Raw genomic sequence first — 230,686 nt, forward strand, 5'->3', positions numbered from 1 at the left:
CATAGCTTAGCATTCATGTTTACCAGACTAAGCTTTTGGGAAGAATACAGATTTTTAGGAGGAACGAAACTGCATATGTCCAGAACTACCAAGATTGTCATCATGTTCATCGTTGTCATTGCTGTCGGCTGGGGAATCGGGAAGTATACTAGCCCATCCGCTTCCCGGGAAGACGGAACGAATATAAATACAGGTACCGATCTCGGGGCAGGGCCGGGTACGGCGCCGGAGACTTCAGCACTGCCAAACGCAGATCCGGACAGCCAGGAGCAGGGCTCCGGCAATAATACAGGGGCTGAGCCAGAGCCGGCTGTAACTGAAGCCCCGGCGGATTCAACGAGCGGGGAGAATAATGCGGCCGGGGCTCCGGAACCAACGGACAGGCCTGCCCCTACGGACAAGCCTGCCCCTACGGATAAGCCGGCGGCTACGGATTCGGGCAGTAATGGTGACGCAGAGATGGTTGCCGCCGAACCGGAGAGTATCGCGGTCATGGTTAATAAGCAGTACAGATTGCCTGACAAATATAAGCCGGCCGATCTGGTCTATCCTGATGTGCCTTTTATTTTCTCGGAGAAGATCGAGAAGCGGATGCTGCGGCGTGAAGCTGCCACGGCGCTGGAGGAGATGTTTGCCGGAGCGAAGAAGGACGGTATTTATCTGGCCGGCGTATCCGGCTACCGTTCGGAAGCGACCCAGAGAAGGCTGTTCAATAACTATGTAGCCCGGGATGGTGAAGAGAAAGCCCGTACCTACAGTGCGTTGCCCGGACACAGCGAGCATCAGACGGGTCTGGCGATAGACCTGTCCGGCAGTGATGGCAAATGTGCGGCCGAAAGCTGCTTTGCCGGTACGAAGGAAGCTGAATGGCTTGCGGATCATGCCGCTGAATACGGATATATTATACGGTTCCTCGAAGGCAAGCAGGCGATCACCGGATATATTTATGAGCCTTGGCATGTCCGTTATGTAGGGAAGGAGATTGCCGCGTCCGTATCGGAGAGAGGGATTACCCTCGAAGAATATTATGATGCCGTTCCGGTGTCGAATTAATGTGAAATCGATGTACAGCCGACCCCATGGTTCACGGGGTCTTTTTGTGGTTTTATTCTATATTCTATCCTTCACTCTCTGAATAGTTGGACTTCCGGGCGTCTGCTATTGCCGTAATGCCATATTTACGTATTTACGTATTTACCGTGGTTGCTGTAGTTGTCGTTGGAATTCACCGAATCATCAGCTATCTGGGGCAGAAATAGAGTAACTTTATACAAAATCCTGCCCAAAATACAACATTTCCCTCATCCTATCGGCGCAAGTCCAAAATGTTGTATAAAAGGAAGGATTTCACTGTGTTCAAGGGGTTTATCAGGATTATTCTTGTAGTTTATACAACAATCCGCCCGAACGCCCTGCTATCAAGAAATCAAAGTTGCAGAACGTATAGGCGTGTTGATTTCCCAAAAAAAGGGACGAAAAAGGCCGCCATTTCGGGTAATGGTAAGTACGACCAAACCAAACCGAAATGAGGCGACCTCATGAATAAATATACCCCATTTTTAGCCGTTTTCAAACAAGTGTTAACACCGGAAGAAGTCCAAATGGTGACCGGACAAACCGAGGACTACGTGGATAGAGGAACCAAAATGACCGTCGGGTTGCTGCTCGATTACTTTGTCCAAGCCTGCTACCACAAATGGGACGGATTCCGGCAGAGTGCCCGCTTAGGCCCACGCTTTGACTTGCCAGAAATTCATTACTCCACCCTTTCCGGCAAGGCCGGTGAAGTCCCTTACGAAATCTTCAAACGTATCTTTCAACTGCTCGTCACGAAATGTAACCGCCAAACCCGGCGGCATTTGAACCTTCCTAAAGATCTTTTGCTGATTGACTCGACTACGGTCACGGCAGCGAACTCTCGAATGCCTTGGGCCTCGTACAAAAAATTCAGAGGGGGTATTAAGCTGCATGTTGCTCTTTCGCATGGCCAGCGTTCACCCCTGAACGTGAAGGAATCGATCGCGAAGCTAATGACGCTCCGTTTGGAGAAGTCTTGGCAGATACGGACTACATTTTGGTACAGGATCGGGCGTATGGAAAAATCAGCAGATTGGATCAATATGTGCTCCAGGGCCAGTCGTTTGTGATTCGGCTCAAAGACAATCTCCATTTGGTGAAGCCAAGAGAACTCCAGCGACCCGCAGAGGGAGAAACGAAAATTGTTCGTGATATTACTTGTTATATCGGTCAAGGGAAGTGCCAATCTGCTCAGCGCCACCGGGTCGTAGAATTTGAAAATGACCGGGGTGAAGTCGTACGGGTCGTGACCGATTTGAGAAAAGAGTCCGCTCATGTGATCGCTGAAATCTACAAGGCACGCTGGGAAATTGAAGTCTTTTTCCGCTGGATTAAACAGCATCTGAACGTGCCATGTCTATTTGGAACCACCGAAAATGCGGTATACAGCCAATTGTTTGTGGCCCTTGCTGTCTATGTGCTTCTGAAACGCGTTTATGATGAAATCCACCCCAACGTGCCTGCCTTTGCTCAACTGACCCTTTGGGAATTTATGCAGCATTGGCGTATATTTAGTCTTCCGCTGGAGTGGCAGGTTCAACTTAGTCTGCTCAGGAACAAAGGGGTTTTGGGAATTATATCCATCCCATAATATGGGGAATCAACAGGCCTGTAAAACGTACAACATTAATGTCTACAGTGCTTCCTAAAGAGTCTCATTCTGCCGGCAACGAATCAAGCTTATGGAATTGATGTATTCCTCCAGTCCCACACAGCAGCTGAACGGTAGTTGTAGGGTTGTTGCTGCATTGCGGTTTATTCTTGTAAGGTTGTTGCTAAATGGGGTTTATATAGTTGAATAGCTGAACCTGACGCAAGCGGACTGAGAAGCGCTTATTTCTCCATTAATCATCATATTGGCGCCGAAGCGGACTGAGATTCCGTTATCACATGTGTTTTTGCCTGAAATGAGGATCTGCGGACATATAAGGGATTCTGAGTCCGCTTGATCTGCAAATACGGCCGTTCTGCCCGAATAAGCGATTCTCAGTCCGCGTCACTAGCAGCCCGTGCCAGGAGAGTACTGACAAGTTCCAGTCTGCGCAGGAAGGCGGTGTGTCACGGGATGATGATCAATCCTACTATATCCTTCGGCGGGCTTCGTTTGGTTCACCCGCGGGGCCTCTGGTTAATTAGTGGGAAACCGCACACTAATAAATGGGAGGTGTTCTGTATGTCTGAACATAATCATGTGGTGAGCAAGGACGGAAGTGTGACGATGCACCGGGTGAACGATGCGCTGGACCGGATTGAGCCGGGGCAGAAGGAAATGATCCTGAACAATTTCGAGGATTTCAAAAGCTACTTGGGAAAGCGCATCCACCTAGCGCAGAAAATCGGGCTCAGCGATGAGTAGCTGGCTGTGGTCGCCGAGAAAATCGCCGATTATCTGGCGGCGTACGAAGAGCCCCGCAACAGTGAGGAGAAGCTGCTGCTGGAATTGTGGAAGGCCGGAAACAAAGAAGAGCGCCACCGGCTGGCGCATATGCTGGTGAAGATGGTGCAGCATTAAGAGGTAGCCAGTATATTCTTAAATGATGAACACCAGCGGCTTATCAGCTATCCCGCTTCAGCTTAGGCGGTTCCGTGACGGTAACGGGACCGCCTTTTCATCTGCGCGGAAGGCCTTTGACAAGTAAATGGTTAGGGGATACAATTAATTTAATATATGATCAAATATTCATATGTTTGAGGGAGTGAATTTATAATGGGTACTCTTAATATTTTATCCCTGATTGTATTCTGTATTTTCCTGGTTTCTTATGTGTTAAAGCTTGTGATTCTGTACAGAAAGAACAGCATTAAGGCCAATGTGCTGGCCAAAGGCAAGAAAAGCTCCGGAATAAAATTAACAGAACGATTAGTTAAAATAGCTACATTCATTTGGGGGGCTACATGGTTCTCTATGTCATTAGCTGAACCTTATTTTGTCGATTTTATAGGCCGGCATTATAATCTTCCGGTTGTTAACTTCGCCGGTGTGGGTATAGTTAGTTTAGGATGTGCAGTGTTCATTCTCGCTATGACATCAATGCGTACCTCATGGAGAGTCGGGATAGATAAGTCTGCAACGACTAAGCTTATCACCCGGGGGTGTATAGATATAGCCGGAACGTTGCTTTTGTCGGCTTTGATCTTATGTTCTCGGGTTTGTATTTGATGTATCCAAATTTCTTGACCCTGATCATTCTGGTGCTTAACGTTCTAGCTATTCACCTGTTGATACTGCAGGAAGAGAAACATCTAAGACTTGTATTCGGACAGGAATATGATGATTACTGCCGCAAAACTCCAAGATATATTTAAAGCCGAAGACAAAATCCAACCCATTGGAGCTGATCCTATATGAAATTAAGCATTCTGGATCAATCGCCGGTGTCTGAAGGGAGCTCGCCTGCGGAGGCACTGGCCCAGACAGCATTGCTGGCCCGCGAAGCAGAGCGTCTCGGGTATCACCGCTTCTGGGTTGCTGAGCATCACGGCGCCCGGACTGGCCGGCTCCAGTCCGGAGGTGCTGATGGCTCATCTGGCTGCTGTAACTTCGGAGATCCGCATCGGCTCAGGAGCTGTGCTGCTCCCGCATTACAGTGCTTACAAGGTCGCCGAGAACTTCCGCGTCCTTGAGGCATTGTATCCCGGGCGTATTGATCTGGGTGTGGGCAGAGCAGCAGGCGGCAGTGCGCTGTCCGCCAGGGCGCTGCAGGATAACCGTGTGAATCCTGAGGATATAGACCGTTATGAGCAGCAGCTTAAGGAGCTCATTGCTTTTCTGCATGAGTCTGATGAGACAGGGGCTGTGGAACCTCCACACCGCTATGCCGGACTGCAGGCTACACCTGCCGTGAGTACAGCACCGGAAATCTGGCTGCTGGGTTCAAGCAGTGCCAGTGCGGCGCTCTCCGCCCGGCTGGGGACCGGATATGCCTTTGCCCGGTTTATCAACGGGAACGGGGGTGCGGAAGCGGTGCGGGAGTATGCGGATAGCTTCGCTCCATCCCGTGCTGCTGCAACGCCACAATCGCTGGTGGCAGTTTTTGCTGTCTGTGCCAGAACCTCTGAGGAAGCCGACCGCCTGGCCGCCAGCATGGATCTGTCGCTGGTACTGCTGGAGAAAGAGCATCTCTCCACCGCCACTCCTTCTGTAGAAACTGCTATGAATTATACATATACACCTTATGACAGGTTCTCCATTAAGGATAACCGTAAGCGAATGGTCGTAGGGTCGCCGAGGGAAGTCAGGGAGCAATTGCAGGCGCTGGCGGAAGAATATCAATGCGGGGAGCTGATGATTTCATCGCATATTCACAGCTTTGAGGATAAGCTGGCATCCCTCCGGCTTATTGCCGAAGCCTGCGGGCTGACGCGAAGGGTGTAGCTTTCCAGGGCCGCTGGATATGAAGCTGAAGAGCATAAATGTACCCTAAATCCGCCCAAAGTGGGCTGGCTGTGAAGGTAAACGAGAGCCCAATGTATGCGGAAAACCGAGTACAATGTGTCACTGCGGGGTAAACGAGCCCAATGTATGCGGAAAACCGAGTACAATCTGTCACTGCGAAGGTAAACGAGCCCAATGTATGCGGAAAACCGAGTACAATGTGTCACAGCGAAGGTAAATGAGCCCAATGTACTTGAAAAACCGAGTACAATGTGTCACTGCGGGGTAAACGAGCCCAATGTATGCGGAAAACCGAGTACAATGCGTCACTGCAAAGGTAAACGAGCTCAATGCTCCACAGCCCCCTAAAGAAGTTGGAGTCCTCCCCCACAAAAATGTAGACTAGATACAGGAGGAGGATGAACGGAATGGGACACTTAACAGGAACAAGAGAGAAGGCAGCGCAAGAGGTGTTGTCTGGCATTAAGGCGGCGGTGGTTGCCCGAAAGTATGGGGTGACTCCATCAACGGTGAATCAGTGGGTGAGGGATTACCGGGAAGCCCATGGGGAGCAAGATCATCCGTATCCCCAGGACCAGGTGGAGGAACGGAAGCGCCTGCTGGACGTCGAGCAGAAATATGAGAAGGCCGTCAAGATGCTCGGTGAAAAGGAGTTAGAGATTGAGATTCTGCGTGAACTGCTAAAAAAGCCAACCCCTGCTTATCCGAAAAAATCGAGGTAGCCGATATGTTCATTAAGCAGGGGAATACCGCAGCCTTGGTGCTCCGTCTCGTGGGGCTAGCAGAGTCTACGTACTACGACCGTAAGAAACGCAAGAAGCAGGAGGCACAGGCCGTCCCCCAGGGGCGTGGAAGACCCCTACCCGGCTACTCCCTGACCGAGTCGGGAGAGAAGATTAGCGACGAGCAGATCCAGGAAATGCTCCTGGAACTGGTCGCTGGAGAAGAGCACGTGTACGGGTACAAACTGCTGGCCAAGTGCTTGTGGAACCAGCACGGGCTGAGGCTCAACCACAAGAAAAGCTACCGGCTGTGTCAGGCGCTGGAGATCCTGCAGCCCCAGCGTCAGAAGCGCTTTAAGCATCCCCGGAAGCTGCCGGAGAACCGAGTCATTACCGGAGCGGGCCAGCTCTGGCAGATGGACATTAAATACGGGTATGTGGCGGGCCGGGACCGGCATTTCTTCGTCCTGAGCATTATCGATGTGTTTACCCGGGTTATCGTCGGGTATCACCGAGGATCGTCGTGTGAGGCCAAGCACGCCTGCCAGACGCTGGGACGCGCCATGGAGCAACACTGCGCCCCTGGCAGCGCGCGCCCGGTGATCCGCACCGACAACGGCCCCCAGTTCATCAGCCATCTGTTTGGCGACATGTGTGAAAGCTGGGAGATGACCCATGAACGCATTCCGCCTCGAACGCCGGATTTAAATGCTTTTATTGAATCGTTCCACAGCAATATCGATCGGGATTTGTTCCGCAAAGAGGCCTTCGACACGTTCGAAGAGGCCTATGAAGCCGTGGACCGGTACATGGACTTTTACAATAACCGCAGAATGCATACGAGTCTTCGCAACATGCCGCCAGCTACCTTTGCGGAGTGGGTGCTGACCCTAGAAGACCAGTCCTGCTTCTTCTGGCCGAGAGAAAAAGCGAAATAAAGAGCAAGGCTACGACAAGTACCGATTTTATACGGAGGACTCCGGGATAAGGGGGTCGCACCGAATGTATGCGATAAACCGAGTACAATGTGTCACTGCGGGGTGAACCAGCCCACTGTACTCGATAAACCGAGTACAATGCGGCCCAAAGTGGTCTGCTCACTTAACGATTATCCTTGCTGCTGCCATCCGCAACGCAATCGGAGCCTGAAATTTTGTATCACGCTGCCAATAGGATAAAATAAAGAGGAATGCCCTTAGTGATGCATGAGCTGCATAAGCCGCATAAGGGCATGAACTCTATAAGCCGCCAGGGTAAATACGAACATACAGCCGAAAGGAAGCGAAGCAGGATGTCGATCTATAGTTTTGCCGGAGTCACACCTTCGGGTACAGAAGTGCCGTTTAAGGACTATGAGGGCAAGGTGCTGCTGATCGCCAATACGGCCAGCAAGTGCGGGCTTACCCCGCAATACGGAGATTTGCAGAAGCTGTACGAGTAATACGGAGATCAAGGGCTTGTTGTGCTGGGGTTCCCCTGCAACCAGTTTGCCGGACAGGAGCCGGGTACAAGTGAGGAAGCGGAAGCCTTTTGCCAGATCAATTACGGCGTTACTTTCCCGGTGTTTGCCAAGGTAGATGTGAATGGGCCGGAGGCAAGCCTGTTGTTCCAATATTTGAAGGGCCAGCAGCCGGGTGACGGGGAGAGCAGCGATATCCAGTGGAACTTCACGAAGTTTCTGGTAGACCGCAGCGGCAATGTGGTGGCGCGTGTGGAGCCGAAGGAATCACCGGAGAGCATGAAGGACCTTATTGAATCTCTGCTGAAATAAGTATGGCTTGTCACAAAATAGTCCGCTCCCGGATTGGGGTGCACGCGCACCCTGTCCGGGAGTTTTTTTGCTATCTAAGCAAGCCGTTTCTGCTTGGCTGTATAGACGGAAGTATCCCCTGTATGAAAATTATCCTTGAATCTTTTCAGAGACACTGTATCCTTTGAAGAGAAATGTTTCACTCATCTACGGAGATTGCATAAAGAATTATGGGATGCAGGATAATAACGGCAGGAGGGTTTCATAAAGGCATGAGGTTAATAACAGAGGTAGCATCGGCAGCAGGAATCAATGAAGAGCATCTGGAGTTGTATGGTAAGTATAAAAGCAAACTGTCGCCGTCCCTGTGGGCAGAGCTGAAGCATAAACCGGACGGCAAGCTGGTCCTGGTTACGGCAGTTAACCCTACACCGGCGGGTGAAGGCAAAACCTTGACGACCATCGGGTTATCCCAGGCGCTGAATGCGGCGGGAATCAAGACGGTAGCGGCACTACGTGAACCTTCGCTTGGACCCTGCCTGGGCATGAAGGGCGGCGCAACCGGCGGAGGCAAGGCGCAGATTGTTCCGGCAGACGAGATTAATCTGCATTTCACCGGGGATATCCATGCGGTGACCTCCGCGCATAACCTGCTCTCCGCGATGATCGATAATCATATTTTTCAGGGCAACGCCTTGAACCTGGACCCGCAGCGGATGGTATGGAAACGTGTGATGGATATGAATGACCGCAGCCTGCGGAATATTGTGACCGGTCTTGGCGATGGCAACGGGACGGTGCGGGAGAGCGGCTTCCAGATCACGACGGCTTCAGAGATTATGGCTGTGCTGTGTCTCTGCAATGACCTCGCGGATCTCAAAACACGGCTGAGCCGGATGCTGATCGGTTATGATACGCTGGGACAGCCAATAACCGCCAAGGATATAGGAGCTGTAGAGGCGATGACTGCACTGCTCAAGGAAGCGGTCAAGCCTAATCTGGTGCAGACGCTTGAAGGCACGCCCGTGATTGTACATGGCGGACCCTTCGCTAATATTGCCCACGGCTGCAGCAGTGTAATCGGAACCCGCTATGCCCTGAAGCTCGGAGACGTGGTAGTGACTGAAGCGGGCTTTGGCGCAGATCTTGGTGCCGAGAAGTTCATGGATATTAAATGCCGCCAGGCCGGCCTGACCCCTTCTGCCGCAGTGCTGGTAGTTACAGTGAAATCACTGAAATATAACGGAGGCGTCCGCAAGGAAGAGCTGTATGCCGGCAACCGGGCGGCGCTGCTCTCCGGATTGTCCAATATGGAGCGCCATATTGAGAATCTTGGCAAATTCGGTGTGCCTGTTCTCGTTGCCCTCAATCACTTTGAAGGAGATGCCCCGGCGGAGATTAACGATGTGCTGGAGGCCTGCCGCCGGCTGGGTGTGCCTGCGGCTATCTCCAAGGTATGGGCCGAGGGAAGCGCAGGCGGGCAGGAACTGGCGCAGGAGCTGAAGAAGCTGCTGGACCGGGAAGAGGCCGTAAAGTTCGCGCCGCTGTATGAAGACAACCTGGATATCCCGTCCAAAATCAATAAAATCGTCACCGAAATCTACCATGGCGCAGAAGTGGCCTTCTCTCCGGCAGCCAAACGCAGTCTGGCTGTGATTGACAGGCTGGGCCTGCACCAGCTTCAGGTCTGTATGGCCAAAACGCCATATTCCTTCTCTGATCAGCCGAGGCTGCTTGGAGCACCGGAAGGCTTCACCATGGGTGTCCGGGATATTACGCTGTCCCTTGGCGCAGGATTTGCTGTAGTCATCACAGGGAACATTGTCACAATGCCGGGACTTCCCGCCAAACCGGCCGCAGAAGGTCTCCTGGTTGATGAAGATGGTGTGATTTCCGGTTTGGAATAAAAGGTTTTTTGGCCGCAGACAGGCGGCAGCCATCCATTAGATAGAGCCTCACTTGTTCCGCAGAAGGTTGCGGTGAAGTGGGGCTTTTTTTGCTACACAGATTTGAATGTATACAGTTCCGCACCGTAACGCTGCTTCCTGCTGCTTCCTGCTGCTGACAGACATAATGTTCTACTGGCGGGGAAAACTAATGCAAGACGAAAAGAAAACCCGTGCAGATAATTAAAAATTGAAATTGTGAACAATGTGAGAAAATTCACAAAAGTGCTTGTAATGTGATAAATATCACAATATAATCAGTATATAAAGTGAAATTAATCACAAAAACAGAGAAACAGGCTTGTAAATTGGAGGAGGAAGAAATCATGAAAGTAGCAGTCATTGGATGTACACACGCCGGAACCGCCGCAATTGTTAATACCGCACAGCTGTACCCGGATGCCCAGATTACGGTTTATGAGCGCAATGATAACATATCGTTCTTGTCTTGCGGCATTGCGCTTTACGTAGGGGGAGTCGTCAAGGACCCGCAGGGATTGTTCTATTCTTCCCCGGAACAGCTTGCAGCACTGGGTGTGCAAACGAAGATGCGCCATGAAGTGACGAATGTGGATACCGCCCGCAAAACCTTGACGGCCCGCAACCTCGCTACAGGCGAAGAATTTGAAGATACGTACGACAAGCTGATTATGACAACAGGCTCATGGCCGATTGTGCCTAAGCTGGAAGGTATAGAGCTGGAGGGGATTCTGCTCTCGAAGAATTATAATCACTCCAACACCATTATTGAACAAGCACAGAAGGTGAAAAGAATTACTGTAGTCGGAGCCGGTTATATCGGCGTTGAGCTGGTTGAAGCTTTTCAGATGAACGGCAAGGAAGTTACCCTGATCGACGGGGAAGACCGCATTCTGAGCAAATATCTGGATGAGGAATTTACGGCTCCGATTCAACAATCTCTTGAAGAGCACGGCATCAAGCTTGCGCTTGGAGAAAAGGTTGCAGCATTCGCCGGAGAGAACGGCAAAGTGACTAAGGTCATTACAAGCAAGGGAGAGCATGAAACCGATCTGGTCATTCTCTGCATCGGCTTCCGTCCGAATACAGAGCTGCTCAAGGGTCAAGTCGATATGCTTCCGAACGGCGCGATTATGGTCAACGATTACATGCAGACCAGCCTGCCGGATGTATATGCCGCTGGTGACAGCTGTGCGATTCATTACAACCCGACCGGCAAACATGCTTATATTCCGCTCGCCACGAACGCTGTACGCATGGGGACCCTGGTAGCACGCAATCTGGTCTCGAACACGATTCCTTATATGGGCACGCAGGGAACATCAGGCATCAAGATTTATGAAGACAATATTGCCGGTACCGGACTTACCGAGGATGCCGCCAAAGCCGAGGGTATGGATGCTGAAAGTGTAATGCTGATTGACAACTACCGTCCGGAGTTTATGCCGACATTCGAGCAGGTTCAGGTAAAAGTCGTATTCGAACGTGCGACCCGCCGCATTCTTGGGGCACAGATTATGTCCAAGATGGATCTGACGCAGTCGATCAATACCATATCGGTTTGTATTCAGAATAAAATGACCGTGGACCAGCTGGCCTTCATTGATTTCTTCTTCCAGCCGCACTACAACAAGCCTTGGAACTTCCTGAACACTGCAGGACTTCAGGCACTGCCCAAGACAGTTGCCGTTAAAGAACCAGTACACGTCTAAACCCCATGATATTGCGGGGCCCGTTAAGGGCTCCTTTTTTTGTGGTTATAACTATTAATTCCGGGTCCGAACGAGAAAAATATTCCGCCGCCTAAGCTTTTATGGTAAATTTGACATGTCAGTGAAAACTTTCACTTAGGTTTTCCGAGAGTGATTTTTATCACGTTAATGTGATTGTGATCACGTTACAATGGCATAAAGGAACAAATTTTAAGTAAATAGAAGGGGATAGGAATCATGGCTTATAACAAACCGCAGGGGATCGCCGAAGTAACGGTAGAGAACGGAGTCAAGAAAGCGCACAATCCGCTCAGCACTGTACTTATTCTCGGTTTCCTGGGAGGAGCGTTTATCGCGCTCGGATTTTTGCTGGATATTCGTGTCATTGCCGGTGCGCCTGCCGAGTGGGGGTCTATCGCTAACTTCATCGGAGCTGCGGTATTCCCGGTAGGGCTTATACTGGTGCTGCTTGCCGGAGGCGAGCTGCTGACAGGCAACATGATGGCGGTGCCGCTTGCTTTTATTGCGAAGAAGATTTCGTTCTGGGAAGTGATTAAGAACCTGGTGCTGATTACACTCAGCAACCTGGCAGGTGCCTTGTTCGTTGCTTATTTCTTCGGTCATGTCGTTGGCCTTACATCGGACGGGGTGTATCTGGAGAAGCTGGTAAGTATGGCTGAGCATAAGATCGATGCGACCTTCCTGCAGGCCTTTATCTCCGGGATCGGCTGTAACTGGCTCGTGGCGCTGGCCGTGTGGCTCTCCTATGGAGCAGATAATTTCAGCGGCAAAATCCTCGGTATCTGGTTCCCGACAATGGCGTTTGTAGCCATCGGCTTCCAGCACGTTGTAGCTAACATGTTCCTTATCCCTGCTGCCATCTTCGAAGGACATTTCACTTGGGCGCAGTATTTCGCCAACTTTGCCCCGGTATGGCTGGGCAATCTTACGGGCGGCGCAATCTTCGTCGCAGCGGCTTACTGGATGGCTTACCTGCGTAAGGAGCCGGCAGCTGTAACGGCTGTTGAAGGAATCTCCGCTGCAGGTGTGAAGAAACACGCATAATTCATAATCCCCCGGTGATGACCGGCATTTCAATAGTTTGGCCCAAGCACTTCCTGGTTTCTCGGCATCCTGTTTATGGGAATCGCAGAGAGACAGGAAGTGTTTTTTTGTAAATATAAGAATTTATATGTTTCACACGATAACTTATCCTTCTATTTCTCGCTGAAACGGATACCGTCCTCTTAAGGACGGCTTAGCCGTTTCTACTTGTAACCCCGGACTCTGCCCTGGAATAACTTCAGGGCAAAACAAAATTCGCCGTGCATATCCGACTCGGGGGAACGAAATCGGATTCACGGCGAATAAATAGGGAGTGTTTCATATGCACTATTACCCCGGCCTGCGGGGAACGAATCAGGTCATATCCACCTATTTTCTTTACGTGCAGAAGATGAGGTTATAGAATATAAACAGCACTTCAAGCGTGAAGTGATTGGGAATTTCGCGACAGTGAATTCATTGATGCTATGCGATAAAGCATTAACGCAGGAACTTGCCCTTCCTCCTGTTTTCAGATGATACTGGATGGATTAATGACACCTATGTTACAGGGGATGAAAGACAAGTTATGAGATTTTTGCAGGCCTATCCGAAGGAAGTCAAAGTATTCTTGATTGCCAGTCTCATTAATGCAACCGGCAGCGCGCTGATGTGGCCGCTGGTTACGATGTATGTATTTGATGAGCTGGGACGCAGTATGAAAGATGCGGGAATTGTTCTGCTGGTCCAATCCCTCGGGGGGATTGCCGGGCAATTGCTGGGCGGATCTTTGTATCACAAGGTAGGGGTAAACCGCCTGATTGTCGGAGCACTGGCCATGAACGCGCTGACCCTGTTTGCTCTTCCGTGGGCAAGCGGCAGCTGGAGTATATTCATTATAGTTATGGGCCTGATGGGTTTGTTCAACTCCCTGTCTCTCCCGGCTATTCAGGCCTTTATCGGCTTCCGGTTCGCGGAGCAGCGCGGAGAGCTGTTCAATATCGTCTATGTCTCGAACAATATCGGGGTAGCACTGGGTACCGCACTTAGCGGATTCCTGGGCAATTATATGCTGAGCTTTGTGCTGAACGGCGTGACTTCGGCGGTGTTTGCCGGATTCTTCTTTGTCTATCTGCGCAGGGTGGGGGCAGCGCCACCGACGTCTCACGAGAAAATACAGAAGAAACACCCGCAGGGGGAAGCATCAGGCTGGAAGCTGCTGGGGTATACGCGGATTTATCTGTACATGGCTATTGGCTCGATGTTTCTGCTGATCGGCAATTCGATCTGGAATACCGGAGTATCGCCGTTTATTATTTCAGAGGGCTGGTCGAAGCAGTTATACGGCTTCCTCTGGACGCTGAACGGCGTACTTATCTTTGCCGCTCAGCCGCTGGTCAGTTTGATCAAACGCTGGTTCGCAGGGACTTCTACTGCGCAGATGACAGCAAGCGCCGTATTCTATCTGGGCGGGTATGCGGTCATACTGTTCATGCCGAGCTACCCGGGCATGCTGCTGGCGATGGTGCTGGCTACACTGGGTGAAATGCTGATCTCGCCGGCCATGCCATCCTTCATCTCGGAGCATGCCCAGCGCAGTGCGCCCTTCTATCTCGGGCTTAGCGGCGGTATCGGCGCGGTCGGCCGGGTTATCGGCCCGTATCTGATGGGGATTCAATTCGACAGAGGGGGCCTTGCGCCGACAGGCTGGCTGGCCTGCGGGATGGCGGTTCTGTCCGTGGGATTCTTCGCGGTCCATGCCTACGTTAACCGCGGGACCGTGAAGCCCCGGAGCAATACTGCATAAACGGCTGCGCTGTAACTAATCCTTTTATTATCTGCTTAGTAAGGCAAGGGGTGTAAAGGTTATGCAACAACTAAACAGGGATTCGGCTTTCACTATCCGTCCCTCTGAAATCAGGGATGCCCGTGAGCTGATCATTCTCGATAATATGATCTGGACAGAGGAGACAACACCCGGTCCGCTGATGTGGCGCTCCCGGGAGGATTATCTGCTGCATGCACCGCCCGGTTCCCAGCTTGTAGCCTTGCAGGACGGGGAGCTATGCGGGTATGTCGGCTTCGGCTGTCCCAGCGGAATGGAGAGCAACCGCCATGTATGCGAGGTTAATATTGCCGTACATCCGCGCTTCCAGCGCCTGGGTGTAGGCAGCCGGCTGATCGCAGAGATCAAGCACCATGCCGCAGAGAATGGAATCCGTAAGCTGCGCTTGCGTGTGCTCTCCTGCAATACACCGGCACTCTCGTTCTACCGCAAATGCGGATTTGAGGAGGAGGGACGGCTGCGGGAGGAGTTCTATCTGGGCGGAAGATATGTAGATGAGGTATTCATGAGCTGCATGCTGGACGAGGAGGAATGAAGATGGAAGTCGTCTCACTTAATGTAGGCAAGCCGAAGACCGTGGATTACCGCGGCAAACCGCTGGAAACGGGAATCTACAAGCTGCCGGTCCCAGGTCCGCTGGAGCTTCATGCTGAAGGCTTCGACGGGGACGGGCAAGCGGATCTTGTAAACCACGGGGGCCCCGACAAGGCCGTCTGCGTCTATCCGGTTGAGCATTATGCCTTCTGGGAAGAGCTGCTTGGCCGGAAGCTGGACTACTCCGCATTCGGTGAGAATATCACAGTGAGCGGACTTCTGGAGACCGAGGTGTGCATTGGGGATGTCTTTGAGATTGGTACGGCACTGCTGCAGGTAAGCCAGCCGCGCTTCCCCTGCTTCAAGCTCTCGCAGAAGCATGGTCCGGCGGATATGCCTGCGCGGGTGCTGTCTACCGGTTACAGCGGGTTCTATTTCCGTGTGCTGCGTGAAGGCAGGATTGCATCCGGTGACCGGATTATTAAGCGGGAGAGCGGAGCGGGCCATTTCCCTGTGAAGCAGGTGCTGTACTCGATGGAGCATGGGCGCAAGGATAAGACCGGACTAGCCGATCTAGCCCGGCTGGACAGCCTCACAGCCGGCATCCGGGAGAAATTCCGGGGCTGGCTGGATGCTGCGGATATCGCGGAGAGCTAGTGGTGCGGGTGTAGCTGGTGTAGCTGGTGTAGCAGGGAGTAGAGCTGAGCCACCAACCCTGCCCTGCAAGTAAACAAGTGGAAAAACGTATCTTAATTCGCCGACTTCTAGTAAATAACCGGAAACAAGTGGAAAAACAGCAACTAAAATAGTTAGTTTCAGCCTCGTTAGACGAAAGGTGAGAAATTAAGTGTTGTTTATCCAACTGCTGCCCTTATTGCCCATTAGCTGAAACGAAGCCGTCCCTGAACCGGACGGCACCGTTTCCCGCAGAGCGTGAAGCTACAATCTGCTGTCAGCCCAGCAGCTTCCATTCGCTGCGCAGCAGACCGTAGACTGCGTGGTTCACATAACCTGCGGGCAGCTTCTCCGCTTCGCGGATCACGCCTTCGAAGATGAATCCGAGCCGCTCGGGAATGGCCCTGCTTGCCGTGTTACCCGTGGCGCAGCGGATCTCTACACGGTTGAGCTCCAGCTCCAGCAGGGCATAATCCACGAATACCCGGCAGGCGCTGGTCATGTAGCCGTTGCCTTCATAACCTTCACCCAGCCAGTAGCCAATACCGACAGACCGGTTGTGCCAGTCAATCTCGTGATACCCGATGATCCCTGCTAATTCCTCCCGGACCCATAGTCCGGCCGTGAAGCCGCCATTGTCACTGCCCTGCTTCACGGCATTCTTGATGAAAGTAGTCAGGTGGGCCTGCTCGGCTACGCCGTCCACCCAAGGCAGCCACTGCCTGAGCCGGTGGCGTGAGCGCTCCACCAGGGCGTACATATGGCGGGCATGCTCTGGCATAAGCAGCTTCAGCTTCAGCTCTTCATCAATGACATAATTAAACATGCGGCTTCCCCCTCTGCAGCGTAAGGTATAGTCTTCTGCCCTAACGCTTTTTCCACTCCAGAGCGTAGATATCTTCCTCCAGCGCCTGCATGCGCTGTGAGGCCAGTGTCCGGCAGTCACTCAGTGCCCCGTTATAGACAGCCGGCCCAAGCTCGTTCAGGAAGAACTCCAGCAGATTATCTGCTGCAAGATGGCCAATCGTTTCCCCGCGTTCGGCTTCGAAGTATGCGCGGATATTCTCGGTGATCAATTCCCGCTGCTCTTTGGGCAGTTTGATCGGTTTCATGGGTACCCTCCTCTTCTCGGTAATCCTATATGATCCATGCTACTCTATCGCCGGGAGAGAAGTCAAAGATGCAGTTTCATCACTGTTGGATCTTAAAGGCGGCTTAGTTTCACCGGGACAGATACGTTGTACATCAGGGACAGGAGTGCCGTTTCTGGTTAACTTTTATTGAACATTCCCTGCCTAACGGGTATATTAATAGGAAACATGTTTATACAAGGAAGTAGTAATAATACAGAACGAAAGGTTGATCATTGTGGAGAACCAGGGTACACCCTCCAATTTCATTAAGAACGTCATTACCGAAGATCTCCGCTCGGGCAAGGTTAAGGAAGTGGTCACCCGCTTTCCGCCGGAGCCGAACGGTTATTTACATATCGGACATGCCAAGGCGATCTGGATTAACTTTACACTGGCTGATGAATTCGGCGGCAAGACCCATCTGAGATTCGATGACACCAATCCGGTCAAAGAAGACACGGAGTATGTGAACTCCATTCAGGAAGATGTGAAGTGGCTCGGATACGAATGGGAAGAGCTGCGTTTCGCCTCGGATTATTTCGGTGAAATGTACGAGCGGGCCGAACTACTGATCAAGAAGGGCAAAGCTTATGTCGATGATCTCACGGCAGAGCAGATCCGTGAATTCCGCGGAACGCTGACGGAGCCGGGACAGAACAGTCCTTACCGTGAACGCGGTATCGATGAGAACCTGGACTTGTTCCACCGCATGCGGGCAGGCGAATTCAAGGACGGCGAGAAGGTGCTGCGCGCCAAAATCGATATGTCCTCTCCAAATATCAATTTGCGCGATCCGGTCATTTACCGTATCTCTCACTCTCATCACCACAACACCGGCGATGAATGGTGCATCTATCCGATGTATACCTTCGCGCATCCGCTCGAAGATGCCATTGAGCATGTTACCCATTCCCTCTGTTCGCTGGAGTTCGAGGACCAGCGCCCGTTCTATGACTGGGTTGTAGCGGAATGCGAGATGCCGGCTGCGCCGCATCAATATGAATTCGGGCGCCTTAACCTCGCCCAGACCGTTACCAGTAAGCGTAAGCTGAAGCTGCTGGTGGATGAAGGCCATGTCGACGGCTGGGATGATCCCCGCATGCCGACGATATCAGGACTGCGCCGCCGCGGGTATACCCCGGAAGCGATCCGCAGCTTCGTGCATGAGACCGGCATTTCCAAGAGCCAGGGCCTCGTAGACCTGCAGATGCTGGAGCATTTCATCCGTGAAGACCTTAAGCTGACGGTACCCCGGACCATGGCTGTGCTGCGGCCGCTGAAAGTAGTTATTACGAATTATCCTGAGGGCGAAACCGAATACTTCGAGATTGAGAACAATGTGGAGAACCCGGAAATGGGTAACCGCCAAATTCCGTTCTCCCGTGAAATCTATATTGAACGCGATGACTTCATGGAGGTTCCGCCGAATAAGTATTTCCGCCTGTTCCCCGGCAACGAGGTCCGGCTCAAGAATGCTTACTTCATCAAGTGCAACGAGTTCATCAAGGATGAGAACGGAGAAGTTATTGAGCTGCACTGCACCTATGATCCTGAAACGAAGAGCGGCAGCGGATTCACCGGACGCAAGGTCAAGGGAACGCTGCACTGGGTAGATGCGAGCCAGGCGGTACCGGCAGAATTCCGTCTCTATGAGCCGCTGATCTCCGCAGAAGAAGCTGAGACCGAGGCCGAAATCGAAGGTCTGGAAGCTGCTGAAGGCAAGCCGGAGCCTACCTTCCTGGATCAGCTTAACCCGAAATCGATCGAGATCATTCAGGGCTTCGTCGAACCGGGCCTGAAGGACAGTGTGCCGCAGGACAAGTTCCAATTCTTCCGCCATGGTTATTTTAATGTAGACAGTAAGTATTCATCACCGGAGCATCTGGTATTCAATCTGGTGGTTTCCCTGAAGAGCTCTTTCCAGCCCAAACAAGGCTAGACTCTCCATGAATGAATACAGGCTTGGCCTCCCGTACGGGAAGCCAAGCCTGTTTGCTGTGTGCTGTGAATCGAACGGTCCCGCCTACCTGGGGTCCCGCCGCTACTCCTCTGCCGCTCCGTCTTCGGGATCTGCCGGAGGCCGGTAGCCGCCGCGGATGAAGAAGAGCCACATGAGACCAAAGCCGATGGTGCCGAACAGGGCGAGGAGCGCACCGGACTGATACATCGTCTGCACTCCGAGATTCTGATACATCCAGCCGCCGAGTACGCCGCCGAGGATGCCGGATATTCCGCTCCATGTAAGCGTGTAGAGTGCTTGTCCCGAGGACCGGTAAGCCCTTGGAACGAGCAGCATAGTAAGCTGGGTGCCGACATAGAAGAATCCGCCGAAGGTAATACAGTGCAGCACCTGAATGAAGGCAACCTGTAGTGGAGTGGTTGCATCGGCCATCATCCACCAGCGCAGGAAGAACAGGGCGCTGACGAACGTGAGGGAGGCCAGCAGTACAGAGATTTTACGTTTAAGAATATAATTGCACAAGAGCAGCACTCCCATCTCCAGAATGGAAGAGAGGAACACCGCCAGCCCAATCATGGTCTTGCTTCCCCCCAGCTCTGTGATGTACAGTGACACAAAGGTGTTGTTCATCGTATTCGGGATAGAGACCAGAATGCCGAAGAGGATGAAGCACAGGAAGAACGGATTATAGAAGATCTGACGCAGTCCCCTGAATGGCAAGGGAGCGATTCCGATAGAATGATCAAGCTTCGGCATAGCGATCAGAGCAATCATCGCCGCGCACAGCAGTGCTGCAAAGAGATAAGACAGCACAGAAACACCAGCCCATTCAATCACGGGTCCGGCCAGTATGGCAGTAAACGCCCAGCCTAACGATCCCCAGAGCCGGTATGAGCTGAACCGCTGGCTGGTACCGTCGATATAGCTGAGGATCATGGTATTGCTCTGGGCGAACAGCGGCCCCTGGAAGAAGTAGAAGAACAGAATAGAAATATATATCATCTCGTATGTATTCGCCTGAAAGACTAGCTGGGACAAGACCAGCGTGCCGGTCAGCATGACCAGGACAATCCGCCGGATATTCTGATAACGGTCACTCCAGATACCCCAGAAGGGATTGGCAATAATAGAGACGAGCGCACCTACCGACATCAGGCTCCCGATCTCCAGCTTATTCATTCCCATGATCTGAAGATATAGCGGAAAGAAGCTGGTGAACAGGACAATCGTTCCATACACGAAGAAGTTGAACCATTTAAGAGAGGTGAAAGACAGCTGCTTATCGAGGTTCTCCCGCAAACTTTGCACTCCTTTCCCGCCAGATGCCTTGAATCCTTAGAACGGCAGAAGTTGCCGCTTCTATCACTGTAACATTTGTTGAAAAGGGATACAAACCAACTTATATAGGGAATTACAAATCAATGGAAAATTAACAGTTTAATTTCAGTTTACAAAGCACAGTTATTCTAGGTTGGAAGGCGGAAGCGGGACATCAGCTGTTCCTGACATCTATCCGCCGGAAAAGGGGATTAACCATGAAGAACACTCAAGCACCGCAGAAGCAGGGAGCAGCGATGAAGCCGTTCCTGAAGCTGCTGCATGAAACCAAACCCTCCTACATGCTGCTGGCACTGGCTCTGGGCCTCAGTATGATTTCGACCCTGGTGGGTCTTGTTATTCCAATGTTCACGAAGAACCTGGTCGACGGCTTCTCGCTGGCTTCCGTCAGCAAGCTGCAGATTGCCGGAATTGCCGGAGCTTTCATCGCACAGACCCTTGCCGGCGGTGTCTCGATTTATCTGCTGAATGCGGTCGGGCAGAAGATTGTCGCCGGGCTTAGGGACCGGCTGTGGCGCAAATTCCTTGTGCTGCCTGTGTCCTATTACAATGAGAACCGGACAGGTGAAAGCGTCAGCCGGATGACCAATGATACTGGAATTCTCAAGACACTGATCTCGGAGCATCTGGCCAGCCTCTTTACCGGCGTGATCTCCATTGTCGGTTCAATCTCTGTCCTGCTCTTCCTGAACTGGAAAATGACGCTGGTACTGTTCACCGTCCTCCCGCTGTCGGCGCTGATTCTGGTACCGCTGGGCCGGCAGATGTACAAAATATCAAAAGGCACACAGGATGAGACAGCCTCCTTCACCGCCACACTTAGCGGTGTATTGTCTGAAATCCGGCTGGTTAAATCCTCCGGAGCCGAGCAGAAGGAGTATGAGGCCGGACGAAAAGGAATTATGAACCTGCTGTCCTTCGGCATCCGTGAGGGCAAAATTAGTGCGATGATCAGCCCGTTGGTCTCCTTCGTCTTCATGATGCTGCTTGTGGTGATTATCGGCTATGGCGGAATGCAGGTGTCCTCGGGGGTTCTGACCGCCGGTGAGCTGGTGGCCTTCATTCTGTATCTGATCCAGATTATTATGCCGCTGACCCAGCTGACTCAATTCTTCACGCAGCTTCAGAAGGCCAAAGGTGCCTCGGAGCGGATTATCGAGACGCTTGCGGCAGAGGAAGAAGTGTATGAAGGTGTAGAAGAGGCTGGCAGCGGGGAAGGCCCAATCGATGTGGAAGACCTCAGCTTCGGATACAAAACGGGCGAGAAAGTGCTGAACAAGATAAGCTTCACGATGCTGCCGGGCCAGGTGACAGCGATTGTCGGCCCAAGCGGCGGCGGTAAAACGACGCTGTTCTCACTGCTGGAACGATTCTATGAGCCGCAGAGCGGTGTTATCCGGATGGACGGCAAGCCGGTGTCGATGTTCTCGCTGAAATCCTGGCGTAAGCGGATCGGGTATGTCTCGCAGGAAAGTCCGCTGCTGGCCGGAACGATTGCCGAGAATCTGGGATATGGACTGGACCGCGAGATCAGTAAGGAGGAGCTGCAGCATGCTGCGGCCATGGCATACGCTGACGGCTTTATTGCAGAGCTTCCGGACGGGTACAATACGGACGTCGGCGAACGCGGAGTGAAGCTGTCCGGCGGACAGCGGCAGCGGATCGCCATTGCCAGAGCGCTGCTGCGCGATCCGAAGATTCTCATGCTCGATGAGGCAACGTCCAGTCTGGACAGCCAGTCGGAAGCCGTTGTACAGAAGGCACTGGGCAATCTGATGCAGGGTCGGACCACGATTGTCATTGCCCACAGACTGGCTACAGTCGTCAATGCGGACCAGATTATATTTATGGAAAAGGGCCGGATAACCGGCAAGGGAACACATGAAGAGCTGCTGCGGGATCATGAGCTGTACCGTGAATTTGCCGAGCAGCAGCTGCAGATGAATACGCCGGAGCTTCAGGGCAGTGTGATAGAGGAGGGTTCTACAGGATATGGCCAAAATACTGGTAGTGGACGACGATCCGCACATCCGCGAATTGGTGGGAGTCTTTCTGAGAGCTGAAGGCATGGAAGAAGTGCTGAGTGCCTCCGATGGGCTGGAGGCGCTGCGACTGCTCGAAGAGACACCGGCCGATCTGGCGATTATTGATGTCATGATGCCGAATATGGACGGCTGGGAGCTGTGCCGGGAGCTGCGCAAGCAGTATGACTTCCCGATCCTGATGCTGACAGCCAAAGGTGAAACCTCACAGATTGTCAAAGGCTTCGAGCTCGGTACAGACGACTATCTGGTCAAGCCGTTCGAGCCGCCCGTACTGATCGCCAGAGTGAAAGCGCTGCTGAAGCGGTACCAAATTTCTGCCGCCCAGAGCGTTACCGTAGGGAGCCTGCGGATGAACCGCAGAACATACGAGGTTGTATCCGAGCATGGCGATGTTACGTTGCCGCTTAAGGAATTTGAACTGCTGTTCAAGCTGGCCAGCTATCCGGGTCAGACGCTGACACGCGACCGGCTGATTGAAGAGATTTGGGGTTATGATTTTGAAGGGAATGAGCGGACGCTGGATGTGCATGTGGGCCGTCTGCGCGAGCGGTTTCCCCGGGATAAATTCGGGTTCGCCATCCGCACAATCCGGGGCCTTGGTTACCGGCTGGAGGGATAAGCATGCTGAGCAGGATTAAGAAAGTATGGAAGATAATCAATGTGATTGCGCCTATAGCCGGCATATTGGCGATGCTCTTTATCTCCTGGAACGGAAGCTATTTCGGCTCAAGGCTGCTGGTCCGGCATTTCGGCTGGTCCTTCTCCGAATACGGGTATCATCTGTTTATTATGGGCATGCAGGTGATTATCTTCTTCTGCGTGGCTGGCGCCATCGCTTTCGCTACCCGTGGGCAGGACCAGAGATTCTATGTGCCGATCCTGACGGCGATGCGGCAGATTTCCAAAGGTGATTTCAAAATCGAACTGGAGAACAGCAGACAGTACAGGCAGTTTGGCGGTATTGTGGAGGGGATTAACGAAATGGCTAACGAGCTTAGCCGGATGGAGACGTTGCGCCAGGATTTCATCTCTAACGTATCGCATGAGATCCAGTCGCCGCTGACCTCCATCCGCGGGTTCGCTGCAGCCCTGCAGGATGACAGCCTCAGTACTGAGAGCAGGAAGCATTACCTGGATATCATTGAAGCGGAGAGCCGCCGCTTGTCCGGCCTGAGCGACAATCTGCTGAAGCTGTCGGCACTGGAGGCAGAGAGCTTCCCGTTCGAGCGGAAGCCCTACAGGCTGGATAAGCAGCTGCAGGAGATGATCCTGGCCTCAGAGCCGCAGTGGCTGGGCAAGGATATTGAGGTAGAGGCAGATCTTGCAGAAACCACCGTGGTTGCGGTAAAAGACCTGCTCAGCCAGGTGTGGACCAACCTGCTGCATAACAGCATCAAGTTCACCCCGCAGGGCGGACGGATTACCGTCTCCTTGCGTATCTCAGAGGAGTGGATTGAAGTGGAGGTGAAGGACAGCGGAATCGGCATTGCCGAAGAGGAGCTGCCGCGGATCTTCGAACGCTTCTATAAAGTGGACAAATCCAGAAGCGTCAGCGGGGGCGGCGGAAGCGGGCTGGGACTGCCGCTGGTGAAGAAAATTGTTGAACTTCACGAAGGCAGCATACAGATAACAAGCCGTCCCGGTGAGGGGACGGCTTCAGTCGTACGTATACCTCTGCAAGTCAGATGAATCCGCCATTGACGCGGAGGGTCTGGCCGGTAATCCACCCGGAGTCTTCTCCGGCCAGGAAGCTGACCACGCCGGCAATATCCTCCGGCTGGCCCAGACGTCCGAAGGCATTGCCCTTCTTCAGCCCTTCCAGTACGGCTTCTGATTTGCCCTCCAGGAACAATTCTGTGGCTACTGGTCCTGGTGCCACCGCATTGATGGTGATGCCTTTGCTGCCGAATTCCTTGGCTAGCTGGCGGGTGAATTGCTCAACCGCACCTTTGGTGCCGGCATAAATACTGTAGGCCGGGAACATCTGGCCGTTGACGGAAGTGGAGAAATTAATAATCCGCCCGCCCTGTTCGAGGTGATAGAAGGCCTGCTGGCAGGAGAAGTAGGTGCCCTTGACGTTGATGGCGAACTGCTTGTCGAATTGCTCCTCAGTAGCTTCTCCGATCAGGGAATTCATCATAATTCCCGCATTGTTGACCAATATATCGATCTTTCCATAGAGCGCCTTGGTCTCCTTGAACAGCTGTTCAATCTGGGCAGGCTTGCTGATGTCTGCCTGCAGGGCAGCGGCTGTTCCGCCGCCCGCCCGAATGGCCGTTACTACGTCATCTGCCTGGGCGGGACTGCTCGAATAGTTGATGATGACGGAAGCTCCCTGCTCCGCCAGCCGCTCAGCGACACTCCGCCCGATTCCTCTCGATGAGCCTGTTACAATAGCCACCTTGCCTTGCAATGATTGTGTCATTAGCAGTTCCTCCTTGGATTTAATGTACGGATAATCCTCTTTCCAGCAGTGTCCAGAGCTGGGCGAATTCCTGCATGATGCCTGGGCTGCGCCACTCATAGGCGTGCGCCGGATGGTGAAAGCGTGCGGTGCCATAGAGGACTGAACGTGCCTGTACCGCCGCCGGGATACTCCGTGATATAAGACCTTGTTCCATGCCCTGGGCAATGAGAAGGTCAATGTGATCGAGAAGCTTCCGGATATGGACTTCAACAAGCGCTGCCGATTCTTCAGTGACGGCTGCATACATTTTGAACATCTCGCTGTCCTGTGCGGCATAATGCTGCTTAAGCTCTACGAGCTTAGCGATATAATCTCCAAGCTGCCCCAAGGCATTATCTGCGGGCATCCCGGCAATTTCGCTTAGGGGAGCCACAATCATCTCCTCCAGCCAGCGTTCCGTCACCGCCTCCCGCAATGCAGCTTTGCTGGGGAAATGCCGGTACAGGGTTCCGTGGCTCACGCCCAGCAGCTTGGCTACATCAGTGACAGAAGCCTTGTCCGGCCCGTATTTGCGCAGGGTTTGTTCAGCGGCATTAAGGATTTCTGTTCTGCTCAAAAAAGAGCTTAATTTATTCACGGGTAACTTCCCCTTCCTGTGCAAGAAGCATAACATAGCGCATGACAAATGACAAATATTTATTATTGTCATTTGTCATGCGCTATTTGTTATCCGCTATTCGTGTGATTCATGGAGCTTCCCTAAGTAGATCTGCCAGCAGGGCGATTCCGCGTTCCAATTCTGCCGGAGAAGCATAAGCGTAAGACAGTCGGAGATGCCCGCGGTCACTACGGTCGTACAGATCGCCTGTATTCAGCAGCAATCCGGCGCGCAGGGCTGCAGTGAACAGCTTGCGCGGAGGCACAGGATGCAGGAGGGACAGCCAGATGTAGAATCCGCCTGCCGGTACATTCCAGGTTGCCAGTCCGGCGCAATGAAGCTGCAGCAGCTCCAGTACAAGATCACGGCGCTCCCGGAGTCTGCCGCGCAGCACCTGCAGATGCTCCTCATGATAGCCGTCCTCAAGCCAACTGGCGGCAGCCAGCTGTGACAGGGAGCTTGCGCCGTAATCGCTCTGCATTTTGATGTCGGCCAGCCGCCGGACTACCGGCTCCGGGCCGACAATCCAGCCGATGCGCAGGCCGGGGCTGGCTGCTTTGGACAGGGTACCCAGATGCAGCACCCTTCCCTCACGGTCCAGCGCCTTCAGCGGCAGTGGAGGCGGTGCATCTAGCCACAGCTCCTGATAGGCGCCATCCTCGAGAATAGGCAGCCCAAGGCTGCCTGTGACCTGCATAAGCTCCCGGCGCCGCCCGGCATCCATCAGAACTCCGGTGGGGTTATGAAAGGAAGGGATACAGTAGAGCATCGCCGCCTTGCTACGGACAGCCTCAGCTGTAAGGTGGTCCGGGATTAGCCCGCGTCCGTCCATGGGCAGCCCGCTGAATTTCACCCCGGCAGACTGAAAGGCGTGAATCGAATACAGATAGGACGGCTTCTCCAGCAGGATCGATGAGCCGCGCGGCAGAAGGCCCAGAGCAATAAGCTGGAGTCCCTGAAGTGCCCCGGAGGTGATAAGAATGGAGGCGGGGTCGGCTGCAATGCCGCTTCGGGCCAGCATCCGGCTGACTGCAGCCCGCAGCGCCGGATTGCCGAGCGGTTCCTCATAAGAGAGCGGTGGAAGAATCCGCTGCGAGAGTCCGGCCAGCACCCGGTTCATCGCTGCGCCGGGCAACAGCTCCGGCGCAGGCTCGCCGGTTCCGAGGCGGATCAGACCCGGCTCATATTCGAGCCGGTTGATATCCTGTACGGTAGGCAGGTTGGGATAGTGAATCCCCTCCTCCACATAATCATTCCAGTTGCCCCGGCGCTCCGGTTCTGCCGGAGCTGTGACCATGTTGGATTCACCGTCGGGCCGGATGCCGGAACGTGCATCCGCTACTACTACGGTACCTCCGCCGCGTCTGCCCTCAATCAGGCCCAGTGCTGTGAGCTGGCCCAGCGCCGTGACCACCGTGCTGCGGTTAACACCGAGCATGCGGCAGAGCTCACGCTGCGGAGCCAGCCGCATGCCGGGAGGCCAGGCCCCGCTGCTGATCTTGGCGAGGAAGTAGGCGGATATCTGACTATGAAGCGGCAGCGGGGAAGCCGGGTCCGGCTTCCATGTGCCTTGCAGGACAGAGAGTGAGCCGTCCGGCTCCTTTTCAAGAGCGGCAGGTGCGGGAGCTTCAGGATGACCGGAAGGACCGGCAGCGCTTACCTCTGGATGATCTGGCGGATGCTGATGTGTCAAGGGACCGGCTCCTCTTTTGTGGTTTCTTTTCTTGAGTGTACCATGGTTCATAGTCGTCTATTAAGCTTGGCTGGGTATGAGACGGACAACTTGGATGGTTACGGCAGCCTCTGCACCAGAGTACGATCAGAATGCGTTAACCGGGAAGAAGCAAGAAGCTGTGGAGGCTTGTCCATCCGGCAGCATCACAGTTTATATGAAGGAGGAAGAAGTTGTGACGGAAGCCATTGTACATGGAATCATTCTGGCCTTCGGGCTTATTCTGCCGCTGGGCGTGCAGAATATATTCGTATTCAATCAAGGGGCACAGCACGCGAGATTCCGCAGTGTGCTGCCTGTAGTTCTGACGGCAGCGGCATGCGATACGCTGCTTATAACCGCTGCAGTAGGCGGTATTTCTCTGGTCATTCTATCGCTGCACTGGGTCACACCCCTTATCTATAGTGCGGGAATCCTGTTTCTCTGCTTCATGGGCTGGAGAATCTGGCGCTCTGCTCCGGCGCAGGAAGAGTCGGGGCGCCTCTCTCCGAAGGGTCAGATGCTGTATGCACTGTCCGTTTCCCTCTTGAATCCGCATGCGCTGCTGGATACGGTGGGCGTCATCGGTACGAGCTCGCTGCAGTATGACGGTATGGTGCGCTGGGCTTTCGCGGCGGCTACGGTAGCTGTCTCCTGGATCTGGTTCCTGGGTCTTGCCGCTGCGGGCCGCCTGCTCGGCAGGATGGATGCCTCCGGTAAAGTGATTAAGAGGCTGAATGCCGCTTCAGCATTATTGATCTGGGCGATCGCCGCCTACATGGGAATACAGCTGTGGAGGAGCTTTTAACGCCAATTTAGCCCTGCAGAGCCCGATTTGGTAACCAGATTGCCAAACTGTTTCGAAAACTTCACACATTCATAATTTATCTGAATCTAGTCTATTGACCATTGGATTATAATCGCCTACTATACAGATATAAACATAAAATTCTAAATTATGGGATTTGGAAAGGTGGTGTTTCCTTGGAGCCTGCAGCCACGATTCGAGATCAGCTAGTGGACTATTTATCAAAACATGAGCTGTCCATCAATCATTTTGCCATAAGATCCGGCATTAATTCCGGGACATTAAGCCGGATTATTAATGGTCATCAGCCGATTGCCATGAGCCATCTTGAGTTAATTACTGCAGGGATGGGGGTATGCGAGGACTACTTTTACAGTTTATATGTAGATGAATGCTTCTATCATTCGGCACCAACCTGGCGGCGGCTTCGGCCTTTTATTGTAAAGTGTGCAGAGCTTGGGCGCATGGACTGTATCGAGCTGCTGGTGCATAATCTGCTTGATAATCTGACCTATGTTCCCATGTTGTTTGAAGTAGCGGAAGGATTGTTTCAGCAGGGGCATTGGCCGGGGGCGGCACTGCTTTACGAGAATGTAAGCGCCAGCGAGAAATATCAGTACTCCGAACGGCTGGCTATGTGCCAATACCGCCTGTTCCAGATTGCACTTGGAGATGATCAGAGCACGAACCTGCGGGCTGCTACTCTGTTTGAGAGCTACTTCCCGCGCCTGAATGAGGCGGATCAGCTGGATGCGCTGAAAGATTTGATGCATGTCTACTATACAATGCAATTATGGAATAAAGTAAATGAGCTTGCTCTTGAATTACTACGGATTGCTACAATTCAATATGATCTTTATTGTCGCTCGAAACATAAAGAGACGGTGAAGAGCGGAGAAAGACCTTTTTGCTTTTATATATTGTATGCCCATCTAATGCGTTCAAATGTATACGAGGAATATGGAGACTACAAAATGGCTCTTGAACTTGTACCTTTATATTCGGACGTAAATTGGATACATGAAGAAAGTGAGGAGGCGAAGAGGACTGTAGCGCAATTCCAGGAATGGGGCAAGGCTAATACTTATTTGTACCGCTTACTGGCTGGGCAGCTAGAGGTGTTAGCTGAATATGTTAACTATATTTCCTCGCAACAAGGGGAGATCTTCACAGCTTTATTTTATATCGTAAAATCTGCAAATCTGTATAACTGGAATGTAGATTCTATTTTAGAACGTTTCTCTGATTACATGCCCTATAGGATACATCTCAATGAGTTCGGAATGTACAATCAGCAGATTAAGGCTGACCAACATGCCAGATTTCTTGTTGAACTGGGAGTCTATTATCTGCGAAATAAGCGAAGTGAAGGCATTGGATATATCCTAAAAGGTTTAGAATCATCTTCTAAACTTAAGAATGAGAGCATGATCTTCAAATGTGTTGATCTATTCGAGCAGAACAGGCATATTGCTGGAGAAGATGAGCAGAGGCAATACAAAATCCTAATCAGAGAGGTGCGGGATGCAAATGAAAAGAAAACTCCTATTATTGCTAGCCTCATGTAGTATTGTTGTACTGATTGCTATTCCTGAAGCACAGATAGTTGGCGAACCTGTACAACAACAACTGATTCAAACAATGGGACATGGCACGGGCGCCTAGAATCAGCGTCTGCAGTTATACAGTATCGTCTTCGGCGTCTTCTGCTAATGCAGGGACGTCTTTTTTATGGACAATTCCAATTTCGCCAGAGCTTTGTTAATATATTAACTTTTACAGATAATGCAATCAGTCCAATATTTTGTATTTTTACATAAAAATCTATAATATTTCATAAGGAGGCGGGATTTCCATGTATAGTCCGGCAAGTGTCAGAATTCGTATTGAGAGAGCTAGAAGCAAGCTTCATAAGTTGCAAGTCCAATATGGCGGTTTATGTCATCCTGAGGTACTACGGCAATCTGTAGTGCTGGATGAGCTGCTTAATTCTTATGATCATACCTACCGGATGAAGAAAAGGCCGCCTGCTTAGCAGTAACTTAAGAGATGAATTGAAACAACAGATAAGTTAGATCTAACATTCTATGGATAAGCGTGTGAAAAGGGTGATAAATACTGTGGAGCATACAGTCAAAATCCGGGACGAAATAGCAGCGTATCTCTTCAAGCATAACCTGTCCATTAATCAGTTTGCTATCATCAGCGGGATACATTCCGGTACACTCAGCCGGGTGATGAAGGGTCAGCAGGCTTTGGCGATGAATCATCTGATCCGTGTTACACGCGGGATGGGGCTTCCCGAGGACTACTTTTACAGTAAGTATGTAGATGAATGTCTGTATGATTCGGCACCAACCTGGCGGCGCCTGCGGCCATTCCTGCTGCAATGTGCGGCGCTGTCACGTCTGGACTGTATTGAGCGGATTATACAGAATTTGCTTGATAATCTGCTCTATGTACCGCTGCTCTTTGAAGTGGCCGAGGAGTTATTCGAGCAAAAGAACTGGCAAGCAGCCTCATTAATCTATGAAAATGTGGGCGCCAGCGAGAAATACCAGCATTCCGAGCGTCTGGCGCTCTGCCAATATCGGTTGTTTCTGATTAATCTGGGAGACGATCCGCACAATAATTTGATAGCAGCTACCTTGTGTGAGGGCTATGTGGGCAGGTTGGATGAGGTCAATCAGCTGGATGCGTTGAAACAGCTGGCCGATACGTATGCCTCACTTCATAAGTGGCAGAAGGTGGGCGAGCTGGCGGAGGAAATGCTCAGGATTGCTTCTCATCTGTACGAGCTGCATAGAATATCAGGCCGTATGCCAAATAATGGACAAGAACATAAAAGACCGTTGTACGCATATATTTTATACGCCCAGCTACTTCGTGCCTATGTATTAGAGCAGTACGGGGAATATAAATCTGCGCTGGAGATTATACCCTTATATATGGATGGAAGCTGGATACGGGAAGACACTGAGGAAGCAAGGCGGATAATCGCCCAATACCAGGAATGGGGAACGGCTAATACCTATCTCTACCGCTTGATGGACGGACAAATCGAAGTGCTGGATGAGTACGTGGAATACATTTCTACCCGGGAAAATGAGATCTTTACGGCACTATTCAAAATTATTGAATCGGCCAACCGTTATAATTGGGATGTGGATCATATCCTGCACAGATTCGCCAATTATATCCCTTACCGCAATTATTCCAGCGTCTTTGGTGAACGCAATATATTGATGCTGAAAGACAGCCATGCCCAGTTCCGCCGCGAGCTGGCGAACTATTATCTGGCCCGCAGACGTTATAAAGGCGGTGACGTAATCATGCAGGGCGTGGACCTGTCCGCCAAAATAGACTGTGAACGTAATGTGATCCGGGGAACTATATCCGTGGATTTTGAGATATCGATTTCGGATATCACTAAACTCGGCTGAGGATTCAGGAATGGCATTCCCTTTGTATATTCATGCAAAACGGCTGAGAGCCCCTCCAGGGAATCTCAGCCGTTTATTTGTTCAACCGGTAATGCCGCCTGCGGTTAGCCGCCGATCTGTGACATGCGGCGTGCGGTAGGCGTATGGCTCTGCGCTTTACGCTCTAGGGCCAGCGCCATTTCGTGATTATGCGGCTTGTTGCCGAGCGCCTGGCGGACAAGAGCCTGCACCGCAGCAGGATCACTTATCAGTGGCCGCACATTATATTCATCCTCCCAGTAAAGGCAGGCTTTGATGTTGCCGTCGGCCGTGAGGCGCAGCCGGTTGCAGTTATCGCAGAAGTGCTCGCTTACCGGATGAATCAGTCCGAAGGTTCCTTTCGCCCCGGTGACACGCCGGTTCTGGGAGGGGCCATTTCCGGAAGGCATATCGGCCTCCTCGGTAGTCCAGCCTGCTTCATTGCAGGCTTCTACTACCGTTTCGAGCGGGAGATAGGTCTGCCGCCAGGCATCGCTTGCACTGCCAATTGGCATATATTCGATGAACCGTACATTCAGCGGGCTGTTCAGCGTCAGGGCGATGAAATCCTTGATCTCATCATCATTAATGCCTTTCATCAGCACAACATTCAGCTTGATCGGTGACAGGCCGGCCGCTTCGGCGGCTTCAATCCCCTTCAGCACTTTGGCGACATCGCCGCCGCGGGTGATCATGGAGAACCGGTCCTGGCGGAGGGAGTCCAGGCTGATGTTCACCCGTGACAAGCCTGCCTGCTTCAGGGCAGCGGCTTTGGCGGGAAGCATCAGACCATTCGTAGTCAACGATATATCTTCAATACCGGGTATAGCGGAGATCATGGATACCAGCTTCTCCAGATCCCTACGGACCAGCGGTTCTCCGCCGGTCAGCCGGACCTTCCGCAGGCCCAGCGGCGCAATTGCTTCCACTACAGCGGTAATTTCCTCATAACTCATAATCTCGTCCTGCGGCTGGAATTGCATTCCTTCCGCAGGCATACAATAAATACAGCGCAGGTTGCAGCGGTCTGTAACCGAAATGCGGATGTAATCATGTATCCGTCCAAAAGGATCGGTCAGCGGCTCCATGGCACTACTCCTTCACCTGTTCAGTTTTATTTTAAATTTTAAAGACTTCATTCCTCTGCGTCAATGTCTAACGCTTCAGCTGGCTCAATTCGCAATTATGGAAGAGGAGGGAATGCATACAGCATAAGAAACGGACAACCTAAATAATATGTGACGGAAGAGGAAAGGCGCAGCCTAATTTTGACAAAAGTACGACAATTTCAAGGAATGGTCATAGAATGCTCACCGAAAGCGCTTAACAATTTCGATATAATTTAGGTGCGGAAGATTCAAACTTTATAACCTTTCACTTTTGCGAAGAACACAGCTATGATACCGGAAGGTTCAGGCGGCGACCTCCAGGAAGCCCCGGCGTCCGGCAAACCAATAGGGAGGATTTGCAAAATGACTATACCTACAGTTCCATCACTTGTCGTGCCGGAGGTTTTTAGCCGCTGGCTGGAGAGTCGGGGATTAATATATCAGCTTCTGGTTGATTTCTACGGAAGAAAACCATCGCTCTCACTGGTCGCCCAGTGGAGCCGCAACCGTGAGATGAGCATCGCTGCAGAGATGACCGAAGGCGGACGTGAACTGAAGCGTTACCTGTGCAGCCAGGAGCCAGCAATGCTGCCGGCCATCTGTGAGCAAGAGAAGCTCGAATATAAGCGGCTGATGAATGAGCGTGCTGCCAGTACCCTTGTGGCCCGGGAAGCTGCCCAGTTAGGCCGTGAAGAAGAATTCTGTAACGTACTTTCCGATGTATATGCTTCGGCAGGAATTGTGTTCAAGAAATGCAGCGGGGAAGCTGACGACCATATCGCCATTGAACTGGAATTCATGGCAGTCCTGCATGAACGGATGCTGTACAACAGCTTCTCCATCCGCAGTGCAATGGAGCTTCTGGAGATCCAGGAGAACTTCCTTGAAGATCATCTGCTGAAATGGACACCGCAGTTCTGTGAACGGCTGAACGCAGCGACTGACAGCCCGCTATATCTTGGACTCAGCCACATGCTGGAGGAATTCCTGCCGCAGGATCTGCATATGCTGCGCGCCTGGAAGGCTTCGCTGGAGAGCAGCGCGGCGGAAATGGTCTAAACAGCTGAATAATTAAGGCGTCCTTCCGAAGTGGAAGGGCGCCTTATTTGTTGTTGCTACAGGTTCAGCTTCCTGCCAAGAGGTTACAGTATTGTTGCAATTCAAGTTTCGTATAGGATTCCAGTAGGAAGAAACGGTGTCTTCATGTAATATATAAATGTGTCAGTTTAGTGATGAATGGTAGAACGAGAAGGTAGGTTGCGTATGAGAAGAGGACTGCAGGCTTTAGTCATCATAGGGGCTATGCTGGCTTTTTATTACTTTGGGTTTGGTATTTTTGGAAGTACGGCCGGAACGATCATCAGTATTTTTTCCACATTGACGGTTATCTCTATCGGGCTGGGTATCTTCATGGAGAACCGTAACCCTTCTACCACAATGTCCTGGATTCTGCTGCTGGCCTTAATTCCGGTGCTTGGACTTGTTTTCTATTTTCTGTTCGGACAGAATGTGTTCAAACGGCGCAAATATGATAAGAAGGCCCAGCGCGACCTGATGGCCTATGAACGGATTGAGAATGACGCGCTGCGAATGCACCAGGATTGGTCGGTGTTCAGTCCAGGACGCCAGAAGCTGCTGGGATTGTCGCAGAGACTGGGGCGTACGCCGATTTCCTTCAGTTCGGAGACGCGTATCCTGACCAACGGTGAAGAAACCTTCGGGACCCTGCTGCTCGAGCTGCGTCAGGCCCAGCACCATATCCATATGGAATACTATATTTTCCGGGCGGATCATATTGGGACACGCATACAGCAGATTCTGATCGAGAAAGCCCGGGCGGGCGTAGCTGTCCGGTTTATGTATGATGCTGTCGGAAGCATTCAGCTATCCAAGGCCTTCCTTAAGGAGCTCAGTGACGCCGGCGTTCAGGTAGCTGCCTATGGCAACTCGACCTCCTTTTTCTCCAGCCGGGTGAACTACCGGAATCACCGCAAAATTGTCGTCATCGATGGCGATGTCGGATTCATGGGCGGACTTAATGTTGGCGATGAATATTTGAGCCGCAGCAAGACTTACGGCTTTTGGCGGGATACGCATATGCTGCTGAGAGGTGAAGCGGTGCGGACAATGCAGATTATCTTCCTGCAGGACTGGATGCACACCACCGGTGAGAAAATATTGGAGCAGGATTATCTCTCTCCGCAGCTGCGCTTCACGACTGGCGACGGAGCGGTCCAGATTATTGCCAGCGGACCGGATAATGAACGGCGTGCACTCAAGAATATCTTCTTCTCCATGATTGCCTCGGCCGAAAAGTCGGTCTGGATCGCCAGCCCCTACTTCATCCCCGATGAGGATATTCTGACCGCGCTGCGTGTGGCGGCGATGTCGGGCCTGGATGTCCGTCTGCTGTTCCCGGCCAAGCCGGATAAGTGGATTCCATTCCTGGCTTCGCATTCCTACTTCCCGGCACTGCTGGAATCCGGGGTGAAGATCTATGAATATGAGAAGGGCTTCATCCACTCGAAGCTGCTGATTGCGGATGGGGAGATTGCTACCATCGGCACAGCCAACATGGATATGCGCAGCTTCCACTTGAACTTCGAGGTGAATGCGCTGCTGCTGCAGACCGAGAGTGTCTCGCGCATTGTCGCAGACTTCGAGCGTGACCTGCTGTCCACACGGCAGATTGTCCATGAGACCTTCATGGATAAAAGGCTGGTGGAGCGGCTGCTGGAATCGGCAGCCCGCCTGATGTCTCCGCTGCTGTAGCCAGGAGAATAGCTAAAAAGACCGCCGGAGGGAGCTGCTGCTCTCTCCGGCGGTCTTTTGTCTGGCATCATCAGAAGGTAGTGAGCCCGAGGCGGGTCTGCATCCGGTAGAGGAGATACTTAATCCACGTAATCTCACTCTGATATTCCTCCAGCGGCAGGCTGTACTCGGCTCCGTCGTTATTCCACAAACGGTTGAAGTAGCTCTCCATTTCAGCATAGAGCGGCTGCCCCTGCGGCACGGATACCCAAAGGTTATTCTCCAGATTATAGTCATCCAGATTACGGGCCGTGAAATTCGTTGATCCGCCCAGAACGATGGAGTTGCCGGTCGCCTTGGCGATGAACAACAGCTTGCTGTGATACTGCTCCTTGCCCGTATTGTACCAGCGGATTGCGATATTCCCTTTAGACTTCCGGTTCAGCTCCATCGCAACCGGGCGGTTCGGGATACCGATTTTGTCCCGTCCGAAGGCATTCTGATTGGGATCCAGCAGCAGCCTTACTTCTGCGCCGCGTGCATCAGCTGCCAGCAGGGCATCAATAATTCCGTCGTCCGCCAGATAGAACATACCCATCCAGATGACATCCCCCTGCCCTGCTGCTTGGATATCATCCAGAGCGTACTTGTACACCTTGCCTTCGGTCAAATAGCGGACTTCGAGCTGCGGCTCCCCGGCGGGGAGGGCTTGCTGTTTGAAGTCCGGTGTCCTGCTCAGCAAAGGGCCCGCTCCCGAGAGGTTCGCGGCAGCCTGCTCACTCTGCAGAATGTCAGCCAGAATGGGACCCTGCACCTCCAAGGCAATGTTAGAGTGATAGGCGCTGGCGTCATGCACATTCCCCGAAGAGATCAGCGCGGTGTTCTCACTGAGCACCACTTTACGGTGATTGGCTTTGACATTGAGTAGCTTCAGATACGAACGCGCGGTAATATCGGGTCCTCCGCTGGCCATAAGATTCGGAATCCAGCCCTTGCCGGATTGTCCGAACCACTGAATGAAGGTCCGCCATACAGCGGAGTAGGCCGGGGTCGAGTCACGCAGCGTATCCACATCCGTCATAATAACCTTGATTCCGGCGGCTTTCATCTCTTCCAGCAGATGATTGGGCGCAGAGCTGTAATTCGTATTCACCTCATCGGTAATGAAGGCGATCTCCATCCCGGGATAGGCCGCTTTCTGGGCGATAAGCTTATCAGTAAGCTCCTGGCTGACTGCAGGGAACTGCTGGTCGGTGTGGGTATAGTCATTGAACAGGAACAGGTCGATTACGAGGAATTCTCTGGCTTCTCCAATAATCTGCAGAATTCTCGGGAGAATCTGTTCTTCCCTTGCTTCGGCCCCGTTGCTGTCCTGATAGGTCAAGTCGTGCCAGAAGGCCACATTCTCCACCTTATACGCAGGACTCTCCGCGGAAATCCCGGGGGGCAGCGGTTTATGGGTCTGGTAGATCATTACCCCGGCAAGCCATACCAAAAGAAGGATGAAGGCAATCAGTATCTTGGAGCGGCGCAGCATAAACTGCGGTTTGCGCTTGCGGGGTGACGTAATCGCACCGGAAGCTATAATTAGCTGCGACTGTTCGGGCGTAATGGAGCGGCTGCCTTGATTCATGGGATGATCCTCCTGGGTGCTGCGGAGCCAGAGTCCGTAGGTCTTGGCGCCGGCATTGTAACTACCTATTAACGCCCGCTGAGGAGAAGTGAAGCAGTTGACTGCAAAATCATCTGAAAGATTTATTTTTGCTAAAGTCGCCGGATTTATACCGTATCGTTCCTGTAAAGCAGGGTTATACAAGTTCTAATGACATACAGCAGAAGCAAATGTATAATGAGTGTAAATAATTTGTATAAGGTTTGAATCTTCAGAAGTATTCAGTGTAAATAGGAAAAGAGCGTGAGATACATCGTGTATTCCATCAAACAGGTCGTCGAAATGCTCGATATTCCTTCTGTCACTCTGCGGGCATGGGAGAACAGGTACCAGGCTGTTGTTCCGGAACGTACCGAATCGGGCTACAGGCTGTACAGCCAGGAGAATATCGCGGACCTTCGCTGGTTGAAGGAACAGACGGACAAGCAGGGCATCAGTATTTCCCATGCCGTGCGGATGCTGAAGATGCGTAAGCAGAAACATCTGGATGAACGTTTGAACGCGGCGGGCGGCGATCCCAGAGATGCTATTGACAAAATGAAGCAGCAGATCTATACAGCCTTGCATGAAATCCAGGGCGAGCGGGCGGATGCATTAATTGATTTCGGGTTCTCACTGTACGGCTATGAGACTATGGTATATCAGGTGCTTGTGCCGGTGCTGGTCAAGGTTGGCGACGCCTGGGAAGAAGGAACGGCAACGGTAGCCCAGGAGCATTATATGACGCATATGATCTCTAACCGGCTGTCCCAGTTCTTTCATGTATTCCCCGTTTATGCGCATTTGCCGAAGGTGCTCGCCTTTTGTCCCGCGGGAGAACATCATCAGATAGGGCTGCTGCTGTTCTCGCTTTTCCTGCGTAAGAACGGGGTTGAGGTCATTTATCTGGGGGCCAATACGCCGGAGGAAGGTGTTATGGATATGCTGGAGAAGCAAGGCCGGATCGGGGTGGTCTGCTTGTCCGTTACGGATGAAGAGCTTGTGCCGTACTGTGAAGATTTGCTTGGACGGCTCGGCAGCATGCACCCGGAGCTGCAATTTATTGTCGGCGGCAAAGGATATGGAACGGCCGGTCCAGAGGCCACCAGGGCGACCTATAAGATGGATGAGCCCCCTGAGCAGTGGCAAGCCTGGTTTGACCGGGAGTTTGCCCGAATGAAGCATAGAATATAGCTATTAGAACCGATCGGTCCCCTTTGGGAGCCGGCCGGTTTTTTTTGCTTTTACAGGCTGCGCACTCTAATTATTGGAAGTCGGATTGCAGATATTTACATGACGCCGCAAAGTATGTATGATATTTGTATCATGATTGTATAGTTTTTGTATAATGTTTGAAAAGAGTTATCTGTCTCAAGACAGACAGGTATAAGGAGGAAGGCGCTTGACTGGACCCAAACGTACCGCGAAAGTTGCAATAATAGGCGCTGGACCGGGCGGACTGGCTGCAGCTATGCTGCTGGCCGCCGAAGGCTACGCAGTGGATCTCTATGAGAAGCAGGATACAGTTGGCGGAAGATCGGGAGAGCTCAAGCTGGGCAGCTACCGTTTTGACAGGGGGGCTACCTTTTTGATGATGCCGCATCTGCTGGAGGAGCTGTTCGCCCTGGCAGGACGTTCCGTGCATGATTATGTGTCCTTGAAGCCGCTTGATCCGCTATATTCACTGCATTTCGGAGACACCATATTTACGCCTTCTACGGATCAGGAGCAGACTGCCGGAGAGATTGAGCGGCTGTTTCCCGGCAACGGGAGCGGCTACCGCCAGTTTATGGCCGATGAGGGCGACAAGCTGGAGAGAGTTATTCCCCTGCTGCAGCGTCCGTTTCAATCCCTGGGTGACTATTTGAAAAGAGATGTACTGCACGCGTTGCCTAAGCTGAACGCCGCAGATAACGTATACAACCGGCTGTCCCGGTATTTTGATGATGAACGTCTGCGGTTCTCGTTTACCTTTCAGGCCAAATATTTGGGGATGTCGCCCTGGGAATGTCCCGGTACGTTCACAATCCTGTCCTATATGGAGCACCGTTACGGCTTGTACCATCCGATAGGCGGAATTAACCGTGTCCTTCAGTCGATGTCTGAGGTGATTCAGGAATATGGCGGGCATGTGCACACCTCCAGCGGAGTGAAGCGCATAGTGGTCAAGAACGGGCATGCGGCAGGATTGCTGCTGGAGAACGGGGAGCGGGTGGAGGCGGATTACGTTGTGATCGGGGCCGACTTCGGCTCTGCGATGACGCAGCTGTTCGAGCCCGGCATTCTGAAGAAATACACCCCCCGCAAGGTTGCCCGGAAAAGATACTCCTGTTCAACAGCCATGCTCTATCTGGGTGTCGATGGAGAGGTGGAGCTGGGTCATCATTCGGTTCATTTCTCCGCCGATTACCGGCGTAATGTCGAAGAAATCACTAAGCTTGGGGTATTATCCGAAGACCCCTCCATATACGTCCATAATCCTTCGGTTATCGATAAGACGCTGGCGCCTCCGGGCAAGTCTTCACTCTATGTGCTGATGCCGGTGCCTAATCTGAGTGCAGAGATCAACTGGCAGCAGGAGAGTGCCGGGATCCAGGCCCGGATGATGGAGCGCCTGGAGCAGATTACCCAGCTTGCGGGAATAACCGGGCGGGTGGAAGAGAGCTTATTCTTCTCTCCGCTGGACTGGCAGAACAAGCTGAATGTATACAATGGCGCAACCTTTAATCTGGCCCATAATCTGGGGCAGATGATGCATTTGCGGCCGCACAACACCTTCGAGGAGGTGCGGGGCATCTGGCTGGTCGGAGGCGGAACCCATCCGGGCAGCGGCTTGCCGACGATCTTCGAGTCGGCCAAGATCAGTGCGCGGCTGCTGCGGGAGCATGACCAGGCCCAGCGGGGCAGCATCACCGTGCCAGCCGGCGCTCCCGGTGCGGGCGCAGGGGTTCCGCTATGAGCCGCGTAGCCGTTGTGGGCAGCGGGATCGGCGGGCTGACCGCAGCACTGCTGCTTACCCAGCAGGGGCATGAGGTTGTAATGTACGAGCGCGCAGAGCAGGTGGGCGGGCGCGTTGCCTTTGAAGAACAGGACGGCTACCGGATTGACCGCGGGCCTACCATTGTGCTGCTGCCGGAGATGCTTCTGGATATTCTGGAGGAAGGCGGGCTGCCGCGCGGAAGTCTGGAGCTGCTGCGCTGTGATCCGCTTTACCGGGTTCACTTCAGGAGCGGGCGCGTGCTGACCAAATTCGCGGGGGCCGCAGAGCAGGCAGAGGAGATTGACCGGCTTTATCCCGGAGAAGGGAAGGGCTTCCTGCGGTTTATGGAAGATATGTCACACTTGTATCCAAAGGGCAGGGCTTCGTTTCTGGAGAGAGGCTATAAGAACGGGCGCGAATTTTTCAGCCCGGCCAATGTGTCGCTGATGGTCCGTCTGCGGGCGTACCGAAGTCTGCGCTCTGCTGTCGGGCAATATTTCAGGAATGAGGAGCTAAGGGATGCCTTCTCCCTGCAGAGCCTGTATATCGGCGGAGCCCCCTTCCGCACACCGGGAATCTATACGATGCTTCCCTACGCGGAGCATGCCTTCGGCATCTGGATGCTGAAGGGGGGATATGGCACCCTGCCGCAGATCATTGCCCGGGAGCTGGAGGGCCGCGGAGTACAGATTCATACCAGTACAGAGGTTGATTCCCTGAGGGTAGAAGGCGGAAGATGCTGCGGGGTCGTCGTTCAAGGCAGGCAGATAACCTATGATGCCGTGCTGTACAACGGTGACTTCCCGCATATTGAGAAGCTGCTTCCATCCGGATTGTTCAAGCGGGACAAGAATCTAGCCGGAACTACAAATAAGACAAGCGGCGCTACTGATAAACCGATCCGGCACGGCAGCTTCACACCTTCCTCAGGCTGCCTGCTCATCTATGCAGCTGTATCCAAGCGCTGGCCGCAGTCTCAGGTTCACCAGTTCTTCTTGCCGGATAGTCTGGATAGCAGTCTCCATGAGGTGTTTGACCGCGGACGGATCCCAGCGGATTCCTCTTATTATGTGTTCAACCCGGTAGTGCTGGATGACAGTGCGGCTCCTCCCGGAGAAAGTATGCTGTATTTCCTTGTCCCTGTTCCGGCAGCACCGGATAAAGATTGGAATGATATTGCCGAAGCACTGGCCGTCAAGGTGCTCTGGGATGCCGAGAAGCGCGGATTCCCGGGGCTTACCGCCAGTATAGTCTGGCGCAGGCTAAGAACGCCGGCGGATGCCCGTAAGGAAGGGATGTACGGAGGCGGAAGCTTCGGTATTGCCCCGATGTTAAGCCAATCCGGTGTATTCCGGCCCCAGCCGAAGCCTTATCCGCTCCAGGGCCTGTATGCCGCAGGAGCATCCGTCCATCCCGGCGGCGGTGTGCCGATTGTGATGCAGGGAGCCAAGCTGGCAGTTCAAGAGCTGATAAAGGAGATGAGCGGTCATGAATGAAAGGATATTGCAGCAATGTGAAGAACTGATGAAGAAAGGGTCTACTTCCTTTTATAAGGCTTTTAATTATCTGCCAAGTCCCAGACGTGAAGCTGTGCATGTTATTTATGCCTTCTGCCGGATTATTGATGACAGTGTGGATGAGCCCGACAGCTCGCCGTACAGTATTGATGAACTGAGGGCGCATTTCAGGGATCTGGAGGAAGCGGACGGACATTTCATCTGGCCGGCGCTGCGCTGGCTGTTCAGCTGCTTCCCGCAGCTTCAGCACGAGCCCTTTCACCTGCAGATGGAGGGCCAGGTCAGAGATCTCTCCTTCACCCGGTACGAAACGATGGAGCAGCTGAAGAGTTACTGCTATCTTGTAGCGGGGACCGTAGGGGAAATGCTGCTGCCTGTTCTGCGGGATGATCAGAATGAAGCGGCACGTGACGCAGGGATATCTCTGGGCATTGGCATGCAACTGGTGAATATCATCCGTGATGTAGGCGAGGACCTGCAGAGAGACCGGAGATATCTGCCGCTTGAGGTTATGGAGAGGCATGGTTACAGCCAGCAGGAGCTGGAAGCCGGAGAGGTTAATGAGCCATTTATCGCTGTGCTTCAGGAGCTCAGAGCGGAGGCACTGCACTGGTTTGAAAAGGGCCTGGAGAATGTGCATACGTATCCTTGGGAGAGCGGTATGGCAATTGAACTCGCTGCCGCCTTCTATGCCGCCATTCTTGATGCGGTAGAGGCTGACGGCTATGACGTATTCCACAAGCGGTCTTTTGTCAGCGATGAAGCCAAGCTCAAGCTGTTCCGGCGTACGGTAGTGCGCTATACCGGTATTGAAACCGTGGTGGTGTAATCATGATCAGAACCCTATTTTGGATCTGGTATGGAGTCGGCGCTCTGCTGCTGATCTGGTTGGGGATTCCGGAAAGTCTGAGCTTTTCCAATGGTTTGTTTCTAGTCTTATATGCTGCATATGCTGCGCATGTATTATCTTCCGGGCAGGCTTTGCCTTTCATGTCTGACTGGTCAGTCATAGCTGTGGAACGCCGCCGTAACCTTTCCATGTGGCGTGCTGCAGGCCTGATCTGGATGGGAGGAATGGCTGTCGAATGGGTCGGCGTTCATTCAGGACGGTTGTTCGGCGAATATCACTATTCTACGGTGCTCGGACCTTTGTTGTTTGGCGTGCCTGTTACGCTGGGCTTCGCCTGGATCGCTGTCGTCTGTAATGCCGTACTTATCAGCTATGATTTCGGGCAGCGAGGCTTGCGCCTGCTGCTGCTGCGGGCCGTTCAGGTCGGCTTCTGGACGGTGCTTCTGGATCTGGTGCTTGATCCCGTTGCCCATGCCAGAAACTTCTGGCACTGGGAGGGCGGCGGCGGCTTCTATCATGTGCCTTGGAGCAATTTCGGGGGCTGGCTGATTGCCGGCGCTGCCTTGTCCATGCTGCTGCCGGCTGTGCCGGTTACCTGCCTGACGGCCCGCCGCGGTACCCGTCTGTACCAGGCGATTCTGATTCTGTTCGGTCTTATCAGTCTTACAGAGGGTCTGCCGTTCTGTGCAGTGATAGCCGGAGCTGGCATTGCTCTGGCGGAAGGGAGCTTGCGTTATGCTGGAAGCCGTCAAGTCGGGAAGCTTTGACCGCTTGTTCTACCGCTATAATTCACTTTATCTGCTGCGCAGGCATTTCCATTCCATCGGAATATGCGGGGATTTGCAGCCTGCAGCAGCCGCAGGTAGAGGTATTCTCTATCTCATGAATCACAGTTCCTGGTGGGATGGTCTGCTGGCCTATCATGCGGCAGGGAAACTGGCCGGAAGCAGGCACTACTTCATGATGGAAGAGGAGCAGTTGCGCAAATATGCCTTCTTCCGGAAGCTTGGCGCCTATTCCATTAACTCCGCCGGTACGGGAGACTTGCGGGCTTCATTGCGTTATACAGCAGGGTTGCTGCAGGCGGGAGAGAGCGTCTGGATGTATCCGGAAGGTGAGATCCTGCCACTGGAGCATCGTCCGCTGATTCTGAGAGAGGGGGCAGCGCTTGTTCTGCGTCTCAGTCCGCTGACTGCGGTAGTGCCGGTAACGCTATATCATGGCCTGTTCCGCCATACCAAACCGGAAGCGACACTACTGGCCGGAACCCCGCAGCTGCTGCCTTGGGCCGACATGGACCGCTCAGACATTGCCCGCAGCCTGGAGGCTGCACTCGGTGAACAACTGGAGGCACACCGCAATCAGATTCTTAATCATAAAGGTCACATGCCGGAGGAATTCAGGCCGCTTCTGAAGAGAGGAAGATCCACGAATGAATGGCTTGACATGCTAAGGCCGGGCAGGAGGAAGCGATGATCACGGTCTTACAGATCATATCGGTTGTGCTGCTGCTCCAGCTGCTGTTTGCCGTGTGGAATGCAGCGCAGCTTCCTAAGCTGGGGGGTGGGCCGGGCCAAGGGGATTCAGAATTACATCGGGTGCCGGCAGCATCAGCAGTACGGCGCCTGTCCGTGCTGATCCCCGCACGGAATGAAGCGGATAATATTGCGGACTGCCTTTCCTCTGTGCTGGCTTGCAGCTCCAGCGGAAGGGAAGTGGAAGTAAGAGTGCTGGATGATTCTTCGACAGACGGCACAGGAGCGATTGCCGCTGCCATCCTTGGAGACAGGGCAAGTGTTCTGCAAGGACGGGAGCTGCCGGAAGGCTGGCTGGGCAAATCCCATGCCTGTGCCCAACTGGCGGAGGCGGCAGAGGGTGACTGGCTGCTGTTTCTGGATGCGGATGTCCGGTTGCAGCCGCTGGCTCTGGAGGCGGCCCTCTCTGCCGCCGAAGCTCAAGGCGGCGGCATGGTTACAGGATTTCCCCGCCAGGTTACCGGCTCATGGCTGGAGCGGCTGGTGGTTCCCCTGATGGTCTTCACGATCATCTGCCACCTGCCGGTCCCGCTTGTCCGCGGTTCAAGAGACCCGCGTTTTGTTGCGGCACATGGGGGCTTCATCCTGATCCACCGGGATACTTATACCCGCTGCGGCGGGCATGAATCGATCCGTGGTGAACTGGTCGATGATATGGCTCTGGCCCGTGCGGTGAAGCTGGCGGGAGAACCGGTGACCCTCGCAGATATCACCGGTCATGCTTCAATGCGGATGTATCACAATGCCAGAGAAGTGTGGAACGGCTACCGCAAGAATATCTTTGCCGGTATCGGCCGCAACCCCGTGCTTCTGCTGGCTGTGCTTACGATGTATTTATCACTCTATATGCTGCCGGTTGCGGCAGTCTTATACTATTGCATGACCGGGCAGCCTTCATCAGCAGTTATGCCGGCTGTTGCAGTGCTGGCCGGTATCGCCATTAAGCGGACCAGTGATGCGGCAGGCAGGCAGCCGGTCTGGTTCTGTTTGCTTTTGCCGGCCGGTATACTCTGCTTGTCCTTAATTGCCGTGGCATCCTGGCGCGGAAGCCGGTCCCGCGGGGGATACGAATGGAAAGGTAGGCGTTATTTATGAAACCGAAGGCTGTGATTATAGGTGCCGGATTCGGAGGGCTGTCCTGTGCGGTAACACTAGCCGTCAAAGGCTGGGAAGTAACCGTGCTGGAACGGCAGCAGCAGCCGGGCGGCAAGCTGCAGCGTGTCGAAGCGGGAGGATACATGTTCGACCGTGGCCCGAGCACCATTACGATGCCGCATGTCTTCCGTTCGTTGTATGAGCTTGCCGGGACCCGCATGGAGGAGTATGTCCAGCTGTATGAACTGGAGCCGCGAACCCGCAATGTATTTACTGACGGCTCAATCGTTGATTTCTCCCGCAATATCGGGGCTATGCAGGAGCAAATTGCGTCTTATAGTCCTGAAGATGCTGTGCGTTATCCAGACTTTCTGGCCGAAGCCTCGCGTCTATACGAGCTCAGCGGGCAGCAGTTCCTGAACAGGCTGCTGCTGTCCTGGCGGGACAAATTATCGCCGTCTCTTGTACGGGACCTGCTGCGCGTCAGGCCTTTTCTAAATCTGCACGCCCTGCTGCTCCGTTATTTCAGTCATCCGAACACCCTGGCTATGCTGGGACGCTATGCCACATATGTCGGTTCCTCGCCGTATCGTGCGCCTTCGATATTTGCGATGCTTGGACATCTGGAGATCAGGGAAGGGGTCTACGGTGTCAGGGGGGGGACCTATGAGCTGGTCAAAGGCTTAACTACACTTGCCCGGGAACTTGGCGTACAGCTGATTACAGGCACCGAGGTTACGGGGATTTCGGTAGTTTCCGGCGCTGTGGAAGGTGTGGATACGGCTCAAGGGTTCTATCCGGCCAAGACTGTTATAGCCGGCGGTGATGTGCTGAGCATCAACCGTATGCTGCTGCCCGAAGAGAACCGTCCGGGCATGACAGACCGCAAGATGGAAGCCTACGAGCCGTCCTTGTCCGGGCTGGTGACACTGGCGGGAGTGCCGCGCAGATATGATACCCTGCTGCACCATACGGTTTTTTTTCCTGAGAATTATGAACAGGAATTCAAGGATATCTTTGAGCATAAACGTCCTCCGCAGCAGCCTGCGGTCTATGTATGCCACTCGGGTTATTCCGAGCCTGAGCTGGCGCCGCCGGGCGGCAGCAATCTTTTTATACTGGCCAATGCGCCGTATCTGAGCGCTGTCTGTGAATGGAATGAAGAAACCGCTGCTTACGGGGAACGTGTGCTGTCCGTGCTCGAGGGCCATGGAATTACAGGGTTATCCCAAGCGGATGTCCTGCAGCGTTATACCCCCCGGGATATCGCTGACGATACTCTCGCCCACCGGGGGGCCATTTACGGGATATCCTCCAATTCAGCGCGGCAGACCTTCTCCCGCCCGGGGAACCGCTCCAGAGATGTTAAGGGGCTCTGGTACGTCGGCGGAACTACGCATCCCGGAGGAGGGACGCCGGTTGTATCCTTGTCCGGAAGGCTGGTGGGTGAGTATATTGCCGGCCGTCAATAAAAGACAGAAGGAATCCGCCCGTGTCAACTGCCGGGCGGTGTTGTGCTATAATGAAATGTACTTGTGCTTAAGAAGCCTATAAGTAGCGTCTCACGCTACCGGACATATATGAATACAGGGTAGAACGGAGGAAGACAGCATGAATCATATGCCGCAGGACGGTGTGCCGCGAAGTCCGGAGCAGCAGCCGGGCACAGAGTACGGGTCAGCATCGCGGGCAGCAGGCACTGAGGGACATAAATCTCTGCTGCCTGACTCCAGAACCGGGGAGCGCAAGATTGAACATGTGCGACTCTGCCTGAATGAAGACGTTGCCGGCAGCGGAATTACAACCGGCTTCGAGCAGTACAGGTTCCGCCATAACGCACTGCCGGAGCTGGACTTTGAGGAGATCAGGCTCGGTACGGAATTTCTCGGCCGGGAGCTGCGGACACCGCTGCTGATCAGCTCCATGACCGGGGGGAGCGAGGCGACCGGGCACATTAACGCCCGGCTCGCCGAAGCTGCCGAGCGCAGGGGCTGGGCCCTCGGCGTGGGTTCTGTCCGCGCCGCTGTAGAGCGTGCAGAGCTGGCGGCTTCTTTTCATGTGCGCGATAAGGCTCCCACAATTCCGGTTATAGCCAATGTCGGTGCGGTGCAGCTCTCCTACGGCTTCGGTGTAGAAGAGTGCCGCCGCGCGGTAGAGATTGCCGGGGCAGACTGGCTGGTTCTGCATCTGAACGGGCTGCAGGAGGTATTCCAGCCGGAGGGAGACACCGGGTTCGCTTCCCTGCTGAAGCGGATAGAGGCGTTATGCCGTAACCTTGAGATACCGGTAGGTGTCAAAGAGGTAGGCTGGGGCATTGACGGAGAAACCGCAGCCCTGCTGTATAATGCTGGTGCTGCCTTTATCGACGTTGCAGGTGCGGGCGGCACATCCTGGAGTCAGGTGGAGAAGTTCCGCAGTACGGACCCGGTACGGCGCGCGGCTGCGGAGGCCTTCGCGGACTGGGGGATTCCCACGGCGGAATGTATTACCGAAGTGCGCGCGGTCTCTGCGCACGGCGCGCTGATCGGCAGCGGCGGGCTGAAGCACGGTGTGGATGCCGCCAAGGCGCTGGCGCTTGGGGCCGACTTGGCCGGCTTCGGGCGGAATCTGCTTGGTCCGGCCGTCAGCTCCGAGGAGGCGCTGGACCAGGCGCTGGCACAGGTTGAACTGGAGCTGCGCACGGTCATGTTCGGCATCGGCGCGCCGGATCTTGCTTCCCTGCGCGGTACCCCGCGTCTTATCCGGCGTTAGGGGCAAGCCGATGAATATGGAATTAAAGGAAGGGCTAAAAAACAATGATTAAACTGGTCCAAATGGACGAATCGACTTTTCAATTTTTCTTAAGACAATCCACCCGTGATTACGCAGAGGACAAAATTAAGGCTGGAGCCTGGGATGCGGAGACCGCCATGAAATTATCCCAGGAAGAAATGACACGTTTCCTGCCCAAAGGACTCTACACAGAGGGAGCTTACCTCTATTCAATAGTAGAGACTGAGACTGAGACCCAAGCCGGGTACATCTGGTTTAATGTGAACGAGAACCGGGGAGTCCGGGAGGCGTTCATCTATGACTTTTATATTTTCGAACCTTTCCAGAGCAAAGGGTATGGTAAGCAGTCACTGGCGGCATTAGATGAAGAAGCCCGCAAGATGAATGTGACCAAGATCGGACTGCATGTCTTTGGCCAGAATGACCGTGCTTTTGAGCTGTATAAGAAAATGGGCTTCCTGGTTACGGATATTACGATGTCCAAAACGCTGTAGGTGCAGGACAATTAGCTGCAGTTCTTCAGTCTAGTCAGACAGACAGCAGACAGGCGGATTCTGCTTTGAAATGGAGAGTCCGCTATTATCGTATATGGAGACTCCGCGAGGGGGCTTTTTTGAAATATAAGAATTTTTATGCTTCACGCTATCAATTATCCTTCTATTTTGGAGAAACGGATGCAGCCTCTTTCAGAGGACGACGAAGCCGTTTCTTCATACTGAATGGATAGGCTCCGGGTTCCTGGAAAGTAACGGGATAATTATTCGGGCTAAAGCTTCACTGTATGGAGATTAGACACATCCCCTTGACATCCGCTGTTGCTGGAGGTTTTGTTCTAATATATAATGGTTTAGATCAGTCGGTATTTCATGCGGTGATCAATTCAACCGAAAATAGGAGTTGTCATATAAATGGCTTTGAAAGCTGGAATCGTTGGACTTCCCAATGTTGGGAAATCGACATTATTTAATGCTATAACACAAGCGGGGGCGGAATCCGCCAACTATCCTTTCTGCACCATTGACCCGAACGTGGGTGTCGTGGAAGTACCGGACGAACGTCTGGATAAGCTGGTCGAGCTGGTGCAGCCGAACAAGACGGTTCCTACCGCTTTTGAATTCGTAGATATTGCCGGACTCGTGCGCGGTGCGAGCAAGGGCGAAGGTCTGGGCAACAAGTTCCTGGCTCATATCCGGGAAGTGGATGCTATTGTTCATGTGGTACGCTGCTTCGTCGATGAGAACGTAACGCATGTGGACGGCAAGGTGAATCCGATCAGCGACATCCAGACGATCAACCTGGAGCTGATTCTGGCCGACCTCGAAAGCGTCGAGAAGAAGATCGAGCGTTCCCGCAAAAATATCAAGGGCGGCGATAAGAAATTCGCTCAGGAGGTAGAAGTACTCGAGCGCGTTAAGGAAGCTCTTTATCTGGATCAGCCTGCACGCAGCCTGGAATTATCCGATGACGAGCGTCTGATCGTGCGCGATCTTCACCTGCTGACCCTGAAGCCGGTGCTGTATGCGGCGAACGTGGGCGAGGATGAAGTGGCGACTGCTGAAGAGAACCCGTATGTTAAGCAGGTACGCGAATTCGCAGCGGCTGAGAATGCTGAAGTAGTGCCGATTAGTGCCAAAGTGGAAGCTGAGATTGCCGAGCTGGAAGGCGAAGACAAGGCGATGTTCCTGGAAGAGCTGGGTCTGCAGGAATCGGGGCTTAACCGCCTGATCAAAGCGGCATACAGACTGCTCGGCCTCTACACCTATTTCACAGCGGGCGTGCAGGAAGTCCGTGCGTGGACTATCCGCAAAGGCACCAAAGCCCCTGGAGCGGCCGGAGTTATTCATACGGACTTCGAACGCGGATTTATCCGGGCTGAAGTTGTAGCATATACGGATCTGGTAGCAGCAGGCTCGATGAACGGTGCCAAAGAACGCGGCCAGCTGCGTCTGGAAGGCAAGGAATACCTGGTGCAGGACGGCGACGTTATGCATTTCCGCTTCAACGTATAGACCATTTATAATTCAGGACAGAGGAACCCTTCAGAAGTAGAGTTGTTTACTTGCTGAATGGTTTCTTTTTGAATGAGGATAAGGATAAGGGTCAGCTCCTATTTGTGGAAAACCCGAAAAGGCGGCTTCAGAAGCCGGGGTACGATGAACAAGGGTTCGGCTGGGTCAGTGGCAGACGCGAGTGTCTGCGGTCTGGTCTACCGTCTGGTCTGTCACTACCGCCTGCCGCCTGCGGCGGAAAAGCAGTTGGATAATCTCCACTTGCTCATGAACAGAGGGACCCTTGCCAGGAAGTAGTTGGAAAAACGGCACTTAATATTCAGCAAACAGATCACTTTCGAGGAAACGCCTGAAATTTAATGACGTTTATCCAATTCATTCCCCTTAACGCTGCAAAACATCGAAATTAAGATACGTTTTTCCAACTATTCATGCAGAGTGGCTCCTCCTCCTATGACCGCCGTATAATCGCCATATGACAGCCAATCTATACAACTACTACTATTCATGGGAATGAGGCCGGGAGCGGCATCAGATATTTATTCAGTACCGGCTTATTTTGTAATTAGGACACGCGCCTGATGCATAACTTGGCTGCAGCTTTTACATCATAAGGTGGGCGCAGCTCAGGATTCAAAAGATTTCCTGATTCCGGCGCTTTGTACTGTAGCCAATTGGCTGGAGTGGTGGTATAATATAAAGTCGTATATCTATTTTTGTTGTATCGACAATGTTAAGTATGAATAACCGAAGAATTTGAATCAGGAGAGGTGAATTCCCTTGTTGGACCGATTGCAATCCCTGGCGGACCGCTATGAGAAACTCAGTGAACTGCTTTGTGACCCGGATGTTGCAAACGACAGTAAGAAACTGAGGGACTATTCCAAAGAACAATCCGACTTACAGCCCGCCTTTGAGGCGTATAGCGAATATAAAAATGTAATGGAAGAGCTCGAAGCCGCCAAGATGATGCAGGCTGAGAAGCTTGATGATGAAATGAAGGAAATGGTCAAGATGGAGATCGACGACCTGTCCTCGCGCCAGGTGGTTCTGGAGGAGAAGATCCGTCTGCTCCTGCTCCCCAAAGACCCTAATGATGATAAGAATGTAATCGTGGAAATCCGCGGCGCAGCCGGCGGGGATGAAGCAGCACTGTTTGCCTCTGACCTGTACCGGATGTATACCCGTTATGCCGATACCCAGGGCTGGCGCGTAGAGCTGATGGATGTTAACACGAACGATCTCGGCGGATTCAAGGAAGTTATCTTCCTGATCAACGGCCGCGGCGCTTACAGCAAAATGAAGTTCGAAAGCGGTGCGCATCGTGTGCAGCGTATTCCTACAACCGAATCCGGCGGACGTATTCATACTTCAACTTCTACCGTTGCGGTTATGCCGGAAGCGGAAGAATTCGAAATTGAAATTCATGATAAGGACATCCGTGTCGATACCTTCTGTTCCAGCGGTGCGGGCGGACAGTCCGTTAATACGACCAAGTCTGCGGTGCGTGTAACCCATGTACCTACCGGTATCGTAGCTACCTGTCAGGACGGCAAGTCCCAGAACTCCAATAAGGAGAAGGCGCTGCAAGTACTGCGTGCCCGTATCTCGGATCTGAAGCGTCAGGAAGAAGAAGCCAAGTACTCCGGGGAACGGAAGAGCAAAGTAGGAACCGGGGACCGCAGTGAGCGTATCCGTACCTACAACTTCCCGCAGAGCCGTGTAACGGATCACCGGATCGGCCTTACCCTGCACCGTCTGGAGCAGGTCATGAACGGGGATATCACCGAGATCATCTCGGCACTGTCTATTGCGGAACAAGCGGAATTGATGGAAAAAGGAGAATAATGCTTTGAAACACGACTCTTACGTCATGTCGGAATTGCAAAGCATCCGGGAAGCCTTTGCGGAGGCTTCTTCTTTTTTGGCCGGGCACGGATGCAATGAGCCGCAGCGCAGCAGCCAGCTGCTGCTGGAGCATGTGCTGGGCTTGTCCGGAGCGGCATATTATATGGCGCTGGCTGATCCATTCCCGCCAGCGGTCAAGGCGCAGTGGGAAACGCTGGTCACCCGCCGGGCGGCGGGTGAACCGGTGCAGTACATCATAGGCGAGCAGGAATTCTACGGCCGCGCCTTCGAGGTTACGCCCGATGTGCTGATTCCGCGCCCGGAAACGGAGCTGCTCGTCGAGGCGATTCTGCGCTACGGCGCGGAGCTGTGGCCGGACGGGACGGTGACGGTGCGGGGCGAAGCCGGGCAAGAAGCTGGCGGGTCCGCGGGGGAGAGAGCCGCGGGCGGTCAGGCGGCGGCGGGGCCTGCGCGTGGCGAAGCTGCTGCGCAAGAAGCTGACAGGCCGGCGGGGGAGAGAGCCGCGGGCAGTGAGGCGGCGCGCCCACGCGCCGTGCGTCCGCTGACCGCCGTCGACATCGGCGCCGGCAGCGGAGCGATCTCCGTCACGCTGGCGGCGGAAGCGCCGGCGTGGCGGGTCTGCGCCGGCGACATCTCGCCCGGCGCGCTGGCCGTGGCCGGGCGTAATGCGCAGCGGCTCGGCACGTCCGTTGACCTGCGGCTCGGCGATCTGCTCGAGCCGTTCGCGGGGATGGAGACGGATATTCTCGTCTCCAACCCGCCGTACATTCCCGGCGGCGACATCGCCGGGCTGCAGCGAGAGGTGCGCGACCATGAGCCGCGCACGGCACTGGACGGCGGCGGGGACGGGCTTGATCCCTACCGCCGCATGATGGAGCAGCTGCCGCTGCTCCCGGCTCCGCCGCGCCTGGTCGGCTTCGAGCTCGGCCAGGGACAGGCCGGGCAGGTGGCTGAGCTGCTGCGGGCGGCCGGTCACTGGAACGAGATCATCACAATCGAGGATCTCGCCGGAATTGCCCGGCATGTGCTGGGGATCGCCCGCTAGCCTCCCCATCCTGGATGCGGCTTCCATTCGGCAGGAGCCTCCAAACGGTGAAATTGTATTTATGCTGCCCCTTCCTTTACAATAGAAATGACGGGACCTCTGTATACGGCTGCGGCCAGGTGACAAGAGGAACCAGTACTGAGTAAGGAGACAGAATATGCTTCAGAAGATTAAGAAGATAGATGGCGTCATCCTGGTCATTCTTGTGCTGCTGATGGTAGTCAGCATTTTCTCCATATACAGCGTTACCCACGGGCGCGACAAGCTGGACGGATCGCATATCAAAATGATCAAATATTATATCCTGGGCTTTATCGCCTTCATAGGGCTGACCTTCGTGGATTATCGTCTGCTTGTTAAATATGCGTTATATGTATACGTTACAGGCATTGGGATTCTGGTGCTGGTCAGCTTTATCGGTACAGAACAGAATGGCGCACAGGGCTGGATTAAATTCGGAGGCTTCAGTCTCCAGCCTGCCGAGCTGTTTAAGCTGATTCTGATCCTGTTCCTGGCTGCGGTGCTGGTCCGCAAGAATAAGAATAAGATGCTGTTCTGGCGCGATGTCGTGCCGCTCGGTCTAATGAGCCTGCTGCCGTTTTTGATCGTGCTTAGCCAAAATGACCTCGGGAATGCGCTCTCCTATATCGTAATTCTGGTAGGCCTCCTCTGGATCGGCAATATCAAGTTCACCCACGCGCTGATCGGGCTGTTAATTATTGGCGGAAGCGCCGCTGCCGGGATCATGAGCTATATTCATTACCACGATGAAATTAAGGATTTCCTGACAGATATCGGCCGTTCCCACTGGGTAGAGCGCTTTGATCCGTGGCTGGTGCCGGAAGAAGCGACGGCCAAGGCAAGCTATCATACCAAAAACGCCAAGATGGCCATAGCCTCCGGCGGTATGAGCGGCGAAGGCTATATGGAGGGCAGCTCGGTGCAGACCGATCGCGTGCCTTATACGTACTCTGATTCGATTTTTGTACAGATTGCCGAGGAATTTGGCTTTGTCGGATCGGCGTTGGTGCTGCTGCTCTACTTTATCCTGATTCACCGGATGATTCTGATTGCATTGGAGTGCAAGGACAAGGGAGGGCCGTTCCTGATTGTCGGCATTGTCGCGATGATGCTCTATCAGATTTTTGAGAATATCGGTGCCTTCATCGGCCTGATGCCGCTAACCGGGATCACGCTGCCGTTCATCAGCTTCGGGGGGACCTCCCTGCTGATCAACATGGCCAGTATCGGTCTGGTAATGAGCGTACGCCTGCATGGTCAAGAGGTAGAGGAAGATTTGCCGAGTCCTACAATCTATTCTTCTCCGGCTAAGCAAGGCTAACTGTATACTGTAATATCTCTGATTCAATCAGAGGTAATCCGCATGCCGGAGCTCTTCGAAAAGGAAGGGTTCCGGCATTTTGTGTGTCTGTACGCTAGTACGTCAGCATCGGAACTTAAGAAATGAGTTGACTTAACCATGCAGCGATGGACATGTTCAGGTCCAAGGGGAAATTCAGTGATAGTTGTATAATGTACAGCTGTACAAAGTGCAATTAAGCTACCACATATCCCGTAATTGCGGAGATTGGATTACTGCAAGCCTCTCAGCAAGCGATTCACCAGTTTAACTTTCACCTTATTAGTTTAAAGCTGACGCTATTCCCGGCTGGCAAGGATCGCATAAATTGTATTTACGCCCCCACTTGTCTTACAATGGAAATTAGTGGATTCGGTTCCCTGGGGATGCTGCAGCAGGCCGGTCCATAATCCGCGTAGGTTAAGGAGTATTCCGATGTTACAGAGAATCAGACGGATTGATGGCTCCATCGTATTGATTTTACTCTTGCTGATGTGTGTCAGTATTTTCTCGATATACAGCGTGACTCACGGGAGAGTTGAGCTGGATGGCACACACATACGGATGATTCAGTATTATGTGCTGGGTTTTATTGCTTTTTTTCTGCTTACCCTGTTTGATTACCGCCTTCTGGTCCGGTATGGACTCTATATTTACATCCTTGGGATCGGTATTCTGCTGCTGGTCAGCTTTATCGGCAAAGTGAAAAATGGCGCCCAGGGCTGGATCGGCATCGGTGAATTAAGCATTCAGCCGGCGGAGCTGTTTAAGCTGATCCTGATTCTTTTTCTGACCACTGTACTTGTCCGCAAAAAAAGAAATCCGCTGCGCTTCTGGCGTGACGTTGTGCCGCTTAGCCTAATCGCCCTGGTGCCGTTTGCGCTTGTCATCATCCAGAATGATCTGGGCAATGCGCTCAGCTATATCGTGATTCTGCTGGGGCTTTTGTGGATCGGAAATATTAAATTCTCACATGCTCTGATCGGGATGATTATTCTGGCGGGATCGGTGCTGGGCTTCATTCTGTGCTATATCCACTATCATGAGCAGACGGTAAGCTTCATAGAGCAGACGCTGGGCCGGGATCACTTCGTCAGGCGCTTTGACCCCTGGCTGGTACCGGATCTGGCAAGCAGCGATGCGAGCTATCAGACCAAGAATGCCAAGACGGCGATTGCGTCGGGCGGCCTCAGCGGTGAAGGTTATCTCCAGGGGGGCACTGTGCAAAGCGACCGGGTGCCTTATCTGTATTCTGAATCGATTTTTGTGCAGATCGGCGAAGAATTCGGCTTCCTGGGAGCAGCGGTGCTGCTGATGCTCTTTTTTATCCTGATCCACAGATTAATTCTGATTGCTCTGGAATGCAGAGACCGCGGCGGCCCTCTCCTGATTGTCGGGATCGTAGCTATGCTGCTGTATCAGATTCTGGAGAATATCGGGGCAATGACCGGGCTGATGCCGCTGACGGGGATTACGCTTCCGTTTATCAGCTATGGGGGGACCTCGATTCTGATTAACATGGCCTGTATGGGGATTGCCATGAGTGTGCGGCTCTACGGGCAGGATGTGGAGGATGATTTGCCGCTTCCGCTGCCCAAGCTGAAGGATGAGACTACTTTATTCTTAAAATCATAGATTACTAGGTTTGCAGTCTCTCATTCCCGGACATACTGGGAACATAAGAGTTTCAGAGGGAGAGGGGCTGCGCAAGATGAATAACGATCAGCTGGATAAAAGGGATTCCCTGCGGATTACATTCAAGTATACTGCCATTTTAATTTGTTTTTTTATGATATTGATGATGGCCTGGGAAGGGCAAAAAAGCGATGCTGCCGTAGCGGAGGTATCTATTCCGCAGGAGTCGATCCGTCTGCGTATTCTGGCGAATTCGGATGGTACGGGAGATCAGTTGGTTAAGCGCCAGATCCGCGACCAGGTGGTCGAGCAGATTAACCAGTGGGTGGCCGGACTGGAGGATCCCCAGAGTCTGGAGCAGGCGCGGGCGCTGATTCAGAGTCATCTCCCGGAGCTGAATGACCTGGTGGGCGGAGAGCTTGCGCAGCGGGGGATTGATTATAGCTATACAGTCGAACTGGGCACCGTACCTTTTCCGACGAAAATGTATGGCGGCCGGGTCTATCCTGCCGGGGAATATGAAGCGCTGCGGGTCACGCTTGGCGCAGGCAAAGGTCAGAACTGGTGGTGTGTGCTGTTTCCGCCGCTCTGCTTCATTGATGCCGGCTCCGGTGATGCGGCAGCTGCGGAACCCGCTGCAGACAAGAAGGCTTCGGCGGTCTCCGCTAAAGCTTCCGGAGACGGAGCCAAGGTGAAAACGGCGGATGGCGGGGTTGATCAGACTGCTTCCGGTATTACGGCTTCTGCCAGCGGGGACGGCGTTGCGGACGCTGATGCAGAAGCGCCGAAGGTAAAGTTCTTCGTATGGGAGCTGCTGCAGAATTTGTGGAGCTGGATCTGCGGATTGTTCGGCTAAGCTTCCGGGGATTTGCGGAATGGCGGTTTACGGAATCTACAGTTTTCCTGCCGGATATGGTACGATAAATGCAGAACTTGAGCGGAAGTGGCTGCGGCTCCACCTGGTGGAGCCGTTTTTGGCTTTTTCCGGACGATGCAGTATTGAAGTGTGAAGTGATTAAACAGGAAAGCTTGTGATGAAATGACAGAGCCTAAGGATTCTTCGTTTGCGGTTCAGCGCCGGAGCGGCAATATAGATGCAACCCTTTATTGGAGTTTGACGTCCGGGAGTACCGGACCCGGACCTGCTGCGGGGCAGGACATGCCTTCTGTTCCATCAGCAGAGAGTGACAGGGAGGCAATCGCTGCTGCGGCAGCTATGCTGCGGAGCGGGGGCACCGTTGCTTTTCCGACCGAAACGGTCTACGGATTGGGGGCGGATGCCCGGAATACCTCCGCTGTAGAAGCGGTATTCGCGGCCAAAGGCCGCCCCTCCGACAACCCGCTGATCGTGCATATAGCCCGGCGGGAAGAGCTGGAGGGCCTGGTCATAGAAGTGCATCCGGTCGCCTCGGCGCTGATGGATGCCTTCTGGCCTGGCCCCTTGACGCTGGTGCTGCCGGTCCGCCCCGGCGTCCTCTCGCCGCTGGTTACGGCCGGGCTGGATACGGTCGGCGTGCGCATGCCGGGTCATCCGGTGGCGCTGGCCCTGCTGCGCGCCGCGGAATGCCCGGTTGCCGCGCCCAGCGCCAACCGCTCCGGGCGGCCGAGTCCTACGCTGGCCGCCCATGTGATGGAAGACCTCGCCGGATATATCGGCGGGGTTCTGGACGGCGGCGCGGCCGGGGTCGGCCTGGAGTCGACCGTGGTGCAGGTGCAGCCGGACGGGACGGTGGCGGTGCTCCGTCCCGGGGGCATCACCGCCGAGCAGCTCGCGGCGGTGGCCGGTGCCGGGGCTGTGGCCCCAGCCCCGGCCCTGGCCCTGGCGGACGCTGCCGCCGGACATCCCGGCGGCCAGTCCCCGGCTCTGCCGCCGCAGGTGATCGGCGGCGGGACGGGCGGCGCTGCTGCGCAAGCCGCCGAGGACAGCAGCCCGGCGCCGCGCGCGCCGGGCATGAAGTACACGCACTATGCCCCGCGCGGCGCGCTTGGCATCGTACGCGGCTCCTCCCCGCAGCGCGTGGCGGAGACCGCCGCAGGCTTGCTGCAGGCGGCGCAGCGGGAGGGCGAGATCACGGGCCTGCTCCTCTTCGAGGAGCATAGGGCCCTGTATCCCGCCCTCCCGGCCGCCTGCGTCGTTTCTCTCGGTTCGCTCGGCTCGCCGGAGGAAGCGGCCCGCTCCCTGTATGCCGCCTTGCGGCGCTTCGATGAAGCGGGAGCGACCTACATTCTGGCCGAGGCCTGCCCGGTCACGGGCCTCGGCGCTGCCATTATGAACCGGCTGATGAAAGCCGCCGGTGAATCGGTGATCGACGCCGGTTAATCTCTATGATATCTGGTAGAGCGTCAATGGACTGTTCCCTCGTGTGCACCCTGTGCTTTACGTTGTGCTTTGGTTTAGGTTCGTCATTCCCCTTGATCCTTACGGACCATACTGCGCTTATGGTATCTCCAGGAGGTTTTTTTAAGTGGATGTCCTCATAATAAGTGCGCTGGTGTCCGTTAGCCCGCATAAAATTTGGTTTTACAAGAAATAAGCGCTGCTGTGTCCGTTACAAACTTAGAGTGTGTTGTATAATATCCTTCATTACGCGTGCCAATAGAATCTGGTGTGACCTGATATCTTTAATCTAAAATTATCAGCCTCGTTACCGCCCCTGAACCCTGCTATCCGCCGCCTCATAGTCATGAATACCATCTTGTCCGCATATCGTTGTTGTACAAGAACTTACGGACTTTGGGGGTATATTTCATGGGCATAGGCGGAATTTATGAGGGCTGGGGCCAACTCGTAACGGTTGCCGTTATGGCAGTTGCGCTTGGAATGGATGCGTTCTCGCTCGGTGTAGGGATCGGGATGAAGGGGATCCGTCTGCTGCATGTGCTGCAGCTCAGCCTGCTCATTGCTTTTTTCCATGTGCTGATGCCTCTGCTCGGCTTGTTCACAGGCAGCTATGTCGGCCATCTGCTGGGTCAGGTGACCGCCTATGCCGCCGGGGGGCTGCTTGTACTGCTGGGCGGACATATGATTCTGAATTCATTCCGCAAGGGTGACGGCGGGAGCCGGGCGGTAGATCACCGGACGGTATGGGGTATGCTGCTAATCTCGCTCAGTGTAAGTGTAGATTCCTTTTCGGTTGGGGTTTCACTGGGAATGTTTGTGAATAGCATAGTTATTACAGTGCTGGCCTTCGGTGTCTGCGGCGGCATGATGTCTATTACCGGACTACTGCTGGGCAGGAGAGTAAGCCGCGGGCTCGGTGATTACGGTGAAGCACTGGGCGGCGCCATACTTCTGGCGTTTGGCTTGCTGTTCATCTTCTGATACAATAACGGCAATACAAATAAATAGAACATTCCATGGTTCAGTTCATCGGAAGTTGTGGATTAATCCGAAATTATATTCTTACCGGAGGTGGAAAGTATGCTGCATATTTTATTCGTCTGCACAGGAAATACCTGCCGCAGCCCCATGGCTGAAGGTCTTCTGCGGAAGCTTGCGGGGGAGCGGGGGATCGATGTGGAGGTGCGGTCTGCCGGAGTTTCCGCCATTTCAGGTACTTCCATATCCAGACATGCTGCCGGAATCCTGCAGGATGAAGGCATTAACGATCGTATAGTATCCTCGCAACTGACTGGAGAGGCTGTCGCCTGGGCTGATCTGGTGCTTACCCTGACCGGAGGGCATAAGCGGCATTTGCTGCAATATTTCCCTGACGCCGTTAACAAGACGTATACGCTTAAGGAATATGTGCATACGCAAGAGTCTGTGAACGCCGATATCCGTGAATTGGATAGCCTATATGCAGATGCCGAACTCAGTATTTCGCTGGGCGGAGAGCCGAGCGCCGCTGATTTGCAGCGGATTATTGAGATCCGGCAACGGATTCCAAGCTTCGATATCAGTGATCCGTTCGGCGGCTCCCGTGAAGATTATGAGCTGACGGCTGCTGAGATCCGGACTGCGTTGTACAGTTTACTGGATAAGCTGGAATCCTTACGGCGGTTGTGAAGGTGGTTGATTTTTCGCCGCCTATCCCTTAAGATGAAATAAATATTATCCGGTTCCGGTGTAACTGGCGACAAGTGTGGATCAAACCACGATGGAGCACCTGGAATAAACGGCCGGTCGCCTGGGCAAAAGAGCACATCCGCAGCTAAATCTGCGGACTGCTCTTTTTTGTTTAAATGTCGTATCTGTAGTGGAATTTGAGGCGTTATCAATGCTTGAAGGGGGCGGTAAGATGGACGAAGTCCGGAAGCAGGGTCTATGGGAAGAGCGCGCGTCCGGTGCGCCTTCAGCAGCCGGGCAACAAGCGGGCAGCGCAGAGCTGACCTTGGACGCCGCAGCTGCGGCGGTAGTCCGCGAACTGGCGGAAGCAGGGAAGCTTGGTCCCGGTAAAATCCTGGTGGTTGGAGCAAGCACCAGTGAAGTGGCGGGTGTGCGGATCGGCACCGGGGGTGCGCTTGAGGTTGCACAGCTGCTGCTGCAGGGAATTACGCAGGCTGCTGCTGAATTTGGTTTTCATCCCGTGTACCAATGCTGCGAGCATCTGAACCGTTCGCTGGTGATGGAACGTTCTTTGCTGGAATCGCAGGGGCTTAAGGAGGTTTCGGCTGTGCCGGTTCCGGGGGCCGGAGGGTCCATGGCTGCCGCCGCTTACCGCTCTATGACAGATCCGGTGCTGGCCGAGACGATTGAGGCCCACGCCGGCATTGATATCGGGGAGACACTAATTGGCATGCACCTCCGCCGCGTAGCCGTACCTTTCCGGCCAAGCCTGCGCTATATCGGGGCAGCCCGGGTGAACGCAGCATGGAGCAGACCGCCGCTGATCGGCGGCGAACGGGCAGTGTACCGTACGCCGGAGACAAGCGGCTCCGCGAATTGTGACTGAGAGCAGCGTATATCACTGGTTTTGTCTTAACACCACATAAATTAGAATAACAGGGAGGAAATAAGAAACATGGAACAACTACGTAAGAGTGACCCGGCAGTACTGGAAGCGATGGGCCTAGAACTAAGCCGTCAGCGTGCAAACATTGAACTCATAGCTTCAGAGAATATTGTAAGTGAAGCCGTAATGGAAGCGATGGGCTCCGTGCTTACGAACAAATACGCCGAAGGTTATCCCGGCAAACGTTATTATGGCGGCTGTGAAGATGTGGATATCGTGGAGAACCTGGCCCGTGACCGTGCCAAGCAGCTGTTTGGTGCCGAGCATGTCAATGTGCAGCCGCATTCCGGTGCACAGGCCAATATGGCCGTTTACCTTGCCGCGCTTAATCCTGGCGATACCGTACTGGGCATGAATCTGGCGCATGGCGGCCATTTGACCCACGGTAGCCCGGTTAATGCTTCCGGTATCCTGTATAACTTTGTAGCTTATGGCGTACAGGAGGATACTTTCCTGATTGATTATGATGAAGTGCGTAAAGCAGCCTTCAAACACCGTCCCAAAATGATTGTTGCCGGAGCAAGCGCGTATCCGCGGACCATCGATTTTGCTGCACTCGGTTCTATTGCGAATGACGTAGGTGCTCTATTCATGGTCGATATGGCCCATATTGCTGGATTGGTTGCAGCCGGTGTTCACCCGAGCCCGGTTCCTCATGCCCACTTCGTCACTACAACTACGCACAAAACCTTGCGTGGCCCGCGCGGAGGGATGATTCTGTGCAGACAGCCATGGGCTGCTGCTATTGATAAAGCGGTCTTCCCGGGTTCCCAAGGCGGACCGCTCATGCATGTGATTGCGTCCAAAGCCGTTTCCTTCGGTGAAGCGCTGCAGCCATCGTTCAAGACCTATGCCGAGAATGTAGTGAAGAATGCCAAGGTTCTGGCGGATACGCTGATCGGCGAAGGCGTTAATATTGTTTCCGGCGGTACGGATAACCACCTGATGCTGCTGGATACCCGTAATCTGAGCATTACCGGCAAGGATGCGGAGAAGGTGCTTGATTCGATCGGAATTACAGTCAACAAGAATGCGATTCCGTTCGATCCTACCAGTCCGTTTGTAACAAGCGGTATCCGGATCGGTACACCTGCTGTTACTTCACGCGGCATGGACGAGCCGGCTATGGTAGCGATCGGCCGGATTATCGCCAATGTGCTGAAGAATCCGAAAGATGACGCTAATTTGACCCAGGCTGCACGTGAGGTGGCCGAGCTTACTGAAAAGTATCCGATCTATCCTGGTCTGCAGTACTAATATTAAGCTGCTTATTCTGCCTTTGCGGGTCCGGTACCACCGGATGCCGCAAAGGTTTTTTTGATAGGTGCGATTTCAAATGTTGTATGGCCGGTTTCTGTTGCATAATGTTCACAAATTATAGTAAGAAAATGGTATGAATTATCATGTAATAATCATGAAAGTTCATGGAATTTTCAATAAAAGTAGTGAAAGAAATGTGAATAGTATTAAAAGTGCCTAATGGCACAAACTAAGTTTTGTTTTATATCCAGAGGTTTGGGGGGATTTCCTAAACTTTCCCTGCAGCTGTGAAATTTGGGAAGACTGCCTTTGCAGGCGCTTTTCCCCTTCTGTAGGTGAAAAGCGGCCTTGGTGATGATATAATAGACAAGATTTAGCCATGCGGGAAGCAAAGCGCTTACTCTGGCTATAAATAAGACTTACAATTACCGGAGGGACGAAATGGGAAAATTGGTGATTTGCGATCATCCATTGATTCAGCACAAATTAACATTTATTCGCGATGTGCGGACCAACACGAAAGAATTCAGAGAGCATGTCGATGAAGTAGCAACACTTATGGCTTATGAGATTACCCGTGATATTCCGCTTGAGACCATTACGGTGCAGACACCGGTGGCTGAAACGCAGAGCAAAGTGATCTCGGGAAGAATGCTGGGACTGATTCCGATTCTGCGCGCCGGTCTTGGCATGCTGGAGGGTGTCTTGAAGCTGCTTCCGGCGGCTAAAGTAGGACATGTCGGGCTTTTCCGTGATCCGGAAACGCTTCAGCCGGTTGAATATTACATTAAGCTTCCTACAGATGTGCAGGAACGTGAGCTGATCGTAATTGATCCGATGCTGGCTACAGGCGGCTCCGCCATTGCGGCCATTACCTCGCTTAAGAACCGTGGATGCACCCAGATCAAGATGATGAACCTGATTGCTGCCCCTGAAGGCGTCGCTGCGGTACAGGCTGCACATCCGGATGTGGACATCTATGTAGCCGCACTTGATGATCATCTGAATGAGCATGGTTATATTGTCCCAGGCCTCGGAGATGCCGGTGACAGACTGTATGGAACCAAGTAATAATACCCTTGAGGTATTAATAGAACAAACACAATTTCTGTAGTCTTCAGAAGAGAGGGTAGGGGTTATGTCCAAAATTAAAGTAATGACGATTTTCGGAGTGCGCCCCGAGGCGATCAAGATGGCGCCTCTGGTTCTGGAACTGAACAGGCACCCTGAGCAGATTGAATCCATTGTCTGTGTAACTGCCCAGCACCGTGAACTGCTTGATCAGGTACTGGAGGTATTCAAAATTACACCGGATTATGATCTGGACGTAATGAAGGACCGGCAGACCCTTAATGAGATTACTATCCGGGTGCTTGAAGGACTAGAGCCGGTGCTTCGCGAGGTCAAACCTGACCTGGTGCTTGTACACGGGGATACACTGACCACTTTCCTGGCCAGCTACGCTTCTTTCCTGCAGCAAATTCAGGTTGGGCATGTGGAAGCAGGTCTTCGGACATGGAACAAGCTTTCGCCTTATCCGGAGGAAATGAACCGTCAGCTGACCGGCGTGCTTGCCGATCTGCACTTTGCCCCGACCGATTGGTCAGCCGGCAACCTGAGACACGAGAACAAAAAAGAATCAAGTATTTATATCACAGGCAACACTGTAACTGATGTGTTTCAATATACCGTACAGCCGGACTACCGGCATCCTGTACTGGATTTTGCTTCAGGAAAAAGACTTATTTTGATGACGGCGCACCGCAGAGAATCCCAAGGCGAACCGCACCGTCATATTTTCCGTGCTGTCAAAAGAATCGCTGATGAATTTGAAGATGTAGCCATTGTGTATCCTGTGCACCCGAGTCCTGCAGTGAAGGAACCGGCGCATGAGATCCTCGGCGGACACCCTAGAATTAAGCTGATTGATCCGCTGGATGTCGTTGACCTGCATAATTTTTATCCGCATACCCACCTGATATTGACCGATTCCGGCGGCCTGCAGGAGGAAGCTCCCTCCTTTGGAGTTCCTGTGCTTGTGCTGCGTGATACAACCGAGCGCCCGGAAGGGATCGAGGCCGGAACATTGGAGCTTGTGGGGACGGACGAGGAGAAGGTGTATCAACGGACACATGCTCTATTGACCGATCAGAAACTGTATCAGTCCATGAGCCGGGCCGCCAACCCGTATGGAGACGGCAAAGCCTCCGAGAGAATTGTCAATGCGATTTTGCACCATTTCGGAGCTGTTAAAGAACGTCCGGAAGAGTTTCACAGAATGTTCACAAATAATAAATGATGGCACGACAACTAATATACTAAAGTAAATAAAAGCAGCATACAGTTAAACTGTACGGTTTATATGGTTTTGGTGTGTTTTGCTGTGATTATTTTCATATTTTCATGCGATTTTGGGCAATTTTCTGTGAATTGACAAAGAGTCTGGATATTCAGTAAAATTAGTTGGGATTGTAGCCTATGAAGGAACAAAAGAACGAGGCGGGACTTGGACGTATTGCTTTGGTTCTCGGGGGTGCAGGCAGCTTGCTTGCCGCTTACATTGTTATAGGTTTTTTTGTGGCAAGGTGGCTGCAGAGACTGATGGACGGACCTAAGCTTTGGCTGGCTATCGGAACAATTTCCGGGATGGTTCTCGGGGTTGTGAATGTTGCTTTGCTAATCAAAAAATTTCTGGGGGAGCAAAATGGATAATATGACTCCCGTAATCAATACCGTTACCAGGGTGACAGTAATCATTATGGCAGGTTTGTTAATGGGATGGGCTCTTCATCATGAGACCCGTGCAGTTACTCTGGGAATGTCGCTGGGCTTGCTGGCAGGACTCGTTAACTTTCGTTATCTTGCCCTCAAAGTAAGAAGGGTGACACAGGCGGTTGCGGATAAACAGAAAAGTTCTTTCAGCCTTGGTTTCGCTACAAGAATCAGTTTCGCTATTCTGGTCACTATGTTTTCGGTCAAGATCGAGCATTTCTCGCTGGAGGCAACGATTGCCGGCCTGTTCATCCCCCAGCTTCTATCTATTCCCGTGGGGATATATTTAGGAATCAAGAATAAGCTGTAGCCATTATTAAAGAGAAAGGGGGATGATACTATGCACGAAATGCCTTTAATCTATGTTGGCGGAATACCGATTGACCTGTCCGCTGTGCTGATGCTGGTGATCAGTTCAGTAATCGTGTTCGCTCTGGTTATGCTGTCCGTCCGCAACCTGTCTGTTGATAATCCGTCACGACTCCAGAATTTCATGGAGTGGGTCGTTGAATTTGTACAGGGACTGATCAGCAGCGCCATGGATTTGAAGAAAGGGAAGCCTTACATATCACTGGGATTGACGCTGATACTGTTTATCTTCGTCTCCAATCTCCTTGGTCTGCCGTTTTCCTTCATTACAGAAGCCCATGAGCCGGTTCACATTTTTGGACATGTTATCGAAGCGACCAAAAATCTGGCACATGGCGAGCATGTAGAGATTCTGTGGTATAAATCGCCGACTGCAGATATCAATGTAACCGCCGGGCTGGCAATTGTCGTGTTTGTACTAATGAACTATTTGGGTATCAAGCTGAATGGCAAACATTATTTCAAACACTATATTGAGCCGTTCCCGATCTTCTTGCCGCTTAACATCATTGAGAACCTGGCGAAGCCGGTGGCGCTTGCCATTCGTCTATTTGCTAATATTTTTGCCGGCGAGGTTCTGATCACCGTAATTCTGAAGCTGGGCATATTCAGTATCCCGTTCCTGGCAGTCTGGCAGGGCTTCAGTATCTTTGTTGGTGCGCTTCAGGCGTTTATCTTTACGATTCTGACGATGGTGTACATCGCACAGATGACGATCCACGAGGAAGAAGCACATTAATGAACTGCCGTGAGGATAGCGGCAGCCGCCGGAATACTCTTCGCGGGAGATTTTTATATCATTAAGTCATTACAAAAAGAACCGAAATTAAAGGAGGATATTTACAAATGGAATTTTTGGCAGCAGCAATCGCGGTTGGTTTAGGCGCACTCGGTGCAGGTCTTGGTAACGGTATGATCGTCAGCAAAACAGTTGAGTCCATCGCTCGTCAACCGGAAGCACGTAACGCACTGCAGACAACAATGTTTATCGGTGTAGGTATCGTGGAAGTTATTCCTTTGGCCGCTACAGTTATCGCATTCCTGATCATGTTTACTTAATAAACCGTTTTTACGGTTTGGCGGGGAGGGCAAGTGCCATCCGCGCCTTACTTTTGTATATGTCCGCATGCCGCGGTAACGGAAAGGAGTGACCTCAGTGACTATCGTTTGGACAAATATATTGTTTTCCATTATCGCCTTTGGGATCCTGTATTTCCTGCTCAGCAAGTTTGCATTCAGCAAGCTGTTCGGAATTATGGAGAAGCGCCGCGAAATGGTGCTGCAGCAAATGGATGAAGCAGCCAAGACCAGAGAACAGGCGGTCGCTTACGTAGAAGAACAGAAACAGGCTCTGCAGCAGGCACGCCAAGATGCGCAGGCTATCATTCAGCAGTCCCAGGTTACAAGCAACAATCAGGTTGACAAGCTTCTGGATCAGGCTAAAGCTGAAGCTACCCGCCTTAAGGACGAAGCGGTCCGTGATATTGAGAGCGAGAAGAACAAGGCTGTGGAAGCTTTGCGCAGCGAGCTGGGTACAGCTTCGGTCCGCATTGCATCCAAGCTGCTTGAAAAAGAAGTTAAGGCTGACGGCGAACAGGAACAACTCGTTGATCAATACCTCAAAGAGGTAGGAGGCCGACCATGAGCCGCGATACGGTAGTTGCCAAACGCTATGCCAAAGCCTTGTACAGTGCAGCAGTGGATGAAGGCATTACACTTGAAGTGGAAGCCCAGCTTAGGTTAGTAGTCGAAGTGCTTCATTATGATGCAGAGGTGAAACAGTTTATTCTGGCACCGCGCATCTCGCAATCCGACAAGCTGAATGTGCTGCGCGGGGCGCTTAAAGGTAAAGTCTCGGAAGCGGTAATGAACATGGTAGAACTGCTGGTAGAGCGGGGCAGAACCGATATTTTCGCAGAACTGCTGGCCACGTACGTCAAGATAGAAGGGGACGCCCTTGGCATTGGCGATGCTACTGTATACTCCGCCTATTCTCTGAATCAAGAGGAACAGGATAGTGTAGCGGCAGAGTTCAGCCAGCTTACAAACCGCAAGATTCGTGTTACCAATGTGGTGGATAAGAGCCTGCTAGGCGGACTGAAGGTCATCATCGGCGATACGCTGTATGACGGCAGTCTATCCGGCAAGCTGGAGCGTCTTGAGAAATCCTTTAATGATAAGCAAAGAAGATAGGGGTGAGGATATTGGGCATCAGACCTGAAGAGATCAGCACTTTGATCAAAAATCAAATTGAGCAATATAAAGCCGATATCGAAGTGGCCGAAATTGGCACCGTCATTCAAGTCGGAGACGGTATCGCCCGTGTCTACGGTCTGGAAAACGCAATGGCAGGGGAACTGCTGGAGTTCTCCAACGGTGTAGTAGGCATGGCGCTTAACCTGGAAGAAAGCAACGTCGGTGTTGTTATCCTGGGTGAATACACAGCCATTCGTGAAGGCGATCAAGTCAAACGTACAGGACAAATTATGCAGGTTCCGGTTGGTGAAGCCATGCTGGGCCGTGTAGTTAATGCACTGGGTCAGCCGCTTGACGGCAAGGGTCCAATTGCAACGACTGAATTCCGTCCTGTAGAACATAATGCACCGGGCGTTATCGACCGTAAATCGGTTCATGAACCGATGCAGACAGGTCTGAAAGCGATCGATGCCATGGTACCAATCGGCCGCGGACAACGCGAACTGATCATTGGTGACCGTCAAACCGGTAAGACTGCAATCGCTATTGATGCGATCATCAACCAAAAAGGCAACGGCATGAAGTGTATCTATGTTGCGATTGGTCAAAAACAATCTACAGTAGCACAGGTAGTAGAAACCCTCCGCCGTCACGGCGCGCTGGAATATACTATCGTTGTAACCGCGTCGGCTTCCGAGCCTTCTCCGCTGCTCTATATTGCTCCATACGCAGGCTGCGCAATGGGCGAATACTTCATGTACAAAGGCGAGCATGTGCTTGTTATTTATGATGACCTTTCGAAGCAGGCTTCGGCTTACCGCGAATTGTCCCTCTTGCTCCGCCGTCCACCGGGCCGTGAAGCTTTCCCGGGTGACGTATTCTACTTGCACTCCCGTCTGCTGGAACGTGCGGCTAAGCTCAGCGATGCGCTTGGTGGAGGTTCATTAACCGCCCTTCCTTTCATCGAAACACAGGCTTCTGACGTATCGGCTTACATTCCTACGAACGTAATCTCGATTACCGATGGTCAAATCTTCCTGGAATCCGATCTGTTCAACTCGGGTCAGCGTCCGGCGATCAACGTTGGTATCTCCGTATCCCGTGTAGGGGGTTCCGCGCAGATCAAAGCCATGAAGAAGGTTGCCGGTTCCCTGCGTCTGGATTTGGCTCAATACCGTGAGCTTCAGGCCTTCTCCCAGTTCGGTTCCGATCTGGATAAATCTACGCAAGCCCGTTTGAACCGCGGTGCACGTATGATGGAGATTCTGAAACAAGGCGTAAACCAGCCGCTTAATGTTGAGCACCAAGTGCTCAGTCTGTACACCGCTGTCAAAGGACACCTGGATGATATTCCTGTCAAAGACGTGAAGCGTTTCGAGAAGGAATTCCTGGCGTTTATCGACAGCAGTGCAACTGAAATCCTGCAATCCATTACGGATACCAAGGATCTGACAGCAGACAACGAGGCAGCGCTCAAAGAAACGATCGAGAAATTCAAAAGAGGCTTTGCTACAAGCTAATATATAGAGTTTGCTCAGTTATGCTTACGAAGTGAGCTTTGACTACGTCAAAGCTCAGCTTATGCTTACGATGTTAGCTTTGGCTACGCCAAAGCACAGAGGTGGTGAAATCATGGCAAGAAGCATGCGCGATATTAAACGTCAAATTAAAAGCGTTCAGAACACCAGACAGATCACCAAAGCGATGGAGATGGTCGCTGCCTCCAAGCTGCGCAAAGCGCAGGAGAAAGCGGAAGCTGCGCGCCCTTACTCAGAGAAGCTTAAAGAGGTGGTCTCGAGTATTGCTGCCGGTACGCAGGATATTCAGCACCCGATGCTGGTCAGCCGTCCTGTCAAAAAAACAGGGTATTTGATCATCACCTCGGATAGAGGTCTTGCGGGTGGCTACAATGCCAACATTCTGCGTAAAGTAACGATGCTGATCGCAGAGCGGCATAAGTCCAAGGATGAGTATGCGCTGTTTGTTATCGGCCGCAAGGGCCGTGACTTTTTGCGCCGCCGTGAGTACCCCATTGTAGAGGAAATTACCGAGCTGTCCGATACCCCGAAGTTTGCCGACATCAAGTCGATTGCTTATTCGGCGGTAAACCAGTTTGAGACAGGCGTCTACGATGAGCTGTACATTTGCTACAATCAGTTTATCAATGCGATCAGCCAGGTTCCGACTGTAGACAGACTTCTGCCTATGGATGGTGTAGGAAAGGGCGAGCATCACGGAGCAACAGCTGCCTATGAATATGAACCTTCTCCTGAAGGCGTGCTGGAAGTTCTGCTTCCTAAATACGCCGAAACTTTAATCTACGGTGCTCTTCTGAACGGCAAGGCCAGTGAGCTGGGAGCCAAGATGACAGCGATGGGCAGTGCAACAAAGAATGCGTCAAAAATGATCGGAGAACTAAGACTTACGTACAACCGTGCCCGTCAGGCGGCAATTACGCAGGAAATTACCGAGATCGTGGCTGGTGCGAACGCGCAGTCTTAATATGAGTGGGCTTAAGGTCCATATGTAACAGCTTTCGAGGAGGGAAATGAAGATGAACAAAGGACGCGTTGTGAGCATTATGGGTCCGGTTGTCGATATTGAATTTGAACGCGGCCAGCTGCCCGAGATATTCAACGCTATCAAAATTGTTGCGACGCTGAGCGATGGCCGTAACATGGATCTGACTCTTGAAGTTTCCAATCATCTTGGAGATAACCTGGTGCGTTGTATCGCCATGTCTTCCACAGATGGACTGGTACGCGGTATTGATGCCATTGACCAGGGAGGACCGATCTCGGTTCCTGTTGGTGAAGCAACACTCGGCCGCGTATTTAATGTACTTGGTAATCCAATCGATAACGGCGCTGAAGTGGTGGCTGCAAGAAACCCGATTCACCGTCTGGCCCCTACATTCGATGAATTGTCCACTCAGGCGGAAGTTCTGGAAACCGGCATTAAGGTTATCGACTTGCTGGCTCCTTACGCCAAGGGCGGTAAGATCGGCCTGTTCGGCGGTGCCGGCGTAGGTAAAACTGTAACCATCCAGGAACTGATCAACAACATTGCACAGGAACACGGCGGTATCTCCGTATTCGCAGGTGTTGGTGAGCGTACCCGTGAAGGTAATGACCTGTATCATGAAATGACGGATTCCGGCGTTATCAAGAAAACGGCGATGGTATTCGGACAAATGAATGAGCCGCCAGGCGCGCGTCTCCGCGTAGCTCTGACCGGTCTGACCATGGCGGAATATTTCCGTGATGTGGAAGGCCGCGATACGCTGCTCTTTATCGATAACATATTCCGCTTCACCCAAGCGGGTTCCGAAGTATCGGCCCTTCTTGGCCGTATGCCTTCTGCGGTAGGTTACCAGCCTACACTGGCTACAGAAATGGGTCAGCTGCAGGAACGTATTACGTCCACTAAGAAAGGTTCTGTTACTTCAATCCAGGCGATCTACGTGCCTGCGGATGACTATACAGACCCTGCACCGGCTACTGCGTTTGCCCACTTGGATGCGACTACCAACCTGGAGCGTAAAATCTCCGAAAAAGGGATTTTCCCTGCGGTTGACCCTCTGGCTTCAAGCTCGCGTATGCTGGCACCTGAAATCGTCGGAGAAGAGCATTATAACGTGGCACAAGGCGTTAAGCAGCTGCTGCAGCGTTATACTGAGCTTCAGGATATCATTGCAATCCTGGGTATGGATGAGCTGAGTGAAGAGGATAAGGTCATTGTGTCCCGCGCCCGTAAGGTTGAGCGCTTCCTGTCCCAGCCTTTCCATGTAGCAGAACAGTTCACAGGCTTCAAAGGCAAATACGTGCCGATCAAAGAAACGGTACGCAGCTTCAAGGAAATTCTGGAAGGCAAGCACGATGATCTTCCGGAAGTAGCGTTCCTGTTCGTAGGTACGATTGAAGAAGCAGTGGAAAAAGCCAAAACGTTGTAATCCTCGGCATGGCCGGGTAGTGAGCTTTATTCTGTAAAGCTTTGAGGAGGAATGGAAGTGAATACCTTTTTGCTCGAAATTGTCACTCCGGAGCATCTGGTCTACTCCAAGCAAGTGAATAGCTTGACGGTACGTGGCGTGAATGGTGCACTGGGTATTTTGCCGGGACATATTCCGCTGGTAACTCCGCTTCAGGTTGCTCCGCTTAGCGTCAAAGCAGACGGCGTAACGGTATCTATCGCCGTTCATGGCGGTTTCGTTGAAGTGCACAAAGATAAGGTAACGGTGCTGGCTGAAAGTGCCGAGCTGCCCAAAGATATTGATGTGGAGCGCGCTGAAGCGGCTAAGGAACGGGCTGAGCGCCGTCTTAAGCTGCAAAGCAAGCAAGATGAAATTGATCACCGCCGTGCTGAGCTGGCCTTGCAGCGCGCTGTAACGCGGATCAAAGTTTCGACCGGAAAAGGACAACAGTAGCAGAGAAGCGGTCAAGCCCTGGGCTTGACTGCTTTTTTGCTTAACTGAATCTAGCAGAGTATGAACATATCGTAAACACTTAGGCAGATAATACGCCAATTGTTTAAAAATTCGTAAAAGTACTGGATTCTTTTCCCCTGCGCAAGTATGATATAAGAGTCGATTTCCGAGTAACCTTACACGGGGGGCTAATGATGAACACAAGCTTATCCGCTGAATTGTCAAGTGCGATCGGCAGTAGCAGTTTAATTTCGATGGTAGTTTCTCTAGTCAGTGTCGTATTATCCTGGTGGGCACTTCAGAACCTAAAGCTCGATCTGGTCATAAGATATCCCAAGAGTCCTCAGGGCAGGTTGCTGCATTTGCTGCTGGCCATTGTCCTCGGCCATTTCGTGGCCGGATTTCTGCTGGATTATCTGGGCTGGAGCGGACTTATCGCCCGGATGTTTTAATGACGGTTGGTTTGGTTATATCTGTCGTAGGCCAATGCAGTGAAAAAAGTGTCGAATAATAAGGTTTTATTATGTCAACACTGAAGTTTAAGGAATGCGTCTGCACATTAGGCGCAGTGACGGAATATTCAATATTTTAACTGACGAATTTCAAACTCAAATTAATTTCAGAAATAATGGACGCGGAGGGAAACCAAAATGAGCAAATTTATCGTCCGCGGTGGCAACAGATTGACCGGGAGCGTGAAAGTTAGCGGCGCAAAAAATTCCGTACTACCGATCATAGCCGCCTCTCTATTGGCAGAAGAAGGAGTTAGCGTCATTGTGGACGCACCTCCGCTAGACGATGTAATCACGATTAGCAAAGTGCTGGAATCTCTGGGAGCAGGTATTACATACCAGAACGATATCATTGAGGTTGATGCCAGAAATATTACTTCCTGCGAAGCACCTTATGAATGGGTACGCAAAATGCGGGCTTCTTTCCTGGTAATGGGTCCACTCTTGTCCCGTATGGGGCATACACGTATTTCCTTGCCTGGCGGTTGTGCCATCGGGACTCGGCCGATTGACCAGCATTTGAAGGGGTTTGAAGCACTGGGTGCCGAGATCAGTCTGGGCCAGGGCTACATTGATGCGAAAAGTAACGGAAGGCTGCGCGGAGCCAAGATTTATCTGGATGTGGCCAGCGTAGGTGCAACCGAAAATATAATGATGGCTGCGGCACTTGCCGAAGGCATTACTGTAATCGAGAATGCTGCGAAAGAGCCGGAGATTGTTGATCTTGCGAATTACCTGAACGGCATGGGTGGTATTGTGCGCGGTGCAGGCACCGGAGTGATCCGGATCGAAGGTGTTGAACGTATGCATGGGGTAAGACATCATGTCATTCCGGACCGTATCGAGGCTGGAACCTATATGGCAGCTGCAGCGATTACGGGCGGCGATGTATATGTGGAAGGCGCCATTGCTGATCATCTGGGCCCGGTTATTGCCAAGATGGAAGAGATGGGCGTTACGGTTATTCCAGACGAGAACGGTGTCCGTGTCATCAGCGACAAGCCGCTGAAGGCTGTGGATCTCAAGACGTTGCCATACCCTGGGTTCCCTACCGATATGCAGTCGCAGATGATGGCGTTATTGCTGCGTTCCGAAGGTACCTCTGTAGTTACAGAGACTGTTTTTGAGAACCGGTTCATGCATGTGGATGAATTCCATAACATGAATGCTGAGATTAAGATTGAAGGCCGTTCCGCCATCGTTACCGGTAATGCCCGTCTTGTCGGTGCCAAGGTGTGTGCTACGGATCTGCGTGCAGGTGCTGCGCTGATTTTGGCAGGGCTAGTGGCAGAAGGAACTACAGAAGTTAGCGGAACGCATCACATTGACCGTGGATATGTGCATCTGGCCGAGAAGCTGTCGGGTCTTGGTGCGGACATATGGCGTATTTCCATGGAAGAATCAGCGGCTCCTGCTGCAGCTGCGAAGGAAGAAGTGCTGAAGCCGGAACCGGCGAGAAGCGAATCCTTCAAGAGCGATGAGGTTAAACCGCGCTTTCAGATTCAGCCGTCCTGGGTATAATAGCAATTTTTAACCTGAAGGGACCAGCCCGCGAATAAGCGGCTGGTCCCTTTTTTGAGTGCGCCCGGCATGGGCGATAACTTGGCGGTGAAAGTCCGCTACAGGCTTGGCAGTAGGAACTGTTAGCTGAAGGCAAGGGTGTCCACCGCGAGGTGGAATCTGAAGGAAGCCGGAGGCAAACCCTCGGTCTGACGAACAGGAATCACATAGAAGGCATGCTGGGACGGACGAGCTTGCTCAACAAAGCGAAGTCCAATACTGCCCAAATCCCAGGATGTAAATGTGGCAGATGGATGAGGGGAAAGTTATCGCTCTTACCCGGGGAGATCTCACAGACGCCCAGTAGGAAAAAAATCCAAAAGACGGAGTAAAGCTTGCTGTGAGAAGTCAGCAGAGGCCATAGTAACGGAAAGTTTTTTTTTCTACATTCGCGGATGGATCGGTTACTACTATGTAGCCGACATGAAACGGATATTGCAAAGCTGGAGCGAATGGCTGCGAAGACGACTTCGAATGTACATCTGGAAACTCTCTTTCTCTCAGAATGACGTTCTAGCAGGTGCCGGAAATTCATATCTATAAGAATCACCGGTGCTTATGGAAGGAGCCATAGAGATGAAAGAGTTAAGATTGCTGCGGCGCATCCTGAAGCGCCCGCGCAGCGTAGCGCGTGCGCGGCGCGGCGCGCCCCGGATCAGGCGGCTGGCCCCCGCCGCCTGGCTCGCAGCGCCGCTGCTGGCGGCGCTGCTGCTGCCGCTGGCTGTTGTCCTGCTGCGCGGGGGACAACAGCCAGCACCTCCGGTCGTGCCGCAGGCCACGGCCGCGCCGGCACCGCCGGGAACGGCTGCTGCGGAAGCGCCGCAGCCGGAGGTCTCCGTCTATTTGTCGCAGAGCGGACAAATCGAGACCCTGCCGCTGGAGGACTACGTCAGCGGCGTGCTGGCGGCGGAGATGCCTGCGGACTTTGAGCTCGAAGCGCTCAAGGCCCAGGCCGTTGCCGCCCGCACATTCATTGCCCGCCGCCTGCTGGCCGGCGACCACAGCGGGGTACCCGTTCCTGAGGCGGATGTGAGCGATACGGTAAGCCATCAGGCTTACATCTCGCAGGCCGTGCTGGAACGGGACTTTGCGTCCGGCAGCAAGCGCGCTGGACTGGCGAAGCTCCGCCGCGCGGTCTTAGAGACGCGCGGGATCATCATGACCTATAAAGGGCAGCCGATCACGGCCTCCTTCTTCGCCTCCAGTGGAGGGTATACGGAGAACTCCGAGGATTACTGGAATGCTGAGGTTCCCTATTTGCGCAGTGTAGCCAGCCCCTGGGAGCAGCAGATTACCCCGAACCTCGCAGTCACCTACACCTTCAGTAATTCGGAGCTCCGCCGCAAGCTGGGTCTTACCGCCATGGAACTTCCCGCTGCGGCGAATCTGGCTGCCTCAGGCAAGACCTTGCAAGTCTCTTCATCTTCGGCCGGACTGCCTGCAGAAGTCATCTCGCTGACTGCAGGACACCGGATCAAGAAGATCTCTATCGGAGGCACTGTGTTCACAGGCCGGGAGGTAAGAGAGAAACTGGGACTTCGTTCGAGCCAGTTCACCTGGAAGCGGAAAGACGGGAAGGTGCTGATCACAACCTATGGAAACGGCCATGGCGTCGGCATGAGCCAATGGGGGGCGAATGGTATGGCGAAGCAGGGAAGTACAGCCACGCAGATTCTCAAACACTATTACAGCGGGGTCTCTTTTACGGGAATCTCAACTCTCCTGAAAAAATAACTTGCAAGATACGTATAAAAGCGAAGCGCCCGGTAACACTGGTTACTGAGGTGATAACCATATGAATGAACAAGACAAAAACAAACCAAACCATGATGAATCTCTCAAAAACAAGCAGGGAGATTCAGGCGCTAAGCCTTCTTCATGGACCAGACTGTTATCCAAACGGTGGGTATTCCCGGCAGTCTACACGGCAGCAGCGGCAATTATACTAACCTTGGTGTGGGTCTATCAGGATGCCGGCCAGAAGCCGCTGAATCCGGACACCGCCGCGGTCGTATCACAGGAAGGTGTTGCCGGTAATGAAACCGGAGCCCTGACCGGTGATCCGGAAGCCCTGGAAGTCGTAGCTTCAGCAGAAAGCCTGGCTTGGCCGGTAGCGAGCCCAAGTGAAGTCGAAGTGGTCAAACCGTACTATGATGAAAATGGCACAGAAGAAAATCATGTGGCGGCGATGGTGCAGTACAATAACACCTTTATTACCAACACCGGGATCGATATTGCCCGCGAGGACAACAAGACGTTTGACGTTAAGGCAGCTCTCAGCGGTGAAGTCACCAGAGTCGAAGATGTGGCAGTACTCGGTAAAGTGATCGAGGTTACATCGCCGGGTGATCTGAAGACAGTTTACCAGAGTCTCAGCGATACCAAAGTCAAGCAGGGCGATGAAGTGAAGCAGGGCGATACGCTGGCAACAGCGGGACAGAGCGAATTGGAGAAAGGTCTCGGCAACCATGTGCATTTTGAAGTGCACGAGGATGGCAAGATTGTGAATCCTTCGGATCTGCTTCCACAGCGCTAATCCGAAATATCTGCAGGGGGCGAAAGCCTCCTGTTTTTTTATTTTTCTACCCGGAATGGACGGTGGGGCCGGTTCTATATAGAGAATGGAACTGCAAACGGCTCATAAATAGGTTGTCCGAGAAATAAAATGGGCCTTCCGGAGCTTGTCATGTCTTGAAAGCGCGAATATATAGGCCCGCCCCTCATATAATGTACCAAACTATCCACAGTTGGGAGGCGGGAGCGTGCACGATTACATCAAGGAACGTACGATCAAAATCGGACGCTGCATCGTGGAAACCAGGCACACGGTCCGGACCATAGCCAAGGAATTTGGCGTTTCAAAAAGCACAGTGCATAAGGATTTAACCGAACGGCTGCCGGAAATCAATCCGGATCTGGCCGATCAGGTGAAGCACATTCTCGAATATCACAAATCAATCCGTCATCTTCGGGGGGGAGAAGCCACAAAAATCAAATATAAGAAAACGACAGGCAAAAAGCGTGAGGTAGCCGTAGCAGCAAAGCCATAAGATTTTCGGAATTTTAAGTAATAATTCAGCTTTACTACATTGTGTACACCCCCTAAAGTATGGTATTTTTAAATTTGGTACTATCTAACTATTCTCATTTAAAATAACACTTTGGGGGCTCTTTCATTATGCTTAGCAAGGATATCGGAATCGATCTCGGCACAGCCAATGTGCTCATTCATGTCAAGGGAAGGGGAGTCGTTCTGGATGAACCTTCCGTGGTCACGCTTGAAAGTGATACGAAGAGAGTCCTTGCGGTTGGTGAACAGGCCCGCCGGATGGTTGGGCGCACACCTGGAAACATAATTACAATTCGTCCGCTCCGGGACGGAGTCATTGCCGATTTTGCGATTACAGAAATGATGCTGAAATATTTTATCGACCGCGTCGGGGGCCGGACCTGGTATTCAAGGCCCCGTATTTTGATTTGCGCGCCCACCAATATTACATCCGTTGAACAGAAGTCAATCCGTGAAGCCGCGGAACGCAGTGGAGCTAAAGAAGTTTTTATGGAAGAAGAACCCAAAGCTGCGGCAATCGGAGCAGGGATGGATATTTATCAGCCAAGCGGAAATATGGTCGTCGATATTGGCGGGGGAACAACGGATGTAGCCGTATTGTCCATGGGCGACGTTGTTACCGCCTCTTCGATTAAGGTCGCAGGGGACAAGTTCGACGAGGCCATTTTAAGATATATCAAACAGAAATATAAACTCCTGATCGGTGAACGCACAGCTGAGGATATCAAGGTTACTATCGGGTCCGTCCGCCCGGGCGGCATGAAGGCTGAGCTGGATATACGCGGACGTGATATGGTGAGCGGACTTCCCCAGACCCTGACCATTACATCCGGAGAGGTTAAGGAAGCGCTGTGGGATCCGGTTTCCGCTATTGTGGCTGCGGCCAAGTCGGTGCTGGAGCGTACACCGCCGGAGCTGTCGGCAGATATTATTGACCGCGGGGTCGTATTGACCGGCGGCGGGGCACTCCTTAACGGATTGGACGAGCTGCTCTCTGAACAGCTGCATGTTCCGGTCTGGGTTGCCGAAGATCCGATGCACTGTGTTGTTAAGGGGACGGGGATTATGCTTGACCATTTAGATAAGGTTGTTAAGAAAAAGTTCTAGTCTGCCGATAATAAGTTAACAGCAGATTCAGGAAGGGACTGACCTCATGCTAAGAGGATTATATACGGCGGCTGCAGGAATGGTAACACAGCAGCGCAGACATGATACAGCGACACAGAACATTGCCAATTTGAATACTACGGGGTACAAGCAGGTCGACAGCGTCAGTCATGCATTTCCCGATGTGCTGATCTCGGCGATGAGCGGTGGCGTTACGAAGCCTGTCGGCCGGCTTAACACAGGGGTTTTTGCCGAACAGTCTGTTTCCCAGTATTTGCAGGGCGATCTCATCGAAAGCGGCAAAAACGCAGATTTCGCGCTGTCAACCGATTTACAGGTAGAGGACCCGGATAATGCGGGCACTTATCTTGCTTTTGACGGCTCAGGTAAATACATTAGTCCTGACGGCGAGGTAACTTACCGTCCGCAGGCGTTCTTTACAGTACAGGATAATGAGGGTAACAATTTATATACACGTAACGGAAGTTTTACAGTAGGACCTACTGGAGAGGTGCTTAGCTCCGGGGGATTCAGCGTATTGGACAGTAACGGTAATCCGCTGAGATTGACAGGTCCTGAGGATAGCCTTAAAGTGGACGGGCAGGGTAACTTGATTAACAATGCGACCGGACTGCCTTCAGGAACCCGGATCGGGATCAGTGTAATTACAAGACCGCAGGAGCTGGTACGTGACGGGAACGGCGTTTTCCATGCCGATGACGCGGAGGCTGCAGAAATCCGTTACTCCAATGCAACCGATAATTTGCAGTTGCGTCAGGGGTATCTGGAGAACTCTAATGTGGATGCCACTCAGGTAACGGTGGATATGAACGCCGCCTACCGGGCTTATGAAGCGAATCAGAAGGTAATCCAGTTTTATGACAGCAGCCTGCAGAAGGCTGTTAATGATGTCGGCAGAGTATAGGCTGCAGGTGCACTGATGAAGTGAACCGGTTTCTTCTTAAGTTATTAAGCTTTTGGGAGGTTTGATCTGTGAACAACTCGACAATCGGTGCCGCTGTGTCCATGTCCAGCCTGCAGCAGCGGCTGGATATCATAGCGGATAACATTGCCAATATGAACACAAACGGCTATAAGAGCAAAGAAGGCTCTTTCGAGGACGTGCTCACACGTGTGCAGCAGCAATCTAAGGACTATGACCAGCCTGGCCGCAGTATGCCTTTGGGCTTCAACATCGGCTTTGGGGTCCGTGTGCCTTCGGTTACAAGCAACTGGGAAGAGGGCACTCTTCAGGAAACGGGGAATCCAACGGATTTGGCGCTTCAGGGTAATGGATTGTTCGGAGTTCAGGTCAACGGAGCTACTGCGTATACCCGTCAGGGTGATTTCCATTTCACCCCGGATACCGCGAATCCTGACAATATGATGCTTGTAGATAATACCGGTAACCCTGTGCTGAACACAGACGGGAATCCGCTCACAGTGCCGGCCAATGTTAGTGCTGCTATTGACGAGAGCGGCCGGGTACTTACCAAGACCGGTGAGAATGATCCTGCTATTATAGCGGGCACAATTATGATTGTAGAGCCGCTGAGCAAGAAGGCTCTGCGGGCTGTGGACGGCAACTTCTATACACTTGCCGATGGTGTGACTGCACAGCAGGCGTTTGTGCAAAGAGCCGTAGGTGAGGCGAAGGATGTAGGCGTACGTACCGGATATCTGGAGTCATCCAACGTGGATCTAAGTAAGGAAATGACCGAGATGATGCAGATTCAGCGCACCTATCAGCTTGCTGCCCGGGCGTTGTCCTCCAGTGACCAGATGCTGGGCCTGGCTAATAACATGCGTGCGTGAGGTGACGGAATGAGTCGTGAGAAGATCAACAAACCGGAAGAAGAACAACAGCAGCAGCCGGTAAGGCGGCGCGGAATTTCGGCATGGACCATTATCCAGTGGTTCCTGATTCCCCTGCTGCTTGTTGCCGCGCTTGGAGGCGGCCTGGTCGTCGGTTACGTGATTCTCGGCCAAAAAGAATTTAGCGATGTGCTCCTCTGGAGCACCTGGAAGCATGTATATGATTTGGTGTTTGCACCATAAATAATTCCTAAATATAGGATTTCGGAAGCTCCCTTGTTGTGCAGGGGAGTTTTCTTTTTTATACTGAAAAATGTATAATGATGGCGTGCCCTAAGAGCGCCAAAAAGGGCCCTCTCCGCCATGCTGCCGCGTGCGGTGGAGAAAGCCCCTTATCTTAACCTCCACTGCTGCAGTTGGTGAAGGATAGTTATAGTTTTTGCCGAAGCTGCCCATATTTATGCAGGGCGGTGAAGAATAAAACAAAAGCGCTGTTGTAGGCGGAGGTTTTATAGACGCGGTTACATCCGAAGGGAGCTTTGCTGATCATGCTGGATATCAATCAAATTCAAGAAATCATCCCCCACCGGCCCCCATTTCTGCTGGTGGACAAAATCACTGAAATAGAAATGGGCAAACGGGCTGTCGGCATCAAAAATGTGACGGTGAATGAACCGTTTTTCACCGGACATTTTCCGGGATATCCGGTAATGCCGGGTGTGCTAATCACGGAAGCGCTGGCTCAGGTGGGCGCAGTAGCTATACTGGGGCTGGAAGCAAACCGCGGTAAAATCGGCTTCCTGGCCGGCCTCGACGGCTTCCGTTTCCGTGGCCAGGTCGTACCTGGCGATACCCTTGTGCTTGAGGTGGAGATTACCCGGCTTAAAGGCAGCATCGGCAAAGGCCAAGCTACCGCTAAAGTGGAAGGCAAGATTGTGGCTTCCGGGGAAATTATGTTCGCACTCAGCTAGTTCCTGTTATAAAATTATAAATTATAGATGGAGAAGGAGAGATTCACATGACTGGATTAAGCCCAAAGGCCGCAGAAACCTTAACACGCTGGCTGCAGGACCCTTCCGTTGACGAGAGCACCAAGGCAGAGCTGAAGGCTCTTGCGGATGAGCCGAAGGAACTGGAGGAACGTTTCTATAGAGACCTTGAATTCGGGACAGGCGGTTTGCGCGGAGTGATCGGCGCCGGCAGCAACCGGATTAACCGATATACCGTAGGCAGAGCGACACAAGGCTTCGCTAATTATATTCTGGGACAGCATACAGGAGAAGGACGTCCTTCCGTGGTCATTGCCCACGATTCCCGCCGCTTTTCGCCGGAATTCACGCTGGAAGCTGCACTTGTGCTGGCCGGCAACGGAATTGAGACACATCTGTTCCCATCCTTGCGGTCCACACCGCAGCTGTCCTTTGCAGTTCGCCATCTGAAGGCCTCAGGAGGCATTGTAATTACTGCAAGTCATAATCCGCCTGAGTACAACGGGTACAAAGTGTATAACGCAGAAGGCGGACAGCTGGTGCCTGACGAAGCGGAGAAGGTAATTGCCAATATTTTGGAAGTAGACTCCTTTAACGGCGTAAAGCGTATTTCCCGTGAAGCCGCAGAGAGTGCAGGCTTGCTGCACTGGCTGGGTGAAGCTGAGGATGAAGCGTTTACGGATACAGTAGCCGCAGTCAGTGTCGGCCGTGAAGAGATTGCTTCTACGCTTGGCCGTGATTTCTCGATTGTCTACACACCGCTGCATGGGACAGGCAATCTTCCGGTCCGCCGTGTACTTGAGAAGATTGGATTCACCCAGGTACATGTGGTGCCCGAGCAGGAACAGCCGGATTCAGAATTCTCCACGGTGAAATCCCCGAACCCGGAAGAGCGTGAAGCCTTCACCTTGGCTATGAAGCTGGGTGAGGAACTGAATGCCGATCTGTTAATTGGTACAGACCCCGATGCAGACCGTATGGGCGCGGTTGTGCGGGACAATGAAGGCAAGTTTGTGGTCTTGTCCGGTAATCAGTCGGGCGCACTCATGATTCATTATTATTTGAGCCGCCTGCAGGAGCAAGGCAAGCTGCCAAGCAATGGTGCGGTAGTTAAAACTATTGTGACCAGTGAGATGGGAGCGGCTGTAGCCAGCCATTACGGAGCTACTGTGTTCAACACGCTGACAGGATTTAAATATATCGGCGAGAAGATGAACCAATTCGAGCAGTCCGGCGAATACACTTATCTTTTCGGATATGAAGAGAGCTATGGTTACCTGGCCGGCAATTATGCCCGTGACAAGGATGCTGTCCTGGCTGCGATGCTAATCGCTGAAGCAGGGGCTTATTACAAAGCCCAGGGCAAGACGCTGTACGATGTGCTTCAGGAGTTGTATGCACAATTCGGCTACTTCCTCGAGAGCCTCGAATCGCGCACCCTTAAAGGTAAAGACGGTGTAGCACAGATTCAGGGAATCATGAATGACTGGCGCACCAGCCCGCCGCATGAAATTGCCGGAGCCTCAGTTACAGAGGTACTCGACTATTCACTCGGACTGAACGGTCTGCCTAAGGAGAATGTGCTGAAATATCTGCTCTCCGACGGCTCATGGTTCTGTCTGCGTCCTTCCGGCACCGAGCCGAAGATCAAGGTTTATTTTGCCGTCGTTGGCGAATCGCTTCAGAATGCCAAAGACAAAGTGGCTGAATTGACTAATCAGGTTATGGCCCGTGTAGACGGGAAATAATACTAAATATAGAACATGCCTGCGGAAACGGAGCAGCTCCTGGTATTGGGACATCCGTTTCCGCTTAAATTTGACCACAGCAAGAGTGTTTGAGCTTATTTTGACGGAATGGCACTTAGCTTTAAAGGGAAAGAGGAGGTACTTTTGGTGCAACAGAAATGGCAACGCTGGAATATAGCTTCGCGCAAATGGTTGTGGATTATCGTGGTGATTGGCCTGCTTGCTGCTCTCCCGGTTGTGTATGACCGTCTTCAGACGGAGAAGTCTTCCAAAACGGTTGAATTTGTCTTTGATTACCGTGATCTGGTCGAAGTAGCCAGCTACCGGGGGAATCCGCAGGATTATATCTCCGAGCAGCTCGACCGGCTGAAGTCTGCCGGTGTTCAGAGTATGGCAATATACGAAAGCACATTGGAGGATTTCCGCAAGGCCCGCCGCCTGATGCTGTGGGGAGCGGCTGATATCGCTAATCTGACCGATACTGTAATTCCTGAGAATGAGAACTATACATATGTCCTCTTTACCAGTGCGAAGAACAGTGGAACGCTCTCACCGATCATCCGGGATGCATTTGCCGGCTTGGATATTGCAACAGAAGAATGGACCTACCGCGGACAACAGGGCCTGATTATCAAAACTCCCCTGGAGAATGCAACGCTCAAGCCGCTGCAGCCGGATCCGTCCACACTGGAGATGCTGCATGAGAAAGGCTTCAATATTGTGCCGCGCCTTGTGGATTCGCTGGCGTATAATCAGGAAGCCGTTAAGAGTCTGCTGGACCGTTACGCGGAGCTTGGAGTCAAACGTCTGCTGTTCGAAGGCGAGTCTGTTAAAGGCTACTCCGATGATGCCGATCTGGCCAGTATCACTGCATTCGCTGATCTGCTGAAGGAACGCGGGATGGGGATTGCAGCCATTGAGAATATTAAGGTACAGCAAAAAGGCTTCACCAAACTGGCCTATTTGCTGGACTATAACGTGACGCGGCTGTACTCGCTCAGTGAGACTGATTCCGGCCTGTCCACAGAAGTGATTGCCGACCGCTTTGCACTGGCTACGAAAGACCGTAACATCCGGATGATCTATCTCAATACGATTCCTTCACGGGATACATCCAAGGCACAGGTTACCGATACGCTCGACAATCTGGTTACGAGCCTTAGCGGTCCTGATGGTGCGGTTGCAAAAATTGAAGCTAACGGTTTTGAAATGGGACAAGCTACTGCGTTTGACGTGGTGGATTCCTCTTTCCAGCGTTATTTCAAATTAATTGCGGTAATCGGAGCTGTAGCCATGGTTGCACTCCTGGTTTCCTACTTTGTTCCTTGGCTTACACTGCCTGCATGGGTGCTGGGGCTGCTGGGGAGTGCAGGACTCATGGTTCTGAAGCCGGCGTTATTTGAACAGGCACTCGCGCTTGCAGTGGCTATAAGTGCGCCTACCGTGGCTATGGTGCTGGCTGTCCGCAAGATTAATGAAATGGGACCGCCGTTGCGCGCCAATCCCTTGACCTTTGCTGTGATGGGCCCGCGCCGCAGGCTGACGCATAGTCTGGTTCTTTACGTCAAAACAGCGCTTATCTCGTTTAGTGCAGTACCCTTTGTAATTGCGCTCTTGAATAATGTCACCTATGCCCTGGTGCTCAATCAGTTCCGCGGCGTAAGTCTGCTTCATTTAGCACCGATTGGACTCACTGCGCTATATGTGCTTTTATACCGTGGGGAGTTTGCCTTCAACAAGACCGGGAAGCTGCTGCGGACGCCGATCACCCTCGCAATGGTAATTGTTGCCGGCGTACTGGGGATTCTGGGGATGTACTATTTAAGCCGTACAGGCAACAGTGGTAGTGTAAGCTCACTCGAAATGTCGTTCCGCACCTTCCTGGAGAACACAGTCGGTGTAAGACCGCGTAACAAAGAGTTCCTGCTGGCACATCCGCTCTTTATCCTTGGCGCATTCATGGCCTATAAATACCGGAATGCTGCTTTTATCATGATTATTGCAGTTATCGGCCAGTTGTCCATGGTAGATACCTTTGCCCATATTCATTCGCCGGTTCTGATCTCGCTGGTCCGCGGCCTTCTGGGTCTGGGACTCGGTCTTATCATCGGCATTATCGCTATAGGGGTATGGCAGATTGCGGAAGGGTGTTGGAAACGATGGTCGCCGCTGCTCAAAAAATTATAATCTCGGGTTATTACGGATTCCGCAACAGCGGAGACGAGGCGGTTCTACAGTCCATTCTGAACGCACTCCGTAAGCAGTCTGAGGCTGCTGGAATAACGCTGACGCCCGTGGTGCTCTCCATTGATCCGGAATGGACAAACGTTACTTACGGTGTCGAATCCGTGCACCGGATGAAGCTGGGAGAAGTGCGGAAGGCAATATCAGAGAGTTCCGGGCTGATAAGCGGCGGGGGCAGTCTGCTACAGGATGTAACAAGCAGCAAGACTATTCCGTACTATCTGGCCATCCTTAAGCTGGCCCAATGGATGGGCAAGCCAACCTTCATCTATGCTCAGGGAGTCGGACCGGTGAACCGCAAGCTGTTTCATCCCCTGATCAAATCGGTTTTCCGTAAATGTGCTTATGTATCCGTGCGGGATGAGCAATCCCGCCTGCTGCTGCAGTCTATGGGTCTGGATACGAGCAAAATAGATGTGGTCCCTGATCCGGTTATGGGCCTGACGCTCCCGGAAGATGCACGTACAGAAACACATGAGCCGGGCAGGGGGAATGCGCATGTCCATGATTCAGATAACTCTATTCTGCAGACAGCGCCTTATACCGTAGGCATCTCCGTCCGATTCTGGGAGCAGTCGCGCAAAGAGCTGGATGCATTGGCTGAAGGACTGGTGAAGGCATCAGCAGAGCTGCCGCTTCATTTACGTTTTCTGCCGTTCCATCATTCTGCGGACAATGAGGCTTCACGTTATGTCATGCAGAAGCTGGGACAAGGTGTAGAGGAGTATGGGGGAGCCGTCAGTATTTGCGAGGATGCGCTCCATCCGCAGCAGATGCTGCGTGAAGTAGGACAGTGCCAGGCGCTGATTGGCATGCGGCTTCACAGCCTGATCTATGCTGCCGGAAGACGGGTTCCGCTGATGGGAGTCTCCTATGATCCGAAGATCGACCATTTCCTTAAACGAATCGGGTGCCGGCCGGTAGGTTCCACAGCTACGCTGGAAGGTGATATGGTTACAGCGGGACTTCTGGAACTGCTGAAATCAGGAGAGGCATGGAAGCGTGAGCGTGAACCGCTGATAGCTTCGCTGGTTGAAGAAGCTGAGGCTCCGGCCCGGCAAGTTGCCCAATATTTCCGCCGTAAAGGATGAGTGACAAGTGAAAGCAGATAGCGCGATACCTACAGTGCCGATTTTCGGCATCCGAGTATCCAAGGTTGATATGAAGACAACGGTTTCTTATTTGACGGAGGCGGTTCATAATCGTGTTCCACACCAGGTCATTACCGCTAACCCGATCATGGTCATGGCTGCCCTCGAGAATCCGTCGTATATGGAGATTATGAAATCAGCAGAGCTTGTAGTTCCCGACGGGACTGGTGTAGTGTGGGCAGCGGATTACTGCAAAGAGCCAGTTGCTGAGCGTGTAGCAGGTTTTGATCTTTTACATGAATTATTGCGTCAGGGTGAAAGCTACAACTGGAGAGTATATTTACTGGGCTCAACCCCCGAGGTGATTCGCGAGACGACTTCTAGGTTACAAACTGGATATCCCGGCATAGTCATTGCAGGCTATCATGACGGGTACTTTGGTCCGGATGAGGATGAGCAGATTCTCGCTGGAATTCTCGAAGCTAAGCCTGACCTGCTCTTCGTTGCCAGAGGGGCAGACAGCCAGGAGCCGTGGATTGCTAAATACAAGTCCCGGCTGCAGATTCCGGTTATGATGGGTGTCGGCGGAAGCTTTGATGTAATCTCAGGTAAGAGCCGCCGTGCTCCCAAAGTCTTCCAGAAATTGAGGGCGGAATGGTTATACCGGCTGATTAAAGAACCTACACGTTACAAAAGAATGCTTGCGCTGCCGAAATTTGCAGTAAAAGTGGTACGAGAGAAAGATAAAGTGACAAAAGACCAGTAATTTGAGGGTATTTACTGAAAAAATCCGTGTAACAGCCTAAAAACGGTATTGGAATTTGTTTTTGGTTCAGCGTATAATTCAATGCGGTAGAGAAATGGGGGTCGACTGAACAAATGTTAATCATATACATCGCCGGATTTATTGTGTGCATGGGACTTGCACTGCTTTTGACACCGCTCGTTAAGAAGTTTGCTATTAAGATCGGTGCGACAGATGTGCCTAATGCCCGTAAAGTGCATACGAAGATCATGCCCCGCCTTGGCGGACTCGGCATATTTCTGGCGTTTGTGTTAGGCCTGCTTGCCGTATTACCGATTATTCCGTATGACTTCACTCCGCGGGAGGCTAACTTCATCAAGGCGCTGCTCTGTGGCGGCGGTCTGATTGTGCTGATCGGCGGTCTCGATGACCGGTTTGAGCTATCAGCCAAGGTGAAGCTGCTGGGCCAAATTGCCGCAGCCTGCATCGTAGTTTTCGGTTTTGGAATTACTGTTGATTTCGTAAACATTCCTTTTCATAATAGCTATTCCTCACTGGAGAGCTGGATTGCCATCCCTCTGACGATCTTCTGGATTGTCGGCGTCACGAACGCCGTGAATCTGATCGATGGACTGGACGGGCTTGCAGCCGGTGTATCCGGTATCGCGATTGCCACAATTGCCGTAATGGCCTTCCTGATGGGCAATACCATGGTTGCTCTGCTGTGCTTACTGCTTCTGGGCAGTATACTCGGTTTTCTGTTCTTTAACTTTCATCCCGCCAAAATCTTCATGGGGGATACAGGCTCGCTGTTCCTGGGCTTCTGTCTTGCACTGCTCGCGCTGCTCGGATTCAAACAGATTGCAGTGGTATCGTTTATTACTCCACTCCTGATTATCGGGGTTCCTTTATCGGATACGTTCTTTGCCATCGTACGGCGCAAGCTGCAGAAGAAGCCGATCTTCGCACCGGACAAAGGCCATCTCCATCACTGCCTGCGTGAACTTGGCTTCAGCCACCGCCAGACCGTATTGATTATTTATGGCATCGCAGCCTTCTTCGGAATTCTGGCTGTCATTCAGACATCTGCTTCACTCTATGAAGCCAACTGGGTAACATTCGTGGTGATCTGCGTCATGCTCTTCTTCCTGCAGATTGGTGCAGAGATCACTGGTGTGATCAGCAAAACCAAACGCCCGGTCATAGACTTATTCCTAAGAATGCGCATGAAGCTGGATCCTGAGCGCAGTTCTAAATCTTAGAACAAACTGAAATAATAATTCTATTTTTTTCCTTAAGATAGCAAAACTCATCCTTTTTGGATGAGTTTTTTGTTTTATTCTAAAAATATGCCCCCCACAGACCGATAAAGTACAAAGTGAGGTTTATCAGAACATAAACTCAAAGGAGAGATATACACATGTTACGCTTTAAGAGACCATTCGTTTGGCTGCTGCTGGCGGCACTGATCGTTTCTATGTTTCCAGGCAAATATACGCCCCTTGCGGCGGCAGCTACCACGACTTACTTCAGTCCGGATGAGCTCAAGTTGCGGGATACCGTTGTTCTGGATCCGAATGTAATAACAGCAGGTGCAGAAGGGCTAATCAGCCGATCCAGTGTGTATCTGACTACGAACCAAAACCTGTCTATTACTGGTACCTATTCTCAAGTAACTTCATCTACAATGAAGGTTACTGTTGAGCAACTGACTCAAAGTACAAACGGAAAGTGGACTACAGACTCTACCCGTTTGACTACAGGTACGGTTACACCCGATGCCAATAGTCCAAGCAATCGCTTTACTACTAGCGGTGTTGTTTTATATGCTGGTTTTAATAAAATTACTTTCTCCGGTATGCAGGGTAACCTGACACGGTCGGAGTCCTTTTATATCCTTTACGACAAAGTTCCATATCTTTCTGCACTTCAAGTGCTCGGTGGTCCTGCAGCACTTAATCTAAATGAAGGGACACAAGTAGTCGTTCCCGTCGACACAGTTACGCTGCAGGGTAAGGCGACGAATGCAACGCAGGTTACAGTTTCTGTGAATGGCGGAACTGCACTGACAACAACCCTGCTTGAGGACGGCACGTTCTTCTCCCCTTCATTAACACTGAAGCCAGGCTTAACCAATATTAAAATAGCTATTAAGAACGCTTCCGATTCCATAGATATCGAACGCTCCTTATACTTCTTTGATACAGATCAGCCTTACGCATCCTTAAATATAGTACACGGTTCAGGAACATATAATATTCTGAACAACATTCCTACGCTTAGTGATAGCTCTACTAATAAGGCAGGCTTCTCCGGTCAAATTCTGGTCCCGTATAGCAGCACTACATTTGCGAGCTCAGGAAAGCTTACTATTAACAAAAACACCACGACCCCTATTCCAGTAAATATAGCATCGATTGATCAGGAGTTAACCATTCCCGGCGCTGACGGAGTGACTCCTGCATACAAGTTGGTTAAATTCAAAACACAGGCTGACTTAACGCTTATCACCGGACTAACCGAATTTACCCTGGCTGTAGACTATGGCACTTATAGCTCTTCGCTGGTCTACTCTTATAGATATCTGCCGGGAGAAGTTGTAATTAACGATATGTATTACCTTCCGGGATATACAGGTTCGGGCAGCATCTCAAACATCTCCAAACTGCCTCTGAACGGACAACAGATGGAGAAGGATAACTTCTACATTCTGGTCAAAACCAATGTGGGCATCGACACAGCCAAATTATCGGCCAATTATCTCCCGCTCAGCAACAAAGCGCTGTCTTTGACAGATCCGCCTATCACCGGAATGACTGGACAGGGAACTAACGAGTACATTTACAAAATCACAGGTTTCTCAAACGGACAACAGAAAGTACAGTTCCGTTATGGGACATCTAATTCCTACTATAATGCAGATATTTCGTATATATCTAAGAACTATATCTACGTAAGCAGTCTGCAGGATGGACAGACCTATGAGTTTAATTCTGCTGCTGAGACCAGCATGAAGGTTTCAGGTGAATATATCGGGTTCGAGAATTTCGTGAGTGCTCAGGTTCAGGTTAACGGTATCGACAGTAATCTCCTTCCCGATACCAAAGACAGTGCTGGAAAAACACGTGTTAATAAATTTGCTTTAGGTGTAGATAAAAACAAACAAACCTTCAGTTTCGATTTGTGGATTACCCAGTCCGGACCGCTGGTCTATGGCGAGAATAAGATTGTATTCACCGGGATATCCCAGGATAACGGCCAGAATCAGCGGATCATTACCAAAGAGCTGAAGATATATATTATTGATACTAATGTATCGAATTTGACGCAGTTTCATCCGGCGTTAGGAACCGGACGTACTGCCTTCTCGATTCAGTCATTAAGCAATGAAACAGAGCGCAATAAAATTCTCGCATTGCCTGCTGAATTCGTCTATAAAGATGAAAAGTACACTACTAATGCAGAGAGCTATGATCTGGTGCTTCGGGGTGGTGGAGCGACGACCATGAACCTCTATAGAGGGTCAGAACTGATTTTCACCTCAACAGGTACTGCGGGTATGCTGGGTACCACGGATAATCTACTTGGTCCTATACCGTCTAATCCAACCGGACAATATTATGATTATTACGGCAGCAGCAATGATTTCATTCTGCGTCTGCGGGACTTCAAATTTGATGCTCCAGGAAGCCACGTATATACCATGGAGCTAATCAACAAGACCGGAGCAAGAACAACGCAGCGGCTTGAAATTGTACGTGAGGTATCTCCTTACAGAGTCTTATCCCCTGTAGCAACGGTCGGCGATCAGATTGTAGTGAATAAGAACTTTGTCCGCTTCGATATTGAAGCAGAAGGTGCAACCAAGGTCATGATTGATAAGTATGAGGCTGTGAAACGTACAGATTTGGAGAATCGCTTCACTTATGATTTTGTGGGCTTGAAGCCAGACAAGGCAACATCAATCAAAATTCAAATCATTCGGGCCGATTCCACTCTGAATGATACGATCTCTGTTTATTATGCGAGTGCTATACAGATCGATACTCAGTTTATGGCTGAGAAGGTTGCAACGAAATATACTGTGTTTAACAAAGCGCTTCAGCTTGCATTCCCGAAAGGGACAATTATGAAGGGCTACACAACTACAGGAGCCGCTAAATATTATCCGGATACGAAACTGCTGTTTGGGATTGCCGATCCCGTGGACGGCGTTGTAGAGCGGACTAACGATTACGGGAATATCATCAATGTCAGTCCTTCGGACAGCCGGACCCTTGGCGGCAAGCTTCCGCTGGTCATCCCGCAAGAGCTTGTACTACGATTCACTTCGACTGCTACTACCAATAATTTCTCCAGAGTATCGGATATTTATTGGCTGAACGGCGGGCTAGGCGAGTCGGGAACCCAAGGCTCCCAATCCTATCTGGCAGCTACGAACGGAATTGCCCCTTATTCAATAGAAGGATATTTCACGCAATACAGTTCTACACGTAAAATTGTACCGTCACAGCGCGGTGAGCTGACCTTAAAATTCAACTCCAGCATAGTGGATGAGGTCGGGACGACTGTTACTGTTTTCCGATATACCGATGCAGGGAAGTGGGAGAACATCGGCGGAGAGGTGGATACCAAAAACCATACGGTTACGGTACCGTTCGATGAATTTGGTTATTATACTGTAATGAAGCTCCGTAGAGGATTTACGGATATCACCAATCATCCTTGGGCGAGAAATATTTTGAATGGCCTCTATTCTAAAGGCATCATGACCAACATCCGATCCGATGCTTTTGGAGCTGATGATACGACTACCCGTGGTGAGTTCGCCACATTGCTAGTAACAGGACTAAGCATTCCGCTCAATTATGATAATAACAAACAAACATTCTTCGATATCGTACCAGAAGCTGTTTCAACAACATGGAACTTCAAAAGCATTGAAACTGCAGCAAGAGCAGGGATCATTACCGGTCTTAGTGACGGATTCTTCGGTCCGGACCAGTCGCTGACCCGTGAGCAGGCTGCAGTTATGATCGCCAGAGCCCTTAAGCTGAAGATGTCTGCTAACGATGCCAAATTGTTAACAAGCTTAGGGAAGTCATTCGTTGACTCTGGCAGTATGGACTTCTACTCAAGACCTGCCATAGAGGCAGTATCGAAAGCGAAGATTATGGAAGGCAATGCAACAACGATTACCGGTCAAGCTAAGCCTGTATATAATTTCAATCCGAAGGGCAAGCTTACAAGAGCGGAAGCCGGTAAAATTGCTGTAGCCCTGCTGCAGAAGAGCACCAGCATCTTCCCAAAAACCTTCAACTAATGTGACTACTTGAACAGCAGGTCCGCGAAAAACTGTTCGCGGACCTGTTTTATTGTAATTTAATTACATACTGTGCACATTAACTTTTGTAATCTGCACCGATTTACGTTACAATAACTTAGAAAATAATATTTTCTGAAAGGTGAAAGCCATCGATGAAACCGATTTTATCAAAAGCACAGCTGGATTACACGAAAGCAAAGAATATGTTTGAGCATAGAGCCAAAATCCTGGAGAAGGAAATTGCCGCCAAACGTGCGCTACAGGAGATTTCACAGGAACTGATGGAAGAGCTGGTACTGTTTACAGGGTTCCATGATGCATATAATGACCTCGTTATTGCCGAGAATGCATTGATTGAGTGGTCACATTCCACCATCAAACATGAGAAGAGCTACCGCGAGAACCGCGGGGCGATTGACGCTATGTATGAGAATGTAAATGCCAGTCCTGAGAAACGCCAGGAATTGATTCAACTATCAATGAAGATCCGTTAGTTCATATGCCATAAAAAAGAGCGCCGGAAACGGCGCTTTTTGTTATGCCAAAGTCAAGAGGCTGTAGAGTTTAAAGAAGGCAGATTATGTTTATTAACTTAACAAATATTGCTTAATGACGTTTGGAAAGCGTCATGCTATACTGATTCCCGTAGCCACCCAACATTAACAATAGTTAGTAGAACATACATATGGTTCTTCTATTGGAACAGGGCCAGGGATACAAAAAGAAAAAAGTTTTTTTGAACAAAGCGCAACTTTCTCGAAACTATTGCGTTTAAGGTGTAGAGTCACTTGCACAAGGCAATTGCCTAATGGCCACTAAGAAATGAAAGCATACGGCCGGATGGAAAAATTAGCTTTACGTGACTAGAGGCACATTGTATAATACTTAGGTAGAATTAGGAATCTAGTATTAGTCTGCCTTGAACCTGTTTACAAGTTTCTGTGATACCCGTCACAGACATTATTTATACTTAATATGCTCAACTCGGGAAAGGGGGTGCATCGGCTAATGAGTGACATGAGCTACCCAACTAAAGAAAAATCTCAGTTCATGAACGTCCAAGGAGGAGAAAAAAAGGTTATGAAGAAAATTTTATCCGTAGCATTATCTACAGCAATGGCATTCTCGATGTTTGCCTCTGTAGCATTTGGTGAAACAGCACAAGCAACTCCACAACAGGCATTCGACGCTCTGGCAGCTAAAGGTATTCTCAATGGGTACCCAGATGGTCAGGCTCACCTTGAAAAAGATCTGACTCGCGCAGAATTCGCTAAGATCGTAACTAAATTGTTCGGTCTTACTGAAGTAACTGGCAAGTTGTCTTACAAAGACAAAGGCTACAAAGCTACTAACTGGGCTGTTCCTTACATCGAGGCTGTTACTGCAGCTAACTTGATGCAAGGTAAAGATACTGTTAAAGGTATCTTCGACTACAATGGTAAAGTTACAGTAGAAGAAGTAGCGGCTGTATTGTTCCGCGCTTTGAAACTGGAACAACCTACTACAACTGATAACTCCGCTTCTGTGTGGGCTAAGGGCTATGCTCAAGCAGTTATCAACGCTGGTCTGGTTGCTCAAACAACCAACTTCAAAGCTAACGCTACCCGCTCTTTGGTAGTTTCTACAGCTTATGCAGTTGATCAAATGTCCGTAAAACCTACATTGACTGTAGCTTCTGCTGAAGCAGTAAGCCCAACAAGCGTAGTAGTAACATTCTCTGACAAAACAACTCAAACTGTTGCATTGACAACTGCTCTTGTAGAAGGCGTTGAAACAACAATCAGCTTCAAACATCTTGAAAAAGATTACACTGCAAAAGTGACATTGGCTGCTCCTAAGGTTATTTCCGCAGAAGCTCCAAACGCTAAGCAACTGGTTGTTAAATTCAATCGTGCGATTGATGCAGAATCAGTAATCTCTGACAGCAAATTGATTGCTGATGTAATTAAAGTAGTTACTGTTAGTGGTCAAACTGTAACAGCAGCTGGTTCATCTGCAAGCCTCAACACAACTGGCACTGAATTGACAATCACTTTCAATGCTAATGAATATGACTACCTGAAGGGTCAATACACAATCGTAGTTAGCGATGAGGTTAAGACTACTTCTGGAACAGCGGTTGCTGCTTACACTACGCTGATTTCTGTGGCTGATGTTACTGCTCCAACAGTTAAAGCTATCAATTCAGTAGCTAAAACTACAACAAACAAGGTATACGTTCAATTCAGCGAGCCTGTTAAACCAGCTGGTATCATTGCTTCTGTTAACGGCGTAGCAGCATCGGTATACAGAGAATCGGCTGATACATTCAGCTTGACTGCCGGCACTTTGAACAGTGGTACAACTTATGATGTATCCCTGACTAACGTTTCTGACTTCGCAAGCAATGTTGCTAGCCCAATCAAGACTACTGTAGCAGTTGTTTCTGATACAGCCGCTCCTACGATTGTAAGCATCACTCCTGTTAGCGATCAGTACGTTAATGTTAAATTCAATAAGAAAGTTAGCTACGAGTCTTTCTCCGGTAACGTTGGATTGCTCAGAGCTGACGGAGACAAAATCGGTAATATGAACGTTGTTACTAAAGAAGATAGTGACACAATCAAATTGCAGGTTCCTTCAAACTTTAGCTTCCCTGATTCCGGCACATTCACTGGCACACTGCAGTTCGGTGCAACAGTGCGTGATACTTTGGGCAACACGCTTGGAACAGCTCTTTCTCAGCAGGTTTCCTTGACTAAAGACAGCACAGCTCCTTCTGTGGCAAGTGCTACTTACGGTTCTAAAGGCCTTGTAATTACATTCAATGAAGATATTGCCTTCTTGAATAGCGGAGCTACAATTAGAGTAATCAATAACGCTACTGGTACTTATGTCACTGGTCTTGACTTCAGTGTTCATACTGAAAAGGGCGCTAAATTGACTTACACTAATGTAAGAGGTCTGAGTGGTGATTACACTCTCCGCATTGATAAAGATCTGGTTAAGGACATGTCCAAAGCTGGTAACAAATCTGCTGCTACTACTGTAGTAGTAACTGCTGCAACAACAACTTCCAGCGATAAAGACAGACCTACAGTTACAGGTATTACTTATGCTGAAGGTGCTTCTGAAGAACCTGGATTCATTCAATTCAGTGTACACGTAGAAGATACTGTTGGTTTGAACGCTGCAACACTTCAAGATAGTTCAAGCTATACACTTGGCAGCAAAGCTCTTCCAAGCGGATCATTCGTTCTTATTCAAAGAACTGATGGTGGCGCGGCTAGCAGCGCTCTGAAGACTGCTATTGCTAAGGTATTCGTACCTAAGGGTGGAATCGCCAAGACAGAAGCTATCGAATTCGTAGCATTCGGTCTTGCTGATACTGCTGGTAATGTTGCAACAGTTACAGATAAGGCTGTTCTTAAGCCGGTTCTGACAGACGGTGTAGCTCCTAAGTTGACTGCAGCTGTTGTTAATGCAGGTAACACTGGTCTGCTTACACTGACATTCTCCGAAAAAGTGAAGAATGTTGATGCTGGGGACTTCACTGTCCTGGTGAACGGTTCAGCTGTTAATGTAACTTCTGCATACGAAGGTACTGGTAGTGACGCTGATAAATGGCACCTGACACTGGCTGGATACTCTGACCTGAACGCAAGCAATGTAAATGCGATCAAGGTTACAGTTAACAAATCTACAGGTATCAAAGATATCGCTGGTAATGATGTTACCGCTGATACTGAAGTATACGCTAAGTAATCTCCGATTACCGAAGCAAAGAATAGCCTCTTCGGAGGCTATTCTTTTTTTATAGCCATTTATCCCGAGTGGAGGAGGAATTTAGTTGAAAACGGTTTGGAAAGTCTCGATGTCTTCGGTACTGGTAGCTGGTGGCCTATGGGCAGGTTCGATGCTTAATATTACAGCTGAAGGTGCCGGTGTAGGTTCACAGCCAGGCACAGCAGATGATCCTGTTGTAACGAAGAGTTATGTAGATCAACAGATTCAAAAGGTTTTGCAAGGTGGGACCATTACTACACCAACGCAAGCTCCAAGTGCAACTGCAACGAATGCACCTGCTGCAACTGCAGCTCCGACACCTGCGCCAACTCAAGGTACTGGAAATACCGGAACCACCGGGAATGCCAGCGAAATCGTTGATGTAAAACCCGGCCAGACTCTAATTGCCGGTGCAGGTGCGGAATTTATTGTCCGCGCAGGTAAAGCGATTATTTATTCCCAGGATGCTAATGGTGTGGCAGATCTGACAGATGGTGTGGATCTGGCAAACGGCGCGGTTGCTCCTACGAATCACCTGTTATCTTTCCCACGGGATGGACGTGGAATCACGGTACAGAACGGTCAGACATTAGGTCTTGTTGTGATGGTCCGCGGCTCATATACTTTGAAGTGAGTATTTGCACATTCCACTGGTAAGCTGTAAACTAATGTTTTTCCTTCTTATATTAAGAATGCCCTGTAATATGCTTGAACATACACCCGGAACTCATTCCCACAGCTGACAAACATTGAGCGGACTGAGGCCCTTGGAATTCGCACACAATACTACCTGTAATCTTAAAAAATTCACAGGAGGTGCTGTAACATGGCACGAACTAATCGTACAGTTGTACCAGAGAGCCGGGCAATGCTGAAACAAATGCAATATGAGATCGCTTCTGAATTTGGACTATATGGAGCATCATATGGCGGTGGCATGGACACGGAATTTGCTTCTGAGCTGGGAATGACGGGCGGGGCGGGTGCAACGGGTGATACTCCGTATCTGGGACACCTTACTTCCAGAGATAATGGATCTGTAGGCGGGGAAATTACAAAGAGGTTGATCAAACAGGCGGAACAGTCTCTTTTCACATAAGCTGCCTTCAATTGACAGCACCCGGTAAATAAGATAATATGGCTTTTGAGGAAAGCCTTAGACCTTTTCCATGCGGAAAAGGTTCATTTTTTGAATAAACCGGCTTATCAGTCTTATTATTCTACTTAATATATTTGGCCTGTTATTTACTAAGGTGCCCCCTTATACAGTGTCAGACTAACAATATGGGAGGTTGTTGTACATGTCTATTAAAGGGCGTCATTTGTTTACTTCTGAGTCTGTAACAGAGGGACATCCGGATAAAATCTGTGACCAGATATCCGATGCGGTACTCGATGCATTTCTTGCTAACGATCCCAATGCCCGGGTTGCCTGCGAGGTAGCTGTAGCAACAGGTCTCGTGCTTGTTATTGGTGAGATCAGTACGAAGTCCGAATATGTGGATATCCCGGCAATTGTACGTAACACGATTAAGGAAATCGGCTATACCCGTGCAAAATATGGCTTTGATTTTAACACCTGTGCTGTGCTTAGCTCATTAAATGAGCAGTCGGCTGACATTGCCCAAGGGGTAAATGCAGCTCTGGAGAATCGGAATCCTGCCCTTGTAGCTGAAGAAACGGCTAATATTGGTGCTGGTGACCAAGGTTTGATGTTTGGTTTTGCTACTAATGAAACTCCTGAACTTATGCCGCTTCCGATTGCTTTGTCGCACCGGATTGCCCGCCGCTTGGCGGAGGTTCGTAAGAATGGAACTCTTGAGTATCTGCGCCCGGATGGAAAAACTCAGGTAACCATTGAATATCAGGATGAGAAACCGGTTCGCGTAGATACGATCGTTGTTTCCACGCAGCATGCGGAAGAAATTTCTCTTGAGCAAATTCAGGCGGACATTAAAGAGCATGTTATTCTACCTGTTGTCCCGGCTGAGCTGCTGGATGAAGCTACTAAATATTTCATTAATCCTACAGGCCGCTTTGTGATTGGTGGTCCTCAGGGTGATGCCGGTCTGACCGGGCGCAAAATCATCGTTGATACATATGGCGGATATGCACGTCATGGCGGCGGAGCATTCTCCGGTAAGGATCCAACCAAAGTAGACCGCTCTGCGGCTTATGCTGCACGTTATGTAGCGAAGAATCTGGTTGCTGCAGGCCTTGCTGACAAATGTGAAATTCAACTGGCATATGCGATTGGTGTAGCTAATCCTGTCTCGATCAATGTGGATACATACGGAACAGGCAAGATCAGTGAAGAGAAGCTGGCGAATCTTATCAGCAGCAACTTCGATCTTCGTCCGGCAGGCATCATCTCCATGCTGGATTTGCGTAAGCCTATTTATAGACAGACCGCAGCATATGGCCATTTTGGACGTACAGATATTGACCTTCCTTGGGAACGTGTCGACAAAGCAGATATGTTGAAAGCCCAGGCAGGGATTTAATATAGAGACATCATTTCAGACGAAGAAGTGTTTATTAGAAACCCGCAAGGCGAATCTCCGGCCAATGGAGCAGCCTTTGCGGGTTATTTGTGTTCATGGACTTGTCGAACATTCACGGATTCGGACAAGCACTTTTCTAAACTTTGGAAGCCCTTTAACCGAATATAAGAATATATGAAAAGACGAAAGTATGGCTTGAGAGGAGTCTATCACGGCATGAAAAGGAAAATTTCAATCTGGACAGCAATTATGCTATCAGGGAGCATGATGATGGGAACATGGCAGCCCATGAGCGGACTCACAAACCAGGCAGTCTATGCAGCCGCTGAATTCGGCATTACGGTATCACCTTCGGCAGGAGCTTATTATGTGAACACGGCTGCAAATCTAAGACTGAGCTTCGATCGTCAGGTAATTCCGCAGAACGGGAAAATTACTATTACTAATAGTGAATCGAAGGAAGTCTTTGTGGAGATTCCTATTGGCAGTTATGGACTGGTAGGCACCTCCAATGCTTATGATATTAAGTGGGGTGGAGACAAGAAGCTTGCTCCCAATACTAAATACACGGCATTGATCCCTCAAGGATTGTTCAAAGACAGTGAAGGTAACGGGTCTGCAGCCACCAGCTGGTCGTTTGTCACAGCGCCTGAGAATGATACCTCAATAGCAGCAAGTGAACTTACACCAGCGAACAATAGCAGAGTAGATGCAGCGGGGCTAACCCAATTGAGCTTCAAATTGAATAAAAAGTTGCTGAAGGGCGGCGGAACTGTCCGGCTAATGTCTTCTTTCAACAATGACATCGTTCAGGAATTCAGAATATGGGATGATGTTCCTGGTGTAGATGTGCAAAGTGATGCTTCCTCGACAACGGTGAAGCTGACAATAACCGCGAATAAAGTAGCAGCGGGGAGCAATTATTATATACTTATCGATTCCTATGCATTCAAAGCAGACGATAATCGAACCTTTGCCGGAATCTCCAGCGGAAATGTCTGGAGCTTCTCTACAGTAGGCGGAGAGGCGAAGAATATAACTACAGTTCCGGATAAAGGTGCTGTGAACGTACCTACAACGGAAGTGTTCAGGCTGAACTTTGACCGTCCTATGATGCCGGCATCCGGATATATTACGGTCTCTCCAGGCGCACCGGATGATTCCAGAACCAGATGGATTAATGTGAACTCAACCTCTGTAGTTGGTGGCGGGGAGAAGTCTATTGCGTTCACACCAGCTACGAATGATTCTCCGTTGTTAAGCGGAACGACTTACACGGTAACGATCCCTCAAGGGGCTTTTTATGACCGGGACGGAAATGTGTTTCCGGCCTCGGGTCCGTACACTTGGACTTTTACAACCACTCCGCTTTCTGGTCTTGCTGCTGCTGCCTTGTCGCCTGCTGACAGGAGTGAATCTGTAGGGATAAGTAAAGCCATGACAATCACTTTTAACCGAGATGCAGCCTACAACAAGGGTATTATTGATGGTGTGACGCTCTATAAAAGCAGTGGCATCAAAGTTCCCGTTAACGTGAGCAATGGGGCTTCGGCCAAAGAGTTCATTATCAGCCCGAATACGACTCTCGATCCAGCCACAACGTATTATGTTGATATCGCCAAAGGCGTATTTACAGACGCAAATACTGCAGGACTGGTATATGACGGAATAAACGGCAAGACGTCATGGAGCTTTCAGACGGAGGTAATGGATACCACTGCTCCTGCACTTGTGTCGGCACAGCTGGATAACAACCGTACGATCCGTCTGAAATATAACGAAACGCTTAATTCGGGGGTAGCTCTCCTCTATTCAAGCTTCGCGGTGACGGTGAATGAGGAGAAACGCACAATAGAAAGTGTGTATGTTCAAGGGGACAGTGTATACATTACCCTTTCTACAGGAATAGCCGTTGGACAAGTCGTGAAGATAAGTTATTCAGGCGGCTTACGTACGATTCAGGATAGCCACGGCAACTCAGCCGGCACCTTTACATCACAACAGGTTACGAATTCAATTCAATCTGCCTTGCCTACACCAAGGGATGGAGTTTTATCCGGCAAAACAGTGACACTGAATTTCAATGATAACCTAAAGCCGGTCTCTGCCAATGCCTATAGCCAATTCTATGTCTATGCGGATGGTGGTTCCCTGGGAGTGAACAGCATCAGCTCTAGCGGCAGCTCCGTTGTCCTCAGCCTAAATAATGCTGCATCCAACGGACAGACTATACGAGTCTCATACTACGCCGGCTCCTATCCGCTTCAGGATCAGTACGGCCAGAGTATTGCTAATTTTAACGATTTCTATATCCGGAATACCAGTGATACCACTGCACCGGTCTTCCAGAATGCTGTTGGAACAGGGAATAAAATAGTACTGACTTATAATGAAGGAATAGCCTCATCGGCGTTGCCGCTAAACAGTCAATTCTCTGTTCTAGTGGGCAGTACCAGTACTCCCAATTATGTGACTGGCATTTCGGTAAGCGGAACCCAGGTCACACTTACGCTCCAGAGTACGCTTGCCCTTAATCAATATACTAGCCTTTCGTATGTACCGGGCAGTGCCGGTCTCAGCGACCTGAACGGTAACCGTGCAGCTTATCTTAATCTGCAGGCAGTATCGATATCCGGAAGTACGGGAACCTCTGTACCTGACATTAGTTCGGCTACAATCTCGGGGGATGAGATTACGGTCACCTTTAGTAAGAATATGCAAGCATCTTCTGCCTCACTCTATACGAATCAGTTTGGAGTCCGGGTAGATGGCAGTAGTGTTGGTGTTCAGTCCTATTATGTCTCGGGAAATGTGCTGAAGCTGACGTTGTCCACCATAGTTAAAATAGGGCAAGTTGTGGATCTGTCGTATATGGCCGGATCCGGAGCGATAACGGATGCCAGCGGAATTCCGCTGCCTTCATTCACTGCGCTCTCAGTCTACAACGGGACAGGAACCTCTTCGGGTACTTCCAGCCGCCCTTCATATCTGGGGACACTTGCTGCCAGTGAATTCGGCCAGGAATATCCGCTGCTCAAAAGTGATTCCGCAACGGTTGCAGATGACCGTTCTGTATATAGCCAGTCCGTCAAAAGATATATACTAACTGCTGACCGTTTGACAGCAAGCTATGATTACCTGTACAAGCTGGGAACTTCCGGGCTTGCTTTTGAAGTGCCCTCTACAGAAATGGCAGCTTATGTGATCTTGCCGCTGAAGCCGCTTCTAAATGCAGTGAACCGGGATAAGAAGGCTACAATGGTTATACGCTTTGGAGATCATCTCTATACCTTGCCTTTGAATAACGTCGATATGAATAGCCTTGCGGCAAGCCTGGTGGCAGACAGCAGCAATATTTCACTTATATTAAGGATAGAAAAAGTTCCGGCAGACACATTTACGCCATTTGAGCAAAAGCTGCAATCGCAAGGATTGCAGGCTATTACGGGCTTAACAGATATCCGTCTGACGGCTTCAGTCAGCAGCAACTATGCCAATGCCAGCGCACTCAGCGTAGCAGCTGAGTATGCTGCACGTACGACTGCTACACTAAACAGTAATCAGGTTTCAGCAGCCAGGCTGGATCTTGCATATTATGATGCTACCTATCTGCCTACCAAAATCAGCACGGCTGGCAGCAATACTGTGATTCGGGCAAATACAGTCGGCAATCAGGTGGTTGGAACATTTCTATCCACCCGGACGTTCAGTGACATGAGCAAACATTGGAGTAATTCGATAGTCTCCCTGCTAGCTGCTAAAAATATTATCGACAGCAGTTATGGCAGCAGCTTTAAGCCGGAGCAAAAAATTACACGGGCCGAATTTGCAGTCATGCTCAGCCGGGGGCTGGGACTGCTGGGTGACCGTGAGACGGCGCAGCGGTTCAGAGATGTGCAGCCCTCTACACAAACCGGTGATTATATCGGGGCTGCGGCTAAAGCAGGAATTATCACCGGCAATACGGATGCCACCTTCCGTCCGAATGATAATATTACCCGTGAACAGCTGGCAATCATGATTATTCGGGCTATGGAGTATTCCGGAAAGCCGATTACGTTGAATGGAACCTCTTCTGTAGCATTATCTGTTTTTAAGGATAAGACTAAGATTCAGAATCAAAGCGCTGAATTTGTAGCCAAAGCGGTCCAGCAGGGAATTATTCTCGGTATGACACCCACCGAATTTCAGCCGCAGGGCAATGCTACCCGCGCCCAAGCTGCAGTGATGCTGCAGCGTATGCTTTCGATGGCAGGTTTTTTGTAAACCGAATATAGCAGTCATATTTGATCTGTGAGCGTCCGGCCTTGGCCGGACGCTTTTTTCTATGGATAGAAATGTGGTGCTTCCCCGGTTCAAATAGAGTTGGAATCTGCCAATTTCCGCAACTTTTTAGGCTATAACCAGTCTATTAAAGATGTAATGGAATAGCAGGAACTATTGATAGAGATATTTTTTTATACATTAAGAGTAAATAAGATGGGAGAGTTATACTGAAATGAATGAAGTTTTCATGGGGAAAAAGAATAGCGAGTGGGTACGGGGAAACAAAAGTCTATCTTCTAAAAAGTGGGTTGCTGCCTCGTTAGCAGGCGTATTGTGGATCATGCCGGTTATTGGAAGCACTGGGCCTTCCTTATTCAGTCTAGGCTCCGCTTCAGTAGCGCAAGCTGCTACAGCCTCCTTCTCAGTGACAAAGCTGAGCGAAGAAGTCATTACTTCAGGCGCGATGATGATGAAATATAAATTTACGACCGTGCGGTCCGGCAAAAGTGTAACAGGGCTGGCTGACGTGGTTCGGGTCGATCTGAATAACCCCTATGTCTCTGTAGATGTAATGACGGGCAAAGGCGGTAATCTGACTACGCGGCAAAGTACCGGAGGTATGGCGGCAGAAACCGGAGCAGTGGCCGCAGTTAACGGGGATTACTTCAATACCGGCGGGGAAGGTGCACCGATCGGTGGTCAAGTATCAAGCGGAGTTGTAGTATCTACACCTTCGCAGCTTGATGGAATGTATGCTTTTGCTGTGACTAAAGACCGTAAGCCGGTTATTGATGAATATACATTCGAAGGCATGCTGACTGCTGAGGATGGTTCACAGTTTCCGTTATCCGGCATCAATAAAGGGGCCTATAACCCTGAGGGCGGCAGTTCCACCTACAGTCATGCCAATGCCGCCTATATCTACACAGATGCTTGGACAGCACTGGAGCGGCCTAAGAACAGCTCTACGACACCAACAGAGGTACTGGTAGAGAATGATATCGTTACCCAGATTTCCCCTGACGCGGCCTTGCCGATAACCGTGCCTAAAGGGGCGTACATTTTGCGGACTCACGGGCTTGCAGCCCAATTTGTAAAAGCTCATCTGGTTGTAGGCCAGAAGCTAAGCAGTGTCTACACGCTTCGTTCCAAAACTACTCAGCAGGAGCTTGACCCATCCACACTGCAGATGATGATCGGGGGGCATACCATTCTGGTAAATAACGGGAAAGCGGCGACCTTCTCCCGCTCCACCAGCAGCATCGGCGGGTATCGTGCCCGCACAGCTCTGGGTTATTCAGAGGATGGACGATATGTATATGTCATTGCAGCCGAGAAAAATAACAATAGTGCAGGACTGTCTCTGACGGAGCTGCAATCGTTCATGACCAATATCGGTGTCTGGAAAGGGATCAACCTGGACGGAGGGGGCTCTACAACGATGGTAGACCGTCCGCTTGCGGAAACATCCACTACCCTAACCTTTAATACAGAATACGGCACAGAGCAGCGCAGCATCGTTAACGGCCTTGGTGTATATACTTCTGCTCCACAAGGTGAAGTGAAAGGAATTAAAATCAGCGGCAGTTCTGTATTGTTAATCGGTCAAAAAGCTACGTATTCTCTAAAAGGCTATGATACTTACTACAATCCAATTGATGTAGCTGCAGCTAATCCTGCCTGGAGCTCCAGCGGCGGCAGTGTTACGGTGAATGCAGGGGAAGCAACCGCAGTCAAGGCGGGAACCGTTAACCTGAAAGCAACCAGCGGTTCGGCCAGTGCAGAGACTAAAGTAACCGTTCTGGGCGGAGAGGATCTGACAAGTCTGATTGCCGGCACCACGACTGCACCGCTGATAGCAGGAGCCTCGGTATCTGTTCCAGTTCATGCAGTGTCGACGAGCGGGGCAACGATTGCCGTTCCGGCTGCATCGCTGAAATGGGAGTTTATCGGCTTTAAGGGCAATGTAGGTGACGGTAAGCTTACTGTGGAATCCGTGGATCCGGGGGTAACAACCGGTTATGCCATAGCCCGTTATGATGGCTTCAGCACAGCTGTTGTATTCTCTGCAGCGGCGTCAACGGCTTGGGAGGATTTTGAAAATGCCACGTATCCATTTGTCTTCACGACCAACGCGGCGGGGGTAACGGGAACGGCGGCAGTTGTCCCGGGCAGCGCGGAACGGGCGGGCTCGAATGTATTATCGCTTAGCTATGACATGACGGCTGGCACCGGAAAAATGTATGCTTATGCCCAGTTCAACGGAACAACGGGTAAGAGTATTCCGGCAACGGCAACGTCTATGTCCGTAGACGTGATGGGGGATATGAGTCTTAACTGGCTGCGTGCAGAGGTAACGGATGCCAGCGGGGCAACAGCGTATATTGATCTGGCCAAAGTGATCGACTGGAATGGCTGGAAGAACCTCAATATTGATCTTTCCGGTTCAGGGATTAAATTCCCAGCTTCCCTAAAGAGACTTTACGTGGTAAATGTAGAGGAAGGCCAGGACGAGCGGGCTAAGACAGGTACGGTAGCCTTTGATAATATTTCATTCGTTATGCCATCGCTGTCCAGTGAAGCCGGATTGCCTAAGGGAACGGCGTCCATGAGTATCGGAGCCAAGTCGATGCTTGTAAACGGCACAAAGCAGGCGATTGATGTAGCGCCGATTGTAAAGGATGGCAGCACGTATGTGCCGATTAAATATGTGCTTGATGCCTTTGGCGGGAATGCCATATGGGATCAGAATACCAAGAAGATCATGGTGCTTCGCGGAGCGAAAGCACTGGATCTGACGGTAAACAAGAAGGAATTCCTGCTTAACGGGAAACGCCAGAGTGCTGATGTGGCGCCTTTAATCCTGAATGGCAGGACTTTAGTACCGCTTAGACTCGTGACAGAACAGCTAGGACTCACTGTAAAATGGGAACAGATAACGAAGACCGTAACTATCGAATCGTGATATGTTAGTATAAAGGAAAGCCTTTAATACGATCCGATAGAAATGGGGCAAGCATCCGTGGAATTTCAAGCCGATGCGATTGATCGCGTCATTAAGAATACCATCGACGTGATGGAGAGCAGCAAGTATCAGATTTTTGAAATATTGCAGGTTGCACGTGATGAGCTTGCTGCACTCACCAAAGAACTGCAGCGGGTTATGGAAGAAACGGATGAAACATTGCAAAAGGTAGACAAGCTGGAGCTGCAGTACCACCGCTCCCGGATCCGGCTGACCGAGGTCAGCCGGGACTTTGTCCGCTACACGGAGAAGGATATCCGGGTGGCTTACGAGAAAGCGACGGAGCTTCAGTTAGAGCTGATGATGACGAGGGAGAGGGAAGCCTACCTGCGGAGCAGACGGGATGAGCTGCAAATGCGGGCTCGCAGTGTCGAAAATTCTGTGGAGCGGGCCGAATCGATTGGTTCGCAAATGAGCGTTGTCCTGGAATATCTGTCTGGAGAACTAGGCCAAGTGACGAGAATTGTCGAATCTGCGAAAAACACGCAAATGGTTGGACTCAAGATAATCCAGGCCCAGGAAGAAGAACGGAAGAGAATTGCCCGGGAAATTCATGATGGTCCTGCTCAAATGCTGGCAAATCTAGTCCTAAGGACGGAAATTGTAGAAAGAATGCTGGTAAAGCAGGAATTTGGGCTGGTACAAGCCGAAGTAATAGACTTAAAGGGGCAGGTAAGGTACAGCCTGGAAGAAATGCGTAAAGTGATTTTTAATCTCCGTCCGATGGCCCTCGATGATTTAGGACTGATTCCGACACTCCGGAAATACGTGCATGATTATGAGGAGAAGACGAAGATCCGCACTTCTTTTGAAACAAGGGGGAAAGAGCACCGGCTGTCCTCAGCCATGGAGGCTGCAGTCTACCGTCTTGTTCAGGAAGCTTTGTCCAACGCGGCGAAGCATGCCTATCCAAGTTATGTTCTGGTGGAAATTACGTATCAGGCACAGTTAATTAAGATCGTAGTGAAAGACAATGGCTTAGGCTTCAATGTGAAAAAGATCAGTGAGCAAGCCAACCGTGAAAGCTTTGGGCTGGTGGGAATGCGTGAACGTGTGGAATTGCTGGAAGGTAGAGTGGAAATACAGTCAGCAGAGAACCAGGGCACAACAATCATAATTCACATTCCGACGAATGTGGACAAAGGAAAGGAGTAATGTGATGGAAAACCAGAATTCTGGAAAAACGCCCATAAAGGTTCTTTTGGCGGATGATCATCAGTTGTTTCGTGAAGGGCTTAAACGAATTTTGAATATGGAGGACGACATTGAAGTCATAGGTGAGTGCGGTGACGGCATCCAGGTGCTTGAATTCTGCAATATCAACAAGCCGGATATCGTGCTGATGGATATTAATATGCCTATTGAGAACGGTGTGGAGGCTACACAGAAGCTGCGGGAAATGTTCCCGGATGTTAAAGTGATTATCCTCTCGATCCATGATGACGAAAGTTACGTATTCGAAACCCTGCGCAAGGGTGCGAATGGATATTTGCTGAAGGATATGGAGGCAGAGTCGCTTATTAATGCGATCCGCTCTGTATGTGAAGGCCATGCCTTCATTCATCCCAAGGTAACCGGCAAGCTGATCAATCAGCTGCGCCGCATGACGTATCTTAACGAGACAGGCGCCATGGCCGAGACTCCGGTTAAGGAAGCAGGCGTGAAATTTGTTGCAGGCGACAACAATCCGCTGACCCGCCGCGAAGCAGAAGTGCTGCGCCTTATGGCTGAAGGCAAGAGCAACAAGATGATTGGGGAATACCTCTTTATCAGCGAAAAAACCGTCAAAAACCATGTCAGCAGCATTCTGCAAAAGATGGAAGTCGACGACCGCACGCAGGCTGTTATCAATTCGATCAAATATGGCTGGGTAACATTATAATTCATACGTAAACTTTTAACTGAGCGTTTTGGAGAATCCTAATGATCCTTATAAAACGGTACATAACTTAATTGCAGCCGTCTAGCTGCAATTAAAGTATTGTTTCAGTCCGCATGATATTCGAATTTTGCAAAATGCTGAATTAAATATGTACCCGAAACCGGAAGCTCTAACCTGACTTCTTGTAGGAAGGCAGAAATTCTGTGCTTTGCGATATATAGAGAGTCAGAATAACCGGGTTAGTTGTCCCGGCAGGCTGGGCTGTCACCGTCCGTTTATCACCGGCATATAGTGTCGGTATAAGAGGGAGGTGCATCTCCATGATCGCCCAGTTAATCTCGATTGTGTCTATCTATGCATCCGCAGCAGCCCTTGTTCATATTCTGCATTGCAGGGAAGAGAGCCGGGAGGCAATGCGGCCTGGAAAGCGGCTTCATTATATTCTGATCACCCGCAATCATGAAGCTGTCGTGGAATGGTATATCCGAATGCTCGCAGTTTATGCTTTTTGGATGGGCAGACCGCTGTATGTCACTTTGATGGATGATGGTTCCTTGGATGGAACGCTGGAGGTTGCCTCAAGGTTAGAATGCAGCGGCTCGTCTATCAGGTTCGCTCCGGTAATGCCGCACTACAACACTCTTCACGAAGCGGAGCACCGGAAGGAAAACGTACTGGATCTGCGGACGCAGGAGCAGCCTTTTCCGCTGAAGATGATGCGGCTGCCGGGAAGCAGGGGATACGGATCGAAGCATGGGGAATGATAATTAAATATGTCGGCAACGGGTGAAGCACACTCTCCATTGATGGGGGAGTGTGCTTTTTGGTGTTTGCGAGCAAACACGGATTGCTTAGTGGTTCAGCCGGACACCAAACTTAAGGTCAACTGCTTTAGTTGTATTTCGTGCAGCTATTATTCAGATTTAGACAGGATATCCGGAGATAGCTGCACTTCGTACATTTATTATTGCGGACATGAGGCCAAACTGCTGTTTTTCCGGATTTTAGTTGTACGAAATACACTTTAGTGGATAAATAGGCCGTGACAATAATAAATAGTTGTAGTAACTGCAGTTAAACCATCTGCTGTTAAGTACATCTAAATCCAAACCTGACAGTGACCGGGGTCCAAACGTTTGCTGTAGTCACGGCTATCGCGGAATAGAAATTTAGTGTGAATTCGGGGGGATCGCAATCTATGGTCTCGGTGATGAGCCACTTTGATGGAGAGAGGGAGGGATTTGATGAGAGTAGCAGTATATGCGGTAGAGTGCAATGCCGCTTGGGAGATCAGGATATCGCTAAACATGGCTGTGGACAGGTTGTGGTGGAATGCTGAGGGAAATGGAGGTGAAGGCTGGGGCGGCGGGCAAGCGGACAGGCTTGTGCTGTTATCACCATCGCTCCCGTTAGGCTGGGGGGTGAAGCTGCGGGAGGGCTTTAGAGCTTCCCCTGCCATGAGGCTATGGAAGAAGGAGGACTGGAAAGGGTATGTTGCCAATTGCTTGAAGGCTGAAATCAGGCAAGAACAGGAGGAGGGAGGTCTGCGGGAAGAGGAGTGGCTGACAGAAGGGAATATCGCTCCAGAATCCATGCTGGCCTGGACGGAAGAAGGTGTGAAGGAGACTGCACGTGCCGGGAACTACGGTGGTCCGCAGGTGTTTCCTAAGGAAAGCTTATTTGGATGGGGCGGCCACGCTGCATTGGCAGCGGCGGCTAATCAGTTGGCAGGAGCACTTGCCGGCCGTTCCCTGCTGCAGGGCGAAGCGGAAGCTTTGGTGGCAGAACGGCTGCCTGAGCTGGCAGAGAATTGGCCCTCAGCCGCACAGCTGGCGCATCTTCAGGGACGGATAAGGATTGAGGCGGCAGTTGCTTATAATGACCCGAAGCGAGGCGGGGGAGTGATGGGACAGAGGAGCAAGGTGAAGCAGAGCGTGAAAGAGACGGAGCGGACAGAGAACCGGGAGCAAGGCGGGGGAGTGCTGGGGTGGAGGAGGATGATGAAGCAGAACGGGAAAGAGACGGAGCGGATAAGCAACCGGGAGCAAGGCGGGGGAGTGATGGAGCGAATGAGCGAGACAGTTGCCGGGCGCGGTTCCCGACCGCTCCTGACTGTTGGCCGGTTCCCACTGGTCACCGGCCGCCTCTTGCGCGGTGCAGCGCTTCGCCTGCTGCTGCTGCTGCGCCTGCCCCGGCGCGGCGCTGCCGCCCGCCGCGGGGCACCACGCTGCCTGCGCTGCGGCAGCGTACCCACGGGCCGCACGGCCTGCGCCGCGTGCGGCCTTGCCGGCTGCGCCTATTGCGAGGCCTGCCTCGCACTCGGGCGCAGCCGGGCTTGCGCGCTGCTGCTGCGCAGCGCGCCGTTGCCTGCCGTGCGCTGCACGGCAGGCGTCTCCCCCACCGTAGCGGCACGCCGGTGGGGGCTTAGCGCAGCGCAGGCGGCTGCGGCCGCCGCTGCGCTGGGGTTCCTGGCGGAGCCGCGGGAGCGCTCCGCCGTAAGCGGCCCAGAGCGGTTTCTGCTCTGGGCAGTGACGGGAGCGGGAAAGACGGAGATTACGTTCCCGCTCCTGGAGGCGGCGCTCGCAGCCGGAGGCCGGGCGCTGATTGCAACGCCGCGGCGCGACGTCGTGCTGGAGCTGGCGCCGCGTCTGGCCAAGGCCTTCCCGGCGGACATCCCCGCCGTGCTGTATGGGGGCAGCGACGACCGCTGGAGCGCGAGCAACATAACGCTGGCTACAACCCATCAGCTGCTGCGGTTCAATCAAGCTTTTGACCTGGTCATCATCGATGAACTCGATGCTTTTCCCTATCACAATGATCCAATGCTGGCCTACGCTGCCGGGCAGGTTTGTAAGTCCTCTGGATCCTTCATTTTTCTCTCAGCCACACCACCGGCCGAATTACAGCGCCTCGCCCGTTCAGGAAGACTACCTCATGCGAGAGTACCCGTCCGCTTTCACGGTCATCCCTTGCCGGTCCCAGTGCATTTACATATGCCGCCGCTGCACCGTTGTTTGAAGCAGGGGAGACTCCCTGGAAGTTTGATCCGCGCCTTGCAAAGATCTCTTAACCGCAAAGCACAGACTTTTCTCTTTGTCTCGCGGATTGCCCACATTGCTGGACTGCTGCAGCTTTTAAGGCGTATTTTCCCTGGCGTTCCTATGGAAGGAACCTCCTCCAAAGATCCGGATAGAGCAGAGAAGGTTCGGGAGTTCCGCAATTGTACGATTTCACTCCTGGTAACGACGACAATTCTGGAGCGGGGAGTTACGATTCCGCGCAGTGATGTATTTATTCTGGATGCGGACAGCAGCCTGTTTGACGAAGCAGCTCTGGTGCAGATGGCGGGCCGGGCAGGACGCTCTAAAGATGATCCGGACGGCCACGTCGTATTCGCTTCAGCTGAGTGGAGCAAGTCACAGCGCAGAGCCATTTCACAGATTCGCAGCATGAACGCCATTGCCCATAGACAGGGATACCTGTGAGATAAGAAGCTTCCTACTCTTTTAGTCATAATAATGTGCACATCACCTGAAGGAGGTTATAGATGAATTCCATAATGTCATGGATTAAAAATGCCCAATTGTTAATCGCTCCTACCCTGCCTCAATGTCTGTTCTGTGGTAAAAGAGGCCGTCCTTCATCCGGGCTGCCGGGAATTTGCGTAAGCTGCCATACAGGGATCCCATGGATCCGCTGTCCCCGGTGCCAGACCTGCGGTCGCCATGTCGGCTGTCCGGATTGCAGCCGCAGCCGCGAGCCTGTACCGATCCGCTGCAACCGCAGCGCGGTGGCCTATACAAATGAGATGCGCGAGCTGCTGGGTCAGTACAAATACAGAGGGAATGAACGCTTGGCCCCTACACTGGGCCTGATGCTGGACAAAGCATATGCTATACTTCAACAAGAGCAGAGTGAGGTAGGGCGAAATGCTCCGCTACTGGATATATCTCCGGGTAAACCTTTTTCAGCAAAGTCAAACTATCTTCTTATTCACCCGGCCCTATGGCAAGCCGATTTGCTGGTCCCTGTGCCTGTAAGCTCAGCCCGCCTGGCTGAAAGAGGGTTTAATCAGGCGGAGCAACTGGCAGATGTATTATCTCTACGGAGGGGGATTCCGCAGCTTCCGCTGCTGATTCGTACCCGGCATACCGGCAAACAGAGCTTCAAAAGCAGAAGTGAACGGCTGGCCGATATGAAGCAGGTTTTTGCCGGGAATACAGATCCTAAGATTCTGCAAAGTTTGAAAGAACAAATGGATTCAATGGCTCCCCCGCTTCAGCAGCGCCCCCTGCAGATCATTATTATCGATGATATCTACACCACTGGAAGCACAATACGGGCCTGCGCTGAAGCACTTCACCGGCTCATTGGTGATTTGGGCTATGCGGCGGAGTTATACAGTCTGACATGGGCACGTTCTTAGCGGTTTCGGCCGTTCGCAAATTAAATTAAACCTGCTCCACAACCGATACTAACCATAGACGGAACTTCAGCTATCATGTAATCTTATTAGCATAAGATATTTATAAGCTGTGCAGAATGTAAGGAAGGGAGCCGCGGTAGAAATGAATGTAGATAATTGTCCAAGATGCGGCCGGCTATATGTTAAGAATTTAATGAACCTGTGCCAGCCTTGTATCAAAGAGTTAGAGCATGAATATGAAATCTGTGTAGACTACCTGCGCAAAAATAGAGGCACTAATATTCAGGAACTGTCCGATGCCACGGAGATCTCCATTAAGGAAATCACCCGTTTCATTCGTGAGGGCCGAATTTCCATAGCGAACGCACCTAACATGATGTACCCTTGCGAAGTCTGCGGAACCTTGATCCGTGACGGGCATATGTGCGACAGCTGCCGCAGCCGCTTGACCAAAGATCTGGCAAATGCTGCCAAGGAAACTGTGGACAAAAGCACTCCCAAAAAGACTTCGGATGCCGCATATCGCGCCGTGGACAAGTTCCGTAACTAATTAAATCTGCAAAAAAACGTTTGCAGCTATAAAGAATGTTTCAACAGAGGCCGATAAACTTAGTAAAGATTATCGGCTTTTTTATATCAGAAGGAAGGTGGAAGTTATGAAAATTAACGAGACCGGACGAATTAACGCGATGAACCCGTATCAACGGAGTGCGGAATCGCAAAGGCAGGAACAAATGAAGAAGAGCACACGCAAGGACGAGGTATCGATTTCGGATGAAGCCATTAAGCTGCTCCAGGCACAGAAAAGCGGCAAGATTGACGCTGAACGTGCGAACAAGATCGAGAGCCTGAAACAGCAAGTATCCGCAGGTACCTACCAGGTTGACGCAGCTAAGCTCGCAGAGACACTCGCCCCCTACTTTAAGCAATCCTCCGAGAATTAGGTGAACACACCCATGGCACTTACGACATTATTAGAATTGCTAGAGCGGCTGGACGAAGCGCATGTGCAAATGCTGGATTTGGCCGTTGTCAAGAAACAGACCATCATGGACAACAAGGTGGAGGGTCTCATCGACATCCTGAACCGTGAGTCCAAGCTTATGAAGGTGATCGGACAGCTGGAAGAGAAGCGCGCGGAAGCGGCATTTACTTTTCTGCAGGGGGTTGGAATCCGTTCCAATCTGAATCTGAATCTTACCGAGCTGTCCCGCCTTGTATTTGATCCTGAGGACAAATCGCGCCTGCTGCATATTCAGCAGAAGCTTTCCGGCACATTGCAGCAATTGAAACTTGCCAATGAGCTGAATCAGAAGCTGATTGAGCAGTCGCTTACCTTTATAGATTATTCCCTGGATTTGCTTGTCGGAAGACCAAATCAGGAAATGACATACCATCATCCGTCCGACAAGGGCAGCAGTGTGACTCGGCCGGGCCTTTTTGATGCCCGCGGATAACCCGTTTATCCTCATGGCCTCTTTCACCGCAGCAATCACAAGGGAGGAACAAGTAGCATGACATCCACATTTCACTCGATAGAAACAGCAAGACGAAGCCTGTTTACCCAGACTGCTGCGCTCAATACAACCGGCCACAACATAGCCAACGCCAATACGGAAGGCTACACACGCCAGCGTGTGAATATGAAGGCGGCTATACCTATCGAGGCCTATGGTCTCAATAACTCAACACTGCCGGGACAGATGGGGACTGGTGTGGAGTTCACTTCCATCGAGCGGATCCGTGAGATGTTTCTGGACGATCAGTACCGTGGAGAGAATTCCGCCAGCGGCAACTGGAGCATCCAATCGGATACGCTAGATAAGCTGGAAGCCATCGTTAATGAGCCTTCGGATACCGGTATTCGTACAGTGCTTGATAATTTCTGGAAATCCTGGTCAGATCTCAGCAAGAACCCGGAAGATCCAACAGCCCGCAAAATTGTAGTACAGACTGCACAGTCACTCACTGATGCGATGAACTATATGAGTACACAGTTAAGTAATCTGGATCGGGATCTCAGCACCAACGTTGATGTCAAAGGGAAAGAAATACAGAGCTACCTCAGCTCTATCGCTGACTTGAACCAATCTATTTCTAAAATAGAAGGCATGGGGGATCAGGCGAACGATCTGCGGGATCAGCGTGATCTGATGACCGACAAGCTATCCAAGATTGCCAATATTACAATCCTGGAGACCGATGCCGGGTATAACATATCACTGGGCACACAGCAACTGGTTCAAGGAGCAACGGTTACTGCGGCTGTAGACAGCGCCTTTTTGAATACTGCTTACGCTTCTGGTGACCTGAAGGCTGGCGAAGCTTATGGAATGATCTTTTCCAGTAGAACTTATGTGGGAGATTATAGAAAGCAACTCGATGCTATGGCCAACACGATCGCAAACGGCGAAGTACAGGTAACCATTCCAACAGGCTCAACTTTACCTGCAGGAACCACCGTACTTAAAGATTCAGAAATCATTAATGCCGACGGAACCAAAACCTCTCTTCCAGCAGGGAGCGCAGTGCCTATCCCATTGACGGGTGATTTGAAAACTACAGTCAAAGGTCTGAATGGACTACATCAACTGGGTTATGCGATGAATGGAAGCTCAGGGCGGCCATTCTTTACAGCTTCTGTGGCTGGTGAGACGATCACAGCAGCCAATCTTAAGCTTAATCCCGAAATCGCTGCTGATCCTACACTGTTTGCGACTTCTCTTCGCACCACTACAGACAGTGCCGGAAATGTATCCGTCGTTAAAGGGAATAATACATTGGCGCTTTTGTTCAGTAATATGAAGGACAACAATACTTTCACTACAGCAGATGGCCTCAAATCAGGTACTGTAGGCTCCTACCTTAGCTCAATGGTCGGGCAATTAGGAATTCAATCCCAAGAAGCCACACGCCAGACAAGCAACGCCGATTATCTGGTGGACCAAGTGAATTCCCGACGGCAGTCAGTAAGCGGAGTATCTCTGGATGAGGAAATGTCCAACATGCTAGTATTCCAGCATGCCTATAGTGCTGCTGCACGTTTCATGACAACCTATGATGAGTTGCTAGACAAATTGATTAATTCTACCGGCACAGTCGGCAGATAAAGGAGGAACATACAATGCTCAGAGTCACCTCCAATATGATGAGTTCACAGCTGTTGCTTAACTTGAACCGCAATGCACGCACAATGAACGATACGCAGCTGCAACTGGCGAGCGGCCGCAAAATCAACAAGCCTTCCGATGATCCGGTAGGTATCACGTATTCCTTACGTTACCGTGCGGAGCTGTCTTCGAATGAACAGTACACCAAGAACGTAGATAGTGCACTGTCATGGCTTGATTATAATGACACTGTATTGGGACAGGCAGGAGATGTAGTTCAACGTTTGCGAGAACTTACTGTGAAGGCTGCGACAGGAAGCAACCCTCAGTCAGCTCTGGACAGCATCAACGAAGAGGTATTGCAGCTTAAAGAACAACTGGTGGACATTGCGAACAGCAAATTAAACGGAAAATACGTATTCAATGGCGAGAAATATGATGTCAAGCCATATGAATTTGCTAAGAGTGCCGATGGAACTTACGATACCACTAAGGAAGTCACGACAGATTCTGGACAAATTCAGTATATTGTAGGTGAAGGGGTACAAATGCCTATCAATATGACAGGTAATGATGTATTTGGTCATACGGGGGAAGCAGACAATCTGTTTTCTATCATCAATAATATTTCTGAAGGCTTGAAATCTGGCAACATTACAGCTGTTTCCGGCCAACTTGATAAAATTGATACTCGCGTAGAGACTATTTTATCAGCCCGCTCCGAAATAGGCGCTAAGACTAACCGTGTAGAATTAATGCAAGATCGTCTGAGTGATTTGAACATAAATCTGACAGACCTTCAGGCTAAGACCGAGGATGCAGATTACGAAGAGCTCATTATGAAATCCAAGATTCAAGAGAATATTTATAATGCTTCACTTTCTGTGGGTGCTAAGATTATCTCTACAACTTTAGTAGATTTCATTAGATAACGGAGGTGATGCCCGTTGCTGCAGCCTATCCTGCAAATTCGACAGACACCTGCTCTGATTGGTATTGATGCTGATCCCGGCACGTTCTCCATCACTCAACCAAAGGCTGAAGTTAACATCACAACTATACCTGGAGAGTTAAGCATTCAGTCGTCACGTCCGGAGCTTACAATTGACCAGAGCCGGGCACGCGCTGCTTATAATGGCGGAAGTGTGCTGGATATGAATAAGAGAATTTATTCAGGTATTCAGCAGCTATACCTTCAAGGTCTGGCCCGGAAAGTTGAGCAAGGGAATCGGATGGCTGAGTTTTTTAAGGCTGGGAATACCATTGCTGAAATCTACGGTACAGATACCGAGCCCAACTCATTCCCCGAGCCTCTCGGACCAGCGTCCTATGACAATGTTGATATTTATTTTGACACTAGGGCTCCTGAAATAAGCTTCCGGGCGGCACAAGTTGATATTCAAGTGGAGAGACACCGTCCGGAGACCGAGTACACACGGGGCAAGCTAAATATTTATATGCAACAGTATGCTTCGGTGCAGTATATTCCGCCAGAAGTGAATGTTCAGATGTAGCTTCACAGCTATAGATGTGCCAGAGAGCGCTTCTATAGCTTTTCTGCTGTTTATGTATCATATTAAATACAGGTGAAATGTCTACTAAACTAAACAACCGGGTTTTGCACAGCAAAACTGTTTGAGGAGTGAATAATTTGATTATTGAGACACTGTCTTGGGGAAAACTAGAAGTACATGAAGAACAATTGTATCATTTCTCCAAAGGAATCCCCGGTTTTGAAGAGGATACTGATTTCGCATTGGTTGCTATGGAGGATTCAGCCTTCTGGGTACTGCAGTCCACCGAGAATAAGAACCTCTCATTTCTATTAGGAGATCCGTTTGCTTTCTATCCGGACTATGAGTTTGAACTTCCGAGTGCTGAAGCTGAGGAATTGGGGATTGCTTCGCAGGTGATTGTAAGATGCATAATTACCCTCAAAGAAAAGGTAGAAGAGTCCACGATTAACTTACTGGCACCTATTGTTCTGAACCCGGAGGAACTGAAAGGTAAACAAGTGGTACTGCATAAGGCACCCTATCATACGAAGCATACTTTGTTTCAGGAGCAGCCGGTAATTGACGGAAAGGATGGTGGATGAAATGCTTGTGTTATCCCGCAAAAAAGGTGAATCCATTATCATTCAGGATCAGATTGAACTGACGGTCTTGTCCGTGGAAGGCGATATAGTGAAAATTGGAATATCCGCACCGAAGCATGTTGATATTTTTCGTAAAGAAGTATATTTGTCTATCCAGGAGACCAACCGTGAATCATCTGCACCTGTGCAATCTGATCTCAATGCGTTGATTGACCGGCTACGCGGGCCGCAGAAATAAAACTCATTGTTGTAATAGACATGGAGACAAAAAGTGCTTATTTTACCGGGCACAGTGATTGAGCCATGGCGTGGTATTAACCGCAGCATGGCTTTTTTTATTGAATTTGTTAGATTTATGCAGTTAATAAATTGAACTAACTATATTGGGAGGTGTTTTGCTGTGAATATTGTAGTCATTGGACTAGGTTCGATGGGAAAAAGAAGAATTCGGCTAATCCAAAAATACAATGATCAGTATAAGATATTTGGGATTGATTTCAGCGAGGAACGCAGGAAGGCTAGTGAAGAAGAATACGGCATTGAGACATATACAAACGTGGATGAACTGCTTTTGAAAACCCCAGTGGATTGTGCATTTATTTGTACTTCACCGCTATCCCATAGTGGCATAATCAGCAGTTGTCTTGAAAAGAACTTACATGTTTTTACCGAATTAAACCTAGTGACCGATGAATATGATGAGAACACATTGCTTGCTCTAGAGAATAATAAAATTTTATTCCTATCATCTACGTTTTTGTACCGGCAAGAGGTGAAAAGGATTAAACAACTGGTTACAGAAAGCGATTGTCTCTTGAATTACACTTACCATATTGGTCAATATTTACCTGACTGGCACCCTTGGGAGAATTATAAAGATTATTTTGTAGGGGACAAACGTTCCAACGGCTGCAGGGAGATTTTTGCTATTGAGCTTCCGTGGCTGACAGATGTCTTCGGAGCCATCAGCAAGGTCAATGTCATGAAGAGTAAAATAAGCTCATTAGATATTGATTATAACGATAATTATATGGTAATGGTTGATCATGTAAACGGGCATAAAGGAATGCTTGCGGTAGATGTGGTCTCAAGAAAAGCGGTAAGAAACTTCGAACTTTTTGGCGAAGAGCTTTTTTTACAGTGGGATGGGTCGGCTGAAGGAATCAGAGTGTATGATATTGAGCGCAAAGAAGAAAAAAGGATTCAGTTATATGAAACCGTGGATCAACTTGAGCAATACAGTAAATTTGTAGTTGAAAATGCATACTTTGAGGAGATTGTATCTTTTTTTGCAGCCATTGAAAAGGGAGAAGAGCCCTTATATAATTTTTCTAAGGACAAGGTTATTCTAAATCTAATTGACGAAATCGAGGCTTAGTATGAAGATTCATTACAAGATTGCAATGATTGGACTTGGGTCTATTGGAACAAGGCATCTGTTTAATATTGTGAAAGTTCTTCAAGAGAGAGAGATTTCTTACTCAATTGATTTGATCAGAAGAGTTACCAACAAAGAGATAAGAGAAGATATCAAATCCATCGTTACCCAGGTGTACACAGATTATTCTGAAGTGCCTGATGATTACGATGTAATCTTTGTAACAAACCCTACATTTTTGCACTTTGACACCGTAAAAAGCTACCTTTCCAAAACTAAACATATGTTCATTGAAAAGCCGATTTTCAATGATTCTGCCGTCCCAGTTCAAGAGCTGATGCTTAATGAAAAGGGCATTTATTACGTAGCCTGTCCGTTAAGATATACCGATGTCATACAATACGTGAAGAACGAGGTCGATTTAAGTAAAATTTATAGCGTGCGAGCGATTTGTTCCAGCTATTTGCCCCATTGGAGGGCTGGAGTAGATTATAGGAACACTTATAGTGCACATGCAGATGAAGGCGGGGGTGTCTCCATTGATCTTATCCACGAGTGGGATTATATAGTGTATTTGTTTGGACATCCCGATAGAGTGGAGAACTTCAGAGGAAAGGTTTCACATCTGGAAATAGATAGTGATGATTTGTCAGTATATATTGCTAAGTACAAAAAACTGATGGCTGAAGTTCATCTGGACTATTTTGGGATGCAGACAATTAGAGAACTTCAACTATTCACGTATGAAGATACCATTGTTGCAGATATAGCCAACAGCAGAATAACTTATTTGAAGCGGAATGAAACGATTTCCTTTGCAGAGTCCCGAAATGATTATCAACTTAAAGAAATCTCTACTTTTTTTGATGTCGTAGAAGGAAAGATCAGTAACCCGAACGATATAGAGACGGCTATAATGACTTTGAAAATTGCAAAGGATGGGGGCTTGTGATGAGAATTTTATTTACGATTTGTGGAAGAGCGGGGTCAAAGGGGATCAAGAACAAAAATCTGAAAAACTTTTTGGGTTACCCGTTAGTGTTTTATACGGCTTCAGTAATTGATTTATTCATGAAACAGAACTCTCATATAGACTGTGATATCGTTGTAAATACGGACAGTAAAGACCTAATGAATCTAATTGAACAGAATCTGAAGCTTCAAGTCGATTTTATCGATAGAGATCCTTCTCTTGGACAGGATTATACTCCTAAGATAGCGGTAATACAGAATAGCCTTGAGATCATGCAGGAGCGAAATAAATATAACTACGATATGGTAGTTGATCTGGATATCACCTCACCGTTAAGAACTGTCGGCGATGTGCAATCCTTGATAGATAAGAAGACTGGATGTGCTGCTGATGTAGTTTTCTCTGTAACTGATTCCAGACGCAATCCCTATTTCAACATGGTGAAACAATCTCCAGAGGGGTATGTAAGGGTCATTGACTCATCCTTTAACGCAAGGCAGCAGGCACCGGAGATATTTGATATGAATGCATCTCTGTATGCCTACACACCTTCATTTCTCAAAAGTGGCAAAGGAATATTCGAGGGCCGCTGTGATGTGATTAGAATGACGGATACAGCAGTAATAGATATAGATAACGAGAATGATTTTGAGCTTATGGAGGTTATTGCGGAATATTTGTTTAGGTCTCATGAGGAGATGAGTGTAGTGAGGGATAATATTAGTATCATTAGAATATCCGAATTATAAAATAGCATTGCGTAATGCGAAAAAAAGTTTTACCAAACTCTAAATAGTTAGACAGTCTCTGACGATATATAACTTAGACGCTGATCCGGCAGGGCGGCCGACCTTAATGGTTCGGCGTTTACCACATGGATGTGGAACTAACTTAATTTCAGGGAGGAAATATCAAATGATTATCAACCACAATATTCCGGCGTTGAATACTCACCGCCAATTGTCTATCAACACTGCTAACACAAACAAAAATATCGAGAAATTGTCTTCCGGTCTTCGCATCAACCGCGCTGGTGATGACGCAGCTGGTCTGGCAATCTCCGAAAAAATGCGCGGTCAAATCCGCGGTTTGGACCAAGCTTCCCGTAACGCTCAAGATGGTATCTCTTTGATTCAGACAGCTGAAGGTGCGCTGAACGAAACTCACTCCATTCTGCAGCGTCAACGCGAAATCGCGAACCAATCTGCGAACGGAACGAACACTGATTCTGACCGTCAAGCACTTCAAGACGAAATGAACCAGTTGACTTCTGAAATTAACCGTATCGGTAATACTACTGAATTTAATACTCAGAAGTTGTTGAACGGTGGTATCGGATCTGGCGAAAGTGGTAAGCTGACTCAAGCAACAAGTGCTAAAAAGACAGCTTCAGTAGCTATTGCAGCAGGTGCTCTTGCTCTAAGTGCAGGAACAACCATTACTGTTGATGATGTTACATTTGATCTTTCTAAAATTGCTGTGGGTAATTCACTTGCTACTGCAGCAACAAATGCTGCTGCATTGAAAACAGCATTAGGAGACACTACTTCTGGCGGTGTCAAATTGTCTGATTTGGTGGATATTAAAGTGGGTACTGGTAATGTGCTTGAATTTACAGCTAAATCGAGTGGTACTTCTAGTGAATTATCATTTGCAGGAGCTGCTAAGTTAGGTACTGGAGCTACAGCTTCCGCTAAGGGTGATCCGTCAACTGTAGAGCGTGCTGGACTTCAAAGTGGCGCTGCCCTTACTGTTGCTGATGTTAGTCTTGCAGTAGGGTCAACGTTGAAATTTACAGTTGGCTCTGAAAGCGAAGTTACTGTAAATCTTAATACTGGTACTACTCCAAAGGTCTATGATACTAGCAATATCGATGCTAACGTAGCTAAAGCTGCTATGGATGATCTAGTCAAAGATCTGAATGCAGCTCTGCAATCAGCTGGAATGGACAGCAAAATTACAGCTTCCTTATCGAAGGATAACAAGATCCAATTTATCTCTGAAACAGGAAAAGATATTAAACTGGGTGCAAGTCCTGCGGCTGGTATGGGCCTTAGTACTGCAGCAACAATTAATAATGTTCAACAAGTGGTTGGTGCTGGAGCGCAAGGCGTAGGTTTCTCCACGAAGTTCCAGATTGGTGCAAACACAGGTCAATCTATGTCTCTGCAAATTAATGATGTTCGTGCAGCGGCACTTGGCATCACAGGAAATGCTGGACAAGCTGGTTTCACTAAAGATAATGCTGTTACCAATGGTTCCAACGACGTGAAGTCTGAAGCTGCTTTGAACATTGCTACTCGTGAAGATGCTTCTAAGGCAATTGCTGTTCTAGACAAAGCTACTTCTCTAGTATCAAGCGAACGCGCTAAACTGGGTGCTGTGCAGAACCGTCTGGAACACACAATCAATAACTTGGGAACCGCTTCTGAGAATTTGACAGCTGCTGAATCCCGTGTTCGTGATGTTGATATGGCTAAAGAAATGATGCAACAGACCAAAAACAATATCCTTGCACAAGCTGCACAAGCAATGTTGGCTCAAGCAAATCAACAACCGCAAGGCGTGCTGCAGCTGCTGAGATAATTTGATTAAAAGCTTATAGTGATTAAGGTAATTACTTACTATAGCTCGAGAAGGCCCCACTTTGTGGGGCTTTCTTGTTATACTAGCTCTGTGATATCTCCTTAGAAAATATTAAATTTTAGCAAGGGAGCAGAAACGATGGATCTGTTAAGCCGTAATATTGACATCTTGTCTAGTAATCCCAACCACAGCATTGGAATACCAGATGCAAGCGAGTTAACACAGAAGAAGATCATGGTAGATGATGTAGGTGAAGAATTTCTGATTTCACAAGATCAGGCCTTCCCTTTGAAGAATGTCTTTGATTATACAAATCAACCAAATCCAAGAAAGCGGGAAATGATTTTTGTTATTGGAATATATTCAACAGAAGAAATTAGACAAATCATTCAAATAAAGAGTAGTGAGTCATTGCTTGTTATTATTGAACCTAGTGCTACTATTTTTAATCATACTTTACAGTATGGGGACCTTTCATTTATTAACTCATCAGGAGCCGTTCTTTTTGCTGACCGAATAAGTGAACTTCCACTTTTTTTAGATAAGTTTCTTTTATCAGATGCGATATTCTATTTGAAAACAATTAAATTTTATTTCACACATTATTATCGAGAATTCGACATTACCTCCAGTATAGCGATTGTAAAAGTTATTAAAGAGGCTGTTCAATATAAAACATTCATATATGGAAATTCTGTTGAGGATAGCCTAATAGGCTTCAGACAACATATGAAAAATCTGAAACATTTACCGCGCTCTAAAGATGTTGCTTTACTGAAAAATACGATGTTAAATGTACCTGCTATCGTGGTTTCTGCCGGTCCATCTTTGAATAAAAACATTAAACAATTACAGCATTTGAAAAATAATGCGGTAATTATTGCAGTAGATACAATTGCACAGCGACTCTGTGATGAAGGTATTATTCCTGATTTTATATGTTCAATAGAGCGTGGGATTGAAACTTACACGTACTTCTATGAAGGTAAAACATATCCCGCAGAATCGACGCTTGTGGGTCCTCTTGTTCTCTATCCAGAGGTGTTTAATGAGTTTTCCGGCGAAGTAGTTATACCTATGAGAGAGAATGTAGGAGAATTTATTTGGCTCAAGGAGGTTATGGAGTTAAAAGGTGACTACTCCATTAGTATTGGTTTGTCCTGTGCGCATGTAGCGTTCGGTGTTGCAGAACATATTGGAGCATCTCCAATTATTTTAATTGGACAAGACTTGGCTTACGGAAGTTCTCCGGTGGAGACGCATGCTGGCGGCACTATTTATGACGATAAAGAACTAACAATGAGTATGTATGCTGAAATTGAAACTTTCGAAACCGAAGGGTATTACGGCGGAACTGTCGCAACGACTGAAATTTGGAACACCTTTCGTACCTGGTTTGAAATGGAGATAGCAAATAAGAAGTTGAATGTTGTAAATGCAACAGAAGGTGGAGCGAAAATTGCATATTCTGAGCAACTAAGTTTAGAAGAAGTCGGATATAAATATTGCAGTGAGAATATTCCCTCTGTTTCAAAAGTGTTAAAGAGCATTGCTAATTATCCTTTAGATAATGTTAAAATGAAGCGTGTGATAAGAGAACAACGCAACTATTTTATGGATATTAAACTACAATTTGAACAACAACAGAAGCAGGTTAGGCGACTGAAAATTAATGATTTTTCTAGCGAAAAAGAAATTAAGGAAGCTTTAAAAAAAATAGATAAGACTGAAGAGTTTTTTGGGATAATTTTAAATAACTGGCTTCTTCGTCACTGCTTGCAACCAGCAATGATTAATTCCGTTTGGAATTTATATGATGTTGAGCGTTTAATTATACCTGCTAATGTAATGCAGGCGAGAGATATAAATCTTGGATTTCTGGATGTTAGTGTATATACTTTGAATGAAATTGTTTCTATTTTAGAGGCAGCGGCGGAGACTTTATAAGTTAAATAGGAAATCTAAGAGTTCGAACAGCTTTAAAAGATGCTTTTAATTTGTGTAAGGGGCATTGTTAATCCATGCTTGCCCCCTTAGGAACTGTGGATTATTTAGATATTGGAATTTTAGAATAAAAAGAAAATGAAGAAAATGGCGTAGTGGTGTCCAATTAAGGAATGACGTGAAAGTTTGTTCGTAGTAGTGGAATTTAAGTTAAATATAGAAGTCTATAACCATCGGGGTGTAGAAAATGAGTGGAAAAGGGAAAATATTAGTTACTGGTGCAGATGGATTTATCGGATCGCATGTAACGGAAAAACTGGTCGAACAAGGATACGAAGTTAAGGCTTTCGTGTATTATAACTCTTTCAATTCTTGGGGATGGTTGGATCACTCGAAATACCAGAGTGAATTTGAGGTTTTTGCTGGAGATATTCGAGATCCGTATGGAGTGAAAACCGCTATGAAAGACTGTGATAAGGTTCTTCATTTAGCTTCGCTGATTGCAATTCCATACTCCTATCATTCTCCCGATACTTATATTGATACAAATATTAAAGGGACCTTGAATGTTTTGCAAGCAGCCCGCGAATTGGATGTCTCAAAGGTAGTTCATACCTCTACAAGTGAAGTATATGGAACGGCGCAATATGTACCAATTGATGAGCTTCATCCTCTACAGGGACAATCGCCATATTCGGCTTCCAAGATTGGCGCAGATCAGATGGCACTCTCATTTTATCGGTCGTTTGACACACCGGTAGCGATTATTCGTCCTTTTAATACGTATGGTCCGAGACAGTCTGCGCGTGCAGTCATTCCGACTATTATATCACAGTTAGCGGTAGGCCAAGACAGAATTAAGTTAGGAGCCTTGAGCCCGACTAGGGATTTCAATTACGTGCAAGATACAGTTAACGGTTTTATCTCGATTATGAACAGTGACAAGGCAATTGGCGAAGTGATTAATATAGGCAGTAATTATGAAATTTCGATTGGGGATACAGTTGCTCTAATTGCGGAAGTGATGGGCAAGAAAGTAGAAATCGTAACGGAAGAAATACGTTTACGGCCAGAGAAAAGTGAAGTTGAAAGGCTTTGGGCTGACAATCAAAAGGCTAAGCAGTTATTGGGTTGGGAGCCTTCCTATGGTGGAATTAACGGATTAAGACGAGGATTGAAAGAAACTGCCGATTGGTTTGGAGATAAGGGGAATCTATCTCAGTATAAGGAATCGGTGTACAACATATGAGTACAGTATGGCATGATATTGCCCGAAACGTGAAAGATATTTATCACGGACAACCGACTATTCCATTGCATGAACCGACATTTGATAAGCTAGAACTGGATTATGTAACAGACTGTATTCAGAGCGGTTGGGTATCTTCTGTCGGTAAATATGTCGATCAATTTGAACGGGATCTTGCAGATTATGTAGGAGTGCGCCGCGCTGTAGCTGTCGTTAACGGTACGGCGGCATTGCATATTGCACTGAAAATCGCAGGGGTACGAGCTAACGATGAAGTAATTATGCCTGCATTAACCTTTGTTGCTACAGCTAATGCGCTTACTTATTTGCAGGCTATCCCACACTTTGTAGACGTTTCTAAAGATACCTTAGGTATTGATCCGCACAAGCTTTCTGAGCATATCAGAATGATAGGAGAGCGTAAAGACGGGTGCCTGGTAAATAAGCAGACAGGAAGAGTCATTCGTGCCATCCTGCCAATGCATACGTTTGGACACCCAGTCGATCTGGACGCGTTACTTGATGTTTGTCAGCAGTATGGCCTTGTTATGGTTGAAGATGCTGCTGAGTCACTAGGCTCTTACTACAAAGGTAAGCATACTGGGGGATTCGGCCTAGTGGGCGCGTTGAGTTTTAACGGTAATAAGATCATAACTACAGGCGGTGGCGGAGCGATTGTAACGGATGATGTACAACTTGCGGATTACGTCAAGCATATTACAACTACAGCGAAGATTCCACACCGTTGGGAATATCAGCATGATGAAGCTGGTTTTAATTATCGGATGCCTAATATTAATGCTGCGATTGGCTGTGCGCAGTTAGAGAAGCTCCCCCAATTTTTGTCTTCAAAACGGGTCTTGACAGAGAAATATCGTAGTTTATTTCAAAAGGTTGATGGCGTGAATTTATTCATAGAAGCACCATATAACTCAAGTAACTATTGGTTGCAGACATTGCTACTGGATGAGCAACTTCATGATCGTGACGACGTATTGGAGCAACTACATGCTGAAGGTGTGATGGCACGACCAATTTGGACTCCGTTAAATGAATTAGCACCGTATGCAGATAGTCCCAAAGCAGACCTGTCAGTTACACATCAATTGAAACGACAAATTGTTAATATCCCTTCTACTCCGTTGAAAGGGGATTCTGATGTCTAAACGAAAAGTATGTGTAGTAACCGGAACTCGAGCGGAATATGGTTTGTTGTTCTACCTTATGCAAGCGATTCAGGCAGACCCTGAATTAGAGCTGCAGATCATTGCAACAGGAATGCATCTGTCTCCGGAATTCGGATTAACCTACCAGCAAATTGAAACAGATGGATTCGTAATAGATGACAAGGTTGAGATGCTCTTATCAGCAGATACGCCGTCCTCGATTGCTAAGTCTATGGGACTGGGTGTGATAGGATTTGCCGATGCCTTTCAGCGCCTGCAACCGGAAGTGTTAGTCTTGCTTGGTGATCGTTTTGAAATGTTATCTGCAGCTCAGACAGCTCTGGTTATGCGAATTCCAATTGCGCATATTTCAGGAGGTGAATTGACAGAAGGAGCAATTGATGACTCTATTCGACATTCTATTACCAAGATGAGCCATATTCATTTTCCATCCACGGATGAGTATTCTCAAAGAATAATACAACTAGGTGAACAGCCTAAGAGAGTTTATCAATTGGGCAATCTAGGTGTTGAAGCAATTCGGAAGATGAGGCTATTTACGGAATTAGAGCTTTCAGAGTTTTATGGTTTTCCTTCAAATAAGCTTTTTTTGATAACATTTCATCCAGTTACGCTTGAAGTGCAAACGGCAGAAAAACAGATTGAAGAGTTGCTAACTGCATTGGATCATTTTCCGGAATACAACATAGTGTTTACTAGAGCTAACGCCGATACAGAGGGAAGAATCATTAATCAGCGGGTTGATGAATATGTTGCCAAGCATTCTGAGCGTGCTCGGGCATTCTTCTCTTTAGGGCAGTTAAAATACTTGAGTACAATGAAGTATTGTACAGCAGTAATTGGTAATTCTTCAAGCGGAATTGTTGAAGCTCCTGTATTCTCTAAGCCAACGATAAATATCGGAGATAGGCAGAAGGGACGACTTAAAGCGAACTCAATCATTGATTGCATACCTGAAGAAGAAAGCATCACGAATGCTATTCATATGGCGGTTTCTTCATCATTTCAACATACTTTAAATGACACTATACTGAAGTATGATGGAGCAACGACATCTGTTGATATTGCACGTACTTTAAAAATGATAGATCTTCAAGGGTTATTGCAAAAATCATTTTATACGATTTCGGAGGTATAGCGATGAGTAGAACATATATCATTGCTGAAGCTGGTGTGAATCATAATGGAGATTTGCAGCTGGCCAAGCAGCTAATTGATATTGCGGTGAATAGCAAGGCTGATGCCGTAAAGTTTCAAACCTTTAAGACTGAACTTGTTATAAGTAAAAATGCACCTAAAGCGGAATATCAGATACAGTCGACTGGCGGGAATGAATCGCAATTTGAAATGGTGAAAAAGCTTGAACTTTCGTTCGATCAATTTCGCGAGTTGAAAACATATTGTGATAATTCGGGTATTGAATTTCTGTCAACTCCGTTTGACATAGAAAGTGCGGATTTTTTAATTAATGAGTTAAATCTTACTACTATTAAAATACCCTCTGGTGAAATTACAAATGCCCCACTACTCTATCATATTGCTAGCAAACAGTCTGATATCATCTTATCAACAGGGATGGCTACTTTAAGCGAAATAGAAGAAGCACTTGGAGTAATTGCTTTTGGTCTTCTTCAGAAAAATGAACTACCCTCTATCAGCGCATTTCGGTCAGCATATTTATCTCCAGCGGGACAGCGGAAATTGAAGTCTAAGGTTAAGCTGTTACACTGTACTACAGAATATCCAGCTCCTGTTGAAGATGTGAATTTACTGGCTATAGAGACAATGAATAGGGCGTTCGGACTGGCAACCGGCTATTCTGATCATACGGAAGGCATAGCTGTAACGATTGCTGCCGTAGCGTTAGGTGCGTCGATTATTGAGAAGCATTTTACACATGATAAACAAGCAGAAGGACCTGATCATAAAGCATCGCTTTCTCCGGAAGAGTTACAGTTGTTGGTTCAAAGCATTCGCCAGGTAGAGACAGCGAGAGGTACAGGCATCAAAATTCCTGCTGAATCTGAAATGAAAAATATTAGTATTGCCCGTAAGAGCATTGTTGCTCATACAAAAATTATGCAAGGCGAGCGATTAACGGCGGATAATATCGCAGTTAAACGTCCGGGTGGGGGGATTTCACCGTTTGAGTACTGGAGAATGCTAGAGACAGCGGCTGCGAAAGACTTTGAGGAAGGCGAGTTGCTCAATTAATAACATCATCTTTTCCAAGGAGCGATGCAGATGGAAAAATGGAGAGAAATATTGATAGCTCCAGAGACTACTATATTAAGGGTTATGGAAATCATCGATAAATCATCACTGCAGTTTGCAGTAGTAATTGATGAAGAAAATCGTTTGCTGGGAACAGTGACTGATGGAGATATTCGACGGGGGATCCTACGCGGGTATCCGTTAGACACCGCAATCGATCAGGTAATGAATAACGATCCGGTGTTTGAGAGACAAGGGAAGAGAATTTCTTATTATAAGGAATTAATAAAAGAGAAGAAGCTGAAGCAGCTTCCTATCGTAAATGGTAAGAAGCAAATCGAAAATATTTTATTTGCGGAAGATATTCTTAAGTTCCTTCAAAAAGACAACATTGTTATTTTGATGGCAGGAGGTATGGGGACTCGGCTACGTCCGCTTACTGACGATATTCCAAAGCCGATGCTTATGGTTGGAGGCAAACCTATTTTAGAGACAATTATTGAGAGCTTTAAGAGCTTCGGATTTACGAACTTTATGCTGTCAGTTAATTATAAGAAAGAAGTTATTGAAAATTATTTTCAGGATGGTTCGCATTTCGGCGTTCGTATCCAGTATATTGAAGAAAGCAAACGATTAGGCACGGCTGGCGCGCTATCTTTATTAACACAGCAGCCTAATCTTCCTTTCTTTGTAATGAATTCGGATCTTCTTACTAAAATTAACTATGAGCAATTGCTGGAGTTCCATCAGGAATCTTCATCGAGAGCTACTATGTGTGTGAGAGAATATGAATATCAAATTCCTTATGGCGTGATAGAAACGGAGCATCATCGCCTGCTTTCTATTGTAGAGAAGCCAAAGCATAAAAGCTTTGTTAATGCAGGTATTTATGTGCTTGACCCAGAGATACTTCAATATGTTCCCGAGGATGAATTTTATGATATGCCTGACTTGTTTAAGAAGTTGATTACGATGAATAAAGAGGTATCTGCCTTTCCGTTGAGAGAATACTGGCTTGATATTGGACAGGCAGCCGACTATGACAAGGCTAACGGTGACTATAAAGGTGTTTTTTATGATTAATAACAGATAATGCTAGAGATCATCTGATATACTGCTTTTTAAGGTTGCGTTTCTAGTGAAATCGATATTGCTTGTCCATAATTGTAATTTCAGGCTCTAGTTACATTAATAACTTAGAGCTTTTTTCTCTTGACTCCACCCCGAATCCTAAATTATCCCTAAAACTAACCGATATATAGAGTATAAAATGAGTGTTGGTGGAGGTCGGGGTTATGAATGTACAGTTCTCTCTTTCTGCGAGTTCGACAACAAGCGTCCAGAATAACAAGCCGGAAGTAGTACCGGTCAGTTCTGAACAAGCAGCACCTGCTAATCAAGTAGCAGGAATTCATACAACAAGGGATATGAATCTAAAGGAAAAGCAGGGCGTGAATGTATCCGTTGCGGAGGAGCAGTTGATCCGAACCATTGAAAGAGCTGTGAAATCTCTTCAGGGACCCCAGACTACGCTTGAAATCAGCATCCATGAGAAAACACATGATATTATGGTAAAAGTACTTAACAAGGATACCGGTGAGCTTATACGTGAAGTGCCCCCTGAGAAGACACTAGATTTGGTAGCTAAGATGATGGAAATTGCAGGGATACTGGTTGACGAGAAAATATAGAATTAGGGGGTGCCGAGTTGGTAACACGTGTAAATGGATTTTCGGGTATGGATATAGATAGTATGGTTAAGAGCATGATGACAGCCAAAAAAGCGCCGCTCGACAAAATGAATCAGCAGAAGCAGCTCTTAAATTGGACAAGAGAGAGCTATCGTGAAGTAAGCAGTAAACTTTATGATTTTCGATACAATAAACTTATTACTAAGTATGGAAGTAATGATGTTCTTACAGTCAGCAAGGCAGTTGTATCAGGAAATACAGATGCAATTAAAGCTACTGCGAGCTCTAAAGCCAATGGCATTGATATGGAAGTATCTGTGAGTCAATTGGCAACGAAGACAACTGTTACGACGGCGGGGGCTGGATCAGGTAAGCTAAGTACCACTACTCTGGCATCACTGCAAGCTGCTTTTGATAGCTCTGATCCAACTTCAGATGCTGCTAAGGCGAAAGAGTTCAAGCTGGTAGTAAACAGTCAGACATTTACTTTTAAAGGCTCTACTGATATTCAGACGGTGATTTCTACGCTTAATGATAATTCGTTGGCTAAGGTTACTGCTACCTTTGATGAGACGACCGGAAAATTAGCGATTGCTTCAAAGACAAGCGGCACGGATGGCAAGGTTGAGTTGGGTTCAGGAACCGACGACAAAACCCTGCTGGATCTTTTTAATAAAAAGAATCAGACCGATCCGAAATGGACTGCTGTAACTGGAAAAGATTCAGCTTCAACCATTAATGGTGTGGCTTATAACAATCCAGGAAATACTTTCACCGTGAATGGGGTGACGATTACCCTTCTAACTAAAACCGATACATCGGGGACCAATGTCCCTTCCAAAATAACAACGCAGACAGACACTACTGCTGCAGTTGATATTGTTAAAAGCTTTGTTTCTGATTATAATACGTTAATTGCTGCCCTAAACTCCAAGATTGATGAAGCGAAATATAGGGATTATGCACCACTTACAGATGATCAGAAGTCAGAAATGAAAGAAGCGGATATTACAACCTGGACCCAGAAGGCACAAAGCGGCCTGCTCAAGAATGATGATATTATTAAATCAGTATTATCTGAAATGAGAGCCCATATTACTGAGCAACTGGGTGGACTTGCTGAAATGGGAATCACTACCGGGACGTATGCTGAGAACGGGAAATTAATTCTAGATGAAAACAAACTCAAAACAGCTATGGAAGCTAATCCACAGAAACTCATGAATATATTGCAGGGACCGGCGAGTGAACCTGCAACTGGTATTTTTGACAAAATGGCCTCTTCTGTATTTAATGCAATTGAAAAAATATCTAATCGTGCGGGTACTAACCGATACTCTGCCGATCTTACCAGCACCTTCAAAGAAGAAAGCGTATTGGGGAAGAAACTTAAGGAATATAACTCGCGTATCAGCACAATGCTCACTTACTTGGATAATCAGGAAACTCGTCTCTATAAACAATTCACAGCCATGGAAACTGCCATGAATAAGCTCCAGTCTCAGTCTTCCAGTCTATTCTCAACTTCCAGTTAAGTTATTTTAAATTAGAGGGTGACAACATTGCTTAAATCTCCTTACGATAAATACCGCCAGTCTTCTGTCCAGACTTCAACACCTGCTCAGCTCGTAATTATGTTATATGATGGAGCCATACGCTTCGTAAAGACTGCTGTGGACGGGCTGAACAAAAAGGATTTGGAGAAATCCAATCTGAATTTCGGTAAGGCTCAGACGATCATCAGCGAGTTAATGAGCACACTGGATTATTCTATTGAAGTATCCAAAGGACTCTACTCTCTATACGAATATACGAACTACTTGTTAATCGAAGCCAACATCCACAAGAACCCGGCGAAAGCCGAAGAAGCCATTGGCTATCTTACGGATCTCCGCGAAACCTGGCTGCAGGCATCCAAGCTTGCCGCGACTCAGACTGAGATTGCTAATGGATGAACTAATCCATAGTCTGGACCTGCTTACCCGTGAGATGATGAGCAGGCTTCAGGAAGCAACCTACGAGGAGCTTGTAGTATTTGTAGAGGATCGGCAGAAACTTGTCGATTCGATTGCAGAAAAAGTCGCAATTTTTCCTTCATCGGCTGCACAAAAGCAAGAAATTCATCGGATCCTGGCATATGATAATCAACTGCTGGACCGGATGAATGCTCTTCGTCAGGAAGCCCAGAACTTTCTGCAAAAACGCGGTCAAGCTAAAATGCAACGCAATGCATACGAGGCAGGCTACGCCCCCGACAGCATTCTAATGGACCGGAAAAAATAATAGATTCCAGATGTTTCAGCTGGGGAGCGGGCGGGTATTTTAATAGCGTCTGCTCCTTTTTTTGTATCTTGTATCACTGAATCTATCCTTTTTCGAGGTCAATTATTGTCTGGTAAAATATTGCAAGTAAACATTTACTATTCCAATTGACAATAGAGAAGCAGCGGTGGTATAGTCGAATTGTGAGCAAGACTCACGTTCATCTGATGACGAAGGGAATGTTTAGTCAATGGAAGGTAAAGTAAAATGGTTTAACGCAGAAAAAGGTTATGGTTTCATCGAAACTGCCGATGGTGGCGACGTATTTGTACACTTCTCCGCGATTCAAACTGACGGTTTCAAGACATTGGACGAAGGCCAATCCGTAGAGTTCGATATCGTTGAAGGCGCACGCGGACCACAAGCAGCTAACGTCATCAAATTATAATCATCCGGCGAAGCCGACCTACATATATGGTAGATGGTTAGCAATTGAGACAACGCTAGCGTTAGACCTTGGGGATATTCCCCGGGGTCTTTTTTACGTTCACCTAACAAATGACGCGCAACATAAGGCGGAAAAGACACATTATTAGACACTTTGTAAAGTTTAATTTCAAGAATCCGTTAGTTCCCTCCAAAATATGGGTAATGAGAGATGTTGGGCTTTTTGTTGCCTAGATAGCACCCCATTATTAGCTTAGGCGTATGCTTCCGAAAAGTACCTAGATAAGAAGACATGCAGTGAAGCCTATGCCCATCAAACACTCAGGAGGATGAACAAAAGAATGAAGAAAACATGGCGTGGCCTTATGGCCGGATTACTTGGTATTTCGATGTTGCTCGGGTCACTAGGCAGTGTGTCAGCTGCGGCTACCCCTAAAGACATTAAAGGTCACTGGGCACAGAGTCAACTGCAGAGCTGGCTGGATAAAGGATACCTGGGCGGCTATCCTGACGGAACGGTGAAGCCGAACAAGGCTATTACCCGTGGTGAGTATGTGGCACTGATCAATCGCCTGTTCGGGTTCACCGAAACGGCTTCCATTAGCTTCAAGGATGTCAAAAGCACAAATTGGGTCTACAGCGAAGTAGCCAAAGCCGTAAAGGCTGGTTACATCGGCGGGTATGAGAATAATACCTTCCGCGCCAGCAATCCGCTTACCCGGCAGGAAGCGGCTGTCATTGCAGCCAAAGTCCTGAAGCTGAGTACAAGCTCTACTACACTTAAGTTCAAGGACAGTGCCCAAGTGGCAGCCTGGGCCAAAGGTGCGGTGGTAGCAGCAGCAGACAAGAAGATTATTAATGGTTATCCGGACGGGACCTTCGGACCGAAGAAATCACTTACACGGGCCGAAGCGGTCGGAATCATCAGCAACTCTGTTGTCTATAAACCGTCCGGCACTGGTGGAGTAACACCTACACCGGCCCCAACGGCAACGCCTGCTCCTACAGCAACACCTGTGCCAAGCGCCAGCCCAACAGCAACCCCGGTTACCGGTGGTAGTGGTGGCGGCACTGGCGGTGGTGGCGGCAACGCTACTTTGCCTTCTGTAAGCAATGTGACGTACGGTCATGTGGGTTCGGTTACTGCTGATGTATATGTTACGCCTTCGGTAACAGGAGCAGTATATTATGTAGTTGCTCCTTACAGCATGAACGTAACAGCACCAACTGCAGCACAAGTGAAAGACGGATTGACTAGTACAGGAGCAGCAGGCGTTCATTCCGGCAAAACAGCGGTCACTGCCAACACAAGCGTTGCGTTCTCTGTATATGGTCTGAGTGCAGGGACTGAATATACCGTATATGTCGCTCTGGCAGATAATTCAGGCAATTGGTCTGGCGTAACACCGCTTCGATTGAAAACAGCAGCAAGCAGTAACACATCACTTACTCAGGTGGGGATTGACAACATAGGGACTGTAACTGCTGCTGTGTATGCGAAATACGGGCAGAGTGGCGCACCAACACCGCTGAAATATGTTGTAGTCAAAGCAACGGAAGCTGATCCTACAGCACAACAGATTTCTGAAGGAAAGAATAGTGCTGGCGTTGTCTTAACGGGAACTTTTACTGGTCCGAATTCTACGGTATCTCCAGTTGTAAAGCATACCTTTGCGCTAACCGGACTGACTTCCAACACAGCCTATAAAATCTTTTTCATCACGGGTTCTAATGGTAACTTCTCCCCAGTAGAGATTCTGCGTATCCAGACCAAATAAGTAATATGAATGGACACAGACGCTACTATCTGCAATATGCAGTATGTCAGCAATCATTCATAATCTTCGCTTCAAAGTGAGATACTATTGTAGCTGTAATGGGTCCGGCCAGGGCGAGTTTATGCGCTAGCCGGACCTGTTTATTGTTTAAGACAGGGCGGTGACATCTTTTGTTAGCTAAATGTAAAGGCTGTCATGATTTGTTTTTTACTTAGCCCTGACAATTTGCTATAATGAAAAGGTAAACAAAGGAGGAGTGCCCATGCAATTCAGCATTCGAGGTCAACAAATTGAAGTGACCGACGCTTTGAGAGACTATGTTGATAAGAAGCTCAGCAGACTTGAGAAGTATTTCGATGCACCCCCTACCTCAGAAGGATATGTGACGCTTGGCGTCGTTCGCGGCCTTCATACGGTGGAAGTTACAATCCCGCTGGCAGGTGTGACGCTTCGTGCGGAAGATCGCAGCGATGATATGTATGCATCCATCGATGCCGTAGTGGACAAGCTGGAACGTCAGATCCGCAAGCACAAGACCAAACTTAATCGCAAATTCCGCCAGGAAGGCAGCTTGAAGACCTTGTTCGTAGAAGGTTCAGGCAATGCCGTAGCTGTTGAGGATCAGGAACAGGATTATGATGATCTTGAGGTTGTGCGAAATAAACGATTCACCTTGAAGCCTATGGATGTGGAAGAAGCGATTCTGCAAATGAACATGATTGGACATACTTTCTTCGTATTCTCCAACATCGACACTTCTGAAGTTAGCGTTGTTTACAAACGCGATGACGGCAAGTATGGTTTGATCGAACAGAACTAACCTGCTAACCGGAAATTGCTGGAATAAGGAAGGGCTTTCGTTTCAGCCTGACGTGGACAATTAGACGAGCCCCTATTCGCTTCAAGCGAATAGGGCTCTTGTGCGTATATACAGAAGGGACAGGAAAGAATACCTCATCTGTTTCTATGAAAAGGCATTATGCAGAATAAGGTTGCGGCAGCTTGTATTGCGGCTTCTCTTACAAACTGTTACAATTTATGAAGCAGCGGAATCGAAATCATATATGGCCCTTTCAATTTGTTGAGGATGGGCTCGGTTCCACCATCTGTGTTGCATGAAAGGGGTTAACCATGCTAGGACTTGTAAAAAAAATATTTGGCGACGTTAATGAACGTGATGTCAAACGTCTCATGAAGACGGTCGAAGTAATCAATGGTTTGGAGCCGGATTTCGTATCGCTTACGGATGAAGAGCTGCAGGCTAAGACGGTAGAGTTCCGTGCCCGTCTTGAGAAGGGTGAAACCTTGGAAGAGATTCTTCCCGAGGCATTTGCAACCGTACGCGAAGCTTCCAAACGGACGCTGGGCATGCGGCATTTTGACGTTCAGTTAGTTGGGGGTATGGCGCTGCATGAAGGCCGGATCTCCGAAATGAAGACCGGGGAAGGCAAGACGCTGGTAGGTACACTGCCGGTATATCTGAATGCACTCTTGGGCAAAGGCGTGCATGTCGTAACCGTAAATGATTATCTGGCTCAGCGCGACAGCGCACAAATGGGGCAAATCTATAACTTTCTGGGCATGACGGTTGGGGTCAACCTCAACGGCATGGACCATAATGATAAACAAGCAGCGTATGCCTGCGATATTACGTATGGCACGAATAATGAGTTTGGTTTTGACTATCTGCGTGACAACATGGTGCTCTATAAGGAACAGATGGTACAGCGTCCGCTGTATTTCTGTATTATTGACGAAGTCGATTCCATCCTCATCGATGAAGCCCGTACGCCTCTGATCATTTCCGGACAAGCTGAGAAATCGACAGAGCTGTATTATGCAGCAGACCGTTTCGTGAAGAAGCTGACTGCCGAAGAAGACTACACTGTTGATATTAAGGTGAAGTCTGTTGCTTTAACCGAGAAGGGCGTTGCTGTAGCTGAACGTGCCTTTGGCATAGAGAATCTATATGATCACAGTCACGTTACGCTGAACCATCATATCGTACAAGCGTTGAAGGCAAATGCAATTATGCGCCGGGATGTCGACTATGTGGTCAACGAAGACGAGGTTATGATCGTCGATGAGTTCACCGGACGTCTGATGCAGGGCCGCCGTTACAGCGATGGGCTGCACCAGGCTATCGAAGCTAAGGAAGAGATTGAGGTCCAGAATGAGAGCATGACGCTGGCTACAATCACCTTCCAGAACTACTTCCGTATGTACCGCAAGCTTGGTGGAATGACCGGTACTGCGAAGACAGAAGAAGAGGAATTCAAGAAAATCTACGGTCTGGAAGTCCTCCAGGTACCTACCAACAAACCGAATCAGCGTGTCGATATGCCGGACGTGGTCTACAAAAGCGAGAATGGCAAGTTCAACGCTGTAGTCGCTGAAATTGTGGAACGCCACAAAAAGAATCAGCCGGTGCTTGTAGGTACGGTATCGATTGAGAACTCCGAACGCGTATCTGAAATGCTGAAACGCAAAGGTGTCAGACACCAGGTGCTGAACGCGAAGCATCATGCTGCAGAAGCTGAAATCATCTCTTATGCCGGTCAGCCGGGAACCGTAACAATTGCTACGAATATGGCTGGACGCGGTACGGATATCGTATTGGGCGAAGGCGTGACCGATCTTGGCGGTCTGCATATTATTGGTACAGAACGTCATGAATCACGCCGTATCGATAACCAGCTGCGCGGACGTGCCGGACGTCAGGGTGACCCGGGTTCCACACAGTTCTACCTGTCGCTTGGGGATGAATTGATGAAACGTTTTGGCGCGGACAACGTGCTGAACATGATGGACCGTCTTGGATTCGAAGAGGATCAGCCGATTGAGAGCCGTATGATTACCAAAGCGGTTGAATCTGCCCAGAAACGGGTGGAAGGCAACAACTTCGATATCCGTAAAGTCGTATTGCAATATGATGACGTGATGAATCAGCAGCGTGAGATTATCTACAAGCAGCGCCGCGAAATTCTCGAGTCTGACAATATCAAAGACGTTGTGGTGGAAATGATCAAGCCGGTTGTTGACCGTATTGTTAATGCCCACTGCAGTGACGATATCCCGGAGAACTGGGAGCTGCAAGAGGTTGCGGATTATGTGAACAGCAAATTGCTGGAGGAAGACTCCCTGACCCGTGATGATCTATGGGGCAAGGAAGTAGAAGAAATCATCGAATTCATCTTCGCCCGTGTGCTTGAGAAATATGCTGCACGTGAAGAACGTCTCGGCGCTGAGCTGGTACGTGAATTCGAGAAGGTCATTGTACTTCGTTCCGTAGACAGCAAATGGATGGATCATATCGATGCTATGGATCAGCTTCGTCAAGGGATTCACCTCCGTGCTTACGGCGGTACCGATCCGCTTCGCGAATATCAGTTCGAAGGCTTCGAAATGTTCAATGCCATGACGGCGAACATTCAGGAAGAAGTGGCGACCTACATCATGAAGGCGCACATCGAGGCGAATCAGGAGCGTCAGTCGGTAGTGGAAGAAGATAAGATCTCCACGAACGCTGAGCCTGCTGAGAAACGTCCGGTGCATGTGGAATCTACAGTCGGCCGTAATGATCCATGCCCTTGCGGCAGCGGCAAGAAATATAAGAACTGTCACGGTCAGGCGTAAGAGAAACAGAGTTGCGGCTCTGCAGGGTTAAGTGAACTCTCGCTGGAACGGCGCTATCTATAAAAGGAACGGCACGGCTGATTCTGCTAGTTTCTCGTGAAATAATGAGCAGGCATCAAGCTGCGAATACTTTTCACAGAATAGTCTTGCTCATAAGTTCTTAGGTTATAATGACAATAAAAGCGGCTGGGCCCGGGGGACTCCCCGTTTGCGGCCCGGCCGCTTTTTTGGATGTTTGCAGGAATGGGGTAATTGCTTCAAGCGAAGCGAACGGAATGGCTCTGCAGAGCTGCAATTGAGGTGGAAGTGGCGGAGGGGAAGTTTGGAACTGTAGGAGCGTCAGCGTCCGCCTTTAGGATTGAATTTCTACTGCGATAAGCAGTTTAGATGAGGAAATTCAATCCTAACAGCGGCCGGAAGTCCAAACATTCCCCGCAGTTACGGCGTACACCGATAGGCATTTCTTAAGAGCAATGATGCAGCGAGCAGAAGCTGTATCTCCCCCTGTCCGCAAAACCTCCAAACCCAGCGGCCGGCGCAATATTTTATTTTGAAAGGTGATGTGATCCAAGTGATCGATCCTAATGTGAAGCAGGACCTGCGTGAAATAGGCAAGAAACTAACCAATCTTAGGGGGTCACTTTGACTTAGACCTTAAGCTGGAGATGATAGCGAACTTTGAAGAGAAGATGGCAGCGCCCGGGTTCTGGGATGAGCCGGAGAAGGCGCAAAGCGTTATTGGCGAGATGAACGCCGTGAAGTCGGTGGTCGATCAATACGATAAGCTGCAGCAGGATTATGACGATGCGGCGATGATGGCGGAGCTGGCGGATGAAGAAGGCGATGACGCGCTTGCGTCTGAGATTGCCGGAACGATTCGCAGTGTAAGCAGCAGAGTAGATGAGTTCGAGCTGCAGCTGCTGCTCAATCAGCCGTACGATAAGCTGAACGCGATCCTTGAGCTGCATCCAGGAGCAGGCGGAACAGAATCCCAGGACTGGGGCCAAATGCTGCTGCGCATGTATACACGATGGGCGGAGAAGCGGGGCTTCAAGGTAGACGTGCTTGATTATTTGCCGGGCGATGAGGCGGGCATCAAGAGTGTAACGCTGCTGATTAAGGGCTACAATGTATATGGATACCTGAGGGCGGAGAAGGGTGTACATCGTCTGGTGCGCATTTCGCCTTTTGACTCTTCGGGCAGACGGCATACCTCCTTCGTATCCTGCGATGTGGTACCGGAGATTGCGGATGATGTGGAAGTAGATATCCGTACAGAGGATCTGAAGATCGATACGTACCGGGCCAGCGGAGCGGGCGGCCAGCATATCAATACTACGGACTCGGCGGTGCGGATTACCCACTTGCCAACCGGAGTCGTGGTAACGTGCCAGAATGAACGTTCACAGATCAAGAACCGGGAACAAGCAATGAAGATGCTGCGTTCCAAGCTCTATGAGCGCAAAATCCAGGAGCAGCAGGCGCATCTCGATGAGATCCGCGGCGAACAATCGGAGATTGCCTGGGGCAGCCAGATTCGTTCCTATGTGTTCCACCCCTACAGCATGGTGAAGGATCACCGTACTTCTGTAGAAACCGGCAACGTCGGAGCGGTGATGGACGGCGACCTGGATGGCTTCATTGACGGCTATCTGCGCAGTCAGATCAAGACGGAAACTGAATAAAGGCATGGATATTCCTACGCGTCTTCGGAGGTGTAGGGATTTTTTTCTGATGATCAGACTGGATTTGCTATACAGCAACATCACTTCTAAGGAGCACAGGCAACTATGCAAAAAATCAATTCACGCAACAAACCTCCGCTCATCCCGCTAAACGGGCCGCTGCGTCATACCGTGGATATTGCGCTCATTCTGATCGGCTCGCTGATTACGGGGCTGGCATTCAACCTGTTCTTTCTCCCGAACCAGATTGCTTCCGGAGGGGTATCGGGGTTGTCGGTGCTTGCCGAGGCCTGGTTTGGGGCGGAGCCGGCTTTTACCCAGTGGGCGCTTAATATTCCGCTCTTTATTCTCGGGGTACTATTCCTCGGTAAACAGTACGGTATCCGCTCGCTGCTGGGGAGTTTTGTGCTGCCGCTGTTTATCTTCCTGACCAAGGATGGTCCGGTGCCGACTACAAATCCGCTCCTGGCCTCTATTTATGGAGGGATCGGTGTGGGGCTGGGCCTCGGTCTGGTCTTTCGCGGACGCGGATCAACAGGCGGACTGACCATACTCGCGCAGATTATTCAAAAGCTTACCGGCTTCAGCTTCTCGCTGTCCGTCGTGCTGCTGGATGGTACGGTGATTACGCTGGCTGCTTTTGTGCTGGGCATGGAGCAGGCAATGTATGCACTAATCGGACTGTTCGTGACGGGCAAGGTAATCAATGCGCTGGAGGTTGGCTTCAGCACCACGAAGGTGGCGTATATTATCTCCGATCAGACAGAGGGTATCTCGCAGGCGATTCTGAATGATCTGGACCGCGGGCTGACCAAGCTGAATGCGCAAGGCGGCTACACCGGAGATAATCGTACCGTGCTGATGGTGGTGGTAGGCCAGAATGAAATTACGAGACTCAAGGCGATCGTCCGCTCGGTAGATCCGAGTGCATTTGTAATTATTACGGAAGCCCATGAAGTGCTGGGCGAAGGTTTCAAAAGAGAAGCGTAGACTCCCTTTAGGGGAGCTCTGCGCTTTTCTATTGATAAAAGGCATGGTCGTTTCGAGTGGGAATCTCCGAAGAAAGTTAACGTTACATGTTGTATTTATATTAATTCGGTCGTATAATAATACATATTTGCAGAACGGTTATTCACAGGTAATAATGATATAAAGCAGAAACGGGAAGCGGGGATGACAGTGACAGGCAAGCTGAGAGCGGCGATTGTCGGATCAACGGGATATGGGGGCGTAGAGCTGATCAGGCTGCTGCAGAGCCACCCTGATATAGAGATTACTTCAGTAATATCTTCTTCGAGCGCCGGTGCGCCGATTGAGGAAGGCTTCCCGCATCTGACGGGAATTGTGCAGCGCAATCTGGATGGTGTGGATGCGGCAGAGATTGCCGGCAGGGCGGATGTCGTATTCACAGCTACGCCTTCTGGAGTGAGCGCGAAGCTGGTGCCCCAGCTGCTCGAAGCCGGCCTCAAGGTCGTTGACCTGTCGGGCGATTTCCGGCTGAAGGACGGCGCGGAGTATGAGCAGTGGTATAAGCATCCCGCTCCGCCGGAAGCGTATCTGCAGCAGGCGGTGTACGGGTTATGCGAGGTATACGGTGAGCGTGCCGCCGGTGTGGACTTCATTTCTAATCCCGGCTGTTATCCCACAGCTACGCTGCTGGGACTGGTTCCGGCGCTTGAGGCAGGCTGGATCAAGCCGGACAGCATCATTATTGATGCGAAATCCGGGGTGTCCGGGGCAGGGCGGGGAACGAGCCTTATGGTTCATTTTGCCGAGATCAATGAGAACTTCAAAGCCTACAAAATCAACAAACATCAGCATATCCCGGAAATTGAGCAGGTGCTTACCGATATCGCAGGAGAAAAAGTAACGGTAACCTTCACTACGCATCTTGTGCCGATGACCCGGGGGATTATGAGCACGATGTATGCCGGACTGATTGGCGAACATAGTGAACAGGAACTAGTAGATTTATACCGTAGGTATTATGCAGGCAGACCGTATGTGCGCGTGCGCGAGCCCGGAGTGGTTCCGGCGACGAAGGAAGTCAGCGGATCGAACTATTGCGACATCGGCTTCGCGACAGACGCACGTACCGGACGGGTCACCATTGTGTCGGTCATTGACAATATCGTTAAAGGCGCTGCAGGACAGGCGATTCAGAACCTGAATTTGATGATGGGATGGGAGGAAACCCGCGGTCTTGGCTACACACCAGTGTATCCATAAAGTGCAGCGGTCAAACTATAACATGAGCGAGAACAGACTATATACCGTCGTGGAAGGCGGAAGTATTACTACACCTAAGGGCTTCACTTCAGGAGGGCTGCATTGCGGTCTCAAAAAAACCGAACGTAACGACCTCGGAGCTATTCTCTGCGAGGTTCCGGCGACGGCTGCTGCGGTTTTTACCACGAATGTATTTCAGGCGGCTCCGCTGAAGGTAACACGGGAGAGTCTGGCGAACGGGACACTGCAGGCGGTAATCGTGAACAGCGGGAATGCCAATGCCTGCACAGGTGACCAGGGTGAAGCGGATGCGTATGAGATGCGCGCTGCGGCTGCCCGTTATTTGGGCGTGAACGAGCTGGATGTGGCGGTAGCCTCGACCGGGGTAATCGGGGAGCTGCTGAAGATGGACTGTGTGCGCAGCGGCATCACCGGACTGCCGGAGAAGCTGGACGGCGGAGCTGCCGGTGCGGAGGAGTTCAGCCAGGCGATTCTGACAACGGACCTGGTCAAAAAAGAAAGCTGCGTAAAGCTGACGGTGGGCGGTGCAGAGGTAGTTATTGCCGGAGCCGCTAAGGGTTCGGGCATGATTCACCCCAATATGGCGACGATGCTGGGCTTCATGACCACAGATGCAGTCATTGATGCCGAGGATCTGCTCAGCTTGCTGCGCAGTGCGACCAACTCTACTTTTAATATGATTACAGTGGATGGAGATACTAGCACGAATGATATGCTGGTCGCTATGGCGAGCGGCCTGGCGGGAAATGAGAAGCTGACGCGTCTGCATCCGGATTGGGAGGCTTTTGCCGCAGCGTTCACGCATGTATGCCGGAGTCTGGCGATGGCGATTGCCCGTGACGGGGAAGGTGCCACGAAGCTGATCGAAGTGCAGGTGAATGGTGCAGTGCATGATGAAGGTGCTGCAGCTATTGCCAAGACCGTAGTCGGATCGAGTCTGGTGAAATCTGCGATCTTCGGTGCGGATGCCAACTGGGGACGGATTATCGCTGCTGTAGGCCGCGCGGGAGTTCCGGTATCTCCGGAGCAGGTAGATATTAAGCTGGGAGATATAGAGGTGCTGCGGACGTCGCGTCCGGTAGCTTTTGACGAAGAGCAGGCTCTCTATTATCTGCAAAAGAGTGATACGGTGCTGATTACGGTAACCTTGTCAGACGGAAGCGGAAGTGCCACGGCCTGGGGCTGCGATCTCACTTATGATTATGTGCGTATTAATGCCGCGTACCGAACCTGATCTGCGCTGGTTGGCGGAGGGCAGCGGCCGGAAGTCCAGATATTCACTGTAGTGACGACTGAACTTTAAGTTAGTATCTTGAGTTCAGCTTATAGGGAGGTAACTGAGAGATGACGTTAGAACCTATAGAGAAGCAGCCGGGCAGAGGCCTGTTCGTGATGAAATGCGGCGGGAGTACGCTGGCTGCGCTGCCGGATTCGTTCTTTGAGGATTTGCGGGAGCTGCAGCGAAGCGGGGTTCAGCCTGTCATTGTTCACGGCGGCGGTCCGGCGATCTCGGGGAATCTGGAGAAGCTCGGCATTGAGAGCAGCTTCGTGAACGGCCTGCGGGTGACGACGGAAGAAGTGCTCGATGTGGTAGAGATGACGCTGGCCGGAAGCATTAATAAGGCGATTATCCGCCGGATTCAAGCCATCGGCGGGCAGGCGCTCGGATTATCCGGCGTTGACGGCAACCTGATTATGGCGCGTCCGGTTGCGAACAGCGATGTATTGGGTATGGTGGGCGAAGTAACCGAGGTCAGAGCGGAGATTGTGACGGGTATCCTCGCGATGGGTTACATCCCGGTAATCGCACCTATCGGTGTAGATGGCGGGGGTCAACGTTACAACATTAATGCGGACACAGCTGCCGGAGCGGTGGCATCTTTTGTGGGATCGCCTACGATGATCGTGGTTACGGATGTACCGGGAATTATGCGTGAGCTGGACGGAGAGAAGGTTGTGCTTCCGTCCGTGACGGTGGCGCAGATTGAGGCGCTGATTGCGGATGGTGAAATCTACGGCGGAATGATTCCCAAAGTGCGTGCTGCGATGGACTGCATTCAGGGCAAGGTGTCCGAGGTTGTCATTGTCGACGGCAAAGAGCCGAATGTGCTCAGCCGGGTGCTGCAGGGTGAAGAGCTGGGGACGCGGATTGTCCGATAATTATGCAGTTAGCAGCTAAACTGCTAGAGTGGGATAGATAGTGCAATGTTGAATTGATTGGCATCTGGCTGATAGGTACTTGGTAGAGCAGAAAGTAAATTAGAGGCGCTGACGGTAATCCGGCAGCAGCATGGTGGGAGAGTGACTGAGAATGAGTGAGCTTACAAAGTTGGGCAAGGATTCTTTGACGGGGGCGCCGCAGGAACGTTCTGTGGAAACGAAGGAACAGGGGGCCGCTACTGCTCCTGCCAAGCTGAGTGCGGTATTCCCGTCGTACGCCAGATATGATATTAGTCTAGTCAAGGGCAAGGGCAGCTGGGTGTGGGATGATCAGGGCAACAAATACCTGGATTTCATGTGCGGACTCGCTGTAACCAGCCTGGGCCATGCTCCGGAGAAGGTCGGCGCGAAGCTGAAGGAACAGATTGATACGCTGTGGCATGTCTCGAACCTATTTCACATTCCGGGCCAGGACAGGGTTGCTGCGCTGCTTACCGCTAACAGCTGTGCGGATCAGGTGTTCTTCTGTAACAGCGGAGCGGAAGCGAATGAAGCAGCGATTAAGCTGGCGCGCCGGTATCATCAGAAGGTGAAGGGTGCGGACCGCTACGAAGTAATTACATTCGAGCAGTCCTTCCACGGACGCACGCTGGCTACGTTAACAGCTACAGGTCAGGCGAAGGTAAAAGAAGGCTTCCTTCCGCTTCCGGCAGGCTTCAAGACTGTGCCTCTCCATGATCTGGAGGCGCTGAAGGCTGCAATCACGGAGCATACGGCAGCGATCATGCTGGAGATGGTGCTGGCCGAGGGCGGCGTTATTGAGGTGCAGCAGGATTTCCTGGATGCTGTAGTCGCGCTGTGCAAGGAGCATGGACTGCTGCTCATCGTGGACGAAGTGCAGACTGGCATGGGCCGTACAGGCAAGCTGTTCGCCCATCAGCATTATGGCATTGAGCCGGATATCTTCACCTTGGCCAAAGGCGTGGCCAGCGGTTTCCCTGCCGGTGTTATGCTGGGCAAGGGATATCTGCGTGAAGCATTCAGCCCGGGCAGTCATGCGACTACCTTCGGCGGCACACCGCTGGCCGCGGCGGTCATGGAAGCGACGATTGAGACGATGCTGGAAGACGGGCTGGCGCAGCGTGCTGCTGAGATGGGCGATTATCTGACCGGCTTGCTCAGAGAGAAGCTGGCGGACACAACCTTCGTGAAGGATATCCGCGGCAAAGGCCTGCTGATCGGAATTGAATGTGCAGAGCCTGTGGCCGAGATTGTGCTGGCGGGACAGCAGCGCGGATTGCTGTTCGTCCAAGCCGGACCAAATGTCGTTCGCCTGCTGCCTAATTTATACGTAACCCGCGAGGAGATCGACCAGGCGGTGGACATCCTTTCGGAACTAATTCATACTTATGCTAATAGAGCAAACGGGGAGGCAGATTCATGAGTCAGGGAACAACGGGTGTTACAGAGGCTATTGCCGCACAGCTCAAAGGACGTGACCTTCTGGAGCTGAATGATTATAGCCCGGAGGAAATCACGTATTTGATTGATTTGGCGATTGAGCTGAAACGCAAAGCTAAGAACGGTGAAGTCTACCAGCCGCTGCTGGGCAAGACGATCGGGCTTATTTTTGAGAAATCTTCTACCCGTACACGTGTGTCGTTTGAAGTGGGGATGTATCAGCTGGGCGGCCATGCGCTGTTCCTCAGCAAAAATGATATCCAGCTCGGCCGCGGTGAGACGGTTGGTGATACGGCGCAGGTGATGTCGCGTTATCTGGACGGTATCATGATCCGTACCTTCGGCCATGATAAAGTGGAAGAATTGGCCCGTTATGCATCTGTTCCGGTTATCAACGGCCTGAGCGATCTGGCGCATCCGTGCCAGGTTCTGGCGGATTACCAGACTGTATACGAGCACAAGGGCAAGCTGAAGGGCTTGAAGCTGGCATATATCGGCGACGGCAACAACATGGCGCATTCCCTGCTGATCGGCGGTGCCAAGCTGGGTGTACATGTCTCGATCGCCGGACCGGAAGGATATGAGCCTGACGCAGCTGTAGTGGCCGAGGCGCGCGAGATCGCTAAGGAGACAGGTTCGGTCATCACCGTTACCCGCAGCCCGCAGGAGGCGGTACAGGACGCTGATGTGATCTATACGGATGTATGGGCGAGCATGGGCTTTGAGGCTGAACAGCTGGCGCGTGAAGCGGCGTTCAAGGATTATCAGGTCAATGAGGAACTCGTGAAGGGTGCCAAAAGCGACTATCTGTTCCTGCACTGCCTGCCGGCCCACCGTGAGGAAGAGGTCAGCACCGGTGTCATTGACGGACCGAACTCCGTCATCTTCGATCAGGCGGAGAACCGCCTGCATGCGCAGAAGGCGCTTATGGCTGCTTTGATGGGCTAGACTAGTACAACCAGAACTAAAGAATTGATTTAATACAACAAGGAAGCAATGGATGTATTCAGAGCAATGAATGTATTCAGTTCCAAGTGAAATTCAGTGATAGTTGTATACTGTGCAATTAAAAACAGCGAAAAGGGAGGCTTGCCTCTTATAACTGTAGTCTGTACAACTAAATCTGCCCGAATAGGTGAAAACCGCGTGCAACGGGCATTATAATTGTATGAAATACAACTAAATGGGTAATCGGTTGAAAATCAGACGATTTAGTTGTATAAAGTACAATTAAACCTGCATATACACCGTAATCGGGTTACTGCAAACCCTCAGCAAGCGATTTACCAAAGTAGTTTTCACTAGTTTAAATCTGACATTGTACTAAGCCTATATAAGTCCTGTTAGTTGTTTGAATCGTAGAGTAAAACAGGGGTAAGCCTGTTTGGATCTTATCTTATATACAAACCTATATAAGATGAACTGGATTGAAATAAGAGGGGTAGAAGGATCGAAAGGGGATTTTGGAACTGTAGGAGCGTTAGCGTCCGCCTTTGTCTCCGGATATTGTCCGCTACAGCGGTATATTCAAAGATATCTGGAGACAACAGCGGCCGGAAGTCCAAATATTCTCTGCAGTGACGTCCAAAACCCGATTATGAGATTGCAGTTGATCTTATAACCTCCCCCACAACGAAAGGAAGTTAAACCCCCATGGCAAAAGAAAAAATCGTACTCGCCTATTCCGGCGGATTGGATACCTCAGTCATTCTGAAATGGCTGAAAGAAACGTATGACGCGGAGATTATTGCTTTTACAGCCGATATCGGCCAAAAGGAAGAGCTGGACGGCCTGGAGGAAAAAGCGCTGGCGACCGGCGCCTCCAAAGTCTACATTGATGATCTGCGCGACGAATTCGCGAATGATTTCATCTACCCGATGTTCCAGTCGGGTGCGCTTTATGAAGGCCAATACCTGCTGGGTACAAGCATTGCCCGTCCGCTGATCGCTAAGCGGATGGTGGACATCGCCATCGCCGAAGGCGCAACTGCCATTGCTCACGGGGCAACCGGTAAAGGGAATGACCAGGTGCGTTTCGAATTAAACGCCGCTGCCTTGTCACCAAGCATCAAAGTAATTGCACCTTGGCGTCTGGAAGAGTTCCGCAACCAGTTCCCGGGACGTGCGGAAATGATCGCTTATGCTGAAGCCAATGGCATTCCGGTGCAAGCATCAGCAGCCAAGCCGTACTCGATGGACCGCAACCTGTTACATATCAGCTATGAGAGCGGCGTGCTGGAGGATCCTTGGTTTGATCCAAGCGCACCGGAGAACAAAGAAATGTTCCTGCTGTCGAATGCGCCGGAGGATGCTCCGGATGAAGCGGAATATCTGGAGCTGGACTTCCTGAAGGGCGATTGCGTAGCGCTGAACGGCGAACCGTTATCCCCGCTGCAAGTCATGGAGAAGCTGAATGAGCTTGGCGGTAAGCATGGCATCGGACGTGTGGATATGGTGGAGAATCGTTTCGTCGGCATGAAGAGCCGCGGCGTGTACGAAACACCGGGCGGAACGATCCTGTTCACCGCTCACCGCAAAATGGAGTCGATCACCATGGACCGTGAAGTCATGAATCTGCGCGACAGTCTGATCACCCGTTACAGCACGCTTGTGTACAACGGCTTCTGGTTTGCTCCTGAACGGCTTGCCTTGCAGGCTCTGGTGAAGGAAAGCCAGAAGAACGTAACCGGTACTGTACGCGTCAAGCTGTACAAGGGCAACATCATCGGAGCCGGTGTGAAGAGTCCGGTCAGCCTGTACAACCCGGATATCGCTACTATGGAAGCAGATCCTACACAGGCATATGACCAGGGAGATGCAACTGGCTTTATCCGTCTGAATGCTCTGCGCCTGAAGGTATCGGCCGGCGTAGCAGAGTCCAACAAGTAGCAGCATATAGCCGCTTAGCGGTTTTTCAAAATATAAGAATGTATACAGCATCACACAATATAAGCGGACAGAAGAAGGCCGTTCCTCCCATCCGGACAGGGGCGGCCCTTCTAACGTCAATCGAGGAGGAAACAACAGGTGAGCAAGCTGTGGGGCGGACGTTTTACCAAAGGAACGAACAAGCTGGTGGAGGAGTATACGGCTTCCATCGGATTCGACAAGGCACTTGCGGAAGAGGATGTGCAGGGCAGTCTGGCGCATGTTACGATGCTGGGCAAATGCGGGATTCTGCCGCAGGATGATGTGGAGACGATCAAGAACGGACTGAATAAGGTATTGGATAAAGTGCGTGCGGGAGAGATTGTGTTCTCTGTAGCCGATGAAGATATTCATATGAATATTGAAAAGAATCTGATCGAAGAGATCGGCCCGGTCGGCGGCAAGCTGCACACCGGCCGCAGCCGCAACGATCAGGTAGCGACGGATATGCATCTCTACTTGCGTAACCGTGTAGTAGAGCTGGTGGCTCTCCTGCATGAGCTGCAGGACGCGCTGATCGGGCAAGCCAAGGACAATGTGGAGACCATTGTACCGGGCTACACCCATTTGCAGCGCGCTCAGCCAATTCTGTTCGCGCATCATCTGCTGGCTTATGTGTCCATGTTCCGCCGCGATGCGGAGCGCCTGACCGACAGCTACAAGCGGATCAATGTGCTGCCGCTGGGTGCAGGGGCGCTGGCGGGAACAACGTTCCCAATTGACCGCCACTTCGTGGCAGAGCAGCTTGGCTTCGACAGCGTCTATGAGAACAGCCTGGACGCTGTCAGCGACCGTGACTTCATCGTTGAGTTCCTGGCCAACGCAGCGCTGGTGATGACTCACCTGTCCCGGCTCAGCGAAGAGCTGGTGCTGTGGAGCAGCACGGAATTCAGCTTCGTGGAGCTGGACGATGCCTTCTGCACCGGCAGCAGCATCATGCCGCAGAAGAAGAACCCGGATGTGCCGGAGCTTGTGCGCGGCAAGACAGGCCGCGTCTACGGCAACCTAATCGGACTCCTGACCGTGCTCAAATCGCTGCCGCTGGCCTATAACAAGGATATGCAGGAAGACAAGGAAGGCATGTTCGATACGGTAGCCACCCTGACAGGAGCATTGCAGCTGTTCGCGCCGATGATCTCTACGATGAAGGTGAACAAGGTGCGGATGCGCGAAGCCGTCAACACCGACTTCTCCAATGCGACCGATATCGCTGACTTCCTGGTGGGCAAAGGCCTGCCTTTCCGCCAGGCGCATGAGGTTATCGGCAAGACCGTATTGTACTGCATCAATGAAGGCAAATTCCTGCTGGATCTTACCCTGGAAGAATTCAAACAGTTCTCGCCGCTGTTCGATGATCAGATCTACGCTGTACTGCAGCCGGAGGCGGTTGTGAACGCCCGTAACGTATACGGCGGCACAGCTACTGTTCAGGTGCAGGCAGCGATTGAACGGGCCGAGGCAGCTCTGCAGGTGGCGAATGAATGGGTTGTGAAGCATGGGGATGCTGCACAATAAGAAGCAGCTAGGCTGGCAGCGGATATAACTGAATCAACAAGTGGAAACGATACGGATCATTTATTGTGCAAAGCATATAAATTCTTATCTTTTCAAAAAGACTGTCCTCTACCGCATCGATAGGATGCGGGAGGACAGTCTTTTTTTGCAGGAATGAAGTTATAATTCACATACGCTGTGGGTATCCGCTTACAAGTCAGCGGACTTTACTTGGCCGAGTGGCAGCCAGTTCAGTACATCACGGATCTTGGTATCCCAATACCCCCATTCATGCTCGCCAGGCCCTTCCTCGTAAGTCAGTGACAGCTTGGTCTTGGAGCAGGCCTTACGGAACGTCTGATTGTCCTCATAGAGGAAATCCTCGGTGCCGCAGCATTGATAGAGAAGGGGCTTCGGCCCTTTGGAGCGGTCTGCTTCCTTCAGCAGCCACAGCAGGTCTTCAGGAGTGCCTGCAATGTCCTTGTCTCCAAAAATTTGCATATACTCCTTCGTCTTCTGTGATTTATCTTCCCAGTTCATGAAATGATGCGCCATATCGAGTGCCCCCGACAGACTAGCAGCAGCGGCCCAGTTCTCGGGCTTGCGCAGTCCCAGCTTCATCGCTCCATAACCGCCCATCGACAGTCCGGCTACGAAGTTATCCTCGCGTTTCGCCGACAACGGGAAGAACGAACGGGCCAGCGCCGGCAGCTCCTCGCTGATAAAGCTCCAATACTGTCCGCCTGCCGCCATGTCGGTATAGAAGCTGCGGTGGACCTGAGGCATAACAACGGCAATGCCCATCTGCGCTACATAACGCTCAATCGAGGTCCGGCGCAGCCAGATTGAATCATCATCGGACAAGCCGTGCAGCAAATACAGTGTAGGGTGAAGGTTCCCCCGTGACACGTTACTCATTCCGATCTGTGTAGTGGTCTGCTGCGGCAGAATCACGGTCATCGAGGTGTTCAGCCCCAGCACTTCCGAATAAAACTTGCATTCGATTAAAGCCATTTGCATATCCCCTTTCAGCCCAAATAATAGCACAGCCGCTAAGCGATATAAATTGTAGAAATCTCTAGATTTATTCCTTGTAAGCATTGCTGGTGCCGGAGTTGAAAGAATATAATGGAAGTAGGTAGAAAGATTCAGAGAGACAGGGGAATGTACAGGACTGTAGACAGGGGGGCTCCCCAGGAGCGGATTGTTGTATCCGGTAATTTTCCTGATAACAGCTATTTAAGAACGCAGTTCAATAGAGTACGGGGAGCGAACAGGATGTCTTGGAGAGACAAGTGGAACCGAAACCGAGAGCGGGGCAAGGAAGAGGGATTTACGCTGATTGAGGTGCTGGCAGCCATCGTGATTTTGTCGATAGTTTCCCTGGTGCTAACCTCCTACTTCACCAATGCGCTGTCCTATTCGAAATCAAACCAGAATAAGACCATTATGGTCAATCTGGCGCGTAATGCGCTCTTTTATATGGAGAAGCAGGATTTTGAGAAGCTTGAGCTATATTTTAGAGGGAGACCCGGATCAGGAGCACAACCCGAGATCATAGGACACCCGGCGATTAAAGCTGCTGGTTGTGTGCCCTTGACACCAACTGTAAGCTGCAGTGTCTATAGTAGTGCAGTTAATGATGTAACAACTTTGGCGAAGGTCCTGAATCCTACTATAAATAACGTCAATTATCATATAGATATAGAATATCAGTCGTCCTTGCATCAAGGGATGATCGGCTCCTCCGATCCGGTTGAACAAGCCACTGCGGAATTTCTTTTGCCGGTTCGAATTAAAGTAAAGGATTCAGGCAAGGGTGGGATTAATGTCAAGGAGACAGTTGTGGAGGGGTATATTACCGATGAGAAAATTCGTTGATCTTCTCCGCAGGGAACAGGGTTTCACACTTATTGAGCTTATTGCGGCGCTCTCTTTGTTCTCTCTGGTATCCGGACTGATCTATGGCGTGATGATGTTTGGTGTGCAGAGTTATCAGAGAGTTACGATGGAGAATACATTGAGGGATGAAAGTGACCTGTTGATGTCTGCTATTATTACTGAAATCTATACCTTTGCTCCAAGTACTGTGCGTTCAGGCACGAATCAAACTATATTTCTACAGAGAGACAATATCAATGGAGGAACCGATGAGGTGGAGATTGGAATAGCGGGCGGACAGTTGGTGATTAACGAGATTCCTGCATCAAACCCGGCTTCAAATCCGGTAACTCCAGATCCTGCAGATTCTCTAGCAACTCCGGTACCAGCGGATACCTACAATACACGTACTTCGACTGATTCGAAGCTGGGTTCAGCTTCATCTATCACTCTGGAGTGCAGTGCGAATACAATACAGCCATGTGAGAGTGGTTTGTTGAATATCAATCTTTCACTGATCTTGGAGCGGGGCGACAATACACGGAAGCTTGATCTTGAGAGCAAATTCGGATTCTAGGGGCGATGGGCTGAAATGAAATGTAGCAAAAAGAAAAAGGGCAGCGTATCTCGGTTTGTCGCCAATATAGAGTCGGAACGCGGTTCTGCTCTTGTACTGGTCATGTTCGTGGTTCTGCTCCTTACGATTCTAGGGCTGGCGGTTCTTGGTGCAACAGTTGGGGGAGCGACGCGAAGTGAAACGAGGGAGAATGATGTGCAGTCCCTGCATCTTGCCCAGAAGGGGCTTAATGAAGCTGCTGCCTATATCCAATCTGAGCTGCAGGGACTCAAGCTGGAGGATATTGATCCGCAAAGCTTGGGAGATATTCTCGGAAAATTGGATGACAATAAATCGAGTCTAAAAGTAGCTACTGAATTACAATCTACCAGCAGCGGTTCGGTGGATGGTATTGAATACGATGATACTAAGAATAAACAGGTAGGGAAACAGTCTATTCAATACACGATTACTATTAGCTCCAAGGCTGTGGTTAACGGGGTGGAGCGGACATTGAGGCAGCAGGTCATTATTGACAGCTATCCGGACTTTCTCAAGTACGTGTTCGGTACACAACAGACGCTTAGACTTAATGGATCGCCTATCCTCAAAGGCAATGTATATGCTGGGGAGAAGCTGCTAGTAACCAATACACCTTGGTACACGTATTTGGGAAGGAGATATCCTGAGGTCACCTTGGATTTCCCTAAGGTCACAAGTAATACTGAGGGTAAAGCCCCGGGAGAGATACATGTCCAGTCAATGAGCAGCATCAAATACAAGGAGAGTATTCAGCCGGGTACATCCGAAGATCAGGAAAGTGATATGACCTCTCTACCTGAGACGGAGACCGCAAGGAATGACATTTTAAATAAGATTCTGCATGTGAATTCGGCCAATATCAAAATTAAAGAGAAGAACAAATTTGTCCAGATTAACGTAGAGGAGTCGTTCTTCGATAAGCTGGCACAGGGGCTAACCCTCTCGAAAGATGAGGCTACTCAAAAAACACTAAGAAATAGCATGCGCGCACAATATAAACTTGGCATTGCGAATCTTAACTCCTGGATCGTTGCGCGTCCAGAGGCTACACAAATTCAAGGAATGCCGGTAGCTCCGGCCAAGGTGCTTCCGGATGCTGAGGAAGCTGTCGTTGAGCAATACCAAAAGGATTTGAATGATTATAATATGAAACTCCAACAGTTGGAGACTCTGGATTCTACAATTATCTTTAATGGGAATTTGGTCGTTGATGGTTTGGCCTATAAGAAACTGTTCTATCCGCCGGAAACGTCTACTCCAAATGACCCCAAAAGCGGAGGCGTGCCGCGGTGGTTCATAGTAGCCGGAAATTTGGAGATAAATAACTTTACCGCGGATTTTTTACCGGTCCGGGCCAATATATTAGTTACGGGTAATGTGAAAATCAAAGGGAATGTTGAATTCGATTCAACAATGCTGGTGTTGGGAGAGACGACAGTAGAAGATGCCAACGTAAAGGGCATACGAAGCAGTAACGGATCGAATAATGAGGAGACTAAAGAACTGGTACTGATCTCCAAAGGGAAAGTGCTTATAAACCGCCTTCATGCCTTTGCTGTAAACGAACCAAGCGTAGAAGAAACGATGGAAGCTTTTTTCTACACAGACTCCAGCGGAGAATTGTATGGCGTAGGTTCTATGTTCCACCTGATAGGCGGGTTTTTCGCCAAAGGCAACCTGACAGTTAATGCAGTGAAAGGAAACGTTAATGAGCCCAATCCACGCACAGGGAATCTAGTCATCTCCCAAGCGGCTGCACCAGAGCGTTTTGTGATAGATTATAAACCGGATATTTATGAGAATCAGCAGTCCAGCTTACCCAGAGTACAAACCGTTAATGTAAATGTCGGACCTATGCAACTGGTGAACTGAAGATCTGCAATAAAAAAGGAGCCATTTCGCGGCAGTATCAACTGCGCAAAATGGCTCCTTTTAGTTTAGATTTTTTTAATAACGGTCATCCGTATCAAGAGGGTTTACTTTGACAAGAATAGTTGCTTTGATTAATGGGTTATTGGCATATTGAACAGTTACCAATGTACTTCCGCTTTTGTGGGCATGAATTTTCCCACGGTTGTTTGAGTCCACCGGAGTTTGGAAGGAAGCAATACCTGAGAAGGTGCTTTCCCAATCCAATTGATTTCGTACATCATCCAGAGTGATTTCTCTTGGCGAGAACCAGAGAAGCTGATCCAGATATCTGGAATCCCCGACGTTCATTTCCACTATAGTACCGGTGAACTGCATATCAGTTAGAACCAGCGATTCAATCTTGATTTGCTTGGTCCTGGTGATGCCTCCTGCCGTAACAGAAATAGTGACGATATCCTTCGGCGCAATGCCTGTTAAATTATACTTGGTGTCATTAGTATCGGTTGATGCTTTGGTTAGATTAGCGAATTGATCACCATCCCCCACGAGGCTCCAATTAATTGTGTAGTCATCCGCATTATTAGGCGCAAAATTCTTTAGGTTTAATTCAATAGATTTACCTACAAATACACTGCCGGCACCTTCAATGGTAAAGTCCGTTAAAGGGTTGGTGATGGTAACTTTTTTAGTAATAGGTGTGCCAACTGTATTACTATTGCTGTTTGCTGTTACCGTGATGTAGTATTCTCCGCTTTGAGGCGCATTGAAAGTTCCAACAGGTGAAGCTGGACCCGTTGTTGTCAGGTAATTGTTAACCGCGTTCCCGTCAGAATGTGCGACAGTCCAGATATAGCGTACATCTGTTTCCACCGGGTTGCTGGTATATACAACAGTCAGGTTTATAGGTGAGTTAACAGTTCCTGACTCCTCACCAGTAAGTGTTATAACGCGTATTGGTTCAGGAGGCTCAGGGTTTCTTACAGTAATTGTTGCTGTATTGCTGATAACGTTGCTTCCATCTTGAGCCGTAGCTGTAATTCTAGCCTCGCCGGCAGCTATACCTTTAATTACATCATCGCTTGTGAATTCGATGACATTGCTGCCGCTGACAATTGTCCACAGGAGCGATTTGTTCTCTTCCGCTACATCCGATGGCTCTATCGCCGTCACTAAGGATTGAAGTGATAACGGGCTGTCAACTAATATGGTTTCATCCCGTACAGTTATTTTAGTGATTTCAATAATTACTTCGAGATCAACTCTAGTGAACGTCAGGGTCACACTTATTATTGGTGCCGGAGTAGCCGTTGGTGTTGCGACAGCAGTAGTAGGTGCAGGTGTGGCTGTTGCGGTAGCTACCGGAGTAGCCGTCGCTGTAGGGACTGCCGTTGGTACTGCGGTAGCGGCTGGCACTGTAGGTAAGGTGCCTTCAAAAGGAGAATAACCTATTCCAATTCCGTTAGAGCCTATAGTTATCAAAGATTCACCAATAATATTGCCATTAAAGTTGCCAGTAAGATTGATATTAGCTAATGGAGCTAGTATAGATTGGTTAATATCACCGTAACTTTCAACTGTCAAGGACTTCGCTTGATAGAAATTAAGTATTATATGGTTATTGCTAACTCCACCTGTTATAAATACACTGCCATTTATAAACCTGATTGATTCACCGGCAATATTAATCAACACAGTAGAATCTGCTGGTGCATTAATTTTTAGGCTGTGCAGATTAATATTACTTAAATTACTTGGTTTTACATTGAAGATGTTTAAATCTTTATTCTTACCGGTTACATCAAGATCGCTTTCCTCATTAACTGTAATATCATTCCCTGCTAAACTTGCCAGATATGCAGAGCGGCTAATGAGCTGTGAACCAATTGTTGCGAAGTCCAACGGAGAACCTTTAGTAATATTTGCTCTTTCTTGTTCAGATAAATAGGCATGCATTTCAATATTATTTCCATAGTATCCTTTGCCGGAAATTGACCCGCCCCAAGAGCCCCAGTATAAATCATTTCCAACGACTAGAACTGCATCCGTTAGTTTATCACCTAGGGTAAATGATTGTGCTTTTACGTTTCTTCCTGCAGCAGTTCGACCCCTATTTTGAAAACTATTGTTATCATAACGTATATCTTTCAGCATAAAGACTGTGTAATCCTTAGCAATTCCAAGACCTGATATAGGAGCAGTAGAACCCGGGAACACCGGAGGAGCTATGGTCGGAACAGGCGTTGGTGCAGCCGTTACTATTGGTGTTGGCGTAGGAGTAGGCGTCGGTGCTGGCGTTGCTGTAGTTACAGGTTCAGCAACAGCATGGATTTCATCAAACGTAATGCTGGAGTTATCCAGGACATATTTCTGCGCAGCCTTAGGTATGAAGCTTAAGGTGAATTTATAGATAAGCGGGTCTACTGTACTGTTAGGGTTGACAGGCTTATAATATTTGACTCCATCTACTGTAGTTAACAGGAACTTGATGTCATCAAAGGTTGCTGTAATAGTGTAACCCTCTTTGAGACTACCAGTCCTGGTGAAACCTTGCGGCAGTGCTTCTGCACTGATTTCAAGATTTGGAGCAAATGTTTCCTCATAGCGCAGGTTGGAAATCACCAGGTTGTCTTTCCCTTGATGTGGAGGTTGAACTTCCGTTAAAGGTAATGTTTTTGGAGTAATGCTGTAGTCTATCGTTACCGTCTTGTCTCTACCTATTTTGGTAGCAGATTGACTTCGGCTAATCGATAAAGAAGAATCCACCTTCTTTACGGTCAGGGGAATGGTAACTGGCGAAGCGGAAGCACCCTGGTCGTCTTGTGCCGTAATCACAATTTGAATATCCCCGCTCTCAGAAAGCGGATTTCGGAAGGTCTGAGTAATTGTTTCTTCCGATCCTACGCGCCGGTCTTTAATAATATAATCCGGGCTGGTCATTTCCGTTCCATTCACAATAAATTTTAGACTGGTAGTCACGCTGCGGTCCTTCAGATCCAAATCGTCTACTGAATAGCTTACAGTCAGCTTATCTTGATAGGACGGGATAACAGTTCCTTTGTCAGGTGTATAAACGGTGATACTGGGAGCGTGATTAGAACCCATAAATGCTCTGTACATAGTATTAACGAAAAGTTTCTGTTCCCAAGCCGGGAACACTGTCTCGGAGCCCGATCCAAAAAGGTGGCCGGTGCCGGAATAGGTTACATTGCCTTTGGAATAAGTATAGTAGTGGTTCCAGCTATCATCGGGTGTCCGCTGGTCCTTATCGCTAGACTCGCTGATAATGTTATACCACGGCACAACTGTCGGATCTTCCAGATCGAGAGTGAAGTACTGGTTATGTGTTTTTGCTACCTTAGGCACATCTACACTGGACTGTGCACCGTCGCTATTCTGCTGACTCAGGTAAAAAGGATATTGCATAAGCAAGCCATCGTTCACCGGTTTTACTTTGGTTGATGGATTAAGTGCATTATGGCCGAGATTGATAACAGGGTCCTTTTGGCCCGTAATTTCTTTGAAGTTGTTTACCCAGGTATTTCCGCCATAAAGGTTAATGACAGTGTCATGTGTGAACATAACGCTTTGGTGGGAGATCCCAATAAAATTTTTCACTGCTTCTATAGATCTAGTCTTCATGATTGCTTTTAAGTAATATTCATCACGGAAACCGAACAATAACATATCATAGACGCCATTGAGGCCATAGTTCTGAGTTTTTGTGTAGGTGTTCTCAACATAAGAATTGAACTCATCCATAGTCATAACAGTAATATCTAAAGAATAGTCAGTTGAAGCGAGATAATCCTGATTCATGTTTACAGTTTTTTTCAAACTGCTTTCAGGAATAGTGCCGGTTCCGGCGGGAGTAACCTGGAGAACCTTTACAACGGTCCTCTCATTCCGGTAACGGATACTTCCGCGTTCAAAATCTTTTAATTGCAGGGTACTGGTAGGATTGCTAATTTCAAGCTTCCAGTACAACAGCCCTGAGAAAGTCCGGGGGAGCGTATACTCCAGTGTTCCGGTAGCCTTATTCACTTTAACAGAAGTGACAACCTGCTGTTCACTCATGGCAATGGATTTATCGAGGTTAATGTATAACTTGGCTGTCAAAGGATGACCCTCAAGGTCTATAGTGTTGCTGACGCTGAAGTTGAATTTCAGCTTGTCACCTGGAACATAAATCTTCCCGTCTGTGGTTGCCGGAACGTAGTTTTTGATCTCACTGCTGTTAGTAATTTCAAGTTGTGGGCGTTGCTTCAGTATGGAACTGTCGGTCTTCAGACCATTAAAGAAATCAGTCAGTCCATTATCATTCAAAAAAAGAACATTGCTTTTTTTAGCTGCAGAGCTGCGCAAGGGATTGAAGGTTTCATAGAGGATGCCTTTGCTGGCGCCTGACTTCTCCTGATTTAAAAAGGTTTGCTCATGGAAAATTACATACAAGCCCTTATCAATGAAGAGCTTAGTAATATCGTCCGCCCGAAGACGCGTAATATCGTTCTGGACTGCCGAGGTATTCATTGCTTTGGAGCGGACAGAAGGGTCCGTATCCTTAAGATTACCCAGGGTTACGGGACTGTAGGTACCTTTACCTATGTAAATGCCGTCATATTGTCCATCCAGATCATCGCGTAATGCTACAAATCTCTTCATGCTCATGGTAACGACTGTAAAGTCTGTCAATCCGGTCTTGAGGGAGGATAACTGGCTTGCACCGTCTTCCGTGACTTCAAGCAGGCGAATCGGATAACTGGCCGGGCCAGCGTCAATTTTGGATACCATACTCCAGACGATACCAGCCATGATCAAAACCAGTGGAAGGCTAAGCATAAGCAGCAGTCTTTTTCGTTTCAAGACCTTCATCGCGATCTCTCCCCATTAGTTATAAATAACACAAAATATGTCATATAAACTTCTATTTTGCCTTATAAAGGCTGCAGTTTAGGTCGGTTTCCGTTGTAAAATTATCCATTCTATGCTATATACATTCTAGGACATATTTAGTAGATAGGCAATTAAAAGATATGCATATTCACCTAGTAAACTGAGACTAAATAACTATAAAATTTAAGATATTTTTCAGGTAAATAATCGATACTCTGAGTTCAGAGGGTTAGAGTGATTAGTTTGTACTAAGGTCAAAAATAAAGCGCTCTGGAGTGAGACGGATATGGCTATCATGAAGAAGAGACTGGGAGATTTGCTTGTAGAAAACGGGATTATCTCTCAAGAACAGCTTGAAGAAGCGCTAGTGGAGCAACGTAAAACCAAACGCAAGCTGGGAGATCTTCTAATTAATCAAGGGTATATCACTGAGCAACAGCTCATTGAAGTGCTGGAGTTTCAGTTAGGTATTCCCCATGTAAGCCTGTTTAAATATCAAATTGACCCGGCGATCACGCAGATTATCCCTGAGAGTATGGCTAAACGCTATCAAGTGCTCCCTTTCATGAAGGAAGGCAGCAAGCTGATGGTAGCGATGGCAGATCCCTTGGATTATTTCGCCATTGAAGATTTGCGCATGAGTACCGGATTCCGGATTGAACCGGCGATTTCCAGCCGGGACGAGCTGACAAGAGCGATAGCCAGACACTATGGCATGCGTGACTCTATGAGCCAGATGATGGTCGAGCTTCCTACGCAGGAGGAAATAGAAGAAACAGAAATTACGGATGAGGATTCACCGATTGTTCGTCTGGTCAACCAGATGATTCAGCAGGCAGTTTCTTTACGGGCTTCGGATATTCATGTCGACCCGGGTGAGAATAATCTCTCGATCCGTTACCGGATTGACGGAACTTTACGTACAGAACGGATCATTCCTAAGCAAATGCAGGGTTTTATAACCGCAAGACTTAAGATTATGGCCCGCTTGAATATAGCAGAACGGCGATTGCCGCAGGATGGCCGGATTAAAATGCAGTTTGACTACAAGATGGTCGATATACGTGTCTCTTCGCTTCCTACTATGCATGGTGAGAAGATCGTACTGCGGCTGTTGGATCTGAGTACCGGAGTGAAGTCAGTAGATACACTGGGATTCACTGACGGTAACGCGGAAGCCTTCAGAGATATGATCAGCAAGCCATACGGAATACTCCTGATTACAGGCCCGACGGGTAGCGGTAAATCAACAACCTTATATTCAGCCTTGAGTCAGTTGAACACTGAGAATGCAAATATTATTACCATTGAAGATCCGGTGGAGTATCAGCTTGAGGGCGTTAATCAGGTACATGTGAATCCGGCGATTGGCCTGACCTTCGCAGCGGGCCTCCGTTCCATCCTCCGGCAAGATCCGAATATCGTTATGGTAGGGGAAATACGGGATACGGAAACTGCAGAAATTGCTGTGCGCGCTTCGCTGACAGGACATCTCGTATTGTCCACATTGCATACAAATGATGCCATCAGCACGATCTCTAGACTGCGTGACATGGGTGTTGAGCCTTATCTGATTGCATCTTCGCTACTGGGGGTTGTCGCTCAGCGTCTGGTGCGCAAAATATGCCCGGATTGCAAAGAGGAACACAAGCCTACTGAACAGGAAGCCATTATGTTACGGCGCTATAGCCTGCCTGCTGAGGTGATATACCGCGGCAGAGGCTGCGGTAACTGCAACAATACGGGCTACCGGGGACGAATTGCCATACATGAGGTACTGACCATTAATGATCGTTTGCGGCAGCTGATTACCGACTCTGCTTCCATTGAAGAACTCCGTGCAGCTGGAAGAGAACAGGGAATGGTACAACTGATGGAGGACGGGTTCATCAAAGTGTCCAAAGGAATTACAACATTGCAGGAAGTAATGCGTGAGACGGTATCGCATTAGTTAGGGGGAGTAAGAATGCCATTATTCAATCGTGATATTGTTCAGCTGCTGCACATGGCCGTTACTTCCAAAGCTTCAGATTTGCACATATCTGTTGGATCCCCACCGGTTATGCGGATAGATGGGATGCTTCATACGCTGGATGGAGAGAATATCGCCCCCGAGGAATCTGCAAGCATGGCGGATACTTTGCTTGGCAGCGGCAGGAGTGAAATCTTCCGAAATACTGGAGAAATGGATTTCTCTTATCCTCTGGACAACGGAGTCCGGTATCGTGTCAATGTGTATAGGCAAAGAGGGGAAGTCAGTATAGCGGCGCGGGCAATACCTGTAGAGATCCCGACTCTTGAACAGTTATCATTGCCTCCCATACTCTCCAGTCTTGCCATTAAGCCGCAGGGATTAATATTAGTAACGGGTCCCACAGGCAGCGGTAAATCCTCAACACTTGCCGCAATGCTGAATCATATCAACAGGACAGAACGCAAGCATATTGTGACTCTGGAAGATCCGATAGAATTCCTGCATACCCACGGCACTTGTTTAATAGATCAGCGTGAGGTGGGAAGTGACACGGGCAGCTTCGCCAGCGGATTACGGGCTGCGCTCCGGCAGGACCCTGATGTGATTCTGGTAGGGGAGATGCGCGATCTGGAGACGATGTCGGCAGCAGTTACGGCTGCGGAGACCGGACACCTTGTGATGGCCACTCTACATACGACAGATGCACCGCAGACGATCGACCGGATTATTGATACGTTTCCAGGCCATCAGCAAGGTCAGATCCGTTCACAGCTGGCCTCGGTTCTGCTGGCGGTACTCTCGCAGCGCCTGTTCCCGCGGGCAGGAGGCCGGGGGCGGCTAAGTGCAACGGAACTGTTAATCAATACTCCGGCTGTGGCTAACCTAATTCGCACGGAAAAGACCCATCAGCTCAAAAATGTGATGCAAACCGGGCGTTCACTCGGAATGCACACGCTTGAAATGAATATCCGTGAACAATTGCAGTATGGGCTTATTAAACCCGAAGCTGCCAGTGCTTATCTCACGGAGGTGGGCAGCTAATGCCGCAGTTCGAATATCAGGTTAAGACTCATGCCGGAAAGCAATTGAAGGGGAAGCTCACTGCAACGGACAAGGCCATAGCGATGGAGGAACTTCGTAAACGCGGATTGACAGTGTTCTCGCTTGTAGAACGCAAAACTACGATCCTGTCTATGGAGATTTACATCGGGAATCCGGTCAAGACGATTCATTTCATTATTTATTGCCGCCAGTTCGCTACGCTGATGCGTGCTGGTGTTTCTATCGTGGATGCCACCCGAATATTAGCGGAGCAGACAGAGAGTAAACCTCTACGCAAGGCATTGCTGGAGGTGAATTCCAGTTTGTTAAGAGGGACGGCGTTCTCGCAAGCGATTCAGGACCATAAGAAGATATTCCCGCCCCTCTTCGTCAGTATGATTCGCGCGGGTGAGGAAACAGGTGATCTGGAAGGAACGCTTGAGCGGCTTGCTGTATATTTCGAGAAGCAGCATACAACTACCGAGAAGATCAAATCAGCACTCACTTATCCAATCACAGTTGGAGTTATGGCCATTGCGGCCGTGGTATACCTTCTCTGGGCGATTGTGCCCCAGTTCGTCAGTATGTTTGAGTCAATGAATGCAGAACTGCCCGCTATTACCAAGATGGTACTGGCACTCAGCAAAAGCATTCAGGGACAATGGTATATTTGGTTGCTGGTAATTATTCTGCTCATAACTGCCTATCAGTTTGCCAAACGGACAGATCGTGGTGCGTATGCGCTTGATTATGCCAAGCTCAAGATTCCAGTGTTCGGCAAGCTGAATCAAAAGGGCTCTATTGCACAATTTACACGAACCTTCTCTTCGTTGTATGCCAGCTCCGTGCCCATTCTTCAATCGCTCGCGATTGTGGAAGAAGTGGCAGGTAACCGGGTAATCGGCGGATATATTCGCAAGGCTAGTGATTCTCTGCGCCAGGGTAAGCCGTTGTCAGAGCCGTTGAAGAAAGCCTGGGTATTTCCGCCGCTGGTTACGCAGATGATTGCCATCGGTGAGGAGACGGGGGCGCTGGATCAGATGCTTTCCAAGGTTGCTGATTTCTATGAAATGGATGTAGAGAATACCGTTGACCGTCTGAAATCACTGCTTGAGCCGTTGCTTATTGCTTTTCTGGCAGGGGTGGTTGGAATCATAGTAGCATCGATCATGCTTCCTATGTTTAGTATTTACAGCAATATTTGAGTGTGGTGTTCCTTGTGTGAAATTGAGAGGGGTGAAGCCAATCGGGCGGACTCAAAGTGAGAAGGATGCTTTGGGTAGCTTGAGGATAGGACAAGTACATTTCTATGACGGTTGACTAGCAGCAGGAATCACTGCAATAGCAGAGTATCAGTTCTATTCAATTATCACACCACTATCGAGGGGGAGTTAAGATGTTGGCACAAGCAATTCGTAAGAAATTGGGCAAGGTAGTTAAAGAGGAAAAAGGGTTTACGTTGATTGAATTATTGGCGGTTATTGTAATTATGGGGATTATAGCAATTATAGCTATTCCAATGATTAGTGGTCTTATTAAAAATACAGGTGATAAGGCAGATTTGGCGACTGCCCGGCAAGTTTATGAAGCCTCGCGTATGTATATTACTACTGAGCTTGATGGTACTATCGGGACTCAAACTATTGATGTTATAGGTACTGCCGCAAGCGGGACGACTAAAGCTACAGGTCTTCAAGCATTAAATTTTCTAGAAACTCCATTAGTATTACCTAGTACTAAAGAAAATATCGTAACAGGTTCTATAATTTACTATTCTAACGGAAAATTAGCTGATAATTCTTCTGGATATGCAGTTATGCTAAAAGACAGCTCTACTACTCCAGTAGTTAAAACATTTACTGCAGAGGAAATTTTAGAATCAAAATTAAAATAATTTAATTTCCAACCAAGGAATCGGAATTCCCGATTCCTTTTTTAAAATTCACCAGACAGGAACCGTTGAACTATGACGATTTTTCTAGCAAGTTACATCACGCTTATCGGTCTGATTCTGGGCTCGTTTTTTAATGTAGTAGCCTTGCGTATACCGGCAGGCGAATCGCTTCTGCGGCCGCCCTCGCATTGTCCAAGCTGTAACACACAACTGAAAGCAAGAGATCTTGTGCCTGTCCTAAGCTATTTGTTCACTCAGGGCAAGTGCCGGCATTGCGGGAGCAGGATATCACCGTTATATATGCTTGGTGAACTAGCGACAGGCTTATTATTTCTATGGATGTATCTGCAGTTTGGCCTAACGGGCAAGGGGATCACAGGTTTTCTATTGGTCAGTCTGGCGGTGATTGTATCGGTGTCCGATCTTAAGTTTATGCGGATTCCGAATAAGGTTCTGCTGTTTTTTCTCCCATTACTCTCTATAGCAGTGCTGCTGTTTCCTGAAACTTCACTAGGCTCTCATCTGTTGGGAGCAGCATCGGGAGGCGGTATACTGCTCTTGTTAGCCTTGTTTGGCGGAATGGGCATGGGGGATGTGAAGCTGATGGCATTGCTGGGTCTGGTGCTGGGATTCCCTAATGTCATTCTGGCCTTTCTGATCGCCTGCCTGTTAGGGACTATGGTTGGCGGTACTTTATTGCTTACCGGACGCATTCAGCGCAAGCAGCATATTCCTTTTGGACCCTGGCTGGCAGCAGGAGCGCTACTTGCCTTCTCATACGGGCCACATCTTATCAGCGGTTATCTTGCGCTCATTCGTTAGGAGGAACTCTAGAGCATGTTTGGATTAGGTCACAGAGCGGCCGGTATCTCCATTGAGCAGACTGGAATCCGCTATATCAGCTTCAAGAATAACAATAAGCAGGTTCACAAAAAGAGATTCATTTCCCTGCTTCCGGGGATGATTGTAGAGAATCAGATCGCAGACAGGGAGGCTCTGCTTGACCGGTTGAAGCAATGGGTCAAAAATAAGGGCCTGCGCGGCAGTGTAGTGGATCTGTCGATTCCTCCCTCACAAATGATTGTCCGTAAGATGATGATTCCCAGTATCGGCGACAAGCAAATTGACCAGCTTGTGAAGCTGGAGGTGGAAACCGGGCTGCATCTGCCGTTCGAGAACCCGGTATATGATTATGTGATTACCGGTCAGGATGAGGGGCAAAGCCAGTTAATCATTTTTGCGGCGCCGCGTAAGGTCGTTCAGGATTATGTGGATGTTCTCGAAGCTGCCGGTCTGCGGATCAGGAGTGTGGAAGTAACAGCCACTGCGCTTGCGCGAAGTATTGTGGCAGGTTATGGACATGAATTCAGTGAGACAATGCTGATTCACCTGGAGCAATCTTTGCTGGATATTTATATGTTCCGCAGTGGGAATCCTGTATTCATGAGAACCATTAATCTGGTCGATCTGACGCATGAGCAGCCCCTGAACCTCCAAAAGGAGCTGCCATTTCTGGCTGAATCCGAAGTTGCAGCTGCGTCACAGGAATACCTCTCTACCGAGCAAGTCGTAGAAATAACAGCAGAAATTTCCCGTATGCTCAGCTTCTATCAATACAGTCTGCATGATGGTTCCACGCGGATTACAGAGATGCTGATTACCGGGTCTCCGGAGATGCGGGTACAGCTGCAGCAGGAACTACAATTGGCGCTTCCGGAGATGGCAATCGCACCCATTGCTGTGGACCAATTCTCACAAGGGGCGAAGCCGGATAGCAGTCTTAATGATTACAGGATTGCTGCCGGAGCGGCACTGCGTGACAACAAAATCCGCAGCATTAATCTTTTGCCCCGTGAAGACCGGGAAACGATCGTTTTTCCTTATTTCGCTATATCCCTAGCGGCAATATGGATTCTGGGTGTTGCCGGGACAGGCATTCTATATGCATCTGCCCAGGGGCAATATGCGGAGCGGAGTGAACAGATTCAAGCTTATCAGGATCAGAATGCAATGCTTCAGGCAGAGTTAGCCGGATTAAACAACAGGAATCCATCATCGGGAGGTCTTGATCGGACAGCTGTTATTGAAGCGATGTCGGCCAACCGTTCGGATGCCGCAGCCGTTCTGGACGAATTGCAGGCGGGTCTTCCTTATGGCGCAGTCATCAGGGACATTAATTATTCGTTCCAGGGAGAAATCGCCCTTTCAGTGAACTTCACGGCAATGGAGCATAGCACAACTTATTTGACTGCATTACGTCAGATGTCGTTCTCCAAGGGAGCCTCTATTCAGAAGCTGACTGAAGGAACTCAGAATTCCGGCAATTCTCTTGCCAAATACACCGCTGTCTACAGGGTGGATATGACACCTGTGGAAGAACAGAATGTAGACGCCCAGACACCGGCGGAAGGAGGAACGGATAGCAGTGGAACAAATCAATAAATACCGTTCGTCCATCGTACTCGGATTGCTCGTTTTGTTCCTGATTCTGTTTGCCTTCTATATGTTCGCGATACGTCCCGTGAATGACGACATAGACCTGCAAGACAATGAGTTCTCGATGCTTCAGCAGGAGAAGGAAATCCTGGCGGATAAGATCAATGAGCTTAAAAGTGCAGAAGCAGGGCCAGATTCAAGTGAAGACACTGCCTTGGCAGCAATCCCGCAGGGCGATGACAGCGAAGGGCTGATTCTGGATTTGAAGAGCATTGGCAACAGCTCCCACGCCAGATTGAAGGATATTGGATTCTCGCTGACAGAAACTAACGGAATTAGCTCATGGACAGGGATTCCCCCGGAGGCTACCGGAAGCCTGAAAGAAATTAAAATGGCAGCCATTGTTGAGGGAGGCTATGCAGAGATTCACGAATGGTTAAAGCAGCTTCATGACCTTCGGCGCGTCATCACCATAGACTCCTTTTCCTTCCAGCAGCCATACGAATTCCCTACATTGACGAAACCGGGCAGCATTCTGACCGCGAATGTTTCCTTTACCGCTTACTATGAAGCTGAAGCCGCTGCGTCACAGCCTCAGTAATTAAGGTGATTCGTGCTATATAGTTCCATTTATTCCAGCTCTGGCCCCTATAAACAGGAGGGCGGAGCTTTTTTATGCTGTTTTGGGGTTTAACCGTTTACACATGGGGTAGTATTGGGTATTTTAGCTTACGGGCTATCGTAAGTTATATAGTACTTATCGCAGCAGTTGGAGAGAAATAGTTCTTCAATATATAAAACAGGATTACAAGGAGGCATTCAGAATGAACAAAAAAATGTTGATCGGTTCATTAGCACTATCACTGGGTCTGGTTTCTGCGGGAAGCGGAGCGCTCGCGGCTTCGCCAGCGGTGGGAATAGAGGGAGTAAGAACAGTAGCGGTGTCTGCACCAGGCAAGGAAGGTCCCGCTACAATCAATAATTTGACCGAGAAGAGTATTATTCCACTCATGGTTCATGCGAAGGCGATATACGCGTATGCAAGCCGGGGGGGCAGTGAATTCAATCCTGAGTTGTTTAATTATAATACAGTAGAGTACCGTTATCTCTCCAGTGATCTTGGCAGCAAGCAGCAACTGATGAACTATATTAAACGGGCATACACTCACAACGCCGCAGCCTTCTATCTGCAGACTCAATTTCTGGAGTATAACGGAAGAATGGCGCAGCCTAATGTAGATCTGGGCAACACGCTGGATTACAGCAGAGCCACAGCCCGGATGGTTTCAAAAACTGCACAGTCAGCAGTGTTCGAGCTCAGCGTACCGCCAGCAGGAACGACAGGTGTTAATGAGAATGTAGTGGTGAAACTCAAAAAGGTAAGCGGATACTGGAGAATTGATGTATCGCCGGCTACGGTTTTCTAGTTCGGGGATGGTAAGGAACTGTGCATAACTAAGAGGCCAACAGCTCTGCCGCAATCAGCGCAGCAGCTCCGCCGCACTCAGTGCAGCAGCTCCGCAGGATGAAGAATACCGGCAATCCGGCCCTGATCGGTCACGATAATGCAGTCGTTTCTCATCGGTTCGGGACGCTGCATGGCTTCGGCCCAGAGTAACTCAGCCGGGATGGAGATATCGGACACCAGAGGTTTGCGGTTCATCAGCTGCGATACGGGTTCATGGTAGAATCTGTCCATACCCATCCGTCCTGTAGCCTTGAGGAAAAAACGTTCGCACATGATCAGTCCAACCGGCTCATTATCTGTACTGCGGACGATGATGCATTTGGATTCCGGATGCTGAAACAGTACCCGCAGGGCTTCACGGCAGGTCATCGATGGCGAAACGGAAGGTGCTTGGCGGATGAGGGCGGACAGGTCAGTCGTTGATGCTGTAATCATAGAATTCATCCTTTCTGATAGGTTCTACTTTCAACTGTAGCGCGCAATCGTAAATTATAATGGCTTCTCCGGTAAGCCTTATGTAAAGGATGCCATTTTTATTAAAAAGCATGCTTGGGCTATAGTTTAAGTTTCCGCCGAATGTTACGCACGAACGGCTGTGCCTCCCTTTTATAAGGAGGGCACAGCCGTTTTTACTTGCAGCAGCTTATTGGCCCTTTACCCCGTCCTCCACCAGCTGTCTGCCCGGGGATTCCGGCAGCGTAGATTTGCTCATGCCTCCACGGTTGATGGCAATGACGCGTTTCTGGGCGTAGTAGACATCACGGGAGAGCTTCGTCTTCTCCTTGGCTTTACCGTCAACATAACGGGTAATGTAGGTCTCCACTACATAGCCGGTTTTGCCGGATTGCAGTACCCTTGTTCCGCCCTTCGGGAGCGAGGCATCGCTCACATACTTGTCGGTGGGAGGAAGTGCCTCAACAGTGCGGGATTCTAAGGAATAAGTAACGTTTCTCGGAAAAGTGCCGAACAGCTTGACGGTCAGCGTGCGGCCCTTCACTTCGGACTTGATTATCAGATGTTTGCCGGTATTGTTGCGGAAACGGAAGTTGATATAGCCCTCGGCAAAAGTGGCATCCTGGCCTTTGGGCAGATAGCTGACCGGAAGTGAATGGTTGCGCCGTTCAACGATCTCAAGCCCGGAGCGCAGCGCGGCATTATACAGAGTGCTGGAGACCTGGCAGATTCCCCCGCCCGTGCCGGGCTGCAGCTTGCCGTTGACAATCACCGGAGCCTCGCGGAAGCCATATTCTGCCTGGGCCTTCTGGATCGCTTTTCCGTAATCGAAAATAGCACCAGGCGGCAGTATGGTCCCGTTGACGGCTTTGGCGGCAGCCTCCACATTGAAGCTGCGCCCGGGTCCGCTGGCCCCGAGTGAGGTGCTGAACTGGGTGATTTTGCGCTCGATGCCTTGATCCCTCAGCGCCTGCAGCGTGACATTCGGCTGCTTGACCGTTAAGGGCACCTCCAGCAAAATGCGTTTCCCTTCCAGTGCCCCGTTGCCGGCAAGCCGGGTGGGTACGGCCGCCTGCAGGGCGAGCTCCAGCGCATGCCAGTCTACCTCGAAGGAGGTGGTCCCTGGAGTATAGACGACACGGTCATCACTGGTAATCTGCCGCACTGCGTCGACAGGAACGCCGAAGGATTCTTTTTCCCATGCCGGACTTAGGCTGTTCATAAGCTGCGAAATCTCCAGATGAATTCCGATATTCCAGTTCCCGTTCCAATTGTACCGGGCCTGTACCCGATCCATTAGCGGACCATCCGTCAGCGTCTTCAGGGCGCGCCGGAATTCCTGGGCTTCATAGGTTACCCCTGCTTGCTGCAGTGAGACACTCAGCCCGGTATCCCCCTTGGCCTTCAGTGTGAGCGGCGTAGCTTCCAGCGCCTGAAGTTTTGCCTCCAGCGCGGCCCGCACCTGGGCGATGTCCTGACCGCTGATATCCCAGCCGGCAATGGATGTTCTTTTGGGCAAGGTGGTCTGGGAGCCATATAAATGAAACCCTCCGGCGACCAGCGAGCCGGCCAGAATCAGGCCGAAACCCGCGATGAGGGCAGCGTGTACTTTTTTCATAAGCAATCTCCTTCTGTAGGGGCGGATTTGCGCCGGAAGCGGCACGGGCCATGGAATCAAGTCTTAAAGAACGCCTGGGAATACCGATATATATAAGAACAGAAGCTGGAGTGAACCTGATATTTTTATGTATATGTAAGGATTCGGTAAAACTTTCGGGTACTCAAGGGGTTAGGGATTTGTTACAATAGATACGCCTGCGATAATAATGCAGTTTATGGAAGCTTCCGCAGTTTGGTGTCGATAAGATAAGGCCCGGCGGAATATGTCAGAATCGGGAAGTGATAAGATGATCGAGATGCAGGATGTATGGAAGACCTATCCTAACGGAACCCACGCGCTACAAGGAATATCTGTCAAAATCGACCGGAATGAGTTCGTCTATATCGTCGGACCGTCCGGCGCAGGTAAATCAACGTTCATGAAATTAATTTATAGAGAAGAAACACCGACCAAAGGACAGATCTCTGTAGGGGGGTTCAATATCGGCAAGCTCAAGCCCCGCAAGATTCCTTATGTCCGCCGCAACATCGGCGTGGTGTTTCAGGATTTCCGCCTGCTGCCGAAGATGACGGCTTATGAGAATGTCGCTTTTGCGATGGAGGTTATCGAGGCGCCGAAGAAGGTGATCAAGAAGCGTGTGAATGAAGTGCTCGATCTGGTGGGACTGCGCAGTAAAGCCGGACGTGAGCCCTCACAGCTCTCAGGGGGAGAGCAGCAGCGGATCGCCATTGCCAGAGCCATTGTCAACAACCCTTCTGTCATTATTGCGGACGAGCCTACAGGCAACCTGGACCCGGAGACCTCATGGGGCATCATGCAGCTGCTGGATGAGATTAATTTTCGCGGAACAACGATCGTAATGGCTACCCACAACAGGGATATTGTCAACAAAATGCGCAAACGGGTGCTGGCTATTGAGAACGGGACGATTGTCAGAGACCAATTGAGAGGGGATTACGGTTATGAGTTTTAAAACCTTCTTGCGGCATGTGCGGGAAGGCTTCAAAAACGTATTCCGCAACGGCTGGATGTCAGTGGCTTCCATCACGTCCATCGTTGTCTCTCTCTTCGTGCTCGGAGTGTTTATATTGCTGGTGCTCAATGTCAATGAAGTAGCGGACAAAGCTGACAGCCAGGTGCAGATCAATGTGCATCTGACGCTGAATACGGACCAGAAAATGCGGGAGAAGCTGGAAAACGAAATCGGCAGTATGCCGGAAGTCAGCAAGGTGGAGTTCGTCTCCAAAGAACAGGGTTTGAAGGAATTCCGTGAAGATATGGGGCCGGATGCCGCCGAGCTCCTGGAAGGCTTCGATGAAGATAATAATCCGCTGCCGGACAAGCTGCTCGTAGAGGTGATCGAGCCGACCACTGTTCCGTTTGTAGCTGAGAAGATAGAAGCACTGAACAAGTCCCTTGAAGAGCAGCCGATCTACAAAGTGAATTATGGCAAAGGCTCGGTGGAGACCTTGTTTAAAGTGACTAAGGCTGTGCGCAACATCGGGTTTATTTTTGTGGCAGGTCTGGCGCTGATGTCCATGTTCTTGATCTCGAACACCATCCGCGTAACGATTCTCGCCCGCCGTAAGGAAATCGGCATCATGAAGCTCGTAGGGGCAACGAATTATTTTATCCGCTGGCCGTTCTTTATTGAAGGTGCACTCATCGGGCTGATCGGCTCGCTGGTTACTTCGGGGGCGCTGTATGTGGGCTATAGCAGTCTGGTCTCTTCGGTGCAGGGAGATCCGATGCTGGGGCTGCGGCTGATTCCTTTTGAGGATATTTGGCTGCTGCTCTGCGGACTGCTGGTTGGCCTCGGTGTATTAATTGGCGTCTGGGGAAGTACGGTGTCGATCCGCAAATTCTTGAAGGTATAGCATAGATGAATTTCACATTTGAACAAAGGACGGGGAGTGCGAGTTGAAGAAGATTGTCGCCGGAATAGCCGTAATGTTGCTGGCTGTAACAATGTTCGGGCCCTCTGACGGATATGCGAAGAAAACAAGTGTTGCCGAGATTGACAAGCAGCTGAAGCAGCTGCAGCAGGAGGTCCAGGCGGCCAAGGCGGCGCAGGAGAAGGCGGCATCCCGCAATCAGGAAGCGCAGCACTATAAGAATAAGACGACGCTGAATCTCCAGTATGTGCTGGACCAGATTGCCCAGGTGAAGGGTGAGATGACGACCATTTCCGGTAAAATCGCCAGTACGGAGGAGTCGCTTAATGTGACGGCAACTGAACTGGACGATGCAGAGGCACGTGTGGCTTCCCGCGAAAAACTACTGGAATCACGTGTCCGCCTGATGTACACGGATGGTGCAGTCTCTTATCTGGATGTGCTGCTGTCTTCCACCAGCTTCTCGGATTTCCTTGACCGGGCCGATTCCCTGAAGATGATCGTGGATCAGGATCAGGATCTGCTGGTGCAGCATAAGCTGGACAAGCAGACGGTCATCGCGAAGAAGCAGGAGCTGGAGGGGCAATACGCCCAGGCTAAGCAGCTGTATACCGATCTGGAGTCCCAGCGAAGTGTGCTGAAGGAGAAGGAAGCGGAGAAGCAGGAGCTAATTGCTTACTACGATGAAGAGATTCAAGAGGCTGAGGTGATCTCCGAAGAGCAGAATGCCAAGCTGGTGCAACTGGCCAGCAACCGCTCTGCCCTGGAGGAGCAGAAGGACAAGCTCAAGGCTGAGGAAGCGGCACGCCGCGCAGCGGCCGCCAAAGCCGAAGCGGCACGCCGGGCGGCGGCAGCGGCTGCCAAAGCGGCCAAGGCCGCCAAGTCTGCGAGCAGCAGCAGAAGCTCCATTGCCAGCGTAGAGGAATATGCCGGCGGTGATGGGCCCTTCCTGCTGCCGGTAGGCTCGGCTCGTGTCTCTTCGCCGTATGGTGTCCGGACGCATCCGGTTACGGGTGAAGTCGGCAAAATGCATACCGGTGTGGACTTTGCGGTTCCGCAGGGCACGAATATCCATGCGGCCGATTCCGGTACCGTCCTGGTGGCGGAATGGTGGAGCGGTTACGGCTATTGTGTAATCATTGACCATGGCGGCGGGGTATGGACGCTGTACGGCCATATCCGCGAAGGCGGAATCAAAGTGAAACCGGGAGACCGGGTAGAACGCGGACAGACGATTGCCGAATCCGGTGCCACTGGACGCGTGACCGGACCGCATCTGCATTTCGAAGTTCGGGTCGACGGCAAGACGGTTAATCCTATGCCTTATCTGTAAATTTGAGCTCTAATAAATATAATTTCATTCAGCGGCATATACTGGAAGAGATGCCGTTTCTCATGGAACGGACCCTTGCGGGTGAGAAGATGGACAAGAAGGGACGGTGGGAACATCATGTTAAAGAAGAGTACCGCAGCCTTTATGATCGTTGCCGCGCTGCTGTGCGGCAGCCTGCTGACCCTGGGCGTGACCGGCTATGCGCATGTATTCGGACAAGCGGCAGGCGAGGGAATTGCGACAGTCCTGCAGACAGCCGGACTGCAAGACAAAGAATCCAAGAAGCTAGGTACCGCCCTCAGCCTGATCGAGAGCAATTATTATGAGACCGTGGACCGCGAGAAGCTGATCGACGGCGCTGTCAACGGTATGATGGAAGCACTGGGCGACCCTTATTCCAACTATATGGGCAAGGAAACGGCAGCAAGATTCGAAGAGAGTATCGAAGGCTCCTTCTCGGGCATCGGTGCTGAAGTCTCCTCGGATAACGGCAAGGTCGTTGTAGTCTCGCCGATCAAAGGTTCACCGGCTGAGAAGGCCGGCATTCAGGCCAAGGATGTAATCCTCTCCGTTAATGGGGAATCACTGGAGGGGCTTGAGCTTAATGATGCTGTAGCCAAAATCCGCGGTCCCAAGGGAAGCGACGCAACCTTGAAGATTCAACGTACCGGCACAGCGGAGCCGCTGGAATTCGTCATTACCCGCGATGATGTAAGACTGGAAACGGTCTACGCTACGATGGAGAAGGACAATATCGGAGTGATCGAGGTTACGCAATTCTCACAGAACACTGGGAAGCGGTTCGAGGAAGAGCTGACCAAGCTGGAAACGCAAGGCATGAAGGGACTTGTCATTGATGTCCGCAATGACCCCGGCGGTGTGCTGCCGGTTGTTATCGAAATGGCAGAGCAGTTTGTACCGGCCGGCAAGGCAATCGTACAGGTCGAAGACAAAAACAAGCAGCGCGAGGTCAGTACCTCAAAGGGCTCCAGGAAAAAGTATCCGGTAGTTGTGCTCATGAATAAAGGCAGCGCGAGCGCTTCGGAGATCATGGCAGGAGCACTGCAGCAATCTGCGGGTGCGAAGCTGATCGGTGAGGACTCATTCGGGAAAGGCACCGTCCAGACCAGCTTCGAAGAGCAGCTGGGTGACGGCAGTCTGCTGAAGATTACGATTGCCAAGTGGCTGACACCAGACGGCACCTGGATTCACGGCAAGGGCATCAAGCCGGATATTGCGGTCGCCCAGCCGGATTACTTCTCGGTGGCGCCGATTAATAAGAGTGTAACGCTGCAATATAATATGAACAGCACGGATGTCAAAAGCGCACAGACGATGCTGGATGGTCTGGGCTATAAGCCGGGCCGCAAGGATGGATATTTCGATGCCGGTACCAAGGAAGCGGTCAAGAAATTCCAGAGCGCCGCTAAGCTGAAGTCAACAGGCGTGATTGATGCCAAGACCGCAGAAGCGCTGGAGCTGGCGCTGATCAAGGTCATTCAGGACCCGGCCAAAGACAATCAGCGGAATAAGGGAATCGAAGAGATCCGGAAGGAAATCAAGGCTACGGCGTCGAACAAGTAAGAAGGCTGATTCCAGCCTTCTTTTTTTCTACAAATAGAAGAAAGTTTATGTTGTACACCTTGGGCTGAAGGCGATACAGGGTATTGCTGCTTCGATAACATAGACTCATTTTAGAGGACACCTAATACATTTCCACTAGTCCCGGACGAAAAGGAGTGTGACGAACGGTTTGAATGTGATGTTGGAACTGCTTGCTAGCTGGGGTACAGCGGTCATTCATCTGCTGATTCAGCCTTATTACTATATCGCTCTTATATTTATTGCACTCTATTACCGCAGGCAGGTTGCGCTGGAGCGGAAGCTCATCCATGTGAAGCTGCATAGCTGGGGCCGAGAAACGTGGCGGACGGTGTGGACTGGCGGGGTTGCGGGACTTGTGGTTTCCTTAGCAGCTGTAGCCTTGGGTGTCTCCTTATCCTATACGGCTGTAGCCTGCATCTGGGTGGTCAGTCTGGTATTAATGCTTTTTCGTGTGCGCTATTTATGCTTTGCGTATTCTATAGGTGTGCTGGGAATTGCTCAGTTTGTTCTTTCGTTCTTTCCGGATACGCTGCAGAGCGGAGCCGCAGGAACGATTGCCGGGGCGCTGCGGGAGATGGATATCCCGGCGCTGCTGGTGCTGGCCGCGCTGCTCCATCTGGCTGAAGCGCTGCTGGCGCGCTGGCAGGGCGCCAGGCTGGCGACCCCGCTCTTCCTTGCCGGCAAGCGCGGCAAGGTGGTCGGCGGCTACCAGCTGCAGGCCTTCTGGCCGCTGCCGCTGTTCCTGCTGATTCCCCCGGGTGCGGGAATCGGTGAACTGCCCTGGCATCCGCTGCTGGGCGGGGGCCTGGGCATGGTCTCCCTGCCGGTCATCATCGGCTTCAGCGAGATGACCCAGGGCATGCTGCCCGGACGCAAGGCGGCCCGCACTTCAGGACGGCTGCTGGTATACAGCATCGTCCTGCTCGGCTTAAGCCTGCTTGCGGACTGGTGGAGCCCGCTGACCCTGGTCGCGGCGCTCACTGCAGTGCTGCTGCACGAAGGGTTAAGCTGGTACAGCGCTCTGGAGGAGCGCAGTATCAGTCCTGTCTTCGTGCATCCCCCGGCCGGCCGCAAGGTGCTGGCCGTGCTGCCGGGCAGCCCGGGGCAGGAGCTGGGCATCCTGCCCGGCGAGGTCCTGCTGAAGGTCAACGGGGTCCTGTTGACCGGCGCGGCGCAGCTGCATGAGGCGCTGCGCATGAATTCGGCGTTCTGCAAGCTGGAGGTGCTGAACCGCGAAGGCGAGAGCAAATACCTCCAGCGCGCGATCTACGATGGCGATCACCATCAGCTCGGCATCATTCTGGTGCCGGAACCGGACGGAAGCGTGACCGCAGAGGCCAAGCCGTCCAGTATCTTCAGCATCATCGGGATGCAGACGGGAACCCGCCAGCGGGGCCATACGCCCGGGCGGCGGGGCCGGAAGAAGCCTGCCGCCTCTGCGGAGGCTAAGCAGAAATCTGCCGGAGTCTGACGGAATTACTTAACCTGTAACAGCAAAACTTGAAAGGCCAGTTCCCTGATTATCACCCAGGGAACTGGCCTTTTTTGAGGGGATATAAGAGTCTACATACAACTTGAAGGCTCTAATTTCCGCTAACCCGCCAATCCGGCAGAATTCCTGCATTACGTACAACAATGTGCCCCGGTTACCCAAACCAGGCCAAACCGCCACCCTATGATTCATTCCAATCTCGTATACGCCAAATTTAATGTCCCACAAAAGTCCCCGTTCTCTCTCCACCTGAAAAATCTGATATGTCCAGAAATCGAGACTACCCAGTGGAGGACGGATCGCCGTTTCCGCACGTAATACCCAAGCCGCTACCCAAGCCCCTACCCAACCAAGTCCCTACCGGTTCCCCTGACTCTTCAAATAGAGAATGGCGATCTGTGTACGGTCCCGCAGCCCGAGCTTGCTGAGGATATCGGTAATATAGTTTTTGACCGTGCCTTCACTTAGGAACAGCTTCCCGGCAATCTCTTTATTGGTAAGTCCCTCTGCAATCGAGGACACTATGGTCAGCTCTGCTTTAGTCAGCCCGTAGGATTCCAGAGCCTGCCTATGGGCGGCTTCCTGACGGACAGGCGGCTGGAGGAAGCCGGCCAGTTTGCGGGCGATATCCGGATGAATGAGCATGTTCCCCTCATGTACAGTCTTGATGCCCTGAATGATCCGGTCCGGCGGAATGTTCTTGAGCAGATAACCGCTGGCTCCGTTACGCAGTGCTTCAATGATATATTCATCATCGTCGAAGGTAGTCAGCATTAGAACGGCTACGTGCGGATGAGCCTCTTTGATCAGGCGTGTGCCTTCCACACCGCCGCACCCCGGCATCCGGATATCCATGAGTGCGACATCAGCCCCGCCGCCTGGCGTCCCCAACAAAGCGAGCGCTTCAAAGCCATCCCCTGCCGTTCCGGCCACCTCAATCTCAGGGTCCAGCCCGACCAGTACCTTCAAGCTCTCACGGATAAAAGAGTCGTCGTCCACGATCAATACTTTAATCATCCTATGCTTAGCTCCTTCTCACTGTAATTGGGGCTCCGCCAGCCCATAACTAATACTGAATATCCTCTCCTTGCCTGTACACAGGCAACCGGGTGATGACTGTGAACTGCGGCACAGGCCGCAGCTCCAGGGTCCCGCCGATCAGGACGGTGCGTTCCGTCATACCGGTTAGACCCATGCCTCCGCCGCTTTGCAGTTTATGCAGGGCGTCTTCTTCGGGCAGCCGGCCGTTATTTCCTGCCTCCATCATGATCTCGTGATCCCTATACGATAAGGTAATCCAGACAGAGTCCGCCTTGCCGTGCCGCAGTGCATTGGTGATGGCTTCCCGGGCGTTTTTATAGAGCACGACCTGAATGCTCGGGTAGAGCGGATAAGGAATCCCCTGCACAGTATAGGAGGTTGCAATGCCGGTATCACGGCCTACCTCCTCCAGCAGCCGGTCGAGCGCATACGCACCTTCAAGCTGCGGCGTATAGTTGATCCGCTTCAGCGCAGCCCGCATATCGTCCATACTGGCCGAGAGCTGGTCCCGGATCTGATGCATCATGCCAAGACCTGTTTCGGGAGCTGCCGGCAGCGTATGGATGGCGGCTTCGGTCATCATTTTGACCCGGATTAGCCGGTGTCCGATATCATCATGCAGCTGGCGTGCGATCCGCACCCGTTCCTCCGCTTGCGCGGCAACCTCTACCTGCGTGGTGAACTGGAGCAGACGCGAGCGTGCTTCCTCAAGCTCGAAATGCTTCTTGCGCAGCTCATCGTAGAGAAACAAGGTATCTGCGCGGCCGCGTCCCGTCCGGATCAGCTGTATATTCAGCGCGGCGGCCAGCAGGAAGGTGAGGTTCGTGAACGCCTGCACAGCCGGGGCAGCATCGCGGAAGGCAACATTGAGCAGCACCAGATGAATACAGAAGAAGGCAATTGCCATGTTCTTACGCTGCAGCCAGGAGTAGGACAGTACCGCCGACAGGGCCGGGAAAATCATCAATGTGCTGTACGGGTAACACAGCCAGGCTGTGTAGATCAGTTCAATGCCTCCGGTGAGCAGAGGGAAGGGCTTCGGCAGTTTTGTGCCAAGCGTCGCGATCAGGAGCAGCAAGAGGAAATGAAGAGTGAACTGTTCATAGTCGGCGTACTCATAGACATAGATAGATAGTACTGCAGGAATGATAATGAGACCGTAACGCAGCATATTCAGTTCTCTGGTCAATTAGGGTCATCCTTTTTATAGAATATATGAATTTATATGATTTCCTCGATAAGTTATCCATCAATTACTTCTCAGCTATCTCCATCTTATCATAAGAGTGCTATCGTTCAGGAGATGACTTTGGTCACCTCCAGAGGATGACCTTCTGTACCTTCGGCCACGCCTTCACTACGCTACAATGAGAATACGAGAACTAAGGGAACAGGAGCGATGGCAAATGGCACTTGCGGTATTAACCGATGTGGTGAAAAGGTATGACAGCAAACTGATCGTGGATCATGTGAATTTCAGTCTGCAGGAAGGCGAAATATTCGGCCTGCTCGGCCCTAATGGTGCCGGGAAAAGCACAACAATCAGCATGATTTGCGGTCTGCTTAAGGCGGACAGCGGCGAGATTCTGATCGATGGTCTGTCCGTAAGGGAGAAGCCGCTGGAGGTTAAGAAGCGTATAGGGCTTGTCCCCCAGGAGCTGGCCTTATACGAGAATATGTCGGCGGCAGAGAATGTAAGCTTTTTCGGGAAGCTGTATGGCCTGCGCGGGAAGCTCTTGAAGGAACGGATCCAGGAAGCGCTCGAATTCACAGGTCTTAGCGACCGGGCCAGGGATAAGCCGTCCACCTTCTCGGGGGGGATGAAACGGCGACTCAATATCGCCTGTGCCATCATGCACCGGCCGCGCCTGATTATTATGGATGAGCCGACCGTCGGCATTGATCCGCAGTCCCGCAATCACATTCTGGAATCGGTCAAAACACTGAATAAGCTGGGCTCAACGATTATCTATACCAGCCACTATATGGAGGAGGTAGCAGCGGTCTGTGACCGGGTGGCGATTATGGATAAAGGTCATATTATAGCCTGCGGCACGGAAAGCGAGCTGCGGGAGCGGGTAGCCCATGAGGAGAAAATCGTAGTTAAGGCGGCGAATATCACTCCAGCTCTAATTAACGAGCTTAGCCGGCATCCCCGGATCAGCCGGGTGGAGGCTGTGCAGGATGCTGTGGAGCTGTATCTGCCTTCCTCACAAAGTGAGCTGCAGGACATTCTGTTTATTTTCGCCAAGCATGAAGGGGTGATCGCCTCCCTTAACATTGAAGAGCCGGATCTGGAGACGTTGTTCCTCAGTCTGACCGGGCGGACATTACGGGATTAGAGGGGAGGACAGTAAGATGAATACCTGGACCATTATGAACTATGAACTACGCAGATTGTTCCGCTCACGTTCGATGCTGCTTAATATGTTTCTGCTGCCGCTGGTGCTGATCTTTCTGCTGGGGGCTTCGCTCTCCGGGGTGGTGGGCGTGAAAGAAGCCGATGAAATCGATCCTGTACGGGTAGCTGTTGTGAATGCCGCAGGCGGAGAAGCAGAGACTTCTGCGATGATAACCGCTTTTCTGGAGGCGCCGGAAGTGAAGGATCTCATCATCGCCGACAAGACAGAGAGCCGGGAGGCGGCTGAAAGCGGGCTTCGTACGGGCAAATACGCCTATGCAGTCATTGTTCCTTCCGGCTTCGATGAAGAGGTGCAGCACGGAGAGCGCGCCCGGCTGGAGTTTATTCTCGGCAAGGATCATACCGATAATCTGGTGGCGGGAACGGCTTTTGACAATTTTCTCAGTACGATCAATTACAAGCAGTCGGCAGCGGTAGCGCTTGGGCCGGAAGCACTTGCCGTTCCCCCGGTACCGGCAGAGACAGGGGCAGTGGTGATGGGTGATCTGAATAATGGGGGTAAAACCTATACAGCCTCCCAATTCTACGCGGCTTCCATGCTGCTGATGTTTCTTCTGTACAGCGGGCTGACGGTGACGGGCTCTCTCTTCAGTGATAAAGAGAACCATACGCTTTTTCGGATCAATTCGATGCCGGTCAAGGGCTCCCAGCTGTTTATCGGCAAAATGCTGGGGGTAGGCCTGGTCAGCATCCTTCAGTGTCTGGCGATCATTGTGCTGTCAGACTGGCTGTTCGGTGTCTACTGGGGCAACCGGCCGGGACTTCTGTTGTTGTTCTGCCTGCTGATGATCATCGCATCCATGACGTTCTCCATGGTGATCTGCCTGTTCAGCAAAACAGCGGCTAGCGCAACGAATGTTATTACTGTTCTGACCGTAGTGATGACCTTCGTCAGCGGGGGGATGGCTCCGCTTCCTGATTCCTGGGTGAACAGCATCGGTGCATTCACGGTCAACCACTGGGCACAGCAGGCGATTATCCGCATGATGCTCCATTCCGGTCTGAAGCAGATTCTGCCGAACTTATGGGTGATGTGTCTGATTTGTGCGGTTCTGCTGTGCGTAATGACTGTCTCATACCGGAAGGTGGGCTACCATGAATAAAATAATAACCATTGCCTGGAATATGATCCGGCGAAGCATTGGCACTGTCAAAGGGGTGCTGATATTTATTCTGCTGCCCAGTATTGTAGTTGCAGGAATTATTTCGCTCACTGGGGGCGTTGGCGATGGTCCGGCGACCGTATTATACGCCAATATGGATACGGGTGCTGCCGGAAAGCATCTGCTCTCCGAACTGGAGCAGACCGGCGATTACAAGTTTGAGCAGCGCAGTGATGAGGCGGCATTGAAGGAAGCTGTGATCGGGCAGGAGGGGACGGCAGGAATATGGATTCCAGAGGGGTATTCAACCGCCCTGATTGCCGGGCAGGAGCCGCAGATTAGCATCTTTGAGCTTCGGGCGAGCGAGAGCTCCATTATCGTCAAGATGAAGGTCAATGCGATTGCCGGGAATATGGCTGAAGCTGCGCATGCCGTTGCTGCGCTCAGCGGCGGCACAGCAGCAGATCAGCAGGCGCAGTTCGCTGCTGTGCTGAAGCAGGCGGAGCAGCATCATGTGGGCAGCATACGTACGGATTATGATTTATATCCCCGGGAGACGCTGGGTGTGATTACCGGTCTGACGCTCATGTTCCTGATGGCACTGGTGACAAGCTCCGTGTCCCTGATCAACGATGACCGCCGGGGGCGCACGATGATGCGGATGTTCAGCGCCCCGGTCCGTTCTTACGAAATTGCCCTCGGCAATTTCCTTGGCAGCTTTCTCGTAGGGATTATTCAGATCATTGTGGTGCTCTCGCTGGGCAAATGGGTGCTGCGCTACGATTATGAGATGCCGATGTTTCTCTACTTCCTGGTTCTGGCCGCATTCATGCTGGTATCCATGGGCATTGCCAGCACCGTAGCAGGACTGATCCGCAATCCGCGTAATGCCGGCATGCTCAATTCGCTGATCCTTACACCGACCTGTATGCTGGGCGGCTGCTTCTGGCCAATCTCGATTATGCCGGATTATATGCAGAAGCTGGCTAATTTCACACCGCAGAAATGGGCCATCCAGGCGGTAGATATCGCCGCAACGGGCGGAGGCTGGAACGAGCTGTGGCTGCCTTTTGCCATTCTGGGCCTGATGGCTGCAATCCTGCTGGCGATTGGCTCCACCATACTGCGTCCGAATGAAGCGGGGATCAGTGCTTGAGCTTTAACATGTTTCGTGGTTCTAAGTGTTATTGGGGGGCCAGAATTATCGACCACGGGACTTGAGAGCGGGCTACTGCGGCCACAATATTTCACCGATGTTATCATTGCTGTAATTATCAGCACACTGGTGACACCGCCGCTGCTAAAGAGTGTGTTCCAGGAAGAAGCGGTACGGAAATCGCCTTAATTGCTATGCTGCGATTACCAGGTTATTCTTTAACAGGCTGTCCTCTGCAGGGCAGCTTTTGTGCGTTGTACCTCTGGGAGGAGCCGGCCCCCGCCTTAAGACCGAGAACGAAACCCTCCGCCGGACCGTTTTGGCATCAGCCCAAAGCTTCTACACTTAAGCAAGAATCTGCAGCTCATACATAAGAGAACAGACATAAAGAGTTCAATACATTTGATGAGATGGAAGGGGTAAAAGAAATGACATGGCTTACGAAATGGTCGTTTGGCAATAAGGGGGCAGTCGGGCTGCTGGTGGTTATGGCGCTCGTGGTCGGTATCATGAGTTATACCTCGCTGCCGATGGAATTCATGCCGGAGGCAGATAATCCTCAGGTGACCGTTGCGGTCCTGGGTCCGGGCCAGGATGCGCATGCGATGGAGACACAAGTGACGAAGCCGATTGAGGCTGCGACCTCACTGGTGAAAGGCAAAACGGAGCAGATGTCCACCTCCGCTGACGGCTATGCCAAGGTGGATATTTATTTTGACGGCAAAACCAATATGAAGGAAGCGGCGCAGGAGGTTGAGAAGGCAGTTCATGCCCTGCAATTCCCGCAAGGCGTGATGGACCCGTTCATCATTCAGCTGAATACCTCGATGATTCCTGTGTCGCAGGTTACTGTATCGTTCGATGAAGGGCTCACCAAGGAGAATCTGGAGATTGCCGAGAACAAGATCCTTCCCGAGATGCAGAAAATTGATGGTGTGGCGAGCGTAGCCCTCTACGGCAAAACTTCTCCGCAGGTCCGGGTGAAGCTTGATCCGGCAGCAATGGCGGCGAAGGGAGTAAGCACGGCTCAGGTCATGGGATTGCTTCAGGGCCGCAGCGTATCGGCATCTGTGGGTGAGCAGACGATTGGCGGCCAAACGGGCAATGTGAACGTGGTTTCATCCATTGAGAGCGTCGATACACTTCAAAAGCTGCCGGTGGCAGCGGGAGTAACGCTAGGAGATATTGCCGCTGTCGCGCCCAAGCTGGACCAAGAAAGCGTCAGCCGCTCGAACGGCAAGGATGTACTGTTCCTCATTATCACCAAAGAAGCAAGTGCCAACGCGGTGGATGTGGGTGACAAGGTGCGTAGTACAGCAGAGGAGCTTAGCACCAGCGTCAAAAATGCCGAGGTATCCATGATCTTCAGCACTTCGGATATGGTCGTGACTTCGGTAAACAGCATGCTGCGTGAGGTGCTGCTCGGCGCTTTATTCGCCACGATTGTGATCCTGATCTTCCTTCGCAATGTACGGGCAACGCTGATTACGGCTATCTCCATTCCGTTATCACTGGCGGTTACCTTGTACCTGCTGAAGGTGTCAGGGATCACGCTGAATATAGTTACGCTGGGCGGCGTTGCCGTTGCGGTTGGACGGCTGGTCGATGACAGTATCGTGGTGATCGAGAACATCTACCGGCGGATGCAAAAAGAACGCTTGTCCCGCGAAATGGTAGTCAGCGCAACTGGAGAAGTCGCCCGGGCGATTACTACCTCTACGATTGCCACGGTAGCCGTATTCCTGCCGATGGGGCTTCTGCGGGGCGGGCTGCAAGCCTTCCTGCTGCCGTTTGCCTTGACCGTCACTTACTCGCTGCTGACCTCGCTTATAGTTGCCTTAACGGTAGTGCCGCTGCTCAGCTCCTGGCTGCTGAAGGGCTCCTCCTTGAAGGAGCATGAGCCTTCCCGCAAGTTCAGCCGCTTCCTGGAGTGGAATTTGCAGCGGAAGTGGATAACGTTATCCCTCGGACTGCTGCTGCTTGTGGGTTCCATTGGCGCCTATGTCACGATGCCCAAAGGCGCGCTCGATGCTACAGATGCCAGCACGGTAACCGTTCAGCTGGTCTATCCGAATAATGTGCCGGTATCAGAGGTGCTGGAGAATGGCAAACAGCTGGAAGCTGAACTGATGAAGCAGCCGCAGGCGGAGATCGTCATTATGCAATCCGGTAATAGCGCGGATTCGGCACAATGGGGTAATGTGGTATCCCTGACGCAAGTGGATTATACCGTCATTATGAAGGAAGATACCGACGCGCAGGCGTTCATGGATCATGTCCGCAGCCTGCAGTCCTCCTATGACGGAGCTGCATTAACTGTGGGAGCAGCCAGTATGATGGGCTCCAGCTCAACCAATGAATACATTGATATTGTGGGCGAAGATCTTCAGGCTATCAATACGGTTGCCAAGGAGGTTGCTGCCAAAGTAGAAACGATCGAAGGCGTAGGGAAGGTAACCAGTAACATGGAGGATACCAAGCCGGTGTTTGCCTTCAACGTAGATCCGGCTATGGCGAATGCCCAGGAAATCTCCATGCAGCTTAGTGCGATGCTGAATCCGGTTCCGCTGGGTCAGATCGAGCTGGATGGCTCCCCTGCCGCAGTAGTGCTGGAGCCAGTGGTTCAGCCTGCATCGCAGCAGGATCTGCAGATGATTACGCTTATGACATCCGCCGGCCCGCAGCCGCTGTCACAAGTGGCAGAACTGACGGTCACTGATCAGCCGGCAATGCTGTATCATAAAGACGGCAAGCCATATGTACGGATTACCGCAGAGGCAGATCCGAAGCAGGTCTCGGAGATCGGCGCGGATATTAAAGCAGAGACTGACAGCATTACCTTGCCAGAGGGAGTAACCCTGTTCGCAGGCGGTGCCTCGGCCGATCAGGCCGGAGATTTCAGCGACCTGGGTATGACCGCATTGATCTCGATTGGTCTGGTATACCTGATCATGGTATTGACCTTCAAAACGCTGCGTGCACCTCTGGCGATCATGTTCTCCCTGCCGCTCGCAGCGATCGGGGCCATCGTAGCGCTGTTGATCTCAGGTGTGACCCCTGACTTCACCGCATTGTTCGGGGCACTGATGCTCATCGGCATCGTGGTCACCAATGCGATCGTGTTGATCGACCGCATTAAGCATAATGAGGAGCATATGACGGTCCGCGAAGCCATTCTGGAAGCAGCCGGGACGCGGATGCGTCCGATTCTGATGACAGCCATTGCTACCGTCTGCGCCATGCTGCCGCTCCTGTTCGGGCAGTCCGAGCAGGGCAGCATCGTCTCGCAGAGTCTGGCCATTGTAGTTATCGGCGGCCTGACTGCGGCAACCTTGTTGACGCTGCTCGTAGTTCCGGCAATCTATGAGCTGCTCTATTTCCGCAAATCCTCCAAAGAACGCAAGAAGGCTGCCGCAGCCGGAACTGTGGCGTCAACGGATCTGCCTAGCTGATTGGGGAAGTAGCTGCAAGAAGAGAACGGGATGGACATAGCTGGAAGTAGTAGTTGATGAAAATAGTAGTGGAAAGTAGTAGCGGAAAGTAGTTATTGGGACAGCAATGGGATTTGGTAGCAGTAGTGAGAGCATTAATCAGAGCAGTGCGGGATTGTCCGCACTGCTCTTCGCCGTCTGCGATGCGGCAGTGGAGTCTTCTTCGTCAGCTTCGTCCAAAACAGCCCCACTTGAAGCAAGTAACTGATCCTGCGCTAAGGGGGTCAGACCAGTGGAATCCTTCATTATGCATACCAGATCTGGTGCTGGCGAGATGAAGAATCACAAGATCACACTGTGTATGCAAAAATGTTGTACGTATTACAACTTGGCTCCATAGATTTCAGGGTAATCATGACGATTGTTGTATGAAATGCAAGAATTGTCCCGATAAGGCGTCGGGATGAATTGGATTGTTGTCTTTTGTACAGGTCTTTTGTACAACAATTTTGGATTACAGCCGTTTTGATGAGAGAATTGTTGTATTTTGGGCAGGATTTTCAAGAAATACGACTTCAGCAGCCGGACATCGTGCTTGAGTTGCGGATTGTCTGCTACGACACCATCATCTACAGGGGAGACCCTCAGGATCAGTTACTATTAGAGCTGCCCGCGTTCTTATTCGTGCGGCTATCCGATCATGTTCTGGAGTTCGATAAGATCAGCTTCAAGGAAGCGGATGTGTACCCGCCGGTTGGCGCTGGCGGTGATCCTGAACCGGAGCCACATGTATATGAGTTAGATCTGGGTAAGCGACAATTTACTGCACAGTAGGCAAAGCAGAAATACAATCAGTATGCACAAAGAAACCTCCTTATTGAACCGGTTGCTACAATTCCGATTTTAAAAAGGGAGGTCGATTTTCTATAGTATTCAGGTGTTCAGGTGTTCAGGCATTTATGTGTTTAAAGGTGTAAACCCGATTCCCGCTTAAACAGCGGAGCGGACGGAACGATTGTGTAAAAGCGTTAGCGGTCGCCTTTGTGTCCGGATTTTCACCGATAAGGTAAAATCAAAAAATCTGGACACAACAGCGATTGGAACAACGTTCCGTTTGCGGAGCGTTCACCAATGAACTACCACTGATCCTACTCCAAAACTAGACTTTTTATAACTTAACGGACGTTCAATTCCCCGTACTCTCATACTTAGACAATCCATACCGGAAGATACCATAAGCCGCAGCCGCGCTTCCAATTGCCGCAATAGGGGCGAGCAGCCACCAGCCGGACCATCCGCTTTTGCCGAAAATATAGGTTGCCGGATAAAAGCTGATGAACGCATAGGGCAGCACAGTAGAAATAAAGATGCGGATCGCCTGCGGAAACAGGGTAATCGGGTATTTGGCCAGATCGGACAGGTTATGCACCATCAGCGGAAAGGCATTGCCCGCATTGCGTATCCAGAAGGCGGCGGAATTCCCCGCGAGGTTGATCGATACCCGGATGATGACCGCAGTAATAAACAGCAGGATCAGAATGGCTGCTTTGCCCAGCGTCCAGTGAACCGGGCTATGAACGAGCGACTGCCAGACGATCACTCCGCCGATCAGCAGATTGCCGAGTCCGTTGATGCCGATCCCGGTGCAGAACACCTGAAGGACAACGGGCACCGGCCGCAGCAAATAACGGTCCAGCTCGCCCATGTTGACCAGCCTCCCGAGCCGCCAGGTGCCTTCGAAGAACAAAGAGCCGATGCCCTCCGTCAGAAAGATCATGGCGTACATAAATGTAACTTCCCAGAACCTCCAGCCGTTAATATCCGGAATCCGGTCATAGATCACCCAGAGGAAGACAAACCCCAGAATCTGTGTCAAGGCGGCAGAGCACATTAAAATATAGAAGTCCTTATTATATTCCAAAATCGCTTTAAGCTGCTGCACATACAGCCGTTTGTAGAGGTAGAGTATTTGGGACATTTTCATTCTGCGGCCTCCTCCAGCCTTAGCCTCCATGGATGGTCACCTGGCGTACCGCCCAGCTCCACATTGCCTTGCCGGCAATCCAGAGTGCTGCCCCCCAGAAAAGTTGGATACCGATCAGCCGCAGACTCTCCCCGGTATCGGCCTGCTGCAGAAAGATCATCGACGGCGTGTGGATGATGGCCTGGAAGGGCAGCAGGAGCGCCAGCTTTTCCAGCCAGTCCGGGAAGAAGGCCAGGGGCACCAAAGCTCCGGACAGGAGATTGGTCAGAGCAATCCGTGTCCAGACGATGCCCATCGATCCGGTGGACCAGAAGCATAAAAGTGCCGCCAGATAGACAACGCCGAATTTCACCACGATTGCACCGAGCAGACTGACTGCGAACAAAATATAGACAGAGAGCGCACCCGGAAAGGTGACTCCGGTCAGGAAGGTGGCGAACAGGATCAGCAGAATCGTACTCATGCCGCCTTCAAGCAGGCTCGAGCCCAAGGTTTCCGCGAACCTTGCGGTCTGGAAATCGATGGGCTTCAGCAGGTCCACAGCGACGCTCCCGTCAAGGATTTTGCCGGAAATAGCGGATTCTGAATACCAGGACAACACGGAGTTGGCCAGGAAGGTAACCAGCAGATAAGTCTTCATCTGGTCCCATGAATAGCTGCCTACCACCTCCCGCCCGCTGTAAATGCCCTGCCACAGAAAGTAGATAGCCAGCAGATTGATAGAGTTCGCCAGAAAGGTAATGATGTAAGAAATCCGGTAGGCCAAAACACGCTGCAGGGAGCGGTTCGCGATACTCCTGTACATTTTAAACTGGGCAGCAGTCATCATCGTGTGTTAGCCTCCTTATTCCCCGGTTCCGGTCAGATCCAGATTGCCGTCATAGACGGCCTTGATGACCTGCTCAATATTCGTATCTTCCATCCGGAAGTCGACAACCTCGCCATATCTCATCACCCGGCCCACCACTTCACTGGCGGTATATTCATACCGGTCAAAAGAGACCGAGAATTCCTGTGCGCTCTGCTGCGCAAGCTTCATTCCCGGTGTCTCCGCGAGCTGCGCGTATAACTCCGGCATCGGTGATCCGACCTGAAAGAAGATGACACGGTTTTTGGCAAAACGGGCCTTAACCTCGCTCAGGCTGCCGTCATAAATAATCGCCCCATGGTCGATGATAATCAGCCGTTTGCACAGATCCTCAATATCCCCCAGATCATGGGTGGTCAGCATCACTGTAGTGTTCTGCTCCTGGTTGATCTGTTTGATGAACTCGCGGATTTTCTGCTTCACGGATACGTCAAGGCCGATCGTCGGCTCATCCAGATACAGAATCGGCGGGTTATGCAGCAGGGCTGCGGCCAGATCGGCGCGCATCCGCTGACCCAGGGAGAGCTTCCGGGCAGAGAGATGGATGAACTCGCTCATTCCAAGCATTTCAGTGAACAGCTCCATATTCGCCCTATAGACGGCGCCAGGAATCTGATAAATATCCTTCAGCAGCGAGAAAGACTCCACAATCGGGATATCCCACCACAGCTGGGTACGCTGGCCGAACACGGCGCCAATCTGGGCGGCATTGTCCATTCTTTTTTTGTACGGATTGATACCGTTTACAGAAACAGTGCCGGCTGAGGGCATGAGGATTCCAGTCAGCATTTTGATGGTGGTGGATTTGCCGGCGCCGTTCGGGCCCACATAAGCTACCGTCTCGCCTGCTTCCACACGCAGATTCAGCGGTTTAACCGCCATCTTCTCGATATGCCGGGGGAGGAACAGGTGCTTAACCGCTCCCGTGAGGCCCGGCTCCTTCACTGCCTGCATAAAGGACTTACTCAGCCCTCTGGCTTCGATAATACTCAAGGCTAACCCTCCTGAAAGTTACTTTGAAAGCGCGTTCGCTTGTTTGCAGCATATAAATTGATGAATCCCAATCTATGTAAAAGACGTATGAATAAATATATCACTGCGGCAATGTCGAAAACTATCACAATCCATCGAATGAATATATTTATTTAGACTATTATGGCGAATGATACTGCAAAAAAAGCGGCTACCCGTGTTGATCATACTAACCGGGATTTGCCGCTTCGCTCGAGGATGGCTTTGAGGAGGTACCCTATGAACAGTGGCAGTACCAGCTGAACTTCAAGTCTCCAGTCTATAGCGTACAGGTCTATGAGTTGTAATTGCTTCAATAGAACATAGACCACGTTGTACATCAGGAAGGAGCAGCTGACTGTTAGCAGCGGGATTAGGGCCAGATTGCTTTTGGAGCGGAGCAGCCTGTAACCCAGGAAGAACATTAGTGTGTAGCTGATCATGATCGCCAGCGCATCATTATTGCCGAAGCGCATGAACGATACCATAGCGGTTGCCAGATTCAGGAATACCGAGATATAGCCGATGCGAAGCATGTAGAACCTCCTTACTGAAACGGTAAGGTCCTTATTACAGGACAATATAGCCGTCTTCACTTGTGAATTTTGACTGCAGATTTTTCTATTTTACAGCGCTTGCAGATTCATTTACAGGTCCAATGCTGAATGTTCTTTATTCCGTGATTGTATGTTATAATACATTATTTTAAAATCGGTTGTAGTAGGATAGGGTAATAATGGAGGCTGATCGTCGTGAGAATCTTTGAACAATCGAGAGCATGGAGCGTGCCCGGAGATTTGGAAGCACAGCAGCTTGAAGCTTTCCGGCCGCTTGATGCAGAGCAAATCGAATTACATAGCGGGCAGTCCGGGGTTTCTTTTCCAGAAGAATCGAAAGAGCACATCTATCATAGAGCCATGATATCTTCCATCCGCAGTGAAATGAATAAATTAAGCCAGCTGCTCTCTATTCCTTATGTTGTATTCCTGACGGACAAGGCGGGTACCATTCTGGAGCTGGTCTGTTCTTCTCCGGTTACCCGGGAGGAGATGGAACAGGCGGAGCTGCGTCCGGGGGTTAGCTTATGCAGGCAGCACTCGGGCATGAATGCCGTATCCTTGGCCATGGAGATGAATTGCATCGGGGTAGTGCGGGGAGCGGAGCATTCCGACCAGGCCTTCCAGAACTGGAACTGTGTGTGTGCTCCGCTGCAGAATGAGGATACTGTCTTCGGATATGTGGACATTTCTTTTAATAGAGGAGAACCGATTGAATTCGCGATTCCGTTCGTGCAGCAGATTGCCGAGAATATTATGGAGAAGTGGATGGAGAAGAACCCGGAGATGCAGCAATACCGCCTGGAAGCGACTTTACAGGAATATAAGCTGACAGCGCGGGAGCAGGATGTAGCACGGCTATGGTTACTTGAGAAAAGCGCGCTGCACATCGGGAGTGATCTGGGCATCAGTGAAGGCACGGTTCGGAATATGCTGAAGAGTATCTACAGTAAAATGCGGGTGAATGACCGCTTCCAGTTCGTCAAACGGCTTACGCCATAGAAGGCGCGCAAAGCCTATATATACATAAGAATAGCCGGGCAGTGATACTAGCGTATCGCTTGCCCGGCTATTTATTTGCGGTGGAGTTATTTCGCCTGCGCGTTGCCGTCAGTGGGGTTTAGCCGCAGGAGCAGTTCAGTACCGGCTTCCGCGCGGCCTGGGTCTCATCCAGACGGCTGATCTCCGTGGTATGCGGTGAATTAATAACGACCTCAGGTGTCTCTTGCGCTTCCTTAACGATCTGAATCATCGTCTCAATGAAGCCGTCCAGTGTTTCCTTGCTTTCGGTTTCAGTCGGCTCGATCATCATACATTCCTCAACAGTCAGCGGGAAGTACACAGTCGGCGGGTGGTAGCCGAAGTCGAGCAGCCGTTTCGCTACATCCAGGGTACGAACACCATACTGCTTGAGGTTTCTGCCGGACATGACGAATTCATGCTTGCAGACACCCGGGAATGGAATTTCGAAATAAGGCGCGAGACGGTGCATCATGTAATTGGCGTTCAGCACAGCATTCTCGGATACCTCACGCAGCCCGTCCGGACCGTAGGTACGGATATAGGCGTAAGCGCGGACGAGAATCCCGAAGTTGCCATAAAAGGCTTTGACGCGGCCAATAGATTGCGGCCCGCCGGAGTCAAGCGAGAAGCTGCCGTCTTCGTTCTGCACAACCGACGGCTGGGGCAGGAAAGGAATCAGCTTCGCCTTCACGCCGACCGGTCCGGCTCCCGGGCCGCCGCCGCCGTGCGGAGTACTCATTGTCTTGTGCAGGTTGAGATGGACCACATCGAAGCCCATATCGCCCGGGCGGGTGATGCCCATGATAGCGTTGGAGTTCGCTCCGTCATAATAGAGCAGTCCGCCGGCTTCATGGACAATTGCGGCGATCTCTACGATCTGCGTCTCGAACAATCCGAGTGTACTCGGGTTCGTGAGCATCAGCGCGGCGGTGTCGCTGCCGACCGCCGCCTTCAGTGCTTCGAGGTCAACCATTCCCTTATCATTGGAAGGGATGGTGACGGTGTCGAGTCCGGCGGCTGCGGCGCTGGCCGGGTTGGTTCCGTGCGAGGAATCCGGCACGATGACCTTGGTGCGGACCTCGCCGCGGCTCTCATGGTAGGCGCGGATCATCATCAGGCCGGTCCATTCGCCATGGGCACCGGCAGCAGGCTGCAGGGAGACGGCATCCATGCCGGTCAGTCCGGCGAGATCCTTTTGCAGCGTATACATCAGCTCAAGCGCACCCTGGATGCTCTCTTCCGGCTGGTACGGATGGATCTTGGCGAGTCCCGGGAAGCGGGCGACATCCTCATTGATCTTCGGATTATATTTCATCGTACAGGAGCCTAGCGGATAGAAGCCGTTATCGACCCCGAAGTTACGCCGGGACAGGGCGGTATAGTGGCGGATAACATCCACTTCGGATACCTCCGGAAGCACTACGAGCTCGCTGCGGAGCAAGCCCTCAGGAATCAGTGAGCTGATGCTCTCTTCCTGAGGCACATCACATAGCGGCAATGAGTAAGCCGAGCGGCCAGGACGGCTTAATTCAAAGATCAGGGTTTGTTCCGGTTTCATATACAGCCCTCCAGTGCAGTGGCGAATTCGTCAATTTCGGTCTTGCTTCTTTTCTCAGTCACGGCAACCAGCATATGTCCGGTCAGCTCGGGATACTCGCGGCCCAGATCATAGCCGCCCAGATAACCTGCCTTCAGCAGCTTGGAGTTCACTTCACTGACGCTGCTCCCTTCCGGGAGCTTCAGGACAAATTCATTGAAGAACGGGGCTGTGAAGACGCGTTCTGCACCGGTGATTTCAGCCAGCCTTCCGGCGGCATAGTGGCTCATGCGGATGTTCAGCTCGCCAACCTCACGCATGCCCTCCTTGCCCATCACGGACAAGTAGACGGAAGCGCATAACGCCAGCAGCGCCTGGTTGGAGCAGATATTCGATGTAGCCTTCTCGCGGCGGATATGCTGCTCACGTGCCTGCAGGGTCAAGACGAAGCCGCGTTTGCCGTTACGGTCAACGGTCTGGCCGACGATCCGGCCCGGCATGCGGCGCATCAGCGGTTCAGCAACCGCGAAGAATCCGCAGGTTGGTCCTCCGAGCGATGCGGCGATCCCCAGCGGCTGCGCGTCGCCGACTACGATGTCGGCGCCCAGCTTGCCTGGGGTTTCCAGCACGCCGAGTGCAATGGGATTCGCGCTGACCACGAGGAGGCCCTTGACCGCATGGATCAGTGGCTCAATCTGGCGCAGATCCTCGATGCCGCCGAAGAAGTTGGGCGATTGGACCAGAACGGCGGCGGTATCGGCATCAATGGCCTCAGCCAGCTTGGCAAGATCGGTAACTCCGTCCTTATAATCGATCTCCACGATTTTCAGGCCCCAGGCATTGGCGGAAGTGCGCAGCACCTGGCGGGCTTCCGGGTGAACTGTACGGGAGACAATCAGCTTCTTGCGTTTGGTGGCGCCTGCGGCAAGCACGGCTGCTTCGGAGAAGGCTGTTGCACCATCGTACATGCTTGCATTAGCGACCTTCATGCCGGTCAACTCACAGATATAGGACTGGAATTCGAAGATTGCCTGAAGCTCGCCCTGGCTGATTTCCGGCTGATAGGGGGTGTAGGCGGTATAGAATTCTGAACGGGAAATAATATGGTTAATGACAACAGGAATGTGGTGGTCATAGAGTCCGGCGCCAAGGAAGCTGGCATGGGTATCAAAGTCGGCATTCTTGTCAGCCAGACCCTTCATATGGCGCAGCAGCGCATATTCGTCCAGCGGGCCGGACATTGGCATCGTTCCCTGGTAGCGGACAGATTGAGGGATATCAGCGAATAGTTCATCGATGGACTGAATCCCTACAGTTTCCATCATCTCTGCGCGGTCTTGCTCCGTCATAGGCAGATAGCGGTGCTTCATTACGGCTTCACTCCTTGGATCTTTTTGTAGAACGGGGCTCTGATCACGGCAGCCTTCAGCTGCTTGCCGCGAATCTCCACATACACCTCTGTGCCGATCTCAGTATAGGCAGCATCCAGCAGGGCAAGTCCAAGATTCCGCTTCAGCGTCGGGGATTGGGTACCGGTTGTGACTTCACCGATCTTCACACCGTCTGCATATACGGGATAATGGGAGCGGGGAATCCCGCGGTCGATCATTTCAAGCCCCACAAGGCGGCGCGGGAGGCCGGCTTCCTTCTGCTTCAGCAAGGCATCGCGGCCGATGAAACCGGCTTTGTCCAGCTTCACGAAGAACTGGACACCCGCTTCGAGCGGCGTAATATCCGCCGAGAGCTCCTGGCCGTACAGCGGCAGCTTGGCTTCGAAGCGGAGCGTGTCGCGTGCGCCGAGTCCGGCAGGGGTCAGGCCATGCGGCGCGCCTGCGGCCAGCAGACCATTCCAGAGTGCAGCCGCTGTGTGGACGGGGGCGTACAGCTCAAAGCCGTCCTCACCGGTATAGCCGGTGCGGGAGAGCAGTACAGAAACGCCGCAGACCTCGGCGTGTTCGATGAAGTGGAAGGGCTTCAGCTCTGCAAGCGGGGCAGAGGTAACTTCGGCCAGAATCATCTCAGCCAGCGGACCCTGCAGAGCGAGCAGCAGCGTCTCATCAGAGACATTCTTCAGGCTGACACCGCTGAATTCAGCGGTGAGATGCTCCTCCAGCCACTGGAAGTCCTTGTCGATATTGGAGGCATTGACGACCAGCATGTAGCGCTCATGGCCCAGGCGGTACACCAGCAGATCATCTACTACGCCGCCATTCGGATAGAGCATCAGGGTATACTGCGCTGCGCCGTCTGCTAGGCGGCTGACATCATTGGTGGTCATCTGCTGCAGGAAGGCTTCAGCGCCGCTGCCGTCAACCATGAATTCACCCATATGCGATACATCAAACAGTCCGGCCTGCTGGCGGACTGCTTCATGTTCCTTAACGATGCCAGTAAACTGCACCGGCAGCTCCCAGCCGCCGAAATCAATGCATCTGGACTCCGCATAAGCGGCATAGAGATCATAAAAAGGCGTTCTTCTCAAAGACTCCATCGTGTCACCCCTTAGTCTGTTTACATGTAAGCAGAAACGGTAATGCCGCCTTATAAGCGCAGTATCTGTTTCAGCTAAAAATATAAAAAAGGACAGGCGAAAGCCATTATGCACTAACGCATAAATTGACTTTCGCTCTGTCCTTTGTACCTGAGAGTTACCCTGCTATCCTGCCCGCAGGTTTCCCCGTTGGTGATCCGTTTCCTGTTGTCCAGGCTGTGGATGCTCTCCAGAGATGCGTCCGGCAAAGGTCCTTTTGCCTGAGAGATTCACCCATCCCGGGCTTACTCCTTCGGCGCTGCCCCTGAGGGTCAGTCTCTCCCTATGCCATCATTCGCAAACCATATGTTTTTCTACTGACTCCATTAAACCGGGTTTACAAGCACGCTGTCAATCAAAAAACGTCAAAAAGATGACAAATTTAATTTTCCTGTCAGTTATATTGACATTAGGCAAGGTGATAACTTAGGCTATAACTAAATTTAGAACTCCAAATGTGGAAAAGAGGCGGCTTTGAAATGAGTGAAGTGCTTAACAACCTGCTATACAGCGAAGAGCATGAATGGGCACAGCAGGGTGAAGGACGCGTAGTACGTGTGGGAATTACGGATCATGCGCAGCATTTATTGGGCGACATCGTGTTTGTTGAGTTTCCTGAAGTCGGCGCAGCCATTTCCGCGGGCGATAGCGTAGGCAGTATCGAGTCTGTCAAGACGGTGTCGGAGCTGTACTCGCCGGTATCCGGCAAGGTAACCAAGATCAACGACGCACTCGAATCCAGCCCGGAGCTGATCAATGATCAGCCATACGGCGGCGGTTGGATTTTTGAGCTGGAGCTTGATGGTGAGTTCGCGGATGCAGTATCGGGCCTGCTGGATGCGGCTGGTTATAAGGAATTGGTTGGGGAATAGTTTTTACGCACAGATGAACATGGCAGGCTTCTCTTATTACATTAGATGTCACTAATGTGAGAGGTCTGTCTTTTTTCGTTTCTGTATCACTCCGGAAAGCTAAGCAGCCCCGGATAAATACTTGGCGCCAAGTGCCAAAGGGCGGGCAGCAGAGCCAGACCGGCAACGGCAAAGATAAGGCACAGCAATAGGAACCGGTATCTTTTTCTGGGACGGGTATTGGGTTTAAGTACGAAGTAATACACACCGGCCGAATAAAACGGGAAAAGCACCACGGCAGACATGCCCATACAGACCAGAAAGGTGGATTCCCCGGCGGAGGAAGGGATCATGGCTTCCGGGTTATAGACCGGATTGATCTGCAGAAAGAGGATCACAAATGTCAGATAGGCGAAGAGTAAAAGAAGTGGGAAACAGCGGATGCGTCCATCCTCGGACAGCCCGTAGAGCATCCACCAGACCCCGAGCCAGGGCAGGGCAAAGGCTGCGCCGGCAATAAGGAAGTCCATGCCTATATACATCAGTTTATCGGGTGGATACACATGGGCTAGGTCGCCCCAGAAGTAATCGGAGGAGAAGAACATCATAAATACAGATAATAAACCAATGAAGAAGGTGATGATTCCCTGAGCAAAAACAATCATGATCAGTGAAACCAGCTGCCGCAGAAAATAGAGAAAATGGGTGGCATCCGGTGTCGTTCCGTTTGTAGTCTGCATAGCGTTCAATCTCCTTGTACTAGCAAATGGTTGCCGTGCCTTCTCATCTGCAGATTTCTGAGCTGATTCGCTTGCAGATACGTGTTATTCTTCCTCCTGAAGCTGCCGCAGGACAATGAGTTCAACCCGGCGGTTCTTCTGCCGCCCTTCAACGGTAGCGTTATCGTAGGCAGGTCTGGTATCCGCGTAACCGGCATACTGAAAAGTATCGGGGCTAAGCCCCTCGTTATCCAGGAAGAAGCGCAGCACAGAGAGTGCGCGGGCGCCGGATAGCTCCCAGTTATCCGTGTAATCTGAAGCAGCGGTTACCGGAACATTGTCGGTATGGCCTTCGATGCTGATCGTGGCACCGATTCCGCGGAACAGGCCGGAGAGCTGGCGCAGTGCCGGGAAGGCAGGTGATTTCAGCTCGGCTTTGCCGGCATCGAACAGGAACCGGTCGCTAAGCGTGATGGCAATGCCCTGCGGTTTATCCGCTACAAAGATCTGCTCGCCAAGGTTATTATCTTCCACGTATTTGGTGATTACACCCATAAGCGCGGCCAGTTTGGCCTCCTGCTCACGAAAAGCGAGCTCACGCGCCGAAGGCTGGTGTTCTGCAGTTTCCCCCTCTTGACCGGATGTATCCGTCCCTGTCCCGGTTCCGTTCGAACCATTCTCCTTCACATTGCCCCCGGAAGAAAGACCGCCGCCGGTTCTTCCGCCTGCTTCTTGTTCATTCGAGACTGCTGCCCCGGTGTTCCCCAGATTCCCATCCAGTACTCCATTTCCGCCTTCAAGCACAGAACTGCCGCTCTTAAAGGTATCAGATAATGAACCGGTAACGATCGCATATTTTTGCGTATCCAGACTGCTCATGGCGTATAGGATGATGAAAAAAATGAGCAGAAGCGTAATCAGATCCGCATAGGTAATCATCCAGCGGTCCCTGCTCTCCTTACCTCCATTACGCCGCTGGCGGCGGTTTCTTTGTCTCATAGCGGCTCTCCCTGGTTGTTTTTGCTGCTGCGTCCCGGGGAGACATCGGGAATAAAGGCGGTCAGTTTTTTGCGGACCAGGTGCGGATGATCCCCATTCTGCAGGGACAGGATACCGACAAGCAGCATCTCCATGCTGCCCAGTTCGCTTTGGCTGCGGGATTTGATTTTGGAAGCGATGGGTAAAAATATAAGATTAGCACTGGCTACACCATAGAGCGTTGCTGTAAAAGCTACGGCGATCGAGGCCCCCAGATTAGAAGGGTCCGTCAGATTGCTGAGTACCCGTATCAACCCCATTACGGTGCCGATGATGCCCATAGTGGGAGCATAGCCGCCGGCGGCTTCGAAAATTTTGGCATAGCCTTCATACTTCAGTTCCTTGGCGTCCATCTCCAGTTCAAGAATTTGCCGGACCTGATCAGGATCGGTGCCGTCAACAATAAGAAACAGCCCTTCGCGGGTAAAGGTATCGGGGTGCTCCTCCGCTCTCTTCTCCAGTGCGAGCACACCCCCGCGCCGAGTAATTGCAGCCATGGAGATCAGCTCTTCGGCCTTCTTCTGGGTGGTATCGGGATGTCTGCCGAATGCCAGTCGCAGAGCCGCCGGGAAACTGCGTAATCTGGAGGCCGGGAAACTGATGAGTACAGCGGCAAGCGTACCTCCAAATACGATAAGCGCGGCATTCAGCTGCAGCAGGCCCGATAAGCTTCCTCCCTCCCAGAGAAAGCCGCCAATCATTGCGGCAATGCCTGCCAGCAGGCCGATAATTGAAGTGATATCCATAAGTTCAGGCTCCTTAAATTTCTATATATTATGGTTTGCATCAATCTGGGCAACGCTGTATAATAAACGGGAACGTGTATTCCTATCTTCCATATTTTTCAGTACGGTATGGATGGGGAATCATTAGGGCCACAATTATAATATATTCATATTTTAGACGATAGAGGGGAGACGGGCAAATGAGTGATATTGTCGTCAGTACAAAGACATTTGAACTGGAGTCCGAGTATACACCCCAGGGCGATCAGCCTCATGCCATAGAAGAATTATTGGACGGCATCCGGCAGGGCAAGAAGCACCAGACGCTGCTGGGAGCGACAGGTACAGGCAAGACCTTTACCATCGCACAAGTGATTTCCAAACTGAACCGCCCGACGCTAGTTATTGCGCACAACAAGACGCTTGCTGCGCAGCTGGCAAGTGAGTTCAAAGAATTTTTCCCGAACAATTCCGTTGACTACTTCGTCAGTTACTACGATTACTACCAGCCTGAGGCGTACATTCCTTCCTCCGATACCTTCATAGAGAAAGATTCCAGCATAAATGAAGAAATTGACAAGCTCCGGCACTCCGCCACCAGTTCGCTGTTCGAACGGCGTGACGTTATTATTGTTGCGAGTGTGTCCTGCATTTACGGTCTCGGTTCGCCGCAGGAATACGGAAGTATGCTGCTGACACTGCGGGTAGGGATGGAGAAGCCGCGCAATCAGATTCTGAGCAGGCTCGTGGAGATCCAGTACCAGCGTAATGACATTAACTTCGTACGCGGGACGTTCCGGGTACGCGGCGATGTGGTTGAGATCTTCCCGGCTTCACAGGGGGAGCATGCGATTCGTGTGGAGCTGTTCGGGGATGAGATAGAGCGCATTACGGAGATTGATGTTCTCACAGGAGAGCTGATTGGCGAGCGCGATCATATCGCGATCTTCCCGGCTTCGCACTTTGTTACCCAGGAAGAAACAATGCGTGTAGCTATTATCAACATTGAGCGGGAGCTTGAGGAACGGCTGGCCGTGCTTCGTGATGCGGGCAAGCTGCTGGAAGCCCAGCGCCTGGAGCAGCGGACGCGGTATGATATTGAGATGATGAAGGAAGTAGGCTTCTGCTCCGGTATCGAGAACTATTCCGGCCCGCTTACCTTCCGTGAGCCGGGAGCGACTCCATATACCTTAATGGATTACTTCCCGGATGATATGCTGATTGTTATTGATGAGTCCCATGCAACGCTGCCGCAGATCCGGGCTATGTACAATGGTGACCGTGCGCGTAAGACAGTATTGGTGGAGCATGGCTTCCGCCTGCCGTCCGCGCTGGATAACCGTCCGCTGCAGTTCGAGGAATTCGAAGAGAAAGTGAACCAGATTGTATATGTGTCTGCTACACCGGGACCATACGAAATGGAGCACTGCGATACTATGGTGCAGCAGATTATCCGTCCTACCGGCCTGCTGGACCCGATCATCGAAGTACGCCCTACAGAGGGCCAGATCGATGATCTGATCAGCGAAATCCGTGACCGTGTAGAGCGTGATGAGCGTGTGCTCGTTACAACACTTACGAAGAAGATGTCTGAGGATCTGACCGATTACTTCAAGGAAATCGGGATTAAGGTGCGTTATATGCACTCTGATATCAAGACGCTGGAGCGGATGGCCATCCTGCGGGATCTCCGGCTCGGTACGTTTCATGTACTGGTGGGCATTAACTTGTTAAGAGAAGGTCTTGACCTGCCGGAGGTCTCCCTTGTCGCCATCCTCGATGCTGACAAGGAAGGCTTCCTCCGCTCCGAGCGTTCGCTCATTCAGACGATCGGCCGGGCGGCCCGTAACTCTGATGGACGTGTCATTCTGTACGGCGACCGCATTACGGATTCCATGGAGAAGGCGATGAGCGAAACCCAGCGCCGCCGTGAAATTCAGATTGCCCATAATGAGAAGCACGGCATCACGCCTACGACAATCAACAAGAAAGTGCGTGACATCATCGAGGCCACCAAAGTGGCCGAGTCGAAGGCCGATTATCTCACCGGCGCCGGCGGCAAGCTGAATAAGAAAGAGAAGCAGAGCCTGATGCAGCGTCTGGAGGCCGAGATGAAGGACGCGGCCAAGAACCTGCAATTCGAACGCGCCGCCGAGCTGCGTGATGCGTTGCTTGAACTGCGGGCCGAGTAAGCTGGCCCCGCCAGCACTTACACTTAATGATCACGGAACGGCGCTTCACTGGCCGTTCTTTTTGAAGATAGATTGCCCTTCGCGCATCCCGTAGGGACAGCCTGTAGTTAAGCACTTAGCGCATTCCGAAGGAACAGCTGCAGTTTACGCATCCCGTAGGGACAGCCTGCAGTTACGCACTTAGCGCATTCCGAAGGAACAGCTGCAGTTCGCGCATTCCGCAGGAACAGCGGTTGTCGGCCCGCTGCAGCATACCGCGAGCCCTATCCTGCGCCTATAGTATAGCGGTCCCGTAGGGACTAGCGCTCCTATTGCCCCAGTAGCCGATTCCATCCCAGTCCTAACTCTTTCCGCCGAGCTTGCGGGTGTCCAGAGGGTGCAACCCTTGGGGCCCTCCCTTGGAAGGGAGGGTTTGGGAGGGATCGAAAATATTTTGCTAAATGTTTTTCCATTTTAATAGGTTTTTATAAAGGAGAGGTACCGTTGGCGAACGAAAGTATAATAATCAAGGGTGCAAGGGCACATAATCTCAAGAACATCGACGTAACGATTCCGCGTGACCGCTTCGTCGTGCTGACGGGACTGAGCGGCTCGGGTAAATCATCTTTGGCATTTGACACGATTTATGCTGAGGGCCAGCGCCGTTACGTTGAATCGCTGTCTGCCTATGCCCGCCAGTTCCTGGGTCAGATGGAGAAGCCGGATGTGGATTCCATTGACGGGCTATCCCCGGCAATATCGATTGACCAGAAGACCACAAGCCGTAACCCGCGTTCGACCGTAGGTACGGTTACAGAAATTTATGACTATCTGCGGCTGCTGTTTGCCCGGGTAGGGCATCCCCATTGTCCGGATCATGGTATAGAGATTACATCACAGACTGTTGAACAGATGGTGGACCGGATTATGCAATACCCGGAGAAGACCCGCCTGCAGATTCTGGCCCCTGTGATTTCTGGCCGTAAGGGTGAACATAAAGGCTTGTTCACGGATATCTCCAAGCAAGGCTTCGTTCGTGTGCGTGTTGACGGTGAGCTTCGCGAAGTTACGGAAGATATTGTACTGGAGAAGAATAAGAAGCATACAATTGAAGTCGTTGTTGACCGGATTGTCATTAAGGATGATATAGAGACCCGTCTTACCGATTCATTGGAGACTGCACTGAAGCTGTCGGGCGGTCAGATTCTGGTCGATGTGATGGGCCAGGAAGAGCTTTTATTCAGCGCAAGCTTTGCCTGCCCAATCTGCGGGTTCAGTATAGAAGAGCTTGCTCCGCGTATGTTCTCGTTCAACAGCCCGTTTGGTGCCTGCACGGAATGTGACGGGCTTGGTGTGAAGATGGTAGTCGATCCGGATCTGTTGATCCCGGATGCGGAAAAGTCCATCGAAGAAGGTGCATTCTTAGCCTGGACAGGCAGTACATCGAACTACTATCCGCAGTTCCTGAAGTCGGTATGTGAGCATTTCAAAATTCCGCAGAATGTTCCTGTCAGCAGCCTGTCGCCGGAGCATATGGCCAAGCTGCTGCACGGAACGGGCAGCGAGAAGATCCGCTTCCGTTATGAGAACGACTTTGGCCAGCGCAAGGATGCACTTGTTGCTTTTGAAGGGATCATCCCGAATCTGGAGCGCCGTTACCGCGATACTGCCTCCGAAGGCATCCGTGAGTTTATCGAAGGCTTCATGAGCGCCAAGCCATGCCATGTCTGCAAAGGCAAAAGACTCAAGAAAGAGATTCTGGCTGTGACGATTAATCAGCAGAATGTTGCCGATGTTACGGATCTTTCGATCGGAGATTGTCTGGACTTCTTCGAGAATCTCAAGCTCAGTGAGAAAGAAACGGCCATCGCTAACCTGATTCTTAAGGAAATCAGCAGCCGCTTAGGATTCCTTGTAAATGTAGGGCTGAACTATCTGACCCTTAGCCGCGCAGCGGGCTCGTTATCCGGCGGTGAAGCGCAGCGGATCAGGCTGGCTACACAGATTGGCTCCAGTCTGATGGGTGTCCTGTATATTCTGGATGAGCCGAGCATAGGGCTTCATCAGCGGGATAATGACCGGCTGATTGCTACGCTGGCTCATATGCGCGACCTGGGCAACACTCTGATCGTCGTTGAGCATGATGAGGATACTATGATGGCTGCCGACTATATTATCGATATTGGTCCCGGTGCCGGAATACATGGCGGACAGGTAATTGCTCAAGGTACACCTCAGGAGATTATGGACGATCCGAACTCCCTGACTGGTGAATACTTAAGCGGACGCAAATTTATCCCTGTTACCTCGACACGCCGGCCTACCGATAATGAGCGCTGGATAGAGATTCGCGGGGCTAAAGAGAATAATCTGAAGAATGTAAATGTGAAGATTCCGCTTGGTGTCTTTACAGCAGTAACCGGAGTATCCGGTTCCGGCAAATCTTCGCTTATTAACGAAATTCTCTATAAGAGCCTGGCACGCCAGCTCAACAAGGCCGTCAAGGTCCGTCCCGGTGTGCATAAAGAAATCCGCGGTCTGGAGAATCTGGATAAAGTAATTGAGATTGACCAGTCCCCGATCGGACGTACACCACGCTCCAATCCGGCCACGTATACAGGCGTGTTCGATGATATCCGCGATTTGTTCTCCAAGACCAATGAGGCTAAGGTACGCGGCTTCCAGAAGGGGCGCTTCAGCTTCAATGTGAAGGGCGGCCGCTGTGAGGCTTGCCGGGGAGACGGGATTATCAAGATTGAAATGCACTTCCTGCCGGATGTGTATGTGCCTTGTGAAGTCTGCAAGGGCAAACGGTATAACCGCGAAACGCTGGAAGTGAAATATAAAGGCAAGAGTATCTCCGATGTATTGGAGATGACCGTCGAGGATGCAACGGAATTCTTCAAGAATATCCCGCGTATCCACCGCAAAATGCAGACGCTACTTGATGTGGGTCTGGGCTATATCAACATCGGCCAGCCGGGGACAACCCTGTCCGGTGGTGAAGCGCAGCGCGTGAAGCTGGCTTCCGAGCTGTACCGCCGGAGTACCGGCAAGACGCTGTACATTCTGGATGAGCCGACAACCGGCCTGCATGTAGATGACATTGGCCGTCTGCTTGAGGTGCTGCACCGTCTGGTGGATTCTGGTGAATCGGTCCTGGTCATTGAGCATAACCTCGATGTAATCAAGACTGCTGACTATATTATTGATATGGGGCCGGAAGGCGGAAGCGGAGGAGGAACAGTGCTTGCGACCGGAACGCCGGAAAAGCTGATTACGGTCGAGGAATCCTACACAGGCCGGTATCTGAAGCCAGTCCTCATCCGCGACACCGAACGCACTCAGGCGCTTGAACTTCAGACCTCTGATACGGTGTAACCGGAGGAAGCTACAAGCTTAAATAGCCCATGGTCCACTGCGAGGTGGGGCAGGGGCTGTTTTTTTACGCTTATTATGGTTGTAATCTCTAGGGTGGAAGTCCTGTGTAGTGGTAGGCATGCGCCTATTTTAGTATTGCGTTCCAGTAATTCCCATGGAATCGAATTTATCCTTTATGATTCGAGGGCAAGATAAAGACGTATTCCTGCCAGTAATTATTATAAAAATTCATTTGTAATAATAATCTTATTTGCTGGTCGATCGACCCAATAGACTTTATTCTCTACCTTTTCAACACCCTGACCTGCTCCATAAGTAGGGACTTTAATCCTTTCTATAAATTCAAAAGTATTGCCGTTAAATTTGTAATGATCCAATCCTTGGGCATATTCCTTACCATTTTGATTGGAACCATGCAGGTTACCATAAAGTTCGTTATCTTTAAAAAATATGCCTTGATATCCTCCCTCGCCGCCAAATTTCGCAGACAGTGGATAGGTAGCCTGATATCTAAATTTACTATCAAAACGCTTGACTTCATTTCTATCGTGATACACTACCCAGAAAGACCCTTTGTAGGTCGCTAATGATTCTGCTGTACCCTGTCCGATATCATACTCTTCTATCAGTTTTAAGTCTGGTAGACTGTATTTTACAACACGGCTAATGCGCTTATTTATAGGCGGTGCTGAATTGAAATTATAGACTGTAGCATACAAAAAACTATTGGATACAAAACAATCTCCAAAAGACATGAAACGACCTTGTTTATCTTTACCGGTATAAGCAGACTGTTTTTCTACTACATATTTCCCTGAAACATCATACACAGATATTGTATTTGAAAGAGAAAATTTCGTATCCCTATCTGAAGTCACATAGATATATTTCTTGTCAGCTCCTACGCCTTGCCAGGCACGGAAAAACTTATTCATTTGAATTGATTTAGCCTTTAGGTCATTACTGCTGGTGCTATTAGAAAAAGAAAATAAAGATGTAATAACAAACATAAAAATGAATACTTTTTTCAAATAAATCTCTCCTACAAATTGGATGTATAATTTGATTTAATTGTATAAAATAACCATCACTTTAGCAATATTTTCATAAAAAGTAGTAGATGAGTAGTCTTTACGCTCATTCTAGGTTATAAGTTGTTGTACCTCAGACGGGTAAGAAGCGTATGGTGGGTAAATAATTGTCTGAGGGGATCAATAAGACCCACTACTACAACTCACTACGGATACCAAAGATCACTTTGAATTGATTGCGCGGTTTTGTGGCTTTCTTGAAGCCGTCCTGTGAATCCAGAATCCATACCGTTCTTCTGATCCAGACTCTTATATACAGGGAACGGCATTTAACAGGCCCGATAATTCCCCGTGCTTCGGTCTCTGTACCATCAGGCATCTCAATTTCAGTCCGTATCAGCCATCTGTTTCCTAATCCGAATTCGATGTATTTCAAGCCGGCGGGCACCTCCAGTTCTGCATGACTGATCATAACATCGTCGTCCGGAGTTTTACAGTGAGGGTTGTGGCATGCGATTTCATGTGTGCAGACAAAAATTAAGCTGGCGGCAGCGAAGCAGAACAGGCATAACTACAGCATGTCCGCAGTAAGATTCAAAGAGAGGGTTTTGCGTTGAATAGATAGCAGAGGCTGTTTGCGTTGCAATAGGAATCAGCTCCTTGAAAATCACATATCACAACAAATGGTCAATGATAAATATCTCTGTATTTCAGCTGATTTCCGGCTTTGGAAATATTTTTTATGACAAATACATAATTTTTAGACAATTTCTATTGCGTCACTGAAATGGTAGCGATAACATAGAAGGTGATATGGATTAGATGAACTTGCTTGACAACACTTTCAGGGAGGGATTGCCATGCTGCTTGCAGAAGCTGCCGCGCAAGAACCGTCTACATTTCATACCTTCGATGTATTTATGATTCTATTCACGATCCTGATTCTTATCGGTGTGGTCCGGCTATTGAAAGCTCCGCAGAAGAACAAATTTGCAATCGGCTTCGGAGTGGTGAGCCTGCTGGTTTTTGCAGTCTCTGATTATGCAATGATTATGAATTGGTTCAGCTAAGTTCAGGCACAACTAACTTCAGAAGCAAGGTCTTTCAAAGACACCTTTATCCGCCACCCGGCGAGCCTAAAGGCGTCTTTTTTTAAATGATAAAGGAATCAGCTCTACAGGAGAAAGGGGGAAGGCGATGAACGGGGGAAAGAATGCAGTTGCCCGGAGTGGGGTTGTGCTGTTGTGCGGGTTGTTATTATCGGGATTCACGGGTAATCCGCTGTCAGCATTTGGTGCAGTGTACGGAGGGCCAGGTCCTGTAACGGCTGGACAAGTAGGCGGAGTCAAACCTGTGAACAAGGAGCAAGTGGCTAAACCCGCAGTGGATCCGGTTCCGCAAATTATCCGCGCGGTGTCGCCATCGGTCGTGGGCATTATCGGCAAAGCCAGTGTTGAATCTGGAGGCCCGGATGACCGTTACAATCTGACACACGGCTCAGGAATTATTGTCAAAGCGGACGGGTGGATCATTACCAATGCGCATGTCATGACGGGGCTGCAAAATGCGGTAGTGGTTACCTCTGACGGTACAAGCTATAACATCACAGATACATATATGGATGAGTTCAGTGATCTTGCACTGATCAAAATCAAGGCCAAATCCCTGAAGCCTGCAACATTCGCCAGTACCTCAGCGGGTCTGCAGGTGGGAGACAAGGTTATAGCAATTGGGACACCGATATCCTTCTCACTCAGAAATTCGGCTACCGTGGGCGTGATCAGCGGTCTCAATCGTTCGGTGGATGCGGCTTACCGGCTTATTCAGAGCGATACGGCGATTAACCCAGGCAATAGCGGGGGGCCGCTGGTCAGCATGAAGGGTGAGGTCCTTGGAATCAACAGCTTAAAATACGCAGCAGTAGGTGTAGAGAATATGGGGTTCTCCATCCCCGCAGATACGGTACAGTACATTATGAATCAGCTCCTTAAATACGGGGAGGTCCGGCGTCCGAGTCTCGGGGTGGAGCTGGAGGAGAGCTGGCCCGTCATTGTGGGGCTGCCTACGCAGGAGCCTTTAACGGTTACGAAGGTGGCCACTGCAGAAGCACGAAAGGCAGGAATTGCCGAGGGAGATGCGCTGTATGCGATAGACGGCCACCGGGTCACGTCACTTGTGGACATTAATGAATGGTTCAAGCAATACAAACCGGGTGCAGTGGTCAAGCTGCTCATGCAAAGTGACGGCGATATCGTCGCCAGAAGCCTTGTTCTGGGCCAAGGTGATCCATTGGTGAATACGGAAGAGGCGGAGGGGGATGGCGATGATCAGGCGGAAGAGTAGAAGGCTTGCAGAAGCAGGAACGCCGCGATTGGGGATGGGTTATATACTCCGTGGACTGTCTGTCATGCTGGTAGTGCTTTTGCTGCTAGCTGTATTTCCTGGTATGAATGCCTATGCGGCAGAAACTCCGATTCTAAAGCTAAGCCTCAAAGTAGGCAGTACATCTGCAAAGGTTAACGGCGAACCGATATTGATTCAGAAACCTTTTACGGAGAGCGGGGCGGTCATGGTACCGCTGGGGATTTTCAAAAAAGCATTCGGCAGCACAGTCTCTCTTGAAGGTGACAATGTAGTGAAGCTGATGTACGGTCCGCATACCGGAGCGATGACGATAGGCAGTACCACTGCCTGGAAGGATGGCGTCAAAATTAAGCTTGCTGCGCCGCCGCGTATGGTTTCCGGTGTGCTGATGGTGCCCCTGCGGTTCGTGACCGGAGTGCTCGGTGCGCGGATTACTGCGGCAGATGGCGGGGGATTGCTGGTTACACTTACTCCTTCGGAGAAGGAAGCGGCAGCAGAACCGGAGAGCGGCATCGACAGTGATGTCGGCAAGACCCGGATCGGCAACAGTTATTTTGAATGGAGCATGAATTATCCTCCCGGACTTGTCGTGGGTGACAGCGGTGGGAATGAGAATGTAGCGACTTTTATGAGTGCAGAGAATGATTATTATCTGGAGGTCCATGCTTCACCGCAGGAGGTGCTGCTTGATCCGGAAGGGTTGCTGGAGAATCTGGTGCGGTCATCGGAGGAGGGCGGAGAGACTGTACTTGACCGGGAGGTCGTGCCTGAAGCCAAGGTTCCTTACGCCCGGATAGTCAGCAAGGATTCCAGCGGAGCGCTATGGGAGGGCAGGCAATATTATGCTGACGGCAGGCTGTATGAAATTTATCTGACGGATGATAACGCGGTGAACTATAAGGATCTGGATCAGTATGCCGTGCTGCTGGACTCATTCCAACCTTCCTATAATTCTTCCGACAAAAGCATCCGTGATCTCTCCACAGTCACAAACGGGCTGCGCGAAGGATATAACGAAGACTACGGAATCTCGCTGCTGGTGCCGGCAGACTGGAGTGTGGATGACCAGCATTTATTGTATGAGAGCAAACAGGGAAGTTATCTGCGTGTAAAAGTGAGCTCCGCCCCTGCGGGCTCAACGCTCGAGAGCTGGAGCCGGGAACTGGAGTCGCAGCTGCGTGACACCTATGTGACCGAAGCCTATACCCTGAAGAACGGCATTGCAGGCAAAGTCTCCGGTGAGCCGGTATTGATCAATGAAATCGGACTCAATCCAGGCAACGGCTGGAGTACGGAATATCAAATTCTGCTGCTGAAGAACGGCTATCGCTATTATTTTGAATACCGGACGGCATCGGGACAGGATGGTGACAAGGCGCGGTTCACAGATGTGCTAAACTCCATCGATATTGATTTTGGGCAGATCAAGGAGAACTTTGGCCGTCTGGAAACCGATGATTACGCGCTGCTCAGCACAAAGTCGATCCCTAAGAGCTCCAAAGCTTACGGCTACAGCATTGATATTCCGCGCCTATGGACGCCATATCAGGATGTTTTTGAGAGCCAGACCGTGGAATACCGCTTCACCGGCGGACGGTTCCAGATCTACGCCAGTCCGGATGTTACCATGGAATATGCCGTCAGCCAGCTGCAGAGCTATTACCAGAATACCAAAAAAGACCCGAAAGGGCCGCAGGTGAAAAGTGTGGAGGAAACCACCTTTGCGGGAGTGCCTGCCACAATTCTCACCGTACAGCAGACCAAGAACAGTATCCCTGTGAGCACGCGAAACATCATTTTCGGCAAAAATGATGTGGTCTACACGATCACCGTCACGCTGAACGATGCCAATGCAACAGCCAGCCTGCAGGCGGTGTTGGAGAGGGTGCTGGGGTCGTTTGGGTGGGGGGAAGTAGGGGGAATGGGCTAGACGTAAATTTATGGTAGTCCTTTGACAAGAAACTAAAGAACAGAAAATAACGCCCTAGGCTAACGATGAGCCGGGGCGTTATTTTTGTTGAATTTTAGAATGGATTCAGTATTTAATATACAAAATTAAGTTTAACGTCTTTTAACTGCGGTGCGTTCTCATCTTTAACAGACAGCACTGGTATAACATCAATCGGCCACTCAATGGCGATATCAGGGTCATTCCACAGAATTCCGCCGTCGCATTCAGGTGCATACAACTCGTCGCATTTGTATTGGACTTCTACATCCTCAGTTAGCGTCATGAAACCGTGGGCAAAGCCTTTAGGGATCAGAAGTTGCTTCTTGTTCTCGGCTGTAAGTTCAATTCCGAACCACTTGCCGTAAGAAGGACTGCCTTGACGGATATCCACAGCCACATCAAAAATGGATCCGCGTGTGCAGCGGACAAGCTTGGTCTGCGCCTTTGGATTTAATTGAAAATGAAGTCCCCGCAGGGTTCCCTTTACAGCTGAATAAGATTGATTGTCCTGAACGAACTGATAATTGATGTTTTGTTCCTGAAATTTAGCCTCGCTGTAGGTTTCCATGAACCAGCCGCGGTGGTCTCCAAAGACTGCCGGTTCGACAACGAGAACATCTTCAAGATTGGTTTTGGTAATCTTCATCTTATTCACTCTTTCTAGTATTAAAATTGGATTTTACCAGTAGCAACTTTGATCAGATATTGTCCATAGCCGGTCTTGCTCAGCTTATGCCCGCATTCCAGCAGATGTTCCTTTGTAATCCAACCGTTAATATAAGCAATTTCTTCAGGTGCAGAGATTTTAATGCCTTGGTGATCTTCAATCGTTCTAACGAAATTGGTGGCATCAACCAGACTCTGATGAGTTCCGGTATCCAGCCAAGTGAACCCGCGACCAAGCAAGGCGACATCCAGTTCTCCCAGCTTCAGGTAGGCCTCATTGATCGAGGTGATTTCCAATTCTCCACGATGCGATGGCTTCACTTCTTTAGCTAAAGAAACCACCCGATTATCATAGAAATACAGACCGGTAACAGCATAATTGGATTTAGGATGCTCCGGTTTTTCTTCAACGCTTAGAACCTTGCCATCTTCGTCAAATTCCACCACCCCAAAGCGTTCGGGATCGGGCACGTGGTAGCCAAAGACGGTTGCCCCACTTTCCTTTCCGGCAGCTTCTTTCAAGATTTTGGTCATGCCATTCCCGTAGTATATATTATCTCCGAGAATCATAGCTACAGAATCTTCCCCGATGAACGATTCTCCCAGAATGAAAGCCTGTGCCAATCCGTCCGGGCTCGGCTGGACAATGTACTGCAGCGAAATTCCGAACTGGGAGCCATCGCCGAGTAAATGCTCGAACCGTGGTGTATCCTCAGCGGTAGAAATGATAAGAATCTCTTTGATACCTGCCAGCATCAGCGTAGACAGAGGATAATAAATCATTGGTTTGTCATAGACCGGCAATAACTGTTTGCTGGTCACCATTGTGAGAGGATAAAGGCGGGTCCCGCTTCCTCCCGCAAGAATTATGCCTTTCATAACTATTTTCAACTCTCCTTTTGCTACATATAAATTTTGGGAACAGTGAGATCTTTTGCGTATTTATTCTTTTCCATTCATATTTTACGCTGGTTATTCTTGCTTTGTCTATTAAAGCAAGAATGCAGGCTTGTATAAAGATATTTTAAAGTTGAAAATTCATCCAAGTGTTTCTATTTTGCTGGCAGATAGCTGTGATATTTGATACAATTGATTAGTTAGAGGGATGACATACATCCGCCAGAACGGCGGTTTAGGAGGATATAAATGAAAGAGCAAGGATTACGCAGAGAAGACGTAGAACTGCTGGCTCCGGCGGGAGACTGGGACTGCATGCGTGCAGCGGTGGCGAACGGGGCGGATGCTGTCTTTTTTGGCGTAGAGAAATTCAATGCACGGGCCAGAGCCAACAACTTCCGCATGGACGAGCTGCCGGAGATTATGGCCTTTCTGCACAGCTATGGAGTGAAGGGGTTTCTGACCTTTAATATACTGGTGTTTGAGAATGAGCTGCCGGATGCCAAAGAACTGATTGATGCCTGCGTGGATGCCGGTGTGGATGCGGTCATTGTACAGGACTTGGGTCTGGTCCAGATGATTCGTGAGATCTCTCCGGATTTCCCGATTCACGGCTCTACACAAATGACAATTACTTCACCGGAAGCGGTGGAATTCACGAAGCCTTGGGGGCTGGAACGTGTAGTGCTTGGCCGTGAAAATAATCTGAAGCAGATCCGCACGATTGGCGAACAGGCCCGCCTGCCGATGGAAGTCTTCGTGCATGGTGCACTATGTGTATCCTACTCCGGACAATGTCTGACTTCCGAAATGTGGGGCGGACGCTCTGCGAACCGCGGAGAATGTGCTCAGGCCTGTCGCCTGCCATATGACCTGGTGGTAGACGGAGAAGTGAAGCCGATGGGGGATGTAACCTACCTGCTGTCCCCGAAAGATCTTGCCGCTATTGATCTGATGCCTGAACTGATTGAAGCAGGAGTGACCTCTTTCAAAATTGAAGGCCGGCTCAAGACTCCCGAATACGTTGCGAATGTGGTTAGTAAATACCGCAAAGCGATTGATAAGTATTTTGACGGTAACTGGACACCGACCTCGAAGGAGGACATGCGTGAGCTGCAGCAGAGCTTCTCGCGCGGCTTCACTCATGGTTTCCTGGACGGAACTAACAATAAGAAATTAGTAGATGGCACCTTCCCGAAAAGCAGGGGTGTATTCATGGGAACCGTCGAACAGATTCTGCGCGATGGTGTGGTCTGCCGCATTCATGCTCCGCTTAAGCGCGGTGACGGGATTGTGTTCGATGCTGGAGACCCGACGAAGAAGGAGGAAGGCGGCCGCGTCTACGATCTGCGCCGCAAAGGCGTCAAGCTGGAGGGCGAAGCCGGCGAAGGCTGGATTATCGACATCGTGCCCGGCCGCAATGATGTGGATCTTCGCCGTCTCCATGTTGGCGACCGCATCTGGAAGACGAATGATCCGGCACTCGACAAGGCGCTGCGCCAGTCGTATGAGACCGAGAAGCCTTACCGGGTCTTCCCGGTTCACGTGAGAGTGCAAGGCTGCGCTGGTGAGAAGCTGACGACCTGGTGGACGGACATCCAGAAGAAGGTAACCATCCGTGTAGATTCGGAGCTTCCGCTGGAGACAGCGCAAAAGCGTCCGATGGATACCGCGCTGCTGGAAGAACAATTCGGCCGCCTGGGCGGAACCGTGTTCCAGCTTGAAGCGCTGGAGTCGCATCTGCAAGGCGACGTGATCGTGCCTATGCGCGAGCTGAACAGCATCCGCCGCCAGGCGGTGGAGCTGCTTGCAGGCGAGCGCCCAAAGCCTCCCGTGTATGTGAAACGGGAGGTAGAGGTCTACGGCGGCGCCTCCCGCAGGGGCGCCGCCGAGGCGCGCGGTGAAGCGGAGCTCACCGCGCTGTGCCGCAGCCTGCCGCAGGTGCAGGCTGCACTCGAAGCCGGCGTGACGAGCATTTACGCCGATTTCGAGTTCATCAAGCAGTTCCCGGCGGCAGTAGACGCTGTGCGGGCTGCAGGGGCCAGCATCACGCTGGCCACACCGCGCATCCATATGCCGAACGAGAACGGCTACCATGCCAACATCCTGCGGCTGCAGCCGGATGCTGTGCTGGTGCGCAATACCGGCGCGCTGTATTATTACCTGCGCCACCGGATGGAGCATCCGGATGCTGTGCATCCCCGGCTGATCGGCGATTTCTCGCTGAACATCGCTAACCACAGAGCGGTTGATCTGTTCCTGAATGCCGGCTGTGACGTGGTGACACCGTCGTATGACCTGAACATCCAACAGATGGTCGATCTGCTGGGGCACAGCGACACCTCGCGGATGGAGGTTGTTATTCACCAGCATCTGCCGATGTTCCACACCGAGCACTGCGTGTACTGTACCTTCATGAGTGAAGGTACGGATTATACCAACTGCGGACGTCCTTGCGAGGAGCAGCGTGCTTCACTGCAGGACCGGATCGGCATGTCCCATCCCGTCCGTGTAGATGAAGGCTGCCGTAACACTGTCTATAACGCTGTTGAACAGTCAGGTGCAGAATACCTGAATCACTTCCGTGAGCTTGGCGTATCTTCTTTCCGTGTAGAGTTCCTAGAGGAAACACCAGAGCAGGTAGCTGAGGTTATCAGCCTGTACAGCCGCGCACTTCGCGGAGAAATCTCCGGAACGCAGGTTTGGAAAAGCCTGAAGGCCACCAACCAGCTTGGGGTTACACGCGGGCAGTTGGTTAATGCGAAGTAAGCAATTTGTGTAATCTTCAGACGTATATGTACTGATGCAGGATCTAATAAATACATGCTAGGCCAGACTGCCTTTGAGGAGAAATACACTCTCAGGCCATCTGGCCTTTGCTTTTTCTACATCTGTTCCAAGATGCAACACAATCACCCTGCCAAAAATCTGCTATAACTGCTATAATTGAATCAAATATGCCATTTTTCTATAAGAAATCAAATGGTGCAAACAAGATAATAGAAGGAGCTATGAGATGAAGATCCGTAAAGCCATTATTCCCGCAGCTGGTCTAGGTACCCGCTTTCTGCCTGCGACCAAAGCGATGCCCAAAGAAATGCTGCCGATTGTAGACAAACCGACAATTCAATATATTGTTGAAGAAGCAGTGGCTTCCGGGATTGAAGATATTATCATTGTGACGGGGAAGGGCAAGCGTGCGATTGAGGACCATTTTGATAACTCATTCGAACTGGAGTTTAACCTGGCTGAGAAGCAGAAGTGGGAGCTGCTGGAATCAGTACGTAAATCCTCGGAAATGGCCGATATCCACTACATTCGTCAAAAAGAACCGCGCGGCCTCGGACATGCCATCTGGTGCGCACGTAAATTCATCGGAAATGAACCTTTTGCTGTTCTGCTTGGGGATGACATTGTAGAGTCGAATAAGCCTTGTCTTAAGCAGATGATTGATGTATACGATCAGTACAAATCCTCTATTGTGGGAGTTCAACAGGTGCCGTGGGAAGAGGTTTCCCGGTATGGACTGGTGGATGGAACTGAATTAGCAGAACGTGTCTACAAGGCCAACCGCCTAGTCGAAAAGCCGAAGAGAGAAGATGCTCCATCCAACCTGGCGATCCTGGGACGGTATATCCTGACCCCGCGTATCTTCGATATGCTTGGCGAACAGCAGGTGGGTGTAGGTGGAGAAATCCAGCTTACGGATGCTATCTCCCGATTAAGCGAAGTAGAGCGGATCATTGCTTATGATTTTGAAGGGAAACGTCATGATGTTGGTGAAAAAATGGGCTTCATTCAGACAAGCATCCATTATGCACTTCAGCATGAGGAGCTTAAAGAAGGGCTGTTGCAGTATCTTAAAGAGGTTATAGAAAATGAAGAGAAGCTGTACAGCAGGTAGCAGGTTGAATCATTATTAACTACAATTCTTGCGCGAAATATCTCATTTAATCATAAAAAAGCGGTCCACCGTAACTCAGACAGTGGACCGCTTTTCTCTATGTGTTCTTAAGATATTTCCTTTGAACGATTAGTACTGTGTATTCACAATGATGTCAATCTCTGCAGCCTCTGCAGGATCAGCGGCAATGAGCTTATCATAGACTGTCTGGTCCTGCGCGGACTCAGATTTCTTCAGTGCAGCTAAATACCAGCGGGCTGCTTCACGGTTGGCTGCATCACTGTAATCATCGCTCAAGGAAAGCTTTAAAGTCGCTGCGGCTGCCTGTATCTGACCTGCCATATACTGAAGTTTTCCTGCGTTCAAGTTGATTGACGAAGGAAGAGGCTGGCCTTGCAGATCAGATGCCACTTGATTGTAGGCATCGAGTCCAATGTTGAGATGAATGATTTTGTTAGCCTCATCCTGCTGAGCGAAGGATTGTTGAGCCATTTCGAAGGCACGGGTAATCAGAGAGCTATACCAGTTAGTGTCCCATAGTGATGTGCTACTGACGATATCTGCATAATTGTCTGCAAAACCGAGCTTCAACGTAGCAGCAGCTTGGTCGGCTTGTCCAGACAGCATTTGCAGCTTGCCGGCATTCAATGCAATTGTTGGCGTGATTGAGAACGGACGGCCCTGCAGCTGTTCAGGCGGCAAAGTCTTCAGGTGCTGTACCCCGTCAACCACATGCTGGTATGCTTCAAGACCGGCAGTCAGGTAATCCTGTTTCTTAGCTTCGTCTTTTTGCACATTGGCTGCAGCTGCAAAGGCCTGTGCACGGCTAATCAATGCCTCATACCAATCGATATCCCAATTGAATTTATCTGCGTTGTCGCGGTAGACATTGAAGCCCAGATCACTTTGTCCTTTGAGATCGTAGTAACTGATCAATTGCTTCAGCAGATCTTTATTGTAAGGCTCATCTTTAAGTGCACGGCTCAGAACATTATAAGCTTCAGCCAGATACTGCTCATCTTGTGTTTGTTTAAAAACAGTCAGGTCAAGGGAAGCAAGGTAGATTGCCGCTTCCGGATGGAAAGGACGACTCTGCAGTGCTTCGACCAGCGGAGTCTTAATCTCTTCATAGGATTGGCTGACGTTAACCAGGTTCTTGCCCTTAAGTGCGGCATTACTGGATCCGATATAGCTGATGGACAGGAAGAGCAGGAACACAGAACCGATGGCCAGCACAGCAAGGTACCCGAAGCGCAGTCCAGCCTTGTTCCAGCTCTGGCGCAGAGGCTTGTTGTTCATAACTGCTCCCATACCTGCCAAACCAATGAAAACTAGAATCCCCATAAACGCGTAACTCATGTTAAAGTCCAGCAGACTATGGACAAGAATGGATAGAGCGATAATGTAGAAGAAGAATCCATTATTGAACTCGTCCTTGTCCCGTTTCAGGTAAGCGCGGATGTATTTATAGAAAATATATCCAATAAAGCCCATAAACACGATAAATCCGACAATTCCAACCTCAATTAAATACTGCAGGAAGAAGTTGTGAACCTGACGACTTACATAAGGGTTGTTCTGGTAATGCTCATACAAGGATGCCCAGCCTCCGCCGCCGGATCCAATGATCGGATAATCCTTCACAACCTTCATAGCATCCTTATAAAAAGTAATGCGCTCCAGTACACTATGCTGTTTGAAGTTGATGTTCTCCAGACGGGTTTCGATATTATCAGGTAATATACTGCGTACGCTTGTTCCAATAAGCAGGAAAGCAACAATCGCTACAAGAACAATCGAGCCGAGTGGAATCCACAGCCCAGTCATTTTACGTGTTTCCCAGCTTCCCAGCTTCTCTTGCAGCCATGGAGCGGCGAAACGCTGAATCGCCCAGCCAAGAGCTGCAACAACTGCTGAGGCCACAAGCAGGTACGCCCAGGCCTTTAACGCAGCTGCCGAAGTGAAAGTAGTATTCAGCTCAGTTCCAAGCGTAGTTAGTGGGCTGGTAACCAGCAGAGCAGCGATACCAGAAATCGCAAGGTGAATAATCCAAAGAATCTGCTGAGCAGGCTTCAGGAACAACAGTAGAAGAATAAACACTACAGGCAGCATTACGAGCCCGCCACGGGATAAGGTCAGCAGCAGAGATACAATAATCGGTACAAGCATGAAGCTGTGAGTCAATGTGCCGTACCATTTTTTAGAGCGGACAAGTGCGAACACTGCCACAAACAAGAAAGCCATCAGGAACGCAGCGTACGTATTGGCATACTGGAAAATTGAAGTCAGACGCAGGCCGTTAGAGTCTGTCATCACGGCGTCCAAATATTTACCACTGCGTACAGTGTTAGAGAACCAGCCTACCATACTGCCAGCGAATTTCGAGCTGCCGAGCCAGTTTAACAGCCCAAATCCGACAATGAAATAAGCGATTGCCAAAATGGCATTCTGAATGACAACATTTAGTTGCTTTTGCTGGAGCAGATATAACGCTATAATGAATATTGCGGCATACATGCTCTGTATAAACAGCAGGTTCATCGCCATATAATGCGAAACAGCGCCAATAAGCGACAACGCGTACGTAGCGGGAAGCAGCAGCGAGGCCACAGCCAGCAAGTCACGCTGTCCTTCCAGCTTGAACTTTGTGAAGTACAAGCCTATCCACACCAGCAGCAAGAGGCTGCTCAGCAGCGATGACACATAAATCGGCTTCTCGAAGTCGATCTGCTGCCCATTAAATAATCCCACTTGAAACGGGGTCCAAACCAAAAACACAATGAAACCAATAACCAAAGCCCATATGTAACTGGATATCTTTTCAACATTTCTCGACTGTACAGCATTTTTACCGTATACTGGTTTCGACACGTTATGATCTCCTTTTCCTGTAGGTACGTGGATATTTTAGCATAAGTGGCTACAATCTAAAAGGAACTTCAATATTAGAACAATAAGGAGATAAGGAAATTGTTAAACTTATTTTTATCACAAGAAACGAATGCCAGAAACAAACTAATATATAGTTTGGCTAAAAATGATTTTAAAAAGAAATTTAAAGGATCATATTTTGGGATATTTTGGGCGTTTGCAAATCCATTAATTACAATTTTACTGTACTGGTTTGTTTTTCAAGTGGGATTTCGCTCGGGGATTACAACGAGTGGTGCACCGTTTGTGGTTTGGTTAATCTGTGGGATGATTCCATGGTTTTATTTTGCTGAGGCATTTGCTAATGCTACCTTAAGTTTTACTGAATACAGCTTTCTGGTTAAAAAGGTTGTTTTTAAAATAAGCATCCTCCCTCTTGTAAAGATAGTGTCATCATTCTTTATTCATTTATTCTTTCTATTATTTTTATTTTTGATTTTAATTTATTATGGTATCTATCCTGATATTTACTGGATTCAAGTTATCTATTACATAGCAGGAATGATTATCTTATTAGTTGGTGTGAGTTTTATTACTTCTTCTATTGTTCCTTTTTTCCGGGATATGAATCAAATTGTATCAATAATTGTGCAAATTGGATTTTGGCTGACGCCTATCGTTTGGTCTTTAGATATTACTCCTCCCAAATATCAGTTCTTATTCAAATTGAATCCTTTTTATTATATTGCTGAAGGATATCGCGATTGTTTTTTAAATAAAACGTGGTTTTGGGAGAAACCATTTGAGACTTTATATTTTTGGATCGTTACCTTCGTGCTTTTATTAATAGGAGGCTTACTCTACAAAAAATTAAAACCTCACTTTGCAGATGTTCTATAGAATTAAGGAGTGTAAAAATGGAGAATGTAATTGAAATAAATGATCTAACCAAAATATATAAGTTATATAGAAATCCTGTTGACAGATTGAAAGAGTCCTTGAGTATATTTGGCAAGAATTATCACAAGGATTTTTTTGCTCTGAATAGTATGACGTTACATGTTCAAAGAGGAGAGGCACTGGGTATAATTGGGAAAAATGGCTCTGGTAAATCTACGCTTTTGAAAATAATGACTGGAGTTTTGTCACCAACTTCTGGGGAGTTATCTGTTAAAGGTAGAATATCTGCTCTATTAGAACTGGGAGCGGGGTTTAATCCTGACTTCTCTGGTTTGGAAAATGTTTATCTAAATGGAACGATGATGGGGATGAGCAAGGAAGATGTTGATAAGAAGATCGACGATATTACTGCCTTTGCAGATATTGGTGACTTTATTCATCAACCGGTAAAAACATATTCGAGTGGTATGTTTGTTAGATTGGCTTTTGCTGTAGCCATCAATGTTGAACCTGAAATACTAATTGTGGACGAAGCGTTATCCGTAGGTGATATTTTCTTTCAAGCAAAATGTTTTAAAAAATTCAGTGAATTTAAAGAACAAGGTAAGACGATAATATTTGTTACTCATGATATGAGTAGTGTAATGAAATATTGTGACAGGGTCATTGTTATGAATGAGGGTATCATCGTTGATGAAGGGGCACCTGGCCCTATGATTGACATTTATAAAAAAATATTAGTTAATCAATACTCTGAAGTGGAAAGCATGGACGTTAAAAACACTTTTGTTGAAAATCAGTGGAAAAAAGGGATTAATATTAATCCCTCCTTTAGCGATTATGGAAATAATAAAGCGCAGATTATTGATTTTGGAGTATTTGATCATAAGGGAGATTTAACAAATGTCATCATGAAGAGTAAAGAATTTAAGCTGAAGATGAAAGTGCAATTCAACGAAGATATCACAGATCCAATATTTGCTTTTAGCATAAAAGATATTAGAGGTACTGAAATTACTGGTACAAATACAATGCTCGAATCGGTTAATACAGGGTTAATCAGAAAAAATGATATCTATGAAATTGAATTTACTCAGAATATTTCATTGCAAGGCGGAGATTATTTGATCTCTTTTGGTTGTACTGGGTATGAAAACAATGATTTTGTGGTATACAATCGATTATATGACATCTTTAATATTCATGTAATTGCAAATAAAAATAGCGTAGGTTTCTTCGATATGGATTCAAACATAAAAGTTCAAAAGAATGAGAGGATTGGAACAAGTGGACAGCTATGAAGACAAGCGGCTTAACTTATCGTTTTATGGTGGAGAGGACTTGTACTCTGATGGCGAAATAGAAAATGAGATGCTTGAGATAGCTAAGAATAATACTGATTTTGACAATGTAATTGCAAATGATACCCGCTGGCCAATTTTGTACCATTTCTCGAAAAAAAGACACAATTTATTGGAGTGGTATCCTTTTGAAAAAGAGGCTGAAGTATTAGAAATTGGAGCTGGATGCGGCGCAATTACTGGAGTGCTTTGTGACAAATGTAAGCATGTGACTTCGGTTGAACTATCAAAAAAGAGGTCGTTAATTAACCTTCATCGCAATAGTGATAAGATTAATTTGGAAATCATTGTAGGCAATTTAAATGATGTTAAATTTGATAAGAAATTTGATTATATAACTCTTATTGGTGTCTTGGAATATGCTGCGCTATATACTGCTTCCGACTCACCTTACGATGAATTTTTGAAAAATATAAAGAAAAATCTTAAGCCAAACGGAACTTTGATAATTGCTATTGAAAATAAGTTTGGCTTGAAGTACTGGGCAGGCGCTAAAGAAGATCATACAGGAATACTATTTGACGGTTTGGAAGATTATCCATCTGACCGGCAAGTATATACGTTTTCAAAACCGGAGTTAACTAGAAAGCTAGTTAATGCTGGATTTACAGAAAATAAGTTTTATTATCCATACCCAGATTATAAACTGCCTAATTCAATTTATTCAGATGGAAGATTGCCGAAAATCGGGGAATTGCAAAATGACTTAGTTAATTATGACCAGTCTAGGACTCTCCTTTTTAGTGAGCAAGCCGTTTATGATAGCATTTTGCATAGTGAAGGTGAATATCCCTTTTTTTCTAATTCTTTTTTAGTCTTTTCTAAGTGAAAAGCTTAAGTATCATTTTGAGGAGTGAGAAGTACTTGAATATACTATATACGAGATATAGCAAAGACCGGCATCCTCACTTTCAAATGAAAACCGTTATTTACGAACAAGGCGGTCTTAAGAAAGTGAAGAAACAGGCAGTTACACCGGCTGGTTCTGGACATATTCGAAACATTTTTGAAAATTACGGGAAATTGAGCGCTCATTATAAAGCAAATGTATTGTTACAGCCTGAATTTGAGAATGATTCCTTGGTTTTTGAATATATCACAGCCCGCAGTCTAGATGAGTTGATTTTAGAGTCTGCCCTTAATAAGAAAAAAAAAGATTTTTTCTATTTCTTAGATCAATATAAACAAATAGTTAATGATGTTGCGGGTCATAACTATATACCATTTAGTAATACAGAACAATTTGTTCATTTTTTTAATAAAAAATACCCACTTGAAGGTTTGAATTCCTTTGTTACTTCTAATGTTGACTTGAATTTTGATAACATCTTTTTTCTAGGAAATAAAGTATTTAAAATATTGGACTATGAATGGGTATTAGAATTCCCAATACCGGTTGAGTTTGTAGCTTTTAGGGCGATTAACACCTTTTATTACGCTCATTATACAACACTAGTTAATTTTGTGGATATCAGAACATTATTTGATTTCTTCGGAATTTCTAACGATAGAATAGAGCATTATACTAATATGTCGATTACCTTTGCTGACTATGTAGGGACTAATCAAGCGACAGCCAGACTACGGGGTTACTTGAAAAGGAATGTCCCATTTGAGTTTAGAGAGCCAGAAATATATACAAGTCAATTATTTTATAAAAAATCTGACGAAGATTTGTTTTCTGAGGAATGTAGTGTGAAAATTAGTATTACTAGCCAAACTGCGATTCTTCATTTCCCCGTAGAACCCAACATGAACTACTTTAGATTTGATCCTGCGGATAAAAAAAGTATTATTCGTATCGAAAAAGCAATTGCATTTGATTCGGCCGGTAAAGCCTTGGAATTGAGTCAGACTCATGCAAATGCAAGTTATATAACCGACTCTACGTACTTTTTTGCTACGGATGACCCTCAAGTATATTTCTTTATCGAATCTGATTTTAATGTGTCGAGGATTGTGGTCACTTTGAAGTATATTCAGTTTCTTGAGGATGGATTTTTTCTTGAATTTGGAAAAACGCATGAGGATTTATTAAAATACAAAGGTACATTAGAATCTAATATTGAAAAAGAGAGGGAGCTTTTCTATAAAGAGAAGGAGCTTTTCGATAAAGAAAATGAAAAATTAAATAATACGATCATTAATTATCAATCACAAATAGATGAAAAGCAGAACCAACTCCGGGTGTTTCAAGATGTTACTAACGAACTCAAAGTTGAAATAAAAAAACTGGAAAATGAGTTGATAGACGGAAAGAAGTTAAATAATGACCTCAATAGTGAAAAATCTCAACTTATTGATGAGATTGATATCTTACAAAATGACTTGAGAGTGAGTAAACAATATATAAATCAAATAGAAAGTACATTTTGGTGGCGGACAGTGCAGAAAATAAGTAGTTTTGGTAGGAAAATCAGTGGTCAAACGAAAGGAAAGAACTAATGAAAAGAATGATGAAAGTTTCCTCTTTATATGGTTTAGAGTCGAATGCTACAAATGAACCTTCTAGTGAGTGGGTTAGCATTAATAATGATCCTCAAATGTATTTTAAAGAAGCGTATACAAAGGGATTTTACAAAATTGTCTGGCATGGAGCATCAAGTGATACTAGGTATTTACGTCTTTATATAAATTATGGTGGTGGGTATAGCCAAGAACAGTCGTTACTTCTAGGCGTACTGAACGAAAAGGAGAATACTCATTTTAAAATTGTGAAATTTGATCAAGATGTTATAGATTTAAGATTAGATCCTGGAGATATGCCAGGTTCTTTTAAGTTTGGAAATTTGAGTGTTGAAAAGATATCCTTTGCCTCATACTTTAAATTAGCTTTTGAAAAATATGCTAATTTAAATGGAAATGAAGGGGTTTTGAAGTTAATTAAAAAGGGGTATCGAAAATGGAGAGAACACGGCTTAAGGTGGGTCATTAAAAGGGCAGAAACATTACTGATTAATCACTCATCGGACTCAGGAATGCAGCAGGGGTATGAGGCTTACAAGTATACTGAACAAGATCCTGTGAATTATCTTGAGTTAGCTAGCGATCCTTTATTATCGATTATTATACCCTTCCATAGTGGGGATTTCGAGTTTTTAAATACATGTCTAGATTCCGTGAAGAGACAGTCGTATGCAAAATATGAAATCATTATAGTAGGGAATAGTGTGTCTGGACTAAGTGGCCGTTTTGGCAATTCTCAAATTAAAACTCTGGAAGTAATTAGTGATAATTTCATGGATCATATTAATACTGCAATCCCTTATATTTCAGGTGATTATTCATTTATCCTTGAAGAAGAGGATTTCATATCTGTTAATGCGTTTTATTATGCTTCACAAGCTATCAAAGAAACAAAAAGTGAACTGATATATATGGATGAAGATCGATTTATCGGCACGGAACACTTTTCTCCTCTTTTAAAAGGAAATTATATTCTTGCAGATATAAAGAATATAAGTGAATTTATTGGGCCTGTATTTGTGAAATCCGATATTCTAAAGGAAAGTTTAGGAATACATCTCTATACCTCCTTGAAGGATAAGCTCATTTTACAAAGTAATGTTATTCAGCATATCCCACAAGTCATGTATCACAAACGTGCTACTGTATCTCAATGGCAAGAAGCTGAGAAAGAGAAAGTTAAGATTATTCCCTTCTATCTTCCTCAATATCATGAAATTCCAGAAAATGATGAATGGTGGGGAAAGGGATTTACTGAGTGGACCAATGTTACAAAGGCACTTCCTTTATATGAAGAACATTATCAACCTCACGTCCCAACTGATTTGGGCTATTATAACTTAGTGAAAGATAAGGACATAAAAGAACGTCAAGTTGAATTAGCTAATAAATATAACATCTTCGGGTTCTGTTATTATTATTATTGGTTCAATGGAAAGAGACTGCTTGAAAAACCGTTAAATGATGTGCTTGAAAATAAGGAACTAGACTTTCCTTTTTGTATTTGCTGGGCCAATGAAAGCTGGTCTAGACGTTGGGATGGTCAAGAAAAAGAATTATTGATGCAGCAGATTCATGATGAAGACTCGGATAAAAGATTTATTGAAGAGGTTATACCTATGTTAAAAGACAGCAGATATATTTGTATTGAAGATGGAGTGCCTATTATTTTGATATATCGTGCAGAACTTTTCCCTGATTTAAAAAATACAGTTAAATATTGGAAAGAGAAATGCAGGGCGAACGGAATCAAGGATTTACATGTGTGTATGGTTCAATCTTTTGGTCAACAGGACCCAGAAATTCATGGTTGCGACTCTGCCGTGGAATTCCCTCCACATGGTGTTTATGCTGCGGAAATTTCGGACCAAATTAAAGGCTTGGATCCAGAATTTGATGGGAACATCTATAATTATAAAGAGGTTGTAGAGCGGAATCTGCGAAAAAAGAATTCCAGTGATTATAAATGGTTCCGTGGTGCAATGTTAAGTTGGGATAATACCGCTAGAAGAAAAAAATCATCTAATATATTCTTCGATGCCTCTCCTGGTGAATATGAGAAATGGATGATCGGTTTAATAGACTACACTAGGAAATTTAATGAAAAAGATAATCAAATTGTTTTTGTAAATGCATGGAATGAATGGGCTGAAGGAACGCATTTAGAACCAGATACAAAATATGGACATGGATATCTGGAGGCTACACAAAGAGCTTTAAATGTACGCTAATAAACTAGGAGACAAATCTAATGACTAATATGCCTTTAATTAGTGTAATTGTTCCATCGTATAATTATGAAAAGTTTATTGTTGAATCAGTAGAATCAGTAGTCTGTCAGACTTATGAAAATCTGGAGTTAGTGATTATTGATGACTTTTCAAAAGACAACAGTGTGGCTTTAATAAATGGATTGATATCTCAAGAAAGGGTGAAGCAACGATTTAATGGTAAAATACACTTCATAAAGCATGAAGTGAATCGTGGAGCTCATTATTCTATAAACGAGGGAATTAATATTTCTACTGGTGGATATATCTCTATTCTTAATGCAGATGATCTATATGATGAAAATCGTTTTGAAATAATGATGTCGGCAATGATTGCTCAAAATGCTGAATTCTCTTTTTCAAAGATAAGCGTAATTGATGGAGAAGGAAACTTAGCGGATACTACCACAGGGGAAGCTGGGAAATTTGTTGCAGTTCAAAACTCAATAAACAGCTTTCCAACAGTTGGATGGTCTCTTATCCCCCATAACGCAGCTATATCGACTGGAAATATGTTATTTACTCGAGATATATATTGTAAAGTTGGAGGATTTCGAAATTTGAAATACTGTCATGATTGGGATTTTATTCTAAAAAGCTTATTGATTACTGAACCACTTTATATACCGGAAACAACCTATTACTATAGACTACACGGAAATAACTCGTATTTACAGTTAGATAACGTAGTTGATAGAGAAGTTAAAACTGTATTAGGAGGTTTTTTTTATAATTGTAGAAAGAAAAATTTAATTAATAAATTATGTCCTAGTCCACAAAACTGGAGAAACGAGTTCTTATCTCAGATTGAAAATATGTCACTTGAAAAGTTCTGGGTATTTTCCAAGACACCGTTTAACCTTGCTTATCAGTTAAGACAATCACTCATAGATCGAAAGTAATGCTTTTCATTTCTTATCTGAGTCTGATTGAAACCAATGGAAAATAATAAATCTACGAGTAGTTTTTGTGAGATTCAAGTGATTATAAGGCTGGAAGTGGGTATGAGAAGCAAAAAAATGCTCCGCATAATTTCACGTGCCAATTTGAATGTTTTAGAAGTTCTAAGTTTAAAGAGGATCAATTTAAGAAAATAAAAAATTAAATAAGGATGTTATAAATGAAAATTGAGATTAATGTTGATGATAAAACGGTTAACATTTATAGAGTATTAATAATATTCTTATCTATTATTTATTTCGGGTATTTTCTCAAGCTGAATGGTTTTACCCCTTATTGGAATGACGAGTTCGCCTATAGTTTTATTAGTGGTGGTGATACGAAATTAAGTAGTTTCTATGATATTATTCGTTCACAACATAACTTATACTATAATTGGACCGGAAGGGTATTAATTCATGCTATAGTACAATTTTTTTTGTTGTTAGGGAAAGACTATTTTAATATTTTTAATTCGATCTTTTTTGTAGCTCTAATATATTTAGTATGTTCCTTTGTCCGAGTTAGGAAATTTAATAATAAAGAAGATTTGCGAGATTTTGTTATTGTAACGCTGCTTCTATGGTTCCTGATACCTGTAATGGGACAAACAACATTTTGGCTTGCAGGGTCAGTTAACTACTTATGGGCTACGGTGTTTGTTTTAGCCTTCCTTTTGCCGTATAGATATTTAATGGAAGATAAACAAATTATTAAAAATAATATACTAAGCGTTACGGCGATGTTCTTTCTGGGGCTTTTAGCGGGCTGGTCTCAAGAAAATGCGGCGGTAACTGCAGTTGTGTTTGTCGGAATGACGTTTATTTTTGTAGTGTATAAGTACAAAAAAATTCCATATTGGTTTGTAAGTGGTGCAATAGGTCTTATTATTGGTGCTGTTTTCCTTCTTTTGGCTCCAGGTAACGGAGTGAGAAAGGAAATTATGTATTTTGATTTGAGTCTAAAGGATCAAGTTCTTAATTTTTTTCAATCATTAAAGAATATCGTTTTGTATGAACAAAGAGCTTTGTTCAGTATATTCATAATTATGTTTCTTTTTGTATTATTTCAGAGGTCACAGTCGAAAATCAAAGCAGTAGGCCTATCTCTTGTGTTTTTTATATCAGGATTTACTTCTTATCTTGCGATGATTGCCTCACCTGAGTTTCCTTCACGGGCTACGTTTGTGGGGGCGATTTCTATTGTGATCTCAATAATGATACTTTCTAACAACCTTAATGAAAAGTTTAAATCCGTTATAATACTAATAGCCATTATCCCTTTTTTGATGTCAGTTACCAATCTATTTAAAGATATTCAGATAGTTGGACATGAAAATGCTCTTAGGGAGAAAATAGTAGCAGACGCTATAGCCACTGGGAATAATGATGTTAGACTCCCTCCATATTCTATAAAGGGCAGCGATAGAGTGTTTATTTTCGATATAACCTCGAATCCCAAATATACTTCTAATGAACATTATGCAAAGTACTATGGTTTAAATTCAGTTGTAATTGACACTCCAGTTCTAGTTGTAGAATTGAAAGAGCCAGTTATCAATCAATATCAATTATATTTTGATACAGGTAACGGCTTTAATGAGGAAGACACTGCTTATGCTGGTATATATAATCAAACTGATGGAAAAAGGCTATACTTTAACCTACCAACTAAGCCTATTTACAAATTTAGATTTGATCCTGGGAATCATACAAATGAAAAAATTGAAATTTCAAAAATCACCATTCAAAATAATAGTGTTATAAAAAATTATGATAGCGCCCAACTACAAGATATGTTAGTTCCACAGCATGATATTGCTACGATGAAGAATACAGGGGAGTATTTAGAATTGATCACATCAGGCGATGACCCTCAGTTTGAATTTGTTAATGATTATACAGATAAAGGTACAAGCGTGATGATGAATTTTGGAAACGAAATTACTGGAGAAATACAGATTTTTTATGATTTGGGAAAGGGGTTTAATGAAAATAATTCAGTTAAGATTAATGTTAATAATAAAAATAGCATAACTGCTCAATTACCTGCTAAAAGGATATACAATCTTAGAATTGATTTAGGAAATAAGCCGGATACAACAATTGGTATTAGATCGATTAGCATTAAAGGTACTAAGAAAATTGAAATTAAAGACATATTTGAAAAAGTTACCTCCTTGATCCAGTTAGAAAAGGGAGATATTAAGGATGATATTTATTATTTAATAACTAAGGGGAATGATCCGTCCTTTCAGATTATCGATTTGGATATTGTAACTGGAAATTAGTTATTATTGATTTTCTATTAATAGGTGAAGAGGATGAAAAGGGCATGGAGTTTAAGCTGTCACTTATAGTTCCTATGTATAATGAAGAGGCTAATATCGATATTTTTTATAGAACTATTACAAGTACTATGTTGAAAAATTCCTATGATTTCGAAATTATATGTATAAATGATGGAAGTAAAGATAATACTCTATCTTTACTTAAAGAACTTGCACGTAATGATGAACGAATTAAGGTAATTGATTTATCGAGAAACTTTGGAAAAGAGGTTGCAATGTCTGCAGGTCTTAAATATGCTGTGGGAGATGCAATTATTCCAATTGATGCTGACTTGCAAGACCCTCCAGAGGTTATTCCTTTATTGGTAAATAAGTGGCATGAGGGATATGATGTCGTGTATGCGACACGTACTAAGCGAGAAGGCGAAACTGTTTTTAAGAAAATGACTGCGCATATGTTTTATAGAGTTATAGCAAAGCTTACGAGAATTGACATTCCAGAGGATACAGGTGATTTTCGGCTCATGTCTAGGCAAGTTGTTGATGCCTTAAACCAATTACCTGAGCATCACCGCTTTATGAAAGGACTTTTCAGTTGGGTTGGTTATAAACAAACGAGTATTACCTACCAACGAGAAGCGCGATTCGCTGGGAAAACAAGTTTTAATTACTGGAAGTTATGGAATTTTGCACTTGAGGGTATTACTTCATTTAGTTTTGCGCCACTACAATTTGCATCCTACTTAGGTTTTTTCGTGTCTATCACATCGTTTATTTATATGATGTATCTTATTTTTAGTACAATATTCTTTGGTAATCCTGTTGCTGGTTATCCGTCTTTAATGGTTGCCATCCTATTCTTTGGGGGGATACAGTTAATAACACTCGGAATTATAGGAGAATATATAGGAAGAATATATAATGAAACCAAGAGAAGACCACTCTTTCTTGTTAGAGAAGAAGTAAATATTACCTCTTCGCTAATGAAAAATGAAAATCTATTATGATACGTATAAATTGGATGAAAAAGCAGTTTAATGAGAATATTACGTTTTTTAAGTTCATTTTGGTTGGCGCCCTAAACACTTTGGTAGGTTTAGGTTCGATATTTATCTTGTTTAATACTCTACACTTTAATTATTGGGTATCGACCAGTTTAGGAAATCTTCTCGGAATTATTTGCAGCTATGTATTAAATAAAAGTTTTACTTTTCAATCAAAAAAAAGTGCGAATAAAACCATTTGGAAGTTTATTCTAGTTTCTATTGTTTGTTATTTGTTTTCGTATTATTTAGGGCATATATTCAATATGTTTATGTATAACAATGGTTTGATAACTAAGAGTAAGTTAACTGAAAATATCTCTATTTTATTAGCATCAGGGATTTATACAATCTCTAACTATCTAGGTCATAAATATTATACATTTGCGAAGGGTTGAATTGGTTATAATGAAGTATCACTTCGGCTAATTGTAGTGAATATTATAAGATTAGTGAAATAACATTTGGGGGTTAACATTAATGAAACTGCTTGTCACCGGCGGAGCCGGCTTCATCGGCAGCAACTTCGTAATATACATGCTGCAGCAACACCCTGATTACCAGATCGTCAACGTAGATGCGTTGACTTACGCAGGTAATCTGGAGAACCTGAAATCAATCGAGAATCATCCTAACTATACGTTTGTCAAAGCGGACATTACCGATGTGGCGGCAATGGATGCGCTAATCGGTGATGCTGTGGATGTAGTGGTTAACTTCGCTGCTGAGTCCCACGTGGACCGGAGTATTCTGGAGCCGGAAGTATTTGTGAAGACGAATGTGCTGGGTACTCAAGTACTGCTGGATGCAGCTAAGAAATACAGTATAACTAAATTCGTGCAAGTCTCCACGGATGAAGTCTATGGATCGCTTGGTGCTACAGGTCTGTTCACTGAAGAAACGCCGCTTACACCGAACAGCCCTTACTCCGCAAGCAAAGCGGGCGGGGATTTGCTGGTTCGAGCTTATCACGAAACATTCGGATTGCCGATTAACATTACCCGTTGCTCCAATAACTACGGTCCTTATCAGTTCCCGGAGAAGCTGATTCCACTGATGATCTCCCGTGCGCTGGCTGATCAGGCGCTGCCTGTATACGGTGACGGAATGAATATCCGTGACTGGCTGTATGTTGAGGATCACTGCAGTGCAATCGATCTGGTAATTCATGAGGGTGTTAACGGTGAAGTGTACAACATCGGAGGCAATAATGAGCGGACAAATATGCATATTGTGAATACGGTACTGCAGGAGCTAGGTAAACCGGACTCGCTGATTACGTATGTTCAGGACCGTCCTGGACATGACCGCCGTTACGGTATAGATCCGACTAAGATCACGAACGAACTGGGATGGAAGCCAAAGCATACGTTCGAAACGGGCATTAAGGAAACCATTCAGTGGTATCTGAATAACAAAGAATGGTGGACCCGCATTCAGTCTGGAGAATACCAGAAGTATGCCGCACTCCAGTACGGCAGCCGTCTGGGGGATTCACTCTAATGGCGAAGATAAAAGTGTTCGTTACAGGTTCAGGCGGACAACTGGGGCAAGATCTTATGCTTCTGCTTCAAGGTCAGGATTATGAGGTTCTGGGCTGTGACCGTCAGGAAATGGATATTACCGATCTGGACCAGTGCCAGGAGGTCATCAGCGCTTTCGCTCCTGATGCTGTCATTCATTGTGCGGCCCATACAGCAGTTGATGCGGCAGAGACCGATGTTGACGCAGCGTATCTGATTAATGCTACCGGAAGCCGGAATGTGG

General features: G+C 49.5%; 190 protein-coding genes, 3 pseudogenes and 3 riboswitches (1 of these 196 running past the window's edge). Of the genes and pseudogenes, 164 read left to right on the forward strand and 29 right to left on the reverse strand.

The annotated features are described in order from the left end of the window. Window positions 1-75: 75 nt before the first annotated feature. The 16 genes and pseudogenes from MKX70_RS07740 to MKX70_RS07815 all read left to right on the forward strand — a co-directional run bounded on the left by MKX70_RS07740 (window position 76) and on the right by MKX70_RS07815 (window position 15,663). Window positions 76-1,053, forward strand: a complete 978-nt coding sequence (locus MKX70_RS07740) for a D-alanyl-D-alanine carboxypeptidase family protein (protein WP_052416773.1) — start codon at window positions 76-78, stop codon at window positions 1,051-1,053. Between the two features lie 485 nt (window positions 1,054-1,538). Next, on the forward strand, window positions 1,539-2,147 hold the full coding sequence (locus tag MKX70_RS07745) for a hypothetical protein (protein ID WP_340839815.1): 609 nt from the start codon (window positions 1,539-1,541) through the stop codon (window positions 2,145-2,147). Continuing rightward, the gene (locus MKX70_RS07750; protein WP_340839816.1) at window positions 2,054-2,668 is read left to right on the forward strand and encodes a transposase; all 615 of its coding nucleotides are present in this window, start codon (window positions 2,054-2,056) and stop codon (window positions 2,666-2,668) included. The genes MKX70_RS07745 and MKX70_RS07750 overlap by 94 nt, the downstream gene beginning before the upstream one ends. 582 nt (window positions 2,669-3,250) lie before the next feature. Continuing rightward, window positions 3,251-3,589 (forward strand): annotated as a pseudogene (locus MKX70_RS07755) (DUF3243 domain-containing protein). Between the two features lie 195 nt (window positions 3,590-3,784). Then, a complete protein-coding gene (locus MKX70_RS07760) occupies window positions 3,785-4,237 on the forward strand; it encodes a hypothetical protein (protein WP_340839817.1) in 453 nt (150 codons plus the stop codon). After that, window positions 4,216-4,383, forward strand: coding sequence for a methyltransferase family protein (locus MKX70_RS07765; protein WP_340839818.1), 168 nt, complete (start codon window positions 4,216-4,218; stop codon window positions 4,381-4,383). The genes MKX70_RS07760 and MKX70_RS07765 overlap by 22 nt, the downstream gene beginning before the upstream one ends. A 39-nt stretch (window positions 4,384-4,422) precedes the next feature. After that, window positions 4,423-5,452, forward strand: a pseudogene (locus tag MKX70_RS07770) (LLM class flavin-dependent oxidoreductase). A gap of 428 nt (window positions 5,453-5,880) precedes the next feature. Continuing rightward, complete coding sequence (locus MKX70_RS07775; RefSeq protein ID WP_052415919.1) at window positions 5,881-6,195, forward strand: helix-turn-helix domain-containing protein; 315 nt, start codon at window positions 5,881-5,883, stop codon at window positions 6,193-6,195. Between the two features lie 5 nt (window positions 6,196-6,200). Next, window positions 6,201-7,133 carry an IS3 family transposase gene (locus tag MKX70_RS07780; RefSeq protein ID WP_081956614.1) on the forward strand — a complete coding sequence of 311 codons (933 nt, stop codon included), beginning with the start codon at window positions 6,201-6,203 and terminating at the stop codon, window positions 7,131-7,133. A gap of 353 nt (window positions 7,134-7,486) precedes the next feature. Next, window positions 7,487-7,966, forward strand: a pseudogene (locus MKX70_RS07785) (glutathione peroxidase). A 251-nt stretch (window positions 7,967-8,217) separates the two neighbouring features. Further along, window positions 8,218-9,852 carry a formate--tetrahydrofolate ligase gene (locus MKX70_RS07790; protein ID WP_340839819.1) on the forward strand — a complete coding sequence of 545 codons (1,635 nt, stop codon included), beginning with the start codon at window positions 8,218-8,220 and terminating at the stop codon, window positions 9,850-9,852. 365 nt (window positions 9,853-10,217) lie between these two features. Beyond that, window positions 10,218-11,582, forward strand: a complete 1,365-nt coding sequence (locus tag MKX70_RS07795) for an FAD-dependent oxidoreductase (protein ID WP_340839820.1) — start codon at window positions 10,218-10,220, stop codon at window positions 11,580-11,582. 237 nt (window positions 11,583-11,819) lie between these two features. Then, complete coding sequence (locus MKX70_RS07800; RefSeq protein ID WP_039309150.1) at window positions 11,820-12,647, forward strand: formate/nitrite transporter family protein; 828 nt, start codon at window positions 11,820-11,822, stop codon at window positions 12,645-12,647. 568 nt (window positions 12,648-13,215) lie between these two features. Further along, window positions 13,216-14,433, forward strand: coding sequence for an MFS transporter (locus tag MKX70_RS07805; RefSeq protein WP_340839821.1), 1,218 nt, complete (start codon window positions 13,216-13,218; stop codon window positions 14,431-14,433). 61 nt (window positions 14,434-14,494) lie between these two features. Beyond that, window positions 14,495-15,007 (forward strand): GNAT family N-acetyltransferase, encoded by a 513-nt coding sequence (locus MKX70_RS07810; RefSeq protein ID WP_340839822.1) that lies wholly within the window; start codon window positions 14,495-14,497, stop codon window positions 15,005-15,007. After that, the gene (locus MKX70_RS07815) at window positions 15,004-15,663 is read left to right on the forward strand and encodes an MOSC domain-containing protein (protein WP_340839824.1); all 660 of its coding nucleotides are present in this window, start codon (window positions 15,004-15,006) and stop codon (window positions 15,661-15,663) included. Before MKX70_RS07810 ends, MKX70_RS07815 begins: the two co-directional genes overlap by 4 nt. 295 nt (window positions 15,664-15,958) lie before the next feature. Here the strand turns inward: MKX70_RS07815 and MKX70_RS07820 are convergent, their stop codons facing one another. Together MKX70_RS07820 and MKX70_RS07825 are read right to left on the reverse strand one after the other, a co-directional pair. Beyond that, window positions 15,959-16,507 carry a GNAT family N-acetyltransferase gene (locus MKX70_RS07820; protein ID WP_039309141.1) on the reverse strand — a complete coding sequence of 183 codons (549 nt, stop codon included), beginning with the start codon at window positions 16,505-16,507 and terminating at the stop codon, window positions 15,959-15,961. A 40-nt stretch (window positions 16,508-16,547) separates the two neighbouring features. After that, complete coding sequence (locus MKX70_RS07825) at window positions 16,548-16,793, reverse strand: DUF2164 domain-containing protein (RefSeq protein ID WP_042240376.1); 246 nt, start codon at window positions 16,791-16,793, stop codon at window positions 16,548-16,550. 247 nt (window positions 16,794-17,040) lie between these two features. On the opposite strand from MKX70_RS07825, the gene MKX70_RS07830 reads away from it, so the two are divergent. Then, window positions 17,041-18,753: a glutamine--tRNA ligase/YqeY domain fusion protein gene (locus MKX70_RS07830; RefSeq protein WP_081956730.1), complete on the forward strand. Its 1,713-nt coding sequence runs from the start codon at window positions 17,041-17,043 to the stop codon at window positions 18,751-18,753. A gap of 102 nt (window positions 18,754-18,855) precedes the next feature. Here the strand turns inward: MKX70_RS07830 and MKX70_RS07835 are convergent, their stop codons facing one another. After that, a complete protein-coding gene (locus tag MKX70_RS07835; RefSeq protein ID WP_042240373.1) occupies window positions 18,856-20,073 on the reverse strand; it encodes an MFS transporter in 1,218 nt (405 codons plus the stop codon). 236 nt (window positions 20,074-20,309) lie between these two features. Here MKX70_RS07835 and MKX70_RS07840 point away from each other — a divergent pair, with 236 nt between their 5' ends. The 3 genes from MKX70_RS07840 to MKX70_RS07850 are packed head-to-tail and all read left to right on the forward strand — an operon-like array spanning window position 20,310 to window position 23,846. After that, window positions 20,310-22,175 (forward strand): ABC transporter ATP-binding protein, encoded by a 1,866-nt coding sequence (locus MKX70_RS07840; protein ID WP_340839825.1) that lies wholly within the window; start codon window positions 20,310-20,312, stop codon window positions 22,173-22,175. Further along, window positions 22,105-22,776, forward strand: a complete 672-nt coding sequence (locus MKX70_RS07845) for a response regulator transcription factor (protein WP_042240366.1) — start codon at window positions 22,105-22,107, stop codon at window positions 22,774-22,776. Before MKX70_RS07840 ends, MKX70_RS07845 begins: the two co-directional genes overlap by 71 nt. A gap of 2 nt (window positions 22,777-22,778) precedes the next feature. After that, window positions 22,779-23,846, forward strand: a complete 1,068-nt coding sequence (locus tag MKX70_RS07850; protein WP_340839826.1) for a sensor histidine kinase — start codon at window positions 22,779-22,781, stop codon at window positions 23,844-23,846. Here the strand turns inward: MKX70_RS07850 and MKX70_RS07855 are convergent. The 3 genes from MKX70_RS07855 to MKX70_RS07865 all read right to left on the reverse strand — a co-directional run bounded on the left by MKX70_RS07855 (window position 23,839) and on the right by MKX70_RS07865 (window position 26,915). After that, window positions 23,839-24,582 (reverse strand): SDR family oxidoreductase, encoded by a 744-nt coding sequence (locus MKX70_RS07855; protein WP_340781789.1) that lies wholly within the window; start codon window positions 24,580-24,582, stop codon window positions 23,839-23,841. The two genes, MKX70_RS07850 and MKX70_RS07855, sit on opposite strands and share 8 nt — an antisense overlap. Window positions 24,583-24,601: 19 nt before the next feature. Beyond that, window positions 24,602-25,201, reverse strand: a complete 600-nt coding sequence (locus MKX70_RS07860) for a TetR/AcrR family transcriptional regulator (protein WP_340781792.1) — start codon at window positions 25,199-25,201, stop codon at window positions 24,602-24,604. 109 nt (window positions 25,202-25,310) lie between these two features. Continuing rightward, window positions 25,311-26,915, reverse strand: coding sequence for an aminotransferase-like domain-containing protein (locus MKX70_RS07865; protein WP_340839827.1), 1,605 nt, complete (start codon window positions 26,913-26,915; stop codon window positions 25,311-25,313). 214 nt (window positions 26,916-27,129) lie between these two features. On the opposite strand from MKX70_RS07865, the gene MKX70_RS07870 reads away from it, so the two are divergent. The 4 genes from MKX70_RS07870 to MKX70_RS07885 all read left to right on the forward strand — a co-directional run bounded on the left by MKX70_RS07870 (window position 27,130) and on the right by MKX70_RS07885 (window position 31,184). Then, entirely contained in the window at window positions 27,130-27,741 is a 612-nt protein-coding gene (locus MKX70_RS07870; RefSeq protein ID WP_042243688.1) for a LysE/ArgO family amino acid transporter, read from the forward strand. A gap of 176 nt (window positions 27,742-27,917) precedes the next feature. Next, the gene (locus MKX70_RS07875) at window positions 27,918-29,309 is read left to right on the forward strand and encodes a helix-turn-helix transcriptional regulator (protein ID WP_197073003.1); all 1,392 of its coding nucleotides are present in this window, start codon (window positions 27,918-27,920) and stop codon (window positions 29,307-29,309) included. A gap of 287 nt (window positions 29,310-29,596) precedes the next feature. Then, the gene (locus MKX70_RS07880) at window positions 29,597-29,776 is read left to right on the forward strand and encodes an aspartyl-phosphate phosphatase Spo0E family protein (RefSeq protein ID WP_042240357.1); all 180 of its coding nucleotides are present in this window, start codon (window positions 29,597-29,599) and stop codon (window positions 29,774-29,776) included. An 85-nt stretch (window positions 29,777-29,861) separates the two neighbouring features. After that, a complete protein-coding gene (locus tag MKX70_RS07885; protein ID WP_052416772.1) occupies window positions 29,862-31,184 on the forward strand; it encodes a helix-turn-helix domain-containing protein in 1,323 nt (440 codons plus the stop codon). A 104-nt stretch (window positions 31,185-31,288) separates the two neighbouring features. Here MKX70_RS07885 and moaA read toward each other — a convergent pair whose 3' ends face one another. Further along, window positions 31,289-32,290: a GTP 3',8-cyclase MoaA gene (gene moaA, locus MKX70_RS07890; RefSeq protein ID WP_042240355.1), complete on the reverse strand. Its 1,002-nt coding sequence runs from the start codon at window positions 32,288-32,290 to the stop codon at window positions 31,289-31,291. A 384-nt stretch (window positions 32,291-32,674) separates the two neighbouring features. Here moaA and MKX70_RS07895 point away from each other — a divergent pair, with 384 nt between their 5' ends. Continuing rightward, window positions 32,675-33,370, forward strand: coding sequence for a TorD/DmsD family molecular chaperone (locus MKX70_RS07895; RefSeq protein ID WP_042240353.1), 696 nt, complete (start codon window positions 32,675-32,677; stop codon window positions 33,368-33,370). 204 nt (window positions 33,371-33,574) lie between these two features. After that, window positions 33,575-35,083 (forward strand): cardiolipin synthase, encoded by a 1,509-nt coding sequence (cls, locus tag MKX70_RS07900; RefSeq protein WP_042240349.1) that lies wholly within the window; start codon window positions 33,575-33,577, stop codon window positions 35,081-35,083. Between the two features lie 70 nt (window positions 35,084-35,153). Here the strand turns inward: cls and MKX70_RS07905 are convergent, their stop codons facing one another. Then, window positions 35,154-36,695 carry a phospholipase D family protein gene (locus MKX70_RS07905; RefSeq protein ID WP_445323650.1) on the reverse strand — a complete coding sequence of 514 codons (1,542 nt, stop codon included), beginning with the start codon at window positions 36,693-36,695 and terminating at the stop codon, window positions 35,154-35,156. Window positions 36,696-36,977: 282 nt separating this feature from the next. On the opposite strand from MKX70_RS07905, the gene MKX70_RS07910 reads away from it, so the two are divergent. From MKX70_RS07910 to argH, 97 genes are all read left to right on the forward strand, one after another. Continuing rightward, window positions 36,978-37,907, forward strand: a complete 930-nt coding sequence (locus MKX70_RS07910) for a MerR family transcriptional regulator (RefSeq protein ID WP_231637740.1) — start codon at window positions 36,978-36,980, stop codon at window positions 37,905-37,907. Between the two features lie 208 nt (window positions 37,908-38,115). Then, window positions 38,116-39,672: a phytoene desaturase family protein gene (locus tag MKX70_RS07915; protein ID WP_340839828.1), complete on the forward strand. Its 1,557-nt coding sequence runs from the start codon at window positions 38,116-38,118 to the stop codon at window positions 39,670-39,672. After that, the gene (locus MKX70_RS07920; RefSeq protein ID WP_340839829.1) at window positions 39,669-41,189 is read left to right on the forward strand and encodes a phytoene desaturase family protein; all 1,521 of its coding nucleotides are present in this window, start codon (window positions 39,669-39,671) and stop codon (window positions 41,187-41,189) included. The genes MKX70_RS07915 and MKX70_RS07920 overlap by 4 nt, the downstream gene beginning before the upstream one ends. Beyond that, window positions 41,182-42,039, forward strand: a complete 858-nt coding sequence (locus MKX70_RS07925) for a phytoene/squalene synthase family protein (RefSeq protein WP_042240338.1) — start codon at window positions 41,182-41,184, stop codon at window positions 42,037-42,039. The genes MKX70_RS07920 and MKX70_RS07925 overlap by 8 nt, the downstream gene beginning before the upstream one ends. Window positions 42,040-42,041: 2 nt before the next feature. Further along, window positions 42,042-42,827: a carotenoid biosynthesis protein gene (locus MKX70_RS07930; protein ID WP_042240337.1), complete on the forward strand. Its 786-nt coding sequence runs from the start codon at window positions 42,042-42,044 to the stop codon at window positions 42,825-42,827. Continuing rightward, window positions 42,796-43,536: a lysophospholipid acyltransferase family protein gene (locus MKX70_RS07935; RefSeq protein ID WP_340839830.1), complete on the forward strand. Its 741-nt coding sequence runs from the start codon at window positions 42,796-42,798 to the stop codon at window positions 43,534-43,536. Before MKX70_RS07930 ends, MKX70_RS07935 begins: the two co-directional genes overlap by 32 nt. Beyond that, complete coding sequence (locus MKX70_RS07940; RefSeq protein ID WP_340839831.1) at window positions 43,533-44,690, forward strand: glycosyltransferase; 1,158 nt, start codon at window positions 43,533-43,535, stop codon at window positions 44,688-44,690. Before MKX70_RS07935 ends, MKX70_RS07940 begins: the two co-directional genes overlap by 4 nt. Continuing rightward, entirely contained in the window at window positions 44,687-46,162 is a 1,476-nt protein-coding gene (locus tag MKX70_RS07945) for a phytoene desaturase family protein (protein WP_340839832.1), read from the forward strand. Before MKX70_RS07940 ends, MKX70_RS07945 begins: the two co-directional genes overlap by 4 nt. Window positions 46,163-46,301: 139 nt before the next feature. Next, window positions 46,302-47,441 carry a type 2 isopentenyl-diphosphate Delta-isomerase gene (gene fni / locus MKX70_RS07950; RefSeq protein WP_340781801.1) on the forward strand — a complete coding sequence of 380 codons (1,140 nt, stop codon included), beginning with the start codon at window positions 46,302-46,304 and terminating at the stop codon, window positions 47,439-47,441. Window positions 47,442-47,485: 44 nt separating this feature from the next. Further along, window positions 47,486-47,956 carry a GNAT family N-acetyltransferase gene (locus MKX70_RS07955; RefSeq protein WP_231637739.1) on the forward strand — a complete coding sequence of 157 codons (471 nt, stop codon included), beginning with the start codon at window positions 47,486-47,488 and terminating at the stop codon, window positions 47,954-47,956. Between the two features lie 414 nt (window positions 47,957-48,370). Beyond that, window positions 48,371-49,471 carry a redox-regulated ATPase YchF gene (gene ychF, locus MKX70_RS07960; RefSeq protein ID WP_042140262.1) on the forward strand — a complete coding sequence of 367 codons (1,101 nt, stop codon included), beginning with the start codon at window positions 48,371-48,373 and terminating at the stop codon, window positions 49,469-49,471. Between the two features lie 780 nt (window positions 49,472-50,251). After that, window positions 50,252-51,319, forward strand: coding sequence for a peptide chain release factor 1 (gene prfA / locus MKX70_RS07965; protein ID WP_039309100.1), 1,068 nt, complete (start codon window positions 50,252-50,254; stop codon window positions 51,317-51,319). Window positions 51,320-51,344: 25 nt separating this feature from the next. Then, complete coding sequence (locus tag MKX70_RS07970; RefSeq protein WP_042240322.1) at window positions 51,345-52,385, forward strand: HemK family protein methyltransferase; 1,041 nt, start codon at window positions 51,345-51,347, stop codon at window positions 52,383-52,385. Between the two features lie 157 nt (window positions 52,386-52,542). Next, complete coding sequence (locus MKX70_RS07975; RefSeq protein ID WP_042240319.1) at window positions 52,543-53,727, forward strand: FtsW/RodA/SpoVE family cell cycle protein; 1,185 nt, start codon at window positions 52,543-52,545, stop codon at window positions 53,725-53,727. Between the two features lie 453 nt (window positions 53,728-54,180). Beyond that, window positions 54,181-55,380, forward strand: a complete 1,200-nt coding sequence (locus MKX70_RS07980; protein ID WP_340839833.1) for an FtsW/RodA/SpoVE family cell cycle protein — start codon at window positions 54,181-54,183, stop codon at window positions 55,378-55,380. A gap of 76 nt (window positions 55,381-55,456) precedes the next feature. Next, the gene (gene spoIIR, locus MKX70_RS07985; RefSeq protein WP_340781806.1) at window positions 55,457-56,236 is read left to right on the forward strand and encodes a stage II sporulation protein R; all 780 of its coding nucleotides are present in this window, start codon (window positions 55,457-55,459) and stop codon (window positions 56,234-56,236) included. Between the two features lie 303 nt (window positions 56,237-56,539). Then, window positions 56,540-57,700 (forward strand): L-threonylcarbamoyladenylate synthase, encoded by a 1,161-nt coding sequence (locus MKX70_RS07990; RefSeq protein WP_340839834.1) that lies wholly within the window; start codon window positions 56,540-56,542, stop codon window positions 57,698-57,700. A gap of 429 nt (window positions 57,701-58,129) precedes the next feature. Beyond that, window positions 58,130-58,702 carry a manganese efflux pump MntP gene (locus MKX70_RS07995; protein WP_042240305.1) on the forward strand — a complete coding sequence of 191 codons (573 nt, stop codon included), beginning with the start codon at window positions 58,130-58,132 and terminating at the stop codon, window positions 58,700-58,702. A 99-nt stretch (window positions 58,703-58,801) separates the two neighbouring features. Next, a complete protein-coding gene (locus MKX70_RS08000; protein WP_042240300.1) occupies window positions 58,802-59,389 on the forward strand; it encodes a low molecular weight protein arginine phosphatase in 588 nt (195 codons plus the stop codon). A 50-nt stretch (window positions 59,390-59,439) separates the two neighbouring features. Then, window positions 59,440-59,523: riboswitch (ZMP/ZTP riboswitch) on the forward strand. 98 nt (window positions 59,524-59,621) lie between these two features. Further along, entirely contained in the window at window positions 59,622-60,275 is a 654-nt protein-coding gene (locus MKX70_RS08005) for a TIGR01440 family protein (RefSeq protein WP_340839835.1), read from the forward strand. A 69-nt stretch (window positions 60,276-60,344) separates the two neighbouring features. Further along, window positions 60,345-61,592 carry a serine hydroxymethyltransferase gene (gene glyA / locus MKX70_RS08010; protein WP_340781809.1) on the forward strand — a complete coding sequence of 416 codons (1,248 nt, stop codon included), beginning with the start codon at window positions 60,345-60,347 and terminating at the stop codon, window positions 61,590-61,592. A gap of 444 nt (window positions 61,593-62,036) precedes the next feature. Next, window positions 62,037-62,666: a uracil phosphoribosyltransferase gene (gene upp, locus MKX70_RS08015; RefSeq protein ID WP_020426095.1), complete on the forward strand. Its 630-nt coding sequence runs from the start codon at window positions 62,037-62,039 to the stop codon at window positions 62,664-62,666. 67 nt (window positions 62,667-62,733) lie between these two features. Further along, complete coding sequence (wecB, locus tag MKX70_RS08020) at window positions 62,734-63,894, forward strand: non-hydrolyzing UDP-N-acetylglucosamine 2-epimerase (protein WP_340839836.1); 1,161 nt, start codon at window positions 62,734-62,736, stop codon at window positions 63,892-63,894. A 179-nt stretch (window positions 63,895-64,073) separates the two neighbouring features. Beyond that, a complete protein-coding gene (locus MKX70_RS08025; RefSeq protein WP_340781813.1) occupies window positions 64,074-64,307 on the forward strand; it encodes an AtpZ/AtpI family protein in 234 nt (77 codons plus the stop codon). Beyond that, window positions 64,300-64,677 (forward strand): ATP synthase subunit I, encoded by a 378-nt coding sequence (locus MKX70_RS08030; protein WP_042140253.1) that lies wholly within the window; start codon window positions 64,300-64,302, stop codon window positions 64,675-64,677. The genes MKX70_RS08025 and MKX70_RS08030 overlap by 8 nt, the downstream gene beginning before the upstream one ends. 30 nt (window positions 64,678-64,707) lie before the next feature. Beyond that, a complete protein-coding gene (gene atpB / locus MKX70_RS08035; RefSeq protein WP_340781815.1) occupies window positions 64,708-65,475 on the forward strand; it encodes a F0F1 ATP synthase subunit A in 768 nt (255 codons plus the stop codon). Between the two features lie 107 nt (window positions 65,476-65,582). After that, complete coding sequence (atpE, locus tag MKX70_RS08040) at window positions 65,583-65,795, forward strand: F0F1 ATP synthase subunit C (RefSeq protein ID WP_036699216.1); 213 nt, start codon at window positions 65,583-65,585, stop codon at window positions 65,793-65,795. A gap of 97 nt (window positions 65,796-65,892) precedes the next feature. Further along, window positions 65,893-66,381, forward strand: a complete 489-nt coding sequence (gene atpF / locus MKX70_RS08045) for a F0F1 ATP synthase subunit B (RefSeq protein WP_340839838.1) — start codon at window positions 65,893-65,895, stop codon at window positions 66,379-66,381. After that, window positions 66,378-66,929 (forward strand): F0F1 ATP synthase subunit delta, encoded by a 552-nt coding sequence (locus MKX70_RS08050; protein ID WP_042140251.1) that lies wholly within the window; start codon window positions 66,378-66,380, stop codon window positions 66,927-66,929. The genes atpF and MKX70_RS08050 overlap by 4 nt, the downstream gene beginning before the upstream one ends. An 11-nt stretch (window positions 66,930-66,940) precedes the next feature. Then, window positions 66,941-68,452 carry a F0F1 ATP synthase subunit alpha gene (gene atpA / locus MKX70_RS08055; protein WP_039309314.1) on the forward strand — a complete coding sequence of 504 codons (1,512 nt, stop codon included), beginning with the start codon at window positions 66,941-66,943 and terminating at the stop codon, window positions 68,450-68,452. Window positions 68,453-68,564: 112 nt separating this feature from the next. Continuing rightward, window positions 68,565-69,434 carry an ATP synthase F1 subunit gamma gene (gene atpG / locus MKX70_RS08060; RefSeq protein ID WP_340781817.1) on the forward strand — a complete coding sequence of 290 codons (870 nt, stop codon included), beginning with the start codon at window positions 68,565-68,567 and terminating at the stop codon, window positions 69,432-69,434. A 52-nt stretch (window positions 69,435-69,486) separates the two neighbouring features. Beyond that, a complete protein-coding gene (gene atpD / locus MKX70_RS08065) occupies window positions 69,487-70,884 on the forward strand; it encodes a F0F1 ATP synthase subunit beta (RefSeq protein ID WP_042218112.1) in 1,398 nt (465 codons plus the stop codon). 57 nt (window positions 70,885-70,941) lie between these two features. Then, on the forward strand, window positions 70,942-71,358 hold the full coding sequence (locus MKX70_RS08070; RefSeq protein WP_039309326.1) for a F0F1 ATP synthase subunit epsilon: 417 nt from the start codon (window positions 70,942-70,944) through the stop codon (window positions 71,356-71,358). 194 nt (window positions 71,359-71,552) lie between these two features. Continuing rightward, a complete protein-coding gene (locus MKX70_RS08075) occupies window positions 71,553-71,810 on the forward strand; it encodes a DUF1146 family protein (RefSeq protein ID WP_340841632.1) in 258 nt (85 codons plus the stop codon). A gap of 198 nt (window positions 71,811-72,008) precedes the next feature. Then, entirely contained in the window at window positions 72,009-73,391 is a 1,383-nt protein-coding gene (gene murA, locus MKX70_RS08080) for a UDP-N-acetylglucosamine 1-carboxyvinyltransferase (protein ID WP_042240291.1), read from the forward strand. Between the two features lie 426 nt (window positions 73,392-73,817). Continuing rightward, entirely contained in the window at window positions 73,818-73,973 is a 156-nt protein-coding gene (locus tag MKX70_RS08085; protein WP_269322121.1) for a group II intron maturase-specific domain-containing protein, read from the forward strand. A gap of 33 nt (window positions 73,974-74,006) precedes the next feature. Then, entirely contained in the window at window positions 74,007-75,164 is a 1,158-nt protein-coding gene (spoIID, locus tag MKX70_RS08090) for a stage II sporulation protein D (protein WP_340839839.1), read from the forward strand. Window positions 75,165-75,225: 61 nt separating this feature from the next. Next, window positions 75,226-75,966: a M23 family metallopeptidase gene (locus MKX70_RS08095; protein ID WP_039303727.1), complete on the forward strand. Its 741-nt coding sequence runs from the start codon at window positions 75,226-75,228 to the stop codon at window positions 75,964-75,966. Window positions 75,967-76,192: 226 nt separating this feature from the next. Then, the gene (gene spoIIID, locus MKX70_RS08100; RefSeq protein WP_038597396.1) at window positions 76,193-76,480 is read left to right on the forward strand and encodes a sporulation transcriptional regulator SpoIIID; all 288 of its coding nucleotides are present in this window, start codon (window positions 76,193-76,195) and stop codon (window positions 76,478-76,480) included. Window positions 76,481-76,608: 128 nt separating this feature from the next. Next, the gene (locus MKX70_RS08105; protein ID WP_042240285.1) at window positions 76,609-77,607 is read left to right on the forward strand and encodes a rod shape-determining protein; all 999 of its coding nucleotides are present in this window, start codon (window positions 76,609-76,611) and stop codon (window positions 77,605-77,607) included. A gap of 46 nt (window positions 77,608-77,653) precedes the next feature. Beyond that, window positions 77,654-78,532, forward strand: a complete 879-nt coding sequence (locus MKX70_RS08110) for a flagellar hook-basal body protein (RefSeq protein WP_042240282.1) — start codon at window positions 77,654-77,656, stop codon at window positions 78,530-78,532. Between the two features lie 68 nt (window positions 78,533-78,600). Continuing rightward, window positions 78,601-79,422, forward strand: a complete 822-nt coding sequence (locus tag MKX70_RS08115) for a flagellar hook-basal body protein (RefSeq protein ID WP_340781823.1) — start codon at window positions 78,601-78,603, stop codon at window positions 79,420-79,422. 9 nt (window positions 79,423-79,431) lie between these two features. Further along, window positions 79,432-79,665: a DNA-directed RNA polymerase subunit beta gene (locus MKX70_RS08120; RefSeq protein WP_042240276.1), complete on the forward strand. Its 234-nt coding sequence runs from the start codon at window positions 79,432-79,434 to the stop codon at window positions 79,663-79,665. Between the two features lie 305 nt (window positions 79,666-79,970). Further along, the gene (gene fabZ, locus MKX70_RS08125) at window positions 79,971-80,393 is read left to right on the forward strand and encodes a 3-hydroxyacyl-ACP dehydratase FabZ (protein ID WP_039303787.1); all 423 of its coding nucleotides are present in this window, start codon (window positions 79,971-79,973) and stop codon (window positions 80,391-80,393) included. 47 nt (window positions 80,394-80,440) lie between these two features. Continuing rightward, the gene (locus tag MKX70_RS08130; RefSeq protein ID WP_039303744.1) at window positions 80,441-82,159 is read left to right on the forward strand and encodes a phospho-sugar mutase; all 1,719 of its coding nucleotides are present in this window, start codon (window positions 80,441-80,443) and stop codon (window positions 82,157-82,159) included. A 147-nt stretch (window positions 82,160-82,306) separates the two neighbouring features. Then, window positions 82,307-84,346, forward strand: a complete 2,040-nt coding sequence (locus tag MKX70_RS08135) for a DUF5693 family protein (protein ID WP_340781827.1) — start codon at window positions 82,307-82,309, stop codon at window positions 84,344-84,346. Then, window positions 84,319-85,494: a polysaccharide pyruvyl transferase CsaB gene (csaB, locus tag MKX70_RS08140; protein WP_340781828.1), complete on the forward strand. Its 1,176-nt coding sequence runs from the start codon at window positions 84,319-84,321 to the stop codon at window positions 85,492-85,494. The genes MKX70_RS08135 and csaB overlap by 28 nt, the downstream gene beginning before the upstream one ends. A 7-nt stretch (window positions 85,495-85,501) precedes the next feature. Further along, window positions 85,502-86,260: a WecB/TagA/CpsF family glycosyltransferase gene (locus MKX70_RS08145; protein ID WP_042240265.1), complete on the forward strand. Its 759-nt coding sequence runs from the start codon at window positions 85,502-85,504 to the stop codon at window positions 86,258-86,260. A gap of 113 nt (window positions 86,261-86,373) precedes the next feature. Next, on the forward strand, window positions 86,374-87,501 hold the full coding sequence (locus tag MKX70_RS08150) for a glycosyltransferase family 4 protein (protein ID WP_039303756.1): 1,128 nt from the start codon (window positions 86,374-86,376) through the stop codon (window positions 87,499-87,501). A gap of 158 nt (window positions 87,502-87,659) precedes the next feature. Continuing rightward, window positions 87,660-91,562, forward strand: coding sequence for an S-layer homology domain-containing protein (locus MKX70_RS08155; RefSeq protein ID WP_340839840.1), 3,903 nt, complete (start codon window positions 87,660-87,662; stop codon window positions 91,560-91,562). A 155-nt stretch (window positions 91,563-91,717) separates the two neighbouring features. Then, entirely contained in the window at window positions 91,718-92,059 is a 342-nt protein-coding gene (locus MKX70_RS08160) for a hypothetical protein (RefSeq protein ID WP_340781830.1), read from the forward strand. Between the two features lie 514 nt (window positions 92,060-92,573). Continuing rightward, window positions 92,574-95,309, forward strand: a complete 2,736-nt coding sequence (locus tag MKX70_RS08165; RefSeq protein WP_340839841.1) for a hypothetical protein — start codon at window positions 92,574-92,576, stop codon at window positions 95,307-95,309. Between the two features lie 85 nt (window positions 95,310-95,394). Next, entirely contained in the window at window positions 95,395-95,964 is a 570-nt protein-coding gene (locus tag MKX70_RS08170) for a hypothetical protein (protein ID WP_340839842.1), read from the forward strand. A 192-nt stretch (window positions 95,965-96,156) separates the two neighbouring features. Then, a complete protein-coding gene (locus tag MKX70_RS08175) occupies window positions 96,157-96,429 on the forward strand; it encodes an alpha/beta-type small acid-soluble spore protein (protein WP_340839843.1) in 273 nt (90 codons plus the stop codon). 202 nt (window positions 96,430-96,631) lie between these two features. After that, complete coding sequence (gene metK / locus MKX70_RS08180) at window positions 96,632-97,834, forward strand: methionine adenosyltransferase (RefSeq protein ID WP_042240251.1); 1,203 nt, start codon at window positions 96,632-96,634, stop codon at window positions 97,832-97,834. A gap of 216 nt (window positions 97,835-98,050) precedes the next feature. Then, window positions 98,051-102,100, forward strand: a complete 4,050-nt coding sequence (locus MKX70_RS08185) for an Ig-like domain-containing protein (RefSeq protein WP_340839844.1) — start codon at window positions 98,051-98,053, stop codon at window positions 102,098-102,100. Window positions 102,101-102,332: 232 nt separating this feature from the next. Next, complete coding sequence (locus MKX70_RS08190) at window positions 102,333-105,065, forward strand: stalk domain-containing protein (RefSeq protein ID WP_340839845.1); 2,733 nt, start codon at window positions 102,333-102,335, stop codon at window positions 105,063-105,065. A gap of 57 nt (window positions 105,066-105,122) precedes the next feature. Further along, a complete protein-coding gene (locus MKX70_RS08195) occupies window positions 105,123-106,280 on the forward strand; it encodes a sensor histidine kinase (protein ID WP_042141753.1) in 1,158 nt (385 codons plus the stop codon). Between the two features lie 4 nt (window positions 106,281-106,284). Then, complete coding sequence (locus MKX70_RS08200; protein WP_042240243.1) at window positions 106,285-107,007, forward strand: response regulator; 723 nt, start codon at window positions 106,285-106,287, stop codon at window positions 107,005-107,007. A gap of 320 nt (window positions 107,008-107,327) precedes the next feature. Then, on the forward strand, window positions 107,328-107,771 hold the full coding sequence (locus MKX70_RS08205) for a hypothetical protein (protein ID WP_340839846.1): 444 nt from the start codon (window positions 107,328-107,330) through the stop codon (window positions 107,769-107,771). Window positions 107,772-108,251: 480 nt separating this feature from the next. Further along, entirely contained in the window at window positions 108,252-110,492 is a 2,241-nt protein-coding gene (locus MKX70_RS08210; RefSeq protein WP_340839847.1) for a helicase-related protein, read from the forward strand. A gap of 62 nt (window positions 110,493-110,554) precedes the next feature. Then, window positions 110,555-111,433 carry a ComF family protein gene (locus tag MKX70_RS08215; RefSeq protein ID WP_340839848.1) on the forward strand — a complete coding sequence of 293 codons (879 nt, stop codon included), beginning with the start codon at window positions 110,555-110,557 and terminating at the stop codon, window positions 111,431-111,433. Window positions 111,434-111,575: 142 nt separating this feature from the next. Continuing rightward, window positions 111,576-111,983, forward strand: a complete 408-nt coding sequence (locus MKX70_RS08220; RefSeq protein ID WP_340839849.1) for a TIGR03826 family flagellar region protein — start codon at window positions 111,576-111,578, stop codon at window positions 111,981-111,983. A 106-nt stretch (window positions 111,984-112,089) separates the two neighbouring features. After that, a complete protein-coding gene (gene flgM / locus MKX70_RS08225; RefSeq protein ID WP_039302663.1) occupies window positions 112,090-112,377 on the forward strand; it encodes a flagellar biosynthesis anti-sigma factor FlgM in 288 nt (95 codons plus the stop codon). Between the two features lie 12 nt (window positions 112,378-112,389). After that, entirely contained in the window at window positions 112,390-112,890 is a 501-nt protein-coding gene (locus MKX70_RS08230) for a flagellar protein FlgN (RefSeq protein WP_340839850.1), read from the forward strand. 57 nt (window positions 112,891-112,947) lie between these two features. Next, window positions 112,948-114,543, forward strand: a complete 1,596-nt coding sequence (gene flgK / locus MKX70_RS08235; RefSeq protein ID WP_340839851.1) for a flagellar hook-associated protein FlgK — start codon at window positions 112,948-112,950, stop codon at window positions 114,541-114,543. 14 nt (window positions 114,544-114,557) lie between these two features. Then, a complete protein-coding gene (gene flgL, locus MKX70_RS08240; protein WP_039302670.1) occupies window positions 114,558-115,475 on the forward strand; it encodes a flagellar hook-associated protein FlgL in 918 nt (305 codons plus the stop codon). Between the two features lie 15 nt (window positions 115,476-115,490). Then, window positions 115,491-116,057: a DUF6470 family protein gene (locus tag MKX70_RS08245; RefSeq protein WP_340839853.1), complete on the forward strand. Its 567-nt coding sequence runs from the start codon at window positions 115,491-115,493 to the stop codon at window positions 116,055-116,057. Window positions 116,058-116,185: 128 nt separating this feature from the next. Then, window positions 116,186-116,641: a flagellar assembly protein FliW gene (gene fliW, locus MKX70_RS08250; protein WP_340839854.1), complete on the forward strand. Its 456-nt coding sequence runs from the start codon at window positions 116,186-116,188 to the stop codon at window positions 116,639-116,641. A 1-nt stretch (window position 116,642) separates the two neighbouring features. Beyond that, complete coding sequence (csrA, locus tag MKX70_RS08255) at window positions 116,643-116,879, forward strand: carbon storage regulator CsrA (protein WP_042218068.1); 237 nt, start codon at window positions 116,643-116,645, stop codon at window positions 116,877-116,879. A 162-nt stretch (window positions 116,880-117,041) separates the two neighbouring features. After that, window positions 117,042-118,019 carry a Gfo/Idh/MocA family protein gene (locus tag MKX70_RS08260; protein ID WP_340839855.1) on the forward strand — a complete coding sequence of 326 codons (978 nt, stop codon included), beginning with the start codon at window positions 117,042-117,044 and terminating at the stop codon, window positions 118,017-118,019. 1 nt (window position 118,020) lies between these two features. Beyond that, window positions 118,021-118,971 carry a Gfo/Idh/MocA family protein gene (locus MKX70_RS08265; RefSeq protein ID WP_340839856.1) on the forward strand — a complete coding sequence of 317 codons (951 nt, stop codon included), beginning with the start codon at window positions 118,021-118,023 and terminating at the stop codon, window positions 118,969-118,971. After that, window positions 118,971-119,741 carry an acylneuraminate cytidylyltransferase family protein gene (locus tag MKX70_RS08270; protein WP_340841633.1) on the forward strand — a complete coding sequence of 257 codons (771 nt, stop codon included), beginning with the start codon at window positions 118,971-118,973 and terminating at the stop codon, window positions 119,739-119,741. The genes MKX70_RS08265 and MKX70_RS08270 overlap by 1 nt, the downstream gene beginning before the upstream one ends. A 166-nt stretch (window positions 119,742-119,907) precedes the next feature. Further along, window positions 119,908-121,578 carry a flagellin N-terminal helical domain-containing protein gene (locus MKX70_RS08275; RefSeq protein ID WP_340839857.1) on the forward strand — a complete coding sequence of 557 codons (1,671 nt, stop codon included), beginning with the start codon at window positions 119,908-119,910 and terminating at the stop codon, window positions 121,576-121,578. 138 nt (window positions 121,579-121,716) lie between these two features. Next, window positions 121,717-123,525, forward strand: a complete 1,809-nt coding sequence (locus MKX70_RS08280) for a motility associated factor glycosyltransferase family protein (RefSeq protein WP_340839858.1) — start codon at window positions 121,717-121,719, stop codon at window positions 123,523-123,525. Between the two features lie 244 nt (window positions 123,526-123,769). Beyond that, the gene (locus MKX70_RS08285; RefSeq protein ID WP_340839860.1) at window positions 123,770-124,771 is read left to right on the forward strand and encodes an NAD-dependent 4,6-dehydratase LegB; all 1,002 of its coding nucleotides are present in this window, start codon (window positions 123,770-123,772) and stop codon (window positions 124,769-124,771) included. Next, window positions 124,768-125,937 carry a LegC family aminotransferase gene (locus MKX70_RS08290; protein ID WP_340839861.1) on the forward strand — a complete coding sequence of 390 codons (1,170 nt, stop codon included), beginning with the start codon at window positions 124,768-124,770 and terminating at the stop codon, window positions 125,935-125,937. Before MKX70_RS08285 ends, MKX70_RS08290 begins: the two co-directional genes overlap by 4 nt. Further along, window positions 125,930-127,096, forward strand: coding sequence for a UDP-N-acetylglucosamine 2-epimerase (gene neuC / locus MKX70_RS08295; RefSeq protein WP_340839862.1), 1,167 nt, complete (start codon window positions 125,930-125,932; stop codon window positions 127,094-127,096). Before MKX70_RS08290 ends, neuC begins: the two co-directional genes overlap by 8 nt. 2 nt (window positions 127,097-127,098) lie before the next feature. Next, window positions 127,099-128,172 (forward strand): N-acetylneuraminate synthase, encoded by a 1,074-nt coding sequence (gene neuB, locus MKX70_RS08300; RefSeq protein WP_340839863.1) that lies wholly within the window; start codon window positions 127,099-127,101, stop codon window positions 128,170-128,172. Between the two features lie 30 nt (window positions 128,173-128,202). After that, on the forward strand, window positions 128,203-129,255 hold the full coding sequence (locus MKX70_RS08305; protein WP_340839864.1) for a nucleotidyltransferase family protein: 1,053 nt from the start codon (window positions 128,203-128,205) through the stop codon (window positions 129,253-129,255). A 212-nt stretch (window positions 129,256-129,467) separates the two neighbouring features. Then, a complete protein-coding gene (locus tag MKX70_RS08310) occupies window positions 129,468-129,863 on the forward strand; it encodes a flagellar protein FlaG (protein WP_340839865.1) in 396 nt (131 codons plus the stop codon). A 17-nt stretch (window positions 129,864-129,880) separates the two neighbouring features. Further along, on the forward strand, window positions 129,881-131,398 hold the full coding sequence (gene fliD, locus MKX70_RS08315) for a flagellar filament capping protein FliD (protein ID WP_340839866.1): 1,518 nt from the start codon (window positions 129,881-129,883) through the stop codon (window positions 131,396-131,398). Between the two features lie 27 nt (window positions 131,399-131,425). Then, the gene (gene fliS, locus MKX70_RS08320) at window positions 131,426-131,818 is read left to right on the forward strand and encodes a flagellar export chaperone FliS (protein WP_340839867.1); all 393 of its coding nucleotides are present in this window, start codon (window positions 131,426-131,428) and stop codon (window positions 131,816-131,818) included. Then, on the forward strand, window positions 131,811-132,146 hold the full coding sequence (locus MKX70_RS08325; RefSeq protein ID WP_340839868.1) for a flagellar protein FliT: 336 nt from the start codon (window positions 131,811-131,813) through the stop codon (window positions 132,144-132,146). The genes fliS and MKX70_RS08325 overlap by 8 nt, the downstream gene beginning before the upstream one ends. Before the next feature lie 229 nt (window positions 132,147-132,375). Then, entirely contained in the window at window positions 132,376-132,573 is a 198-nt protein-coding gene (locus MKX70_RS08330) for a cold shock domain-containing protein (RefSeq protein ID WP_019915069.1), read from the forward strand. 340 nt (window positions 132,574-132,913) lie between these two features. Continuing rightward, on the forward strand, window positions 132,914-134,350 hold the full coding sequence (locus MKX70_RS08335; RefSeq protein WP_340839869.1) for an S-layer homology domain-containing protein: 1,437 nt from the start codon (window positions 132,914-132,916) through the stop codon (window positions 134,348-134,350). 262 nt (window positions 134,351-134,612) lie between these two features. Continuing rightward, window positions 134,613-135,170, forward strand: coding sequence for a ribosome hibernation-promoting factor, HPF/YfiA family (hpf, locus tag MKX70_RS08340; protein ID WP_042240220.1), 558 nt, complete (start codon window positions 134,613-134,615; stop codon window positions 135,168-135,170). 311 nt (window positions 135,171-135,481) lie between these two features. After that, window positions 135,482-137,986 carry a preprotein translocase subunit SecA gene (secA, locus tag MKX70_RS08345; protein WP_042240217.1) on the forward strand — a complete coding sequence of 835 codons (2,505 nt, stop codon included), beginning with the start codon at window positions 135,482-135,484 and terminating at the stop codon, window positions 137,984-137,986. A gap of 571 nt (window positions 137,987-138,557) precedes the next feature. Beyond that, window positions 138,558-139,671, forward strand: a protein-coding gene (gene prfB, locus MKX70_RS08350) for a peptide chain release factor 2 (protein WP_340839870.1) whose coding sequence is annotated in 2 segments (ribosomal slippage) — window positions 138,558-138,629 and window positions 138,631-139,671 — 1,113 coding nt in all. Because the reading frame shifts where the segments join, the coding sequence is not laid out codon by codon here. Window positions 139,672-139,776: 105 nt separating this feature from the next. Then, complete coding sequence (locus MKX70_RS08355) at window positions 139,777-140,661, forward strand: YitT family protein (protein WP_340839871.1); 885 nt, start codon at window positions 139,777-139,779, stop codon at window positions 140,659-140,661. A 183-nt stretch (window positions 140,662-140,844) separates the two neighbouring features. Further along, window positions 140,845-141,900 carry an N-acetyl-gamma-glutamyl-phosphate reductase gene (argC, locus tag MKX70_RS08360; RefSeq protein ID WP_445323653.1) on the forward strand — a complete coding sequence of 352 codons (1,056 nt, stop codon included), beginning with the start codon at window positions 140,845-140,847 and terminating at the stop codon, window positions 141,898-141,900. A 22-nt stretch (window positions 141,901-141,922) separates the two neighbouring features. Next, the gene (gene argJ / locus MKX70_RS08365; protein WP_340841635.1) at window positions 141,923-143,155 is read left to right on the forward strand and encodes a bifunctional ornithine acetyltransferase/N-acetylglutamate synthase; all 1,233 of its coding nucleotides are present in this window, start codon (window positions 141,923-141,925) and stop codon (window positions 143,153-143,155) included. A 110-nt stretch (window positions 143,156-143,265) separates the two neighbouring features. Then, window positions 143,266-144,081 carry an acetylglutamate kinase gene (argB, locus tag MKX70_RS08370; RefSeq protein ID WP_340839872.1) on the forward strand — a complete coding sequence of 272 codons (816 nt, stop codon included), beginning with the start codon at window positions 143,266-143,268 and terminating at the stop codon, window positions 144,079-144,081. A 151-nt stretch (window positions 144,082-144,232) separates the two neighbouring features. Then, complete coding sequence (locus tag MKX70_RS08375) at window positions 144,233-145,525, forward strand: aspartate aminotransferase family protein (RefSeq protein WP_340839873.1); 1,293 nt, start codon at window positions 144,233-144,235, stop codon at window positions 145,523-145,525. Continuing rightward, complete coding sequence (gene argF / locus MKX70_RS08380; RefSeq protein ID WP_042140216.1) at window positions 145,522-146,490, forward strand: ornithine carbamoyltransferase; 969 nt, start codon at window positions 145,522-145,524, stop codon at window positions 146,488-146,490. The genes MKX70_RS08375 and argF overlap by 4 nt, the downstream gene beginning before the upstream one ends. Window positions 146,491-147,195: 705 nt before the next feature. Further along, window positions 147,196-148,431 carry an argininosuccinate synthase gene (locus tag MKX70_RS08385; protein ID WP_039302739.1) on the forward strand — a complete coding sequence of 412 codons (1,236 nt, stop codon included), beginning with the start codon at window positions 147,196-147,198 and terminating at the stop codon, window positions 148,429-148,431. A gap of 138 nt (window positions 148,432-148,569) precedes the next feature. Then, window positions 148,570-149,985, forward strand: coding sequence for an argininosuccinate lyase (gene argH, locus MKX70_RS08390; protein ID WP_340839874.1), 1,416 nt, complete (start codon window positions 148,570-148,572; stop codon window positions 149,983-149,985). Between the two features lie 189 nt (window positions 149,986-150,174). Here argH and MKX70_RS08395 read toward each other — a convergent pair whose 3' ends face one another. Continuing rightward, complete coding sequence (locus MKX70_RS08395) at window positions 150,175-150,978, reverse strand: alpha/beta hydrolase (protein ID WP_340781866.1); 804 nt, start codon at window positions 150,976-150,978, stop codon at window positions 150,175-150,177. Between the two features lie 264 nt (window positions 150,979-151,242). Between MKX70_RS08395 and MKX70_RS08400 the strand changes: the two genes are divergently transcribed. Genes MKX70_RS08400 through MKX70_RS08410 form a run of 3 tightly spaced genes read left to right on the forward strand, consistent with a single transcriptional unit; the run spans window position 151,243 to window position 154,315 of the window. Further along, entirely contained in the window at window positions 151,243-151,845 is a 603-nt protein-coding gene (locus MKX70_RS08400) for a prepilin-type N-terminal cleavage/methylation domain-containing protein (RefSeq protein WP_340839875.1), read from the forward strand. Next, complete coding sequence (locus tag MKX70_RS08405) at window positions 151,829-152,422, forward strand: PulJ/GspJ family protein (protein ID WP_340839876.1); 594 nt, start codon at window positions 151,829-151,831, stop codon at window positions 152,420-152,422. Before MKX70_RS08400 ends, MKX70_RS08405 begins: the two co-directional genes overlap by 17 nt. 15 nt (window positions 152,423-152,437) lie before the next feature. Continuing rightward, window positions 152,438-154,315, forward strand: coding sequence for a hypothetical protein (locus MKX70_RS08410; RefSeq protein ID WP_340839877.1), 1,878 nt, complete (start codon window positions 152,438-152,440; stop codon window positions 154,313-154,315). Window positions 154,316-154,390: 75 nt separating this feature from the next. Here MKX70_RS08410 and MKX70_RS08415 read toward each other — a convergent pair whose 3' ends face one another. Further along, the gene (locus MKX70_RS08415) at window positions 154,391-159,184 is read right to left on the reverse strand and encodes a DUF5057 domain-containing protein (protein ID WP_340839878.1); all 4,794 of its coding nucleotides are present in this window, start codon (window positions 159,182-159,184) and stop codon (window positions 154,391-154,393) included. A gap of 307 nt (window positions 159,185-159,491) precedes the next feature. On the opposite strand from MKX70_RS08415, the gene MKX70_RS08420 reads away from it, so the two are divergent. The 8 genes from MKX70_RS08420 (at window position 159,492) to MKX70_RS08455 (ending at window position 167,978) form a co-directional block, all read left to right on the forward strand. Beyond that, complete coding sequence (locus tag MKX70_RS08420) at window positions 159,492-161,156, forward strand: GspE/PulE family protein (RefSeq protein ID WP_340839879.1); 1,665 nt, start codon at window positions 159,492-159,494, stop codon at window positions 161,154-161,156. Between the two features lie 15 nt (window positions 161,157-161,171). Then, window positions 161,172-162,221 carry a type IV pilus twitching motility protein PilT gene (locus tag MKX70_RS08425; RefSeq protein ID WP_340839880.1) on the forward strand — a complete coding sequence of 350 codons (1,050 nt, stop codon included), beginning with the start codon at window positions 161,172-161,174 and terminating at the stop codon, window positions 162,219-162,221. Next, complete coding sequence (locus tag MKX70_RS08430) at window positions 162,221-163,426, forward strand: type II secretion system F family protein (RefSeq protein ID WP_340839881.1); 1,206 nt, start codon at window positions 162,221-162,223, stop codon at window positions 163,424-163,426. Before MKX70_RS08425 ends, MKX70_RS08430 begins: the two co-directional genes overlap by 1 nt. A 191-nt stretch (window positions 163,427-163,617) precedes the next feature. Beyond that, window positions 163,618-164,115 carry a prepilin-type N-terminal cleavage/methylation domain-containing protein gene (locus MKX70_RS08435; protein WP_340839882.1) on the forward strand — a complete coding sequence of 166 codons (498 nt, stop codon included), beginning with the start codon at window positions 163,618-163,620 and terminating at the stop codon, window positions 164,113-164,115. 72 nt (window positions 164,116-164,187) lie between these two features. Next, the gene (locus MKX70_RS08440; protein ID WP_340839883.1) at window positions 164,188-164,937 is read left to right on the forward strand and encodes a prepilin peptidase; all 750 of its coding nucleotides are present in this window, start codon (window positions 164,188-164,190) and stop codon (window positions 164,935-164,937) included. Window positions 164,938-164,952: 15 nt separating this feature from the next. Continuing rightward, on the forward strand, window positions 164,953-166,557 hold the full coding sequence (pilM, locus tag MKX70_RS08445; RefSeq protein ID WP_340839884.1) for a pilus assembly protein PilM: 1,605 nt from the start codon (window positions 164,953-164,955) through the stop codon (window positions 166,555-166,557). Continuing rightward, window positions 166,541-167,152, forward strand: a complete 612-nt coding sequence (locus tag MKX70_RS08450; protein ID WP_340839885.1) for a hypothetical protein — start codon at window positions 166,541-166,543, stop codon at window positions 167,150-167,152. Before pilM ends, MKX70_RS08450 begins: the two co-directional genes overlap by 17 nt. 223 nt (window positions 167,153-167,375) lie before the next feature. Next, window positions 167,376-167,978, forward strand: a complete 603-nt coding sequence (locus MKX70_RS08455) for a DL-endopeptidase inhibitor IseA family protein (RefSeq protein WP_052416762.1) — start codon at window positions 167,376-167,378, stop codon at window positions 167,976-167,978. Window positions 167,979-168,055: 77 nt separating this feature from the next. Here the strand turns inward: MKX70_RS08455 and MKX70_RS08460 are convergent, their stop codons facing one another. Both MKX70_RS08460 and MKX70_RS08465 read right to left on the reverse strand, forming a co-directional pair. Further along, entirely contained in the window at window positions 168,056-168,454 is a 399-nt protein-coding gene (locus MKX70_RS08460; RefSeq protein ID WP_340781877.1) for a hypothetical protein, read from the reverse strand. Window positions 168,455-168,662: 208 nt separating this feature from the next. Then, complete coding sequence (locus MKX70_RS08465) at window positions 168,663-170,090, reverse strand: VanW family protein (RefSeq protein WP_340839886.1); 1,428 nt, start codon at window positions 170,088-170,090, stop codon at window positions 168,663-168,665. A 289-nt stretch (window positions 170,091-170,379) separates the two neighbouring features. On the opposite strand from MKX70_RS08465, the gene ftsE reads away from it, so the two are divergent. The 5 genes from ftsE to MKX70_RS08490 all read left to right on the forward strand — a co-directional run bounded on the left by ftsE (window position 170,380) and on the right by MKX70_RS08490 (window position 176,397). Then, complete coding sequence (gene ftsE, locus MKX70_RS08470; protein WP_039302777.1) at window positions 170,380-171,066, forward strand: cell division ATP-binding protein FtsE; 687 nt, start codon at window positions 170,380-170,382, stop codon at window positions 171,064-171,066. Beyond that, window positions 171,056-171,970 carry a permease-like cell division protein FtsX gene (ftsX, locus tag MKX70_RS08475; protein ID WP_340839887.1) on the forward strand — a complete coding sequence of 305 codons (915 nt, stop codon included), beginning with the start codon at window positions 171,056-171,058 and terminating at the stop codon, window positions 171,968-171,970. The genes ftsE and ftsX overlap by 11 nt, the downstream gene beginning before the upstream one ends. 43 nt (window positions 171,971-172,013) lie before the next feature. Continuing rightward, window positions 172,014-173,321: a murein hydrolase activator EnvC family protein gene (locus tag MKX70_RS08480; protein WP_340839888.1), complete on the forward strand. Its 1,308-nt coding sequence runs from the start codon at window positions 172,014-172,016 to the stop codon at window positions 173,319-173,321. Window positions 173,322-173,438: 117 nt separating this feature from the next. After that, window positions 173,439-174,905, forward strand: coding sequence for a S41 family peptidase (locus tag MKX70_RS08485; RefSeq protein ID WP_042240165.1), 1,467 nt, complete (start codon window positions 173,439-173,441; stop codon window positions 174,903-174,905). Window positions 174,906-175,074: 169 nt separating this feature from the next. After that, entirely contained in the window at window positions 175,075-176,397 is a 1,323-nt protein-coding gene (locus tag MKX70_RS08490; protein ID WP_442950497.1) for a PDZ domain-containing protein, read from the forward strand. A gap of 378 nt (window positions 176,398-176,775) precedes the next feature. Here the strand turns inward: MKX70_RS08490 and MKX70_RS08495 are convergent, their stop codons facing one another. Continuing rightward, window positions 176,776-177,435: a response regulator transcription factor gene (locus MKX70_RS08495; protein ID WP_042240160.1), complete on the reverse strand. Its 660-nt coding sequence runs from the start codon at window positions 177,433-177,435 to the stop codon at window positions 176,776-176,778. A gap of 49 nt (window positions 177,436-177,484) precedes the next feature. Next, window positions 177,485-178,648 (reverse strand): sensor histidine kinase, encoded by a 1,164-nt coding sequence (locus MKX70_RS08500; protein WP_042240157.1) that lies wholly within the window; start codon window positions 178,646-178,648, stop codon window positions 177,485-177,487. A 217-nt stretch (window positions 178,649-178,865) separates the two neighbouring features. Between MKX70_RS08500 and MKX70_RS08505 the strand changes: the two genes are divergently transcribed. The 5 genes from MKX70_RS08505 (at window position 178,866) to MKX70_RS08525 (ending at window position 186,405) form a co-directional block, all read left to right on the forward strand. Continuing rightward, window positions 178,866-179,801, forward strand: coding sequence for an ABC transporter ATP-binding protein (locus MKX70_RS08505; protein WP_042240154.1), 936 nt, complete (start codon window positions 178,866-178,868; stop codon window positions 179,799-179,801). 16 nt (window positions 179,802-179,817) lie between these two features. Then, window positions 179,818-180,984 (forward strand): ABC transporter permease, encoded by a 1,167-nt coding sequence (locus MKX70_RS08510; protein WP_042240151.1) that lies wholly within the window; start codon window positions 179,818-179,820, stop codon window positions 180,982-180,984. Continuing rightward, window positions 180,977-182,140: an ABC transporter permease gene (locus MKX70_RS08515; RefSeq protein ID WP_042240148.1), complete on the forward strand. Its 1,164-nt coding sequence runs from the start codon at window positions 180,977-180,979 to the stop codon at window positions 182,138-182,140. Before MKX70_RS08510 ends, MKX70_RS08515 begins: the two co-directional genes overlap by 8 nt. Window positions 182,141-182,568: 428 nt before the next feature. Beyond that, the gene (locus tag MKX70_RS08520; RefSeq protein ID WP_340839889.1) at window positions 182,569-185,592 is read left to right on the forward strand and encodes an efflux RND transporter permease subunit; all 3,024 of its coding nucleotides are present in this window, start codon (window positions 182,569-182,571) and stop codon (window positions 185,590-185,592) included. A gap of 570 nt (window positions 185,593-186,162) precedes the next feature. Then, window positions 186,163-186,405, forward strand: a complete 243-nt coding sequence (locus MKX70_RS08525; protein WP_340839890.1) for a hypothetical protein — start codon at window positions 186,163-186,165, stop codon at window positions 186,403-186,405. A gap of 352 nt (window positions 186,406-186,757) precedes the next feature. Here MKX70_RS08525 and MKX70_RS08530 read toward each other — a convergent pair whose 3' ends face one another. The 4 genes from MKX70_RS08530 to MKX70_RS08545 form a co-directional block, all read right to left on the reverse strand. Further along, a complete protein-coding gene (locus tag MKX70_RS08530) occupies window positions 186,758-187,555 on the reverse strand; it encodes an ABC transporter permease (RefSeq protein WP_340839891.1) in 798 nt (265 codons plus the stop codon). Window positions 187,556-187,574: 19 nt separating this feature from the next. After that, on the reverse strand, window positions 187,575-188,384 hold the full coding sequence (locus MKX70_RS08535) for an ABC transporter permease (RefSeq protein WP_340839892.1): 810 nt from the start codon (window positions 188,382-188,384) through the stop codon (window positions 187,575-187,577). A 15-nt stretch (window positions 188,385-188,399) separates the two neighbouring features. Then, complete coding sequence (locus MKX70_RS08540) at window positions 188,400-189,416, reverse strand: ABC transporter ATP-binding protein (protein WP_340839893.1); 1,017 nt, start codon at window positions 189,414-189,416, stop codon at window positions 188,400-188,402. A 203-nt stretch (window positions 189,417-189,619) separates the two neighbouring features. After that, window positions 189,620-189,970 (reverse strand): hypothetical protein, encoded by a 351-nt coding sequence (locus MKX70_RS08545; RefSeq protein WP_042240138.1) that lies wholly within the window; start codon window positions 189,968-189,970, stop codon window positions 189,620-189,622. A 216-nt stretch (window positions 189,971-190,186) separates the two neighbouring features. On the opposite strand from MKX70_RS08545, the gene MKX70_RS08550 reads away from it, so the two are divergent. Then, window positions 190,187-190,993, forward strand: coding sequence for a LuxR C-terminal-related transcriptional regulator (locus MKX70_RS08550; RefSeq protein ID WP_340839894.1), 807 nt, complete (start codon window positions 190,187-190,189; stop codon window positions 190,991-190,993). A 118-nt stretch (window positions 190,994-191,111) separates the two neighbouring features. Here MKX70_RS08550 and gcvPB read toward each other — a convergent pair whose 3' ends face one another. The 3 genes from gcvPB to gcvT are packed head-to-tail and all read right to left on the reverse strand — an operon-like array spanning window position 191,112 to window position 195,042. Then, window positions 191,112-192,572 carry an aminomethyl-transferring glycine dehydrogenase subunit GcvPB gene (gcvPB, locus tag MKX70_RS08555; RefSeq protein ID WP_340839895.1) on the reverse strand — a complete coding sequence of 487 codons (1,461 nt, stop codon included), beginning with the start codon at window positions 192,570-192,572 and terminating at the stop codon, window positions 191,112-191,114. Then, the gene (gene gcvPA / locus MKX70_RS08560) at window positions 192,569-193,921 is read right to left on the reverse strand and encodes an aminomethyl-transferring glycine dehydrogenase subunit GcvPA (protein WP_340839896.1); all 1,353 of its coding nucleotides are present in this window, start codon (window positions 193,919-193,921) and stop codon (window positions 192,569-192,571) included. Before gcvPA ends, gcvPB begins: the two co-directional genes overlap by 4 nt. Beyond that, window positions 193,921-195,042 (reverse strand): glycine cleavage system aminomethyltransferase GcvT, encoded by a 1,122-nt coding sequence (gene gcvT / locus MKX70_RS08565; protein WP_042240127.1) that lies wholly within the window; start codon window positions 195,040-195,042, stop codon window positions 193,921-193,923. The genes gcvPA and gcvT overlap by 1 nt, the downstream gene beginning before the upstream one ends. A gap of 135 nt (window positions 195,043-195,177) precedes the next feature. Continuing rightward, window positions 195,178-195,277: riboswitch (glycine riboswitch) on the reverse strand. Between the two features lie 3 nt (window positions 195,278-195,280). After that, a riboswitch (glycine riboswitch) is annotated at window positions 195,281-195,376 on the reverse strand. 184 nt (window positions 195,377-195,560) lie between these two features. Between gcvT and gcvH the strand changes: the two genes are divergently transcribed. Continuing rightward, entirely contained in the window at window positions 195,561-195,953 is a 393-nt protein-coding gene (gene gcvH, locus MKX70_RS08570) for a glycine cleavage system protein GcvH (RefSeq protein ID WP_042240125.1), read from the forward strand. An 86-nt stretch (window positions 195,954-196,039) separates the two neighbouring features. Here gcvH and MKX70_RS08575 read toward each other — a convergent pair whose 3' ends face one another. The 3 genes from MKX70_RS08575 to MKX70_RS08585 all read right to left on the reverse strand — a co-directional run bounded on the left by MKX70_RS08575 (window position 196,040) and on the right by MKX70_RS08585 (window position 198,435). Continuing rightward, window positions 196,040-196,672 carry a hypothetical protein gene (locus MKX70_RS08575; protein ID WP_340839897.1) on the reverse strand — a complete coding sequence of 211 codons (633 nt, stop codon included), beginning with the start codon at window positions 196,670-196,672 and terminating at the stop codon, window positions 196,040-196,042. An 84-nt stretch (window positions 196,673-196,756) separates the two neighbouring features. Next, window positions 196,757-197,650 carry a flagellar motor protein MotB gene (locus MKX70_RS08580; protein WP_340839898.1) on the reverse strand — a complete coding sequence of 298 codons (894 nt, stop codon included), beginning with the start codon at window positions 197,648-197,650 and terminating at the stop codon, window positions 196,757-196,759. After that, window positions 197,647-198,435, reverse strand: a complete 789-nt coding sequence (locus MKX70_RS08585; RefSeq protein WP_340839899.1) for a flagellar motor protein — start codon at window positions 198,433-198,435, stop codon at window positions 197,647-197,649. The genes MKX70_RS08580 and MKX70_RS08585 overlap by 4 nt, the downstream gene beginning before the upstream one ends. A 179-nt stretch (window positions 198,436-198,614) precedes the next feature. Between MKX70_RS08585 and uvrB the strand changes: the two genes are divergently transcribed. Both uvrB and uvrA read left to right on the forward strand, forming a co-directional pair. Then, complete coding sequence (uvrB, locus tag MKX70_RS08590) at window positions 198,615-200,606, forward strand: excinuclease ABC subunit UvrB (RefSeq protein ID WP_042140176.1); 1,992 nt, start codon at window positions 198,615-198,617, stop codon at window positions 200,604-200,606. A gap of 483 nt (window positions 200,607-201,089) precedes the next feature. Further along, on the forward strand, window positions 201,090-203,966 hold the full coding sequence (gene uvrA, locus MKX70_RS08595; RefSeq protein ID WP_042240115.1) for an excinuclease ABC subunit UvrA: 2,877 nt from the start codon (window positions 201,090-201,092) through the stop codon (window positions 203,964-203,966). A gap of 218 nt (window positions 203,967-204,184) precedes the next feature. Here uvrA and MKX70_RS08600 read toward each other — a convergent pair whose 3' ends face one another. Then, window positions 204,185-204,997 (reverse strand): hypothetical protein, encoded by an 813-nt coding sequence (locus tag MKX70_RS08600; protein WP_042240113.1) that lies wholly within the window; start codon window positions 204,995-204,997, stop codon window positions 204,185-204,187. A gap of 196 nt (window positions 204,998-205,193) precedes the next feature. Then, complete coding sequence (locus MKX70_RS08605) at window positions 205,194-205,433, reverse strand: DUF3977 family protein (protein WP_340841636.1); 240 nt, start codon at window positions 205,431-205,433, stop codon at window positions 205,194-205,196. Between the two features lie 424 nt (window positions 205,434-205,857). On the opposite strand from MKX70_RS08605, the gene MKX70_RS08610 reads away from it, so the two are divergent. The 3 genes from MKX70_RS08610 (at window position 205,858) to MKX70_RS08620 (ending at window position 209,291) form a co-directional block, all read left to right on the forward strand. Continuing rightward, window positions 205,858-206,067, forward strand: coding sequence for a DUF2759 family protein (locus MKX70_RS08610; RefSeq protein ID WP_039307102.1), 210 nt, complete (start codon window positions 205,858-205,860; stop codon window positions 206,065-206,067). Window positions 206,068-206,194: 127 nt separating this feature from the next. Next, a complete protein-coding gene (locus MKX70_RS08615; protein WP_340839901.1) occupies window positions 206,195-207,340 on the forward strand; it encodes a S1C family serine protease in 1,146 nt (381 codons plus the stop codon). Continuing rightward, window positions 207,321-209,291, forward strand: coding sequence for a copper amine oxidase N-terminal domain-containing protein (locus MKX70_RS08620; protein ID WP_340839902.1), 1,971 nt, complete (start codon window positions 207,321-207,323; stop codon window positions 209,289-209,291). The genes MKX70_RS08615 and MKX70_RS08620 overlap by 20 nt, the downstream gene beginning before the upstream one ends. Before the next feature lie 112 nt (window positions 209,292-209,403). Here MKX70_RS08620 and rfbC read toward each other — a convergent pair whose 3' ends face one another. Both rfbC and rfbA read right to left on the reverse strand, forming a co-directional pair. Next, window positions 209,404-209,958 (reverse strand): dTDP-4-dehydrorhamnose 3,5-epimerase, encoded by a 555-nt coding sequence (gene rfbC, locus MKX70_RS08625; protein WP_340839903.1) that lies wholly within the window; start codon window positions 209,956-209,958, stop codon window positions 209,404-209,406. A 20-nt stretch (window positions 209,959-209,978) separates the two neighbouring features. After that, entirely contained in the window at window positions 209,979-210,857 is an 879-nt protein-coding gene (gene rfbA, locus MKX70_RS08630; RefSeq protein ID WP_340839904.1) for a glucose-1-phosphate thymidylyltransferase RfbA, read from the reverse strand. Between the two features lie 267 nt (window positions 210,858-211,124). On the opposite strand from rfbA, the gene MKX70_RS08635 reads away from it, so the two are divergent. Together MKX70_RS08635 and galU are read left to right on the forward strand one after the other, a co-directional pair. Then, window positions 211,125-213,644 carry a DUF3656 domain-containing U32 family peptidase gene (locus tag MKX70_RS08635; RefSeq protein ID WP_340839905.1) on the forward strand — a complete coding sequence of 840 codons (2,520 nt, stop codon included), beginning with the start codon at window positions 211,125-211,127 and terminating at the stop codon, window positions 213,642-213,644. Window positions 213,645-213,891: 247 nt separating this feature from the next. Continuing rightward, window positions 213,892-214,779, forward strand: coding sequence for a UTP--glucose-1-phosphate uridylyltransferase GalU (gene galU / locus MKX70_RS08640; protein WP_340839906.1), 888 nt, complete (start codon window positions 213,892-213,894; stop codon window positions 214,777-214,779). 129 nt (window positions 214,780-214,908) lie between these two features. On the opposite strand, the gene MKX70_RS08645 is transcribed toward galU, so the two are convergent. Further along, window positions 214,909-217,650 (reverse strand): O-antigen ligase family protein, encoded by a 2,742-nt coding sequence (locus MKX70_RS08645; RefSeq protein ID WP_340839907.1) that lies wholly within the window; start codon window positions 217,648-217,650, stop codon window positions 214,909-214,911. Between the two features lie 99 nt (window positions 217,651-217,749). On the opposite strand from MKX70_RS08645, the gene MKX70_RS08650 reads away from it, so the two are divergent. The 11 genes from MKX70_RS08650 to rfbD all read left to right on the forward strand — a co-directional run. Then, entirely contained in the window at window positions 217,750-218,550 is an 801-nt protein-coding gene (locus MKX70_RS08650) for an ABC transporter permease (RefSeq protein WP_340839908.1), read from the forward strand. A 17-nt stretch (window positions 218,551-218,567) separates the two neighbouring features. Further along, window positions 218,568-219,851, forward strand: coding sequence for an ABC transporter ATP-binding protein (locus MKX70_RS08655; RefSeq protein WP_340839909.1), 1,284 nt, complete (start codon window positions 218,568-218,570; stop codon window positions 219,849-219,851). Beyond that, window positions 219,838-220,740, forward strand: coding sequence for a class I SAM-dependent methyltransferase (locus tag MKX70_RS08660; RefSeq protein WP_340839910.1), 903 nt, complete (start codon window positions 219,838-219,840; stop codon window positions 220,738-220,740). The genes MKX70_RS08655 and MKX70_RS08660 overlap by 14 nt, the downstream gene beginning before the upstream one ends. A 35-nt stretch (window positions 220,741-220,775) precedes the next feature. Further along, on the forward strand, window positions 220,776-222,356 hold the full coding sequence (locus MKX70_RS08665; protein WP_340839911.1) for a hypothetical protein: 1,581 nt from the start codon (window positions 220,776-220,778) through the stop codon (window positions 222,354-222,356). Then, on the forward strand, window positions 222,356-224,608 hold the full coding sequence (locus MKX70_RS08670; RefSeq protein WP_340839912.1) for a glycoside hydrolase family 99-like domain-containing protein: 2,253 nt from the start codon (window positions 222,356-222,358) through the stop codon (window positions 224,606-224,608). The genes MKX70_RS08665 and MKX70_RS08670 overlap by 1 nt, the downstream gene beginning before the upstream one ends. A gap of 20 nt (window positions 224,609-224,628) precedes the next feature. Then, entirely contained in the window at window positions 224,629-225,549 is a 921-nt protein-coding gene (locus MKX70_RS08675; protein ID WP_340839913.1) for a glycosyltransferase family 2 protein, read from the forward strand. Window positions 225,550-225,767: 218 nt separating this feature from the next. Beyond that, window positions 225,768-227,876: a DUF3329 domain-containing protein gene (locus MKX70_RS08680; RefSeq protein ID WP_340839914.1), complete on the forward strand. Its 2,109-nt coding sequence runs from the start codon at window positions 225,768-225,770 to the stop codon at window positions 227,874-227,876. A 44-nt stretch (window positions 227,877-227,920) separates the two neighbouring features. Then, window positions 227,921-228,883: a glycosyltransferase family 2 protein gene (locus tag MKX70_RS08685; RefSeq protein WP_340839915.1), complete on the forward strand. Its 963-nt coding sequence runs from the start codon at window positions 227,921-227,923 to the stop codon at window positions 228,881-228,883. Window positions 228,884-228,897: 14 nt separating this feature from the next. After that, complete coding sequence (locus MKX70_RS33395; RefSeq protein WP_445323700.1) at window positions 228,898-229,317, forward strand: GtrA family protein; 420 nt, start codon at window positions 228,898-228,900, stop codon at window positions 229,315-229,317. 82 nt (window positions 229,318-229,399) lie between these two features. After that, entirely contained in the window at window positions 229,400-230,422 is a 1,023-nt protein-coding gene (rfbB, locus tag MKX70_RS08690) for a dTDP-glucose 4,6-dehydratase (RefSeq protein WP_340839916.1), read from the forward strand. 8 nt (window positions 230,423-230,430) lie between these two features. Then, on the forward strand, window positions 230,431-230,686 hold the start of the coding sequence (gene rfbD / locus MKX70_RS08695) for a dTDP-4-dehydrorhamnose reductase (protein WP_340841637.1). Its footprint extends 605 nt past the window's final position; only the first 256 of its 861 coding nucleotides appear in the window; it begins with the start codon at window positions 230,431-230,433; its stop codon lies beyond the right edge, outside the window.

It is taken from the genome of Paenibacillus sp. FSL R7-0312, from assembly GCF_038004445.1.
GTDB lineage: Bacteria > Bacillota > Bacilli > Paenibacillales > Paenibacillaceae > Paenibacillus_AQ.

Bases quoted from the DNA above. Each gene is read 5' to 3' on its own strand.
- MKX70_RS07740 (WP_052416773.1), top strand. From the start codon at position 76: ATGTCCAGAACTACCAAGATTGTCATCATGTTCATCGTTGTCATTGCT.
- MKX70_RS07745 (WP_340839815.1), top strand. From the start codon at position 1,539: ATGAATAAATATACCCCATTTTTAGCCGTTTTCAAACAAGTGTTAACA.
- MKX70_RS07760 (WP_340839817.1), top strand. From the start codon at position 3,785: ATGGGTACTCTTAATATTTTATCCCTGATTGTATTCTGTATTTTCCTG.
- MKX70_RS07765 (WP_340839818.1), top strand. From the start codon at position 4,216: ATGTTCTCGGGTTTGTATTTGATGTATCCAAATTTCTTGACCCTGATC.
- MKX70_RS07775 (WP_052415919.1), top strand. From the start codon at position 5,881: ATGGGACACTTAACAGGAACAAGAGAGAAGGCAGCGCAAGAGGTGTTG.
- MKX70_RS07780 (WP_081956614.1), top strand. From the start codon at position 6,201: ATGTTCATTAAGCAGGGGAATACCGCAGCCTTGGTGCTCCGTCTCGTG.
- MKX70_RS07790 (WP_340839819.1), top strand. From the start codon at position 8,218: ATGAGGTTAATAACAGAGGTAGCATCGGCAGCAGGAATCAATGAAGAG.
- MKX70_RS07795 (WP_340839820.1), top strand. From the start codon at position 10,218: ATGAAAGTAGCAGTCATTGGATGTACACACGCCGGAACCGCCGCAATT.
- MKX70_RS07800 (WP_039309150.1), top strand. From the start codon at position 11,820: ATGGCTTATAACAAACCGCAGGGGATCGCCGAAGTAACGGTAGAGAAC.
- MKX70_RS07805 (WP_340839821.1), top strand. From the start codon at position 13,216: ATGAGATTTTTGCAGGCCTATCCGAAGGAAGTCAAAGTATTCTTGATT.
- MKX70_RS07810 (WP_340839822.1), top strand. From the start codon at position 14,495: ATGCAACAACTAAACAGGGATTCGGCTTTCACTATCCGTCCCTCTGAA.
- MKX70_RS07815 (WP_340839824.1), top strand. From the start codon at position 15,004: ATGAAGATGGAAGTCGTCTCACTTAATGTAGGCAAGCCGAAGACCGTG.
- MKX70_RS07820 (WP_039309141.1), bottom strand. From the start codon at position 16,507: ATGTTTAATTATGTCATTGATGAAGAGCTGAAGCTGAAGCTGCTTATG.
- MKX70_RS07825 (WP_042240376.1), bottom strand. From the start codon at position 16,793: ATGAAACCGATCAAACTGCCCAAAGAGCAGCGGGAATTGATCACCGAG.
- MKX70_RS07840 (WP_340839825.1), top strand. From the start codon at position 20,310: ATGAAGAACACTCAAGCACCGCAGAAGCAGGGAGCAGCGATGAAGCCG.
- MKX70_RS07845 (WP_042240366.1), top strand. From the start codon at position 22,105: ATGGCCAAAATACTGGTAGTGGACGACGATCCGCACATCCGCGAATTG.
- MKX70_RS07850 (WP_340839826.1), top strand. From the start codon at position 22,779: ATGCTGAGCAGGATTAAGAAAGTATGGAAGATAATCAATGTGATTGCG.
- MKX70_RS07855 (WP_340781789.1), bottom strand. From the start codon at position 24,582: ATGACACAATCATTGCAAGGCAAGGTGGCTATTGTAACAGGCTCATCG.
- MKX70_RS07880 (WP_042240357.1), top strand. From the start codon at position 29,597: ATGTATAGTCCGGCAAGTGTCAGAATTCGTATTGAGAGAGCTAGAAGC.
- moaA (WP_042240355.1), bottom strand. From the start codon at position 32,290: ATGGAGCCGCTGACCGATCCTTTTGGACGGATACATGATTACATCCGC.
- MKX70_RS07895 (WP_042240353.1), top strand. From the start codon at position 32,675: ATGACTATACCTACAGTTCCATCACTTGTCGTGCCGGAGGTTTTTAGC.
- cls (WP_042240349.1), top strand. From the start codon at position 33,575: ATGAGAAGAGGACTGCAGGCTTTAGTCATCATAGGGGCTATGCTGGCT.
- MKX70_RS07905 (WP_445323650.1), bottom strand. From the start codon at position 36,695: ATGAATCAAGGCAGCCGCTCCATTACGCCCGAACAGTCGCAGCTAATT.
- MKX70_RS07920 (WP_340839829.1), top strand. From the start codon at position 39,669: ATGAGCCGCGTAGCCGTTGTGGGCAGCGGGATCGGCGGGCTGACCGCA.
- MKX70_RS07925 (WP_042240338.1), top strand. From the start codon at position 41,182: ATGAATGAAAGGATATTGCAGCAATGTGAAGAACTGATGAAGAAAGGG.
- MKX70_RS07930 (WP_042240337.1), top strand. From the start codon at position 42,042: ATGATCAGAACCCTATTTTGGATCTGGTATGGAGTCGGCGCTCTGCTG.
- MKX70_RS07935 (WP_340839830.1), top strand. From the start codon at position 42,796: ATGCTGGAAGCCGTCAAGTCGGGAAGCTTTGACCGCTTGTTCTACCGC.
- MKX70_RS07940 (WP_340839831.1), top strand. From the start codon at position 43,533: ATGATCACGGTCTTACAGATCATATCGGTTGTGCTGCTGCTCCAGCTG.
- MKX70_RS07945 (WP_340839832.1), top strand. From the start codon at position 44,687: ATGAAACCGAAGGCTGTGATTATAGGTGCCGGATTCGGAGGGCTGTCC.
- fni (WP_340781801.1), top strand. From the start codon at position 46,302: ATGAATCATATGCCGCAGGACGGTGTGCCGCGAAGTCCGGAGCAGCAG.
- MKX70_RS07955 (WP_231637739.1), top strand. From the start codon at position 47,486: ATGATTAAACTGGTCCAAATGGACGAATCGACTTTTCAATTTTTCTTA.
- ychF (WP_042140262.1), top strand. From the start codon at position 48,371: ATGGCTTTGAAAGCTGGAATCGTTGGACTTCCCAATGTTGGGAAATCG.
- MKX70_RS07970 (WP_042240322.1), top strand. From the start codon at position 51,345: ATGTCGGAATTGCAAAGCATCCGGGAAGCCTTTGCGGAGGCTTCTTCT.
- MKX70_RS07975 (WP_042240319.1), top strand. From the start codon at position 52,543: ATGCTTCAGAAGATTAAGAAGATAGATGGCGTCATCCTGGTCATTCTT.
- MKX70_RS07980 (WP_340839833.1), top strand. From the start codon at position 54,181: ATGTTACAGAGAATCAGACGGATTGATGGCTCCATCGTATTGATTTTA.
- spoIIR (WP_340781806.1), top strand. From the start codon at position 55,457: ATGAATAACGATCAGCTGGATAAAAGGGATTCCCTGCGGATTACATTC.
- MKX70_RS07990 (WP_340839834.1), top strand. From the start codon at position 56,540: ATGCCTTCTGTTCCATCAGCAGAGAGTGACAGGGAGGCAATCGCTGCT.
- MKX70_RS07995 (WP_042240305.1), top strand. From the start codon at position 58,130: ATGGGCATAGGCGGAATTTATGAGGGCTGGGGCCAACTCGTAACGGTT.
- MKX70_RS08000 (WP_042240300.1), top strand. From the start codon at position 58,802: ATGCTGCATATTTTATTCGTCTGCACAGGAAATACCTGCCGCAGCCCC.
- MKX70_RS08005 (WP_340839835.1), top strand. From the start codon at position 59,622: ATGGACGAAGTCCGGAAGCAGGGTCTATGGGAAGAGCGCGCGTCCGGT.
- glyA (WP_340781809.1), top strand. From the start codon at position 60,345: ATGGAACAACTACGTAAGAGTGACCCGGCAGTACTGGAAGCGATGGGC.
- upp (WP_020426095.1), top strand. From the start codon at position 62,037: ATGGGAAAATTGGTGATTTGCGATCATCCATTGATTCAGCACAAATTA.
- wecB (WP_340839836.1), top strand. From the start codon at position 62,734: ATGTCCAAAATTAAAGTAATGACGATTTTCGGAGTGCGCCCCGAGGCG.
- MKX70_RS08025 (WP_340781813.1), top strand. From the start codon at position 64,074: ATGAAGGAACAAAAGAACGAGGCGGGACTTGGACGTATTGCTTTGGTT.
- MKX70_RS08030 (WP_042140253.1), top strand. From the start codon at position 64,300: ATGGATAATATGACTCCCGTAATCAATACCGTTACCAGGGTGACAGTA.
- atpB (WP_340781815.1), top strand. From the start codon at position 64,708: ATGCACGAAATGCCTTTAATCTATGTTGGCGGAATACCGATTGACCTG.
- atpE (WP_036699216.1), top strand. From the start codon at position 65,583: ATGGAATTTTTGGCAGCAGCAATCGCGGTTGGTTTAGGCGCACTCGGT.
- MKX70_RS08050 (WP_042140251.1), top strand. From the start codon at position 66,378: ATGAGCCGCGATACGGTAGTTGCCAAACGCTATGCCAAAGCCTTGTAC.
- atpG (WP_340781817.1), top strand. From the start codon at position 68,565: ATGGCAAGAAGCATGCGCGATATTAAACGTCAAATTAAAAGCGTTCAG.
- atpD (WP_042218112.1), top strand. From the start codon at position 69,487: ATGAACAAAGGACGCGTTGTGAGCATTATGGGTCCGGTTGTCGATATT.
- MKX70_RS08075 (WP_340841632.1), top strand. From the start codon at position 71,553: ATGAACACAAGCTTATCCGCTGAATTGTCAAGTGCGATCGGCAGTAGC.
- murA (WP_042240291.1), top strand. From the start codon at position 72,009: ATGAGCAAATTTATCGTCCGCGGTGGCAACAGATTGACCGGGAGCGTG.
- spoIID (WP_340839839.1), top strand. From the start codon at position 74,007: ATGAAAGAGTTAAGATTGCTGCGGCGCATCCTGAAGCGCCCGCGCAGC.
- MKX70_RS08095 (WP_039303727.1), top strand. From the start codon at position 75,226: ATGAATGAACAAGACAAAAACAAACCAAACCATGATGAATCTCTCAAA.
- MKX70_RS08105 (WP_042240285.1), top strand. From the start codon at position 76,609: ATGCTTAGCAAGGATATCGGAATCGATCTCGGCACAGCCAATGTGCTC.
- MKX70_RS08110 (WP_042240282.1), top strand. From the start codon at position 77,654: ATGCTAAGAGGATTATATACGGCGGCTGCAGGAATGGTAACACAGCAG.
- MKX70_RS08120 (WP_042240276.1), top strand. From the start codon at position 79,432: ATGAGTCGTGAGAAGATCAACAAACCGGAAGAAGAACAACAGCAGCAG.
- fabZ (WP_039303787.1), top strand. From the start codon at position 79,971: ATGCTGGATATCAATCAAATTCAAGAAATCATCCCCCACCGGCCCCCA.
- MKX70_RS08130 (WP_039303744.1), top strand. From the start codon at position 80,441: ATGACTGGATTAAGCCCAAAGGCCGCAGAAACCTTAACACGCTGGCTG.
- csaB (WP_340781828.1), top strand. From the start codon at position 84,319: ATGGTCGCCGCTGCTCAAAAAATTATAATCTCGGGTTATTACGGATTC.
- MKX70_RS08150 (WP_039303756.1), top strand. From the start codon at position 86,374: ATGTTAATCATATACATCGCCGGATTTATTGTGTGCATGGGACTTGCA.
- MKX70_RS08155 (WP_340839840.1), top strand. From the start codon at position 87,660: ATGTTACGCTTTAAGAGACCATTCGTTTGGCTGCTGCTGGCGGCACTG.
- MKX70_RS08160 (WP_340781830.1), top strand. From the start codon at position 91,718: ATGAAACCGATTTTATCAAAAGCACAGCTGGATTACACGAAAGCAAAG.
- MKX70_RS08165 (WP_340839841.1), top strand. From the start codon at position 92,574: ATGAGTGACATGAGCTACCCAACTAAAGAAAAATCTCAGTTCATGAAC.
- MKX70_RS08175 (WP_340839843.1), top strand. From the start codon at position 96,157: ATGGCACGAACTAATCGTACAGTTGTACCAGAGAGCCGGGCAATGCTG.
- metK (WP_042240251.1), top strand. From the start codon at position 96,632: ATGTCTATTAAAGGGCGTCATTTGTTTACTTCTGAGTCTGTAACAGAG.
- MKX70_RS08185 (WP_340839844.1), top strand. From the start codon at position 98,051: ATGAAAAGGAAAATTTCAATCTGGACAGCAATTATGCTATCAGGGAGC.
- MKX70_RS08190 (WP_340839845.1), top strand. From the start codon at position 102,333: ATGAATGAAGTTTTCATGGGGAAAAAGAATAGCGAGTGGGTACGGGGA.
- MKX70_RS08200 (WP_042240243.1), top strand. From the start codon at position 106,285: ATGGAAAACCAGAATTCTGGAAAAACGCCCATAAAGGTTCTTTTGGCG.
- MKX70_RS08205 (WP_340839846.1), top strand. From the start codon at position 107,328: ATGATCGCCCAGTTAATCTCGATTGTGTCTATCTATGCATCCGCAGCA.
- MKX70_RS08210 (WP_340839847.1), top strand. From the start codon at position 108,252: ATGAGAGTAGCAGTATATGCGGTAGAGTGCAATGCCGCTTGGGAGATC.
- MKX70_RS08215 (WP_340839848.1), top strand. From the start codon at position 110,555: ATGAATTCCATAATGTCATGGATTAAAAATGCCCAATTGTTAATCGCT.
- MKX70_RS08220 (WP_340839849.1), top strand. From the start codon at position 111,576: ATGAATGTAGATAATTGTCCAAGATGCGGCCGGCTATATGTTAAGAAT.
- flgM (WP_039302663.1), top strand. From the start codon at position 112,090: ATGAAAATTAACGAGACCGGACGAATTAACGCGATGAACCCGTATCAA.
- MKX70_RS08230 (WP_340839850.1), top strand. From the start codon at position 112,390: ATGGCACTTACGACATTATTAGAATTGCTAGAGCGGCTGGACGAAGCG.
- flgK (WP_340839851.1), top strand. From the start codon at position 112,948: ATGACATCCACATTTCACTCGATAGAAACAGCAAGACGAAGCCTGTTT.
- flgL (WP_039302670.1), top strand. From the start codon at position 114,558: ATGCTCAGAGTCACCTCCAATATGATGAGTTCACAGCTGTTGCTTAAC.
- csrA (WP_042218068.1), top strand. From the start codon at position 116,643: ATGCTTGTGTTATCCCGCAAAAAAGGTGAATCCATTATCATTCAGGAT.
- MKX70_RS08265 (WP_340839856.1), top strand. From the start codon at position 118,021: ATGAAGATTCATTACAAGATTGCAATGATTGGACTTGGGTCTATTGGA.
- MKX70_RS08270 (WP_340841633.1), top strand. From the start codon at position 118,971: ATGAGAATTTTATTTACGATTTGTGGAAGAGCGGGGTCAAAGGGGATC.
- MKX70_RS08275 (WP_340839857.1), top strand. From the start codon at position 119,908: ATGATTATCAACCACAATATTCCGGCGTTGAATACTCACCGCCAATTG.
- MKX70_RS08280 (WP_340839858.1), top strand. From the start codon at position 121,717: ATGGATCTGTTAAGCCGTAATATTGACATCTTGTCTAGTAATCCCAAC.
- MKX70_RS08285 (WP_340839860.1), top strand. From the start codon at position 123,770: ATGAGTGGAAAAGGGAAAATATTAGTTACTGGTGCAGATGGATTTATC.
- MKX70_RS08290 (WP_340839861.1), top strand. From the start codon at position 124,768: ATGAGTACAGTATGGCATGATATTGCCCGAAACGTGAAAGATATTTAT.
- neuC (WP_340839862.1), top strand. From the start codon at position 125,930: ATGTCTAAACGAAAAGTATGTGTAGTAACCGGAACTCGAGCGGAATAT.
- neuB (WP_340839863.1), top strand. From the start codon at position 127,099: ATGAGTAGAACATATATCATTGCTGAAGCTGGTGTGAATCATAATGGA.
- MKX70_RS08305 (WP_340839864.1), top strand. From the start codon at position 128,203: ATGGAAAAATGGAGAGAAATATTGATAGCTCCAGAGACTACTATATTA.
- MKX70_RS08310 (WP_340839865.1), top strand. From the start codon at position 129,468: ATGAATGTACAGTTCTCTCTTTCTGCGAGTTCGACAACAAGCGTCCAG.
- MKX70_RS08325 (WP_340839868.1), top strand. From the start codon at position 131,811: ATGGATGAACTAATCCATAGTCTGGACCTGCTTACCCGTGAGATGATG.
- MKX70_RS08330 (WP_019915069.1), top strand. From the start codon at position 132,376: ATGGAAGGTAAAGTAAAATGGTTTAACGCAGAAAAAGGTTATGGTTTC.
- MKX70_RS08335 (WP_340839869.1), top strand. From the start codon at position 132,914: ATGAAGAAAACATGGCGTGGCCTTATGGCCGGATTACTTGGTATTTCG.
- hpf (WP_042240220.1), top strand. From the start codon at position 134,613: ATGCAATTCAGCATTCGAGGTCAACAAATTGAAGTGACCGACGCTTTG.
- secA (WP_042240217.1), top strand. From the start codon at position 135,482: ATGCTAGGACTTGTAAAAAAAATATTTGGCGACGTTAATGAACGTGAT.
- MKX70_RS08355 (WP_340839871.1), top strand. From the start codon at position 139,777: ATGCAAAAAATCAATTCACGCAACAAACCTCCGCTCATCCCGCTAAAC.
- argC (WP_445323653.1), top strand. From the start codon at position 140,845: ATGACAGTGACAGGCAAGCTGAGAGCGGCGATTGTCGGATCAACGGGA.
- argJ (WP_340841635.1), top strand. From the start codon at position 141,923: ATGAGCGAGAACAGACTATATACCGTCGTGGAAGGCGGAAGTATTACT.
- argB (WP_340839872.1), top strand. From the start codon at position 143,266: ATGACGTTAGAACCTATAGAGAAGCAGCCGGGCAGAGGCCTGTTCGTG.
- MKX70_RS08375 (WP_340839873.1), top strand. From the start codon at position 144,233: ATGAGTGAGCTTACAAAGTTGGGCAAGGATTCTTTGACGGGGGCGCCG.
- argF (WP_042140216.1), top strand. From the start codon at position 145,522: ATGAGTCAGGGAACAACGGGTGTTACAGAGGCTATTGCCGCACAGCTC.
- MKX70_RS08385 (WP_039302739.1), top strand. From the start codon at position 147,196: ATGGCAAAAGAAAAAATCGTACTCGCCTATTCCGGCGGATTGGATACC.
- MKX70_RS08395 (WP_340781866.1), bottom strand. From the start codon at position 150,978: ATGGCTTTAATCGAATGCAAGTTTTATTCGGAAGTGCTGGGGCTGAAC.
- MKX70_RS08400 (WP_340839875.1), top strand. From the start codon at position 151,243: ATGTCTTGGAGAGACAAGTGGAACCGAAACCGAGAGCGGGGCAAGGAA.
- MKX70_RS08405 (WP_340839876.1), top strand. From the start codon at position 151,829: ATGAGAAAATTCGTTGATCTTCTCCGCAGGGAACAGGGTTTCACACTT.
- MKX70_RS08410 (WP_340839877.1), top strand. From the start codon at position 152,438: ATGAAATGTAGCAAAAAGAAAAAGGGCAGCGTATCTCGGTTTGTCGCC.
- MKX70_RS08415 (WP_340839878.1), bottom strand. From the start codon at position 159,184: ATGAAGGTCTTGAAACGAAAAAGACTGCTGCTTATGCTTAGCCTTCCA.
- MKX70_RS08420 (WP_340839879.1), top strand. From the start codon at position 159,492: ATGGCTATCATGAAGAAGAGACTGGGAGATTTGCTTGTAGAAAACGGG.
- MKX70_RS08425 (WP_340839880.1), top strand. From the start codon at position 161,172: ATGCCATTATTCAATCGTGATATTGTTCAGCTGCTGCACATGGCCGTT.
- MKX70_RS08430 (WP_340839881.1), top strand. From the start codon at position 162,221: ATGCCGCAGTTCGAATATCAGGTTAAGACTCATGCCGGAAAGCAATTG.
- MKX70_RS08435 (WP_340839882.1), top strand. From the start codon at position 163,618: ATGTTGGCACAAGCAATTCGTAAGAAATTGGGCAAGGTAGTTAAAGAG.
- MKX70_RS08440 (WP_340839883.1), top strand. From the start codon at position 164,188: ATGACGATTTTTCTAGCAAGTTACATCACGCTTATCGGTCTGATTCTG.
- pilM (WP_340839884.1), top strand. From the start codon at position 164,953: ATGTTTGGATTAGGTCACAGAGCGGCCGGTATCTCCATTGAGCAGACT.
- MKX70_RS08455 (WP_052416762.1), top strand. From the start codon at position 167,376: ATGAACAAAAAAATGTTGATCGGTTCATTAGCACTATCACTGGGTCTG.
- MKX70_RS08460 (WP_340781877.1), bottom strand. From the start codon at position 168,454: ATGATTACAGCATCAACGACTGACCTGTCCGCCCTCATCCGCCAAGCA.
- MKX70_RS08465 (WP_340839886.1), bottom strand. From the start codon at position 170,090: ATGAAAAAAGTACACGCTGCCCTCATCGCGGGTTTCGGCCTGATTCTG.
- ftsE (WP_039302777.1), top strand. From the start codon at position 170,380: ATGATCGAGATGCAGGATGTATGGAAGACCTATCCTAACGGAACCCAC.
- ftsX (WP_340839887.1), top strand. From the start codon at position 171,056: ATGAGTTTTAAAACCTTCTTGCGGCATGTGCGGGAAGGCTTCAAAAAC.
- MKX70_RS08485 (WP_042240165.1), top strand. From the start codon at position 173,439: ATGTTAAAGAAGAGTACCGCAGCCTTTATGATCGTTGCCGCGCTGCTG.
- MKX70_RS08495 (WP_042240160.1), bottom strand. From the start codon at position 177,435: ATGATTAAAGTATTGATCGTGGACGACGACTCTTTTATCCGTGAGAGC.
- MKX70_RS08505 (WP_042240154.1), top strand. From the start codon at position 178,866: ATGGCACTTGCGGTATTAACCGATGTGGTGAAAAGGTATGACAGCAAA.
- MKX70_RS08510 (WP_042240151.1), top strand. From the start codon at position 179,818: ATGAATACCTGGACCATTATGAACTATGAACTACGCAGATTGTTCCGC.
- MKX70_RS08515 (WP_042240148.1), top strand. From the start codon at position 180,977: ATGAATAAAATAATAACCATTGCCTGGAATATGATCCGGCGAAGCATT.
- MKX70_RS08520 (WP_340839889.1), top strand. From the start codon at position 182,569: ATGACATGGCTTACGAAATGGTCGTTTGGCAATAAGGGGGCAGTCGGG.
- MKX70_RS08530 (WP_340839891.1), bottom strand. From the start codon at position 187,555: ATGAAAATGTCCCAAATACTCTACCTCTACAAACGGCTGTATGTGCAG.
- MKX70_RS08535 (WP_340839892.1), bottom strand. From the start codon at position 188,384: ATGATGACTGCTGCCCAGTTTAAAATGTACAGGAGTATCGCGAACCGC.
- MKX70_RS08545 (WP_042240138.1), bottom strand. From the start codon at position 189,970: ATGCTTCGCATCGGCTATATCTCGGTATTCCTGAATCTGGCAACCGCT.
- gcvPB (WP_340839895.1), bottom strand. From the start codon at position 192,572: ATGAAACCGGAACAAACCCTGATCTTTGAATTAAGCCGTCCTGGCCGC.
- gcvPA (WP_340839896.1), bottom strand. From the start codon at position 193,921: ATGAAGCACCGCTATCTGCCTATGACGGAGCAAGACCGCGCAGAGATG.
- gcvT (WP_042240127.1), bottom strand. From the start codon at position 195,042: ATGGAGTCTTTGAGAAGAACGCCTTTTTATGATCTCTATGCCGCTTAT.
- gcvH (WP_042240125.1), top strand. From the start codon at position 195,561: ATGAGTGAAGTGCTTAACAACCTGCTATACAGCGAAGAGCATGAATGG.
- MKX70_RS08575 (WP_340839897.1), bottom strand. From the start codon at position 196,672: ATGCAGACTACAAACGGAACGACACCGGATGCCACCCATTTTCTCTAT.
- MKX70_RS08580 (WP_340839898.1), bottom strand. From the start codon at position 197,650: ATGAGACAAAGAAACCGCCGCCAGCGGCGTAATGGAGGTAAGGAGAGC.
- MKX70_RS08585 (WP_340839899.1), bottom strand. From the start codon at position 198,435: ATGGATATCACTTCAATTATCGGCCTGCTGGCAGGCATTGCCGCAATG.
- uvrB (WP_042140176.1), top strand. From the start codon at position 198,615: ATGAGTGATATTGTCGTCAGTACAAAGACATTTGAACTGGAGTCCGAG.
- MKX70_RS08610 (WP_039307102.1), top strand. From the start codon at position 205,858: ATGCTGCTTGCAGAAGCTGCCGCGCAAGAACCGTCTACATTTCATACC.
- MKX70_RS08615 (WP_340839901.1), top strand. From the start codon at position 206,195: ATGAACGGGGGAAAGAATGCAGTTGCCCGGAGTGGGGTTGTGCTGTTG.
- MKX70_RS08620 (WP_340839902.1), top strand. From the start codon at position 207,321: ATGATCAGGCGGAAGAGTAGAAGGCTTGCAGAAGCAGGAACGCCGCGA.
- rfbC (WP_340839903.1), bottom strand. From the start codon at position 209,958: ATGAAGATTACCAAAACCAATCTTGAAGATGTTCTCGTTGTCGAACCG.
- rfbA (WP_340839904.1), bottom strand. From the start codon at position 210,857: ATGAAAGGCATAATTCTTGCGGGAGGAAGCGGGACCCGCCTTTATCCT.
- MKX70_RS08635 (WP_340839905.1), top strand. From the start codon at position 211,125: ATGAAAGAGCAAGGATTACGCAGAGAAGACGTAGAACTGCTGGCTCCG.
- galU (WP_340839906.1), top strand. From the start codon at position 213,892: ATGAAGATCCGTAAAGCCATTATTCCCGCAGCTGGTCTAGGTACCCGC.
- MKX70_RS08655 (WP_340839909.1), top strand. From the start codon at position 218,568: ATGGAGAATGTAATTGAAATAAATGATCTAACCAAAATATATAAGTTA.
- MKX70_RS08670 (WP_340839912.1), top strand. From the start codon at position 222,356: ATGAAAAGAATGATGAAAGTTTCCTCTTTATATGGTTTAGAGTCGAAT.
- MKX70_RS08675 (WP_340839913.1), top strand. From the start codon at position 224,629: ATGACTAATATGCCTTTAATTAGTGTAATTGTTCCATCGTATAATTAT.
- MKX70_RS08680 (WP_340839914.1), top strand. From the start codon at position 225,768: ATGAAAATTGAGATTAATGTTGATGATAAAACGGTTAACATTTATAGA.
- MKX70_RS08685 (WP_340839915.1), top strand. From the start codon at position 227,921: ATGGAGTTTAAGCTGTCACTTATAGTTCCTATGTATAATGAAGAGGCT.
- MKX70_RS33395 (WP_445323700.1), top strand. From the start codon at position 228,898: ATGAAAAAGCAGTTTAATGAGAATATTACGTTTTTTAAGTTCATTTTG.
- rfbB (WP_340839916.1), top strand. From the start codon at position 229,400: ATGAAACTGCTTGTCACCGGCGGAGCCGGCTTCATCGGCAGCAACTTC.